Source organism: Clostridioides sp. ES-S-0048-02, assembly GCF_020658495.1.
In the GTDB taxonomy this organism is placed as follows: domain Bacteria; phylum Bacillota; class Clostridia; order Peptostreptococcales; family Peptostreptococcaceae; genus Clostridioides.
The window spans coordinates 57672-288357 of record NZ_JACVWH010000001.1 but is presented as its reverse complement, the minus strand read 5'-3'; the positions used below and the strand labels follow the sequence as shown (position 1 = coordinate 288357).

The 230686-nt window shown below is 28.6% G+C and carries 217 protein-coding genes, 1 tRNA gene, 1 pseudogene, 1 riboswitch and 1 other annotated feature (2 of these 221 only partly in view); of the genes and pseudogenes, 20 read left to right on the top strand and 199 right to left on the bottom strand.

Going from position 1 to position 230686, the window contains the following annotated elements; genetic code table 11:
- The 31 genes from IC173_RS01350 to IC173_RS01200 all read right to left on the bottom strand — a co-directional run.
- Positions 1–617 carry the start of a UvrD-helicase domain-containing protein gene (locus IC173_RS01350; RefSeq protein ID WP_227434241.1) on the bottom strand. It extends 1171 nt beyond the left edge of the window, so 617 of the gene's 1788 nt are visible here — the first part of the coding sequence; the start codon lies at positions 615–617; the stop codon falls past the left edge of the window.
- Positions 618–970: 353 nt separating this feature from the next.
- Positions 971–3304 carry a diguanylate cyclase gene (locus IC173_RS01345; RefSeq protein WP_227855058.1) on the bottom strand — a complete coding sequence of 778 codons (2334 nt, stop codon included), beginning with the start codon at positions 3302–3304 and terminating at the stop codon, positions 971–973.
- A gap of 346 nt (positions 3305–3650) precedes the next feature.
- A complete protein-coding gene (locus IC173_RS01340) occupies positions 3651–4457 on the bottom strand; it encodes a response regulator (RefSeq protein WP_227855057.1) in 807 nt (268 codons plus the stop codon).
- 4 nt (positions 4458–4461) lie between these two features.
- Positions 4462–6255 (bottom strand): histidine kinase, encoded by a 1794-nt coding sequence (locus tag IC173_RS20880; protein WP_227855056.1) that lies wholly within the window; start codon positions 6253–6255, stop codon positions 4462–4464.
- 325 nt (positions 6256–6580) lie between these two features.
- A complete protein-coding gene (gene rny, locus IC173_RS01330) occupies positions 6581–8122 on the bottom strand; it encodes a ribonuclease Y (RefSeq protein ID WP_227434331.1) in 1542 nt (513 codons plus the stop codon).
- 175 nt (positions 8123–8297) lie between these two features.
- The gene (gene recA / locus IC173_RS01325) at positions 8298–9344 is read right to left on the bottom strand and encodes a recombinase RecA (protein WP_227434237.1); all 1047 of its coding nucleotides are present in this window, start codon (positions 9342–9344) and stop codon (positions 8298–8300) included.
- A gap of 285 nt (positions 9345–9629) precedes the next feature.
- A complete protein-coding gene (pgsA, locus tag IC173_RS01320; protein ID WP_227434236.1) occupies positions 9630–10172 on the bottom strand; it encodes a CDP-diacylglycerol--glycerol-3-phosphate 3-phosphatidyltransferase in 543 nt (180 codons plus the stop codon).
- On the bottom strand, positions 10159–11493 hold the full coding sequence (gene rimO / locus IC173_RS01315) for a 30S ribosomal protein S12 methylthiotransferase RimO (protein ID WP_227823664.1): 1335 nt from the start codon (positions 11491–11493) through the stop codon (positions 10159–10161). The genes pgsA and rimO overlap by 14 nt, the downstream gene beginning before the upstream one ends.
- Positions 11487–12545 carry a tRNA 2-selenouridine(34) synthase MnmH gene (gene mnmH, locus IC173_RS01310; RefSeq protein WP_227434234.1) on the bottom strand — a complete coding sequence of 353 codons (1059 nt, stop codon included), beginning with the start codon at positions 12543–12545 and terminating at the stop codon, positions 11487–11489. Before mnmH ends, rimO begins: the two co-directional genes overlap by 7 nt.
- Positions 12546–12547: 2 nt before the next feature.
- Positions 12548–14959: an FtsK/SpoIIIE family DNA translocase gene (locus IC173_RS01305; protein WP_227482253.1), complete on the bottom strand. Its 2412-nt coding sequence runs from the start codon at positions 14957–14959 to the stop codon at positions 12548–12550.
- 122 nt (positions 14960–15081) lie between these two features.
- The gene (locus IC173_RS01300; protein ID WP_227434232.1) at positions 15082–15816 is read right to left on the bottom strand and encodes a ClpP family protease; all 735 of its coding nucleotides are present in this window, start codon (positions 15814–15816) and stop codon (positions 15082–15084) included.
- Between the two features lie 111 nt (positions 15817–15927).
- On the bottom strand, positions 15928–17151 hold the full coding sequence (gene dapG / locus IC173_RS01295) for an aspartate kinase (RefSeq protein WP_227855055.1): 1224 nt from the start codon (positions 17149–17151) through the stop codon (positions 15928–15930).
- Between the two features lie 9 nt (positions 17152–17160).
- The gene (locus IC173_RS01290; RefSeq protein WP_003419503.1) at positions 17161–17406 is read right to left on the bottom strand and encodes a YlmC/YmxH family sporulation protein; all 246 of its coding nucleotides are present in this window, start codon (positions 17404–17406) and stop codon (positions 17161–17163) included.
- A 34-nt stretch (positions 17407–17440) separates the two neighbouring features.
- Positions 17441–18688: a M16 family metallopeptidase gene (locus tag IC173_RS01285; protein WP_227855054.1), complete on the bottom strand. Its 1248-nt coding sequence runs from the start codon at positions 18686–18688 to the stop codon at positions 17441–17443.
- A 156-nt stretch (positions 18689–18844) separates the two neighbouring features.
- Positions 18845–19588, bottom strand: a complete 744-nt coding sequence (locus tag IC173_RS01280) for a polysaccharide deacetylase family protein (RefSeq protein WP_227855053.1) — start codon at positions 19586–19588, stop codon at positions 18845–18847.
- A 384-nt stretch (positions 19589–19972) separates the two neighbouring features.
- The gene (locus tag IC173_RS01275; protein WP_227855052.1) at positions 19973–21373 is read right to left on the bottom strand and encodes an MDR family MFS transporter; all 1401 of its coding nucleotides are present in this window, start codon (positions 21371–21373) and stop codon (positions 19973–19975) included.
- A gap of 47 nt (positions 21374–21420) precedes the next feature.
- Positions 21421–21837 (bottom strand): MarR family transcriptional regulator, encoded by a 417-nt coding sequence (locus tag IC173_RS01270; protein WP_227434330.1) that lies wholly within the window; start codon positions 21835–21837, stop codon positions 21421–21423.
- Positions 21838–21994: 157 nt separating this feature from the next.
- Positions 21995–24106, bottom strand: a complete 2112-nt coding sequence (gene pnp, locus IC173_RS01265; protein WP_227823662.1) for a polyribonucleotide nucleotidyltransferase — start codon at positions 24104–24106, stop codon at positions 21995–21997.
- Between the two features lie 124 nt (positions 24107–24230).
- A complete protein-coding gene (locus tag IC173_RS01260; RefSeq protein ID WP_227855051.1) occupies positions 24231–25076 on the bottom strand; it encodes a DegV family protein in 846 nt (281 codons plus the stop codon).
- Between the two features lie 238 nt (positions 25077–25314).
- The gene (gene rpsO / locus IC173_RS01255) at positions 25315–25572 is read right to left on the bottom strand and encodes a 30S ribosomal protein S15 (protein ID WP_227434225.1); all 258 of its coding nucleotides are present in this window, start codon (positions 25570–25572) and stop codon (positions 25315–25317) included.
- A gap of 103 nt (positions 25573–25675) precedes the next feature.
- Entirely contained in the window at positions 25676–26605 is a 930-nt protein-coding gene (locus tag IC173_RS01250; protein WP_227434224.1) for a bifunctional riboflavin kinase/FAD synthetase, read from the bottom strand.
- A 131-nt stretch (positions 26606–26736) separates the two neighbouring features.
- Positions 26737–27642, bottom strand: a complete 906-nt coding sequence (truB, locus tag IC173_RS01245; RefSeq protein WP_227434223.1) for a tRNA pseudouridine(55) synthase TruB — start codon at positions 27640–27642, stop codon at positions 26737–26739.
- A gap of 12 nt (positions 27643–27654) precedes the next feature.
- On the bottom strand, positions 27655–28626 hold the full coding sequence (locus IC173_RS01240; RefSeq protein WP_227855050.1) for a DHH family phosphoesterase: 972 nt from the start codon (positions 28624–28626) through the stop codon (positions 27655–27657).
- The gene (gene rbfA / locus IC173_RS01235) at positions 28619–28999 is read right to left on the bottom strand and encodes a 30S ribosome-binding factor RbfA (protein WP_227434221.1); all 381 of its coding nucleotides are present in this window, start codon (positions 28997–28999) and stop codon (positions 28619–28621) included. Before rbfA ends, IC173_RS01240 begins: the two co-directional genes overlap by 8 nt.
- Positions 29000–29041: 42 nt before the next feature.
- On the bottom strand, positions 29042–30982 hold the full coding sequence (gene infB / locus IC173_RS01230; RefSeq protein WP_227434220.1) for a translation initiation factor IF-2: 1941 nt from the start codon (positions 30980–30982) through the stop codon (positions 29042–29044).
- A gap of 21 nt (positions 30983–31003) precedes the next feature.
- A complete protein-coding gene (locus IC173_RS01225; RefSeq protein ID WP_227434219.1) occupies positions 31004–31315 on the bottom strand; it encodes a L7Ae/L30e/S12e/Gadd45 family ribosomal protein in 312 nt (103 codons plus the stop codon).
- A complete protein-coding gene (gene rnpM / locus IC173_RS01220; RefSeq protein WP_227434218.1) occupies positions 31305–31586 on the bottom strand; it encodes an RNase P modulator RnpM in 282 nt (93 codons plus the stop codon). The genes IC173_RS01225 and rnpM overlap by 11 nt, the downstream gene beginning before the upstream one ends.
- Before the next feature lie 6 nt (positions 31587–31592).
- Positions 31593–32747, bottom strand: a complete 1155-nt coding sequence (gene nusA / locus IC173_RS01215) for a transcription termination factor NusA (protein WP_227434217.1) — start codon at positions 32745–32747, stop codon at positions 31593–31595.
- A 29-nt stretch (positions 32748–32776) separates the two neighbouring features.
- The gene (gene rimP, locus IC173_RS01210; protein WP_227434216.1) at positions 32777–33238 is read right to left on the bottom strand and encodes a ribosome maturation factor RimP; all 462 of its coding nucleotides are present in this window, start codon (positions 33236–33238) and stop codon (positions 32777–32779) included.
- A 212-nt stretch (positions 33239–33450) separates the two neighbouring features.
- Positions 33451–37749, bottom strand: coding sequence for a PolC-type DNA polymerase III (locus IC173_RS01205; protein ID WP_227834641.1), 4299 nt, complete (start codon positions 37747–37749; stop codon positions 33451–33453).
- 212 nt (positions 37750–37961) lie between these two features.
- Positions 37962–39791, bottom strand: coding sequence for an SH3 domain-containing protein (locus tag IC173_RS01200; RefSeq protein ID WP_227855049.1), 1830 nt, complete (start codon positions 39789–39791; stop codon positions 37962–37964).
- Positions 39792–40105: 314 nt separating this feature from the next.
- Between IC173_RS01200 and IC173_RS01195 the strand changes: the two genes are divergently transcribed.
- Together IC173_RS01195 and IC173_RS01190 are read left to right on the top strand one after the other, a co-directional pair.
- Positions 40106–40843 (top strand): NAD-dependent protein deacylase, encoded by a 738-nt coding sequence (locus IC173_RS01195; RefSeq protein WP_227823660.1) that lies wholly within the window; start codon positions 40106–40108, stop codon positions 40841–40843.
- Positions 40844–40961: 118 nt separating this feature from the next.
- Entirely contained in the window at positions 40962–41282 is a 321-nt protein-coding gene (locus IC173_RS01190) for a MazG-like family protein (RefSeq protein WP_227831212.1), read from the top strand.
- A gap of 212 nt (positions 41283–41494) precedes the next feature.
- On the opposite strand, the gene IC173_RS01185 is transcribed toward IC173_RS01190, so the two are convergent.
- The 8 genes from IC173_RS01185 to IC173_RS01145 all read right to left on the bottom strand — a co-directional run bounded on the left by IC173_RS01185 (position 41495) and on the right by IC173_RS01145 (position 47979).
- On the bottom strand, positions 41495–41644 hold the full coding sequence (locus tag IC173_RS01185; RefSeq protein WP_227434212.1) for a hypothetical protein: 150 nt from the start codon (positions 41642–41644) through the stop codon (positions 41495–41497).
- A 1046-nt stretch (positions 41645–42690) separates the two neighbouring features.
- A complete protein-coding gene (locus tag IC173_RS01175) occupies positions 42691–44142 on the bottom strand; it encodes a leucyl aminopeptidase (protein WP_227434210.1) in 1452 nt (483 codons plus the stop codon).
- A gap of 15 nt (positions 44143–44157) precedes the next feature.
- The gene (locus IC173_RS01170; RefSeq protein ID WP_227434209.1) at positions 44158–44598 is read right to left on the bottom strand and encodes a MarR family winged helix-turn-helix transcriptional regulator; all 441 of its coding nucleotides are present in this window, start codon (positions 44596–44598) and stop codon (positions 44158–44160) included.
- Between the two features lie 260 nt (positions 44599–44858).
- Positions 44859–45287 carry a GerW family sporulation protein gene (ytfJ, locus tag IC173_RS01165; protein WP_227434208.1) on the bottom strand — a complete coding sequence of 143 codons (429 nt, stop codon included), beginning with the start codon at positions 45285–45287 and terminating at the stop codon, positions 44859–44861.
- The gene (locus IC173_RS01160) at positions 45241–45873 is read right to left on the bottom strand and encodes a DUF2953 domain-containing protein (RefSeq protein ID WP_227434207.1); all 633 of its coding nucleotides are present in this window, start codon (positions 45871–45873) and stop codon (positions 45241–45243) included. The genes ytfJ and IC173_RS01160 overlap by 47 nt, the downstream gene beginning before the upstream one ends.
- A 219-nt stretch (positions 45874–46092) precedes the next feature.
- Positions 46093–46632: an SMC-Scp complex subunit ScpB gene (gene scpB, locus IC173_RS01155; protein WP_227434206.1), complete on the bottom strand. Its 540-nt coding sequence runs from the start codon at positions 46630–46632 to the stop codon at positions 46093–46095.
- A 1-nt stretch (position 46633) separates the two neighbouring features.
- On the bottom strand, positions 46634–47353 hold the full coding sequence (locus tag IC173_RS01150; RefSeq protein ID WP_227434205.1) for a segregation and condensation protein A: 720 nt from the start codon (positions 47351–47353) through the stop codon (positions 46634–46636).
- Positions 47354–47382: 29 nt separating this feature from the next.
- Positions 47383–47979, bottom strand: coding sequence for a site-2 protease family protein (locus IC173_RS01145; RefSeq protein WP_227434204.1), 597 nt, complete (start codon positions 47977–47979; stop codon positions 47383–47385).
- A 258-nt stretch (positions 47980–48237) separates the two neighbouring features.
- On the opposite strand from IC173_RS01145, the gene IC173_RS01140 reads away from it, so the two are divergent.
- The 3 genes from IC173_RS01140 (at position 48238) to IC173_RS01130 (ending at position 49860) form a co-directional block, all read left to right on the top strand.
- Positions 48238–48387: a hypothetical protein gene (locus IC173_RS01140; protein WP_227855047.1), complete on the top strand. Its 150-nt coding sequence runs from the start codon at positions 48238–48240 to the stop codon at positions 48385–48387.
- 192 nt (positions 48388–48579) lie between these two features.
- Complete coding sequence (locus tag IC173_RS01135; RefSeq protein WP_227482244.1) at positions 48580–49434, top strand: AraC family ligand binding domain-containing protein; 855 nt, start codon at positions 48580–48582, stop codon at positions 49432–49434.
- 3 nt (positions 49435–49437) lie between these two features.
- A complete protein-coding gene (locus tag IC173_RS01130; RefSeq protein ID WP_227434201.1) occupies positions 49438–49860 on the top strand; it encodes a DUF2000 domain-containing protein in 423 nt (140 codons plus the stop codon).
- A 114-nt stretch (positions 49861–49974) separates the two neighbouring features.
- On the opposite strand, the gene IC173_RS01125 is transcribed toward IC173_RS01130, so the two are convergent.
- From IC173_RS01125 to IC173_RS01115, 3 genes are all read right to left on the bottom strand, one after another.
- Positions 49975–51138: a D-alanyl-D-alanine carboxypeptidase family protein gene (locus IC173_RS01125; protein WP_227855046.1), complete on the bottom strand. Its 1164-nt coding sequence runs from the start codon at positions 51136–51138 to the stop codon at positions 49975–49977.
- Between the two features lie 53 nt (positions 51139–51191).
- On the bottom strand, positions 51192–51392 hold the full coding sequence (locus tag IC173_RS01120; protein WP_227845277.1) for a CD1290 family small acid-soluble spore protein: 201 nt from the start codon (positions 51390–51392) through the stop codon (positions 51192–51194).
- Positions 51393–51593: 201 nt separating this feature from the next.
- Positions 51594–53270, bottom strand: coding sequence for a ribonuclease J (locus IC173_RS01115; protein ID WP_227434198.1), 1677 nt, complete (start codon positions 53268–53270; stop codon positions 51594–51596).
- A 216-nt stretch (positions 53271–53486) separates the two neighbouring features.
- Between IC173_RS01115 and IC173_RS01110 the strand changes: the two genes are divergently transcribed.
- Positions 53487–54224 (top strand): metal-dependent hydrolase, encoded by a 738-nt coding sequence (locus IC173_RS01110; protein ID WP_227855045.1) that lies wholly within the window; start codon positions 53487–53489, stop codon positions 54222–54224.
- Positions 54225–54344: 120 nt separating this feature from the next.
- Here IC173_RS01110 and IC173_RS01105 read toward each other — a convergent pair whose 3' ends face one another.
- The 18 genes from IC173_RS01105 to IC173_RS01020 form a co-directional block, all read right to left on the bottom strand.
- Positions 54345–54803, bottom strand: a complete 459-nt coding sequence (locus tag IC173_RS01105; RefSeq protein ID WP_227434196.1) for a Fur family transcriptional regulator — start codon at positions 54801–54803, stop codon at positions 54345–54347.
- A 275-nt stretch (positions 54804–55078) separates the two neighbouring features.
- On the bottom strand, positions 55079–55366 hold the full coding sequence (locus tag IC173_RS01100) for a DUF1292 domain-containing protein (protein ID WP_009889069.1): 288 nt from the start codon (positions 55364–55366) through the stop codon (positions 55079–55081).
- 77 nt (positions 55367–55443) lie between these two features.
- Entirely contained in the window at positions 55444–55869 is a 426-nt protein-coding gene (ruvX, locus tag IC173_RS01095) for a Holliday junction resolvase RuvX (RefSeq protein ID WP_227434195.1), read from the bottom strand.
- 151 nt (positions 55870–56020) lie between these two features.
- A complete protein-coding gene (locus tag IC173_RS01090; protein WP_227482243.1) occupies positions 56021–58192 on the bottom strand; it encodes a hypothetical protein in 2172 nt (723 codons plus the stop codon).
- A gap of 9 nt (positions 58193–58201) precedes the next feature.
- Positions 58202–58459 carry an IreB family regulatory phosphoprotein gene (locus IC173_RS01085; RefSeq protein WP_003419418.1) on the bottom strand — a complete coding sequence of 86 codons (258 nt, stop codon included), beginning with the start codon at positions 58457–58459 and terminating at the stop codon, positions 58202–58204.
- Between the two features lie 24 nt (positions 58460–58483).
- Positions 58484–61123 (bottom strand): alanine--tRNA ligase, encoded by a 2640-nt coding sequence (gene alaS, locus IC173_RS01080; RefSeq protein ID WP_227855044.1) that lies wholly within the window; start codon positions 61121–61123, stop codon positions 58484–58486.
- A 67-nt stretch (positions 61124–61190) separates the two neighbouring features.
- Positions 61191–61435, bottom strand: a binding site (T-box leader).
- 141 nt (positions 61436–61576) lie between these two features.
- The gene (gene mnmA / locus IC173_RS01075; protein ID WP_227482242.1) at positions 61577–62656 is read right to left on the bottom strand and encodes a tRNA 2-thiouridine(34) synthase MnmA; all 1080 of its coding nucleotides are present in this window, start codon (positions 62654–62656) and stop codon (positions 61577–61579) included.
- 142 nt (positions 62657–62798) lie between these two features.
- On the bottom strand, positions 62799–65642 hold the full coding sequence (locus IC173_RS01070) for a cell wall-binding repeat-containing protein (RefSeq protein ID WP_227855043.1): 2844 nt from the start codon (positions 65640–65642) through the stop codon (positions 62799–62801).
- 326 nt (positions 65643–65968) lie between these two features.
- Positions 65969–66409: a Fe-S cluster assembly scaffold protein NifU gene (gene nifU / locus IC173_RS01065; protein WP_227434190.1), complete on the bottom strand. Its 441-nt coding sequence runs from the start codon at positions 66407–66409 to the stop codon at positions 65969–65971.
- A gap of 55 nt (positions 66410–66464) precedes the next feature.
- Positions 66465–67658 carry a cysteine desulfurase NifS gene (gene nifS / locus IC173_RS01060; protein ID WP_227831218.1) on the bottom strand — a complete coding sequence of 398 codons (1194 nt, stop codon included), beginning with the start codon at positions 67656–67658 and terminating at the stop codon, positions 66465–66467.
- 17 nt (positions 67659–67675) lie between these two features.
- Positions 67676–68125 carry an RrF2 family transcriptional regulator gene (locus IC173_RS01055; protein ID WP_227434188.1) on the bottom strand — a complete coding sequence of 150 codons (450 nt, stop codon included), beginning with the start codon at positions 68123–68125 and terminating at the stop codon, positions 67676–67678.
- Positions 68126–68234: 109 nt separating this feature from the next.
- Positions 68235–69005: a GNAT family N-acetyltransferase gene (locus tag IC173_RS01050; RefSeq protein ID WP_227855042.1), complete on the bottom strand. Its 771-nt coding sequence runs from the start codon at positions 69003–69005 to the stop codon at positions 68235–68237.
- Positions 69006–69035: 30 nt separating this feature from the next.
- Positions 69036–70301 (bottom strand): replication-associated recombination protein A, encoded by a 1266-nt coding sequence (locus tag IC173_RS01045; RefSeq protein WP_227855041.1) that lies wholly within the window; start codon positions 70299–70301, stop codon positions 69036–69038.
- A gap of 114 nt (positions 70302–70415) precedes the next feature.
- Complete coding sequence (gene codY / locus IC173_RS01040) at positions 70416–71201, bottom strand: GTP-sensing pleiotropic transcriptional regulator CodY (RefSeq protein WP_227434185.1); 786 nt, start codon at positions 71199–71201, stop codon at positions 70416–70418.
- 163 nt (positions 71202–71364) lie between these two features.
- Complete coding sequence (topA, locus tag IC173_RS01035; protein WP_227434184.1) at positions 71365–73452, bottom strand: type I DNA topoisomerase; 2088 nt, start codon at positions 73450–73452, stop codon at positions 71365–71367.
- A gap of 32 nt (positions 73453–73484) precedes the next feature.
- Positions 73485–74585: a DNA-processing protein DprA gene (gene dprA / locus IC173_RS01030; RefSeq protein ID WP_227434183.1), complete on the bottom strand. Its 1101-nt coding sequence runs from the start codon at positions 74583–74585 to the stop codon at positions 73485–73487.
- Between the two features lie 18 nt (positions 74586–74603).
- Complete coding sequence (locus tag IC173_RS01025; RefSeq protein WP_227855040.1) at positions 74604–76187, bottom strand: YifB family Mg chelatase-like AAA ATPase; 1584 nt, start codon at positions 76185–76187, stop codon at positions 74604–74606.
- Positions 76188–76217: 30 nt separating this feature from the next.
- A complete protein-coding gene (locus tag IC173_RS01020) occupies positions 76218–76562 on the bottom strand; it encodes a YraN family protein (protein WP_227434181.1) in 345 nt (114 codons plus the stop codon).
- Between the two features lie 184 nt (positions 76563–76746).
- Here IC173_RS01020 and IC173_RS01015 point away from each other — a divergent pair, with 184 nt between their 5' ends.
- The 6 genes from IC173_RS01015 (at position 76747) to IC173_RS00990 (ending at position 82601) form a co-directional block, all read left to right on the top strand.
- A complete protein-coding gene (locus tag IC173_RS01015) occupies positions 76747–77910 on the top strand; it encodes a sensor histidine kinase (protein ID WP_227434180.1) in 1164 nt (387 codons plus the stop codon).
- Positions 77903–78547, top strand: coding sequence for a response regulator transcription factor (locus tag IC173_RS01010; RefSeq protein WP_227434179.1), 645 nt, complete (start codon positions 77903–77905; stop codon positions 78545–78547). Before IC173_RS01015 ends, IC173_RS01010 begins: the two co-directional genes overlap by 8 nt.
- A 187-nt stretch (positions 78548–78734) precedes the next feature.
- On the top strand, positions 78735–79670 hold the full coding sequence (locus IC173_RS01005) for an ABC transporter ATP-binding protein (RefSeq protein WP_227434178.1): 936 nt from the start codon (positions 78735–78737) through the stop codon (positions 79668–79670).
- A gap of 13 nt (positions 79671–79683) precedes the next feature.
- Positions 79684–80781, top strand: coding sequence for an ABC transporter permease (locus IC173_RS01000; RefSeq protein ID WP_227482233.1), 1098 nt, complete (start codon positions 79684–79686; stop codon positions 80779–80781).
- A gap of 2 nt (positions 80782–80783) precedes the next feature.
- Positions 80784–81848 carry an ABC transporter permease gene (locus IC173_RS00995; protein ID WP_227855039.1) on the top strand — a complete coding sequence of 355 codons (1065 nt, stop codon included), beginning with the start codon at positions 80784–80786 and terminating at the stop codon, positions 81846–81848.
- 255 nt (positions 81849–82103) lie between these two features.
- On the top strand, positions 82104–82601 hold the full coding sequence (locus IC173_RS00990) for a CarD family transcriptional regulator (protein WP_227434175.1): 498 nt from the start codon (positions 82104–82106) through the stop codon (positions 82599–82601).
- 183 nt (positions 82602–82784) lie between these two features.
- Here IC173_RS00990 and IC173_RS00985 read toward each other — a convergent pair whose 3' ends face one another.
- From IC173_RS00985 to aroE, 25 genes are all read right to left on the bottom strand, one after another.
- Entirely contained in the window at positions 82785–83033 is a 249-nt protein-coding gene (locus IC173_RS00985) for a hypothetical protein (protein ID WP_227855038.1), read from the bottom strand.
- 65 nt (positions 83034–83098) lie between these two features.
- A complete protein-coding gene (locus IC173_RS00980) occupies positions 83099–84115 on the bottom strand; it encodes an alpha-hydroxy-acid oxidizing protein (protein WP_227855037.1) in 1017 nt (338 codons plus the stop codon).
- A 57-nt stretch (positions 84116–84172) separates the two neighbouring features.
- Entirely contained in the window at positions 84173–84940 is a 768-nt protein-coding gene (locus IC173_RS00975) for a ribonuclease HII (protein WP_227434172.1), read from the bottom strand.
- A 71-nt stretch (positions 84941–85011) separates the two neighbouring features.
- Positions 85012–87204 carry an adenosylcobalamin-dependent ribonucleoside-diphosphate reductase gene (locus tag IC173_RS00970; RefSeq protein ID WP_227855036.1) on the bottom strand — a complete coding sequence of 731 codons (2193 nt, stop codon included), beginning with the start codon at positions 87202–87204 and terminating at the stop codon, positions 85012–85014.
- Positions 87205–87740: 536 nt separating this feature from the next.
- Positions 87741–89036, bottom strand: a complete 1296-nt coding sequence (brnQ, locus tag IC173_RS00965; protein ID WP_227831224.1) for a branched-chain amino acid transport system II carrier protein — start codon at positions 89034–89036, stop codon at positions 87741–87743.
- Positions 89037–90168: 1132 nt separating this feature from the next.
- On the bottom strand, positions 90169–91461 hold the full coding sequence (gene brnQ / locus IC173_RS00960; RefSeq protein ID WP_227831225.1) for a branched-chain amino acid transport system II carrier protein: 1293 nt from the start codon (positions 91459–91461) through the stop codon (positions 90169–90171).
- A 384-nt stretch (positions 91462–91845) separates the two neighbouring features.
- Complete coding sequence (gene ylqF, locus IC173_RS00955; RefSeq protein WP_227831226.1) at positions 91846–92742, bottom strand: ribosome biogenesis GTPase YlqF; 897 nt, start codon at positions 92740–92742, stop codon at positions 91846–91848.
- A gap of 317 nt (positions 92743–93059) precedes the next feature.
- Positions 93060–93410: a 50S ribosomal protein L19 gene (rplS, locus tag IC173_RS00950; protein WP_227434167.1), complete on the bottom strand. Its 351-nt coding sequence runs from the start codon at positions 93408–93410 to the stop codon at positions 93060–93062.
- A 187-nt stretch (positions 93411–93597) separates the two neighbouring features.
- On the bottom strand, positions 93598–94293 hold the full coding sequence (gene trmD, locus IC173_RS00945) for a tRNA (guanosine(37)-N1)-methyltransferase TrmD (RefSeq protein ID WP_227855035.1): 696 nt from the start codon (positions 94291–94293) through the stop codon (positions 93598–93600).
- 8 nt (positions 94294–94301) lie between these two features.
- Entirely contained in the window at positions 94302–94817 is a 516-nt protein-coding gene (gene rimM / locus IC173_RS00940; RefSeq protein ID WP_227482227.1) for a ribosome maturation factor RimM, read from the bottom strand.
- A gap of 110 nt (positions 94818–94927) precedes the next feature.
- The gene (locus IC173_RS00935; RefSeq protein ID WP_227434164.1) at positions 94928–95155 is read right to left on the bottom strand and encodes a KH domain-containing protein; all 228 of its coding nucleotides are present in this window, start codon (positions 95153–95155) and stop codon (positions 94928–94930) included.
- A gap of 64 nt (positions 95156–95219) precedes the next feature.
- Positions 95220–95492: a 30S ribosomal protein S16 gene (gene rpsP / locus IC173_RS00930; protein ID WP_003419338.1), complete on the bottom strand. Its 273-nt coding sequence runs from the start codon at positions 95490–95492 to the stop codon at positions 95220–95222.
- 39 nt (positions 95493–95531) lie between these two features.
- The gene (gene ffh / locus IC173_RS00925; protein ID WP_227434163.1) at positions 95532–96884 is read right to left on the bottom strand and encodes a signal recognition particle protein; all 1353 of its coding nucleotides are present in this window, start codon (positions 96882–96884) and stop codon (positions 95532–95534) included.
- A complete protein-coding gene (gene ylxM / locus IC173_RS00920) occupies positions 96881–97249 on the bottom strand; it encodes a YlxM family DNA-binding protein (protein WP_227482226.1) in 369 nt (122 codons plus the stop codon). The genes ffh and ylxM overlap by 4 nt, the downstream gene beginning before the upstream one ends.
- Positions 97250–97351: 102 nt before the next feature.
- On the bottom strand, positions 97352–98644 hold the full coding sequence (gene ftsY / locus IC173_RS00915; protein WP_227823642.1) for a signal recognition particle-docking protein FtsY: 1293 nt from the start codon (positions 98642–98644) through the stop codon (positions 97352–97354).
- Positions 98645–98670: 26 nt separating this feature from the next.
- On the bottom strand, positions 98671–102225 hold the full coding sequence (gene smc, locus IC173_RS00910) for a chromosome segregation protein SMC (protein ID WP_227855034.1): 3555 nt from the start codon (positions 102223–102225) through the stop codon (positions 98671–98673).
- Positions 102226–102252: 27 nt separating this feature from the next.
- Positions 102253–103323 carry a radical SAM protein gene (locus tag IC173_RS00905; RefSeq protein ID WP_227855033.1) on the bottom strand — a complete coding sequence of 357 codons (1071 nt, stop codon included), beginning with the start codon at positions 103321–103323 and terminating at the stop codon, positions 102253–102255.
- A gap of 53 nt (positions 103324–103376) precedes the next feature.
- Entirely contained in the window at positions 103377–104087 is a 711-nt protein-coding gene (rnc, locus tag IC173_RS00900) for a ribonuclease III (RefSeq protein ID WP_227434158.1), read from the bottom strand.
- 162 nt (positions 104088–104249) lie between these two features.
- Entirely contained in the window at positions 104250–104714 is a 465-nt protein-coding gene (locus IC173_RS00895) for a CD1247 N-terminal domain-containing protein (protein WP_227855032.1), read from the bottom strand.
- A gap of 91 nt (positions 104715–104805) precedes the next feature.
- A complete protein-coding gene (gene efp / locus IC173_RS00890; RefSeq protein WP_227434156.1) occupies positions 104806–105363 on the bottom strand; it encodes an elongation factor P in 558 nt (185 codons plus the stop codon).
- 379 nt (positions 105364–105742) lie between these two features.
- Complete coding sequence (locus IC173_RS00885) at positions 105743–106273, bottom strand: hypothetical protein (RefSeq protein WP_227831228.1); 531 nt, start codon at positions 106271–106273, stop codon at positions 105743–105745.
- Complete coding sequence (locus tag IC173_RS00880; protein ID WP_227434154.1) at positions 106263–106682, bottom strand: hypothetical protein; 420 nt, start codon at positions 106680–106682, stop codon at positions 106263–106265. The genes IC173_RS00885 and IC173_RS00880 overlap by 11 nt, the downstream gene beginning before the upstream one ends.
- 19 nt (positions 106683–106701) lie before the next feature.
- Entirely contained in the window at positions 106702–107394 is a 693-nt protein-coding gene (locus IC173_RS00875; protein WP_227855031.1) for a hypothetical protein, read from the bottom strand.
- Positions 107381–107740, bottom strand: a complete 360-nt coding sequence (locus tag IC173_RS00870; RefSeq protein WP_227823637.1) for a hypothetical protein — start codon at positions 107738–107740, stop codon at positions 107381–107383. Before IC173_RS00870 ends, IC173_RS00875 begins: the two co-directional genes overlap by 14 nt.
- A 57-nt stretch (positions 107741–107797) precedes the next feature.
- Entirely contained in the window at positions 107798–108649 is an 852-nt protein-coding gene (aroE, locus tag IC173_RS00865; RefSeq protein WP_227434151.1) for a shikimate dehydrogenase, read from the bottom strand.
- Between the two features lie 258 nt (positions 108650–108907).
- On the opposite strand from aroE, the gene sigK reads away from it, so the two are divergent.
- Entirely contained in the window at positions 108908–109549 is a 642-nt protein-coding gene (gene sigK / locus IC173_RS00860; protein WP_227434150.1) for an RNA polymerase sporulation sigma factor SigK, read from the top strand.
- Positions 109550–109648: 99 nt separating this feature from the next.
- Here sigK and IC173_RS00855 read toward each other — a convergent pair whose 3' ends face one another.
- From IC173_RS00855 to IC173_RS00775, 17 genes are all read right to left on the bottom strand, one after another.
- Entirely contained in the window at positions 109649–111313 is a 1665-nt protein-coding gene (locus tag IC173_RS00855; RefSeq protein WP_227434149.1) for a peptidoglycan D,D-transpeptidase FtsI family protein, read from the bottom strand.
- 71 nt (positions 111314–111384) lie between these two features.
- A complete protein-coding gene (locus IC173_RS00850) occupies positions 111385–112632 on the bottom strand; it encodes a peptidase U32 family protein (protein ID WP_227855030.1) in 1248 nt (415 codons plus the stop codon).
- Positions 112619–113293, bottom strand: coding sequence for an O-methyltransferase (locus IC173_RS00845; RefSeq protein WP_227434147.1), 675 nt, complete (start codon positions 113291–113293; stop codon positions 112619–112621). Before IC173_RS00845 ends, IC173_RS00850 begins: the two co-directional genes overlap by 14 nt.
- A 171-nt stretch (positions 113294–113464) precedes the next feature.
- On the bottom strand, positions 113465–114544 hold the full coding sequence (mltG, locus tag IC173_RS00840) for an endolytic transglycosylase MltG (protein ID WP_227855029.1): 1080 nt from the start codon (positions 114542–114544) through the stop codon (positions 113465–113467).
- Between the two features lie 226 nt (positions 114545–114770).
- A complete protein-coding gene (locus IC173_RS00835) occupies positions 114771–116096 on the bottom strand; it encodes a pyrimidine-nucleoside phosphorylase (RefSeq protein ID WP_227855028.1) in 1326 nt (441 codons plus the stop codon).
- 170 nt (positions 116097–116266) lie between these two features.
- Positions 116267–117079 (bottom strand): purine-nucleoside phosphorylase, encoded by an 813-nt coding sequence (locus IC173_RS00830; protein WP_227434144.1) that lies wholly within the window; start codon positions 117077–117079, stop codon positions 116267–116269.
- Between the two features lie 68 nt (positions 117080–117147).
- The gene (locus IC173_RS00825) at positions 117148–118320 is read right to left on the bottom strand and encodes a phosphopentomutase (RefSeq protein WP_227855027.1); all 1173 of its coding nucleotides are present in this window, start codon (positions 118318–118320) and stop codon (positions 117148–117150) included.
- A gap of 41 nt (positions 118321–118361) precedes the next feature.
- A complete protein-coding gene (locus IC173_RS00820) occupies positions 118362–119276 on the bottom strand; it encodes a tyrosine-type recombinase/integrase (RefSeq protein ID WP_227831233.1) in 915 nt (304 codons plus the stop codon).
- A gap of 11 nt (positions 119277–119287) precedes the next feature.
- On the bottom strand, positions 119288–119893 hold the full coding sequence (locus IC173_RS00815; protein WP_227434141.1) for a stage II sporulation protein M: 606 nt from the start codon (positions 119891–119893) through the stop codon (positions 119288–119290).
- Between the two features lie 68 nt (positions 119894–119961).
- Positions 119962–120498: an NUDIX hydrolase gene (locus IC173_RS00810; RefSeq protein ID WP_227434140.1), complete on the bottom strand. Its 537-nt coding sequence runs from the start codon at positions 120496–120498 to the stop codon at positions 119962–119964.
- A 1-nt stretch (position 120499) separates the two neighbouring features.
- Positions 120500–121567 (bottom strand): DUF3866 family protein, encoded by a 1068-nt coding sequence (locus IC173_RS00805; RefSeq protein ID WP_227434139.1) that lies wholly within the window; start codon positions 121565–121567, stop codon positions 120500–120502.
- Positions 121568–121571: 4 nt separating this feature from the next.
- A complete protein-coding gene (locus IC173_RS00800) occupies positions 121572–122396 on the bottom strand; it encodes a glycosyl transferase (RefSeq protein ID WP_227434138.1) in 825 nt (274 codons plus the stop codon).
- A 7-nt stretch (positions 122397–122403) separates the two neighbouring features.
- Positions 122404–123096, bottom strand: coding sequence for a glycosyltransferase family 2 protein (locus IC173_RS00795; RefSeq protein ID WP_227855026.1), 693 nt, complete (start codon positions 123094–123096; stop codon positions 122404–122406).
- Between the two features lie 23 nt (positions 123097–123119).
- Entirely contained in the window at positions 123120–123995 is an 876-nt protein-coding gene (locus tag IC173_RS00790; protein WP_227434136.1) for a copper transporter, read from the bottom strand.
- A gap of 17 nt (positions 123996–124012) precedes the next feature.
- Positions 124013–125134, bottom strand: coding sequence for a putative cytokinetic ring protein SteA (gene steA / locus IC173_RS00785; RefSeq protein WP_227434135.1), 1122 nt, complete (start codon positions 125132–125134; stop codon positions 124013–124015).
- A gap of 408 nt (positions 125135–125542) precedes the next feature.
- On the bottom strand, positions 125543–126367 hold the full coding sequence (gene spo0A / locus IC173_RS00780; RefSeq protein WP_003424711.1) for a sporulation transcription factor Spo0A: 825 nt from the start codon (positions 126365–126367) through the stop codon (positions 125543–125545).
- Between the two features lie 141 nt (positions 126368–126508).
- On the bottom strand, positions 126509–127570 hold the full coding sequence (locus IC173_RS00775; RefSeq protein ID WP_227855025.1) for a SpoIVB peptidase S55 domain-containing protein: 1062 nt from the start codon (positions 127568–127570) through the stop codon (positions 126509–126511).
- A 160-nt stretch (positions 127571–127730) separates the two neighbouring features.
- Here IC173_RS00775 and IC173_RS00770 point away from each other — a divergent pair, with 160 nt between their 5' ends.
- Together IC173_RS00770 and IC173_RS00765 are read left to right on the top strand one after the other, a co-directional pair.
- Entirely contained in the window at positions 127731–128171 is a 441-nt protein-coding gene (locus IC173_RS00770; protein ID WP_227434133.1) for a GNAT family N-acetyltransferase, read from the top strand.
- Positions 128172–128231: 60 nt separating this feature from the next.
- Positions 128232–128723 carry a GNAT family N-acetyltransferase gene (locus IC173_RS00765; RefSeq protein ID WP_227855024.1) on the top strand — a complete coding sequence of 164 codons (492 nt, stop codon included), beginning with the start codon at positions 128232–128234 and terminating at the stop codon, positions 128721–128723.
- Between the two features lie 79 nt (positions 128724–128802).
- On the opposite strand, the gene IC173_RS00760 is transcribed toward IC173_RS00765, so the two are convergent.
- From IC173_RS00760 to IC173_RS00580, 37 genes are all read right to left on the bottom strand, one after another.
- The gene (locus tag IC173_RS00760) at positions 128803–129669 is read right to left on the bottom strand and encodes a hypothetical protein (RefSeq protein ID WP_227482206.1); all 867 of its coding nucleotides are present in this window, start codon (positions 129667–129669) and stop codon (positions 128803–128805) included.
- A 214-nt stretch (positions 129670–129883) separates the two neighbouring features.
- Entirely contained in the window at positions 129884–131563 is a 1680-nt protein-coding gene (recN, locus tag IC173_RS00755; RefSeq protein ID WP_227434130.1) for a DNA repair protein RecN, read from the bottom strand.
- Between the two features lie 19 nt (positions 131564–131582).
- The gene (locus IC173_RS00750; protein WP_227434129.1) at positions 131583–132395 is read right to left on the bottom strand and encodes a TlyA family RNA methyltransferase; all 813 of its coding nucleotides are present in this window, start codon (positions 132393–132395) and stop codon (positions 131583–131585) included.
- 119 nt (positions 132396–132514) lie between these two features.
- Positions 132515–134374, bottom strand: a complete 1860-nt coding sequence (dxs, locus tag IC173_RS00745) for a 1-deoxy-D-xylulose-5-phosphate synthase (RefSeq protein ID WP_227855023.1) — start codon at positions 134372–134374, stop codon at positions 132515–132517.
- A 34-nt stretch (positions 134375–134408) separates the two neighbouring features.
- Positions 134409–134846, bottom strand: a complete 438-nt coding sequence (locus tag IC173_RS00740) for a divergent PAP2 family protein (protein ID WP_227434127.1) — start codon at positions 134844–134846, stop codon at positions 134409–134411.
- A gap of 29 nt (positions 134847–134875) precedes the next feature.
- Positions 134876–135763, bottom strand: a complete 888-nt coding sequence (locus IC173_RS00735; protein WP_227434126.1) for a polyprenyl synthetase family protein — start codon at positions 135761–135763, stop codon at positions 134876–134878.
- Positions 135764–135765: 2 nt separating this feature from the next.
- Positions 135766–135981, bottom strand: a complete 216-nt coding sequence (xseB, locus tag IC173_RS00730) for an exodeoxyribonuclease VII small subunit (RefSeq protein ID WP_227434125.1) — start codon at positions 135979–135981, stop codon at positions 135766–135768.
- Between the two features lies 1 nt (position 135982).
- The gene (gene xseA, locus IC173_RS00725; protein ID WP_227855022.1) at positions 135983–137188 is read right to left on the bottom strand and encodes an exodeoxyribonuclease VII large subunit; all 1206 of its coding nucleotides are present in this window, start codon (positions 137186–137188) and stop codon (positions 135983–135985) included.
- Positions 137185–138297: an O-sialoglycoprotein endopeptidase gene (locus IC173_RS00720; RefSeq protein ID WP_227831237.1), complete on the bottom strand. Its 1113-nt coding sequence runs from the start codon at positions 138295–138297 to the stop codon at positions 137185–137187. The genes xseA and IC173_RS00720 overlap by 4 nt, the downstream gene beginning before the upstream one ends.
- On the bottom strand, positions 138281–138787 hold the full coding sequence (nusB, locus tag IC173_RS00715; protein WP_227831238.1) for a transcription antitermination factor NusB: 507 nt from the start codon (positions 138785–138787) through the stop codon (positions 138281–138283). The genes IC173_RS00720 and nusB overlap by 17 nt, the downstream gene beginning before the upstream one ends.
- An 84-nt stretch (positions 138788–138871) precedes the next feature.
- A complete protein-coding gene (locus IC173_RS00710; protein ID WP_227836211.1) occupies positions 138872–139234 on the bottom strand; it encodes an Asp23/Gls24 family envelope stress response protein in 363 nt (120 codons plus the stop codon).
- 109 nt (positions 139235–139343) lie between these two features.
- Positions 139344–140033 (bottom strand): SpoIIIAH-like family protein, encoded by a 690-nt coding sequence (locus tag IC173_RS00705; RefSeq protein ID WP_227434120.1) that lies wholly within the window; start codon positions 140031–140033, stop codon positions 139344–139346.
- Positions 140034–140059: 26 nt separating this feature from the next.
- On the bottom strand, positions 140060–140614 hold the full coding sequence (locus tag IC173_RS00700; protein ID WP_227434119.1) for a stage III sporulation protein AG: 555 nt from the start codon (positions 140612–140614) through the stop codon (positions 140060–140062).
- An 11-nt stretch (positions 140615–140625) separates the two neighbouring features.
- The gene (locus IC173_RS00695; RefSeq protein WP_227434118.1) at positions 140626–141237 is read right to left on the bottom strand and encodes a stage III sporulation protein AF; all 612 of its coding nucleotides are present in this window, start codon (positions 141235–141237) and stop codon (positions 140626–140628) included.
- Between the two features lie 59 nt (positions 141238–141296).
- Positions 141297–142502: a stage III sporulation protein AE gene (gene spoIIIAE / locus IC173_RS00690; protein WP_227434117.1), complete on the bottom strand. Its 1206-nt coding sequence runs from the start codon at positions 142500–142502 to the stop codon at positions 141297–141299.
- 100 nt (positions 142503–142602) lie between these two features.
- On the bottom strand, positions 142603–142980 hold the full coding sequence (spoIIIAD, locus tag IC173_RS00685) for a stage III sporulation protein AD (RefSeq protein ID WP_227434329.1): 378 nt from the start codon (positions 142978–142980) through the stop codon (positions 142603–142605).
- 24 nt (positions 142981–143004) lie between these two features.
- Complete coding sequence (gene spoIIIAC / locus IC173_RS00680) at positions 143005–143202, bottom strand: stage III sporulation protein AC (protein ID WP_009888937.1); 198 nt, start codon at positions 143200–143202, stop codon at positions 143005–143007.
- 16 nt (positions 143203–143218) lie between these two features.
- Positions 143219–143740: a stage III sporulation protein AB gene (locus IC173_RS00675; RefSeq protein WP_227482200.1), complete on the bottom strand. Its 522-nt coding sequence runs from the start codon at positions 143738–143740 to the stop codon at positions 143219–143221.
- Complete coding sequence (gene spoIIIAA, locus IC173_RS00670; RefSeq protein WP_227434115.1) at positions 143730–144698, bottom strand: stage III sporulation protein AA; 969 nt, start codon at positions 144696–144698, stop codon at positions 143730–143732. Before spoIIIAA ends, IC173_RS00675 begins: the two co-directional genes overlap by 11 nt.
- A gap of 199 nt (positions 144699–144897) precedes the next feature.
- Positions 144898–146883 carry a fructose-1,6-bisphosphatase gene (locus IC173_RS00665; protein ID WP_227482198.1) on the bottom strand — a complete coding sequence of 662 codons (1986 nt, stop codon included), beginning with the start codon at positions 146881–146883 and terminating at the stop codon, positions 144898–144900.
- Positions 146884–146972: 89 nt separating this feature from the next.
- Positions 146973–147512: a GNAT family N-acetyltransferase gene (locus tag IC173_RS00660; protein ID WP_227434113.1), complete on the bottom strand. Its 540-nt coding sequence runs from the start codon at positions 147510–147512 to the stop codon at positions 146973–146975.
- A 207-nt stretch (positions 147513–147719) separates the two neighbouring features.
- A complete protein-coding gene (locus IC173_RS00655; protein WP_227855021.1) occupies positions 147720–149033 on the bottom strand; it encodes an APC family permease in 1314 nt (437 codons plus the stop codon).
- A gap of 21 nt (positions 149034–149054) precedes the next feature.
- Positions 149055–149780, bottom strand: a complete 726-nt coding sequence (locus tag IC173_RS00650) for a gamma-glutamyl-gamma-aminobutyrate hydrolase family protein (RefSeq protein WP_227855020.1) — start codon at positions 149778–149780, stop codon at positions 149055–149057.
- Positions 149781–149815: 35 nt separating this feature from the next.
- On the bottom strand, positions 149816–150061 hold the full coding sequence (locus IC173_RS00645; RefSeq protein WP_227434110.1) for a TIGR03905 family TSCPD domain-containing protein: 246 nt from the start codon (positions 150059–150061) through the stop codon (positions 149816–149818).
- A gap of 359 nt (positions 150062–150420) precedes the next feature.
- On the bottom strand, positions 150421–152421 hold the full coding sequence (locus IC173_RS00640) for a sigma 54-interacting transcriptional regulator (protein WP_227855019.1): 2001 nt from the start codon (positions 152419–152421) through the stop codon (positions 150421–150423).
- Between the two features lie 30 nt (positions 152422–152451).
- Positions 152452–154170 carry a diguanylate cyclase gene (locus IC173_RS00635; protein WP_227855018.1) on the bottom strand — a complete coding sequence of 573 codons (1719 nt, stop codon included), beginning with the start codon at positions 154168–154170 and terminating at the stop codon, positions 152452–152454.
- 243 nt (positions 154171–154413) lie between these two features.
- Positions 154414–155652, bottom strand: coding sequence for a beta-ketoacyl-ACP synthase II (fabF, locus tag IC173_RS00630; RefSeq protein WP_227434107.1), 1239 nt, complete (start codon positions 155650–155652; stop codon positions 154414–154416).
- A 28-nt stretch (positions 155653–155680) separates the two neighbouring features.
- Positions 155681–155905 (bottom strand): acyl carrier protein, encoded by a 225-nt coding sequence (acpP, locus tag IC173_RS00625; protein WP_227434106.1) that lies wholly within the window; start codon positions 155903–155905, stop codon positions 155681–155683.
- 76 nt (positions 155906–155981) lie between these two features.
- Entirely contained in the window at positions 155982–156731 is a 750-nt protein-coding gene (fabG, locus tag IC173_RS00620) for a 3-oxoacyl-[acyl-carrier-protein] reductase (protein WP_227434105.1), read from the bottom strand.
- The gene (gene fabD, locus IC173_RS00615; protein ID WP_227836215.1) at positions 156731–157681 is read right to left on the bottom strand and encodes an ACP S-malonyltransferase; all 951 of its coding nucleotides are present in this window, start codon (positions 157679–157681) and stop codon (positions 156731–156733) included. The genes fabG and fabD overlap by 1 nt, the downstream gene beginning before the upstream one ends.
- 15 nt (positions 157682–157696) lie before the next feature.
- Positions 157697–158626 carry an enoyl-[acyl-carrier-protein] reductase FabK gene (gene fabK, locus IC173_RS00610; protein WP_227434103.1) on the bottom strand — a complete coding sequence of 310 codons (930 nt, stop codon included), beginning with the start codon at positions 158624–158626 and terminating at the stop codon, positions 157697–157699.
- Positions 158627–158732: 106 nt separating this feature from the next.
- On the bottom strand, positions 158733–159719 hold the full coding sequence (locus tag IC173_RS00605; RefSeq protein ID WP_227434102.1) for a beta-ketoacyl-ACP synthase III: 987 nt from the start codon (positions 159717–159719) through the stop codon (positions 158733–158735).
- Positions 159720–159744: 25 nt separating this feature from the next.
- The gene (gene plsX, locus IC173_RS00600) at positions 159745–160767 is read right to left on the bottom strand and encodes a phosphate acyltransferase PlsX (protein WP_227855017.1); all 1023 of its coding nucleotides are present in this window, start codon (positions 160765–160767) and stop codon (positions 159745–159747) included.
- A gap of 10 nt (positions 160768–160777) precedes the next feature.
- Complete coding sequence (gene fapR / locus IC173_RS00595; RefSeq protein ID WP_227434100.1) at positions 160778–161335, bottom strand: transcription factor FapR; 558 nt, start codon at positions 161333–161335, stop codon at positions 160778–160780.
- A 201-nt stretch (positions 161336–161536) separates the two neighbouring features.
- Positions 161537–161713 (bottom strand): 50S ribosomal protein L32, encoded by a 177-nt coding sequence (rpmF, locus tag IC173_RS00590; protein ID WP_003419113.1) that lies wholly within the window; start codon positions 161711–161713, stop codon positions 161537–161539.
- Positions 161714–161737: 24 nt separating this feature from the next.
- The gene (locus tag IC173_RS00585) at positions 161738–162262 is read right to left on the bottom strand and encodes a YceD family protein (protein WP_227434099.1); all 525 of its coding nucleotides are present in this window, start codon (positions 162260–162262) and stop codon (positions 161738–161740) included.
- Between the two features lie 92 nt (positions 162263–162354).
- Positions 162355–163551, bottom strand: a complete 1197-nt coding sequence (locus tag IC173_RS00580) for an acetate/propionate family kinase (protein ID WP_227434098.1) — start codon at positions 163549–163551, stop codon at positions 162355–162357.
- A 454-nt stretch (positions 163552–164005) separates the two neighbouring features.
- Here IC173_RS00580 and IC173_RS00575 point away from each other — a divergent pair, with 454 nt between their 5' ends.
- The gene (locus IC173_RS00575) at positions 164006–165286 is read left to right on the top strand and encodes a nucleotidyltransferase (RefSeq protein ID WP_227855016.1); all 1281 of its coding nucleotides are present in this window, start codon (positions 164006–164008) and stop codon (positions 165284–165286) included.
- A gap of 304 nt (positions 165287–165590) precedes the next feature.
- On the opposite strand, the gene IC173_RS00570 is transcribed toward IC173_RS00575, so the two are convergent.
- The 5 genes from IC173_RS00570 to IC173_RS00550 form a co-directional block, all read right to left on the bottom strand.
- A complete protein-coding gene (locus tag IC173_RS00570; RefSeq protein WP_227855015.1) occupies positions 165591–166982 on the bottom strand; it encodes an FAD-binding oxidoreductase in 1392 nt (463 codons plus the stop codon).
- Positions 166983–166992: 10 nt separating this feature from the next.
- On the bottom strand, positions 166993–168213 hold the full coding sequence (locus tag IC173_RS00565; RefSeq protein ID WP_227855014.1) for an FAD-binding protein: 1221 nt from the start codon (positions 168211–168213) through the stop codon (positions 166993–166995).
- Between the two features lie 13 nt (positions 168214–168226).
- Positions 168227–169015, bottom strand: a complete 789-nt coding sequence (locus tag IC173_RS00560) for an electron transfer flavoprotein subunit beta/FixA family protein (protein ID WP_227434094.1) — start codon at positions 169013–169015, stop codon at positions 168227–168229.
- 16 nt (positions 169016–169031) lie between these two features.
- On the bottom strand, positions 169032–170306 hold the full coding sequence (larA, locus tag IC173_RS00555; RefSeq protein ID WP_227855013.1) for a nickel-dependent lactate racemase: 1275 nt from the start codon (positions 170304–170306) through the stop codon (positions 169032–169034).
- 117 nt (positions 170307–170423) lie between these two features.
- Positions 170424–171137 carry a FadR/GntR family transcriptional regulator gene (locus tag IC173_RS00550; RefSeq protein WP_227855012.1) on the bottom strand — a complete coding sequence of 238 codons (714 nt, stop codon included), beginning with the start codon at positions 171135–171137 and terminating at the stop codon, positions 170424–170426.
- A 124-nt stretch (positions 171138–171261) separates the two neighbouring features.
- Here IC173_RS00550 and IC173_RS00545 point away from each other — a divergent pair, with 124 nt between their 5' ends.
- Positions 171262–172521 carry a sporulation integral membrane protein YlbJ gene (locus IC173_RS00545; protein WP_227855011.1) on the top strand — a complete coding sequence of 420 codons (1260 nt, stop codon included), beginning with the start codon at positions 171262–171264 and terminating at the stop codon, positions 172519–172521.
- 268 nt (positions 172522–172789) lie between these two features.
- Positions 172790–173356 (top strand): tyrosine-type recombinase/integrase, encoded by a 567-nt coding sequence (locus IC173_RS00540; protein ID WP_227434090.1) that lies wholly within the window; start codon positions 172790–172792, stop codon positions 173354–173356.
- A 131-nt stretch (positions 173357–173487) separates the two neighbouring features.
- Here IC173_RS00540 and IC173_RS00535 read toward each other — a convergent pair whose 3' ends face one another.
- The 9 genes from IC173_RS00535 to IC173_RS00495 form a co-directional block, all read right to left on the bottom strand.
- Positions 173488–174690, bottom strand: a complete 1203-nt coding sequence (locus IC173_RS00535) for a homoserine dehydrogenase (protein ID WP_227855010.1) — start codon at positions 174688–174690, stop codon at positions 173488–173490.
- A 103-nt stretch (positions 174691–174793) separates the two neighbouring features.
- Positions 174794–174900: riboswitch (SAM riboswitch) on the bottom strand.
- 93 nt (positions 174901–174993) lie between these two features.
- On the bottom strand, positions 174994–175362 hold the full coding sequence (locus tag IC173_RS00530) for a YhbY family RNA-binding protein (protein ID WP_227434088.1): 369 nt from the start codon (positions 175360–175362) through the stop codon (positions 174994–174996).
- Positions 175363–175391: 29 nt separating this feature from the next.
- Positions 175392–176669, bottom strand: coding sequence for a GTPase ObgE (obgE, locus tag IC173_RS00525; protein WP_227434087.1), 1278 nt, complete (start codon positions 176667–176669; stop codon positions 175392–175394).
- Positions 176670–176779: 110 nt separating this feature from the next.
- Complete coding sequence (rpmA, locus tag IC173_RS00520) at positions 176780–177070, bottom strand: 50S ribosomal protein L27 (RefSeq protein ID WP_003419086.1); 291 nt, start codon at positions 177068–177070, stop codon at positions 176780–176782.
- A gap of 13 nt (positions 177071–177083) precedes the next feature.
- Entirely contained in the window at positions 177084–177401 is a 318-nt protein-coding gene (locus tag IC173_RS00515; protein ID WP_227855009.1) for a ribosomal-processing cysteine protease Prp, read from the bottom strand.
- A gap of 14 nt (positions 177402–177415) precedes the next feature.
- Positions 177416–177727 (bottom strand): 50S ribosomal protein L21, encoded by a 312-nt coding sequence (rplU, locus tag IC173_RS00510; protein ID WP_003419082.1) that lies wholly within the window; start codon positions 177725–177727, stop codon positions 177416–177418.
- Positions 177728–177827: 100 nt separating this feature from the next.
- Positions 177828–179249 (bottom strand): Rne/Rng family ribonuclease, encoded by a 1422-nt coding sequence (locus IC173_RS00505; protein ID WP_227482188.1) that lies wholly within the window; start codon positions 179247–179249, stop codon positions 177828–177830.
- A gap of 19 nt (positions 179250–179268) precedes the next feature.
- Positions 179269–179967 carry a TIGR03936 family radical SAM-associated protein gene (locus IC173_RS00500; protein ID WP_227855008.1) on the bottom strand — a complete coding sequence of 233 codons (699 nt, stop codon included), beginning with the start codon at positions 179965–179967 and terminating at the stop codon, positions 179269–179271.
- Between the two features lies 1 nt (position 179968).
- Positions 179969–181813, bottom strand: coding sequence for a TIGR03960 family B12-binding radical SAM protein (locus tag IC173_RS00495; protein ID WP_227482186.1), 1845 nt, complete (start codon positions 181811–181813; stop codon positions 179969–179971).
- A 307-nt stretch (positions 181814–182120) separates the two neighbouring features.
- Between IC173_RS00495 and IC173_RS00490 the strand changes: the two genes are divergently transcribed.
- Complete coding sequence (locus IC173_RS00490) at positions 182121–183314, top strand: FprA family A-type flavoprotein (RefSeq protein WP_227434082.1); 1194 nt, start codon at positions 182121–182123, stop codon at positions 183312–183314.
- Between the two features lie 145 nt (positions 183315–183459).
- On the opposite strand, the gene IC173_RS00485 is transcribed toward IC173_RS00490, so the two are convergent.
- From IC173_RS00485 to polA, 26 genes are all read right to left on the bottom strand, one after another.
- Positions 183460–183873 (bottom strand): methylglyoxal synthase, encoded by a 414-nt coding sequence (locus IC173_RS00485; protein ID WP_227434081.1) that lies wholly within the window; start codon positions 183871–183873, stop codon positions 183460–183462.
- 40 nt (positions 183874–183913) lie between these two features.
- Complete coding sequence (rodA, locus tag IC173_RS00480) at positions 183914–185044, bottom strand: rod shape-determining protein RodA (protein WP_227434080.1); 1131 nt, start codon at positions 185042–185044, stop codon at positions 183914–183916.
- An 84-nt stretch (positions 185045–185128) separates the two neighbouring features.
- The gene (minE, locus tag IC173_RS00475) at positions 185129–185413 is read right to left on the bottom strand and encodes a cell division topological specificity factor MinE (protein WP_054273171.1); all 285 of its coding nucleotides are present in this window, start codon (positions 185411–185413) and stop codon (positions 185129–185131) included.
- Positions 185414–185430: 17 nt separating this feature from the next.
- On the bottom strand, positions 185431–186228 hold the full coding sequence (gene minD, locus IC173_RS00470; protein WP_227434079.1) for a septum site-determining protein MinD: 798 nt from the start codon (positions 186226–186228) through the stop codon (positions 185431–185433).
- A gap of 23 nt (positions 186229–186251) precedes the next feature.
- The gene (minC, locus tag IC173_RS00465; protein WP_227434078.1) at positions 186252–186935 is read right to left on the bottom strand and encodes a septum site-determining protein MinC; all 684 of its coding nucleotides are present in this window, start codon (positions 186933–186935) and stop codon (positions 186252–186254) included.
- 98 nt (positions 186936–187033) lie between these two features.
- A complete protein-coding gene (locus IC173_RS00460) occupies positions 187034–190012 on the bottom strand; it encodes a penicillin-binding transpeptidase domain-containing protein (protein WP_227434077.1) in 2979 nt (992 codons plus the stop codon).
- Between the two features lie 11 nt (positions 190013–190023).
- The gene (gene mreD, locus IC173_RS00455; RefSeq protein WP_227434076.1) at positions 190024–190512 is read right to left on the bottom strand and encodes a rod shape-determining protein MreD; all 489 of its coding nucleotides are present in this window, start codon (positions 190510–190512) and stop codon (positions 190024–190026) included.
- Between the two features lie 15 nt (positions 190513–190527).
- Positions 190528–191421 (bottom strand): rod shape-determining protein MreC, encoded by an 894-nt coding sequence (mreC, locus tag IC173_RS00450; RefSeq protein WP_227434075.1) that lies wholly within the window; start codon positions 191419–191421, stop codon positions 190528–190530.
- Positions 191422–191430: 9 nt separating this feature from the next.
- The gene (locus IC173_RS00445; protein ID WP_269469188.1) at positions 191431–192492 is read right to left on the bottom strand and encodes a rod shape-determining protein; all 1062 of its coding nucleotides are present in this window, start codon (positions 192490–192492) and stop codon (positions 191431–191433) included.
- Between the two features lie 70 nt (positions 192493–192562).
- Positions 192563–193222, bottom strand: coding sequence for a RadC family protein (gene radC / locus IC173_RS00440; RefSeq protein WP_227434327.1), 660 nt, complete (start codon positions 193220–193222; stop codon positions 192563–192565).
- A gap of 44 nt (positions 193223–193266) precedes the next feature.
- Complete coding sequence (locus IC173_RS00435) at positions 193267–193851, bottom strand: Maf family protein (RefSeq protein WP_227434074.1); 585 nt, start codon at positions 193849–193851, stop codon at positions 193267–193269.
- 219 nt (positions 193852–194070) lie between these two features.
- Positions 194071–195042: an RnfABCDGE type electron transport complex subunit B gene (locus IC173_RS00430; protein ID WP_227434326.1), complete on the bottom strand. Its 972-nt coding sequence runs from the start codon at positions 195040–195042 to the stop codon at positions 194071–194073.
- A gap of 15 nt (positions 195043–195057) precedes the next feature.
- On the bottom strand, positions 195058–195633 hold the full coding sequence (rsxA, locus tag IC173_RS00425; RefSeq protein WP_054269663.1) for an electron transport complex subunit RsxA: 576 nt from the start codon (positions 195631–195633) through the stop codon (positions 195058–195060).
- A 14-nt stretch (positions 195634–195647) separates the two neighbouring features.
- A complete protein-coding gene (gene rsxE, locus IC173_RS00420; protein ID WP_227434073.1) occupies positions 195648–196241 on the bottom strand; it encodes an electron transport complex subunit RsxE in 594 nt (197 codons plus the stop codon).
- Positions 196242–196253: 12 nt separating this feature from the next.
- Positions 196254–196823 (bottom strand): RnfABCDGE type electron transport complex subunit G, encoded by a 570-nt coding sequence (locus IC173_RS00415; protein ID WP_227434072.1) that lies wholly within the window; start codon positions 196821–196823, stop codon positions 196254–196256.
- The gene (locus tag IC173_RS00410) at positions 196823–197800 is read right to left on the bottom strand and encodes an RnfABCDGE type electron transport complex subunit D (RefSeq protein ID WP_227434071.1); all 978 of its coding nucleotides are present in this window, start codon (positions 197798–197800) and stop codon (positions 196823–196825) included. Before IC173_RS00410 ends, IC173_RS00415 begins: the two co-directional genes overlap by 1 nt.
- A 22-nt stretch (positions 197801–197822) precedes the next feature.
- Positions 197823–199160, bottom strand: a complete 1338-nt coding sequence (gene rsxC, locus IC173_RS00405) for an electron transport complex subunit RsxC (RefSeq protein WP_227434070.1) — start codon at positions 199158–199160, stop codon at positions 197823–197825.
- 215 nt (positions 199161–199375) lie between these two features.
- A complete protein-coding gene (locus tag IC173_RS00400; protein WP_227434069.1) occupies positions 199376–200320 on the bottom strand; it encodes a hypothetical protein in 945 nt (314 codons plus the stop codon).
- Between the two features lie 109 nt (positions 200321–200429).
- A complete protein-coding gene (locus IC173_RS00395; protein ID WP_227482182.1) occupies positions 200430–201710 on the bottom strand; it encodes a C40 family peptidase in 1281 nt (426 codons plus the stop codon).
- Between the two features lie 131 nt (positions 201711–201841).
- Positions 201842–202213 (bottom strand): VOC family protein, encoded by a 372-nt coding sequence (locus tag IC173_RS00390; RefSeq protein WP_227434067.1) that lies wholly within the window; start codon positions 202211–202213, stop codon positions 201842–201844.
- Between the two features lie 232 nt (positions 202214–202445).
- A complete protein-coding gene (locus IC173_RS00385) occupies positions 202446–203045 on the bottom strand; it encodes a hypothetical protein (protein ID WP_227434066.1) in 600 nt (199 codons plus the stop codon).
- Positions 203046–203245: 200 nt separating this feature from the next.
- The gene (locus tag IC173_RS00380) at positions 203246–203458 is read right to left on the bottom strand and encodes a heavy-metal-associated domain-containing protein (protein WP_227434065.1); all 213 of its coding nucleotides are present in this window, start codon (positions 203456–203458) and stop codon (positions 203246–203248) included.
- A gap of 78 nt (positions 203459–203536) precedes the next feature.
- The gene (locus IC173_RS00375) at positions 203537–205255 is read right to left on the bottom strand and encodes an ABC transporter substrate-binding protein (protein ID WP_227855007.1); all 1719 of its coding nucleotides are present in this window, start codon (positions 205253–205255) and stop codon (positions 203537–203539) included.
- Entirely contained in the window at positions 205255–205809 is a 555-nt protein-coding gene (locus IC173_RS00370; RefSeq protein WP_227434063.1) for a lytic transglycosylase domain-containing protein, read from the bottom strand. Before IC173_RS00370 ends, IC173_RS00375 begins: the two co-directional genes overlap by 1 nt.
- Positions 205802–206404 (bottom strand): dephospho-CoA kinase, encoded by a 603-nt coding sequence (gene coaE, locus IC173_RS00365; protein ID WP_227834670.1) that lies wholly within the window; start codon positions 206402–206404, stop codon positions 205802–205804. The genes IC173_RS00370 and coaE overlap by 8 nt, the downstream gene beginning before the upstream one ends.
- Before the next feature lie 8 nt (positions 206405–206412).
- The gene (gene polA / locus IC173_RS00360; protein ID WP_227482181.1) at positions 206413–209061 is read right to left on the bottom strand and encodes a DNA polymerase I; all 2649 of its coding nucleotides are present in this window, start codon (positions 209059–209061) and stop codon (positions 206413–206415) included.
- 339 nt (positions 209062–209400) lie between these two features.
- On the opposite strand from polA, the gene IC173_RS00355 reads away from it, so the two are divergent.
- Positions 209401–209483 (top strand) — tRNA-Leu (locus tag IC173_RS00355).
- A gap of 200 nt (positions 209484–209683) precedes the next feature.
- Here the strand turns inward: IC173_RS00355 and IC173_RS00350 are convergent.
- From IC173_RS00350 to IC173_RS00255, 20 genes and pseudogenes are all read right to left on the bottom strand, one after another.
- The gene (locus tag IC173_RS00350; protein ID WP_227855006.1) at positions 209684–210127 is read right to left on the bottom strand and encodes a hypothetical protein; all 444 of its coding nucleotides are present in this window, start codon (positions 210125–210127) and stop codon (positions 209684–209686) included.
- 2 nt (positions 210128–210129) lie between these two features.
- A complete protein-coding gene (locus IC173_RS00345) occupies positions 210130–210327 on the bottom strand; it encodes a helix-turn-helix transcriptional regulator (protein WP_227434059.1) in 198 nt (65 codons plus the stop codon).
- Between the two features lie 150 nt (positions 210328–210477).
- A complete protein-coding gene (locus tag IC173_RS00340; RefSeq protein WP_227855005.1) occupies positions 210478–211350 on the bottom strand; it encodes an AraC family transcriptional regulator in 873 nt (290 codons plus the stop codon).
- 340 nt (positions 211351–211690) lie between these two features.
- On the bottom strand, positions 211691–212560 hold the full coding sequence (locus IC173_RS00335; protein WP_227855004.1) for a nitroreductase family protein: 870 nt from the start codon (positions 212558–212560) through the stop codon (positions 211691–211693).
- Between the two features lie 504 nt (positions 212561–213064).
- A complete protein-coding gene (locus IC173_RS00330) occupies positions 213065–213286 on the bottom strand; it encodes a hypothetical protein (RefSeq protein WP_227482178.1) in 222 nt (73 codons plus the stop codon).
- A gap of 505 nt (positions 213287–213791) precedes the next feature.
- On the bottom strand, positions 213792–214772 hold the full coding sequence (locus IC173_RS00325) for an SPASM domain-containing protein (protein WP_227482177.1): 981 nt from the start codon (positions 214770–214772) through the stop codon (positions 213792–213794).
- A gap of 163 nt (positions 214773–214935) precedes the next feature.
- Complete coding sequence (locus IC173_RS00320; protein ID WP_227434054.1) at positions 214936–215808, bottom strand: metallophosphoesterase; 873 nt, start codon at positions 215806–215808, stop codon at positions 214936–214938.
- Positions 215809–215971: 163 nt separating this feature from the next.
- On the bottom strand, positions 215972–216523 hold the full coding sequence (locus IC173_RS00315) for a helix-turn-helix domain-containing protein (protein WP_227434053.1): 552 nt from the start codon (positions 216521–216523) through the stop codon (positions 215972–215974).
- A 20-nt stretch (positions 216524–216543) separates the two neighbouring features.
- Positions 216544–217446, bottom strand: coding sequence for a glycyl-radical enzyme activating protein (locus tag IC173_RS00310; RefSeq protein WP_227434052.1), 903 nt, complete (start codon positions 217444–217446; stop codon positions 216544–216546).
- A gap of 14 nt (positions 217447–217460) precedes the next feature.
- The gene (locus tag IC173_RS00305; RefSeq protein ID WP_227831254.1) at positions 217461–219833 is read right to left on the bottom strand and encodes a formate C-acetyltransferase/glycerol dehydratase family glycyl radical enzyme; all 2373 of its coding nucleotides are present in this window, start codon (positions 219831–219833) and stop codon (positions 217461–217463) included.
- 189 nt (positions 219834–220022) lie between these two features.
- A complete protein-coding gene (locus IC173_RS00300) occupies positions 220023–220706 on the bottom strand; it encodes a hypothetical protein (protein ID WP_227855003.1) in 684 nt (227 codons plus the stop codon).
- 254 nt (positions 220707–220960) lie between these two features.
- Positions 220961–222331 (bottom strand): sensor histidine kinase, encoded by a 1371-nt coding sequence (locus IC173_RS00295; protein ID WP_227855002.1) that lies wholly within the window; start codon positions 222329–222331, stop codon positions 220961–220963.
- 5 nt (positions 222332–222336) lie between these two features.
- Positions 222337–223050: pseudogene (locus IC173_RS00290) on the bottom strand (LytR/AlgR family response regulator transcription factor).
- Between the two features lie 183 nt (positions 223051–223233).
- Positions 223234–223815 (bottom strand): RNA-guided endonuclease InsQ/TnpB family protein, encoded by a 582-nt coding sequence (locus IC173_RS00285; protein ID WP_413927532.1) that lies wholly within the window; start codon positions 223813–223815, stop codon positions 223234–223236.
- A gap of 416 nt (positions 223816–224231) precedes the next feature.
- Positions 224232–224786 carry a DUF2812 domain-containing protein gene (locus IC173_RS00280; protein WP_227823623.1) on the bottom strand — a complete coding sequence of 185 codons (555 nt, stop codon included), beginning with the start codon at positions 224784–224786 and terminating at the stop codon, positions 224232–224234.
- A 101-nt stretch (positions 224787–224887) separates the two neighbouring features.
- Entirely contained in the window at positions 224888–225679 is a 792-nt protein-coding gene (zupT, locus tag IC173_RS00275; RefSeq protein ID WP_413927534.1) for a zinc transporter ZupT, read from the bottom strand.
- A 162-nt stretch (positions 225680–225841) separates the two neighbouring features.
- Complete coding sequence (locus IC173_RS00270; protein WP_227434045.1) at positions 225842–227005, bottom strand: M20 family metallopeptidase; 1164 nt, start codon at positions 227003–227005, stop codon at positions 225842–225844.
- A 63-nt stretch (positions 227006–227068) separates the two neighbouring features.
- Positions 227069–228256, bottom strand: a complete 1188-nt coding sequence (locus IC173_RS00265) for a hypothetical protein (RefSeq protein ID WP_227834681.1) — start codon at positions 228254–228256, stop codon at positions 227069–227071.
- 336 nt (positions 228257–228592) lie between these two features.
- Positions 228593–230293 (bottom strand): ABC transporter ATP-binding protein, encoded by a 1701-nt coding sequence (locus IC173_RS00260; RefSeq protein ID WP_227434043.1) that lies wholly within the window; start codon positions 230291–230293, stop codon positions 228593–228595.
- A gap of 248 nt (positions 230294–230541) precedes the next feature.
- On the bottom strand, positions 230542–230686 hold the 3' portion of the coding sequence (locus IC173_RS00255) for a PTS sugar transporter subunit IIB (RefSeq protein ID WP_227434042.1). The gene runs 131 nt beyond the window's last position; only the last 145 of its 276 coding nucleotides appear in the window; the start codon falls outside the window, past its right edge; its stop codon occupies positions 230542–230544.

The following is a 230686-nucleotide window of genomic DNA, read 5'->3' as shown; positions in this document are numbered from 1 at the left end:
TATTTAATAGAAATAGCATCTTTAATTTGAATTTCTTCCATCATAGTTGCTGTATACTTATAGTCATCATTATAGAAGGAAATTTTTTTAAATTTTTCGTTTAGGTGAAGTGTGTCATTTATTATATAGTATTCTGAACATATATCTAATAAAAATAAATTTAAATTTATTTCATCATTTTTTTCCTTAAGATATTCATCCAGTGAAGCACTAGCCATTATATCTTGAAGCTTATTTTTATCTATTATATTATTATTCACAAATTCTTCAAACTCATAAGCTTCATCTACTTCAACATATGGCATAATGTAAACATAGTTATAGCTTATATTTCTATTCTTTTGTCCCATTTTTAGTTTCAAAAGCTCATATTCCTCATGCATAACTTCAAGTAACTCTTCTTCCAAAATAAAATATATGTCTTCTGTTGTATCCATAAATTTTATAAATAAAATTTTTCCATCTTTTACATACAACAAGTCAGTATTTATTCCTTTAAAAGGAGTAACTTTTGGCACTACTTTAACGTCCTTATTGATATTTTCGTAAAATACTTTCTCGAATTCTTTCAATTTCAGGGCGTCTAACTGAGAGTTTATATTTATGTATTGGCTCACTTATATTACCTCCTTCTGTTATAACTAATTATACCATTTTAAACTATATTTTTATATATACTTTTTATAGGCAAATTTCGTAAACAAATTCAAAATAAGTACAAATAAATACAAAACTATTAAAGAAAAATTGCAATAAGTATAGATATATATAAATATAAAATTCTTTATGATAAGCACTGACAAAATAAACTTCAGAATTATTTTTTTAAATAATAAATAAAATCTACTCTAAAAAGGTAAAATTTCTTTAACTAGTGACTTATATTACTTAATTATATAAAAATTAACGAACAAAAAATTTTAAAACCTGCTAAAAAATAATTCATTCATATTAGCAGGTTTTATTTAAATTATCTTCCTACAAAAACATTAAAGTTTGATATATCTGTGTAAACTGCATAAAAAACAGGGTAACGATTTTGGTATAGTTCATTTACAAACTTACCTTGCATTCTCACAGGGAAATAGTGTCCATCTATATGACGGAAGTTAAAAATCACTTCAAAAGTTTCTCTCTTAGGTATTGCTTTATTCAGTGTATCAAGTACAACCTGTAAATCCTCTGGTAATATAGGTGAAAGTACATCAAAATCTTTGGATGAAACATTTCTAGCTGAATAACCAGTAAACTCAAGCATTTTTTGATTAAAGTAAAGTAGTTTCAAATTTTCCATACAAGCAAATTTTGCAATACCATCAGTAGACATCTCCAACAATAACTTTACATCTCTAGTGTCTATATTAAATTCTATACCATCAATAGAATCATCCCCAAAAATATGGAAAGAATTTTTTCCATGACCCTTTGTATAGTAAAGTGCTTGGTCTGCTTTTTCATAGAGTTCAGAATACTTACAGCCATGCTCAGGATATATTGCCACACCAATGCTACATGAAATAGAAAATTCTTCATGTTCAGCAAAACGTTTCTGGTTAATCTTAGAACAAAAACGCTCTAATTTATCCATAATTACATAATTACTGCTATTGAAATCTTTTATCAACACAACAAATTCATCTCCACCAATACGCCCAACAATATCATCTTCACGAAATTGAGACTTTAATTCTAATGCAAATTCACTTATAATAAAATCTCCAAATGCATGACCATATCTATCATTTACATTTTTGAAATCATCAATATCAAAAATCAGAAAAATATGTTCTGAATTTTGATTTTTATCACTTTTTAAAAATGTACTAATAAAGTCCTCTGTTACTCCCTTATTATAAAGACCAGTAAGAGAATCACGTTGTGAACGCTCAAGAAGCAGCAATTCTCTATTTTTTTCTTCATCTATATTTTCACGATAAGAAATCATGCGAACAGATTCATCTGATGTCCAAAAGAAAATTCTGGCAGTAATCCTCATCCAATGATAATTTTCTTCATCTCTTTTAATTAAAAAGTCATAACTTATGTTATTGATTCCACTATTATAACACTTAAGAACATTTTCAGGTAAAAATGTATCTAAATAACCTTGTGCATACTCTTCTTTAATTTGTCCTTTAGCAATTATATAGAGTGCTTCATCATATGGTGTGCTAAGACTTAAGCCAAACTCTTTAAAATATCGATTTGCATCTTCACAACCAGCTTTGTTATTAGTAACATCAATCTCAAAAATATTTTCATAGAGATCTTCAGTAGATTTACTCAATAACTTTTGATATTCTAATTTCTGAGAAGAGCTGAGATTAATTATTTGTTGCTTGTATTTCTTAAGCACACGTGTAATTGTAAAAAGTACAAACATTATAATTAAAATTATAATTGCAATCCCTTTTAAAAACTGTATTTGAAGTTGTCTACTCATTGCAGTCAAATCATTTTCCAAAACAAGATGCCATTTTAAACTTGGGATATACTGATATACAACATAACTTTTTAATTTTTCTGATGAATTCCAAAAACTATTCTGTTCTTTTTTATTGCTCAAGATTAAATCTTTTGAAGCAGATAAATTACTACTTTCGTCTTCAAACAAATTAACATGTTCATAGCCTGTTTCCTCAGATGATAATTGAACAAATCCTTTATCATCAATTAGACGTGCTACAACATCAAACTTTTCATCATATTCTTTAAGTAACATTTGTAATGAGTCAACTTTTAATCCAACCCCAATAATTCCCATAGTTGATCCATTATCATCTTTTATCTTACAATTTACAAATACAGTAATACTATTATTACTTGCCTCATCATTATCAACATTTAATGAATATTCTTCATCCTGTTTTAAAAAATCATAATACCACTGATTCTCTGAGTTGTCAGCACTAAGTGTCCTATCAAGTCCATTAAAATGATAATAATTATTTGTCTTGGTTGAAACTAAAAAAACAGAATCATAGGAATATTTATTTCTGTATGTATTTAAGTAATCCTGTAATTTATAAACAAAGTTCCTATCATTTATATATTCTTTCTCACTAGTTAAAAAATTTTTTAATAGACTATCATTGGCCATAGTAAGTGATACATTTATAGGTTGTGAAAGAAGTTTATCTATCTGATAATAAATACCTTCAGCAGCCAATGTAGATACGTGTTCAATATCATTTTTAAAAATATTAGTATTAGATTGGTACCCAATCACAGATGTAGCTATAAAACCAATAGTAATAATAACGCAAACAATAACATTTGTATGTAAAAGTGTATTTTTTTTCATCATGTATCCTCTCTTTCATCATCACTTTGGCTCATTGTATTCTCAACTTTTTAGTGCTTACAATATAATTAATTTTAATCAGCAAACTATCTCAAAAACTTAATTTTATTTCAAATATTAAATTTCATAAATCAACATTAATGCATAGATATTACATGTAAAAACATATAAATTGCTCATCTAAATCATTTTTAATAATATAAATCTATTATATAATTTTTATTTATTATTATATATTTTTAATATTCCTATAATATATTAATATAATCGATAATGCACATCCAAAGCACATCAACAAAACAAAAAACTTAAGAACTTCTGCTGTATAAAAACATATTATCTATCTTTAACAATTATAATTAAAAGTTTTTTGATACAGCATACCTGTAGTTAATTCTGCCCAACTGTAATTTGTCATGTATTCTCCAGCATATGTGTTAATTGCCATCATATCCCACCTTAACATATTATAATAATCACAATCAAATTTTGCAATATCTACTGCAAGGCTATTCCATTTTTTAATAACTATATATTCAATTTTTGCATCCTTTATGGTTTTCATCAGATGTGATATAACAGTTTGTGTTTGATTTTGCAAAGAACGATTGTATTCTTTGTCTTCCCAAAGTACTGCTGCAATTTCAGCAATAGTCACACTTGCTCCTTTCCTATCTACTAAATAAGCAAGTAATTCTTTTGATTTTGCTCTAGTAAAAGTTAATGGCTTTTCATCTACAAATACCTCAAAGTTACCAAATGTATGAATAAATATATGGCTCTTATGGTTCAAAACAACAGGAGAACGTAAATTTTCTATTTCTTTCTGAATTCCTTCTATTGTAACAGGCTTTAGAAGATATCCACTGGCATGCATTGAAAATGCATCTAACGCATATTCTGAATAACCTGTTACAAAAATAATATTTATGTTTGGTAAAATTTCTTTTGCTAGACATGCAAACTCTAGTCCATTCATACCGTACATCTCAATGTCAAGAAATGCAATATCTACAAAATTTCTTTTTAAATACTCTAGCGCCAACTTAGGTTCATCAAAAAGAGTAACTTTTTCAATACCAGATATACATGTTAATTTTTCATTCAAATTTTTAAGAGCAATTTGCTCATCATCTACGACAATTATATTCATAATTTTACCCCTTTCTAATAGGAATGATTATTGTTGCTATTGTACCTTTTCCTATACCACTTTCTATATTTAGAATTCCATTACATTGTGTCTCTAATCGTCTTTTTACATTTTGAATACCAACATGGCTTTTTCCATCATTAACTCTTTCAAAGGGTTGGAAACCTACTCCATCATCTTTTATAACAATATAAATGTTATTTTCATCCTTGGATGTTGATACTATAATTGTTCCCCCTTCTTTTTGTTTTGTAACACCATGTCGTATCGCATTTTCAACAATTGGTTGTATAGTGAGAACAGGAATAAAAAAATCAGTAATTGTAAGCTCATAATGTATTTTTATACGCTCTCCAAAGCGTAATAACTCTATGTACAAATAATTTTTTAAATGAGCTAATTCTTTTTCAAATGGAATTAGCTTTTTTTGTGTAAGAGAATCCATATTTCCACGAAGATAAGAAGAAAATTTTTCTACTGCATGAACTGCCATGTTAGAATCATGTTTACACAAATATTGGATAGTGTTAAGTGCATTATATAAAAAATGAGGCTGTATTTGACTAAGCATTATAGAAATACGATTTTCCATCAATTCTCCCTCTAATCTCTGTTGAAACTTTTCCTTTCTTTTGATAGATAGCATCATATGCCCAATCTGTAATACAATAGTGGTTAGAAAACCTATACAAAAAAATGGTAGACTTCTAATGTATATAGTATAATAATTTGCTATTTCTGCAATACCACCTATAGTTGCTGGTAGATAAGCAAACAAAGCAATCTTAGCATCAGATTCTCTGTATATAATAATTTCAATAACCAAGAACCCCATACCAAGTAATACAATTAGAATACAGATGCTATTTTGTAAAATCAGAAACTCATGCAAATCATAAATATGAAGTATTTGGAGAATAATACAAAGTAGTATAATAGTCATAATTAAATACACACATAAATTTATAACGTTCAATCTCCACTCAGTTAAGTAAGTAGACAAATAAAGTATACAAAAAGTTGGAAGTAAAAACTGCGACAGTAATTCCAAAATACTGACAAGAGTTGGAGATTGGATAATAAGAGTAAGTATATTAAAATCTGCTAAACACCAAATTCCTCCAAATATAGCAAAACATGATAACAAAAAAATCTGACGTGTTAGCTCACTTTTCAAAAAAAACAAAATGATACTTGCAATTAGACCAAATAAGCCAAAAGATATTGTTAACATAGTAAATATAAGACCAATCCTGTTTTCGTGGAGTATACTAACAATTAAATCGCCCTTGGAGCCAATCTGCATTTCATCAAAAAAACATACTAATTGTAATGCTCGCCCACTAGGGTACACTCGTTGTATATTTATCTCAACTAAATCGTCAACTGATATTCCATCAGATTTAAAACCTGTCCAAAGATGACCTGTAGACTTTGTTAGTGCATTTTCTCTACCTTCTTGTATGGAAAATACCTCTTTATTAGATACACGAATATCAACTTTTAGATGGCTGATATGTAGCAAAAGTGTCTCTCCAGCTGGAATATTTCTGCTAAAATGTCCACGCAAATAAATAGACTCTTTTCTTATATCATTCAATGAGTCAACATTGATAAACGGCTGAAGATTTTCAGAATTAGATGTTCTAAATTCTCCAATAAATGAAACTGGAATAAGATTGCTTCGAGGATTTGAATGTTTATCTGATTTAAAAGCACAAACAAACAACAGTATTACTGATAAAGTTAGTAATACTGGTAAATAATACATATACCATCTAGATGTTTTATTTTCCACAATAGTTTCCTCCATAAAATATATGTATATCTTTTATATATTTGAATATATAAAAAAATTATATAACCTAAAAATATTTATTTAGATATAATAGATTATTTTATCACTTCATTATATCAAACAAACTTAAATAATTATACAAACAATGTGTATATAAGGATTAATTTTATTAATTCTTTATAATTAATATTTATCAGCCTTATAATTATTTCAAATTATATCATTTTATACCTTGAAAATTAAAAAGCCACAGGATAAATTATTAAATCCTGTGGCAAATCTAAATTTTTAAAAATATTTTTATTATCATTTAGATATTTATATTTTATTTTGCATATTCTATAGCTCTTGTTTCTCTTATTATACTTACTTTTATTTGTCCAGGATATTCAAGTTCATCCTCTATTTTCTTAGTCATATCTCTAGCTAATAAGTGTATTTCTTCATCATTTATAGCTTCTGGTTTTACCATTATTCTAATTTCTCTACCAGCTTGTATAGCAAATGATTTTTCTACACCTTCGTATGAATTAGCTATTTCTTCTAGTTTTTCAAGTCTCTTAATATAAGCTTCTAAAGTCTCTCTTCTAGCACCAGGTCTAGCAGCTGATATTGCATCTGCTGCTGTAACTAATACAGCTTCTACTGTTTGAGGTTCATAATCTCCATGATGTGTACTCATAGCATGTATAACTTCTTTAGATTCCTTATAACGTCTAAGTAAATCCATACCTATTTCAACATGTGTACCTTCCATTTCATGGTCTACAGCCTTACCTATATCATGTAACAAACCAGCTCTCTTAGCTAATCTAATATCTGCACCTATCTCAGCAGCCATTATACCAGCTATATGAGCAACTTCTATAGAATGTTTAAGAACATTTTGTCCATAACTAGTTCTATAATTAAGTCTACCTAATAATCTTATTAATTCTGGATGAATTCCATGTACACTAGTTTCAAATGCAGCTTGTTCACCATATTCTTTTATAATATTGTCAACTTCTTTTCTCGCTTTTTCAACCATTTCTTCAATTCTAGCTGGATGTATTCTTCCATCTGCTATTAACTTCTCTAGAGCAATTCTTGCAATTTCTCTTCTTATTGGATCAAATCCTGATAAAATTACTGCTTCTGGAGTGTCATCTATTATAAGGTCTATCCCTGTTAAAGTTTCTAGAGTCCTTATATTTCTACCTTCTCTACCTATTATTCTACCCTTCATTTCATCATTAGGTAAGCTTACTACTGTAACAGTAGTTTCAGCTACGTGATCTGCTGCACATTTTTGAATTGCATATCCTATAATTTCTCTTGATTTCTTATCAGCTTCTTCTTTAGCTTGACCTTCTATCTCTTTTATCATTATAGACATTTCACGTCTTACATCTCTCTCAGCATTTGTTAAAATAATTTCTTTAGCCTTATCAGATGTAATTCCTGATATGCTTTCTAATTTTTCCAATTGTTGAGTTTTTATTACTTCAACTTCTTCTTCTTTCTTTTCAACTGTCTTTAATTTTTCACTTAAATTTACTTCTTTAGATTCTAAATTTTGTAATTTTCTATCTAAGACTTCTTCTTTTTGTACTACTCTTTTTTCATACTTTTGTACTTCTGTTCTTCTTTCTTTGTTTTCTCTTTCAGCTTCTGTTCTCCATTTATGGATCTCTTCTTTAGCTTCTAATAACTTTTCTTTCTGTACTGTTTCTGAGTCGTGGTGTGCTTTATCTATTATTTCTTTGGCCAAGTTTTCAGCTTGTCCAATTTTTGCTTCAGATATATTTTTTCTAACAAAATATCCAGCTATAATACCAACAGCTGCACCTATTACAATCATTACTACACTATCTATGACATCCACCTCCTTCGTTAATAATCCCAAAATGTCATCACTATGATTAAAAAATATTCCTAATAATTAAAATTAAATTTAGATATTTTATCCTCACTTAATTTTATAATTTTTTCAACATTGTGTCAAGCTAATAGGGAGCGTGGTATGTCCTTATTTAATAGTTATTTTTTTATATTTTCACTTATTTTTCAACAACTTCTTCTGATACCAAAGTACCTGCTTCTTCACTAACCTCATTTAAATTGTAAAATGTTCTAACTTTTTCATCTATTTCATTAGTTAAATCCATATTATCCTCTAGGAATTTTTTTACATTTTCTCTTCCTTGTCCAAGTTTAGTGTCATTGTAACTATACCATGAACCTGATTTTTTAACTATATCTATGTCAGCAGCTATATCTAAAAGATCTCCAATTTTTGATATACCTTCTCCATACATTATATCAAATTCAGATTGTTTAAATGGTGGTGCTACTTTGTTTTTAACAACCTTAACTCTTGTTCTGCTTCCTATAACCTTGTCACCTTGTTTTATTGTGTCTATTTTTCTAACATCCAATCTAACAGATGAATAGAACTTTAATGCACGTCCTCCAGTAGTCGTTTCTGGATTTCCAAACATTATTCCTACTTTCTCTCTTAATTGGTTTATAAATATAGCAACACAATTTGATTTTTTAATAGAACCAGTTAATTTTCTAAGTGCTTGAGACATAAGTCTAGCTTGTAAACCTACATGAGAATCACCCATATCTCCATCTATTTCTGCTTTTGGAACCAATGCTGCAACTGAATCTATTACTATTATATCAATTGCACCACTTCTTATTAATGCCTCTGCTATTTCTAAGGCTTGCTCTCCTGTATCTGGTTGAGATATGATTAGATTATCAACATCCACACCTAATGCTTTTGCATATACTGGGTCAAGCGCATGTTCAGCATCTATAAATGCAGCTATTCCTCCATTTTTTTGAGCTGATGCTACACAACTAAGTGCAACAGTAGTCTTACCAGAAGATTCAGGACCATATATTTCAACTATTCTCCCTCTAGGTAGACCTCCTATACCAATAGCTATATCTAAACCGATTGCTCCTGTTGATATAACATCTATAGACATAGACGTTGCTTCTCCCAATTTCATTACTGAACCTTTACCAAAATCTTTTTCAATTTTACCTAAAGCTTCATTCAACGCTTTTAATTTTTCTTGATCTACACTCATCTCTATACCATCCCTTCATTTATCTACAAACATTTGTTCTCTTGTTATATATTAATTATATAACATAAATCAAACCTAGTCAATTTAAAAACGCTCCTAATGATTATATTTTTATTTGCTACATTTTATTTATAAACCATTATCAATAATTATATACACAAAAGAAAATATTCCTAAAAAAGAAAAGAGGTATACTATTATAGTATACCCTTTTTTACATTTTTAAAATTTTAAGTTGCTATTTTTTATTTATTAATCAATTTATGATTATTAAATGATAATATTCTATTTAGAAGACATGAAAAGTTCTTTATTTTTATATAGGTATTCCCATCCAGAATATAAAGTAAGCAGTGTTGCTATAAGTATAAGAATTCCACCTATATTTAGTATTAATTCATTTTCAAACTGAGCCCCTAACAATAAAATTACTACTGATATCATTTGAGTTATCGTTTTAAGCTTTCCACTGCCACCAGCTGCTATTACTTTTCCATCAGCAGCTGCTATAGCCCTCAATATGCTAACTGTAAGTTCTCTAGCTACTATTATAATTACCATCCAACTACTTACAAGACCATCTTCTATCATACATGTAAGTGCTGAGATTACTAATAACTTATCTGCTAATGGGTCCATAAACTTCCCAAAATCAGTAACTAAGTTATACTTTCTAGCTATCTTTCCATCTAGTGCATCAGTAATTGAAGCTACTATAAAAATAATACAAGCTAATAAAAACTTGTTCGGTACATTAAATAACATTATTAAAACAAATACTGGAATTAAAAATATTCTAAACAAAGTTAATTTGTTAGGCAAGTTCATATACAACATCTCCCATTAAATCGTATTCCATTGCATCATTTATTTGAACACTTACGAATTCTCCTACTTCAAGATTATCTACACTTTTTACATATACTATACTATCAATTTCTTCTGCATCACCCTGTGTTCTTCCTGTATATACATTATTTTCTATTTGCTCTTCTATAAGGACTTCATATGTTTTTCCTATTTTTTTATCATTAAGTTCTTCAGATATTTTTTGTTGAATCATCATTAAAGTATCTCTTCTTTGTATTTTTACTTCTTCATCTATGTGATTTGGTAATTTATCTGCTGGTGTATCTTCTTCTCTTGAATATGCAAATGCACCTAGCCTATCAAATTTAACTTCTTTGACAAAATCTACAAGCTGTTTAAAATCTTCTTCTGTTTCACCAGGAAAACCTACTATTATCGTAGTTCTAAGTATAGCATCTGGTATATTCTTTCTTATAAGTTTAATTTTATTTAATATATCCTCTTTACTAGTTTTTCTATTCATTAACTTTAAAATACTGTTACTTGCATGTTGTATTGGCATATCAAAATAGCTACATATATTATCATGTTCTTTTATAACTTTAATCAGTTCTTCTGTTATCGATTCTGGATATGAGTACATGACTCTTATCCATTTAAACCCATTTATCTTTGCAAGCTCTTCTAAAAGTTCTGGTAATCTTTCTTTACCATATAAATCAAAACCATACTTTGTAGTATCTTGAGCTATAACTACGAGTTCTTTTACTCCAGATTCAGCCAATTTATTCGCTTCTTTAATTATATCTTCAAATTTTCTACTTCTATATTTACCTCTAAGCTTAGGTATTATACAATAAGTACAATTATTGGAACATCCCTCTCCAATTTTTAAGTATGCCATATAGCTAGGTGTAGATAGATATCTTGGTAGGTCCTCATTAAATACAAACTCTATATCATCAAGACTTACAATTTGATGTTTCTCACTCAAATCTTTAAGTATGTCATCTATATTTTGGTAGCTTCCTGTACCAACTATTGCATCTATTTCTGGAATTTCAGTTTTTAATTCCTCAGAGTATCTTTGAGCTAGACATCCTGTTACTATCAATAGCTTTAGATTACCAGTCTGTTTTAATTCTGCAAATTCTATTATCGTATCAATTGATTCCTGCTTAGCTGACTCTATAAACCCACAAGTATTTACTATAATTACATCAGCTTCTTCAAAATCTCCTATTAATTTATAACCCTTTTTATTTAAAATTCCCATCATTATTTCTGCATCCACCAAATTTTTTGAGCATCCTAATGATTCTAATGCTATCTTTAACATTTTTTCTCTCCTTCCAATATGCTCTCATATAAGCCTATAACATCTTCTAGGGCTTTTTGTGTGTCATCAAAATTTACAATTTTATTGTACTTATATTTTTCCACTGAATGCATATAAAGTGGGTCGTAATATTCTATAAGATATTTTTTTACAAGCTCTTCATATTTACCTGATTCTAATAAATCAATATATCCATCTACTTCTTTATGACCCAATCTTTTTCTGAATTTATTTATACACTCTTTTAAAACCAATATATTATCTTCACCTTTACCATAAATATAATCTCTACAAAGCCTATTGACTCTATTATCAATATCACATTCCAGTAGTATATGATACCCATCTCGTATCATTGCATCGAAGATTTCATTAGGAACTATGACACTTCCAACTCGCTTACTTTCACTTTCAACAAATATATAATCCTTCTTTGAGAAAAATATACTTTCAAATAAATTAGTTTCAAAGTTCTTTTGAGATGGTGGCTTCTCATCAAATGTTATAAAACCAAAGGTTGAACCACTATTTTTAGCTATACCTTCTAAATCTAATACATCTATTTCTTTTTTCTTCAATAAATGCAATAAATCAGTCTTTCCTGAACCAGTTAATCCATGCACAGATATAAAGTTCTTTGTATTCATTATATTTCTTAAGTAATCCAATACAAAGTTTCTGTAAGCCTTATATCCACCTTCAAGTTGATAAACATTTACACCTAATGATGACAATACATTTACTATACTTCCACTTCTCATTCCGCCTCTTGCACAATATATGACAATATTATCATAATTTGCTGCAAGCTCTGCTGCCTGTAAATATATATCCTTTAGCTTATATGATACATAATCAAATCCTTTTTGTATTGCTTCATGTTTTCCCTGCATCTTATAAATAGTTCCGACTTCATTATGCTCATTGTTTTTAAAAAGAGGCATATTAAAAGCATTTAATATATGGTCTTCTTCATATTCCCCTTCTGTTCTTACATCTACAAAAACTACTTTTTCTAGCTTAAGTGCTTTTTCTATTTCTATAACTGACAATTCTATTCACCTTCTAAATTCTGCAAATCTTGTTTGCTTATTAGTACCTTTCTCGGTTTGCTTCCCTCGCTAGCTCCAATTATACCTCTTTCTTCCATAGAGTCAATAAGTCTAGCCGCTCTATTAAATCCTATTTTAAATCTTCTTTGCAACATAGAAGCAGATGCTTGACCACTATCTACAACAAATTCTATTGCCTCACTTAAAAATTCATCCTCATCACTAGATTTTGATGTGTTAACTTTAGATATAGTTTCAATTATATCTTCCTCATACTTTATTCCATCCTTAACTTGGTCTTTTACAAAATCAATTACTCTTTCTGACTCACTTTCTGATATAAATGCACCTTGAAGTCTAACTGGTTTTGCCGCTCCAAGTGGGTAAAATAGCATATCACCTTTACCTAAAAGTTTCTCTGCTCCACCCATATCAAGTATTGTTCTTGAATCAGTTTGAGATGACACTGCAAATGCTATTCTAGATGGTATATTAGCTTTTATAACACCCGTTATGACATCAACAGATGGTCTTTGTGTAGCTACAATCAAGTGCATTCCAGCAGCTCTGGCCATCTGAGCTAGTCTACAAATATAATCCTCTACATCATTTGCGCTTGCCATCATTAAATCTGCTAACTCATCTATTATTATTACTATTTTAGGTAATTTTTCCTCTGATTTTTCATTATAACTTGTTACATCTTTTACTTGAGCATCTGCAAATAATTTATATCTTCTATTCATTTCTGTCACTGCCCAGTTTAAAGCATTAGCAGCTTTTTTAGGGTCTGTAACTACAGGTATCAGAAGATGTGGTATTCCATTATAATTTGCAAGTTCAACTACCTTTGGGTCTATTAAAAGTAATTTTACTTCATCAGGGTTTGCCTTATATAATATACTACTTATCAAAGTGTTTACACAGACACTCTTTCCTGAACCTGTAGAACCAGCTATAAGTAAATGTGGCATCTTACCTATATCTCCAATTATAATTTTACCTGCTACATCTTTTCCAAGTCCCATTGCAAGAGGTGAATCAAAATTATTAAACTCTTCACTTTCTAGAACTTCTCTTACTCCAACCATTTGAGCTTCCTCATTTGGAACCTCTATTCCAATTGCACTTTTCCCAGGGATTGGTGCTTCAATTCTTATACTTTTAGCTGCTAAACTCAAAGCTATATCATCAGTTAAGTTTACAATTTTACTTACTTTAACCCCTGGACTTGGTTGTATCTCATATCTTGTTATAGTCGGACCAACTGTAACTTGATTAATCTTTGCTTCCACTCCAAAATCTGAAAGTGTCTTTTCTAAAAGAGAGGCATTTTTTAAAACCTTCTTTTTTCCATTTTCATCAGATTTTTTATTTACTTTATTTAAAAGTTCAACACCAGGTTTTTTATAATTTGAATAGTCTTCATTATTTGACTCTGATACAATGCTTATTGGTTGAGTTTTTTCTACAGCTAAATTAGATTTGCTTATATCAACTTTTTTTTCTGGTTTAGTCTCTACAACTGAATTTTCATTTGTAGCTTTCTGTAACTCTTTTAAAACATCTAGTTCTGGCATACTTTGAGTTCCTTCTAATATTTCTAAATATTCATCTTCTGCCTTGTTAAAACCAACTATTTTAATAGTTTTATCGTCTACACCATCACCATTTTCTTCTTCTAAATATTCATCTTCTTCATCTTCATTGTCACGACCTTTTGACATTAGCCCTTTAAAAAATCCAGGCTTCTTGTTTACAGTAGTATCATCTACTTCATCAGTTATCATATCTATTGCAGATTTTTTCATATTTGAAATTTTATCTTTAAAAGTTAAATTACTGTCTTTTGATGCTTTAGATTTTGACTTTGCATTTGATACCAAGTCTTTTATAGAAATATTAAATATAAACATTATAGAAAGTATAAGAGCAAATATACTTATTAGCCATCCACCTGCTATACCAAATATTTTACTCATATAATACGCAATGGTTGTTGCTATTAAACCACTACCTTGTCCACTTACACCCAATTTCATAACATCATCAAACATATTACCTTTTAGTGGGCTATCTACAGGAAGAGTTCCTGCATTTAACAATCCATAAAATACAAAAATAAATAAAATAATTATGTAGTATAATTTAGTCTTTCTCAGTCTATATATATATTCATTTCCATCAAAAAATCCTAGAAGTCCTGTTATAATTACTATAAATGGTATTGCTATGGAAAGTCCTCCAAATAATCCTTTAAAGAGATTTTGCATTATCACAGGTATCCATCCCATAGAATTAGAATTTAAACTATATAATAAAAATACACCTATAAATATGGTTATCAAATTATGATATTCTGCATTAAAGCTTAAGGTATTTACCTTCTTTTTTTTCTTCTTTTTCGTGGCCATTAATATCACTCCTTATTTTTAGCAAGTTTTACCCCTTCATAGCAAAAAGTGCTAATGCCTTAACACTAACACTCCTACTTTATTACATCATTATATCATAAATTTTATTATTTAAACAAATTTTAATCATTATTTTTTTCTTCCTCTGACTCTTTTATAAGCTCTTTTAATTTTTTAATAGCATCTTTTAATCCACCAACTTCATCTATAAGCCCATAATCTACAGCTTCTTTTCCTATTAGAACACTACCCACATCACTTATAAGCTCATCTTTCTCATGCATAAGTTTATCAAGTATATCTCTTTCGATATTAGATGTTCTTATGATAAATTGAATTATTCTCTCTTGCATCTTTTTAAAATACTCGAAAGTTTCATTTATACCTATTACAAGTCCAGTTGTTCTTACAGGATGTATAATCATTGTTGCAGTTGGAGCTATAAATGAGTAATCACCAGCAGTAGCAAGAGGAACACCTATACTATGACTTCCCCCTAATACAAGAGTAACTACTTTTTTGGATGTACTATTTAAAAGTTCTGCAATAGCTAGACCTGCCTCAATATCTCCTCCAACAGTATTTAAAACAACTAGTACTCCTTTAACATCATTACTTTCTTCAATTGAATAAAGCATTGGAATTATATGTTCATACTTCGTAGCTTTTTTCTGAGGATTTCCTATAAAATGACCTTCAATTTCTCCAATTATAGTTATACATTGGGTATCTTTAGGAGGCTGAGGAGGCATCTCACTAGTGCCAAATTGTTTTATACATTCTCTTTCCTCACAGCTAGAATCTCTTCTACAATTATCTTTATCAAATGTTTCATTATCATCTTTATAATCTTTCATAAAAAAACTCCTATCAAAATATATTTAACTTAGTTTTACCAAATAAATCAAATATATTAAGATATAAGCAAAATTATTAAATTTTGAATAAAAGTAATTGCATTACGATTCTTATTTTACATAAAATTGTTGGTGTATTGCATGTACTGCTGTATGCATATCTTCTTCACTAACTAAACAAGATATAGTCATATTTGAATCTGATGTTTGTAAAAGAGATACTCCTGCTTTTGATAACCCTCTAACTACTTTTGACATGATACCAGACATTTCATCAGCTATTCTTGAACATATCAATGTTACTTTAGCACAATCTCTATTTACTTCATAATCTAATTCAAATTTATCTAGTATTTCTTTTAATTCTTTTATATCAGCATCTTCAATAACAAAGGCTTTTTCTGATATAAAGAAATTTATCATATCTATATTTATAAGTTTCTTTTCTATTTCATTTAATACTTCTGTAAACGCTTCTTCTGCTGATTTAATCTTAACTTGAGCAACACTATCTTTATTTGCAACAGCAACTTTAAGGTCTTTTTCTTGTTCATATTCTATATTTTGTTCTAAATGCTTACATAAAGAACCTATTTTTGTACCTTCAAAAGTTGGATTCATTGTATTTTTTATTGCTAGAGTTATATTTCCACTTTTAGCCAACTGTACTGCTCTTGGATGTATTACCTTAGCTCCTTTATCTGCCATTTGAAATACTTCTTCATAATCTATAAAACTCAATACTTTAGCATTTGGTTCTACTCTAGGGTCTGCAGTCATTATACCATCTACATCAGTGTAAATTTCAACTGTCTCACATTCTAAAGATTTACCAATAGCAACTGCTGATGTATCACTTCCACCTCTTCCAAGAGTCGTTACTTCACCATCATCTGTTACACCTTGAAATCCAGCTATAACAACAACTTTACCATCATCTAATGCTCTTTTTACCTTTTTAGGGTTTATATATTTTATTTTTGCATTAGAATACTCATCACTTGTAATTATACCTGCTTGTTGACCAGTAAAGAAAACAGATTCTATACCTTTTGCATTTAATAAATTAGCAAGAACTGTCCCTGATATTATTTCACCACAAGACATTATTAAATCAAGTTCTCTTTTATTTGGTTCGTCATTTACTGAATTACATAGATTTATAAGTGTATCTGTGGCATATGGAGCGCCCTTTCTACCCATTGCTGAAACTACTAATACTAATTGTAACTCTTCATCATTATCTCTGTATGCTTTTACTATTTTACATACTTCATTCATTTTTTCATATGATTCTACTGATGTCCCACCAAACTTTTGCACTAAAATACTCATTTTTTCCTCCTAAATATATCCCTCATATTCTATAATTATCATATCATTGCCTATTTTTTTTACATTTCTCCATGGAACTTCTAAAAATGACTTATCTTTTCTTCTGGCAAAAAAGCCTTTTTCTTTTGGAATTAAAAGCGCCAATATCCCGCCTGTAGTTTCATCTAGTATAAGGTCACACTCTCCAATAACTCCTAATCTTTCTCCTGTGACTAAGTTAACTATTTCCTTACCTGCTATTTCAGATAAATTCATATTTTATACCTCCAGAGATTTACTTTTTAAGATATTAATCCAAGTGCAGAATATCTTCTACATCTCTTCCCACTATACATGTACCAATATTTTCTATATTGAATACCTTATCAACAACTTTTTTTACTGAATTAATATCAACATTATTTATACATTCAAGTATTTCATCTGTAGTTTTTACTTTTTTACTCAATAACATAGATTTACCAGTAGACATCATTCTACTGCTAGTACTTTCTAAATCCAATATATAATTACCTTTTAGTTGCTCCTTACTTTCAAATATTTCTTTTTCTGTAAGATAATTTTTTCTTATATTTTCAATTTCTTCTTTTATTAAATTATAAACATCTTGTAAATTTTCTGTACTCATACTTGCAAATATACCCAATTCACCACATTTTCTGTATAGTGTTTGTGATGAATATATTGAATATACTAACCCTTTTTCCTCCCTTATCTTCTGAAAAAGTCTTGAGCTTATACTTCCACCAAAAATATTGTTTACCACTGCTATTGAATAAACTTCATCATCATTTTCAAATGGAATACCTTTTAAACACATAGCCAAATTTACCTGTTCAGTATCTTTATTTTTTGATATAAAACAAGGATTAAACGTAGCCTCAGTTACGTCTATATTTAAATTTCTCTTTTTCCAGTTTCCAAATTTAGATTTAAGTTTATCTACCATATCATCAAAGTCAAAGTTTCCAACTATAGAAATGACTGCATTATTTGGAATATAATATTTGTTTAAGTACTCTAACATAGATTCCTTAGTTATATTGTATAGAGAATCTTTTGTCCCAATTATATTCATCCCTAAACCATCATTAGCATATATATTTTCGACTAATAAATCATAAGATAAATCGTCTGGAGAATCTTCATACATCTTAAGTTCCTCCAGTATTATAAGTCTTTCCTTATCTATATCATTTTTATCAAATCTAGAATTTAGTATCATATCACTTAATACATCTATTCCTGTATCTATATGCTCATCTATTAATTTTACATAATAACATGTACATTCTTTACTTGTAAATGCATTGATTTGCCCACCTAAATTGTCAATTGTGCTAGCAATCTCTTTTGAGGTTCTATTTTTGGTTCCTTTAAACATCATATGTTCTATAAAATGAGAAGTTCCACTTACCTCTTCTTCTTCTATTCTAGACCCTGCATTTATCCAAATACCTAATGTTATTGACTTTAGATATGGTATTTCTTCACCAATTATTGTAAGCCCATTTTCCAGTATTTTTGTCTTATACATTACATTCTCCTAAAAATTTATTCTTTATTTTACATTGGATTATTGAAAACACTATGTTCTAATTCTATTTATTTTTATATGTATTACATTATAAGTCAGTCTTTTAATTAATTCAACTACAACTTATACAATCTTAATCAAATTTTTATACTTTGTCTACTTAAATACATCACTAAGTTTACCTGGTTTTAATCCTTTTTCTCTTACAATTGCTATAATATCATCAATACATTTTGTCGTTGCATCAGTTGGATGCATTAAGATTATACTACTATCTTTAATATCTTTTTTCTTCATTCTATCTATAATTATTTCTGGTTGATCTTTATATTTCCAGTCTATAGTATCAGCATCCCATTTAATTGAAGTATATCCTAATTCTTTAGCTGCCTTCACTGTTTCTGCTCCAAAAGAACCTGCTGGAGCTTGAAAAAACTTAGTCTTTTCATTTATAATTTCTTCAATTATCTTTTTAGAGGTTTCTATTTGTTTATAGTTATCTTCATATGATAGTGTTGAATAATCTAAGTGTTTGTATCCATGATTTCCTATTTCATGTCCTTGTTTCTTTATCTTCAATAGTTCATCTTTGTTTTTTTCTGCCCACTTCCCAGTTACATTAAAAGTAATTTTTACATTCTCTTTTTTGAGAGTTTCCAAAATAGATTCTATGTACTCTGTTTCCCATCCAAGGTCTACGTTGCATGTTAATGCAACGTAGCCACTTTTATCTTTTGTGCCTCTCTCATATGGTAAATCTACTCCATTAAATAAGTTGAAAACGGGCTTATTGTTAAACAATTTTAATACCATTACCCCTCCTGACAATCCTAATAATATCACTAAAATTAGTATTATAATTTTTTTGAGCTTACTCTTATTAAGTACCATCATTATCATTAAAACTCCCCCTAATTATGTACAAATTGTTTCTTATTTAATACTATTAAAGGAAAGCTCTATTTATGCACTAAATATAACATAAACCTTTCTCTGTATATCAATAAAAAATTATCTTAAAAATCTCTTAACTAAACCTCTATTATTAAAAAAATTTTAAATTAGCTATTTATTTTTCCTATTATTTTAGAATTTCCTATAGTACTTCCTTCCATTACCTTTAATATAAGAGTACATAATACATTTTATATAAAAAGCCTCTGTTAGCAAAAGTAACATAGGCTTTTAATTTCATATTCAAAAGTTTAATTTCATACTTGAAAATTTATTATAATAACTAGAACATGTTTATGTAATTGTGCTTTTAAAATCTACAAATCAGCTTTAGTTTGTTGATTTCTTTAAACTTTTTCTTTCTATAAAAAAGAAAGCCACTAAAAGCTGAACTACTGCAACAATTGAAATACAAATAAATGCAACATCCATTCCAAATACATTTGCTGTAGCATTTGTCATACCTCGTGATGTTACTGTAGCAGTTGTCATTACTGCAACAAAAACTGCTGAGCCAATAGCACCAGCTATTGTACGCAATGAAGTAAGTAATGCTGTTCCGTGAGCAATATTTTTTTCACCAAGCACACTCATTCCCCAGGTAACAATAGGCATCATAATTAATCCAATAGCTATCAGACGTATAATATAAAAAGCAGAGATATACAATACTGAAGTATCTTCTCCTACAAAAGATACACCAAGACAACTTATTGCCAAGAATATACTTCCACATACAACTAGCTTTCGTATTCCAAACCTATCATAAAATCTACCTGCAAAAGGACTTATAAGTGCCATTACAAGAGAACCTGGCATCATAATGAGACCACACTTAGTTGCTGAAAATCCTCTTATTGTCTGGATATATATTGGAATTAAAGTGGAACCTGCCATCATTACAACATATAAAAGCATACTTATAATTACAGCAAGTCTATAACTTTTATTTTTAAGAATACGAAGTTCTAGAAATGGCTCTTTTGAGTGAATCTGACGTAAAGAAAATACTATAATTGATACTATACCTACAAATAATGGTAAAGCAATATTTATACTAAAAAACTCAGTTGTCCCAATATTCCCAAGCCCAAGTAAAAGACCACTAAATCCTACTGCACATAAAATCATAGAAAACGTATCAAATGATTGTTTTTTTGTCTCTATTACATTTTGTAACACTCTAGATGCTATAATAATATCAATAATACTTATAACTAAAGAAAACCAAAAAATAGCTTGCCAATTAAAAATATCAATGACAATTCCTGCTAGAGTTGGAGCAAATATTGGAGCAGCACCAGCAGCCAAACCATATATACCCATTATAGAACCCATTTGCTCTGCAGGATAAATTGTTAAAATTATTACTTGTGTCATGGATAGCAACACTCCATTCCCCATTGCTTGCAATATACGCCCAAACAAAAGGGGTGTAAATGAAGATGCACTAGCAGAAAGCAACAATCCTACAGCAAAAAGACTCATAGCACTAATGAAAAGTGGTTTTGTTGGAAATCTCCTAATCAAAAATGCAGTGGCAGGAACCATAATTCCCATAGCAAGCGTATATGCACTAGTAAGCCATTGAGCTGTTGTGGCTGATATATTTAAATCCCCCATCATAACTGGCAATGCAGTAGTAAGAGATGTCTGAAGTAATGAGCCAACTATAGAACCAATCAATAGTACAGCAAAAATCATATTTCTAGATTGCTTATTTAAACTCATGTCTTTACCTTCTTTCTGTTTTTATTAGCAACACTTAAGAAATATCTCTATTTTTTATCTTCAAAAAACTTTATAATCTTTTTTTGAATACGTATGTAAGCAATAGCATCTTCTGGACCTAGTGCTTTTAAAAATTCAACTGTATACTCTAAAAATTCTTTTTCATTTATTTTCTGCTGTTGTATTCCCTTAGGCATTAATTGAACTAGTGTCTGTCTACCATTTTGTGGGTCAACACAGCGTTCAATCATTTCCTTTGATTCTAATTGATTAAGAATAGCAGACATTCTAGCAGTACTAACATTCATAGTACTACTTATTTCTTTTGGATTTACTTTTTTATTATTTTTAGATAAATAACCCAATACAAATTTTTCACCACTTTGTATATCTGCAATTTTATCTTTATGCGGTATTTTTACCATCAACGTCTTAACCTTTCCAAGTTCAAGTGCTAATTTCATATAGTCCACATTATCACCTCCTTAATTGCTAATACTATTAGTAATTTACCATATGTTGTAAATAAAATCAATATTAACACGATATTTAATAGTCATTATCATATTAGCAATAAAAAAAAGCAAAACCCTAGGATTTTGCCTTTAATTATTTAATATATTATTTATTTTTATGCTCTGGTTTTGGTAAAAGAACTTTTCTGGATAAGTTAACTCTTCCTTTTTCATCTATTTCTGTAACTTTAACTTCAACTTCATCTCCTATATTTAATACATCTTCAACCTTAGCAACTCTTTCATGAGCTATATGAGATATATGAAGTAATCCTTCTTTTCCTGGAAGTATTTCAATAAATGCTCCAAAATTCATTATTCTACTTACTTTACCTTTATAAGTTTTTCCTACTTCTGGTTCAATAACTATATTATTTATAAGTTCTTGAGCTCTATTAATCATATCAATTTCAATACCTGATATGAATACTTCTCCAGTTTGTTCAATATCTATCTTAACTCCAGTTTCATCTATTATCTTAGTTATTATTTTTCCACCAGGTCCTATTACATCTTTTATTTTGTCAGGATTTATTTGCATTTTAACAATCTTAGGTGCATATGGTGAAAGCTCTGGTTTTGGTTGAGATATAGTTTTTCTCATTTCTCCTAGTATATGGATTCTACCTTCCTTAGCTTGTTTTAAAGCACGTTGTAGAACTTCTTTATCTATACCATCTATTTTTATATCCATTTGTATCGCAGTTATACCATGCTCTGTTCCAGCCACTTTAAAGTCCATGTCTCCTAAGTGGTCTTCCATACCTTGTATATCTGAAAGCACTGCTACTTTACCATCATGCTTTATAAGTCCCATTGCTATACCTGCAACCATGTCTCTTATAGGTACACCTGCATCAAGCAGAGATAATGTTGAGCCACATACACTCGCTTGAGATGTAGAACCATTTGAACTCAATACTTCAGAAACTAATCTAATAGCATAAGGGAAGTCTTCTTGAGATGGTATCACTGGTAGTAAAGCTCTCTCAGCTAAAGCACCATGCCCTATTTCTCTTCTACCTGGACCTCTTGATGGTCTAGCTTCTCCAACACTATATGATGGGAAATTGTAGTGATGCATATATCTCTTGTTTTCTTCTTCATCTAATCCATCTAACTTTTGAACATCTCCTAAAGCACCTAAAGTAGCTACATTAAGTACTTGAGTTTGTCCTCTAGTAAATATAGCTGAACCATGAGCTCTAGGTATCATACCAGTTTCACACCATATAGGTCTGATTTCTTCTAATTTTCTATTATCTGGTCTTACATTTTCATGCACTATAAGTTTTCTTACTTCTTCTTTTATTATATCTTGTAATACTTCCTCTATATCACCAATAAGTTCTTCAAAATTTTCAATAGTTTCTTCAAAATGAGCTAGAGTTTCTTCTTTAACTCTATCCATCTTTTCCATTCTTTCTAGTTTTTCAAAAGTTTGAACTGCGTCCTTCATCTTAGCAGTTGCAAATTCACGAACCAATTGAGTTATTTCTTCTCCTGCATGGTATAATTCAACAACAATTTTTTCTTTTCCAACTTCTGCAACTATACCATCTATAAATTCAACCACTTTTTTTATTTCTTGATGAGCGAATAAAATAGCATCAAGCATTATATCATCTGGAACTTCATCTGCTCCAGCTTCAACCATCATTATTGCTTCTTTTGTACCTGAAACAACTAGATGCATTGAACTTTTCTCTCTTTGCTCTGCATTTGGATTTACAACAAATGCACCATCTACAAGACCAACACATACTGAACCTGTTGGACCATTAAATGGTATATCTGATATAGAAAGTGCTATAGATGAACCTATCATTGCTACTATATCTGGTGTGCAATCTTGATCTACTGATAAAACTGTTGCAACTACCTGAACATCATTTCTAAATCCTTTTGGAAATAATGGTCTTATTGGTCTATCTATCAATCTTGATGTAAGTATCGCTTTTTCTGAAGGCTTACCTTCTCTCTTTAAAAAACCTCCAGGTATTTTACCTACAGAGTATAATTTTTCTTCATAATCTACACTTAAAGGGAAAAAGTCTATTCCGTCTCTAGGCTTAGCTGACTTAGTTGTATTTACCATTACCATACTGTCGCTGTATCTAACTATACAGCTACCGTTAGTCATTTCACAAATTTTTCCTATTTCTACAGAAAGTTCTCTCCCTGCGAAATCCATTTTAAATATTTTATGTTCAAACATTAATGCTTGTCCTCCTCTTATTAAAAACACGTATATCACTCTATTTACTATATTATCAAAAATACTATAAATTAACAATATAAAAATTATCTTTGCCTATATATGCAAGAAGCTTATATTCCTGCTAATTAGAACAACTTATAGCTAATATATCTGGCCCTGTATGAGAGCAAATAGAAACTCCACCTCTAGTAAACAAGACTCTTCTTGCTTTTATTCTTTTATTTACTTCTTCTTTTAATATTTCACAATCATGTAGATTATCTCCACAGCCTATTGTTACTATTTTCCCTTCTAAAGACCCTTCATTCATTTCTAAAATTATATCTACTAGTTTACTTGCTATATTTTTTACTCCTCTGACCTTGTTTACCAACTTAGCTTCCCCATTATCAAAGAAAAATATAGGTTTTATATTCAACATATTTCCTATTAAAGCAGTTGCTACTGGAACCCTTCCACTTTGTTTTAAGAAATCAAGGGTATATGGAGCAAAAAGTAATCTTATACTGCTACGAATGTTTTCTAACTCATTTATTATTTCTTCAAACCCCAAACCTTCTTCAACAAGTTCACAGGCTTTTATAACATATTGCCCACTACCAAGTGATAAGTTTCGAGTATCAAATATATGTATTTTTTCTTTTTCATTCATATCATTCTTAGCTATTACAGCACTTTGAAGAGTTCCTGAGGCATTTGATGCACCTGTTAAACAGATTATATGATATCCCTCTTCTATAAACTTATCAAATACTTCTTTAAACTCCATATATGTAGCTTGTGAAGTCTTAGGTATTTGTTTTATTTCTTTTACTTTCTTGTAAAACTCTTCTTTATCTATATCCACTCCTTCTATGTATTCTCTATCATTAAAAATAACTGTAAGTGGAACTATTTCTATATAATCTTTCTTTGATATTTCATCTGGAATATCGCACAAACTATCACATACTAACTTTATTTTCAAAATAATTTCCTCCTTATTCTAACTAAATATTATAGTATAAAGTTTCTATATTTATCTTGTCTTTCCTTTTTAATTGCTTATGTATTTATATATTACCTTATATTCTTACCCAATATTATTCATTTTATAATTTTTTATAATGTATAAATTACTTTTATTATTAACTATTTTACTCTATAATAAATTAACTATAAAAAAGCAGGTATACACTATACCTGCTTTTTTATAAAGAATGAAATTACTTTCTTAATCCTAATTTAGCTATTAATGCTCTATATCCTTCAAGATCTTTTTCTTTTAAGTAAGCTAATAAGTTTCTTCTTCTACCAACCATTTTTAATAGTCCTCTTCTTGAATGGTGGTCTTTCTTATGAGTTTTTAAATGTCCATTTAGATCATTTATTCTAGCTGTTAATAAAGCTATTTGTACTTCTGGAGAACCAGTATCTCCTTCAACTCTTCCATATTCTTTGATTATTTCTGTTTTGTTTATCATTTAGATTACCTCCGTATTTTTTTAGAAACGCCTATTACTAAGCATTGATTGGAGTATTCAAAAGCTGAGTAATGGTTATTTTCCTTAATCATTTTATCATACATTACCTGTTTTTGCAAACATAGTTTTCATATACATAGTTTATGTCATTAGACAATTGATTTTTTAAGTCATCTATTGAATTAAATTTTCTCTCATCCCTTATTCTTTCCAAAAATTCAACAATTATATTTTCACCATAAATATCTCTGTCAAATTCTAAAATATTTGTTTCAATAGACAAAGATTTTCCATTAACCGTTGGGTTGTAACCTACATTTGTAGCACCAAAATAAACCTCATCTCCAATATGTACAATAGAAGCATAGATACCTCTCTTTGGAATGAGCATATTATTCTTAAGGTCAATATTTGCTGTTGGGAATCCAATAGTTCTTCCAAGGTGTTTAGAATGTATAACACAGCCTTCCAACTTGTAATTACGACCTAAATACTCTTTGACATTAGTCATATCACCTTGGGATACTAAACTTCTAATATAAGTACTACTCACTCTTACATCATTTATTTTGATTGGTTTTATTACTTCCACCTCAAAACCAAATTCATCTTCTAAGCTTTTTAATAGATTGACATTACCTTCCTTCGCTCTGGCAAACGTAAAGTCATGTCCAATTACTATTTTTTTAGCTTTTAATTTTTTTACTAGTATCTCCTCTACAAAATCCTTTGCAGGTATTTTGGTCATATACTCATCAAATGGTATGATTACAACTATATCTATTCCCAATTCTTCCAATAATCTTATTTTGTCCTCATTGCTTATAATATTTTTTGTTGAGTTTGGTCTAAAGTAGTTTACAGGATGATTTGCAAATGTAAATACAATACTCTGTATATTTTCTTTTTTTGCATATTCAACTGCTTTTTTTATAAGAACTTGATGTCCTTTGTGTATGCCATCAAAATTCCCTATGGTAATGACACTTTCTTTTATGTTTGCTATTTCTGCTATAGATTTTATAATCACCATAATAAATTTTCCCCGCTAAAATTATAATTTACTCTTAACTTATTCACAAACTATTATAGCATAAGTAAAAGAGATAGACTATAGAAGTTATTATAGTACTATCTCTTTTGGTGTTTTTTCAAATACATTGATTATACAAACATCTTATCACTTTTAACACTTATTGTATTATTATGTTTTGATAATTTTCCTAATCCTAAGAAGTTATCTTTACTGTATACTCTTACAAATTCATCATCTTTACTGAGATTGTTCTTTAAAAATCTCTTATCATCTATTGAACCACCATTACTATAATATTTTATAGCATTAGGGTTTAATACAATATAATTAAACGAATCCAATACATAATCTATATCATATAAATGTTTATCCAGAGTTTCATTTGCATAAAATAATTCTAATTCTTCCAGCGTTATCGAATTTTCCAAGTTAAATTTGCCAGAAGATGTTCTATTTAAAAACGACATATGTCCTCCACACCCTAGATATTCTCCTATATCATGGCAAATGCTTCTCACATAAGTCCCTTTAGAACATTCAACATAAAACATTACTTTATTACCTTTTATACTAAGGATTTTTATATCTTTTATGTTTATTCTTCTAGTTTTTAAAGTAATCTCAGAGCCTCTACCACTTCTTACTAAATCACACATTCTCTTTCCATTTACTTTTAAAGCTGAGTAAATTGGAGGAAGTTGATCTATTTCACCTTTTTGCGTATCAAAAGCTCTTTCTATATCTTCATTACTTAACTTAAAATCATCAACTTTTTTTATAATTTCACCAGATGAATCATAGGTATCTGTACTTATACCTAAAGTAAGTTCACATATATACGATTTATCTTTGTTTAAAATAAGTTCACATACTTTTGTAGCTTTTCCTATACATATTGGTAAAACACCTGATGCATCTGGGTCAAGAGTACCTGTATGCCCAACTTTTTTCATATTTAAAATCTTTCTTACCCTACTTACAACATCATGAGACGTCATACCTGTAGGCTTCAATATATTTATAATCTTATTCATTTTATTGTCACCTTAAATTGATTTTAACACTGCCTCTAATACCATTTTTTTAGCATTATCAATACTATCTTTGATAGTGCATCCAGCAGCTCTTATGTGACCACCGCCACCAAATACCTTAGCTATTTCACTTACATCAACATAATTTTTTGACCTAAAACTCACTTTAATTTCATCTTGTTTTTTTTCTTTAAATAAAATTCCAACTTCAATATCCTTTATATCTCTAGTATATGTTGTTATACCATCAACATCATTGAAACTCATGTTATTCCTATTCATCATATCCTGAGTTAAAATTATACTAGATACCTTTGAATCAAATATCTCCAAAGATTTCAAAGCTTCACCTAATAATTTGTAATAATCAGAAGAATTACTTTGATATATATTTTGTATTATAGTATTTTTTTCTGCACCCAAAATAAGTAAATCCTTTGCCATTTCAAAACTACTTGCATGCACATTTGAATAGGAAAAATTTCCGGTATCAGTTACAAGACCTGTGTATAAACATGTTGATATGTCTTTATTTATAATCTTAATGTCTTTTATTTCTTGAAATCTAACCAATAAATTATACACTAGTTCACAAGTAGAAGATGCATCAATATCTACATAGTTTAAGTCTCCATATGAATCATTACTCGCATGATGGTCAATACAGATTACTTTTGATGCATTATTTTTGATTTCATCACTTACACATATTCTCATCTTATCTCCACAGTCAAGTGCAATTAGAGAATACTTATTTATATCAAATTCATGAGACTTATAAATTTCTATACCTTCAACTAAAAACTTTAAATTCAATGGAGCTTCATCATCAAGTACATAATATACATTTTTCCCTAAATTTTTTAGTGTATAATACATTGAAAGTGTGGAACCAATATTATCTCCATCTGGACTAATATGAGAGGTAACTATAAAATAGTCACCTTCATATATATAATTTATAATACTATCAATATTATTCATCATAATTTTCATCCTCATTTTTTTGAGTATTTTTTTCATTTACTCTCTTTATAAGGCTATCCATATACATTCCTTTTTCTATTGAATCATCAAGTTTAAATATTATCTCAGGAATATATCTAAGCTTTATATTTTTTCCTACTTCTCTTCTTATATACCCTCCAGCACTCTTAAGTCCTGCTAATGTGGATTCTTCATCTCCACCTAGAATACTTACATATACATAAGCATATCTTAGGTCATTTGTAACTTCTACATCAGTTACACTTACCAAAGATGTTATTCTAGGGTCTTTTACTCCATTTATAAGCATAGTGCTTACTACTTTTCTTATTTCTTCTGCAATTCTTCTTGTTCTATTATATGATGCCATACCATCGACCTTCTTTACTAACTGATTTTCTTTGATACGAATTTATAATTTTCTTTCTACTTCTTTAGTTATATAAGCTTCTACTATGTCGCCTTCTTTTATGTCATTATAATTTACAAAACTCATACCACATTCGTATCCAGAATTAACTTCTTTTACATCATCTTTAAATCTCTTAAGTGCTGCCAGTTCACCTTCATGTATTATTATACTATCTCTAACTAATCTTATTTTACAGTTTCTAAATATTTTACCATTAGTTACATAACATCCAGCTACTGTTCCAATACCAGATATTTTATATATTTCTCTTATTTCAGCTTTTCCTGTTTCTTCATCAACATATTCAGGGTCTAACATACCAGTCATAGCAGCTTGTATATCTTCTATAGCCTTGTATATTATAGTATATGTTCTTATATCAACATTTTCCTTTTCTCCTAGAGATTCTGCACCTGGAACTGGTCTTACATTGAATCCTATTATTATTGCATTAGAGGCTGCTGCAAGTAATATATCTGATTCTGTTACAGCTCCAACACCTCCATGTATTACTTTAACCTGTACTTCTTCATTTGATAATTTTTCTAAAGATTGTTTAACTGCTTGTACTGAACCTTGTACATCTGCTTTTATAACTATGTTAAGGTCTTTTATAGCACCTTCACTCATTTGACTAAATAAAGCATCTAGTGATAATCTTTGAGTTGATTTTAACATCTCATCTCTAAATAATTGTTGTCTTCTTGCTGCTACACTTCTAGCAATTTTATCTGTTGGAACCTCAACAAATTGGTCTCCACCTTGTGGAACTTCTGATAGCCCTAATATTTCCACTGCTGTAGATGGACCTGCTGTTTTTACTCTTTTTCCTTTTGCATTTATCATTGCTCTAACTTTACCACATGCAACACCTGCAACAATTGGATCACCTACTGTTAGAGTACCACCCTGAACAAGTACTGTTGCAACTGGACCTCTTCCCTTATCAAGCTCAGCTTCTATAACAGTTCCTACTGCTCTTTTATTTGGATTGGCTCTTAATTCTTCTATTTCAGCAACCAACAATACCATTTCTAAAAGTGTATCTATTCCTTCTTTTTTCTTAGCTGATACTGGAACTGCTATTACTTCTCCACCCCAGTCTTCAACTAATAATCCCTGGTCTGCTAATTCTTGTTTAACTTTATCTGGGTTTGCACCTGGTTTATCTATTTTATTTATAGCAACTATTAAAGGTACTCCTGCTGCTTTAACATGGTTTATTGCTTCTACTGTTTGAGGCATTATACCATCATCTGCTGCAACAACTAATATTGCTATATCTGTAACTTGTGCTCCTCTTGCTCTCATTGATGTGAAAGCCTCATGCCCTGGTGTATCTAAAAAGACTATTTTTTGTCCATTAATTTTAACTTCTGAAGCACCTATATGCTGAGTTATTCCTCCAGCTTCACCTGAAATTACATCAGTTTTTCTTATTGCATCTAGTAAAGATGTTTTACCATGGTCAACATGTCCCATAACTGTAACAACTGGTGGTCTAGGTTTTAAATCCTCTTCATTATCTTCTTCAATTTCCATTAAAGCTTCTATTTCTAAAGCTTCTGTATCATCACTTTCTGCTACTGTTAATTCAAATCCATAGTCTTTGGCAGCTAAAGCAGCAATCTCAAAATTTATCTCTTGATTTATTGTTGCCATAGTTCCCATTTTCATAAGCTTCATAATTATTTCTGATGGAGATTTATCTAATTTAGTTGCCAATACTTGTACTGTCAACTGTCCATCTATTTCTATAATATTTCCATTTTCTTGAGATGAATCTTCACTTAACACTTCAAGTGCTAATTCTAACGCTTCACCTTCTAATACTGAATCTTTGTCAGTTACATTAATATCTAATTCAGCTAACTTATTTATAAGCTCTTCATTTGATATATTTAATTTTTCTGCTATTTGGTATACTCTTGTTTTTGACACAAGATCACCCCCTATTTTATTTTAAATTTCTATTAGTTCAATTATCTTTTTAGCAAAATTTTCATCTTTTATTCCTACGACTGCTCTTGGAGATTTTCCTATTGCAAATCCTATTTCATCTTTTGTTGAAAAAAATAGATATGGAATATTTCTAAAAGTTGATTTATCTTTAAAAAGTTTTTTTGTGTTATTTGATGCATCTTCTGCAATTAAAATTAATTTTACTTTTCCTTTTTTTAAGTCAAGCAAAGTTGAATCATCACCAGACACTATTTTCCCTGCACGAGTTGCGAGTCCTAAGAACGAGTGTATCTTTTCTTTATTATTTTTCATATTCTTCTAACTCCATAAGTAGATTATCATAGACTTCATCAGGAACATCAATTTTAAAAGCTTTATTTAATGCTTTGCTTTTTATAGCTTTTTTTAGACATTCAGAGCTTTTGCACACATATGCTCCTCTTCCATTAGCTCTTCCTGTTGGGTCTAAAAATATTTTTCCTTCTTTATTTTTAACTATTCTTATAAGCTCTTTTTTAGAGTCTCTATCTTGACACGCTATGCATTTTCTTTGAGGCACTTTTTTTACTTTTTTCAAAGCCATCCCTCCTTACTCTTCTTCTTTGAAATTATCATCTGAGATATCTAACTCATCTTGATTGATAAATTCAGCTTTAATACCCTCATCTTCTATTTCTTTGGAATTTTCAAGATTTATCATTTCTTGTTCTGCTTGAGATTCGCTCTTAATATCTATCTTCCAGTTTGTCAATTTTGCTGCAAGTCTTGCATTTTGGCCTTCTTTACCTATAGCAAGTGATAGCTGATAATCTGGAACAATAACTAAGGCAGATTTTTCATCTTCATTTATATCTACTTTAACAACTTTTGATGGGCTAAGTGCTGCTGATATAAACTCTGCTGGATTTTCACTATATTTTATTATATCTATTTTTTCATCACCAAGTTCATCCACTATATTTTTTACTCTAAGTCCTTTTGGACCTACACAAGCTCCAATTGGGTCTATTTTTTCATCTATAGATCTTACTGCCATTTTAGTTCTTGACCCAGCTTCTCTTGCTACTGATTTTATTTGAACTATACCCTCATATATTTCAGGAACTTCTTCTTCAAATAATCTCTTTACTAGACCTGGATGACTTCTTGATACAACTATTTGAGGTCCTTTGTTAGTCTTTTTAACTTCAAGTATATAGAATTTTATTTTTTGACCTGCTTTATAATTTTCAAATGGGATTTGTTCACTTTGAGTCATTATCCCTTCTATTCTTCCAAGATTTACATAAACAATATTTTTATTTGCTCTAGCAACCTCTCCTGTAACTATTTCATTTTCTTTTTCTATAAATTCATTATACACTATTTCTCTCTCAGCTTCTCTTATTCTTTGAACAACTACTTGTTTTGCTGTCTGAGCTGCAATTCTCCCAAAGTTTTTAGGTGTAACTTCATGCTCTATAATATCACCCAGTTCATAATTAGGGTTTATTTCTCTAGCATCTGCTAACTCTATTTCTAAGAAAGTATCATACAAGTCTGATTCATCGACAACTACTCTTTGAGAAAACACCTTTATATCGCCTTTGTCTCTATCAAACTCAACTCTAACATTTTGTGCTGAACCAAAGTTTTTTTTGTATGCAGTTAAAAGAGCTTGCTCTATAGTATCTATAAGTATTTCTTTATCTATACCTCTATCAACTACTAATTCATTTAGTGCTTCCATAAATTCATGATTCATTTTTTATTTCCTCCCTATTTAATATACCACTAAAACTTTATTGCTAATCTAACAATAGCAACATCTTTTCTATTAAATTCCATTTCCTCACCATTTATAATGATTTTTATATTATTATCTTCTGTTAATCCTACAAGTTCACCTTCAAATTGTTTACATCCATTTAATGGTTTATATAATTTTAAATCTACATCTCTACCTTGGTATCTAGCAAAATCTCTGTCTTTTTTTAGTGCTTTATCAAGCCCTGGAGAAGATACTTCTAAGAAATAATTCTCTTTTATAGGGTCTTTTTCGTCTAATATTGGGCTTAGTTCTCTACTAACTAATTCACATTCGTTTAAAGATATTCCTTCTTCTTTATCTATGTATACTCTTAAGTAGTATTCTCCTGCTTCTTTTACATATTCAACATCAACCATTTCAAATCCATGTTCATCCGTTATTTTAGTTACAATTTCTTCAATTGCTACTTCTAAATCTTTTTTCATTAAATTACCTCCTATTCAATTGTAAATGACTAGTTTAAATTTATTAAATAATTTTTAAATTAAATGTATTTAATAAATTTAAACTAGTTCTTAATAATATATTTAAAATAAAAGAGTGAGAACAGCTGTCTCACTCTTAGTTTCTGCAAAGTATACTATTTTCTATACTATGATATCATAAAATTCTTTTATTTGCAACTTTTTGAACTAACCTAAAACAGTGACAATTGGTTTTCATCACTCATATTTTCAAGTGAGCCATGATTAGTAAGTGTTTCTATTACTGTTTTTGATACTTTTGCTCTCTTTCTTAAATCTTCTTTTGATATAAACTCACCATTTTTTCTTTCATTTTGAATATTTAAAGCTGCATTTCCTCCAAGACCTTGTATTGCTGCCATTGGTGGAAGTAATGTTTTTTCTCCAACAACTATAAAGTCACTTGCATCCGATTTATATATATCAACTGGTAACAGCCTTATCCCCCTTGCATACATTTCAAGTGCAACTTCTAATACGGTCAACATACCTTTTTCCTTTGTAGTTGCATCATTTCCCAATGCTTCAATCTCATTTATTTTTGATTTTATAGTATCTAAACCTTTAACAATTAAATCTGCATCAAAATCTTCCACCTTTGTAGTAAAGTAAGTTGCATAAAAGGCTTCTGGGTAATGTACTTTACAATATGCAATTCTAAATGAGGTCATAACATAAGCAACAGCATGTGCTTTGGGGAACATATATTTAATCTTTTTACACGAACCTATATACCATTCTGGAACATTATTTTTCTTCATTTCTTCAATATGTTCTGGTTTTAAACCTTTCCCTTTTCTTACACTCTCCATTATTGTAAAACTCATCTTAGGAGGTAAGCCTTTAAATATTAAGTAGTTCATTATGTCATCTCGTGTAGATATAACATCTTTTAATCCCACTATATCTTCTCTAACTAAATCTTGTGCGTTATTTACCCAAACATCTGTACCATGAGAAAGACCAGATATACGTACGAGCTCTGCAAACGTAGTAGGTTTTGTATCAAGGAGCATTTGTCGTACAAACTTAGTTCCAAATTCAGGTACAGCAAGACATCCTATAGGACAATTTATCTCTTCTGGTGTAACTCCTAACGCTTCTGTAGATGTAAATAAAGACATAGTCTCTTCATCATCTAGAGGAATTTCAGTTATATTTATTCCAGTAATATCTTCAAGCATTCTTATGATAGTAGGACCGTCGTGTCCAAGTATATCAAGTTTAAGTATCCTACCACTTATTGAATGATAATCAAAGTGAGTAGTTATAACGCCACAAGAAGTATCATTTGCTGGATATTGTATAGGTGTAAAATCATATACATCTTTATAGTCTGGTATAACCATAACTCCACCAGGATGCTGTCCTGAGGTTCTTTTTACGCCAGTACACCCATTTGAAAGTCTAAGTACCTCCGCATTTGGTACACTTATATTATTTTCTTCTACATATTTTCTTGCATATCCAAAAGCTGTTTTTTCTGCTACTGTACCTATAGTTCCTGCTCTATATACATATCCCTCTCCAAATAATTCTTCGGTGTATTTGTGGATTGTTGGCTGATAATTTCCTGAGAAATTTAGGTCTATATCTGGTTCTTTATCTCCTTCAAAACCTAAGAAAACCTCAAACGGAATGTCATGACCATTTTTAGCAAGTTTTCTTCCACATTTTGGACAATCCTTATCTGGCAAGTCAACACCTGACCCCCATTCACCTATTTCATAAAAAAAGGAATATTTACAATCTTCATTTTCACAAATATAGTGAGCTGGTAGAGGATTAACTTCTGTTATATCACTCATAGTAGCTGCAAATGATGAACCAACAGAGCCTCTTGAACCAACCAAATACCCATCTGAAAGAGATTTTGCAACTAGTTTTTGAGCTATAATATACATAACTGCATATCCATTACTTATTATTGAATTTAATTCTCTATCCAATCTTTTTTGAACTATTTCTGGTATTGGCTCTCCATAAATCCGTTTAGCTTTTTCATAGCACATTTCCCTTAATTCTACATCTGAACCTTCTATAATTGGTGGATATGTATCATCTGGTATAGGTTTTATATTTTCAACCATATCAGCAATCAAATTACTATTTTCAACCACAACTTCATATGCTAATTCTTCTCCAAGATAACTAAACTCCTCCAACATTTCATCTGTTGTCCTAAAATGTAAATAAGTCTCTTCTTCATCTACCTTAAATCCTTGAGAATACTTTAGAACTTTTCTTAAAACAGCCTCATGTTTATCTAAAAAATGCACATCTCCAGTAGCTACTGGAATTTTATTAAACCTCTTAGCTGTATCAATTAATTTTCTATTTAATTCTCTCAGCTCTTCTTCATCCTTTACTTCTCCTTTATCAATCATAAACCTATTGTTATCTATAGGCATTACTTCTATATAATCATATAAATCTATTATTTTTTTCATTTCTTCATCAGATACATTTTTCTTTACAGCTTGAAAAACAACCCCTGCTTCACAAGCAGAACCAATTATGAGACCTTCCTTATACTCATTTAAAATACTTCTAAGGATTCTTGGGGCTCTAAAAAAATGATTTACATGTGCATCTGAAATTATTTTATATAAGTTTTTTATACCTATAGAATTTTTTGCTATCAAAGTTATATGATTTGTACTAAGCTTTGTATAATCGATTTTTCCAAGGATATTATTCACATCACTTAAAGTTTTGGCACCTTTTTCTGTAAGCATCTGTAAAAATTTATTAAATATAAGTGCAGTTGCTTCCGCATCATCAACTGCTCTATGGTGGTTTAAAAGAGGTATGCCAAGCTCTTTAGCAACAACATTTAATCTATGTCTTTTTAACTTTGGAAGCATTACTCTGGCTAACATAAGTGTATCTACTTTTTTGTGATTATACATTATCCCCTGTTCTCTACACTTTTGTGATATAAATCCAGTATCAAACTCCGCATTATGTGCAACTAGTACACTATCTCCAACAAACTCCATAAATCTTGGAAGAACTTCTTCAATAGTTGGCTTATCTTTAATCAATTCATTAGTTATTCCTGTTAATTCTTGTATCTTATACGAAATATCTTTTTCAGGATTTATTAATTCACTAAATCTATCTACAATTTTAAAATTTTCTATTTTTACAGCACCAATTTCAGTTATTTTATCATTTGTATTAGAAAATCCAGTAGTCTCTATATCAAATACAACAAACGTCTGAGAAAGTTCTTTATCATTTGCATCTTCTATAATAAGAGAATCATCTTCAACTAAATACCCTTCTACTCCATAAAGTATTTTTATGTTGTTTGCCTTACCAGCATTCATAGCATCTGGGAATCCCTGTACAACACCATGGTCTGTTATAGCAACCGCTGGATGTCCCCATTTTGCTGCACGTTCTACAAGTTTTTTAACAGAACAAATAGCATCCATAGAAGACATCTGAGTATGTGCATGAAGCTCCACCCTTTTTTCTTCTGAAGTATCTTTTCTCTCTGGTCTAGCTTCTTGTCTAATTCCACTAATCATCATACTAATTTCTCTTTGATATGTATCATAAACTATATCACCTTTAAGTTTTAAATAAGCTCCTTTTTTAACATTTTCAAGTACTCCATCTTTATTGGTATCTGTTAAAAATAGCTTACAACTTATTGAACTAGTATAATCTGTAATTGATGCTATCATAAGTATTTTTCCATTTTTAAGTTCTTTAGTCTCAACATCAAATATATCTCCAACAACTGCAACTGTTCCAGAAGAGGCATTTAAACCAGATATATTTTCAATCATAGCATTTGCATTATCTCCATAGACTAAATTTTCGTCAACTTCTGATTTAATAACATAGCCTTCTTCTTCATTTTCTTCACACTTATTAATTTGTCCAATTTCCAATGCTCTAATTTTTTCTTCCATTTCTCTATCATTTATTCTTATAAGTCTTTCTACATTTACCTTTTCATCAACAGCTTTTTCAATAGTTATATCTAAATCCAATCCCAATTCTTCACTAAGAACAGTTTTAAGTACATGAACTACATTTTTTTTTATTAATCTCTCATAAAATATACCCTTTGGGAGTTTTATTTTTAATTCTTCATCTAAACAAAGAAATTCAACTTGCTTATACCATCCTGCAATGGATGGACACAGGTACTTTAATATATACAAGATATTATTCCAATATTTTTTTATAACATCTTTGTTAGATTTTCTTTCAAATCCAGTAAATCTTATTTTCATCTTTATATCTTTAAAATAATCAAGCTTATACATCAATTCTTCTCTAAATTTATCTAAAAGTTCATGTGAAACAATATCTTTAGATGTCAGGTAAAAATAAACAATTTTATTTTCTTTAAAATAAACTACTCTACTTATGTAAACTTCTTTAAGTTGCTTTCCAAGACCGCTGTTATTAATTTCTAATTTATCTAAATATTCCTTAACACTTTCCATTTATATCCTCCTTTCCTAACATTATATATATATTATTACCACTTTTTCTCTATTTCTATCTATTACTCATTTATATTTACTTAGAATTAATATTATAGCATAAAAATTTTGCTAATATTAAGATTTATATCTTGTAAATTATATACAAAAAGACTACAGATAATTTAAACAAAATGAAAAACTACCCATAGTCTATATTTTTTACTTATGTATTACTTATATTGTGGTATCTCAAAGACTAAACTACTTCCACCACTATAAAGGCCAATTAAATTTTCCATAATTCCAGAAATTCCATTAGCCCAATTTACATCAGTTGCATATTGGTGCCATGTATAATCATAATTCCACTTCATCTTGTAAATAGTATTTTGATTGTACTTAGAACTATTTACATAGTTTTGAGATATCCATTTTGCAGAACCATCTATTGTAGCTTCAATACTAGCCCATCCATTAGAATATGCTGCCTCTGCTCCTGAAACATTGGCACTTTTATCTATTGCTCCTATTCCAAAAAAATTATACACTTTAACTGGTTTGCTAAGAGCTTGGCCTTTATAAGAAGTCAATGTCTGACCTTGTGCAAGTGTAGATTTACCATAAGCAGTTTCCCACATAGCATGAGATACTAGATATACTACATCTATATTATACTTCTTAGCAGCGTTTATAAATGCAGCTCCTTGATTCTTAAATACACTAGAAGATAATCCATTAAGGTATGAATTTAAGCTTGACTCTGATATACCACTTCTATAGCTATTAATTTTTAAGAATTGCATCATACCTTTTGTAGTATTTGTAAAGTTTTTAGGATTTAAATAATATTCTATGTCACTTGAACTAGCATTTACAAATGAACTTGTTCTTTGTGCTGAAAATGTACTAAATTCAGGACTTGGGGTACTTTTTCTATTACCTGGAGCTATTACATTCCCTCCTGCTGTTGCTTTCTCAACTTGTTTACTTACATGAGAAGCTAGTGTATAGTTTAAAGATTTGTAATCAATCTTAGCTCCACTTATATTTGCCATACCATTTACTTGTCCTGACGTTGTAGAATCATTATTTCCATTATTATTGGAATTGTTATTTGAGTTATTATTATTTGTATTATCATCTGATGTATCTGTCGAATCAGCTAGATAATTCCCCACAACAAATGCTTCTTTATTGTTAAAATTAATTTTAGCCCATCCACTACTTTCTGACATCACAGTTACTTTGCTTCCCTTATAGACTTTTCCTAATTTACTATATGTAGAGCCTGGACCACTTCTTACATTTAAAGAGGCTGTATTTACAAATTTATTAGTATTTTTTTTATCAGTATCTTGGCTAGAATTATTTGTATCACTCTGACCTGCATCTGATAAATACATACTAGATACATATCCATCTTTTCCATTATACTTTATTTTTGACCATCCATTAGATTCTGATATTACTTCTACCTTACTTCCTTTTTGTAACTTACCTAATACACCATAGCTTGTATTTGGACCACTTCTTACATTTAGTGAAGTTGTATTTACCTGCTTAGTTTTTGATTTATTAGTTGAACTTGATACATCTCCTAGATAAGAACTAGATACATAGCCTAGTCTTCCATCATATTTGATTTTTGACCAGCCATTGCTTTCTGATATTACTTCTACTTTTTGTCCCTTTTTTAATACAGTTATAACTCTATAGCTTGTTCCTGCTCCATTTCTCATATTTAAACTATTTGAGGTAACCTGTTTTTCTTTATTTGTAGATGTTCTTAAAAAGTCACCATTAGATTTTGCTATATATTTTGATGAAGCCCAACCTTCTTGTCCAGATTCAGCTTTTATTTTATACCATCCATTAGAAGAGTCTTTTATTAAAACTTTATCATCTTTTTTAGCAACAAAAGATATACTACTTTCGGCAGTTGGTTCATTTCTTACATTTAAATAATTTATAGTCACTATACCTATTTCTCCATCAGCATGTGCATTTACCATAGTTAATGGCAATACAGCTAATGTTGCTAAAGCTGCTTTTTTCTTCACTTACTTCCCCCGCCCTTCTTTTAACACTAAAACAATTTTAATATAATTATACGACAACTTATGATTTTAGTAAATATTGTCTATTTATATTATGTATACATTTTATTTATACTTTCTTTATTTTCATTTCTGATTTTAATTTATCTATTTATATATTGAAAAATATAAACTCTTCTAGCTCATATAATTTTATTTATGCCCACTCTTTAAATTGATTTGTAAAACATTAAGAAGATACTCAGAATCTAATAAAGTAACATAAACTTTATAATATGTAGTACAATCTATATATAATAATTTTGGAGGTGTAAACTATGGATGCAAATAACCTAAAAGACTTAATATCTAATCATAATAATATAGTATTTTTTGGTGGAGCAGGTGTTTCAACTGAATCTAATATACCAGATTTCAGAAGCTCTACTGGACTTTTTAGTCAAAAACTCAATAAACAATTTACTGCTGAGCAATTAGTTTCACATACTTTTTTTGTTAAATATCCAGAAGAGTTCTTTGAATTCTACAAAGATAAACTGATATATCCTAATGCAAGACCTAATAATGCCCATATAGCTTTGGCAAAGCTAGAAGAAATGGGCAAACTTAAAGCTGTTATAACTCAAAATATTGATGGACTTCATCAAATGGCTGGAAGTAAGAATGTTTTAGAACTTCATGGTTCTGTACATAGAAATTACTGTACTAACTGTGGTAAATTTTTTGATTTAGAAGCTATGCTAAATCTAGGAGGTAATATTCCTCATTGTGATGATTGTGGCTCTATAGTAAAACCTGATGTAGTGCTTTATGAAGAAGCTCTTGATGGTGATGTTATTACTAAGACAATTTCTGCTATAAGTAATGCTGATTTACTGATTATAGGAGGTACATCATTGGCTGTATATCCAGCAGCTAGTTTTATAGATTATTACAAAGGTAAATATATTGCTCTTATTAATAAGGCAAACACAGTTTATGATAAATCTGCATCTCTTGTAATTAATAGACCTATTGGAGAAGTTCTATATGAAGCTGTATTAAGACAAATATAGATTTATTTCAATATTTTTATTATATATATGAGTTTTTATGTTGAATTTAAAGTTTCTTTTTATTATTATTTTTGTTATAGTATTTTAGTATAAATATATAATTTGAAAGGAGCTTTTTATGAAACTAAAAACTATATCTTTACCAGAACTTAATAATTTAGACCCAACACTGGAATCTACATTTATCAAAATGGGTGAAGAGCAAGGCGAACTAGCTGAATGTATAGGCAAATTCAGAAATCTAAGTGGAGAAAATAATGACTTAGATGAAGTTGATATTATAAAGAAAACTGCTAAAGAATTGATGGACGTGGCTCAAACATGTGTAACTATGATGTTTAAACTAGAAGAACAATATGGTATTAATCTTGATGAAATACGCAAAGAACATATAAAAAAACTAGAAAAAAGAGGCTACATAAAAAACCTAGATAAGTAAACATTCTATCTCTAAATATTTATTAAAATAAATTTAAAGTCTGAAATGTTTAATTTCTATGTAAATTTGCTATTAAATGGTATCTCAAAATGATTTTTTAAATTGTAATTGAGATACCATTTTTTATTTTATTTGTATATATTATTTGATATTTTCATAAACAATTAAATTTTATCCAGTATAATGAGTTTTTTGTCAGCAAAATTTTATTTTTAACTTCTATATTGTTCTCTCTTATTTTCATAAATTTTACTATATTCTTCTATCGCTTCATCCCATGCTTCTATATCTGTTATCCCTTTTTCAATTGCTAATAAATGAACTATCTCAGCTAACTTTGATGCTGATTCTATTATTCCCATTTGTTACACCCTCTCTATTGTCAAATACTTACAAAAACTGTTAATTAGTTCTAATATTTGTTATTATTATTCCCAAAAACTTTAATAAATAAAAATATTTTTATTTTTTGACACGATTCTAATATGGCCACTATGACTACGAAATTTAAAAACTTTTATCTCTTTAAATTTTCTATATAAAATCTTAACTTTATTAAATTTTTTATATATTAAATTGACAGAGGATGAATATATTTATAAAGGTACATATTAATTTATTATAGGAGAGAATGCTCTATGTTTAAAATTTTTCTTTTTTCTAGTGAACAGTTTGTAAGTCTTTTTATATTCGGATTATTTCTATATCATTGTCCAAAGCTAACAAAAAATATTTTACCCTATAGTTACACAGTTGAAAAAATACTTTGTACCTTAATGGTAATAGTCGTTGCTTTAGAACAAATTTTAATTATTTCTTCAGGGAATTATAGCACCTTGAATTCCTTACCAATTGGAATTAGCCATATTTGTATCTACATATGTATAGCTATATTAGTTTTTAAACAGTATCATTTTTTTAACATATTTTTTTCTTGGAGTTTAGTTTGTTCTGTTGGAGAACTTATTTTTTCTAAAAACTTAGGATACGAATTTCCTAGCTTCATATATTTTCTATTTATCTTCTCTAAATGTTTGATAATATATGCAAATATTTATATGGTTGATGTAAGAAAATTTAAAGTTAACAGACATTCATTTAGAGATAATTTTGGAATTTGTCTTATTTATTTTTCATTTATATTTTTACTAAATACATTTACTGATTCACAATATTACTATAGCTTTTTAAGTTACAATACAACTACCATTTTCATATTTATTTTTGCTACTAGCATTGTGTACATACTTCCTCTTTTATCCAATATAGATACCTTTATCCTTGAAAAAAAGAAAAAGAGTAAATAATTTGTTTAAATTTATAAATAAAGCCACTTAGATATTTTTTAAGTTTTAAAAATATCCAAGTGGCTTTACACATTAAACTATAGTTTTTGTAATATATAATTTTATACCTCTGCTAAATAATACAATGTCCTAACAGGCTCTCCTGTCGCTCCTTTTGATTTATATCCCTTTGATTTTGATGATGTACTTGTACCTGCTATATCCATATGTATCCATGGAGTACTGCCAACAAATTCTCCAATAAAGGCTCCTGCTGTTATGCATCCAGCATTTTTACCTCCAGTATTTTTAAGGTCTGCTTCTTCTCCCTTTACCATATTTTTAAACTCATCATAAAGAGGCATCTTCCAAACTCTTTCTCCAGATAAAGTAGATGCTTTTTCCAATTCACAATAAAAATCATCATTATTTGTTACTACAGGAGTTGCAACATTACCTAATAATGTTAAAGCTGCACCAGTCAATGTTGCTACATCAACAACTTTTGTTACTTTTTCATTATTAATAATGTAATATATTGCATCGGCTAATGTAAGTCTACCTTCTGCATCTGTATTTAAAACTTCGATAGTTTTTCTTGCCATAGAGTTAATTATATCTCCTGGCTTATATGAACCTCCCGATAAAGCATTTTCACATGCAGCTACTACTGCTATAACATTTTTCTTTAATTTACTCTGAGATATGGCACACATAGCTCCTATTACACTTGCAGCTCCAGCCATGTCTGTTTTCATATCTAGCATAGATGCATTTGATTTTAAAGAATATCCACCAGTATCATAAGTCAATCCTTTGCCCACTAGACCTAGTATATCTGAATTCTCTTCATCTCCAAAATATCTCATTACTATAAATCTTGGTTTATTAACTGAACCTCTTGATACAGCAAAAAAAGCTTCCATACCCAATGCTTTTATTTTTTCTTCTTCATAAATCTCAACATTAAATCCATACTCTGCCCCAAGTCTAACTGCCTCTATTGCCAATGTCTTTGGGTATATTATATTTGATGGTTCGTTAACTAGATTTCTAGCTATTATAGTTGAATTAGATAGTATTCTAGCTTTTTCTATTTGACAATCTGCTTCTTTTTCAGTGAATATAATTATATTCTCTATTTCTCTTTCTTCAAATTCTTTACTTTTTGTCTTATATTTATCAAATTTATAGTTTCCAAGCAATATTCCTTCTGAAAAAGCACCTATCTCTTCTATATCTAAATTAATATTTATTATGTTAATATCATTATTTTTACATACTTTATTTCTCAATATACTTTTTATTTTTTTACATAAATTGCCCCCTATGATTCTAAGTTTTTCCTTATCTAAAGATTCTTTCTTACCAAGACCAACTAGACAAATGTCTATTAGATTTTCATTTTCGAGCAATGTCACAATCTCTATGTTATTTTCTTTAGCACTGAAGTTTTTACTTACAATATTTAATTTATCAAACATTGTAGAAACATTCTCATCTTCAAACACAGTAACTACAGTTATAGCATCATCCAAGCTTTTTAATATTTCTTTAGAACATTTTATCTGCATATCAAATTCTCCTTTTTAAAATAATTGCTCAATTATATTTCTAGAGTCTTCCAAAGAATCAAATAATTTATCTTTGTTTTTTACATCTAAACAGTTCATTTTATCACTTATTATAGATATAAATTTTAATATTTCATCATCTAGTATTTTTTCTCCACTTTCAGTTATTCCATAAAAAGTATTTCGTCTATCTCTACTATCTTCTTCTCTATATACATAGTCTTGCTCAACTAGCTTATTAAGCAATATACACAAACTAGAAGTAGATACATGTAAGTCTCTACTTAAATTTTTAAGTTCCATTTTATTATGCTTTCTTATACTTACTAAAGCAAAAAATTGCCTTTCTGTAAGTACTTTACCTTTTTTATATCTTTCATTATTAATAATCTTTATTAAATTATGAAAGTTATTCATACTTTCCAACAACAAAATAGATAACTCTTTATCACTCATAAAATTCACCTCAAAATTAATAATTGGGACTCCCTCTTATCCCCCCAATATGTTTATATATCTCTAATATAATACTTCTTTTCTTTTTATAATTATACTATAGATAAACTTTATTATCCATTTAAATTGTTTTAAACTAAAATATTATTAGGTATAAAGTAAAAAACATTTAAATTACATTATAAAATAGTGAGACTTATATCAATCTCACTATTTTACTTAAGGATATATTTTATTTTCAAAAGTATTCTAATCTTATACTACATATTATTCTTGTCTGTATTTTTATTATTTTGAGATATATTCTGAATTTTTTCTAATACTCTAGGAGTTATAGACAAGATATTATCTACTAGATTAATATTACTATCTAAACTCATTATTCTAGTTTCTCCACTTTCAACTACTACAAATGCTACTGGTTGTACAGATATAGCTCCTGCACTACCTCCTGCAAAATTTGTATCTGCTTTTTCACTTTTTATTTCAATATTTTTATCTTTCTCATCATATCCTTTTGAATATTCTCCTCCACCTATACCAAATCCAATTGTTACTTTTGATATAGGAACAACTACTGTAGTATCTGTTTTTATAGGGTCTCCTATAATAGTATTTGCATCTATAGAACCTTTAATAGTTTCAAGAGTTGTTTCCATAAGACTTTGTATCGAACCTGTTGCTCTCATTACTATCACCTCCCTTATAATTTCCTTTATTTTTATTCATAACCTTATTAACCATTATTATAAAATGAAATAAATCTTTTATTCTTGACCTTATATGTATCCTTACATTTCCCAAAAAGTAATCTTTTGTAAAATTTGGATTTACATTTAGATATATTTTTTCTGCATCAATTATATTAAATAAATTTCCATATAGAGTATTTATTAATACATACACAGAAGATGTCAAACTTACATTTTTAGTTCCAAAATCAATGTTTGAATAAAATTCATGTATTTTTATCTTTTTTAATAGTCTATAAATACTTAAAAGGTCATCAGCTAATAATATACTAGAGTCTATATTATTCTTCATCCCCTCTTTTTTATCATTATTGTTACTATTTTCAGCTGGATATAGTTGTCTATTTATATTTATTAAATCAAACATGTATTTTATATTAAGTTTTAAGCAAACATCTTTATTGTTTATATCTGCTATTAATAAGATATTTATATGAGACATTAAAAACAATACAATTATACTTATTATAAAAATTATTGCTATTATTAAGTATTTAAAATTAAGTAATTCATTAATCTCCATGTCTATATTATCATCAAAAAATTACTATTTATACTTAATTAACCATATTTATTTTACCAAAAGCACTTTTTTATATTTACACAAAAAAACACAATAACTTAGAGTATTTTAAACCTTCTAAAAAATTTAAAACTATAAACTAAATTACTGTGTTCTCCATATTTTTATTTTAAAATTAACATTTCTATTGTAAAATTAATATTCTCTTTGTATAACATTTTATTCATTTGTTAATGCTTCTTGATAAGTTTCTATAGCAGGCAACTCTTCAAGACTTTCTATATTTAGCAACTTTAAAAATTCATCTGTTGTCTTATAAATTATAGGTTTTCCTATTTTATTAAGTCTACCAGCCTCTCTTATAAGTTGATTTTCAAATAGAGTTTGTAGCACCTTATCACATTTTACTCCCCTTATATCTTCTATCTCTACCTTCGTTATTGGTTGTTTATATGCAATTATAGTAAGAGTCTCTAGTGTAGCTTGACTCAAACTTTTCTTTTTCTTTGGTTCAATAATTTTTTTTATATATTCTGCATAATCTTCATTTGTACACATTTGATATTTGTTTTCCAATTTGATTATTTGAATACCTCTATTTTTTTCTCTATATTCATCAATAAGTAAATTTAACATAATCTCTATCTCTTTTGATGAAAGTTCTTTATTTATTATATAATTTAATTCTTTTATACTTATTGGGTCACCATATGCAAACATAATAGATTCTATAATACACTTTATATCTTCTCTTTTCATTTTAACACTCCGAACTTTTTCTAATTAAAATATCATCAAAAAATATATCTTGTACCACCACTATCTCTTTTTCTTTTATAAGCTCCAATATAGATAAAAAAGTAGCAATTATTTCATCATTTTCATATGATTTTATGATATTTGTAAAAGTAACTTCTATTTTCTCTTTTATGACATTTCTTATATACACTATTTTTTCTTCCACAGATATTATCTTTTTTCTCACTATTTTATCCAATTTTTCATCATTAGTATTTTCAATTTGTGATGTTTTAACCTTAAATATATATGGAAGTATATTTTTTATTGCCTCTATTGATATATCTTCTAAATCTACATTATCATCAATAACTATTTCTTCTTTAGTTCTATAAAATCTTTCATTAATATAAGTTATATTTTCCTTTATATCTTGTGATGCTATTTTAAATTTTCTGTATTCTTCTAATTTCTCCATAAGTTCTATTCTTGGGTCTTCTTCTTCATCCTTTTGTTTGTAAAGTAAGTATTTAGATTTTATCTCTAAAAGCTTAGATGCCATAGTTATAAATTCGCTAGTTATCTCTAAATCCATTTTGTCTAACATTTTTAGATAATTAAGATATTGCTTAGTTATATCTATAATTGATATATCTTTTATATCTATCTTATGTTTAGTTATCAAGTCATACAGCAAATCTAATGGTCCCTCATAAACTTGTAATTGTATATTATACTTCATATTAATCCCTCTTTAAGTTATTTATTTTATTAAACAAATAAATATACTATTCTTAGTAATACTGTATATATTGGTGTTAATATTATTTGATATATCCCTGTAAATAAAGCAATCAACAAAATTATATAACTCATATTTTCAAATTTATATACATATTCATTCCATTTATATGGAACAAGTGTAGATATAACTCCCCATCCATCAAGTGGAGGTATAGGCAGTAAATTAAAAGCTGCAAATCCCATACTATATAAGAATACATATTCAGCTATTGTATTTATCGCATACATGTGCACATATTTATTTATAATGACACAGACTATAGCGGTCAGAACATTACAGAAAACACCTGCAAGTGAAACTATCAAATTGCCTATCTTGTAATTTTTAAAATTATTAGGATTTACTGGGACTGGTTTTGCCCATCCTATTCTAAGAATAAACATAGCCAAAAGACCAATTGGGTCGACATGTCTTACAGGATTTAATGTCATTCTTCCATAAGCCTTAGCTGTATCATCACCTAATAAATGTGCCGAGTATGCATGACCAAACTCATGTATTGATATTGCCATGGCTATACCAACTAAACTTGCTACGATTTCTCCTATATTCATACTTAACATTAATGTACATCTCCTAAATTAAATTTTTAATACTATTATAACAATTAAATAACTTATAATCAAAATTATTTTATATTATAATAATTGTGTATATAAGCATAAAATTAAAATTCATTTTTTACTTTATAACTTTTATTATTATATCATATTAGCTGTAAAAATATAATAATTACACTTATTGGTAGTATAATATTATATTGACATAAACTGACATTGTTGTTATCTTATTGGTGTATTACAAATGAAGGTAACAACAAAATGAATAGTACTGTAGAAAATAATGAACTAAAATTTAGATACACAGTTGAATCAGATACAGACCTTGTATTAAAATTTATAAAAGAGCTTGCTTCTTATGAAAACATGTTAGACGAAGTTGTTGTAACTGAAAAAATACTTAATCATTAACTATTTGTAAAGAAAAAGGCAGAAGTTTTAATTGGTTAGCAAAATAAATTACATATAAATATTATTTAATTTGACAACTAAAAAAATTAAGTTGTCATTTTTTTAGTTGTTCTTAATTTTTAGTCAATATCATACAAGAACTACAAAAAAATATATGTTACACTTTATACATTATGAAAGGAGGTTGTCCAGTTGAAACAAGAAGAACGCACAGTATGTTTTGATAGTGAATTAGAAATTGAAGCATATAGATTCAAAGGTATTATGCAAAATTTTCCAAACCATTTTCATGAACACTATGTGATTGGTTTTATAGAAAAAGGTCAAAGATATTTATCATGCAAAAACAAAAAGTATACCACAAGCACAGGAGATTTATTACTTTTTAATCCTTTTGATAGTCATACTTGTGAACAAATAGATAATGAAGTTCTTGATTATAGATGTATTAATATTAAACCAGAAATAATGCAAAAAGCTATATTAGAAATTACAGGGAAAAATTATTTACCTCAATTCAATCAGCAGGTAATATTTCGTAGTGAATTAGTACCTTTACTACAAGAACTACATCATATAATTATGGAAGAACAATTAGATTTTAAAAAAGAAGAAATATTCTTTTTCCTAATTGAACAAATAATCAATGAATATACAGAGCCAGTTTTACAATCTAACTCAGAAAAAATAAATACAGAAATTCAAATAGTCTGTGATTATTTAGAAAATAATTATGCTGAACGCATAGCACTTGATGAATTAAGTTATCTAGCAAAAATGAATAAGTACTCATTACTTCGTAATTTTACAAAATTAAAAGGTATTACACCCTATAGATACCTTGAAAATATAAGAGTAAATAAAGCTAAGAAACTTTTAGAAAATGGAATAGAACCTATAGATGCTGCTATACAAACAGGCTTTGTGGACCAAAGTCACTTTACAAATTTCTTTAAAAACTTTATTGGTCTTACACCTAAACAATATCAAAATATATTTATAAACAATGATAAAAATAATTTTAAAGAGGATAAAAAGGAGAATTGAAAAATGGAAAATAAAAATGTAAAATGTGTTATGGTAATAGATGAAAATTTACCAATGGGAATTATATCAAATACAGCAGCAGTAATGGGAGTTACACTAGGTAAATATACTCCAGAAATAGTAGGTCCAGATGTAGTTGACAAAACAGGTAATAATCATTTAGGAATTGTTGCTATACCTGTTCCTATCTTAAAAGGAAACAAAGAAATTATAAAGAATTTACGTAAAAAATTATACACTCCTGAATTTGAAGGATTAACTGTTGTAGATTTTTCAGATGTTGCACAAGGTTGTAATATTTATGAGGAATTCACACAAAAAATTGCCACTGTCCAAGAAGATGAACTACAGTATTTTGGTATAGGAATATATGGAAATAAAAAGCAAGTAAATAAACTTACAGGCAGTATGCCTTTACTTAGATAATCATTGTAAGCATCTGCTTATAACAATCTTTAATATATTAAATAAAAATACCCATATAGTACTTCTATACGGGCATTTTTTATGTGAATTATAGCTGTATCTTATCGCAAGTTATTATATCATATTATCAATTATTCTTTGAAGCATTTGTAGGTAACTTGCCTTATTTATATCTTTATTATTTATTAATTCTACTTCACCTATTACTTTTTTATCTTTACATATCTTTATCTTTCCTAAAACAGTACCTTTTTTAATTGGCATTTTAGGATTTTTTACTATTTCTATTTTCTTTTCAAACTTTTTAGAACTTCCTTTTTTAATAAGAGCATTTAAGTCTTCTTTAGCAACTAATTTGACTTTATTTTCATCAGCTTTATCTAATGTAAGTGTAGCGATATTATCTCCCTTACTACACAGCTTAACGCTTTCATAATTTGCAAATCCATAATTTAAAAGACTAGATGCATCATTAAATCTTTCAGGAGAAGTTTCTGCACCCAAAGTCGCCGCAACTAAATGAGTATTACCTCTTTTTGCTGATGCTGATAGACAATATTTAGCTTCTTGAGTAAATCCAGTTTTAACACCAGTAGCTCCTTGATAATGCTTTATAAGCTTATTAGTATTTGTAAGACCTACTGTAACTTGTTTTTTACCTACTACAACCTTATCCATCCATGTAGTTAAGTATTTACTTATCATTTCATGTTTTAATAATTCTCTAGACATTAAAGCTATATCATGAGCAGATGTATAGTGATTTGCTACTGGAAGTCCATTTGTATTTGCAAAATGAGTATCATTCATATTTAGCTCCTTTGCTTTAGAATTCATCCTATCAACAAACCCTTCAACACTTCCAGCCAAGTGTTCAGCCATAGCTACACAGGCATCATTTGCAGAAGCAACAGCTATACCTTTTAATAAAGTATCAACCTTTTGAGTTTCTCCTGGTTCTAAAAATATTTGACTACCACCCATACTAGATGCAGTTTCACTCACTTGTACTTCATCATCAAGTTTAATATCACCTGAATCCAAAGCTTCTACAATAAGTAACATTGTCATTACCTTTGTTACACTGGCAGGAGGAAGCTTCTTATGAGCATCCTTTTCATATAAAATTTGTCCACTACCAACATCCATCAAAATTGCCGATTTTGAAGATATATTTAGTTGGTTGGCATCAGCATTGTCCTTACTATTTGCAAAAGAAAAACTCAAAGGAGTAAATGCAAGTAATATAGCCAAAGCAGTACTAGCTAATTTTTTCATAGATGTCACCTCTTAAAGTTTATTTAAACTTATTTTCTCACAATTAACTTTTTTTATTCTAAATGCCTAGATATACCTTGACCCAAATTTTTTTTCTTTTCAAGCTTTTTAAAATAATCTTCTAAAACACCTTTATTCGATGCATTTTCTATTATTTCAAAGGCATCTTCATAATTCATTCCATATTCTCCTGCTATTTCCATCTTAGTTTGTTTTAAAGCTTTTCTAGCATTTTGTTTTGAAATATTATCCATAAATATCCTCCTATTAATAAAATTTATATATAAGTAGTTTTTACTAATAAAAGATTGTTATAATTGGTATTTTATGTAATATCTGAATTTTTCAATATTAAAAAGACCTCTTGTAATTCTTAAAATGATATCAATTTAATCTTTTGATATCATTTTAAGAATTACAAGAGGTCTACTTTTCAATTTTATAAACTTTATATCCTATACTTCCATTATTATAGGAAGTATCATTGGATTTCGCTTAGTTTTTTGATATAAATACTCTTTTAGGTTTTCTTTAATATTATTCTTTAAATAAGCCCATTCTTTAATATTTTTCTCTTCACACTCGTTTAGAACGTTTTTAATTATATCCTTTGCTCCATCCATTAAATCTTCAGACTCTCTTACATACACAAAGCCTCTAGATATTATATCTGGACCTGCTAAAACTTTGCCTTCATCTTTAGAAATAGTTACTACAACTATCATAAGACCATCTTCTGATAAATGCTTTCTATCTCTTAAGACTATATTACCTACATCTCCTACACCTAATCCATCAACTAGTATATTTCCTGTTTGTATACGATTTGCTACTTTAGCAGAGTTTTTATCTAACTCTAAAACATCTCCTGTTTGCATGACAAAAATATTTTCCTTGTCCATTCCAAGTTGTTCAGCTATTTCAGCATGTCTTTTTAACATTCTATATTCACCATGAGCTGGCATAAAAAACTTTGGTCTAACTAATGCATGTATAAGCTTTAATTCTTCTTGACAGGCATGTCCAGAAACGTGTATATCCGCTATATCACTATATACTACTTCTGCTCCTTTTTCAAATAAGAAGTTTATTACTCTTGATATTAATTTTTCATTTCCTGGTATTGGATGAGCAGATATTATAACTAAATCGCCACTCTTTATTTCTACTTTTTTGTGTTCTGAAAAAGCCATTCTAGCAAGAGCTGACATAGGCTCACCTTGTGAACCAGTCGTTATTATCACTAACTCGCCATCTTCATGCTTGTATATATCATTTAAATCTATTAGCATATCGTCAGAAATATCTAAATATCCTAATTCCTTGGCAACTCCAACTACATTTACCATTGAACGACCTGATATAGCAACCTTCCTATTAAACTTTTCAGCTGTATTTATTATTTGTTGTAATCTGTGTATGTTAGATGCAAACGTAGCAACTATAATTCTTCTACCATTTCCCTTTGCAAATAACTCATCAAGACCTACTCCAACAGTTTTTTCAGACATAGTAAATCCTGGTTTTTCTGCATTAGTACTATCTGCCAACATTAAAAGAACTCCTTTTTTGCTCAACTCACAGATTCTATGCATATCCATAACATCACCATCAATTGGAGTTAAGTCAATCTTAAAGTCTCCTGTATGGTATATTATCCCTTGGTCTGTGTGTACTGCAATAGAGTAAGCATCTGGTATACTATGGTTATTTTTCAAAAACTCTACTTCCATATTATCAAGCTTTATAACTTGTCTTGGAGTTATGACATTTAACTTAACATTATTCATCTTATGTTCTTTCAATTTTACTTGTATAAGACCTATACTAAGTCTCGCTCCATATACAGGAACATTTATCTTTTTTAGTATATATGGAAGAGCTCCTATATGGTCTTCATGTCCATGTGTAATAAATATACCCTTTATTTTATCCCTGTTTTTGACTAAATAAGTTATGTCTGGTATAACTATATCTACTCCTAACATTTCATCTTCTGGAAAACTAAGTCCAGCATCTATAACAATTATTTCATCTTTATACTCAACAACAGTCATATTTTTTCCAACTTCGTTAAGTCCACCTAAAGCCATTACCTTTATCTTGTTGGTGTTCTTTTTGAACAATTGCATCATCTCCTTCTGTCTATTTAATTTTTTAACACGTTCTACAATCTTAAATAATATCAAATCACGCACTCGCTACCAGTTATTCTTATTGTACCATAATTCGTATCATATTTTAAGCTATATTTAAAATACATTTAACGTATTATTTTGACAAACCTATTTTATTTTGATATCCTCTAAATATTATATGATTTAATATCTGATATTTTAGGAGGATTTATGCGTGGTAAAACTCATTGTGCAATAGGAATTTTAACAGCTATCCAGACATCTTTAATTTTTACAATTCCTATATCTCTAGTAGATATTTTAGTTTCAGCTACTTTTGCAGTACTGCCCGATTTGGATAAATCTAATTCTATGGTCTCAAATTTCATTCTAAAAAACAATATATCCAAATACATATATAGAATTTTTATATACGCTATTAATATTATTATTTTCTTTATTTCAATAAATATAAATGATAATTTTTATTTAAGTGCAATAATTACATTTGTTGCAATTATAATTATTGAGGCAAAACTAACCCATACATTTCTGAGAAAAATCTTTCTATCATTAATATTTATACTATTAGCTATATGCTTATACATCGTAGAAGTTGAAATATATTTTATAATTTTTTGTCTAATGTTGTCAATTTTTCCCTGGCTAAAGCACAGAAGCTTTTCTCATAGTATATTTGCAACCATCATAATATATTTTTTACTAAAACAAATAGAATTAATCACTAGTATTAATAATTTATCTTTTTATGGAACACTTGGCTATGCAAGCCATATGTTTTTAGGGGATTTATTTACAAAACAAGGAATACCACTTTTTTATCCACTAAGTGAAAAAAAGATTTCCTTAGGATTTTTAACAGTTGGAGGACTATTTAGTAATTTTATAGAAAAATCATTTATTTTCATACTTATAGGATTAATTATATTTTCAATATTAAAATTATAAAAAGCTTTAAAGCTATTTATATTTATACTATATATTTAAATTTATAATAAAAAATGGAAGAATAGCATAGAATATAAAAGTTCTATACTATTCTTCCATCAACATTAAATTACAGAAGAATTATTCTTCTGAATCACTTATTTTATTGCACTCATCACATAATCCATAAAATTTAACATCATGATCAAGTATTTTAAATTTGTACAATGATTGTATTTCTTTTTCTATATTGTCTAAAAGGTCTTCTTTAGCTTCCATTATCTTTCCACAATTTTTACAAATAAGATGATGATGATTATGACAGTCTTCTTTATGTAGACTAATCTCATATCTTATACACCCATCATCTAAGTTTAGTTTTGATATTAATCCTATTTCGTCTAATAACTGCATTGTTCTGTATACAGTAGCTAGCCCTATTTCAGGACAGTCAACCCTAACTAAATCATAGATTTCTTCACTACTTAAATGTGAATGGTCATGTTGAAGCAATATCTCAACTATTGCTCTTCTTTGTGGCGTAATCTTAAAACCAGTTTCTTTTAACTTGTCTTTTAATAAATCCATTGTGTTTGCCATAACATCACCCTTACTATTTTCAATTGATAATCTTTATTAAATAATATTGTAATTGATAATTCTTTTTTTGTCAAGACATTTGAAAAAATTTAATTTCTTCTCATAATATAAATATATACCCATAAAAGATATATTATTCACCAAAATCTATAAATTTTTTAATAAAAAATAAAAAAACAGATATATACTATAAATACTTTTTACAATTAATAATTCTTAATTAAAGTAAATACAGTAAAATACCTGATTTTTTATATACAAACTTAATTATTTACCTAGTTAAGTCCATTTGATTCATCTTCGTCGTAATTTAAACCTTCTTCTTCCATTATAGCAGTATATACAGCTACAACAGTTTCATACTCTTCATCACTTTCTAAAGGTATTAGTATTTCTCCTTCTTCATCTTCATCAATTCTAAATATTAAAGCTTCTTCAGCCTCTTCATCATCTAAAGGCATTAATATTGCATATTCTTTTCCTTCTGCTTCTAATGTTAATATTATTTCAAATTGGCTTTCTACACCATTTTCATCAATTAAATTTATTATATTTTCTTCCATAATGTCATTCACCTCAAATTTATTTTTATTTTTATTATTTATATTATATATCATAAGTATTCAATTTTATAGTTCTTTTATGAATTTATTTTAAAATCTAAATATCCTTGTAAAATTATTACTGCTGCCAACATATCTATAACCTTTTTTCTTTTTTGTCTACTAACATCCGCTTCTAACAAAGATCTCTCTGCTGCTACTGTAGAAAGTCTCTCATCCCAAAACTCTACATCAATTCCTGTTTCTTCTTTTAATAATTCACAAAACTTAATTACCTTTTCTCCTTGTGGTCCTAAAGTACCATTCATATTTTTTGGTAATCCTGACACAATTTTATTTACTTGTTTTTCTTTTATTATAGCTTTTAATTCTTCAATATCCTTCTTCTTGCCAACTCTTCTTACCGTTTTTATCCCTTGTGCAGTTAATCCCATTAAATCACTTACAGCAACTCCAATAGTTTTATCTCCAACATCAAGACCCATTATTCTTCCATCTAACATATTTTCTCCTTTTATTTACCTTATTTTATAAAACATATACATTTCATTAATTACAAAAATTGCAATATGAATTTTTGATGTAAGCTGTTTGGTTTACATTAATAATCATATTGCAACTTTTTATTCAAAGCATATATACATTAAAAAATTTTTAATTATTTTTTTCAAATATTATCATGTTTATGCTTATTATTATAAGTGGTATAAGTATATATATAGATGCTGTAGATGCAGCAACTATACCAGAGTCATTAACTAAAAGAGTAATTATACAACCAACCATAGATGCAATGAATCCTTTAAACAAAATCGGAAAATTATTCATTATCTTTCTAAAGTGTCTAGATGGTTTAAATATAAGTACTGCAATCACAGCAATTCCCACAAGTAAAATATTTACCCATACACTTGTCTGTGCTAATTGCATATTCATTTGAATTTTTCTTCCAAATGTCTGCAATATCTCTCCTGGTCCATTTAAGAAAATTCTTTGTACAAACATTCCTAAGTGAGATTCACTACCTGAGATTATATCTAGAGCTGCAAATGCACAAACAACAACCACAGCTGAAATAGCTAATAGTGCAACTTTTTTAATGTCTAGTTTAACATCATATATAAGCATTATAAACAACAAATATGCTACACATTCTGATATTGCTCCACCAACATTTGCCCCCATGGAAGGATATGCGCTAGTTATAAGTATTATTAATGAAAATATTACAACAAGTGGCTTAGAAACCTTCTTGTAATGTAATAAAACTGCTAAACCAAATACTGCACTTGCTATGGTTACACCTTCATACTCATTTCCTACACCATAGTATCTGGCACCAATAACAGCATCATAACTCATTATATTATTTTGCATTAAGTATGTTCCAAATACAGAATCTATGACTATTATTAAAATAGTCAGTGTTGCAAAAAATCCCATATGTTTTATATCATTGTCTTTAAATAACTTTCGACCTAATAAGTATAACACTAGTGTAGTTACAAAGATTCCCAAAGATATTGTAATTGGGGTCTTAAAATTCATCAAAGGAGCCAACATAAATGACAGAGGCATTATTATACCCAATTTTATAAACTCCTTAAGTACTTTGAATACACGCTCTTTATGTGGCATGTAATTTCTAAAGAATATTGCAAACATTGCAATCACCCAAGAGGCAGATATTACACCTACAAATCCATTTATGATACTTGACCTTATAGATGATATAGATACTATCTTTTTATAAAGTGATTTTAGGTAACTAGCATTATCTTCTTTGTCAACCAAAGTATAACTTCTACCCACCATTTCATCATTTTTAAGACCAAACTCATTTAATATGTCCACTCCAACATCTAAGTTTGCAACAATACCAGCTTTTCTTGTTGTAGCAGATTCCAATAGACCCTTTCCTTCTCCACTAAATTTTATTATTGGAGAAAGTCTTCTCTTATTTTTATAATCTAAATCACTTGGAAAAGCACTTGATACATAAACAGTATCATTTTCTCCAACCATAGAAAACACTTCTTTAAGGTATTTATCTATATTTTTTACAATATTTTTCTTCATTGCAGCATAAGTATTATCATTTAAATTCAATCTATACATATCTAATCTATATGTATCTCCAAGTTCTACAAATATAGCATCACTATTTTTATAAGACTTTTTAGTTTCATCTAATAACTTATCGTAGTCTGTAACTATTCCAAACGGCATCTTAGAATCTTTTTTGTTAATATCATCAATATTCCCAGAATCAATTCTTCCATATTGATCCATAGCAACTAAACATAAATTTCTATTTTTAACTAATTGGTTATTTTCAATTATATCAGCATTTCCAATTACGGATGTTTTTAGTCCATTTTCTGATAAAGTTTTTCCCAATGAACCTAAGGTTGCTCCATATTCTCCATACTCTAGATTTTCATTTATTGACCTATTAATACTTAAATTATTTATCTCTTTAGCTTTTTGACCTGTTGCAACTTCAAAAGTTTTAGCAGTATCTTGGTCTACTTTTTGAAAATTGATATAGTCTTCAGTAGTTACATCAGCTCTTACTCCTGCACCCATACTAGCATAAGACCTTCTATCATCAGTACCTTGATCCCCTCTTATATTCATAAGAGCTATATGACCTCTCTTTTCTAGCTCACTCTTTAAGATTGGAACCTTCAACATACTTCCAAGATTGGTCCTATTCATATCAATAAATATGACTTTGCCCTTTTCTTCAGCAGAACTGTAGCTAGCAGTTGATACAAAAATCATAATAACTACTGCCAACAATGACATAATCTTTTTTCTCATTTATTTGACCTACTTTCTATTCAGATAGTGCGTGATTACTTCTTCAAGTATCTCATCTCTTTCAAATTTTTTAATTATAGCTCTTGCATTTTTATGACTAGTTATATAACTAGAATCGCCAGAAAGGAGATACCCTATAATTTGATTTATAGGGTTATATCCTTTTTCAACTAGTGCTTTATATACAAAATCTATCGTATCTCCCACACTCATTCTATCTTCTGGTATTCCTTCAAATTTCATAGTGTAGTCTAAATCTTTTTCCAAACTAAAAACCTCCTTAAGTGAATGTTATTTAACTTGTGTCTTAATAACCTCACTTGCATAGCTTAGAGCTTGGTCAACCTTAGATATGTCACTAGCTCCTGCTTGTGCCATATTAGGTCTTCCTCCACCTTTTCCTCCAGCTATTTTTGCAACTTCTCTAACTATATTCCCTGAATGTATTCCTTTATCTAACACATCTTTAGTAGCAGTAACTACAAAGTTAACTTTATCATCTACTACATTTGCCAATACTACTACACCAGAGCCAAGCTTATCTCTTAAATTATCTGCTGTTTCTCTTAGTGTATCCATATCCATACCTTCAAATTTATTAGTTATTAAGTTAACTCCATTTACTTCAAGCTTAGAATCAAAAATAGAATCAGCTGATTGTAAACTCATTTTAGTCTTTATATCATGTAATTCTTTAGATAAATTTTTATTTTCTTCTAATAAAGAACTTATTCTTTGAATTAAATTATCTTCTTTAGATTTTAAATTTACACAAACTTCAGATATAATTCCTTCTTTTTCTTTTAAGTATTCATAAACAGCTTTTCCTGTTATTGCTTCTATTCTTCTTACTCCTGCTGCTACTCCACCTTCAGACAATATTTTAAACATTCCTATCTGAGAAGTATTTGTCAAGTGAGTTCCTCCACAAAGTTCTGTAGAATAATCTCCCATAGAAACTACTCTTACTTCATCACCATATTTTTCACCAAATAGTGCTGTAGCTCCTTTTTCTTTTGCTTCTTTTATATTCATAATATCACATTTTATGTCTAAAGATGATAAAATAACATTATTTACTTTTTCTTCTATAACTTTTAATTCTTCATTTGATATAGCTTCAAAGTGAGTAATATCAAATCTTAATCTATCTGGAGTAACTAAAGAACCAGCTTGATTAACATGCTCTCCTAATACTTCTTTTAGTGCTTTATGAAGTAAATGTGTAGCACTATGGTTTCTTGCAGCAGACATTCTAACATCTCTATCTACTAATGTCTTTACTTTATCTCCATTACTTATTTTTCCTGATTTTATTATACCTATATGTTTTATACTATTATTAGCACCTTTTTTAGTATTTAATACTTCCACTACTAAATTTTCGTTGGTTATTAATCCACAATCACCAACTTGTCCTCCACCTTCAGGATAGAAAGTAGTATTGTCTAGTACTATAGATACTTTATCACCTTCTTTTGCATTTTGAACTAATTCATCCTCTTCAACTATAGCTTCAATAATTCCTTCACCATATAATTCACTATATCCATTAAACATACTATCTATAGTAGACTCTAATTTTGATAGAGGGTCTTCCTTCCAACTTTCTCCATCCATATTTCCTCTAGCATTTCTAGCTCTTTCTTTTTGTTTTTCCATTTCTTCATTGAAAGACTCTTCATCTACAGATAAATGTTCTTCTTCCAAAATTTCTTTAGTTAAGTCTATAGGAAATCCATAAGTATCATACAGTTTAAAGGCTTCTTGACCACTTAAAACAGTTTTTCCTTCATTCTTTAATGCTTCTATATATGAGTTCAATATTTCTGTTCCTTGGTCTATAGTTTCATTGAATTTTTCTTCTTCTATTCCAACAACTTTTTTAATATAACTTTCTTTTTCAACTAAAACTGGATATGCTTTATCATTTACCTTTATGACTTCATCTATCAGTTTTTGTAAGAATAATTCTTTTACACCTAATAGTTTACCATGACGAGCAGCACGTCTAAGAAGTCTTCTAAGAACATAGCCTCTTCCCTCATTTGATGGAAGTACTCCATCACTAACTAAGAATGTCACAGCTCTTATATGGTCAGTTATTATTCTTATTGATATATCATTTTTTGGATTTACTCCATATTTTACTCCTGTTAACTTTTCAACTGCTTCCAATATAGACTTAATAGTATCTACTTCAAAGATAGTGTCCACACCTTGCATGATACATCCCATTCTTTCAAGGCCCATACCTGTATCTATATTTTTACTTTCTAATAAACTGTAGTTTCCTTCTTCATCTCTATCAAACTGAGTAAATACATGGTTCCAAAATTCTAGGTATCTGTCACAGTCACAGCCTGGTTTACAGTCTGGATTATCACACCCATATTCTTCTCCTCTATCAAAATATATTTCTGAACAAGGACCACAAGGACCTGTACCTATCTCCCAGAAGTTATCATCTTTACCAAGTCTAACCATTCTTTCTTCTGGGAAATTCATTTCTTTTGCCCATATATCATAAGAATCGTCATCTTCTTCATATACAGTTACCCATATTTTATCTTCTGGGATACTTAGCCATTCTGTGACAAATTCCCATCCCCATTTAATTGATTCTCTTTTAAAGTAATCTCCAAATGAGAAGTTACCCATCATTTCAAAAAAAGTAGCATGTCTTGCAGTTATACCTACATTTTCTATATCTCCAGTTCTTATACATTTTTGAGATGTACACATTCTTAAACTTGGAGGTACTTCTACACCTGAAAAATAATTTTTTAAAGGTGCCATACCTGAGTTTATAAGCAATAAACTCTTGTCATTGTTTGGTACTAAAGAATAGCTATCTGCTACATAGTGACCTTTTGACTCAAAAAATTCTAAAAACTTACTTCTTATCTCGTTTAGTCCCATCTTTTCCATATTATGTTCCTCCTAATAAATTATATTTTTTCGTTTAAATAAAAAACCTCGTCCCTATAAATAAATTTATAGGGGCGAGGACAATCGCGGTACCACCCTAATTATCATAAAAAATTATGATATCTTCGGAAAACCTTAGCTATAACGTAACTACCGTCAATCTCTACTTAAATCTACCTTGTTAATTCAAGGTACATTGTTCAAAATTGCTACTAAAAGGCTGCTTCAAATATTTTATTCTAAGGGCTTTCAGCATGTTCCCTCTCTCTGTAAGACATCAAATACTTTACTATTCCTTATCACTGTATTTGTTTTTAATTAATATAATAATTATATTACTAAATTTTACAAAATTAATCAATACTATATTTTAATATACAATAAATTTATTTTATAAACTTTGTTTTAGATTTATAGACTATATTACTTATTTTATAAGTTTCTTAGATATTTTTATAAACTTTTCTCTATTATTCCTCCGCCTACTACAATATCTCCATCGTACATTACAACAGATTGACCTTTTGTAATAGCTCTTTGAGCTTCATCAAATACTATTTTAATAGTATTTTCTCCAACATTATAAATAGTAGCTGGTGATGGTTTTGCAGAGTATCTTATTTTTGCTTGAACTCTTAATGGCTCTTCTAGTTTGTCTATTGATATAAAGTTAACATCTTTTGCAATAAGTTCTTTTTTAAATAATTCTTCGTTGTCTCCAAGGACAATAGTATTATTTATTGGATTTATATCTACTACAAACATTGGTTTGCCAAAAGTAATTCCAAGACCTTTTCTTTGTCCTATTGTATAGTATAGTATCCCTTTATGTTTTCCAAGTACATTTCCTTTAGTATCTACAAAAAAACCTTCTTCAATACGCTTTTCAGAATGTTTTTTTACATAATTTGCATAGTCATTATCTTTAACAAAACAAATTTCTTGACTATCAGGTTTATTATGGACTGCCATTCCCATTTCTTTAGCAATTTCTCTTACTCTATCCTTTTCATAATCACCTATTGGTAGTAGTGTATGTTTTAATTGTTCTTGTGTAAGATTATAAAGTGCATAAGTCTGGTCTTTTTTATCTGTAACAGATTTTTTTAATAAATATCTTCCTGTATCTTCATCTTTTTCTATTTTTGCATAGTGACCTGTAGCCACATAATCACATCCTATTTGTCTAGCTCTTTTATAAAAATCGTCAAATTTTATATGTTTATTACAAGCTATACAAGGATTAGGAGTTTTTCCTTCTAAATATTCATCTATAAAATAATCTATTACTTTTTCTTTAAATACTTCTCTAAAATTCAGAACATAAAATGGTATTCCTATTTTATTTGCTACTCTTCTAGCATCTTCAACTGCTGATAAAGAGCAACAACCACCTTCATTTTCAACTTCGTCATCGTCTTGCCATAATTTCATAGTAACACCAATGACGTCGTATCCTTGCTGTTTTAAAAGATATGCAGCTACAGAACTATCTACTCCTCCACTCATACCTATCATTACTTTTTTATTCATAAACAAATTTCACCTCATCTTTTGCATTACTTATTATTATACCATATAGAGCAAGCATTGTATTTATTTAAAATATAGCTTGCTCTATTTTCTAAAAAAAATAATATTATTAGGTAATTTTAAAAGATTTAAGTGTAATTTTTTATTTATTAACTACCACTACTGACGCTGTTGTTTCTGTTATTATATTATTAGAATTACTAACATCAACTAGTTCTATTTTCACCTTATAAGTACCTTCTTTATTTCCAACTAGATAAACTTCTGTTGTTGCACCTTGCAATGGAAAACCTTCCATTGGTCCCCATCCTGTGTTTACTATGTTAAACCAGTTCCCATTGCTATCCTTAGCAATTAGTTGTATTCCACCTAAGTCTGCTGAACCTTCTTCTGGACTTATTTGAACTCTTACATTATTATAATCATTTTTGCCTTTATTTAGTGTAATCTTTACAGGCGTTCTACCATCTACACTTTCAAACTTAGGTATACTGCCATTTTCATCCTCATCTATTTTATTTTCTTCCGTTATATTAGCTATATCATTATTTTCATTTATAGTTATAGAAGCTTTACCCCAAGTAGCAGTTTTTGAATCTTGTGATAATGTACAATCTCCATATCCATTAATAATCACTTTATCTTTATCATAGTTGTCAGTTTTTATTGGAGTATATTCACTTATATTGCAATCACCTGTTAAATCTAGTCTTGCATTAGTTTCATTTACAATTCCATCATCTTTTACATATTCTACATTAACTCCATACCATCCGTTTCCACTTGTTACAAGATTTGAAGCTATTACTGATGAACCATTTACTATTAAACCTGCCCCCTTATTATTATTTAAAGTTACATTGTTTAATTCAACATTTTGTGATAAATAAACATGCATTCCTGATTTGTTTAATTTGTCTGAATCTAAACCTGTTACTTTTAGATTGTTTATTTTCACACCATCTTTTCTGTCTATTGTTACTATATTTTCGTACCCTGGTTTAGTATCAGTAAATTCTACAACTTTTTTCAATTCAGCATTATTAATACCATTTATAACTATTTTTTTATCTATAACAACTGGCTTTTTAACATCTATTTGTCCACTTATTTCCCACACTTGACCATCTTCTTGTAAAGCAAGTGCTTCTTCTAATGTATCAGTATCAGTAATCTTTATTGTCTCCACTTTAGCAGGTTCAGCTACCGTTACTGTAATAGTTGGAAGTGATACTCCTTCTGATAGCTTATATCCACTTGATAGACTTGCACTAAATATATACTTTCCTGCTACTTGGCTAGCATATTCTGGTGTACTTTTCCAAGTTACACCTACTTTTGTATTAGCCACTCCAGACACAGTTGCTGATAACTCTTTTGGTAAGTTTAACTTACTTAATTCTGTTCCATTTTCTACATTTTGTACTTTTATTGAATTATCAAGTGCTGTTATTGATGTTATCAATTTATCTTTTACAGATGAACCACCACTTGAACTTCCTCCACTTGATGAAGAGCCTCCAGATGAACTTCCACCTGGTTTAGTGCCATCTACACTTGGAGTCTGAGAACCTTCTACTTTGTCAGTTATTGTTCCTTCATTTTTTATATTTGTTCCTGTAGCATCATTTTTTATGTTTGTTATTTTTCCGTTGTTTTTAACTACAACATTGCTAGAATTATTTTGTATTTCTACTTTTTCTATTTTTGCTCCACTTTCATTTATTATTGTTCCACCTTTACTATCCTTAACCAAAACTTTATTTATTGTACCTTTATTTACTATATCTGCATTTGGAGCAGTTACTACTATCGTACCTGTATATGTACCATTTAAATTTACAGAAATTGAATTATTAGTACTCAATGATAAATCATTTGACATAGTTCCTGATGGCTTAATATTTATAACATCATTTGCATCAGCTTTATCTAAAGCTATTTTTAACTCTTCTATATTTTTAACTTCATATGTTGTTGTAGATTGTGATTTTTTTATCTCAGAAAAAGCATTCTCATTGCCTGAACCACCAACCTGTGTAACTGTTTTTAAGCTTTTAGTATTTAATACTTTTTCTTGTTCTTTATTTAATTTATTTCCAACTAAAACTACTGGTGTATTATTTTTTGCTGCCAATGAACCTACTGCTAATGAATCTATAAGATCTCCTTGTTTATTCATACCATCTTTTGTTATATATGCATTTTTCAACTCTTTTGAACCATATAATCCACTTATAACAGCCGCATTAGTTTCATTTCTATCTTTTCCTGATAATCTCTTAGGACTAGGTAAAGTGCTTTTTGTAGCTTCTGAAATCGACTGCACTCCTCCTATTACATAAGATGTTTTTATACCTTTATCTTTTATAAATTGATTTGATTGTTTTATTCCATCTTCTGGACTAGAAAGAATTATTGGCATTTTATTTTGAGCAGCCGCAGCTCCTACACTTACTGCGTCAGCAAGACCTTTTTCTCCATTAACTACAACTATCTCTGAAATATTACTACTTGCTTTTCTTACAAGAGACTCATCTAATTTTTTAGCTATTTCTAAAGAAGTTTGATATCTATCATTTCCTGAGATTCTTTCTGTATCAATTTTTAATGATTTTAATTGTGTCTCTACCTCTGAACCTAAAGTTTTTGTCCCGCCTATTAAATATACTTTTTCTGCTTTTAACCTTATTATTTCTGCTTTAGTTCTATCATCTAATTTATTGTTTTGTGTCAAAAGAATTGGTGCATTCTTAGAACCAGCAAAAGGAGTTGCAGTCAATGCGTCTACTATAGTATTATCATTAACTAATATCACATTTTTAGATGTATCCCATCCTTTTTTACTTATTTGTATGGCAGTTTCCCATCTACCTGAACCTTTAAGTGTATCACTGTTTGTTTGAGCATTTGATATGCCTGCTGTTGCACTGCTAATTACTAATGATATAGTAAGTATTGCTGCTATCCTCTTTGGTATTTTCATAACTGTTCCCCCTAATATTGTATTTAGTTGAAATGTGCCTTTTTAAAGAAAATAGCATTTTTAAGTAAAAATTTCTGAAAATATATTTTTATATGAAATCCTTGTAAACGATTGATTTGCTGAGATTTTTTATATTTTTTAATGTTTAAATATTATGGATGTGTATATTTTTTTATTATTTCATTAATTTCCAAAACGGGCTAGAATGGCAGTTTTAACAATAAAAAATAGCCGTTTTCTTTAAAACGGCTATTTTTCATCTTACTATACCATTATACACTTTTTTAAAATGATTTTAAACTTTTTTTGGAAAATTATTCCTTATTTTATTCTTCTTCCTCAATATCATGGTCATGAGCATCATCTATAACATATCCATCTAATTCTGGTATATGGATATTATTCTTTTTAGCATAGTCTATAAGTGCTGCTTTTACAGCTTGTTCTGCTAAAACTGAACAGTGCATTTTTACTGGTGGTAAACCATCCAAAGCTTCAGCAACAGCTTTATTTGTAAGGTCTAATGCATCTTTTATAGTCTTTCCTTTTATCATTTCAGTTGCCATAGAAGAACTTGCTATAGCTGAACCACAGCCAAATGTTTTAAACTTAACATCTTTTATTATGTCTCCTTCTATGTCTAAAAATATCTTCATTATATCTCCACATGTAGGATTTCCAACTTCACCTACACCACTTGCACCTTCAATTTCTCCCATATTTCTTGGGTTCATAAAATGTTCCATAACTTTATCACTATATTGCATTATTTTTTCCTCCTACATTAATTTATGCCTATTTTTTATGTCTTATCTATTTTGTCTATTTTACTAATCCTTGTTTCTTTGCATCATCGTAAAGTGGTGACATACTTCTAAGTCTTTCTATAACTTTTGGTAAATTTTCTAATATATAATCTATATCATCATCCGTTGTAAAATCTCCAACTGTAAGTCTCAATGAACCATGTGCTATTTCATGTGGTAAACCTATTGCAAGTAATACATGTGAAGGGTCTAATGAACCAGAAGTACATGCAGAACCACTTGAACCAGCAATTCCTAACATATCTAATAGTAAAAGTATTCCTTCACCTTCTATAAATTGGAATGCAAAGTTTGCATTTCCTGGTAATCTATTTTCTAAACTACCATTTATTCTTGTATAAGGTATTCTTTCTAAAACACCATCTATTAACTTATTTCTAAGACGAGTTAAAGTCTCAACATGGTTTTGCATATTTGCTTTAGCTAATTCTGCTGCTTTTCCATATCCAACTATTGCAGGTATATTTTCTGTACCTGCTCTTTTGCTTTTTTCTTGTGCTCCACCATGGACAAAGTTATGAAGTCTTACACCTTTTCTTATGTATAAAGCTCCAACACCTTTTGGTCCATATATTTTATGTGAAGACATACTCATTAAATCTATTCCTAATTCTTTAACATCTACTGGAATATTACCTGAAGCTTGTACTGCATCAGTATGGAATAATATACTGTGTTTTTTAGCTATTTCAGATATTTCTTTAATAGGTTGTATAGTTCCTATTTCATTATTTGCAAACATTATACTTATTAGTATAGTAGTATCTTTTATTGAATCTTCTAATTGTTTTAAATCAATTTTTCCTTCGCTATCAACATCTAAATAAGTTATTTCAAATCCATGATGTTTTTCTAAGTATTCACATGTATGAAGTATTGCATGGTGTTCTATTTTTGAAGTTATTATATGATTACCTTTATTTTTATTAGCATAAGCTACACCCTCTAATGTCCAGTTATCACTTTCTGAACCACCTGCTGTAAAATATATTTCACTAGGTTCAGCATTTATAAGGGCTGCTACTTGTTCTCTTGCTTTATCTAAAGCATCTTTTGCTTCTCTTCCGAATGTGTGAAAACTAGATGCATTGCCAAAATAATCTGTTAAGTATGGCATCATTGCATCTAATACTTCTTTTTTAACAGGTGTTGTTGCAGAATAATCCATATACAATCTTCTTTTTTCCATTACATTCATCTCCAAATCTATTTTTTAGTTATATTTGTTATATCATTTTCTAATTTATTTTTGTTATAGTCATTTATCATATCTTTAAGAGTAATTGAATCTATAACATCTTCTATACCCTTTTTCATCTTTTCCCAAACTATTTTTGTTACACACATGTTTGAGTTTTCACAGACATCTTCATCTAGTACACAGTCAGATAATGCAACTGGACCTTCCAATACTACAAGTATATCTCCTACTGTTATGTCTTCAGCATTCTTTGAAAGCAAATATCCTCCTTGAGCACCTCTTACACTTTTTACTAGACCCGATTTTTTTAAAGATGAAAATATTTGTTCTAAGTACTGGTCCGATATTTTTTGCTTTTTAGCAATAAATTTTAATGACACTGGTCCATTATCTTGATTTAGTGCTAATTCAAACATTGCCTTTAGTCCATATCTACCTTTAGTAGACAACTTCATACATTATCACCTCTATATAGAAATCTAATTCATACTGTTTTAGTAGGAATTACTTTCAACATAATTTTATTATACCCTACTAATTTTGTCAAGATTAATTTTAATTTTTTTATTTTGAATAAATCCCCCATTTTCCAATGTTTTCAAATCCTAATTTTTTATATATCTTTCCAGCTTCTTCATTATCATAAAACAAACAAGGCATTTTATTCTCTCTTAAAAGTTCTGAACATAGTTTAATTAAACATTTTGTAGCAAGCCCTCTAGCTCTATATTTAGGATGTGTACCTACTCCAATTATCATTGCATGAGTCCTGTTTTCTGATGTACTCTTTGCCATTGATACTACTTCTTTGTTAATCTCTATACAATATCCTCTACCTGTTCTTAAACCATTTTTTAAACTATCTAAAGTTGTACTGTGGAATTCATCTATCAAATCATAAAGCCTAACTGTTTTCTTTAGATTTCCAAGTCTAATTCTCTTGACCTTTTCATTACAATGATTGTCAACTAAAAATTTTTTAGTTCGAAGCTTACAAAAATCAACTATTTTTAGATTATTAAGTCCTAATCGCTTTGCTAAAGCATCTACAGCACTTATTTTTCCAGAAATTTCTTCGTAATCAGTGTCACAAAGCAATTCATAAAAGCCTTCAACATCATACTCTCCATCTGAATAAAACATCATAAATTCAAAATATTTAAGTAGTACTGCTCTGATTTCACCATTTAAACCTATATCTGCCCATAAATTTAAAAAGTTATTTCCATATCCATATCTTTCAATATCCCCTATTATAAATAAATTGTACTCAGGTTCTTTTTTTAAATATTTCATAACTCTACTATGATAACTTGAGTTAAGCTTTATAATCATAATATCTACCCCCGATACATAAAATTCAACTTAAAAATCGCTATCCAAATATTCTAGATATTTCTTTATATTTTTCTCAGTTTTGTTTTCTTGTGGTATGTAGTAAATACTATCTTTTATGCTATCTGGCAAATACTGTTGTTTTACATAATGATTTTTAAAGTTATGAGGATATTTATATCCACATCCTCTACCTATATCTTTAGAACCAGAATAATGAGCATCTTTTATACTGTTTGGTATGTCTTTAACAAACTCTCTATCTAATTCATCTAATGCTTTCATTATTGCCATACATGCAGAATTAGATTTTGGTGATGTAGCTAAAAGAACAGTAGCTTCTGCTAATGGTATTTTTGCTTCAGGAAATCCAAGCTGCATAGCGGAATCTACACAGGCTTTTACAATAACAACTGCATTTGGATAAGCTAAACCTATATCTTCACTAGCTATTACTAAAAGTCTCCTACAGATACTGATTAAATCTCCACCTTTTATAAGTCTTGCTAAATAGTGTATGGATGCCTGCGGGTCACTTCCCCTTATAGATTTTTGAAATGCACTTAAAATATCATAATGACTATCACCATTTTTATCATAGTTTATAATTTTATTAAATGTAGATTTTTTTACTACATCTGAATCTATATAGATTATGTTATCTTTATTTGGTTTAGTTGAATAAACTACTAATTCTAAAGCATTTAAAGCCCTTCTCATATCTCCATCAGAGATAATAGCTATATCCTCAATAGCATCATTATTACATTCAATATCCATATAACTATCTTCATTTAAAACTTCAATTGCCCTTCTTAAGCCTTTTTCTATATCTAATTTTTCTAAAGGCTTAAATTCAAATATAGTCGCTCTACTTAGAAGAGCTTTATATACATAATGATATGGATTTTCTGTAGTACTAGCAATCAAAGTTATACTACCATTTTCCATAAATTCTAATATCGACTGCTGTTGTTTTTTATTAAAACTTTGTATCTCATCTATATATAGTAAAACCCCATTTATATTACTTATACTTCCAAGTTCTGCTATTACTTTTTTTATATCTTCTAGTGATGAATTAGTGGCATTTATTTTATAAAAATTTTTATTGCTTTTTTCTGCGACAATTTCTGCTACAGTAGTTTTTCCAACACCTGGTGGACCAAAAAATATCATATTTGGCAAAAAATTAGTCTGTAATATCTTAGACAGTATTTTTCCATTACCAATTATATGACTTTGACCTATTACATCATTCATTGTTTTTGGTCTTATTTTATCTGCTAAAGGCATATTCCCACTCCTATTCAAAAAAAATATTTCATGATTATTATCCCAATAATCCGTCTAAAAAAGGTATCTATTTGAAATAGATACCTTTTCTAATCACAATCTATAAAATTTAGATTATTGATTGTTTTTTAATTTTTTTAATTCATCTGTAAGTTTATCATTAAGTATTCTTATATGAGTTCCTTTCATACCTAATGATCTTGATTCTATCACACCTGCACTTTCAAATTTTCTAAGTGCATTTACTATAACTGACCTAGTTATACCAACTCTATCAGCTATTTTACTTGCTACAAGTAAGCCTTCTTTACCGTCTAATTCAGCAAAAATATGTTCAACTGCTTCAAGCTCGGAGTAGGACAGAGTGCCTATTGCCATTTGAACTACAGCTTTTTTTCTCATTTCTTCTTCTAATTCTTCACCTATTGCTCTTAATATCTCAAGACCAACAACAGTTGCACTGTATTCAGCTATCACTAAATCATCATCATTAAATGACATTGAATATCTTGAAAGTACTAATGTTCCAAGTCTTTGTCCACTTCCTAATATTGGTACTACAGTAGTATATTTTTGTAATCTTCCTTGTTCTTCAGGGAAAATCTCTAATATCTTCTCACCATTTAAGTTTTCTAGTGTCTCATCAATTTTTAATAAGTTTTGAGTATATTCTTCTGAGAATTTTTTTTGCTTAGTATATTCGTCTTCTATAACTGAGCTATCTTCAATATCATTTAAATGAAGCCCTAGAACTTTACCTTTTGCACTTACTACATAAACATTAGAATTTAATACATCTCCTAATGCTCCGGCCAGTAAATCAAAAGAGACACTGCTTCCACCACTTGTTTGTAATGTTTTATTTATTTTTCTTGTTTTTTGTAATACTTCACTTGCCATTTAATCATCTCCTCATGAAATTTAGGCCTTTTAATAACCTTTATATTTTCTAATATTATTCTCACTTTTAATGAAAATTTATTTTTATATTAGTTGTTCACACTTGAAAGATTATCATAGTTTGGAACCTTTTTCAAGATAATTATGTGATTTTTTTCAATTTTCACTCTTTTCCGTCATTATGCTCTTTTGACTCTTTGTTACATTCTTTATTGGAGCATACTGTTTTCGTTTCAGATTTAGTCACTTTTTCAACCATATATGAACCACACTTTTCACAAAACTCTCCTGTTGGCTTATTCCAAGCTACAAAGTCACAGTTTGGATAATTAGAACATCCATAAAAAGCTTTCCCTCTTTTGGATTTTCTAAGGATAATTTCTCCTTCTTCACATTTTGGACATTTAACACCAATTTTATTCATAATTGGTCTAGTCGTTTTGCAATCAGGATAGTTTTTACAAGCCATAAACTTTCCAAACCTACCATATTTTATAACCATATTAGAGCCACAGTTTTCACAGATTTCATCAGTTTCTTCATCCATATTTATTTTTTCTATATTCTCAAGTGCTTCTTCAATGGCTTCTTTAAGTGGTGCATATGCTTCAGATACAATTTCTTTCCAATCTGTATTTCCCTCTTCTATGACATCAAGCTTACTTTCCATATCAGCAGTAAAATCTACATCTATAAATTTATGAAAATTATTTTCTAAAATATCAGTAACTATTATTCCAAGTTCTGTTGGACATAGACTTGTGCCTTGCTTTTCAACATATTCTCTATTTAATATAGTAGCTATTGTTGGAGCATACGTACTTGGTCTACCAATTCCCAGTTCTTCCAATGTTTTTACCAAACTGGCTTCTGTATATCTTGCTGGTGGTTGTGTAAAATGTTGGTCTGGCAATATATTTTCTATACTTAATATATCTCCTTTTTCTATACTTGGTAGAATCTTATCTTCTCTTTCTGAAAAATTGTATACCTTAGTATATCCATCAAATTTCATTTTTGAACCAGTGGCTTTAAATACAATATCTCCAGCCTTACATTCTACATTTAGTATATCGAATACTGAATCCTCCATTTGACTTGCTATAAATCTTCTCCAAATTAAATTATACAGCTTATATTGGTCTTTACTCAATGAAGCTTTTATGCTATCAGGAGTTCTATCAACGGAAGTTGGTCTTATTGCCTCATGTGCATCTTGAACCTTTTTAGTGTCTGGTTTTTCTTTTTTTTCTACAGGGTTTTTATAATAATTTTCACCTAAGTCACTTATTATATAATTCTTAGCTTTTTCTTTTGCTTCATCAGATATTCTCTTAGAATCAGTTCTTATATATGATATAAGACCAACAGTGCCTTCACCCTCTATATCTATACCTTCATATAGTTCTTGGGCTATCATCATTGTTTTTTTAGTAGTAAAAAACAACTTATTTGCACCTTCTTGTTGAAGCATACTTGTTGTAAATGGTTTTGGAGCTGATTTACGTCTTGATTTAGATTCTATCTTTTCAACTTTTAAATCCTTTCCTTCCATTTCTTTTAGTATTTCATTAACAGCATCTTCATTTTCTAATTCAATTTTTTCATCGTTCTTGCCATAAAATTTTAAAGTTATATCTTTATCTTTTGCTGTCTTTGCTTCAACATCTATTGTCCAATATTCTTTTGGAATAAACGCTTTTATCTCTTTTTCTCTATCACAAATTAATTTTGTTGTTACTGATTGTACTCTACCTGCACTAAGACCTTTTCTAACCTTTTGCCATAATATAGGGCTTATTTGATATCCTAAAAGTCTATCCAATACTCTTCTAGCTTGTTGTGCATCTACTAAGTTTATATCAATATTTCTAGGATGCTTAATTGCTTTTTTAATTGCATCTTTAGTTATTTCATTAAACTCAATTCTACAATCATCAGATTCATCTAAATTTAGTATATGAGCTAAATGCCATGATATAGCTTCACCTTCTCTATCAGGGTCAGTTGCTAGATACACTTGTTTAGATTTTTTAGCTTCTTTTTTTAATTCCTTTATTACATCGCCTTTTCCTCGTATATTTATATATTGAGGTTCAAAATTGTTTTCTATATCTACACCTAATTTACTTTTAGGTAAATCTCTAACATGACCAACTGATGCTTTTACTGTATAATGACTTTTACCTAAAAATTTTTCTATGGTCTTAGCTTTTGCAGGCGATTCTACGATGACTAATGTTTTGGCCATAAAACCACACACCCCCACTACCTAATCTTAATTTATACATTTAAACTGTACGTTTTATTATTCATCTCTATTACTAACTCATTTAGTACTAATTCATTGATTATTGAATTTACATACTTTATTTCTATACCAGTATAATCACAAATACTATCTATATGCAAGCTTCCTTCTCTTTTTATAGCTTCAATTATTTGCTTAGACTTGGCATTTAAACTTATATTATCATATTTTTGATTTATTTTTTTATTGATAATATTAAATATGTTATACTCATTCAAAATATCATCTATATTTTCAATTAATTTCGCACCTTCTTTTATAATTTTATGACATCCTCTACTCATTTGAGAATTTATATTACCAGGTACTGCAAAAACATTTTTTCCATGTTCAAGAGCAAACTCTACTGTTATTAATGCACCACTTCGTATTGCTGCTTCTACAACCACTACTCCATCACTTAATCCACTAATAATTCTATTTCTATTAGAAAAATGATATGGAGCTACTGTTGAGTTAATATTATACTCTGATAATAATAGTCCCCCATTTTCTAATATTTTATTTGATAAATGTAAATTTTGTTTTGGAAGAGGGTTGTCTACTCCTGAACCAAGAACCGCTATAGTCTTAGATTTTCCATTCATACAACCTATATGTGAATATGCATCTATTCCTATGGCTAATCCACTTACTATATTAACTCCATATTGAGACAATTGACAACTCATTGTTTTTGCACAATTAATTCCATAAGCTGTAGGCTTTCTTGAACCTACTATAGCTATATTAAAATTATTATTAACTAAACTTATGTCACCTTTGTAAAATAATAACTTTGGAGCATTGTATATATTCTTCAAATTTTCAGGATATTCTTCGTCATATTGGCAAATATATTTAATTGTTTTTTTGTAAAGTAGTTCTTTTATATTTTCTAAATAAGCGTGACCTCTATATTTTACTATATTTTTTCTAATATTCAAGCTTATATTTTTTAAATTATATATTTCTTTTTCAGAAAAATCAAATATATCTTCAATATTTACTATATTATTTTCTATTATTTCAATTGTTTTTGTTGTTATTCCACTAATTGATTTTAACCATAAATAGATATCTTTTTTCTCCATAAAATACACCTCAAAAACTTATTTAAAATAGCTATAATAAGCTCTTCTAAATGAAAAAGCTTCTATAATACACTGTGAATTTATCAACTCTATTCCTTCTAAATCAGCTATTGTTCTTGCCATCTTTAAAAGTTTTGTATAACTTCTACTACTTAAATTATATTTATTAAATATTACTTTAGCCATTTTTGAAGCTTCTTTTTCTAATTTACAATATTTTAATAAATTAGAAGCCTTAATTTCACTATTATTTTTTATATTATCTTCTTTAAATCTATTTATTTGTATTTTTCTAGCATTTTCTACTCTCGTCTTTATTTTTTGAGAACTTTCTTCTTGTTTTGATGAATTTAAATCATCATATTTTACAGTATTTACTTCTACAAAAATATCAAACCTATCTAATAATGGTCCTGATATTTTATTTATGTATTTATTAATTTCATTACTCCTACATCTACACTCTGTATTTGACATATAATAACCACATGGACATGGATTCATAGCTGCAATTAGTAATACTCTACAGGGATATTTTGTACTGTACTTTACTCTAGATATATTTACATACCCATCTTCTATAGGTTGTCTCAAAGTCTCAAGTATTTTCCTATCAAATTCAGCGATTTCATCTAAAAACAAAATCCCCCTATGTGCTAGTACTACTTCTCCAGGTCTTGCATCTGTTCCTCCACCAATTAAAGACTGCTTTGTAGTTGTATGATGAGGCGCTCTAAAAGGTCTCTTATCGATTATGCCTTTATTTTCATCTATCATACCCAATACACTATAAACCTTACTTACTTCTATCATCTCTTCTATACTTATATCTGGCAAAATTGTTATTACTCGTTTTGCAATCATTGTTTTACCTGAACCTGGAGGCCCAATCATAAGCATATTATGATTTCCAGCAGCGGCTATCTCTGCGCTTCTCTTTATAAAATAATTTCCTCTAACATCCTTAAAATCTTCATCATGTTTGCTTTCTTTTGTATCATAAAACTCAGGATATTTACAATATGTATAATTCCCATTTGTTTCTATTTCTTCATTTAAAAAAGACATTATTTTTTCTTTATCGACTTTTATTTCTCCATTTAAAAACCCTATACATTCTTTTAAACTTTTAATAGGTATTATATCAATTTCTTCTATAAATAAACTTTCTCTTATATTGTCAACTGGTATAAAAATACGCTTTATATTTTGGGTTTTTGCACCTATAATTATTGGTAATATCCCTCTTACTTTTCTTATTTTTCCATCTAGTGATAATTCTCCTATAAACATACTTTCTCTTATATAATTTTCATCTTTTTCTATTAACCCTCTTAAAAGACCTATACTTATTGATAAATCTAAAAAAGCACCTTCTTTTTTTATATCTGCTGGTGATAAATTTACAACAATTCTTGTATTTGGAAATTTATATCCACTATTTATAATAGCTGATTTAACTCTCTCTCTCGCCTCTTTAATTTCCTTACTTGGAAGACCGACAATATTAAAGCTAGGTATACCATTACTTGTATCCACCTCAACCTTTACTAGAAAACTTTCAATTCCTATTAAATTACTTGAGTTAATAATACTTAACATATAATAATCCTTTCCAAACCTTTATCTTTCTTAAAAAGCATTCATTATGTGATTTACTCTTTTTTCTGATAAATAAACTTCTACAATATCAAATCTTATGGGAATATTATGTAAATTATTTTTTGTGATATAGTATTTAGCAATCTCAACTATCTTTTTTCTCTTCTTGAAATTTACAGATTCACAAGGATAACCATACCTTAAACTAGACCTTGATTTTACTTCTACAAATACAATCTCATCATCTATCCTTACTATTATATCGACCTCTCCAATCTTTAATCTGTAGTTTTTTTCTAATAGTTTTGCGCCTTTTGACAATAAATAATTAATTGCTACTTCTTCTCCAAAATCACCTTTTTCTTTGTTATTCATTTTTTACTCCAATACATTAAATTTTTACTTTTTGATTATGGTCAGTATACGATTTAACTATTCAAATTTTTTAGATTGATTTTATTTCTATTAATATTAATAGATACTTCTATTGACTTTATTCTTTTATGATATTATCCTAGTTTTCATAAGGAAAGTTTATTTTTATGGAGGAGTCCTTTTAATGAATAGAAAAAAATTAGTTACTTTTATACGATATTTGTCCCTATTTATAGTACTTGTAAGTTCTTTAAACACTACTGAAAATATATTGTATCCAGTTATAACCATAATAATATTATTTCTAATTATAATAAATAATCAAGTCAGATTTTTTTCTTTATCAAATAATAGTAGACTTGTACTTATTTCTTATTTTTTAGAATTTGCTTTAATTTTCATATTATATAATTGTACAAAGACTTTTAATTCAGTTTACTTTGTTCCTTTAATTTTGGACATATCATTTTTTATAAATGAAAAATACAAATACATATTATTATTTTTCATTATAGTATCTTCTTTTATTATTAGTTTAGACAAAAACTTGTATCTAGCGTTGGAATCAAGTTCAATATTATTGATTATATCTATACTTTCTATATATATAGAAAGTGAAAATATATCTAAATTATACAATCAAAACCTTTATGATAAACTTAGAATTTCTAAAGATAAATTAAAAAAATCTAATTCTGATTTAGAAATTTATGCAAGTTCTATAGAAGAACTAGCCATTTTAAAAGAGAGAAACCGAATATCTAGAGAAATACATGATAGTGTTGGACATTCTCTTTCTACAACAATAATACAGCTAAGTGCTATAGAAAAGCTCTTAACTGATAAGCCAGAAGTATCTGATTTAGTACATGAACTCAGAGAATTCGTAAATGAAAGTTTTCAAGATGTTAGAAGAGCTATATCTGAGTTAAAACCTATTGAATATGAAAATTATCAAAATTTATTTAAAATTAAAGAACTAATTAAAAGCTTTATTAAGCTTACAAATATTAATGTAAGACTAACTATATCAAAAAACACTTGGAACCTATCTAGAGCTCAGTCTATAGCTTTATATAGACTTATTCAAGAATCGCTTTCCAATGCATCAAGACATGGAAAAGCAAGTAAAATCAAAATTTTTATAACATTTAATCCTTCAAATCTTATAGTTACGATTAGTGATAATGGTATAGGATGTGAAAATATAAAAAAAGGAAATGGAATTAACAGTATTAGCGAAAGAATATATGAACTAAATGGAAAAGTTGAATTTGATAATCACAATGATGGATTTACAATTAGAGCTTCTTTTCCCAAATTTTTAGGGGGTGATTTTTTTGAGTAAAATCAAAGTTCTTATAGTTGATGATGAAAAACTAATTAGGAAAGGTCTTAAGATTATATTGTCATCTTATGATGATTTGGAGATAATTGGAGATGCCTCTAATGGATATGAGGCTTTAGAATTTTGTAAGTCAAATGAGGTAGATGTTGTTCTTATGGATATTAGAATGAATATTTGTGATGGTGTTTTAGGTACAAGACTTATAAAAGAATATGATGAGTCAATAGCACTATTAATTTTAACTACCTTTAATGATGATGAATATATAAAGGATGCAATGAAATTTGGAGCTTCAGGTTACCTTTTAAAAGACAGCTCTGATGAAGTGTTACATGAGGGAATACGCTCTTCATTTTTTGGCAATGTTGTACTTGACAAAAATGTAATTGAAAAAATTATGTCAGTTGAAAAAACTGTCGAACACGAACATATTTCTAATATATATAATTTAACTGAAAAAGAAATATCCATAATTAAGTTAATTGCAGATGGGCTTAGTAATAAAGAAATAAGTCAAGAATTATTTTTATCTGAGGGTACCATAAAAAATAATATAACTAATATTTTAGGTAAATTGGAACTTAGAGATAGGACTCAATTGGCTATATTTGCTTTCAAAAATAAAATTGTAATATAATATGTCAATAAAAAAGCTAAACTATAAACAAAATTTTAAAAAACTTAACTTATAATAAATATAAAACTATAAAGTGACTTAAGTCACTTTTTTTAGTGACTTATAGTAATAGAAATACACCTATTAATTCTTTATTATAATATTATAGATTTTTAAATTACACAAAAATATTTTGGGAGGGATTTTTATGGATATAGTTAAAGTAAATAATATAACAAAAAGATTTAATGATAAGTTAGCACTTGATAACATTAGCTTTTCTGTTAAAGAAGGGGAAATATTTGGACTTATTGGTCCAAATGGTGCTGGTAAATCTACACTTATAAGTATAATTACCAATCTTACTTTACCAAATAGTGGTAATATTCAAATAAATGGTATAGATTTGTCAGCAGATCCTATGAGTGCAAAATCTATAATAGGATTAGTTCCACAGGAATTAGCAATTATGGAAACACTAACTCCTTTTGATAACTTAGAATACTTTGGAGCTTTCTATGGATTGAAGGGCAAGTTACTTCAAGATAGAATCAATGAGGCCTTGGAAGTTACAGGTCTAGCTGAAGTTAAAAAGAAAAAAGTAAAAAAATTATCTGGTGGTATGCAAAGAAGATTAAATATTGGGATAGCACTTTTAAACCACCCTAAAATATTAATATTAGATGAACCAACTGTAGGTGTTGACCCTCAATCAAGAAATCACATTTTTAATTTTATAAAAGATATATCTGAAAAACAAAAAACTACTATTATATATACATCTCATTATATGGAAGAAGTTGAACATCTTTGTTCTAAAATCTTTATTATGGATGAAGGTAAAGAAGTTGCTTTTGGGGATAATAATTATCTAAAATCAATAGTATCTACAAGTACAAAATTAATTATGGAAATAAAAAATATAAATGCTCAACTTATATTTGATTTAAAAAATACTAAAGGAGTTATATCTGTTTTAGAAAATACTTCAGTAATAGCATTAGATGTAGATAAAAACTTTCTGCTAACAGATGCACTTTCTGCTGTTGATAAAAACAATTCAAAGGTAGTACGTATATCTTATGAAGAACCTAGTTTAGAAGATGTATTCTTAAATCTAACAGGTAAAAATTTAAGAGACTAATGGGGGTGATTTTATGAAATTATATATAAGTGTAAAAACTATGTTAAAAGGTCTGAAAAGTTCCTTCATGATTAGTTTGCTATATTTCTTGGCTCTTCCTTTACTTTTAGCTTGGTTCCTTGGAATGGTAACAGGAGATATGTTTCAAAATCCTATAAAAACAGAACCTATATCAATCGTTGTATATGACAAAGATAGTTCCAAGTTATCAAGTAATTTGACAAACTTTTTAAAAGATGATTTATCTTCTGTACTAAAAATAAACAAAGATGATTCTGATGCAGATTTAAAACTTACAATACCTAAGGGATACGAAAACAATATTCTAAATGAAAAATCAAATACTTTAAATATAGAAAAACTTGGAACTAATGATGACTTAGCAATACTACTTCAAAACATATTAGATACTTATCATGAAAAATTATATTTAAATAATTCTCAAAAACTAAGTTCAGAAGATTTTTCTAAGTTGTTTAATAAAAGTTCTATTGCTACTTCTATAATAAAAAGCGATATCGAACAAAACTCATATGAATACTTTGCTTTAGTTTCATTGGGATTCCTTGTAATAATTTTCATAATGAATAATATTTTGTCAAATTATATAAGTGAATCAAAAGGGCTTTCAAAAAGACTTTATTCTATGCCTATAACTAGAGTGCAGTATTTAATTTACGACTTTGTAGGTTTATGGATTTACTCATTTATATTTCTATTATTATATGTTTTATTTTTTAGAATACTAGGAATAACATTTAAAGGTAATCTTGCCATATTGACCTTACTATGTGCTTTATCATCATATTTTATGACTTCGATATCTACTTTTGTAACTAGTTTTTTTAGTAAAAAATATGGTACATTCATAGTTTATATGTTACTTTTCTTACAGACAATTTTTGGAGGTATTTTTAACATGATAAGTGAAACTTTTACTAAGTTTACTAGTTTATCTCCAACTTATTTGATAGGAGCTCTATATAGTGACTATGAAAGCTTCAATACTTTAAGTTCAATAAGTAATTTAATTGTAACATGCTTAGTTGCCTCTACAATATTGATTATATTCTCTATTGTAAAAGAAAAATATAAATGGAGGGAGATTTAATAATGATTAGATTAATTCTTGCAAATATAAAAAGATACATAAAAAATCCTTCTCTTTTAGCTAGTATGGTTATGATTCCTATTATATTAGTTGTTTCTCTTAACCTTTTTTCTAGTAAATCAGACAATCAATCTATGTACTTTTCTCCAGTAGCAGTTGTATCTAACTCTTCAGGAAAATATGAACATAAATTGATAAATAATTCAAAGTTAAAGGAAAACACATTTAGGTTAAATGAAGAAGATAAAGCTATGAACTTACTAAAAAATAATAAAGTTTCTGCAGTATTTGTTTTAGACAAAAATTTTTCAACTGATATAGATAACTTAAAAAGACCTGCTGTTAAATGTTTTAAAACTGAAAATGGTGGTGGTAGTCTTTGGGCAGAATCAGAAATAGAATCTTTTATCAATAATTCTTTAAAATCAAAAATAGATAGAAATCTGGATGAAAAATTAACTAAAACAACTATAGTTGATAGCAAACCTGATAAAAACACAAATTTATTTTTACCAGTTTTCTTAATATGTTATTTTATGTATATTAACGCAGCGCATCTTGCTTCTGACTTATTTTCATTAAAAAAATCAAATGTTTTAAGAAGGCTTATTTCTACAAAACATAAAGATATAAAAATAATTTTTAGCATACTCTTAGGTTTATTTTTTATTCAAGCAATTGTATACACTTTAATACTTGGATGCCTTACATTTGTTGGAGATTTTAAATTAACTCTAAATGTATTAATGATTGTACTAGCAAATAGTTTTGTTTCCACTGGATTTGTATTTTGTATAGCTAGAGTATTCAAAAATGAAAACTCTATAAGCCTTGTAACTACATTTTATTCTTTAATAGGTTTAGCTATATCTATATCTAGTCTGATACCATCAATGAATGAATTATCATTTATGGCTAATCTATCAAAGCTTACACCTTTTTACTGGACTATAAACGCTATTAAAAGCAATGATAGCATTTTAATAAATGTAATCGTTCTAATACTTATTGGAATAGTATTTGTAACAGCTGGAAGTTTTAAATTAAGAGATTTTGCAAAAAACTAATGATTACTAAATATAGTTAGTATATAATTTTATACAATACTAACATAATATTTCAAGATGTTAAATTATTTTATATTATATTTTTATAGTTGGCTTTATAGTTGGTTTTAACCACTTTTGATGCTAAACCTAGTATTATATATTAATATTTTTGACTTGTCAATAGTTTTATGATATAATATCAATTATTAGATAATTAAAGCATTGTACCCAAATTGCAATATCTAAAATTCAGTTTGGAGGTATAACTAACATATGTATAATATCGGTGAAAGTGTGATGTATCCAAAAGAGGGAGCCTGTTATGTAAGTGATATTGTAACCAAGGAAATAAATAAACATATGCAGAAATACTACGAATTAACTGTCATTTTCAATAGTACTCTTAAAATTTCTATTCCTGTTCTGAATGCTGACAAGATTGGTGTCCGTCCAATTATGAACGAAAATGAAATTGATAATTTTATCCAATCTATTAACAAAACAGATGCTATATGGATTTTTGATAGAAAGAAGCGGCTTAAATTATACCATGATAAATTTCATTCAGGAGATATCTTTGAGATTGTAAAATTAATTAAGATGCTTATGATACAAGATTGTTCAAAACAATTATGTAGTACAGATAAGGACTTTTTAAATAAAGCTCAGAGATTTGCTTTGTCGGAATTAGCTGCTGCTCAATGTAAATCCTATACAATCGTATTAGAAGAAATGAAAAAACATATTCTAAATCCGAAAAATAATAATTAAACCAGTCTTTAAGACTGGTTTTATTTTTTAGATTAATCATATTTACTACCATATTTTACTTTAGATTTCATAATCTAGTGTTCCTAATCTAGTGTTTATAAAGCCATCTTAATTAGAATATATTTTATACAACAAAAAACCAAGTGTAAGTCAGTAATATGATTTACACTTGGTCAACAAAATCTAATCTTCCTCAAGTTCCTTTTTTTCTTCCAATAATACATTCAATTCATTTGCTTCTAAAATCTGTGCTTCTGAAATGTCAAGTAACTCTTGTTGCCATTCCACACATTTATCTTTGTAATCAAAAGGTAGCGTTCTGTCAACTATGTACTTATCGATACATTCCTCCGCACTTTTAACTATTTGCTTTCTCTCATCAATAAATTTTTCCAATTCTACTAAGGCTTCTTCATAAGCTTTTTTACTCATATAAATTCCCCCTTTGTATAATTATTCTACATTAAAATGATTTTTCCTCTTTTTTGTATAAAAATTTATTTGTATATAACTTTTCCATCAATATCTTTTATAGTTTGACATCCAGTTAATATCATAGAACCACTTAATTCTGATTGAAGTTTATTTACATAAGTTTCTACACCATCAGTTGCTCCACCAAATGAAGCTGTTACAAAAGGTCTTCCTATTAATACTGCATCTGCCCCTAGACCTATCATTTTTAATACGTCCAACCCTGTTCTAACTCCACCATCTGCAAGTATTGTAACTTTACCTTTAATAGCCTCAGCAATCTTTGGTAAAACTTCACATGCTCCTGGTGTACAGTCAAGTACTCTTCCTCCATGATTTGATACAACAATTGCATCTACACCTGCTTCAACTGCCATTAACGCATCTTCTACAGTCATTATTCCCTTTAATATAAATGGTAATTTAGTAGATTTAACTAATTCTTTTATTTGGTCAACATTTTTAGGAAGTACCGGTTTTCCATGTAGTGATAAAGTTACTAAACCACAAGCATCTATATCAACTCCAACTGCAAATGCTCCAGCTTCTTCAGCCAATCTTATTTTTTTTATAATATTTTCATTGTCCCAAGGTTTAATAAATACAATTCCAGCACCATTATACTTTTTAACTACATCTAAATTTTCCATTAAAAATGCATCTACTGCTGTATCTCCAACCATTGCATAGATACCACTATTAACACATCCTGCAACCACTGGTTCTATGTAATCTCTTTCATTTATTTTTCCACCCATATTTAAAGTAGTTCCTGTTACTGGAGCTGCAAATATAGGAGCACTCATTTTTTTTCCGAACATTTCTATAGATGTATCAGGATTTGAAACATCATGTATTACTCTCATATTTACTTTTACTTTTTCTAAACTCTTGCTATTTTCTATAAAAGAAGAACCACTTCCTTTACCTCCCATACCAGGTACTTCACCTGCACAGACAACTCCATTACAAACTTTACAAACTTTACAACTTCCATTTAAATTTTCTCTAGCATTTTTTAATAGTTCATTATAATCCATATCTAATCCCCCATTAATTATAGTAATTTATATAATATATATTATATCATATTATGTTTATAGTATATTTTTCAAGAAGCTTTTTCTATGTATAGGAGTTATCCCATGTTTTTCAATAGCTTCATAGTGTTCTTTTGTTCCATATCCCTTATGAGATTTAAATCCATATTCTGGATATACTCTATCATATTGATACATTATACTATCTCTAGTAACTTTCGCTAATATACTTGCTGCTGCTATTGATATAGATTTTGAATCTCCCTTTATAATTGGATTTTGAACTATATCAATTCCTGGTATTGTCGCTGCATCAACAAGTAAGTAATCTGGTGTTTGTTTTAAACAATTTATTGCTTTTTTCATTGCCATATACGTGGCATTTAATATGTTAAATTCATCTATTTCTTCGTTATTTACTATCCCTATTCCATAATCTAATGCTTCTTTTTTTATTACTTCAAAAAGCTCATCTCTTTTTGCTTCACTTAGTTTCTTAGAATCATTTACGCCTTCTATTTTTGTATTTTTCTTAAACACTACAACAGAAGCTACAACAGGACCTGCAAGTGGTCCTCTTCCAGCTTCATCAATTCCTCCAATATATAAATATCCTTTACTATATCCTTCATTTTCAAACGTATTTATAGTTTCTAATCTTTCTGCTTCTTTTCTAATATTATCTAGTTTCTTAGCAAGTTTTATAGCCAAACTTTGAACAGATTTTCTTTCGTCCACTCTTAATATTTCTATATATTCCATATACTTTTCAACTTCTAAAGCCTCAATTATTTCTTTAATCTCCCTCACACTCTTGTTCTGCATGCTATCCCCTCATCTTTCACCTGTAAAAATATTCTTCTCTTAAATATATTAAAAACTCACTAACTTAGAATTTAATTGCATCCACTATATCCACATTTTAAACATATACTACATCCACCTGTATGTGCTATTCCTTCACTACCACACTCAGGGCATACAAACTTTTCTTCTTCTTCAAAATTTTTACTTTTTAATTCTTTGGCTTTTTCTTCTTTATTATCTTTTTCTTCTTTATTATTTTTATGAGATTCTTTTTTATTATCTTCTTTTTTGTTATTTTCTTTTTTATTATCTTCTTTTTTTTCATTTATTAAGATTCCACTCCTTTTGCATCCATCTCTAAATATTGTCACTCCCTTAAGACCAGCTTCCCATGCCTTAACATATATGTTGAAAACATCTTCAATTGTAGTTTCAAAAGGTATGTTTATTGTAGATGATATAGAAGCATCAATATACTTTTGCCATACTTTTTGCATATTTATTCTTTCTTCATATCCTATATTCATAGCAGTAACAAAAAAATCTGGTAAACATTCTTCATCTGTAATGCCTTTTTTATCCATATATTCTTTAACTATTGGAGTATATACTTTATAATACACATCTTCATCATGCAAACTTTCAGTTTTTCTTATATATGAAAGATTAAATATAGGTTCTATTCCTCCACTAATACCTATCATTGTAGATATAGAACCTGTAGGAGGTATAGTTAAAAGTTGTGAGTTTCTAAGCCCATACTTTTCAACCATCTCTTTAATATCATCATTTAGGTTTTCTATAAAAAATCTAGATTTAGAAATATTTTCATATTTATACTCACTAAATGTGCCATATTCTTTAGCAATCAAAGCTGATTGTTTTACAGCTTCGTTAAGCATAGTTTTACCAATTAAATCACACAATTCTAAAGATTTATCAGAACCATATCTTATCCCCATCTTTATAAGCATGTCAGCAATACCCATTACACCTAATCCTATTTGTCTATATTTATAGACACTATCCCTTTGTTCTTGTAATGGATGTAAATTTAATCCCTCATCTAATACATCATTTAAAGCTACCACAGCTTCTCTAACACAAGATTTTAACTTATTAATATCAAAGGTAGCATGTTCCCCAAATGGTTGTATTACAAACTCTGATAAGTTTATTGAGCCAAGCAAACAGCTTCCTCCACTTGGAAGTGGCTCTTCTGCACAAGGATTTACACCTGAAAAACAAAAAGACTTATCTTCACTCATAAGGTTATATGTTTTTATTTTGTCCCAAAATAATATTCCTGGTTCTGCATAATCCCAGTTATTTTTAACAAACTTATTAAACAAATCATATGCATTTACTATTTTGACTATTTTTTCTCCAGTAGTTTCAACTTCAAAAGTACAATTATACAGCTTTTTTTCCTTTACAGCTTGCATAAACTCATCTGTTACTCTTACAGAAATATTTGCTTTAGTAACCTTCTCCAAATCAGTTTTTATATCTATAAATTCCTCTATTTCTGGATGATTTACATCCATAGAAATCATAAGAGCTCCTCTTCTACCTCTTTGACCAATCAAACCTGTCGTCATGCTATAAAGTTCCATAAAAGACACTGCTCCAGTTGTATATTTTGCAGCATTATTTACTTTTGCACCTTTGGGTCTTAATTTTGAAATATCAATTCCAACCCCTCCACCATAACTAAAAGTTCTAGCAAGTTTTTTTGCAGTGTCAAAAATATCTTCTATACTGTCTTTTGGTGGCTCTATTACATAACAATTAGAATAAGTTACTTTTTTACCTTCTTTATGTAAACCTCTATTTGCTAAAATTCTACCTGCAAATAAAAATCTCTTTTGTCTTATTAACTTTGAAATTCTTGGACTATTATTTGAAATTCTCTTTATCCATTCATCAAAACTTTCTCCATCGTGTCTATACTTATTTTTCCATATTGATTTTTGTAATTCATCAAACTCCCAAGCCTTATGTCTTATTTCTGAACGTCTTTCTCTATATAATATGTAGTGTTTTGCTATATCTTTTCTATTTGATTCCATAAGTAATACTTCAACTATATCTTGGATTTCTTCTACAGATAAACATTTTTCCATAGAATTATAATCATTAGCAATTTTTCTTGATATATCATATGCTAAATCTCTATCTACTCCACCTTCACTATTTATACTAGCTTTATAGACAGCATCTTCAATCTTACTTTTACTAAAAAGTTCTTTTGTCCCATCTCTTTTTATTATGTACTTCATTTTTAGACCTCCAATAAATTAGTATTACATTAATACACCTATTAGTTGTAATTCTAAACAAACTTTTTTCTATATTTGCATGTTTTCATATTAATTATCTTACACAATATATATTATACTATTTTATATTCAATATAACACGCTTTATAGTTTTCTCAATTAAGTAAATGAATTTTTTATATTCTAAATATCTTCTATTAAAAACTTAAAAATAACATAAAAAAGTATATAAAAGTGTAATTATACTCTTATATACTTTATTTTTTTATAAATTTTATCCTTATTGTTCCATTATTTTCCATTGAAATTATTAATAAATTCTTTATATTTTCCATACAAATATGCTACATCCCATAAATATTATTTGTAAATATATATAACAAAATTCAACCTAACAATAATCTATCTTTAATCTACTTAATTTAATATCCATTTACATATAAATACATATAAAGTTTTACATATCAAAAAGGAATTGCCTCCTAAATGATTTTAATCACTTTAAGGCAATTCCTATATGTATGAATTATTCTTTATTATTGTACAGCTTTACTACTTTGAGATGGAATAAAGTTTCCTATTATCCCTGCTATTACAACTGGAACTACCCAGTTAAATCCTAATGAAGCTAGTGGTAAGCTATTAACTAAAGGTATATTTATACCAAAGCTTGTTGCAACTGTTAATACACTTACTAACAATGCCATATATGCAGCGCATTTAAATACATTATCATTTTTAATTTGATTACTAAATAATGCTAGTATAACTAGAGTTATAGTTGCTGGATATACCATACTTAATATAGGAGAAGAGAATTTTATTATTGTACTTACTCCAAAGTTTGATATGATTGCACTAAATACACAAACTACTATAACTATATGCTCATATTTTAATTTTCCATCTGTAAGTGTTGAGAAATATTGACCTGCTGCTGAAGAAAGACCTATAGCTGTTGTTAAACATGCTAATGTAACTATAATAGCCAATAGAATCTTACCTGTATTTCCAAGTAATGCTGCTGTTATTGAAACTATTAAAGCTGTTTGTTGAACATCTTGTCCATATATCTTAGATACAGTTGCTCCAAGGTAACATAGTCCACCATAAACTAGTGCCATACCTATTACCGCTATAACACCTGCACTTACTGTAGCTTTCATCTTTTCTTTTTCACCTGTATAACCTTTAGCTATTACTGACATGATTATAATTGATGCAAATACACTAGCTGCCAATGCATCCATTGTTTGATATCCTTGAGTTATACCTTCTGCAAATACATTTTGTATTAAAGAAGTATCTCTTATGTCTCCTAGTGGAGATACAATACCTTTAACTATTAATACTGCTAAAGCTATAAGTAAAGCTGGAGTTAAAATTGATCCAACTATATCTACAACTTTTGATGGTCTTATTGTTAAAACCAATACTATAGCAAAGAATACTATAGAGAATATTACTGGGCTTATTCCTGAACCTATTGTAGGTAATATACCCATTTCATAAGTTGTTGCTGCTGTTCTAGGTATTGCCAAAAGTGGCCCTATACAGATTACCATTGCACATCCTAATACAACACTTAATCCTTTACCAGCTCTTGAAAACATTTTTGATGTGTCTCCATTGAACTTAGTTGCTGCTATAACTGCTAATAATGCCAAACCACCATCTGCGAAAAGGAATCCTATGAAAGCTACTAGCCAGCTACCTCCGGATAAAACTCCTAGATATGGAGGGAATATTAAGTTCCCAGCACCAAAAAACATTGCAAATAGTGCAAATCCAATTACAATTACATCTTTAAACTTGATTTGTTTCTCACCCATTTAAAGCACCCCCATTTGAATTTTACTACTTTTTATTACATTTTACCAAAAAATAAGTCCAATCTCTTCTTAAATGAAAACCTTTTGACGAGATTTTATTTAATTATACATTTTTGACTTAAACTTGTCAATTATGTTTCATAATTTATAAAATCTTCGCAATATTTAGTACAACTTTCTTAATTAAATAAAATTAACATGTATACTTTAAACATATATGCTTTTTTTATTTTTATTTAATTTTTCTTGACAAAATTAAAACTTTTAAATCATCTTAATTGTGCTACTTTTTCAATTATTCGCATTATTTACAATTTATATTGCTTTATAGACAATATTAATGTATACATCACTCTCCTTTTTGTTTTATATAATCTTTTAAGTTCAATTTAAATTTTAAATATTTTGTGTTTATTATATAATCTGAAAAAAAAGCAGTCAATATGATTTTTAATTTTTTTAATTTTCAAAATTATGATACTTAAAAAATCGTTTTCCTTTTGTCATAACTTCTATTTACGTTAATTCTTGTAGTATTTTGTATTTATTTTGCTAAATTCACTATTAATTTTACTGAATTCCAATTCTACTCTTATAGACTTTTTACTTACTAGAGTGCTTCCAAAGCATTTTTTCTGAAAATTTTTTATTATGATTTGTTGATTTATTTTTCTTCATAGAAACTATATTGTAAGTTCCAACTTGTTAAAACTTTGCAGTTGCTAGTATTCATCTTAGTTTACTTATTTTTTAGAATTTACTAAATAATCTTAATATAATTCAATTAAAAAACAATTTAGTAATTTACATAAGTTATTTATATGTTCAAATGCCTTAAATTTTATTTTATTATTTTATTATTGTCACAATTTTATTTATATAATATTTTTGTAAAAGTCAACTAATACACATATCTGAACTTCTAATATTCCTTTAAATAGCTTTTATAAATACTCATTATTGTTAAAAAATAAACATTATTTTTTTTTAATACTTTTATCTAATTTTTACTATATTAAATGCAACTAATTAGTATATACTCAAAAATAAAAAGAGTTATCTATATAAATAGTTTCATTTATTATAGATAACTCTTTTATTTTCAGATGCTTATATTTCAATTAAATAAGTTTTAATTTGTACCAAGTGTATTAGATTGACTCTTTGATGGTATAAAATTACCAATTATTCCAGCTATTATAACTGGAACTACCCAGTTAAATCCTAATGAATGAAGGGGTAAAGAATTTACTACTGGAACGCTTACTCCATAACTAGATATAACTGTTAATATACTTACAAGCAATGACATATATACTGCTCCTTTGTATACATTATCATTCTTAATTTTTTCATTAAAGAAAGCCAATATTATTAAAACAATTGATGGTGGATAAACTATACTTAGTATAGGAGATGCTATCTTTATTATAGTTCCAACACCAAAAGATGCTACTACTGCACTAAATACAGATACGGCTAATACTATTTTTTCGTAACTTAACTTACCTTTTGTAAGTCTAGAAAAATATTGCCCTGTTGCAGATGTAAGACCTATAGATGTAGTTAAACATGCTAGAGATACTACTACTGCTAAAATCGCTTTCCCAACATTTCCAAGCAATCCTTGTGTTATATTTACTATTACTTGTGATTGTACTGCATCTGTTCCATACATTGTTGATACAGTTGCACCAAGGAAACATAATCCACCATAAACTAGTGCCAATCCTCCACAAGCAAGAACACCTGCTTTACCAATCATCTTTAACTTTTCACTAATACTAGTATATCCTTTTTCATTTAGAGATACTATCAGTACTGATGCAAGAGCTATTGCTGCAAATGCATCCATTGTCTGGTAACCTTGACCAATACCTTCTGCAAATACATTAGGTATCATAGGTTTATCTATTACCTCTCCAAGAGGAGATATAACACCTTTTATAATTATAAATGCTAAAGCTATTAGAAGAGCTGGAGTTAAAAATTGTCCAACTATATCTACGACCTTAGATGGTCTTATTGTTAATACATATGATATCGCAAAATAAACTATACAGAATAATAACACTGGAATTGAACTTCCAAATAAAGGCATTATACCCATCTCATAAGTTGTTGCGCCTGTTCTTGGTATAGCTAAGAATGGTCCTATACATAAAATATCTACACAACCTATAAGAATTCCCAATTTCATACCACATCTTTTAAACATTTCTACTACGTTTCCATCGAATTTAGCTGTAGCCATTACTGCTAGAAGTGCCAAACCAGCATCGGCAAATGTAAATCCTAAGAAGGCAATTAACCATTCTGGACCTGTAATTATTCCCAAGTATGGCGGAAATATTAAGTTACCTGCTCCAAAGAACATTGCGAATAATGCAAATCCAAATACTATTACATCTTTGGTCTTACCCATTATAAAATCCCCCTTTTTAACCTTATTAAATTAACAAAATTTCTCAATTGTTCACGTTTGCATAAATAAATTAACTAAAACAATAAGAATCTATTATTAAATTAATAAAATTAAATAAATTTTTAATATATTGTATTTATTTGTGCTTATTATATATTATATGAAACAAGCACGTCAATATGCCAAAATTGCAAATTATCATACTGATTTTAATTTTCAAAAAATTAGGTATATTTGTCTTAAATTAATATTTTTGAAAGTTTTATAATCTAATTTATACTTTCATGTGACAATTTTTGTCTATATTTCAGAAAAGAAAAAAAACCTTTTAAAAAAAGGTTTTTTTTTACTTATAATATTAATTTTTTAACCCAGCTTTAAAATCTATCTTTTAACACTCTCTGGTACTTCTAGTGTTATATTGCCTATCTTTCCATCTCTAAACTCATTTAAGACAGTTACAGCTATGCGTGTATAATCAAGTTCTTTCCCACCTGTTATGAATCCTCTTTTATGACCAATCATATACATTGTTTCAATTGGAGTTTCTCCTAAAGAATCTAATTTATATCTAGCTTTCAACTTTTCTGGCTCTATTATCATAAGTTTTTCTATAAGTCTTAAAGCTAAGGTCTCAACGTCTAAAATTTCATCTTTTATAGCTCTACTAAATGCTAAGTTTAAAGCAACTTCTTGGTCTTCAAACTTTGGCCAAAGTATTCCAGGTGTATCTAAAAGTTCAAGATTTCCCTTTAATCTAACCCATTGCTTACCTTTAGTTACTCCTGGTTTATCTCCTGTTTGAGTGCTTTTTCTACCCGTTAATTTGTTTATAAGAGATGATTTTCCTACATTTGGTACACCAACTATCATTATTCTTATAGCTCTTTCTTTTCTTCCTTTATCTTTTAAAGAACTCATTTTTTCTCTAGTTACATTCTTACATTCTTCTACTATCTTATTTACACCTACACCTTTTAATGTATCTACTGGTATAGCTTTTATGTTATTCTTTTTGTAGTACTCAATCCATTGATTTAACTTATCTCTATCTGCCATATCACTTTTATTTAATACAACTACCCTAGGCTTATCTCCTACAAGCATATCTATATCTGGATTTTTGCTACTAAATGGTATTCTAGCATCTAAAAGTTCAACCACTACATCAATTAGTTTTAAGTTATTTTTCACTAATTCTTTGGTTTTCTTCATATGACCTGGATACCAGTTTATATGTAGATTATTATCCATAAGATACTCTTCATATTCATTTGACATGTATATCACTCCTTTAAAATAGTATGTTATTATTACCTAATTTTACTTAAAAATATATCTACTTAAAACCTTACATTGTCACCCTTTTAACATCATACTTTACATAATATTATCTTCTTATTTTTAGTATTATTTCAAAATATAATCCAATATTTATTGATTTTATTTTCAATTTTAAAATTCCTAAATCTATCAATAAATAGTATATTTTCAACAAATAATCATATCTGCTTACAATTTAATTATTTGCTATGATTTCAGTTAAAATAGAAAGAGGACTGATAAATCAGCCCCCCATTTATAAGTAAAGTTTTTAATTATCTATTTCTAGCTTCTTTTATCTTAGCAGCTTTACCTACTCTACCTCTTAAGTAGTTTAGTTTAGCTCTTCTTACTTTACCTTTTCTAGTTACTTCTATTTTTTCTATTTTTGGAGAGTGAACTGGGAAAGTTCTTTCTACACCAACATTGAAAGACATTTTTCTAACTGTAAAAGTCTCTCTTGCTCCTCCACCTTGTCTCTTTAATACTACACCTTCGAATATTTGTATTCTTTCTCTTTTACCTTCTATAATTCTAACATGTACTTTAACTGTGTCCCCAGGTCCAAAATTAGGAACTTCATTTTTTAATTGTTCTTGCTCAATTGCTCTTAGCATTTCATTCATCTTTCTTCCTCCTAAATATCATAGACGTTCTTAACTACCCGACCAGTGTAAACAGAGGAACGCCCGTATTTTCAACATTTTATATTATACTATACTTCTATAGTTATTACAAGCATTTTTATATTTTTAATTCCATTTATACCCACCTTATTGTATACATGTATATTAAATTTTATTGTATATGTTTTTATTTTTCTTGAGATTTTTTATATAAGTCTAATCGTCTTTCCTTAGTTATTCTTATAGATTTTTCTCGTCTCCACTCATCTATCTTTTTATGATTTCCTGATAAAAGCACTTCTGGTACTTTTAACTCTTCAAACTCTCTAGGTCTTGTGTAATGAGGATACTCCAATAGATTATCTTTAAATGACTCCTCTTCAAATGACTCGTCCTGATTTAATACTCCTGGAATTAACCTTGATATAGAATCTATCATTATAAGTGCAGGCAGTTCTCCTCCAGTTAGTACATAATCTCCAATTGAAATTTCATCAGTTACTATTAAATCAATAATTCTCTCATCTATTCCTTCATAGTGACCACATAAAAGTATTATATCCTCTTGGATAGACATCTCTTTGACTATAGATTGATTGTATACTTTACCTTTGGGAGTTAAATAAATTACTCTTGGATTGTTTATATTATGAGTTTTTATTATATGCTTATATGTGTCATATATAGGTTGAGGAGTCATCACCATACCAGCTCCTCCTCCAAATGGATAATCATCTACTTTTTTATGTTTATTATTAGAAAAATCTCTTATATTATATATATGCACATCAATTATGCCTTTTTCAACTGCTCTTTTCATTATACTTTCATTCATGTATGAATTAAATATTTCTGGAAAAAGCGTCATTATGTGAAATCTCATATTACCACCTAATCTATCATACCCTTAATAGGGTCTATAATCATTTTTCTTTCATCCATATCTATAGTAGGTACAAATTTTTTTATAGCTGGTATCATAAATTCTTTATCTTCTTCACCTTTTATTACATAGACATCATTTGCAGAATATTGAAGTACATCCTCCAAGACTCCTACATACTTTCCTTCTATAGTTAAAACTTCCAAACCAATCATGTCTGCTATAAAAAACTCGCCTTCTTCAAGGTCTCTACTCTCTTCTCTAGACACATACATAAATTTATTTTTTAGCTTTTCTGCTTTTTCTATAGTGTCTATATCTTTTATCTTCATTATAACCATAGAACCTTTATATCTTACATTTTCTACAGTCCACTTGTTGTTTAAATCTTTTCCTAAATAAAAATCTTTCAATTCATCAAATCTATCTATATCATCAGTAAGTGGATAAACTCTTACCTCACCTTTTAGACCTTGTGTGTTTACTATTTGCCCTACCTTAAAATGAGTTAATTTTTCTTTCATATTATCACCTTCTCAAAAAAATTTAATCTTATGTTACCATATCATCATAAATTCTCAAAACTGTACACAGTTATACAAAAAGGACTAGGCACTATACCTAATCCTCCTCTTTACACTATCTCAAGAGAAACTTTTATGTTTTCTCTATTTGCAACAGATCTTACGACAGTTCTTATAGCTTTAGCTATTCTTCCCTGCTTCCCAATAACCTTACCCATGTCATCTTGAGCAACTGTAAGCTTTAAGACGATACCGTCATTGTCTTTAAATTCCTCAACAACAACTGAGTCAGGATTATCAACTAGAGCCTTAGCTATATCTACAACTAGCTCTTTCATATATTTCATCTCCTAAAGTAACCTCAACAATAAGTATTTACTTATACTAATTGCTAAGAGAAAATTATTTTGCTTGTTTAGAAGCTTCGAATTTTTCTATTACTCCATTTTTTACAAGTAATTTTTTAACTACTTCTGTTGGTTGAGCACCAGTAGCTAACCATTTTATAGCTTTTTCATCATTTATTCTTACTTGTTTAGGTTCAGAAATTGGATTATAGTATCCTATTTCTTCTATGAATTTTCCATCTCTTGGAGCTCTTGAATCAGCTACTACTATTCTGTAGAAAGGTTTTTTATTAGCTCCCATTCTTTTTAATCTTATTTTAACTGCCATTACAGTCACCTCCGAATAATTTTTACTATTTTTTATATTTTATTTAAAAAAAGGTAAACCGCCTAAGCCGCCCCTTTTCTTCATACTTTTTTGTGAACCAGCAAACATCTTCATCATTTTTTTCATTTCATTAAGTTGTTTTATAAGTCTATTTACATCTTGAACAGTAGTTCCACTACCTCTAGCTATTCTTTTTTTCCTAGAAGCATTTAATATTCCTGGGTTACGTCTCTCATATGTAGTCATTGACTGAATTATGGCTTTAGTTCTATTCATTTCTTTACCATTCAAGTCTACATCTCCAAGTTGGTCTTTTATATTTCCCATACCAGGCATCATACCAAGTATCTTGTCTAGAGGTCCCATATTTTGTATTTGTTCCATTTGTTGTAAAAAATCTTCAAAATCTAGTTCTTGTTTTTTGATTTTTTGTTCTAATTCCTTAGCTTTTTCTAAGTCCATACTTTCTTGTGCTTTTTCTATTAGGCTTAATACATCTCCCATACCTAATATCCTTGATGCCATTCTGTCTGGGTGGAAAGGTTCTATATCATCTAGTTTCTCTCCCATACCCATAAACTTTATAGGTTTTTGTGTTACTGCTCTTATTGAAAGTGCAGCTCCACCTCTAGTGTCTCCATCTAATTTAGTTAATACTACTCCATCAACACCAAGTGCTTCATTGAAGCTTTCTGCAACATTTACTGCATCTTGCCCTGTCATAGAGTCTACAACTAAAAGTATTTCATGTGGCTTAACTTCTGACTTAATTGACTTTAACTCATCCATAAGCACTTCATCTATATGAAGTCTACCAGCAGTATCTATAATAACCAAATCGTTAGCATTTTTAATTGCATGACTTAAACCTGCCTTGGCAATATTTACTGGACTTTCTTTATCTCCCATATTGAATACAGGTATATCCAATTTTTCACCAACAACTTGAAGTTGCTTTATAGCTGCTGGTCTATAAATATCACAAGCCACCAATAGAGGCTTCTTGCCTTGCTTTTTAAAATATCCTCCAAGTTTTCCTGCTGTCGTAGTTTTACCTGCACCTTGCAATCCAACCATCATTAAGATTGTAGGAGGTTTTGAGGAAATCATTACTTTACTTTGTACATCCCCCATTAAACTTGTAAGTTCTTCATTTACAATTTTTATTACATGTTGAGCTGGTGTCAAACTTTGCATAACCTCTTGTCCAACACATCTCTCTTGAACTTTTTTTATAAAATCTTTAACTACTTTAAAGTTAACATCTGCTTCAAGAAGAGCAAGTTTAACTTCTCTCATAGCATTTTTTACATCTGCTTCTGTAAGTTTTCCTTTTGACTTTAACTTACTGAATGCCCCTTGTAGTTTATCCGACAATCCTTCAAATATCATTTTATCATCTCCCTACATACATCTTCTATATTTTCTAGCTTAGGGATTAAATTAGCACAATCTCTATTGTGCAATAAATCTTCTTTAATGTCAATAATTTTATTTCTTATAAATTTAATATTTTTTTCCTGTTCTTGAAGCTTAGATACTAAATGTAGCTTTTCTTCATAATCTCTTAGTATCTTTTCTGAACGTTTCAATGTATCATATACACCTTGTCTTGATACACTTAAATTCTCACTGATTTCACCTAAAGAGTAATCCTCTTCATAGTATAGAGCTACTATCTCTTTTTGCTTATCAGTTAGTAATTCTTTATACTGTTCAAATAACAATCCAATTTCGACCATTTTTTCTATATTCATATCTTACACTTCCTAGCAGTATACTGTAAAGGTTATTTACTTTACACTATTGTATTTTATATCATATAAACACTCTTGTCAACCATTATTTTTAAAAGAATACTAGTTACCAAATAATGCATCTGAAAATGATTTTGCATCAAAATCCTGTAAGTCTTCTACTCTTTCTCCAACTCCAATAAGTTTTACAGGTACATCTACTTCTGACTTTACTGCAAGCACTACTCCACCTTTTGCTGTTCCATCAAGTTTTGTAAGTACTATACCTGTTATATCTGCAACTTCTTTAAATGTTTTAGCTTGAACAACTGCATTTTGACCTGTTGTGGCATCTACTACAAGAAGTACCTCACGCTTTGCTTCTGGAAATTCTCTATCTACTATTTTAAATACTTTTCCAAGTTCATTCATAAGATTAGCTTTGTTGTGTAATCTTCCAGCTGTATCACATATTAATAAATCTGTCTTTCTAGCTTTTGCTGCCTTTATGGCATCAAACACTACTGCTCCTGGATCTGCTCCTTCTTGATGCTTTATTATGTCTACATTAGTTCTATTTGCCCAGATTTCTAATTGCTCTGTTGCTGCTGCTCTAAATGTATCTGCTGCTGCTAATAAAACTTTTTTCCCATCTTTTTTATATCTATTTGCCAATTTTCCTATCGTAGTAGTTTTACCCACTCCATTTACACCCACCATTAAAATTATACATGGAGCTGGTTCTATGTCTAATGTAGAGTTTTCATTTGTAAGGATATCTTCAACTATAGATTTAAGTTCTTCTCTTACCTTTATTGGTTCAGTAATTCCCTTTTGCTTTATCTTATCTCTTAGTTTCTCAATTATGTCCATAGTTGTATTTACACCAACATCTGCTGTTATTAAAATTTCCTCTAAATCCTCAAGCAATTCTTCATCTATTTTTGTATATGATTTTAAAACCTCATCTATTCTATCAGTTATTCCTTGTTTTGCCTTTGTTAATCCTTGTTTTAATCTTTCAAACAAATTAACTTTCTTTTCTTCATATTTCTCTTCTTTATTTTCATAATCTTCATGTTCAGTTTCTTCATCATTATTATCATTGTTTAATGCTTCTATTTCACTATCTAGAGAATCATTATTTATTATCTCTTCTACATCTTGTTCATTAGTATCTATCTTATCTTCTATCTCTCTATCTTCTTCAGCACTTTCATCAACAACTTCTTCTTCAGTTTTTTCTGGAATATCTTCTACTTTATCTACAACTTCCTCCTCAAACCCTGAAAAAATTGTTTCTTCTACATTTTCTAAGTTGTCAGCACCAGTTTCTATTTCTTCTTCTGAGCCAACATCTTTTTTTTCTAATTCCTTATCCTTGTCTTTGCCAAAACCAAATAATTTTTTTAACACTATTCTTCCTCCTATGTCAATCTAAGTTATATAATATCAGTTATCTCTTGAGCTTCTTTTAGTTTTAAACTAATAACTTTTGAAATAGCTTTTTCTTGCATTGTAACCCCATATATATAATCAGCAGCTTCCATAGTTCCTCTCCTATGAGTTACTGATATAAATTGTGTCTCTTTAGATAAATCTTTTAAAAATTCTCCAAATCTGAATATATTTGCATCATCAAGTGGAGCCTCAATTTCATCTAATATGCAAAATGGTGTTGGTTTTGTAATTAATATTGCAAATAATATGCTTATTGCAGTTAGAGCTTTTTCTCCACCAGACAGTAGATTTAAATTTTTCATTTTTTTACCAGGTGGTTGAGCTGTTATTAGTATATCACTTTCTAATAAATTTTCTTTATCTAAAATAGTTAATTCTCCACATCCACCACCAAATAGTCTTTTGTACACATACTTAAAGTTTTTACTTATTTCTTCAAATTTAACCTCAAATTCAGATTTCATATTTTCTTCTAATGTATGTATAAGTTTTTCTATTTCCTCCATAGATTCTTCTAAATCTTGTTTTTGTTCACTATAAAAATCATATCTTTCTTTTATTTCTTCATATTCTTTGATAGAATCTATATTTATATTCCCAAGACTTCTTATTTCTCTCTTTAAATTTTCTAAGAATTTTCTATCTATCTCTAGATTTTCATCTTTGATTTCCAATGCTTGTACTAAAGTCATTTCATATTGTTCAAATAACTTATTTATATATGTGTCTTGACTAGTTTTTAATCTTTCTAATCTTCCACCAACCTTAAATAAACTTTCTTTAAGTTCTATATGTTGTCTATCTATAATTTTTAACTCTTTACCAATTTCATCAAAGTTATTTTTCAAGTCATCTTTAGCTATTTTTCTAGTTTCAAGATTTCTATTGCTGTCCCCTAATTGCTTAATTAAGTTTTCTTTTTCTTTTTCTTCAATAGATATAGAGTCTTGTAACTTAACTATTTCTTGTTCTTCATAATTTAATGATTCATCTAATTGTTTGGTTTTTTCTTCTAACTCACAATTTTCACCAGATATTCTTTTTATATCTCTAATTATACTATTATAAGCTTCTGTTTTCTTTACTAAAGTTAGGTTTAATTCATCAAATTCAGATTTTTCTTTATCATACAAATCATTATATTTTTTTATTTCATCACTTAATATATCAATTTTTTCTTTATTTTGATTGTATGTATTTTCTAATTCTTCCATCTCTTTTTTAACAATATCACTTTTTTCGAGAGTATAATTCAAGTTAGAACCCAAATCACTTTTCTCATTATCTAATCTAGTAATACTAGATTTTAAAGATTCAATCTCAGATTCGATATTTTCTATACTTGTACTCTTTATTATAATGCTTTTTTCTAAATCTTTTACTTCATTTTCAACTAAGTCAATTTCACTTTTTATATTTTTTATATTTTTATTTAGAGATTCTTTTGTAATTTCTAGACCTGAAATCTCAACCTTAACATCATTTATTTTTTCTGTATATTCGTTAATAAATCTTTTTCTTGATAATATATTTCCGTTAGTTTTTAAACTACCTCCTGTTAAAGAACCTCCTGGATTTAAGATTTCACCATCTAAAGTTACTATTTTAAATCTATGACCAGTTTCTTTTGCAAATTTTATCCCTTCATCTATATTATTTATAAATATCGTTCTTCCAAGTATATTTTCAATTATATTTCTATATTTTTCATCAAACGTAATTAAATCACTTGCTATTCCTATAAATTTAGTATTTGCTTTTAAATTTCCCAAACTTATTTTATTTGATTTAATTATATTTAATGGCAGAAATGTTACTCTTCCTAAATTATTCTTCTTTAAATAGTTTATTGCAGATTTAGCACTAAACTCATCATCAGTTATTATATTTTGCATATAAGCACCAAGTGCTGCTTCTACAGATTTCTCATATTTTTCAGGAACATTTATAATCTGTCCTAGCGCTCCATGAATACCTCTTAAATCCTTATTTTTTAATACTTCTTTTACACCTCTATTAAATCCCTCATAATGGTTTTCCATATCTATATAAACATTTAACTTTGAGTTATATCCATTTAGATTGTATTTACTTTTCTGTATTTCATCTTCTATCTTATTGAGTTCATTAATAGAATATTGTAAATCAGCAGTTAATTTTTTATTTCTGTTATTCACATTGTTTAAAGTTTCTTTTTTCATATTAAAGTCTTTATTTATACTATCTAATTCAGAAGATTTTGTTTGGACATTTTGGTTTAACTCTGCTATTTCTGAGTTTATGTTTTCATCTCTGATATTCATATTTTCTTTATTTGCATTTAAAGCAGATAACTTATTACTAAATTCTTGCTTCTTATTTAATATATCTATTATATTTTCTTTAAATAATTCTATATCATTATTTAAAGATTCCAACTTCATCCTTTGATTTTCTTTACTAGATTCTAACTTTTTTATATTCTCTTGTAATATCGATAACTCTTCGCTATTTGAAGACTTATTACTTTCTAATTCTTTTATGTATACCTTATTTTCATTTAGCTTTTCTTTTATATTGTTTATTTCAGAATTTTTTCTATGAATTTCATTTGTAAAGTTTTTTATTCTTTCTTTAATTAAATTTATCTGTGACTCTTTTTTTGATATAACACCTTTAATTGAATTTATATAATCTACAGATTTTTCAATTACATCTTGTAGTACCTCTATCTCCTTATCAACATCTTCTTGTTTTTTCTCTACAACATTTTTTTGTTCTTCTTTTTCTTTAAGTTCTTTTTCAAGAACTTTACTATGCTCATCAACTTCACTCAGTTCTTTTTCTATTCCTTCAATTTCTCTTATAAAATTATTGACTTCTAATATTTTTAATTTTTCACTTATTTCTAAATACTTTTTTGCTTTTGTTTGTTGATTAAAAAGAGGTTTTAATTGATTTTCAATTTCTATATATATATCATCTATTCTTTCTAAATTTTCTTTTGTATTACTTAAATTTCTTTCTGCTTCCTGTTTTTTATATCTATATTTTGATATACCACAAGCTTCATCAAAAACTTTTCTTCTACTTAAAGGATTATTACTCAATATTTCATCTACTTTTCCTTGCTCTATGATTGAATAACCATCTTTTCCAATACCAGTATCTAAAAAGACTTCTTTTATATCCTTTAATCTGCAACTCTTATTATTTAGAAAAAATTCACTTTCTCCATTTCTATAGGCTCTTCTTCTTATAGTCACTTCTGTAAAGTCTAATTCTAATTGATTCTCAGAATTGTCAATAGTAAGAGCTACTTCACAGTAATTCATGGGTTTTTTTGTATCTGTACCTGCAAATATTACATCTTCAAGTTTGTCTCCTCTAAGACTTTTGATACTTTGTTCTCCTAATACCCATCTTACGGCATCAGATATGTTACTTTTTCCACTTCCATTTGGTCCTACTATCGCTGTTATTCCTTCTTTAAAAATAATATCTGTCTTTACTGGAAAGGATTTAAATCCCTTTAACTCTAGTCTCTTTAAATACAAATCGTTTCTCTCCCTTCATTGTTAAAACTAAAGGTTATAAATGTCATACAATTTTCTATGGATGTCTCTCATATTAGCAATAATTAAACTTTTCCCATCTAACACAATTTCTAATTGATTTATATCTAAATCTGATTCTTGTGTTTTTAAAATCACACCAAAATTTTCTTTCATATATTTAATATTTGTTTTTTTATTTCCTATTATTTTAGAAATATTCTTTTTATTAGACTTCACCAACACGTTATTTATATTTTTATTTTGTAAAATAAGAAATTCTAAATAATCTTTTATCATCTCAGCTTCTACTAATTCTCTAAAAGCAGGGTGATATGGACCCGCTAAGACAGCTTTTCCCATTTGTATATCATCAGTAGCTTGAAGCCCGACTCTTATTACATTTATATCATTAACATAAAACAATACAAGTACTTTTTTTACTATTCTTATACTCTCGTCAAGTGTAAATGGCTTATATTCGTTTTGCTCCATCAATTTTTCCAGACCAGTCTCTTTTACCACTAAAGTTGGATAAATTCTTACACAATCTGGTCTAAGCTCTACAAATTTTTTGGCTGTAAATATGCATTTTTCTTCTGTATCAGCTGGAAGCCCAACCATCATTTGTAAACCAAGTTTAATTCCACTATTTTTTATCAACTTTGAACTCTTATATACAATTTCTGACTGATGACCTCTAATACTATTTAACAATACTTTTTCATCTAAGGATTGTACTCCAAGCTCTATTATACTTGTCTTATATTCTTTTAACATTTCCAATATTTCTTCACTAATACAATCTGGCCTTGTGGACATTCTAATATCTTTTATAAAACCTTTTTCTACATATTCTTTGGCAACAGCTAATAAACTTTTTTGTATATCTACATCTATAGCAGTAAAACTTCCACCAAAAAATGCTATTTCTACATCAGCATCCTTATCTATAGTCTTTAGACATTCTTCAATTATATTTCTTGCATCTTCACTAGTAACATCAGTACTCACACCTGTTATTTTTTTTTGATTACAAAATATACAATCATGAGGACAACCTTTGTGAGGAACAAATATAGGTATAATTCTCTTTTTCATCTACAACATCCTTCTAATCTAAATATTTCTTTTTATATTTTTACATATTATATTTATTTTTCCCATAATTTTTTCTTTAAAGCTACTTTAGCAGCCAATTGTTCTGCTTCTTTTTTACTTTTACCTTCTCCTATCCCCAAAACACCTTCATTAATTCCCACTTCCATAACAAACCTTTTATTATGGTCTGGTCCTTTTTCTTCTATAAGCCTATACCAAATATTATTTTCTCCATTTCCTTGTAATACTTCTTGAAGATGTGTTTTATAGTCTCTAAATATATTTCCCTTTCTTGAATCGTAAATTATATTTTCCATATGGTGTAATATAAATTGTCTTGCACTTTCAAATCCTCCATCAAGATATATTGCTGCTATTACAGCCTCAAATGCATCTGCTAATATTGAAGTTCTATGTCTACCTCCAGTAGCTTCTTCACCTCTACCCAGTAACATATGAACCCCTAAATTTATATCATTTGCAACTTCACTTAATGAATCCTCACAAACTATATTTGCTCTAAGCTTAGTCAATTCCCCTTCGGGCAGATTAGATTCTTCATTAAATAAATAATCACTTATCACTATGCCTAAAACTGAATCTCCTAAAAATTCTAATCTTTCATTAAAATTATATCTCTTATTTTCATTAGAATATGAACTATGTGTAAGAGCTTCTAGTATATATTCTTTATTTTTAAATTTATAATTTATAACATCTTCAAATCTTTGTATATTATCTAGTAATTTTTTACTTATCTTCATTATTACATCCCTCCAAAATCCTATTCTATAAATTCTAGTGTACTATTTTTGTGCAACTATTGCAAAACCAAAATCTAAAATACTTGTCCTCATAAAAATAAAACTACCTATGAAACAAAATATCTCATAGGCATCATAGGCAGTTTTATTTCTTATGAATTTTTATTCTCTATCATCACAATTCGAACAACCACCACATGTACAATCATCATCATCATCATAATCATCTTCTGATGATAATATTACAGCCTTACAATCAGGACAAACAACATCTACGTCATCATCATATAATAAATCTTCGTCTATTTCTACTAATTCTCCACAATTTGGGCATTCCATTTCTATATAGCTGAAGTCCTCATCGTCATCATTTTCTTCATCTTCTTCGTAAAGGTCATCTTCCATGTCAGCAATATCTTCTTCTAAATCTGCTAAATCTTCGTCTATAGATTCAACAAAATCTTGAAGTTCTTCCTGTTCTTCATCCAATGTTACAATAGCTTCTGCAAATACTTCTAATGCATCAACTATTTTATGTATCATTTTCCCTTCTTTACTTTCAGTGCTTATTTCTAAACCTTCTGCTAAACCTTTTAAGTATGCAACTTCTTCATATAAATGTTTCATGTAACACCCCTCGCTTTCTTTTTAATATATAAACTAAAAGCTCATATATCTTATATTATTAAGACATATAAGCTTTTATATACATAAATTTTTATACTCTTGATAAATATTCACCTGTTCTAGTATCTATCTTTACTTTATCTCCAGTATTTATAAATAATGGAACTTGAACAACTGCACCAGTTTCAACTGTAGCTGCTTTAGTTACATTACTTGCTGTATCACCCTTTATTCCTGGCTCTGTATCTACAACTTCTAGCTCTGCAAAGTTCGGAGCTTCCACTTGGAATGGTTGTCCTTGATAAAATCTTATTGTAGCAACTTCATTTTCTTTTAAGAATTTAATTGCATCTTCAACTTGATCATAGTTTAATGGTATTTGTTCAAAATTTTCTTGGTCCATAAAATAATATAACTCACCATCATTGTATAGATATTGCATTTGTCTTGTATCTATTACAGCTTTAGGGAATTTTTCACTTGGATTAAAACTTTCTTCTCTTATAGCTCCTGTTTTTAAATTTCTGTATTTAGTTCTAACGAAAGCAGCTCCTTTACCTGGCTTAACGTGTTGAAAATCAACTACTAAACATGGTTGTCCATCTTTTTCAAATGTAACACCTTTTCTAAAATCACCTGCTGATACCATTTTTTGTTCCTCCATATTAAAATAAATTTCTTATTTTTTAGTAAATTTTACATTACTATGCCTTTAAAATTATATCTCTTACTTGAATTCTGTCAAGTCAGGATTACAAATTTTTACTAATATCATAATATCATAAGTTATACAATATAAACAAGTATTTGGCAGATTACTTATCCTATATTTTTATTATTTACATCTATAATCACACTTTATACATTTTATATATTGATATTATTTATCTCTACAGCTATACTTTCCACTATTACTCATTACTTTTTATTTAAAAACAATGGATAAACATAATTTTTTAGATTTTTACAGAATAACTTTTATGAAAATTTAAAACATTTTTCTTCATTAATAATACTGTTACTTAAAATTACACATTTTTAATAAAATTCCATACTTTTACTTTAAACTCAGTTTCATATCTTTGATTACGTTTTGATAATTTCAATATTATATTAATATATTCTCCATTATTAGACATTGAGACATACATTTCATCTACATAATCACCAATTTCATATCCACCAGCTTGACTACTTTCACCATTTAAAGAATTTACAAACAACTTATTTCGTCTCTCATTTAATATAATTTCTTTGTTGCTTGTATATTCTTCATTATAAGTTGTATTTTCATCTATATATCTACATTTTATGGATGTCATTTTTTTTAAACCTTCATCATTAGAAGATAAATTTATTATCCCCTTAGAATTACTAATGATTCCTTCTATAGATTTTGTAATTTCAATACTTTGTTGTTGTAACTCCATTTTATCTTCTATTTTAACTTTTAAATTCATTGTAAGTGTAAATATAGAATATAAAGTTATCACCAGTACTACAATTACAGTTAAAGATACTGCACTTTCTAAAAGTAAATATCCACATTTACGTTTCATATTTTCCCTCTTTCAAAAGTACTCTTCCACTTACAGGTGTTATTGTTATAGTTTTATTTAATCTACCATTATATATCTCTATTGTAGTTGCTCTTTGAGGTGAGCCATCAGATTTAAATTTTATAGTTTCAATACTTCTTGCGATTCTTACATTTCTAGGCAGTACTATGGATTTAACATCTTTGCCATCTTTTCTCAATACATATCCTTCTTGTTCCTTTTGCTTTATATAGTATATATATGTATTGTAGTTGCTAAACATATTAATTCGTCTAACATACCTTATATCTGAACAAAGTTGACGTGCAAATAAATTTATTTTATGATTTTCAAGATTATCTTTTGGAAAACATATTGTAGTTATCAATAGTATTATACTTATGGATACTACTAATTCTATTACAGTCACATTCCTTCTTTTTTCAAAGTTATACACCCCTATACTTATATATATATACTAAGTTTTTTTCATCAAAGTTCTTTTTTATATTTTCTATTATCTCTTGGTCGATTTCTTCTTCTCCATTAGTGTTTTGATTATCAAAATCTTTACTGTCAGTCTCAAATATAGTTGAAAGTTCTATTTGGTCAAACGATTTAGACTCATCAGATGTTTCAATAAAATCTTTATCACTATAATCAGCCTCTGTATAATCTTTAATATCAACTCCTACCCATGGATTTTTAATTTCCACGCTCACTTTTATTACTTTTAAAAAGTCTTTCTCTCTAGCTGTACTTGTTATGTCAAATTCAAAAAAATCTCCTTTGTCATATATAGTATTGTTTTCTATTTTTAAATGAACTTCTTCTAAATTACTATAAGATATATCTTTTATTTTTTTTATACAATCAATCATATTATTTCCTAAGAAATAGTCTCTAAATTCTTCTTCATTATTAGATATATTAATAGCTTCTTCCACACAGCAAAGAACATTACTTATTGATATTTCTATACCACTTAAAGAAACTTCCCTTAGCTTAGCATCTTTATATTCTAATTCAAATAAGTTATCATTACTATAAATTAAACCTATACACATAATACATACAGTGCTTATAATAGAAAATATTATCAATGTTATTATTAATATAGAACCTTTATTATTTCGTAACATAACTCTTAAATCTTAATTGTTTTAAATCACTCTTAATTTCCATATTTATCTCATAACATTGATAATAGTTTAAAATTTGTTTCACTGTGCTATTTATCTCATAACCTTTTATGTAGTTTTTATTTATTTCATCCTCAGTCAATTGATATTCATTATTTTTTATTTTATATTTCTCATCTTCCAAGTATTTCTTTGCAATATTTAACATTTCTCTATTGGATACATTTTTACTAATAAAACTATAGCAGTTATATAAAGATGTAGATACCAAATACACAGCTACATATAATATGGCGATACTCATTATACATTCAATTGATATAAAACCACTCTTTTTCGTTTTCAATAATAAAAAACCTCTCATTAATATTTTTATTCTATAGATTAAATCTTAAGGATTTAGTTATAAATTCTTTTCATAAAGCTCTTTTATACAACTATTTTCATTACTATCTAACTTTATTCCAGTCCATATACAAAATGCACTTAGACCTTGATTTATTAACATATCAATTCCAAATATAACATCTAAATTGTATTTTCTCGCCCATTTTATAAGGCTTGTTTCATGAGGCTTGTATACTATATCACATACTAGTATTTTTTTGCTTGGAATCAATGATTCATCTATTGGACATAAGTTATTCCCCATACCTATTGGTGTAGTATTTATAAGTATATCAATTTTGCTTAAATCATTTTTATCAACTTCTTTAGTGCTATAGACTACATCTAATTTAAAACTGGATTTTATTATATTTGATATTTCCCTTGCTTTATCTATACTTCTATTTCTTATTTCTATAGATTTTACATTGTTAAATGCAAGTTCAATAGCAATACTTCTACACGAACCTCCACAACCTAATATCATGACCTTTTTGTCTTTTAGGTCAAACCCATTTTCAATTACAGCTTTTACAAATCCAACTCCATCAGTATTATATCCTTTTAATCTACCTCCTTCATTCTTAATCGTATTAACTGCTCCAACTAATTTTGCTTTGTAATCAATATAATCCAAGTATTTAATTATATTTACCTTATGAGGTATTGTCACATTACAACCCTCTACACCCATACTTTTTATGGACTCTACTGTTTTCCATAAGTCTTTTGACTCTACATCAAAGCATACATAAACATTATTTTGTTTGTATTTTTCAAATAAGTAATTATGCATGATTGGTGAAAAACTTTGTTTCACTGGATGTCCTAAAAGACATATAAGCTTTGTTTCGCTATTTATAATCATATCTTTCTCCCTTTTATTTATTGACATCTAAAATTCAATTTATACCAAATAAACTAATAATTTATCCGTCTTATTTTTTATATATTCAACAAAAAATTAAACTTAAATTCTTCTTTTTAATGTTATATTACAGCCAAAAGTTTGTAAATATATGTTTTAAATTCTAACAGTATACATATTATTTTATTGAATAACAGTCAACTTGGATAAGTCTCCTTCATATAATTTAAAGTGACCGTTAAAAAGGGGGGTGACTTATTGGCAGCGCTTAAATCTTTTGAAAAACCCTTAACCCCTGAAGAAGAGATTGAGTATTTAACTAAATTTAAAATAGAAAATGATAAAAGTGCAAAAGATATATTGATTGAAAGAAACATGAGATTAGTAGCTTATATCGCAAAAAAATATAACAATTCGACAGAAGATCAAGATGATTTAATATCTATAGGTACAATAGGATTAATAAAAGCTATAGAAACTTATAATATAGATAAAGGAACTCGATTGGCAACATACGCTTCTAGATGTATTGAAAATGAAATTTTAATGAATATCAGATCTAACAAAAAAAACAAATCACAAGTATCTCTACAAGACCCTATCGGAACAGATAAAGAAGGTAATGAAATAAGTCTTTTGGATATACTTGGTACAGATGTCAACTATGTTCTTGACGAAGTTGAGTTAAAAGTTCAAGTTGGAAAACTATATGAACAACTTAACAAAATACTTACTCCTAGAGAAAGAGAAATTGTCCAGTTAAGATACGGGTTAACTCCTTATGGGTATAAAACTCAAAGAGAAATAGCACAAAGACTTGATATCTCTAGATCATATGTGTCCAGAATCGAAAAAAAAGCTCTTAAAAAACTAGAAAAAGAGCTTGTTCAAGAAAATTAATATTATATTTTTAGAAGGATATATCGTATAACATTAGACAAAACAACTTGCCTAAAAATTAAAATTACGATATATCCTTAAATTTTATAATACATGACTTTATTTTATACTTTCACATATTTCTTTAAATATAGGTATTGCTGATTTACTTTCCTTTTGAGTTCCTTCTACTAGCACAGTTATTACATACTTAGGTCTTTTCTCTGGATAAAATCCAGTTATCCAACCATGATCTATTGGCTTTTTATTCAGACTACTTTGAGCTGTACCAGTTTTTACCCCACATCCTCCTTCTAAATCCTTTAGGACTTTAGCTGTTCCAACTTTAGAAACAGATTTCATAATTTCTTTTACTTGTGTGCATACATAAGGAGAAATAATTTCTTCTTTTTTTGAAGACTTATAGGTTTTTACTGTCTCCATATCATTATTTACAAGACTTTTATATAAATATAATGGTTCAAATGTTCCATTATTAGCTATTATCTGGGTCATTTGATTTATTTGGAGTGGTGTAAATTCTATATTTTCTTGACCTATAGCTAAATTACGTATTGATATATTTTTTGGAGCTTCTCTAATTCGTTCTTCATCAAGACCAATATCAACCTTTTCAAATAAATGTAATTTTTCAGCAGATTTTAATATCTTCTCTTTACCAACTTTCATTGCTATATCTAAAAATGCTGGATTACATGAATTAGAAAAAGTTTGCTGTAAGGATTGAAGACCATGTCCATCTAGTTTATTGCATCGCAATATTTCATTACTATTTCCAACTTTAGTTTTACCTTTGCAATTGTAGGTATAATTCTCATCTACAACTCCATTTTCAAGCGCAGAAAATAGTACTACCATCTTAAACACAGAACCTGGCGGATATGTCGATTTTATGACTCTATTCTCAAATTCTCCATTTTTACTCTTTAAACTCTTTGCTATGTTATTTTGGTCAAAATTAGGTCTAGAACACATAGCAAGAATTTCACCTGTAGATACGTCTGAAATCACTGCTGCTGTTGGATTTTCTTCTTTATTTAGTATTTGCTCTAAATTTTTTTGAATATCATAATCAATAGTAGTTTTTAAATGTTTATCTTTATCTTTTTCATCAATTGTTTTTACACTTCCCTTTAAAATATTTAGAGATTTTTCGTTTCCCGCATCTCCTGCTTTAAAGGCACTTATATATTTTTCATTTGAGTTTCTAAGCACACTATCCATACTTTTTTCTATCCCCAGTTGACCTGATTTATCATCATCTTTTATATAACCTATTGTATGTGATAATAAACCATCCTGTGAATATCGCATAGTCTTTTCTTCTAACATTATACCATTCTTCTCAAGTTGTTTTTTCATGCTCTTATCAATATTTTCGGTCTGAATTTGTATTATAGGATGTGCCAATTGTTCTTGTATAATTTTATATATTTCCAAATCATCCATCTTCGTAGCCTTCTTAACAAGTTCCAGTATTTTATAGTTGTTATTTAATTTTTCTTTCTCAACAACTAAAATCTGAACTTTACTTGTATCTGTAAGTTTCTTATTATTTCTATCATAAATTATGCCTCGTCCACTATTTAACTCTACTTTCTCAACACTCTGCGATTCAACATTTTTTTTGTACTTATCACCTTTTAATACCTGTATATCAACTAGCCTATATATTAAACCACTATAAATTATTAAAATTATAGTAAATATATACCAGCTTCTCTTTCCCACTTTTTTAAAAAATGGAGTCTTTTTTTTTGACATGAAATCACCCCTTAGATAATTTCATTATTGACAATTTCTAAGGGGCTAATACTATTTTTATTAAATTTTTATTACTCTTCAACTTTTTCTTCTATAACTTTTCTAAGCATATAATCTTTCTCAACTTTTACAGATAGTTTTAACTTAACTATCTGTCTAGGGTGAGGAGCTGATTCTATAGGCTCTCCTTCTTCGTTGTACATTTTTTCTATTTTAGTAAACATAGTTTCTTTATAAGGTCCCATAACTTCTATTTCATCACCAACACACATTTTATTTCTCTGTTCAACTACAATAAGCCCATTTTCATCCTCTGCCTCTCTAACTATACCTATAAAATCATAGTTTCTAACATATGATGCTGATTGATAATTTTGGTCTTCTGTTGTTGGCTTATTCAAGTAAAAACCTGATGTGAAATGTCTATGGCTCCCTTTCTTCAACTCTTCCATCCACATAGGATTAAATTTCCAGTTTTCAGGGTCCTTATAAAATTCATCTATTGCCCTTCTATATGCTCTTACAACTGTTGCTACGTAATACGATGTCTTCATTCTTCCTTCTATTTTTAAGCTTGTTATACCAGATTTAATTAATTCTGGTATGTATTCTATCATACACAAATCTTTTGAGTTAAAAAAGAATGTACCTCTTTCATCCTCATATATAGGGAAATATTCACCAGGTCTTTTTTCTTCAACTAAATGATATTGCCATCTGCAAGATTGAGCACAAGAACCTTTGTTTGCATCTCTTCCAGTCATATAATTACTTATCAAACATCTTCCTGAGTAAGAGATACACATAGCTCCATGCATAAAAGCTTCTATATCCATATCTAAAGGTGTTTTAGCTCTTATTTCAGATATTTCATCAAATGATAATTCTCTTGCCACTACAACTCTTTTTATTCCATGTTCATACCAAAAATTGGCACTAAGATAATTAGTTGTATTTGCTTGTGTACTTAAATGTATTTCCATATTTGGAATTACTTTTTTAATTACACTAAGAACACCTGGGTCAGCTATTATAACTGCATCTATTCCTATCTCTTCTAACTCCAATAAATAAGCTTCTAATTGTAGGAAATCTTCATTGTGAGGTATTATATTTACTGTTACAAAGACTTTCTTCCCTCTCTCATGTGCAAAAGCTACACCTTCTGCCATATCTTCTTTACTAAAGTTTTTTGCAGCAGACCTCATTCCAAAGATTTCTCCACCTATATAGACAGCGTCTGCTCCATATGTTATAGCTATTTTTAATCTCTCCAAATCACCTGCTGGAGCTAAAAGTTCAACTTTATTTAATTCCATCTACGTCACCTCTTTTACTTTCTTTATAACTTAATGCCACACCATCTCCGATTGGTATCAATGATGTACTCAAATAATCACAATTACATATATAATCTAAATAATTTCTCATTCTTTTTACTATGGTTTTCTTTCTTCTTACAACAAAATCATCATGTGCAACCATTCCTTTATATAAAATATTATCAGAAACTAATAGTCCACCATCTTTTAGCTTATCTATAACTAAATCAAAAAATAGCTTGTATTGACCTTTTGCTGCATCTATAAATATAAGGTCAAATTCACCTTGGATTTGACTCAATTTTTCTTCTGCATCTCCTTCTAGTATAGTTATGTTATTTTCAAATCCAGCTAATTTTATATTTTCTTTTGCTTTTTCTATCATTTTTTCGCTTCTTTCAACAGTTATTATATCTGCACCTTTTCCTATGATTGTTGCAAAGAAAATAGAAGAATAACCAATTGCACATCCTACTTCTAAAACTCTTTTCGGCTTTTGAATCTTTAATAAAACTTTTAACAAGTCTGAAACTTCTTTGTGTATTATAGGAACACTATTTTCTTCAGCATAAATTTCCAAATCTTTTAAAAGTCCTTCTTTTTCTTTTAATGTTACTCTTATATAATCTTCAACCAAGTCATTAACTATATTACTCATAAAAACACTCCCTAAAATAATAAACATCAAAATTTTGTCTTAATTTATTATTTTTTAAATTCATATTGCTCTGTATATTTACACTTTCTTTATTATAAATCTAAGAATAACAATTTTCAATAAAAAAGCCCAACATTATTCTTACCCTGTTAGACTTTTTATAATCATTGTTTATTTTGTGGTATTTTCATTATTTGTTGTTTTTGTATCTTTACCTTGTTTATCTCTCGCTTCCTTGTACTCTTTAACATATTTTAAATGGTCTTGATAGTTTGTACTATAGTTATTTCCTCCATCAATCTTTGCTACAAAATACAAGTAATCTGTTTTATCTGGATAAAGTGCTGCCTCAATAGATTTTATACCAGGATTTGATATTGGTGTAGGAGGTAATCCTTTATTTTTGTAACTATTATATGGTGAATCAATTTTTAAATCATTATAAGTTACAATTTTCTTTCTTTCTTCAAATATATATTGTATTGTTGCATCTGATTGAAGAGGCATACCTACTTTAAGTCTATTGTAAAATACACTTGCAATTATTGGTCTATCTTTATCAAGTACAGCTTCTTTTTCAATTATTGAAGCCATCTCCATTACTTCTTGAAGAGTCATCTTTGATTCTTTTTGTTTCTTTTTAAATTTGTCTGTATATTTACTATCAAATACGTTTAACATTTCATTTAAAATATCTTCCTCTGATTGTTTCTTTGAATTAAAATAATATGTTTCTGGATACAAAAATCCCTCTAAAGAAGTTATTCCATCTTCTTTTAAGAATGTAAACTTGTCATAAAACTCTTGAGGTTTTTTTATTAGATTTTCAAAGGTAGTTTTATCTCCTAAGTTTTTATTTACTAATATTGATATAATTTCTTTAGATGTAGACCCTTCTGGAATAGTTACTTTTACACCATCATGATATATTTTTCCTGAAGCTAAAAGGCTTATTATATCATTATTTGAATACGATTGATTAAGTAAATATGTTCCTGATTTTATAGATGGTGCCTTATTACTTATTTTTACTATCAATTTAAACAATAATTCATTTTTTATTAATTTATTTTCATATAGTATGTCAGATATTTTTCCAACTGATGCTCCACTTGGAATGTCAATAATTACATCTTCTTTGTTATTTTTGTCATAAGGACCTATTTGCATAGACACAAATATACCTACCACAACAATTAAAATAACAACTATTAATGCTACTATTTTCAATCTATTTTTTTTAAAATTCATAATATAATCTACTCCTTATGTATATTTGTCCATTTTCTATTATAAAACTAAGCACTGTAATTTTCAATCATCTTGTCGAATAAACTTATTTATATTATAAAAAAATACTTTAAAATATATTTTTATTATTATATATTTAATACTTCTCAAACTTTTCAAAAAAATAAAAAACCTAACACTATTTTTAACATGTTAGGCTTTTTATAATCACTTTTTCTAAAATTTTCTAAAATTTTTTAATTTCATCTTTAGTTACAATACCATATACTAATTTATTTTTTTCTATTTCTTCATCTACAATAGAATATGAATTGACGAATCTATCCTTTGCTAATGTAAGTTTTTTCTCATCATCATAGTGCATATATGCTAAAACTTCACCCTTTTTTACATAATCTCCAACTTTTTTTTCTAAAATTATTCCTGCTGATAAATCTAAAATATCATCTTTAGTTTCTCTACCAGCTCCAAGAATCATAGCTGATATGCCTATATCTTCTGCCTTAATCTTACTTATATACCCAGATTTATCTGATTTGATTGGATACTTATACTTTGATTCTTTAAATAGAGAATAATCATCAACTATATCTTTATTTCCACCTTGATTTTCTATGAACTCTTTAAGTTTATCTATAGCTCTACCAGATTTTATTGATTCTTGTATCTTTTCAATACCATCATCAAAGTTACATGCAACTTTTGCTAAAACCAGCATATATGCTCCTAAAACTTCACATAATTCAACAAGGTCTTTTGGTCCATTTCCTTTTAAGGTTTCAATTGCTTCTATAACCTCTAAAGAATTCCCAACAGCAAAGCCTAGAGGTTCATCCATATCTGTCACAATTCCTATGGTATCTTTATTCATACCAACACCTATATCAACCATAGCTTTTGCCAATTCAAAAGACTCCTCTAAAGTCTTCATAAATGCCCCATTTCCAGTTTTCACATCTAATACGATTGCATCAGCTCCGGAAGCTAGCTTTTTAGACATTACACTAGATGCTATCAATGATATATTGTCTACAGTTGCTGTAACATCCCTAAGAGCATAGATTTTTTTATCTGCAATTGCTACCTTTGCACTTTGACCACAAACTGCTATTTTATGCTTGTTTACAGAATCAATAAATTTATTTATATCCATTTCTGTAGAAAAACCTGGTATAGCTTCCAATTTATCAATAGTTCCTCCAGTATGTCCAAGACCTCTTCCAGACATTTTTGCAACTGGTGCTCCACATGAAGCAACTAAAGGAATAAGAGCTATTGTAGTCTTATCTCCGACACCACCTGTACTGTGTTTATCTACTTTTATACCCTCGATATCTGAAAGCTCTATCATATCACCAGAGTGCATCATTGCCTCTGTAAGATATACAGTCTCTTGTCTATTCATCTTATTTAAATAAATAGACATTAATAGTGCAGAAGCTTGATAGTCAGGTATATCTCCTTTAGAATAGTTTTCTATAAAGTAATTTATCTCTTCTTTGCTAAGTTCTAAATTATCTCTCTTTTTTTTTATAATATCATACATTCTCATACTTGAAATCTCCATTCTAACCTGTAATAATGTAAATAAATTTATAAACATATTTATATATTATAAAAAACTGTCTCTTATTAGAAATACTTTTCTATATCAAGACAGCTCCTTATTAATTATTTTCAAATTGTACATTATCTATTTTATAATAAATTTACTTAAATCCTCTATAAATTCTTAACTGTACTCTTAACTAAGTTCAAAAACTCTGATTTGACTTTTTGAGTAGTTTGTATAACTTCTTCATGACTTAATGGTTGATTTAAGATACCAGCAGCCATATTAGTTATACAAGATATACCAATAACATCAATATTAGAATGTGCTGCTACTATAACTTCTGGAACTGTTGACATTCCAACTGCATCAGCCCCCAATATTTGAGCCATTCTTACTTCTGCTGGTGTTTCATAATTGGGTCCACTAAAGAACATATATACACCTTCTTTTACATCTATATTGTATTCTTTAGCACACTCTTTAACTATATCTATATATTTACATGAATATGCATCTGACATATCTGGAAATCTATCTCCAAGTCTATCATCATTTTTTCCTACTAATGGATTACTACCACTAAAATTTATATGGTCTCTTATAATCATCAAATCCCCTGGTTTAAATTGCTTATTTACGCCACCAGCAGCATTAGTTACTACAATAATTTCGACTCCAAGAGCTTTCATAACTCTAACTGGAAAAGTGGCTTCTTTTTGAGAATAACCTTCATAGTAATGAAATCTTCCTTGCATAGCAATTACTTCTTTTCCTGCAAGCTTTCCAATAACAAGTTGCCCAGCATGTCCTTCTACTGTTGAAACAGGGAAATTTGGAATTTCGCTATATTTAATTATGACAGAATCTTCTATATCATTTGCTAAATCACCAAGCCCAGAACCTAATATTAAACCAACTTTAGGCTTTATATTAATTTTAGAATTTATAAATTTACTACTTTGTTCTATCTTTTCAAACATTCCAATCCCTCCATTCATTCTATTAAGATAATTTTTATTAGCTTATATATTTATCTTCTATTTAATATTTAAAATAAATCTTTTTTAAAACTCGTTCCATATTTAGGCAGTTTTACATCCAATATATCTGCAACAGTTGCTCCAATATCAGCAAAAGTATCTTTTATTCCTAAATTAAATCCTTTTTTAATCTTACTACCATAAATCATTACTGGAATATATTCTCTTGTATGGTCTGTACCTTTATATGTTGGGTCATTTCCATGGTCTGCATTAATTATAAGAATATCATCTTCCCTCATATTGCTCATTATCTCAGGAAGTCTATTATCAAACTCTTCAAGTGCTTTCTTATATCCTTCTGGGTCTCTTCTATGACCATATTTTGAATCAAAATCAACAAGGTTTGAATATATCAAGCCTTTATTATCTTGTTTCATATATTTTAAAGTTTCATCTACTCCATCCATATTACTTTTAGTATGAATAGCTTCTGTAATTCCTTTACCATTAAAAATATCTTCTATTTTTCCAACAGCTAATACTTCAAGACCTGATTCTTTTATATTATCAAGTACAGTTGGTTCAAATGGGTCCAGTGAATAATCTCTTCTATTTGAAGTTCTAACAAATTCACCTGTTTTTTTACCTATAAATGGTCTGGCAATTACTCTAGCCACTGCATTATCACCCATCATTATTTCTCTAGCTATTTTACACATACTATACAACTCTTCTAGTGGAATCACATCTTCATTAGCTGCTATTTGAAATACACTATCAGCTGAAGTATATATTATTACATCTCCAGTTTTTATTTGATGTTCTCCATATTCATCAATTATCACAGTCCCTGAAGCTGGCTTATTTCCTACTACTTTTCTTCCAGTTTTTTTCTCAAACTCTTCTATAATTTCTTTTGAAAATCCATGTTCAAATGTTTTAAAAGGTTTATCAACTATTATCCCAGTCATTTCCCAGTGACCAGTAGTAGTATCTTTTCCTTGAGACATTTCCTTACATTTTCCAAAGCATCCTATTGGCTCTTTTTCATCTTCAAAAAAATCTACACCATCTATATTTCCTATACCTAATTTTCTCATATTAGGAATTTGTATTTCTGGATATTCTTTAAATATATTTCCAAGAGTACTTACATCCTTACTGTCTCCAAAATTTTCAGCATCAGGTAATGCTCCTATTCCAACACTATCAATTACAATCCAAATTACTCTGCTCATATAAATATGCTCCTTTTAAATTATAAAATTTGCTATAGAGTCTATTTAGCTTCTACTTTTTGTAACTCTATATCAATATCATTTCTAGGATGTTTTTCTTTTATTTCTCTTCTCACGTTTTTATCTATGTGGTTTAAATATACTTGTAAACTAGACAAATTAACATTTCCTAAGATTTTACTTACAACAGCAATGTTAGCACCTTCATTCAAAAGATGAATAGCAAATGAATGTCTAAGCATTGTAGGATTTATGTTTTTATCTATATTAGCTAAATTAGAATATTTTTTTATAACTTTCCAAAGACCTTGTCGTGTGAATCTTTGTCCTAATGAACTTACAAATAATGACTTTTCACCTTCTACAGCTATTTTAGGTCTTGCTTCTTTTAAATATTTATCTAAATAAAGTTTTGTAATATCACAAAGAGGTATCACTCTTTGGCTTTTACAGCATGAACTACAATATATATAGTCAATATCCAAGTCAACATCGTCTACATTCATATCTACTAGCTCTGATACTTTTATACCTGTACCATATAATACTTCAAAAATAGCCTTGTCCCTAATTAATTTAGGTGTTGTTAACTTAGGAAAATTTAATAATCTTTCAATTTCTTCTTCTGTAAGTATATTTATATTTTCTTTTTTTACCTTAGGTTTTTTTATATCCTTTGCAGGATTATTTGTACATACATGATTTAAAAATAAATAATCATGAAAAGATTTTATAGATGATATCATCCTTGCTATTGTAGCTATTGATACATTATCTTTTTCCAACTTTATTAAATAACTTATAATATCATTTTCTACTATATCTACTAGTTTAATGCTTTTTTGATTTATATATTCCATATATTTTTTTATATCCATAAAGTATGATGCCACTGTGTTCTCTGATAATTTTTTTTTATCTTTTATGTAATCTATATATCCCTCTATAATATCCATTATAAACTCCTTTATTTAACTAGGAACTTAATAATACCAATACTTACAGTATTTAATATTAATTGCAACCCCAATGATAGTGCTATTATAATTATAATATTTAGTATGTACCTCTTAATTAAAAACTGCATATTTCTTCTATTTTTCTTTTTAAATTCATAAACCATCTCTTTAAAATAGCTTAAACTAATTAATGTTAATATGATTGCACATGGAATAATAATCAAATTTTTAAATAATATTATCAAAATCATTTTTGCACTCTTAAATTTTAATGCCAATATAAAACTATTTATTGTATATCCAATTGACATTCCCTTTAATACAAAAATTACTAATACTGCTGGAATTGTTACTACAAATAGACTTAATAGAGCTATCGAGCCCATAAAGATTGTATCTGACTTTAAATTTTGTAGAACGGTATCTTTTACATTTATATTCAGATTATAATACTCTACAGCAGGATTTATATTGTTTAATATATTATCATTAGAACCTGGTAATATTTTATTTATATAGGACCCAATAACAATAGACATCATAAACAACAATCCTATAATAATTATTTGTCTATTTAATTCTCTAAAATCATTTTTTCTATATGTTTTTCTCAATTTTATTCCCCCTTGTCCTTTATAAAATAATATGCTGTAGGACAAGGGGTTATTCATTTTTATAAATATTAATTTTTAAACATATCTTTTACTAATAATAATCCAATAGAAGTTTTTGCATCTTCAACATCATTTTTTAATACCATATTATAGGCTTCTTCAAGTTCAACTTCGTAAACATCTAAAAATTCATCTGCATCTAGATTATTTTCTCCTGGAGTAAGACCTGTTGCCAAATATACAAACATTATCTCATTAGAAAAACCTGCTGAAGTGAAAAATTTATGTATTAGCTTAATATTTTTTGCACTATAACCAGTTTCTTCTTTTAGCTCCCTCTCAGCACATTCTTTAGGACTTTCATTTTTTTCTAGCTTACCAGCTGGAATTTCAAAAATTGGTTTTTCTATAGGTTTTCTAAATTGCTTCACTAATACAACTTTATTATCATCTGTAATTGCAACTATTCCTACTGCACCACCAACTTCTACTAATTCCCTCTTTTGATATCCTTGTCCTGGAATTTCAACAGTATCGACCTTTAAAGTAATTACCTTACCTGTATAAACTCTATCACTACTAATAGTTTTTTCTTCTAATACCATCTTAAACCTCCATTAAGTAATATGCTGCTGTACTTGCAGCTTTGAAAAATGCCTCATCTTGCTCATAATTTCTTCCCATACTTTTTACTTTTAGATTAAAATAGTCTAAATCCTCTTTCGTTTTATTATTATCTATATAAATTATATTATGCTTTTTATCTAAACCACTAGTTTTAACTTGTTCTTTTATAAATTTTAATTTTTCATCATCATATATAGTTATTGGTATATCTATATTTACATTTACAATTTCTTCAAATACAGTCATACTGTGATGTGAAATACCTTGATGCCTTTCTCGTTTGTCAGCAAAACTAATTCTTGGAATTGCTATTGCTTGTCCTCCAAGCTTTATTACAGCATCAAGAATTGGACCTTGTTCAATTCCTGTAAATCCATATTTAGTACCTGTACCAGCAATTCCTGGTCCCATACTTACAAATACTACATCTGCTTTTAATATTTCTTTTGCTGTAATCAATGCAGTGTATATATTTATACACTCATAGTCTCCCCCAAATGCATTTCCTATAGTTATTGTACTATCTATTAATTTTTTTTCTTTTAAAGTATCTACATTTTTACTTAAATAAATTGGAAGAGATGCTCCATCAGTCATTATATATACTAGTTTCTTATTAGGGTTATTTCTTTTAAATGAAGCTACAAATGGAGTTAACATACTATGAAGAGTTCCTACTACAACAGGAAGGCCTTCTAACTCTGTAAAATCATCAAATTTATCATGATAAATGCTTTCTTGTTCCTCAACAGCGTCTACCTTTATTTGAAGTGGTGTATATCTAAGTTTCATTATATGACCACCTTCAATTAAACTAGATTCCAAATTGTTTAAATTAGTTATTACAAAATGGTATCCACCAGTTCCTAGACTTAGTTCTACTGCTGTTGTATTTAAAACTACTTCATCCCCTATATCTACTACTCCAGACAGTTTTGGATAATTGTATGCTCTTTGTATTTCTCCATTTATATTTACTCTTATATCATCCAACGTTTCAGTTTGACTTACAATTGACTCAACAATCCCCACTCTTTTGCTTATCATAATGCTACCTTCCCAACTTATCTATAAAATTTAATAATTTATTTTTTTCTATTATTTTAGTCAATGAGTATTTTTCGGTAAATATATGCATAATAACTACAAATATTAACCATCCCAGTCTGATATTAAATGGATATCCAAAAGAAATTAGAATTCCAATAGACATTCCAAGAACATTTGAACCAGTATCTCCCATCATTGCTCTTGCCTTTAAATCATAATTAAAGTATGCAAGTACATTTGGAACTATAAGCAGTGGAAGAACTTGAACAAATCCTGTCAATGTTAAAAATACAATCACCATTATAAATAAATATGCTTTTATTGCTCTTCCTGGTCTTAAATCTAAAAGATTCATTAAATTGGTTGATAGAGCTATTATTAATGTATTTACTATTATATCTATTATGTCTTTTGATATAGACACAGAAACTATAAGTCCTACAAATCCACCAAACAACGCCTTAAAGCCTCCAGTTGTAAGACTTCCTTTAAATAAACTTTTAAAGTGACCTTTTAGACCACTTACATTTCTATTTCCAATAATATCGTCTAGTATTCCTGCAAAAAACATGGATATCATACCAAACATAAACATAAATATATATGCTAAATCTCTATATTCTGTAGTAAAAAATGCAAGTATTATTCCATTAATCACAAGCATAGGTAAAAATACAATTCCCATACTTACTGGTATCATATCTTTTTTGTAGTTTGGTCTAAGTATATTTCCATTTATCAATAAATTTTTAAATAGTGGTATTGCAGCATAGGTTCCAAATAATCCTGTTAATAATAAAATGGTATAAAGTATATAATCTTTCACTAAGATACTACCTCCATTCTTTCTTTTTTTGTCGTAAAACCTTTTTTATATGATAATACTGCTTGCCTCTATGAATAAATCCTTTTAAATTTCTGCCAGTTTCATTATGAGTCATGTTTACTAATACTTCTTTAATTTTAAAACCATACTTTAGTATATCAATCGTCATTCCAACTTCAACACCATATCCAAAAGGTATTTCATCAAATTTTTCTAAAACTTCTCTTTTAAATATTCTTTGACCTGACAGAGTTGCATCTAGTTCAACTCCTGTCATCTCAAAAACAGAATTTTTAGCTAAACCTTTTACAAATCCCAGACCTCCTTTTTTCTTTGCAGGAGGAAACTTTGCTATAGTAACATCAGCTTCACCATTTAATATTGGTACAATTAATTTTTCAATTTCTTTAGCCGAACTACCTAGATCTCCATCCAAAAATCCTATAATATTTGCGCTTTTCATTGATACTTTAAGCCCATAGTTTAAAGCATATCCTTTACCTCTGTTTTTATCTAACTTAAAAAATTTAATTTTTTCATTCTTTAATTCAGATACAACCTTAGCAGTATTATCTGTTGAACCATCATCTACAACTACTATTTCATTTATTTCTTTAATTCCAACTATACTTTCTAATGTATAGTTTATTCTACTTTCTTCATTATAAGCTGGTATTATTATACTTATATAAGAATCCATTTTTTCTCTCCTTAAAATTATTTCTATTTTATAGATGGCAACAATGAAGTTGCAGTATCTAATCTACCAAAATTACCAACTATATTACCTTGTTGTAAAAGCATAGCTAGAGATACACTTCCTACACCTTCATCAATATTATCTATAGTTGCAACTTTATTTTTAGAATATAATTCTACATAAGAAGTTTTAACTCCTGTATTTTGAACTTCTACTAAATATTTATTTTCTGATTTTATTTTTGAAACTACAAATTTTTCTATTTTGTCAAATTGTTTTGTATTATCTTTTGCATCATTTCCACCAGCTATTACAACAGATTCATATTTTAGATATGTGTCACCAATAGAGTTAAATTTTATTACATCTAGTTCTTGAAGATATGTCAAAATGTCACTTGCATCTTCCTTTTTCAAGGTATCAATTATATAATTAACTGCATCATTTGTATTTTTAATTTCTGTACCTAATTTACTTGAGATTTCTTTTAATTTTTCTGGATTTGTTATATTTTCTTTTAACACTATGTTAAATGCAACACTACCATTAGATTTGTTTATTATATCTTCTATATTTTTTGTATAATCATCATTTTCATTAGCTGATATTATTCCTATACTTTTTCCACTTAATGAACCAATTAAAACCTTGTCCACATTTTTATTTATAAAATTAATTGCTTCTTCATAATCTTTATTTACCTTTGCTAAATCTACATCAAGTTTATCATTTTTTTCTTTTAAAATATTAAATTTATCATCCAAGTCATTTATTATATTTGCTTGCTGCTCGCTTAATTGTTGATTATTATTTAAATTAAATCCTACTAACATGCCTATACCCAAAGCTATAAATATAGCCCCAATAGTGACTATATAATATTTCATATTAATATGCATATTTATCCTCCTAAAATTTACATCTGTAATAATACCTTAAATTTCAATTGCATTAACTGTATAAATTGTTGAACTCCTGGTGACAATGATGCAACTACCAACACAGGAAATAATGCTGTTGCTATTAACGCCCATATGTACTTTATCTTTAGCTTACTTCTATATAACAAGTTAACTCCTTTAGCATCTATAAGCTTAGAACCTATCTTTAGTCTAACTAAAAAAGTACTTGCCATTCCCTTTCTTCCTTTTTCAAGGAAATCAATCATATTTGAATGTGTACCCACTGCTACTATTAACTCTGCTTTATACTCATACGCAATAAGCATAGCTATATCTTCACTAGTTCCTGGTGCAGGAAATACAACTGCATCCAAACCTAGTTCTTGAACTCTCTTAAGACCTGGTGCTCTACCATCTGTATAAGCATGTACTACTATTTCACTAGCTTTTTTTAAAGCTTCATCGCTTACACTATCCATATCTCCCACAATTACATCTGGAGTATATCCAAACTCAATTAAAGCATCTGCGCCTCCATCAACACCAACTAGAACAGGTTTTACCTCTTCTATGTATGAAAGCATTGTACTTAAATCCTCTTTATAGTCCTGACCTCTTACAACTATTAATACATGCTTATTTGCATAATTAGTTTGTACTTTTGGAATTTCTACTTCACCAAGTATAAATCCTTTTTCTTTTTTAGCATAATCTATAGTATTGTCTATAAATCTATCTAATTCTACGGCTAAGTTTTCATAAGCAGCCTTTATTTGATACGAAACTTCATACTTATCTAAAACTTCACCTGCACCTAAAAATTCTCCTTCTCTATATATCTTTCCATCTATAACTTCTATAGTCTGTCCTTCTTTTAATTCTTCAAATAATTCTTCTCCAATATTATCAATTATTAAGATATTATTCTCAGTCAATATTCCTGGACCTTTATTAGGATATCTACCACTTATAGAAGGAGCCGCATTTATGACAAGTTTTATTTTGGCTTCTACCAAAGAGTTTGCAGCAACTTCATCTATGTCTATATGATTTATAACTGCTATTTCCCCACTTTCAACTCTTTTAGCAAGCTTTTTAGTTTTTCGATCTACTTTTATAGGGGCCTCGACTCTCATTTTTAAACCTCCACTATCATTATTAAAATCACATTATATTATAGCATTACTTAAGAATAAAATAAATGTTTTAAGTTGGTCTTACATCTTTAATCATTATAACACTATATTTTATGATTTTTTTATTTAATACTTTTTGTAATATACTTTAAAAATTAATGTTTCGACTTGTTAAAGTATATTTTTATATTAAAAAACAAATCAACATTAATCTACAACTGACAAAGGTACATAATATGGCCATATTATAATAAAATTATATTAAATAAATAATAAAGAAAAAATAAAGCTTTTATTATATATTAAAACAGCAAAACGGTATAACCCTATTGGTTATACCGTTTTGCTGTTTGTAATGCATATTTATTGCCAATACCTTCATTAAAAGGTCTTACTTTTTCTGTCTATTTATTTAACCATACTATGTTCTAATCTTAATTTATCAGCAATCATTGCTATAAATTCTGAATTAGTTGGTTTTCCTTTAGTATTGTGTACCGTATATCCAAATAATTGATTTATTGTGTCAACTTTGCCTCTACTCCATGCAACTTCTATGGCATGTCTTATTGCTCTCTCAACTCTACTTGGTGTTGTATTGAATTTTTTAGCTATACTTGGATATAACTCTTTTGTTACTGCACCTAAAAGTTCAACATTATCAATGACCATTTTTATAGCTTCTCTTAGATATAAATACCCTTTTATATGAGCTGGTACTCCTATTTCGTGTATTATATTTGTGATTTCTGTTTCTATATTACCTACATTTTTAACGAAATCACTTCTTGTCATTTGAGTTTCTTGAACTGGTCTAGGCTTTGGCTCTACTTGAGTAACTCTATTAGAAACTAGTTCTCTAATTCTGTTTATAAACACAACAAAATCAAACGGCTTTACTATGTAGTAATCTGCTCCTAGATTTATTGCGCTTTGAGTTATCTTATCTTGACCTACTGCTGATAGTACTATTATTTTTGGCATTTTAGGTATATCCATAGTATTTAATTTTTCAATTACACCTAATCCATCCAGATGTGGCATTATTACGTCTAATATTAATAAATCTGGTTGTGTCTTTTTTACTAAATCTAATGCTTCAATCCCATCTTTAGCTATGCCTAATATATCGATATCATCCTCATTAGACAAATACTCTTTTAATACCTGACAAAAATCCTTATTGTCGTCTGCTAAAACTATTTTGATTTTTTCCACTAAAAATCCCCCCATTAAAAAACATCTTCTTATTACAGAAAACTAAACTTTTTACACAAATTGTTCCTAATTATCTACTCTAAAGCATATTCGACACTTCAAAATTATATTCCTCCTAGATAAGTGATAAAATAATAAATTTTTTTAATGCCTCACCTACAATTTTATCATTTCATCTATAAAAATACCATATCCTTTTTTCGGATTATCTCTAAAAACATGAGTTATTGCACCAATAATTTTATTATTTTGTATTATTGGAGCCCCACTCATCCCTTGTACAATCCCCCCTGTGTATTCCAATAACTTATCATCTACAACTTTTATTACCATATCTCTATAATTTCCTTTATCATATACTATACTTTCTATTTTTATATCATAGCTTGTTATATTTTTGTTTTTGTCTTCAAAAAGAATTATTGCATCCCCTATTTTTACATCTTGAGGTCTTCCAACTTCGATTAATTGTAATTCTTTATTTGCTAAATTAAATTCTTTATTTTGTTTTTCTGTAATATTACCACTTATACCTAATTTTGAGTTATTCGAAAAATTTCCCATCAGATTACTATCATTAAAATCACCTTTTATTCTGCCTACTTTTTCATTACTAGCTTTTAATATTTTTAGTTTTTCTGGTTTATATATATACCCTTGCTTAATCTTTAATAGTTCATTAGTGTCCGAATCTTTTATAGCATGACCAATTGCTTTAAATTTTTCCATATTAGGGTCATAAAAAGTCATAGTTCCAATTCCAGATATCTTATCTCTCACCCATAATCCAAGTTTATAATTACCATTTTCTTTTTTAGTTTCTATTGTCTCTGTTTTATATTTATTTTTTCTTTCAAAAGTCACTTCTACTTTACTTTTTTTAGCTTCATTTAAAATCTTTGATACATCCTGACTATCTTTTATTTTTTTATTATCTATTTTTACTATATTGTCGCCAACCTGTATGCCTCCAATATAATCTACATCCTCTTCCTCATATCCTAAAACCAATACACCATCTGTATTTGCTTTCACTCCAATTATATTTCCAAGTGGATATACATATTTTTTATCATGATTCTTAATTGTAAAAGTTTCTATTGGGGTCTCCTTATTCGTATTACAATTTTTATTTTGAAAAATTATAACCATCATAAAAATCGATACAGCTCCTAATATTATCCAAATATTTTTGAAATTCTTATTTATTTTGTTCATATATTCATCTACTCCTATGCTGTATTATTATGTATTTATAATTCCTTTTTCGTAAAAATTTATTCATTTAAAAACCTCGTTGTATATCTTACTAAGTGCTTTTTATCCTATAATATGGTAGTATTATATTGTGGTAAAAAGTTTGAAGGGCGGTAATATTTTGAAATTAAATGTAAGAATTGCAGATATAAATAATTGGCATGATTTAGTTAATTTGTCTGTAGATAAGAATCAATTAGATTATATAGAAAGCAATGCACTTTCTATTGCTGAGTCTAAGTTTATAACAGCTTGGATACCTGTTGGAATATATGATGACAATATACTGATAGGATTTGCTATGTACGGTCGCCTAGAAGATGACAGAGTTTGGCTTGATAGATTCATGATTGACTCAAAGTATCAAGGTAAAGGATATGGAAAAGCATCCTTAGATTTCCTTATAAATCATCTTAAAAATGAATATAATTGCAATGAGTTATACCTTAGTATATTCGATAACAACAAAATGGCTATTGGACTTTACAAAAGCTTTGGATTTGAGTTTAATGGAGAACTTGACTATGGTGGAGAAAAAGTCATGGTATTAAAATCTAATTGATATTAATAAAAATATATATCTATCAAGGAGGTGAAATCATTATATAAATATATTTATATAATGATAAATAAAATGACTCAAAATGTAATTTTAAAATTTGTTGAAGAAAATGATTTAGAAAATCTTGAAAATGTAAAGATTTTATTCACTGAATACTCAAATTCATTGAATATAGATTTGTGTTTCCAGGACTTTAATAATGAATTAAAAACACTTCCAGGAAAGTATAAAAAACCTTCAGGCTCATTAATACTAGCATTTGTTGATGAAAATTTAGCAGGTTGTGTTGCATTAAAAAAACTTGAAGATGATGTATGTGAATTAAAAAGGTTATATGTAAGAGATAAATTTAGAGGACTTAAAATAGGAAAAATATTATTAGAAGAAATCGTAAAAGAAGCCAAAAAGATTGGATATACATATATGAGACTAGACACTCTTCCAAGCATGAAAAGCGCTCAAGGTTTATACGAAAAAATTGGTTTTTATGATATAAATCCTTATACTTATAATCCAATTGAAGGGGCTAGATATATGGAGCTAAAATTATAAATAAAAAAATAGAGTATAAATAAAATTATAGATGTTTTATTTATACTCTATTTTATTGATTAAATTATTTTAAATATATTTATTTCTCTAAATCTTCCAAACCAACACTTATATCTTCAGTTATATCTTTTATATATTCTATTCCATTATTGTATGTAAGCTTTGCTTTGATATAAATTATATCATTAATATCCTTTTTAGGAAAATTAGCCTCATAATTTACTTGCTCTCTATCTATATTATCATCTTTACTACCATTTGATAATTTAGCAGACTTAGCTTTATATACAGTATCACCTTTACCTTCATTTACAATAATATCTACATTTTCTAACTTTATATCATCATAAACTTTATTTTTTGATTTTTCACTTTCATGATTAAATAAATTGCTGTTTTCCAATATTTCAATAAAGTATTCCTTATTGTCCCTTATTCCATAATTAAATACAGGTGGTTCAGGCATATAATCAGACTTAGTCAATTTTTGAACATCTGAACTTTCAGATATTGTACCACTTGTAACTACTTTATAATCATATTCACTACCTGTAGTTATTTTTATTTCACAAGTATATGATAATTCCCCATGCTTTGTCATCTCAATCTCATTCCATTTATCACTATCTGCTTTATACATAAAGATTACTTTTCCATCCTTGCCAAGTTTGCTCAATTGTGTATCTACATCAATTACACATTCGTCTTTTTCTAATTTTTTAACTTTTAAATCAATACTTTTTGTTATATAACTTTTTGACATTTCTTCATTAATTATATTGCTAATATCTGACTTAGTATTCATAATTTCTTGTGATAAATAATCTAATTTATCATTAGAAGTGTCAAGATTATTCTTGATACTATTAATAGTTAATAAAATATACCCTAATACTATAATAACTATGATTATAAAAATTAAGTACATAGTATTTTTTTTATTCATTTAATACCCCCCCACTACTACTTTAATACATAATATTATACTCAAAAACTTAAAATTTTTACAGTTACAAGTCTATACAAGATTTATTTAAATTATAATTTTTATTTATTTTTGATATCCAGATAAAATATTTTAAAATATTTTCATCATAAAAAATAGATGTAAAGTATCTAGATTAAATATTCTCTACATCTATTTAAAATAAGCTCTTTCACTAACACTTTTTAGCCATTTCAATAATTTCGCTTGCATGTTCTATAGTTTTTTCTGTTATATTATTACCTGCTATAAGTCTTGCAATTTCATTTTTTCTTTGAGATTGATTTAATTTCTTAACATTTGTAAATGTTCTATTATTTGAAGTATCTTTTTCTATACAATAATGGGTATCTGCATTTGCAGCAATTTGAGGTAAATGAGTTATACATATTATTTGTTTTTTCTTTGCTATATCACTCAATTTCTCACCAACAATTTGTGCAGCTATGCCACTTATCCCTGTATCTATTTCATCAAATACTAAAGTATCTATATCATCTATATCAGCTAATATAGTCTTAAATGCCAACATAAATCTAGACATTTCACCACCTGATGCAACTTTATATATAGGTTTGATATCTTCTCCTAAATTAAAAGATATCATAAATTCAATATCATCTATTCCATTTAAAGTAAATGAACTTTCTTCAAAATTGACTTTGAACATTACATTTTTCATATTTAGACTCTTTAATTCATCAAGAAGTACTTCCTCTAATTGAATTGCCACTTTATTTCTTGCTTTAGTCAGTTTGCTAGCTTTTACTTTTAGCTCTTCTTCTATTTTTATTAATTGATTTTTTAATTGTTCAACTCTTTCATCTCTATTTAATATCTCATCTAGTCTATCTTTTGTCTTTTCATAATATTCAAATATAGCTTCTATACTATCTCCATATTTTCTTCTTAAGTTATTAATCTCATCAATTCTAAGTTCAATCTGTTCTAATTCATAAGGTTCAAAATCTATATTATCTTTGTAATTTCTTATATCACTAGATATATCTTGTAGTTCATACATTATTCTTTCTATAGTTTCACTATATTCACTTAAAACACTGTCATATTTAGATATATCATTAAGCTCTTTAGATGCAATACCTATCAAGTCAATAACATTATATTCACCATTATGTAATTTACTGTAACTTAAGTTTAAATTATTATATATCTTTTCACTATTTCTATAGACATCTCTTTGTTTTAATAAATCTTCATATTCATTTTTATTTAAATTTGCAGCCTCAATTTCATTTATTTGAAACCTTAATAAATCTATTTCTCGTTGAATCTGCATATCATCTTTATTTTCTGTTAAAGAGTTCAAAGCTCTCTTTACTTCGCTGTATTTGTAATAAATTTTTCTATAATCATCTTTAAACTTATCTAGTTCATTTTCTCCAAATAAGTCTAAAAATTTTAAGTGTGTATCCTTATTGAATAAAGCTTGATTTTGATGTTGACCATGTATATCTATAAGTGTAGATGCAATTTCCTTTAGAAAAGATACTTTAACAGTCCTTCCATTTACTCTAGCAGTACTTTTCCCATCTGAATATATCAATCTAGTTATAACCAATAAATTGTCATCTTCTATACTTATATCATTTTCATCTAATATCTTTTTTAGATACACGTTATCTGAGAAAAATATAGCTTCAACAAGTCCCTTATCTGTACCTTTTCTTAGAAAAGACCTGTCATATTTCTCACCTAGACAAAGTCCAAGCGCATCTATTATTATAGATTTTCCTGAACCAGTTTCTCCCGTAAGTATATTTAAGTTTTTATCAATACCCAGCCTTAGTTCTTCAACTAAGGCACAATTTTTCATATATAATTCGAGGATCAAGTCTAAGCCCCCTTTTATTCTATTTATCTAAATTATGAGAAGCCTCAACGACTTCCACTATTTTTTTGTCATACATATCACTATCAAATTCATATCCTTCATTTCCATTCTTTAAATGAATTAGATATTCTATATTTCCTTCTGGACCCTTAATTGGAGAAAAATCTAATCCTAAAATTTCAAATCCATTTTGTACTGAAAAATCAGAAATCATTTTTATAACTTCTATATGTGTAGATTTTTCTCTAACTACACCTTTTTTACCTACCTTTTCTCTTCCTGCTTCAAATTGAGGTTTTATCAAGGCTACAATTTCTCCATTATTAATAACTAATTCTTTTGCTTTTGGAAGTACTAGTTTCAATGATATAAAAGATACATCAATTGATGCAAAATCTGCAAATTGCTTTGTATCTTCTATTGTTACATTCCTTATGTTTGTTCTTTCCATACACACAACTCTATCATCTTGTCTCAATTTCCACGCAAGCTGACCATAACCAACATCTATGGAAAATACTTTTATAGCTCCATTTTTTAGCATACAGTCTGTAAAACCACCCGTAGATGCTCCTATATCCATACATACTTTCCCATCAATAGTTAAGTCGAAGTTCTTCATTGCTTTTTCAAGCTTTAACCCACCCCTACTAACATATGGTATTGGGTTTCCTTTTACTTCTATAGCACAATCCTCTTTTACTTCTGTACCTGCCTTATCACATCTTTGATTATCAACAAAAACTAATCCAGCCATTATTGCTTTTTTAGCTCTTTCTCTACTTTCAAAATGCCCTTGCTCTACTAACAATAAATCTATTCTTTTCTTCATAAAATTACCTTTCTGTTAAAAGCTACTTTAATATTGACTAAAGTAGCTTGAAGTAACACACTTGATATTTATTCTAAGTGACAAATTTTAAATTTTATATTAAATTTAATCCATATTATTTATATTAACTCTCTTATTTTATCAGCAATGCACTTTGGCGATAATCCTACAAAATTATATAGTTCATCTGCATTGCCATGTTTTATAAACTCTTCTGGTATTGCTATATTAAGTATATTTACTTTATATCCATTATCTATAATAAATTTACTTATTCTACTTCCAAATCCGCCAGTAATAACATTATCTTCTACTGTAATTACATTTTTATGATTCTTAAATAAAGTATGCAACATATCTTCATCCATAGGCTTTAAAAATCTAGCATTAACTATTGTTGGATTTATACCTTCTTCTAACAATATTTCTTTAGCTTCTAGAGCATGTTTCACCATATTCCCAATAGAAAGTATGACTGTATCTTGTCCATCATCTAATATCTCATATTTTCCTAACTTAATTTCTTTGTATTCTCCTTTATTTAGGTAATAACTATTTCCTCTTGGATATCTAATTGCCAATGGAGAATCCAATTTTAATGATAAATCCATCATAAGTTCCATTTCTCTTGTATCTTTTGGAGCCATCACTACAATATTTGGAATAGAATTTAAGTAACTTAAATCAAACATACCATGATGAGTTTCACCATCATTTCCAACTAGACCAGCTCTATCTATAAGAAAAGTAACTGGTTTTTTTGTTATACATACATCATGAATAACTTGGTCATATGCTCTTTGTAAAAATGATGAATATACAGCAAAATAAGGCTTCATACCATTTTTTGCAAGACCTGCCGCAAACCCTGTTGCATGTTGTTCAGCTATACCAACATCATAATATCTTTTTGGGTAAGCACTTTCAAATAAGTTTAATCCTGTTCCAGATGGCATTGCAGCTGTTATAGCTACTATTTCTTCGTTTTTGCTAGCCATCTCAACCAATTTTTCACCAACACTAACCGACATAGACTTAACTTTAGAAGATGTTACACCTGTCTTTATATCAAACTTTGATACTCCATGATATTTATCAGGTTGTTCCTCTGCAAATTTATATCCTTTTCCTTTTTTTGTAATAACATGTAAAAGCACAGGTCCTTTTTTATGTTTAGCTTTTCTAAGTGTTTCTATTAATTCTTTAGTATTATGACCATCTATAGGACCATAATATTTTATACCTAATGAATCAAAAAATGAACAATCTTGAGGAGAAAAACTATATATTAATTTGTCCTTAAATCTATGTGCAGTCTTAGATAAAATTTCACCTGTTGATGTAACATTTAAAATCTTATCAACTTCATCTGTCATTTTAACAACTGTTGAATTTCTTATAATACTTGATAGATATTTAGACATTCCGCCAACATTTTTATCTATAGACATCTCATTATCATTAAGAATTACTATCATATTAGTATTTATATATCCCAATTGATTTAAAGCTTCAAGTGCCATACCTCCAGTTATAGAACCATCTCCAATTACAGATATAACACTATAGCTTTCTTTTTTTATATCTCTAGCACAGGCAATACCTGTTGCCACAGAAATAGATGTACTGCTATGTCCTGTGTCGAAAATATCATGAGGACTTTCACTCTCCTTTGGAAAACCACTTAGTCCGTTGAATTGTCTTAAAGATACAAAACAATCTTTTCTTCCAGTAACCATTTTGTGAACATAAGACTGATGTCCTACATCCCATACAAATTTATCTTTAGGGCTGTCAAACACTTTATGAAGTGCTAATGTTAACTCAACTACACCTAAGTTAGAAGCTAAGTGTCCTCCTGTCTTGGAAACAGATTTTACTAAAAACTTTCTTATATCCTTTGCAAGTAAATCCATTTCTTCTATGCTCATATTTTTTATATCTTTTGGAGAATTTACTTTATCTAAATATTTATACATATTATCCTCACCTTTTATTTTGTAAATTTTAAATTTACATCAATATTAAAGCTGTTACTATACCAAGTAAAGCTCCAAACCAAACCTCTAGTGGTGTGTGACCTATTAATTCTTTTAATTTCTTCTGCTCTATATGCTTTCCATGTTGAAGGTCTGCTACCATCTGATTCAATATAGTAGCTTGTTTCCCAACAGCACGTCTAACACCTGCTGCATCATACATTATAATCAGTGCAAGCACAGTAATTATAGCAAAATCAGTAGAATTAAACCCTTTTTCAATGCCTACCACTGTAGCTAAACTTGTAACAAAAGAACTATGAGAACTAGGCATACCTCCTGAAATGAGTATTCTTGAAAACTCAATTCTCTTTCCCTTCCCAGTAAATATCTTTATAAATTGTGCTAAGAAACAAGCAATAAGACTTATTCCCAAAGCCCCATTGTTAAAAATCTCCGAAAAAAAGTTCATTTTTCCCTCCTCGATTTTAGCTGTATATTTTAATATTCTCTATCTATTATATATTCAGCCAATCCCTTTAAAAAATCTACATTGTCAGATAATTTTTCTATACTCTTCTTTGCCTCATCTATTAAATTATGTGCAATTTCTTTAGATTTATCTAATCCTAAAAGAGATGGATATGTTGATTTATGATTCTCTATATCACTGCCAACTTTTTTCCCTAATTTTATTTCATCTCCCACTATATCTAGTATATCATCTACTATCTGGAATGATAATCCGATATTTTTTGCATATTTAGTTATTTCTTCCATTTGTTCTGAGTTTGCTCCACCTATAGTTGCTCCTGCTCTCATACATCCAACCATCATTGCAGCAGTTTTATTCATATGTATATAATCTAATTTTTCTTTTTCAATTTGTTTATTTTCACTTTCTACATCTACCACTTGCCCACCTATCATTCCATATATTCCAGCACCTTTAGCAATTTCATTTATAGCTTTTAGATATTTTTCTGGATTTTCTTTATTTATTGAACCTGCAAGCATAACTTCAAAAGCATAGTTCAGTAAAGCATCTCCTGCTAAAATTCCCATTGCTTCTCCATATACCTTATGGTTTGTTGGTCTTCCTCTTCTTAAATCATCATTGTCAAGAGCTGGTAAGTCATCATGTATAAGTGAGTATGTATGTATCATTTCAATTGCAATAGCAAAAGGTATAGCTTCTTCTTCATTTCCTCCAACTACCTTACAGGCTTCTAATGTAAGTATTGGTCTTAATCTCTTACCTCCAGCGCTCAAGCTGTAGTTCATAGCCTCAATAACAGTTTTTTGATAACCTTCTTCTTTTGGCATATATTCTTTAAGTATATCTTCTATAAAACTTGCTTTTTCTTTTAAGTGTTGTTTAAATTCCACTTTTATTCCTCCTCTATTCTAAAATCCTCTTCTATTCCTAATTGATTAAATTTACTTATTTTTAATTTTGCATCATCCAAAAGCTTATTACAATGTTTATAAAGACTAATTCCTTCTTCATATAAGCTTAAAGATTCATCTAAGCTAGCATTTTTAGATTCTAACTCATTTAAAATGCTCTCCAATCTTTTGTAAGCTTCTTCATAGGTTAAGTTCATATTATACCTCTTTATTTTCAATTTTATCTATTATACATTCTAAATTTCCATCTTTTAATACTATATCTATGTTATCTTCAGTTTTCAATCTTTTTATACTATTTATTACTTTTCCGTTTTTTTGAACTATACTATAACCTCTGTCCATAGTGGCTAATGGACTTAGGTTATGAAGTAATGCTCCAACCTTTATTAATTTTTCATCTTCTAATTTTAAATTATTTTCTATTCCAAAAATTATTTTATCATATATTTTATCCAATTGTATAACTTTATCTTTTATTGTGTAAGAATCTAAATAGTTATTTATTTTATTAAACACTGATTCTAACTTGTATTGGTCTAATTCAACTTGGTTTATAAGAGACTTGTTAAGTCTGCTTTTTATATTCCCAAGTTTATATTTTATGTCATCTAATGATGGAGTTGCAATCTCAGCTGCTGCTGATGGTGTTGGTGCTCTCATATCAGACACAAAATCACAAATAGTAAAATCAGTTTCATGACCAACTGCTGATATTATTGGAATTTGAGAGTTAAAAACTTCTCTTGCTACCATTTCATCATTAAAAGACCAAAGTTCTTCTATTGAACCCCCACCTCTACCAACTATAATTGTATCCACATTCTTCATATGATTAAAAAATCTAATTGCTTCACATATTTCTTCTGCTGACCTATCTCCTTGAACAGTTACTGGATAAAGCTTTATATTGACCTTTGGATATCTTCTTTTTATTACATTTATTATATCTCTTATAACAGCTCCTGTTGGAGATGTTATAACTCCAATTGAATTTGGCATTCTAGGGATAGATATTTTGTATTTGGAATCAAACAAACCTTCTTTATTAAGTTTTTCTTTTAATTTGTTAAATTCTATGTGTAAATTCCCAATTCCCTCTATTTCAATTTCATTAATATATAATTGATATGCACCATCTCTTTCATAAACTGATATATATCCACTAGCTACAACCTTTACTCCATTGTCTAATTTTAGATTACGATTAAAATTACTTTTAAAAATTACACAGTTTAGCTTTGAAGTTTCATCCTTTAACGATAAATAAACATTTCCACTGCTATGTATTTTAAAATTAGAAATTTCTCCCTTAACTTTAAGATTAGAAAGTATTGGGTCATTTATTAAAATTCTTTTAATATATGAATTTGCTTCACTTATATCTAAAGCTCTTAGTTTCATATTTTTTCTCCTAAAAAGTTATTCAATCCTATTATAGCACACCCAACAGCATTATCAGTTGAATATTGTGGCTCTGTAAAATGAGCTTTTATACAATTTTTACTTAGTTTTAAACTTAATTCTTTGAGGATATACTTACTTGCAGAAACTCCACCTGCAAAAACTACTTCTTCTACATTGTAAGCTTCACATAAATATATTAAAGATTTAAACATGTTTCTAACTACTGAATCCAGTACTAATTTAGATATATATTCTTTTTTATTTTTACTAATATTATCTCTATTGTCATCTATAATTTTATTCACCTGATTTTCTAATCCAGATAAATTCATATATCCCTCTCTTACAGAAGTTTTTAGACCACTTTCTATTTTAAGATTACAATTTAAAGCATTTTCATCTAGATATTTTCCTGAAGGAAATTTATATCCTAGCTTGACACCTATTCTATCTATAAGTTGCCCAAAGCTAATATCTTTACTTCCTCCAATTATATCTATATTATATCCAAAATTATTGTATAACTTACTTTTATCATCTTTTTTAGTATTTATTTTAGCTATTGCATCTAAGTTTTTTTTATTGCTTATTTTAGTTATTACATCTAAATCTTTGTTATTTGCATCATAATTATTATCATGCTTAGTTATTAAAAGTATCTCTGTAGTGCCACCTGACATATGAACAGAAATAAATTTGTTATTATTTTTTAATTTACTATTTAATAAACTAGCCTCAATATGATTTTCCTGATGAGTCGTTTCATAAAATTTACATCCATGTATACTTGATAATAACTTTCCAAAATTGTACCCAACATTAAATACAGGCATGTATGAATTTTCAACTGGTCTAGGCTTAATAGATGAACAAACTCCCTCTATGACAAATTTGTCCCCAAATGATTTTATCCTATCACTAAGTAATCCTAAATTATTTATGTGTTGAAACACAGCTTCACTTTGTCTCAATCCTTTTGAATTTTCCTTTACTTCTAACATTATTTTTTCATTAAAAATAACTTTTTTATCTAAAGAGATAGCTGCTATAGAAGTAGTATAGCAGCTAGTATCAATTCCAATTATTATATTATTGTCCAATTTCATCAACAACACTTCCTAATATTCCATTTATAAATTTAGGAGATTTATCATCACAATATATCTTTGCAAGTTCCACAGCTTCATTTATTGATACTTTATTAGGAGTGTCTAAATAAACTATTTCACACACGGATAATCTAAGTATAGACACATCTACCTTTGGCATTCTATCTACTGTCCAATTTTTAGCATGCTTATTTATTAATTCATCTATCTCATCATGATTCTCTCTTAGTGCTTTACATACTGTATTTATATATTCTCTATCTACTATATCTTCAAGTTTAGTATCTTCTAATTTTAATTTTGCATTATTTGAGTACTTAAGTGTAAGTTCTTCATATCTATTTATAATATGTTCTGAATTATCTTTTAAGAAAGAATCCACTTTATCGTCTAAACCTTCAAACTCCTCTTTATTAATATTTATTTGGTATATAAGTTTCATTATATATTCCCTTGTTGTACTTTTTTGTGCCCTATCTTTTTTCATCAATTAAAATTCTCCTTTAAGTTTAATTATCTATATAAAATCAAATGCCAACAAAAAACCCTCTGACTTTTCAGAGGGCTAATATTAATTTTTCTTAGTTGCTTTTACTTCTTCTTTATCAGCTTTATCTTTCTTAAAGCTGATTCCTTGAATGTGTATATTTACTTGAGAAACCTTCAGTCCTGTCATTGTCTCAACAGTATTTTTTACATTTTCTTGAACTTTAAAAGCTGTATCTGGTATTGACATGCCATATTTTATCATAACCATTACGTCTAAATTAACATCCTCTTCTTCTATTTGTATCTTTACTCCATTATTTTTTAACAACTTATCTGTTAATGTTGCTGTAGTTTCTATGCCCTCAACTTCTAATGCTGCTAAACCAGCTATTGTAGCTATTACATCATTAGATATTTTTACTTGTCCAAATTTATTATCTTCCATATTAAAACTTACCTCCTGATTTTAAGGAACTATTTTTATAAGTATAATAATACCAAATACAACTCTACTTTGCAAGAAAATAACCTCAGTTAATTCTGAGGTTTATATTTTACTTAGTATTATTATTTGTAAGTTTAATATTTTCATACTTTACATTAGCCTGTTCTGCAACCAAATCAAATATTTTTGCTGCATCTTTTTTATCTAATTTAGCTTCATTTACAACAACATTGACTTTGCTATCACTTATATAAACTAATGCTTCTTCATATCCCTTTGTACTCAAAAGATTTTCTATTTGAAGCTCTTTTTCTTGAGTTTTAACTATATTTAATTTCATATTAGAAGCTTCTTTTCTAGATTCCTCTGTTGTAGATGGATTATTTATCATTTCATTTAAATCCTGAACTAATTCATTTCTTTGTTTTTCTCTATTCATTTTCATATCTAAAATATAAGATGCTTTTTTCATATTCTTTTCAGATGATAATTGAGCTTTTATTTCTTTACTTGTTTCAGTTACTTTTTCCTTAACCTTACTAGCCTTACTATCAACTATATCAATGTCAGCACTCTCTTTGCTATTTTGTTTATCTGTAGCATCTGAGTCTTCTTTATTGCTACTATCACTATCATCAGTAGTATTCTTCTGTAATTGAGCTTCTTCATATGCTTTAAATTCTTTTGATGTTTCTAGTAAAGATTTCTTACTAAGTTGATAATTTACTGTTCCTACTATTACTAACATTGCAGTTAAAGTTATTATTACAAATCCTCTTCCCTTATAATTAAACTTCATTCATTTATCCCCCCGGTTATATGTATTTATTTAGAATATATTTCTACTTGATGACCTGCTACTTGTAATGATGTTTGAACTGCACTATAAAGTGTTTCTTTGACATTTGGATTACTAGCTCCACTTGCTACTACTATCACTCCTTTTATCTTTGGCTCTGTAGTTTTTATAACTACAGGGTCACTTGAATTTGAAGTTATCATTGTTTTATTTTCACTTGAAGTTGTAACTGTTCTTTCTCCACCTTGTGCATCTTTCTCCTCTGTTGTTTCTGTTGTTTGGTTTGAGTTAAAAGCAGGTTGTATTTCTTCACTTGACTCAAATGTAATCATTACATCAACATCTCCTGCTCCATCAATTTTAGATAGTATTGTTGTTAATTTTGATTCTAAATCGTCTTTTTCATGTTCCTTAGCAACTTGTTTTTCAGTCTTTTTGTCAGCATCTGTTTTTCCAACTTTTTCATCAGTTTTGCTACTTGGAAAACAAGATAATAGTACTAATGATACCACACATATTCCAGCTATAGTTATTAGTGAATATACCTTTCTCTTATCTTTGTCGTTTAAGTTTTTAAACATTCTTCCAACTCCTATTTATCAATTTGTATAGTTTCTATAGAAACATCAAGCACTTTTATTAGGTCATTTTTTAGTTTGTCTTCATTTAGATTCAGTCCATACTCTGTACCTTTTTTAAAAACTTGTTTAGAATTTTCTTTGTCATTAGAGTTTATGCTATCTTCATCTCCTTTAGTACTATTATTTTCATTTTCTTCATCACTATTGCTCTTTGACATATTATTTTTTTCTTTTATTTTTATATTATTTATATTTGCACCATTAAGCTCTATATCTTCTAAATCATAACCATATTCATCAAGCTTTAGCTTAAGCACTTCTTTCAAACCATCTTCATATCCCTTAGATAAGCTAGTATTTCCAGTCTCTTCTGCTAAAGCATTTGTACTATCTACATATTCCTTATTGTAATTTCCCATAGATTTTAAAATTCTATCTTCTAAGCTCATGTCTTTTGAAAAAAATCCTACCACTGGAGTTATTACAATAAATACGAATATAAAATTTAACACCAAGTTCACATACGGCTTTATCTTGGAACTAGGTAAAATCATATCAACTATATTTACTATAAATGCTCCTATTAAAATACTAACTATCCATGCCTTTATGCCCTCTAACATAGCATCCTCCTCTCTAAAATATTTAGATTAAAAGTAATTACTCTTTATTAATCTATACATTATCCTTGACTTACAACACTTATCGAGGTCAAAATAGCTACAGTCACAAAGAACATTATTGTTATAGCAATTACTGATGCTAACATTATTATCATTAGATTTGCAACTTCATTTAAAAAATTTGATATTCCATCTTCTCCAACAGGCTCTACAATTATTGCTGCCAATTTATATACCACTATGACGGATAAAATTTTTATCACTGGAAGCAAACAAATCCCAATGAGTAAGATAAGCCCTATTCCGCCAAATATATTTTTTATAAGTTGAGATGAAGATAGTAAAATATCCACAGAATCTGATACAAATCCACCAACAACTGGTATAAAGTTACCTATAGCAAACTTCGCAGTTTTTACACTGAATTTATCAAAACTAGTTACATATAAGCCTTGTATAGATACAAGTCCTAAATATACGGTAAACATAGCCCCGATAGAAACATAATTTATTTGTTTGACAAAAGAAAAAAATCTTTTTAGCCTTATGTTTTTTGATAAATTGTTTATTATTAGAATTCCAAATGCAACAGTTACTGATACAAATAAAAATTTCTTGAAAAATACATTTATAAATGTCACTCCTCCTATAAAAATAGGATTCAAAGTAGTAGATGTTATTGGAAATCCAATTAAAAGTAAAAATGTTATTAGTATTGGCATTATAACTTGCATAAGACCTACAGTATGGTCTATTGCATCATAACAAATTTGTAGTACATCTTTAAATCCAATTAAAGTGAGCGATACCATTGTAATAAATATTATATACGTTGCTATTTGACTAACTGCACCTGATGAAAAAGAATTCTCTAAACTTTTTAAAATAGATGACAATAAAGCTAATACTAAAATTACTGCTACTACCTTTAAACTTGCTTTAAACTCATCAAACATCAATATCTTCAGTCCATCTTTATTAAATAAATCTAAAATATTTTTTTCTCCACTAATTAGGTCTTTTACAAACGATTTTAAATTAACATCATTAATAACTATTTCTTTATTTATATAATCTTGAATTTCATTTATATCTAACTTGTCTAACTGACCATCAATATATTTATCTATGCTACTCTTAGCTTCACCATATTCTTTATCTTCGCTACTTGGAACCTCATTAGCAAATATTATAATGGCAAAGATATTTACAAAAAAGAAAGTCAATACAAATCCCATAATCATTGGTAAAAATCTTTTTTTCATAAGCAACCATGCCTCTCTTCACTCTATAAACCTCAATACAACAAAATATCCTTTAAATAACAACTAATATATCTATAGCTATCTACCTTAATATAAATAACTATGGAATTATATTCACCACCATTTCTACAATGGATAAAAGTATAGGGAAAGACATTGACATAACTATTATTTTTCCTCCAAACTCTAGTTTTGAAGCAATGTTTCCTTCCCCACAATCTTTACAAAGTTGTATTGCAAATTCCATTAAATATGCTATTCCTATTAATTTTATTATTAAAGATATATACATAGTTGGAATATTAGCTTTATTAGCTAAATCTTGTATACTATCTATTATAAAATTTAGCTTAAACATAACTGATAATAATATTGTTACTCCAGTTATTATTGCTATGAAATTTGCTATTTCTGGTCTATCTTTTTTTATTACTAAACAGAGTGTAGTTGAAATGATTGCAATTCCTATTAATTGCATTATTTCCAAATTACTCCCTCCTCTTTAGTAAAGTTGAAACATTGTTCTTACAGTATTGAATAAATCACTTATTTCTGTTATTACCATCCCCAACACGATTATTACACCTGCCAAAGTAGTAAGCCCTGCCCAATCTTTTCTGTCTGTTTTTTCCAATATCATATTTAATACTGATATTAGAATACCTACACCTGCAACCTTTAATATCAATGATATCTCCATAATAAACCTCCCCATATTAAATCAATATAATACATATACCTATGCCTATAAAGGTTACTAATTTTTTATATAGCAACCCTTTTTTACTTATGTCTTCTTTTGTTTCATAGGTTTGTTTTTTCAGATTTTCTATAGATAAATCTATCATTCTTTGTTGGGACTCTATATCACTTTTTCCCAATGTAAGAATTAGATTTTTTAATTCCTCAATTTCTTTACTTCCAAGATAAGTTTCTTTAACTAAAATTTCAGTATTCTCTGATATTATTTTTTCTAAAGTTTTGCTTTGTTCATTGTGAAGTTCTTCTGAAATTTGATAGAAAAAACTCCAAAAACAAAAGTCTTTATTGCATCCTATCCTTCTAAAAATTTCTTCTAATGTATAAAGCCCAAAAGATAAATCCATCCTTAATATTTCTAAAACTCTTATTAAATCATTTAGTTGTTTGTGTCTTCGTGTATAGGTTTTGTATATATGTTCACCTATCAAATAACTACTTCCTATTAGGAGTGCTATAATAATTATCTTAATTTGCAAAGTACCATCTCTTTTCTTCTAAATCATAAATTTTTTCAATTGTCCCTGCACCTTTCTTAGCAGAAAGAATTATAACTTTTTTAAACAATTCTTTGTCTAAGAGTCTGTTTAACTCTTTTCTATTTTGTATATCTTCCATTGAATCTCCATGTACAGTAGTTATTAATCCAATACCTCCATTTAATGCTGTATATAATGCCTTTATTTCTTTCTCACTTCCAATTTCATCTGTCACAATAACATTTGGCGACATTGACCTTAAAAGCATCGTAATACCCAACTCTTTTGGGCAAGTTTCTATTATATCAGTCCTTATTCCAACATCCATCTGTGGAGCACCTAAGTAAGCTCCTGCTATCTCATTACGTTCATCTACTAGTGCTACCTTCAATCCTTTAAATCCATATTCTTCATTACCATTACTTAAATTTCTTACTATATCTCTAATTAAAGTTGTCTTTCCACATTGAGGTGGCGATATTATCAAAGTATTATTAATTTGATTTTTACCTTTTATGATATGACTTAAAATCTTATTTGAACATCCTATGACTTCTCTTGATACTCTTATATTTAAAGATGATATGTGTTTTATATTTTTGACTTGTCCATCTTCTACTATTACTTTTCCAACTAACCCTACTCTATGGCCTCCTCTCAAAGTTATAAACCCTTTTTTTATATCATCCATAAATGAATGTATTGAGTATTTACATATTATTTGAAAAGTTTGCTCTATATCTTCCCTTGTCACTATATATGAATTGTGCTGATTTAAATCAAGTTCCATAGTTTTTTGATTATAAAAATAATCTTTAGAGTTTGCATTTAGTATCAATGGTTTTTGTGAACGTAATCTAATTTCTTCTATGTTTAGATTATTGTCTGAGATTTTTTCTACCTTCTCTCTTATGTTTGTAGAAAGAGAGTTTATTATTTCATCTGAAAGTTTATTCATTTCTTGTCCTCCTCCTTTGTTTATATAATTCTATTTATAAAGGACAAGGAATATTACCAAAACCTATATAATTTTTTTAATAATATTTATCTATAAAAAAATGAACCCTATTGTTTAGGATTCACTTAATAAGTAAATTATTATAAAAATAAAAACTAAGACCACTCTCAAGCATAGAGTTATCTTAGTTTTTTATTATCTACATTTCTTTTATTAGCCCTTTTTTATAGGCCATTAAAAGCAATTTTAAGTCTTCTATTTCTTCTTGTATTTTTACACCCTCATCAGTATCTCTCACCATTTTTCTCTTTGCCTTATGCTCTACTACAACAGTTGTCGATAAGATATCGCTTTCATTTGCAATAGCCTCTTCAGCAGAATTAAATGGTTCATGTGATACTAGTTGTAAAGTTCTAGAATTATATATCAAAGTGTATCCAGCTATACCAGTAGTTTTTTGATAGGCTCTAGAAAAACCACCATCTATAACAAGAATTTTTCCATTGGCTTTTATTGGGCTCTCTCCATTTTTACTTTCTACAGGAACATGCCCATTTATTATATGTGATTCATCAAGTTCTAAATCAAATTCTTCAAATATTCTTTCACAAGCAACATCACTTTCTCTAAGCTTAAAATATGGATTCTTATTTTCTTTATGAGTCTCTTTTTCTGCTATAAAATATCTTTCAAATGTAGTCATATCGTCTTTTCCAAATAATGATGAACATTTTCCAGTCCACAAATACCACATAATATCCATACCATATAATTTTTCTTCTGCTTTATCTTTAAAGAAAAAACCTTCTCTTGCTAGAGATTCCATCTTATCCATAAGGATTTTACCTTTATACTCTTTTCCCATTATATTCATAGACATAAAGCTTCCATCTTCATTTAATGGGACACATCCATGAATTAATAAATTTGAGTTTGCCTTTAAATATATACTTCCTTTAGAAAATAAAAATGAAACATGCTTTTGTAATTTTTCGCTACCTCTAAATGAAGACACTAATTTTTCAATAACATTTTTTTCTTCAATACTCAATTTATATGGGTCTTTTTTGTCTATTGTAGGCAAATAAGTATCTTTTAGTTTATATGTTTTTCCTTTTAAAGTAATAGTTCCCTCTTCATAATTTATCATGTTAAGCAAAAGCCTATGCTCCATTTCAAACTCAGGTCTTCTCTTTATCACTTCACCTTCAAGTTTAAATTGAATTATACTTATTGCCTTATGCATTTTTGCCATTAAAGACTTTTCTGTTGTTGTCACACTTTGGTCATTAATCTTAGGAATAAATTCTTTACATGGGTCATCTTTATACATTTCTATTGCAAAAGTAGCTAAAGGTAATAGATTTATCCCATATATATCTTCTACGATATCTAGGTTTGCATATCTAGCCGAAATTCTAAGTGCATTTGCTATACAAGTTTTTTCACCTGATGCTGCACCCATCCATAGTATGTCATGATTTCCCCATTGAATATCTACACAATGATGTTCAATAAGCTTATCTACAATTATATCTGGTCTTGGACCTCTATCATAAATATCACCTATTACATGTAGTCTGTCAACAACTAACTTTTGTATAACCGTGGAAATTGCAATTATAAACTCTTTAGCTATACCTATATCAACTATTGTCTCAACTATACTTTTATAGTATTCTTCTTTATGTTCACTTTTAATATGCTCATGTAAAAGTTCTTCTATTATGTATTTAAAATTTTCTGGTAAAAGTTTTCTAACTTTTGACCTAGTGTATTTGCTGGAAGCATACTTACAAAGTTCTATAAGCCTATAGATATTTATTCTATAAAAATCATCTATATTTTCCTCTTGTTTAATTATTAAGTCTAGTTTTTGTTCAGGATAGTATACAAGAGTTGCTAGCATCTTTTTTTCACTATCTCTTATTGTATTTGAAAATAATTCTTCTATTTTTCTCTTTATTACACCAGAACCATTTTTTAAAACATGTACAAATGGCTCATATTCGCCATGTACATCTGTTATAAAATGTTCAGTTCCCTTTGGAAGATTTAATATAGCCTCTAAATTTATTATTTCTGTACTTGCTTTCGATATGCTTGGATATTGTTTTGATAATAACTTTAAATATTTAAGTTTACTATTTAAATATTCATCTGATATTTTACACAGATTTTTCATAATTCGTCCTCCAAAATTATATTAAGGTATATTCTTTTTTTAATTATACCATACTTAATATGATTTTTTCGAGATAAAATGTACACTAATTATATTCCTAATAAAAGTGACATCCCTATCAAATCAGTATAAACACCATTGTAATAACATTCTTTCTTTAATATACTTTCTACTTCAAATCCGACTCTTTTGTATAATTCTATAGCATTATGATTTTCTTCATTAGTAACAAGAGTTATTTTCTTAGTTATTCCATTTGATTTACACCATTCTATAAGGTCTAACATAAGTCTTTTACCTAATCCAGCTCCCCAGTATTTTTCTTTAACAACAATTCCTAAAACTCCAACATGCTTTCCTTTTGCTTTTTGATTGGAATCAATTGTAGCAATACCAGCTATCTCTCTATCTATAAATGCAATTAATTTTATTGAGTTATCAGATGCTTTTGCTGACTCTATAGAATTTTCTTGGTCTTCTAAAGATATTTTATATTCATCTTTCCCAAATGAAAGAAAATGAGTTTCCCCACCTACTTCATTATAAAAATCTATAATAGCTTGGGCATCTTCTTTTACGCCTTCTCTAATAGATACTTCTATACCATTCTTTAAAGTTATTTCTGACATAAATTTACCTCCTAACAAGTTTTTTATCTAATAAACATAATACTATTATTTTACATCTATTACAATATTTTTCATGTATTAATAACAATATAAGGTTATACTAAAATAAAAATTTAATAATATTTTAATATAACCTTATATATATTTATTTATATTCAATTTTTTGATAATATTCCTCTGCTAGTTAAATAGTATTTACAATATAATTTAAATAACTTTCTTTAAATCTTCTCCATAAACTTTTCTGTTATAAGACTTCATTATAAAGTATAGTGGTACTCCAACTGCTAATGCTCCTAATCCCATAACTAATTGGTGCATAGACGCCTGGAATAATAACCATGTACCAACACACACTGCAATTAAAGGAATTACTGCTCCAAATGGAGTTCTAAAAGTCCCTACTAATTCTGGTCTTTTCTTTCTAAATACTAACACTGATAGAGAAGTAGGTATATATTGTATAAATCTAGCAACTGCACTTATTGCTGCTAATTCAGCAAAACTTCCAGACAAAGCTATTGGTATAGTAATTATCATAGTTGCTATTATCGCTACATATGGTGTACCATTTTTATCTTTCCTTGCAAACATTCTTGGTAACATTTTGTCATCAGCTAAAGCTACACAGCTTCTTGGATTTACAAAAGCACCACACATACAAATTCCACCAACAGAAACTAATGTCCCAAAAGTAACTAATCCTGCACCCATATTTCCAAAACATATTCTCGCCGCATCTGCAACAGGAGTAGCTGTACTGGATAATTTATCTCCTAAAATACCAACACACACAACTTGATTTAATATATATATTATTGATGCAATTACTATTACACTTATAATTGCTATAGGTATATTTTTTTGAGGATTCTCCATATCTTCTGCTGCTACTGCTATAGATTCAAACCCTGTAAATGAATAAAACATTAAAAGTGCTGCTGCTCCAAATTCTGTAACTCCTGCTCCTGGTGGTACCATTGTTGAATTAGTAAAATTAGCTCCTTTTATAAAAAATACACCTATTACTATAAATAATACTAATGGAATTAGCTTACCTACTGTTATAACATTTTGTACAATTTTTGATAAAGATACTCCTAATAAATTTATAATTGTAAGTCCAACTATCATAGCTACTATTATAATTTTTTGTATATGTGGGTCACCTGCAGGAGCCCATACTGCTGATAAAGATGTAGGAAAACCTACTATTAACGCTCCCCAAGAAATACATCCTATTACCCATTTCATAAGACCTACTTCAAATCCAAAAAAATCTCCAAATGCTTCTTTGGTGTACACATATGCAGCACCATTTTTATTAAATTTACCTGCCACTTCAGCAAAACAAAACGCCATAGATAAAACTAATAGCATATCAAACATATATACAAATATACTCGCAACACCAAATGCCTTCATTGCGTTTCCTGGTAATAGGAAAACTCCTGCTCCTACAACCGCATTAATACCTAAAAGTATAATACTTATTAATCCCATTTTATTTTTTTCGTTCATGTTTAATCCCCCCAAGGTATATTATAAAGTTGAACAAATATTTACGAAATATTTAAATAACTTTTCCATTTTATCACAATAATCTACCATCATTTCTGGATGCCACTGTATTCCTACTACAAAATTTTCATCCTCTTTTTCAATAGCTTCTATTATACCATCTTTTGAGTATGCTATGGCTTTTAATCCTTCACCAAGTTGTTTAATACTTTGATGATGATAACTATTTGTAAGTAATTGTTTTCCTAAAATACCTTCTAAAATACTCCCGTCTTGAACATCTACCTTATGAGTAGCTACATGTCTTTTAGAAGATTGTGTATGTTTTATGTAACTTCCTTTAACAAGACTATTATCTTGATATAAAGTTCCACCTAGGCTTACATTTAATATTTGTAGCCCTCTGCATATACCTAGTATTGGCTTTTTAAGTTCTAAAGCTATACTTATAGCAATTAAATCAAATTCATCTACTTCGGGATATATAAACGTTGTTTCTTCTCTTGTTTCTTCACCATATAATTGAGGATTAACATCCCATCCTCCAGATATTAAAACTCCATCAACCATCTCAATCTGTCTCTTTATAACTTCTCTATCTGTATTTACTGGAATAATAACTGGGCTACCTCCTCCCTTTAATACTGCGTTTATATAGTCATTATTTACATAGGATCTTTCAAGCCCAGGAAACATTCCATTTTCCATTATTATCAGATTTCCTAAAATACCTATTATTGGTTTCATAATTAAACTCCTAACTAGTTGATTGTTTTATGTACTTATTTTTTATTTATATAATTCTCTAATGCTAGAGAAAGTTGGTCTGGACAAGATGTTGGTTTTGTTTTACACTCTATTCCTTTTAGTTTTTGAATTACATTTTCTATATTCATACCTTCAACCAATACTTTTAATCCTTTTAAATTTCCATCACATCCACCAACAAAATTTACATTTGTAACTTTGTCATCTTTTACCTCAAATTCAATTTCTGTAGCACAAGTCCCTGTTGTTTTGTATTTCATAATTAAACCTCCCAATTATTTTGTTGTCTTATCTATATAGTTAGCAATATATATGCCAAAATTTATACTTTACGTTTATTTATTATTTATCAAGTATTCACAATGCTTCCATCAAATATTTTTTTATTTTTAGATATAAATACAAATTTTTTTGCAAATAAAAATAGGTAATGGGTTATTTACTTATAACCTATTACCTATCTAAACCTATTGTCTAAACCTATTTATATTTAATTTATTTTTATATGCTTTTAATATATAGTATTAAATGTTAATTTGAGCATAAGATGGTTTAACTTTTATATATATCTTTCCAAGTTCTAAGATATTTCTATTTAGAATCTTTTACTTTAATATACCTAATTCATATTATTGTAAAACTTTATACCTTCTTGTGTTATTTGACTTCCACATCTTCCAGATTTAGATGATATGTATCCACACTCACTCAAATAAGACAATACTTTTCTTACTTTACTTTCAGATATTTCAATACCCTCCTCTGTAAGTTTTTCTATTATAAAACCTCTTCCAACTCCAGAAGTTAAATCTTTTCTTTCATATAGTATTCTAAGTATATACTCAAATTCTTTTTTGGTATAACTAACCCCATCATCAAAGCTACTAATATATTCTGTCTTTATATAAGGTGGAAGGTCATCTTTAAAAACCATACTTTCACACATTAAACTTACATAAGAAGCAACATTTTGCAACTCTCTTATATTTCCTGGCCAATTGTATTTTTCTAAAATAACCTCAACTTCAGGAGAAATTTTTATATCCTTTTCCAAAAAGAAATTCATGAGAGTTATTATATCTTCTTTTCTCTCCCTCAATGATGGTATGTCTATTGGTAGTACATTCAATCTATAATACAAATCTTCTCTAAATTTACCTTCTCTAATCATTTTAGGTAAATTTTTATTTGTCGCAGCTATAATTCTAACATCTATATTTATAACATTGTGGGAACCTATAGGCATAACTTGTTTTTCTTGAAGTACTCTAAGTAATTTTGTCTGTAATAATGGAGGCATATCTCCAATCTCATCTAAAAATATAGTTCCATTGTTTGCAAGTTCAAATAGACCTTTTTTCCCTTCTCTTAATGCTCCTGTAAAAGAGCCTTTTTCATAGCCAAATAACTGACTTTCTAATAAGCTATCTGGAACTGCAGCGCAATTAACTGCTATAAAAGGCTGATTACTTCTATTAGAGTTATTGTGAATTGATTGGGATAATAATTCTTTACCAGTTCCACTCTCTCCTATTATTAAAACAGAAAGGTCTGATTTAGATATTTTTTTAGCTAACTCTATACACTTTGTCATCCTCTTATTCTTAGTTTTTATATCTTTGAATGTGTACTTTGCTATTTGACCTTGCTCTCTTAATTTATTGGTAAGATTTTGTTCTAATTTTTTTATATAGGTTATTTCTTGTAAATTGTAGTATATACCAGCTTTATTACCCATAGAAAATATATTTTTTTTATTTACATTTATATATTTCTTATTTGTAAATACAACTTCATCAGCAATTTCTTTGTCTTCAAGTAAAATATCCAAATCTTTAGAGATAATATCTTTTATGTTTTTTCCTCGTATATTTCTGTCTATTCCTAAAATTTTTAATACTTCTTTATTAAATGTATTTACAACACCATCTATTGAAGTAAATATTATTCCATCCTTTGACAAATTTAATATAACATCTTGTTCTTCTATTTTTAGAAATAATTGTCTATAATTGTCTTTGACACCATTATCTAAGCTTATTAGACGTTCAGAATATACCATCAGATTTTTTCTTATTTCCTTCACATCAATTTTAAGCCCATTTATTATCTCTATAAAAGTAGATATATCAATGTATCTATTTCCTAAATCAATTACCTTATTTATATAATTTGGTACTTTTTGGGTTACTCCAGGTGTTATGGCTATATCTATATTTTCATAGGTTCGTCCTTCAATATATGGAGTAAGCTTTAAATTTTTTACTCCTATCTTATAAAACAGACTTATTGTTTCTAATGTAGTTTCTTTTGTGTCATTCACAACTAATACTTCTGTTCCATATGGTATTGAAAACAATCCATATATTTCTTTTTCTTTAAGAGTTCTTCTCACAACTATAATTTTACTATCTTGTACTAAATGCTTTCTCATGCTATTTAATCTGTCATCATTCATTACTAAAACAAAATCACCTTGTATTTTATCATCATCTTTTAAATTTTCTAAATAATAATGATTTATATCAAGATAATTTTCTAAAACTAATCGTATATTTTCTTCCAAGAAAGATGATAGTTTAGTTATCTTATCTGTTACTATAGCTATTGACTGCTTCATATTTATACCTCATATCTATATAATATACAATTATTTGTACACTACTTTATTTCTTCCAAGCTGTTTTGCTTTATATAGATTTTTATCAGCTTCTTCTAATATGTTTTTGCTATCAGAGACATGGGCTATACCTGCACTTATAGTTACATTCACATCTTCACCCCATTTTTTATTTTCAATTGCATTTCTTATATTGTCAATTATATCAAACACTTCTTCACCAGATTTATCTCTTATCAATACAGAAAACTCTTCTCCACCATATCTAAATACTTTATCTTCTTGCTCAAGCATAACACAAATAGTATTTACTATGCCCTTTATGACAACGTCTCCAAATTTATGTCCATAATTATCATTTATAAGTTTAAAATTATCTATATCTATCATTACAAGTGCAAAGTTATCATCTTTTTCTCTGTACTTATTATACATAATATCAAAACTTTTCCTATTATAAACATTTGTAAGTCCATCATGTAAATTTTGTGCTTTAAAGTACTTCAATCTATTATATAAAAAAGTAGAACCTAATGTAATAATTAAAATTACACTAAATAATATTTTATAAGACTTAATTTCTTTTTTACTTTTTTCAAAAAACTCACTTTCACGTGATACCTTATCAATTATATAAAAACTAATTTCCGAATCTCTTATACTTTTGCTCTCTTTATATTCATTTATTAATATCTTCTGGTACTTATTTACAGAGTTTACATTCCCTTGTTTCTCATATATATTCAATATTTCATTTAAGGTTTTTATTTTCTCTTGAGTTAACTTTCTTTTAGTAGATATCTCTAGGCTTTTTTTATAGTTATCTATTGCAGAATCATAGTTTTTACTTTTATATTCCAAATTTCCCATTGCCATATAGTAATACATACCTTTATCTAATATATGAATTGATTTATCATATTTTATAAGATAATCAGCTCTTTCTAAAAGAGTCTTTGCCTTTGATATCTCATTTTTTCCTACATGTGCATTTGCCTGCATTATAGAAGCCATTATTTCAAAATCATTGTAATCATCTATGTTTACAAACTTTTTATAGTCTTTTACATTGCTACATGTTTCAATGGCTTTATCATATTCTCCCAACTCTACATATATTTCTGCTAAATTTATAAGAGCATATAATCTAACCATTCCATTTTTTTCATCTTCATCAACATCTATCTTAAAAGAATCCTTTATTAATTTTTCTCCTGTTTCATATCCACCTACCTTTAAAAGTATGCTCGCCAAATCAACATCTAGTCTTGCTTTTTCATAATTATCCCCTAATTTCTCAGCTAATTTTATAGACTTTACAGTTAAATCTACTGCGCTAGAATAATTATTATCCATTATGTACACTGATGCTAGTCTTTTCTCTATACCAAATCTACATTCATCAGATAATTTTACATCTGATGTTCTCATCTTTTCTAACGAATCAATAATTATCTTCGTTCCATCTGGGACATATGAAATAGTCTTTAACATATCCCAAACTTCATTATATACTTTATTGTATTTTTTTTCTGGGATAGATTCAAAAGAAGTTTTAACCATTTTTTTTGCTTCATCATACTTCTTATCCGACACAAGACTTTCAGACATATATTTTCCCTTATTTATAATTTCTCTTTCTTTAAGTCCATTTTGATCATACCCTATAAACAAAATAATACTAATAAGTATTATAGCTATAAAAATTATCTTTTTGGGTAAACTTTTCTTTGGTAGTCTAAAATTCAAAATTTTAGCCCTCCTTCTGTATATTGTAGAATGAAAAATTGCATATATATAACCTCTCAATAATTTATGATACAATATATCAAAATGATTTACAACATGTGCTAGAATTAAAATTTAATAAAAAAGTCCCCTAAATTAGACATTTATTCTAATTTAGGGGACTTTTAATTTAGTTAATATAAATTTATAAGGTCAAAAACAAGTGCTTGTTTTTTAATGTTATTTTTAATATTTGTCATTTATTTATACATATTTTTTTAGTACAATTGTAGCATTATGCCCACCAAAACCTAAAGAATTTGATAGTGCATATCTAATATCTTTTTCTTTACCTTTATTTGGAACATAATCTAAATCTAAATCTTCGCCAACTTCTTGTATATTTATAGTTGGAGGTACAAAATTATCTTCTATACTCATTGCACAAACAACTGCTTCTATTGCGCCTGATGCTCCTAATAAATGACCAGTCATAGATTTTGTCGATGATACACATAAATTATATGCATTTTCTCCAAATACAGTTTTTATAGCCATAGTTTCATATAGGTCATTATAATAAGTTGAAGTTCCATGAGCATTTATATAATCTACTTCTTCTAGTGGAACATTTCCATCTTTTAAAGCCATATTCATAGACCTAGCTGCTCCTTCTCCATTTTCAGCTGGAGTTGTCATATGATATGCATCAGCAGTTAAACCATATCCTACTACTTCTGCATATATTTTTGCACCCCTTGCTAAAGCATGTTCTAAGTCTTCTAATATAACAATACCTGCTCCTTCTCCCATTACAAATCCATCTCTGTCCTTGTCAAATGGGCGTGATGCAGTTTTAGGGTCATCATTTCTAGTTGACATAGCCTTCATATTACAGAATCCAGCAAATGCAAGTCCTGTTACAGCAGCTTCAGAGCCTCCTGCTACCATAATATCTGCATCTCCTCTTTGTATAACCTTAAAGGCATCACCTATTGAATGAGTTCCTGATGCACAAGCTGTACATACATTAGTATTAGGTCCTTTTGCTCCTAAAAATATTGAAACTTGACCTGCTGCCATGTTTCCTATCATCATAGGTACAAATAGTGAACTTACTCTTTTGTTTCCTTTTTCTAAAAGAATTTTATGTTGAGTTTCTATTGCTTCAACCCCACCTATACCAGAGCCTATTATAACTCCAACACGTTCTCTATCAACTTTATCTAAATCAAGATTTGCATCTTCAACTGCTAATTTTGCAGAAACTATTGCAAATTGAGCAAATTTATCTAATCTCTTTAATTCTTTTTTGCTTATATATTCCTCTGGATGAAAATTCTTAACTTCTCCTGCTATTTGAGTTTGATATGTGCTAGCATCAAAATTAGTTATTTTATCTATACCAGATACTCCAGATTTTATATTGTTCCAGAACTCTTCTTTTCCTGTTCCCAATGGTGTAACACATCCAAGTCCCGTTATTACTACTCTTTTATTCATCTGATACCTCCACTTTTTTAAAGCTCGACTATTTGTTAGCTTCTATATAGTTAACTATGTCCCCTATAGATTTGAAGTTTTCTGCTTCTGTATCTGGTATTTCTATACCAAATTCATCTTCAAGTGCCATTATTATTTCTACTGCATCTAATGAATCTGCTTCTAAATCTTTCATTAATGATGTTTCCATAGTTATTTCTTTATCTTCTACTCCTAATTGTTCTATTATTATTTCTACAACTTTATTAAACATTGTGTTCCTCCTAAGATTTTTTATTTTAATTTTTATTTTAAATAGATTTCTCTACTTTTTAAAGTATTATTTTTTATTATTGCATTACCATTCCACCATCTACATTTAACACTTGTCCTGTTATATAACTTGACATATCACTAACTAAAAATGCTACAGCATTGGCTACATCTTCTGGTTTACCATAAGATTTTTTTGGTATATTTGATAGTGTTGATTCTTTTACCTCATCACTTAGTACTTTAGTCATATCTGTTTCTATAAATCCTGGTGCCACTGCATTTATATTTATATTTCTTGATGCTAATTCTCTTGCAGAAGATTTTGTAAATCCAATCACGCCAGCTTTTGATGCACAGTAATTAGTTTGACCTGCATTTCCCATGATTCCAACTACTGAAGTCATATTTATTATTCTACCATATTTCTTTTTCATCATAGGTTTAATAACTGCTTTTGTACAATTAAATACACCTTTTAAATTTATATCTATAACTCTATCAAAATCTTCTTCTTTCATTCTCATAAGTAATGCATCTTTAGTTATACCTGCATTATTAACTAATATATCAATTTTTCCAAACTCTTTTATAATAGAGTCCATCATTTGATTTACTTCATCAGATTTAGATACATCACATTTTATAGAAGTACATTTTACACCCATACCTTCTATTTCACTTTTAGTTTTTAGGGCTTCATCCTCTTTAGAAGTATAATTGATTACTATATCAGCTCCAAGAGATGCTAGTTTCTTTGCTATTTCTCTCCCTATACCTCTAGAGCCACCAGTAACAATTGCTACTTGTCCTGTAAGATTTATCATTATATCTCTCCATTTCCATAATCTTGTACAAATTCATTTAAAGAATCTATACCATCTATATTGTAAATATTCACACTTGCTTTTTTATTAGAGGCTATCTTCTTAATAAATGCTTTTAAAGTTTTTCCTGGTCCCATTTCTATAAAAGTATCATACCCATCATTTAATAATCTTTCTATAGAATCTTCCCAAAGTACAGAAGAACTTACTTGTTTTATAAGCAAGTCTTTACCTTCATTTTCATAGTAATCTGCATTTACATTTGCTACTACATCAACTTTAGGCTTAGTCATATTAACTTTGTCTAATTCACTAGCTAGTTTTACTCCAGCTTCTCTTAACATTGATGAGTGGAAAGGCCCACTTACATTTAATTTAACAGCTCTTTTTGCTCCTGCCTCTTTACATTTTACCATTGCTTCTTCTATCTTTTCATTTTCACCAGATATAACTATCTGACCAGGAGAATTGTAATTTGCTACTTCTACAATCCCTCCTTGTATGTCTTTTACAACACTTCTTAATATTTCTCTATCTAAACCTAAAATCGCTGCCATAGCTCCAACCCCTGTTGGGACTGTTTCCTGCATAAATTTACCTCTTTTTTTAACTAGGCATACAGCATCTTTAAAATCAATTGCATCTGCTGCAACTAATGCACTATATTCTCCTAAAGATAAACCTAAACATGCATCATATTTTAAATCTATTTTTGATTGTATCGCTTTTAGTACAGCTACACTATGTGTAACCATAGCTGGTTGAGTATTTTCAGTTTTAGAAAGTTCTTCTTCACCACCCTCAAACATAAGCTTTTTTAAATCTATATTTAAGGCACTACAAGCCTCGTCTATCACATTTTTGGCAACCTCGTTATTTTCATATAAATCCTTAGCCATCCCTACATACTGGGCTCCTTGACCAGGAAATACTAGTGCAACTTTTCCCATCATGCTCCTCCTGATTTACAGTTCTATGCCTGGCATAATCTCTTTTGCTTGATTTACCATAGTTTCTATAATTTCTTTACAAGGTGTTATTTTTTTTACCATAGCAGCACTTTGACCTGCCATAAATGAACCTTTTTCTATATCTCCATCTACTGTTGCAAATCTTAAAGCACCTGTACCTTTTTGGTCTAATTCTTCAGGAGTAGCTCCATTTTGTTCCATCTTTAAGAATTCTTTTGATAATTTATTTTTTAATGTTCTTACTGGATGACCTGTGCTTCTTCCTGTAACAATTGCATCTCTATCTTTTGCTTTTAACACTAATTCTTTGTAGTTTAAATGTACAGAACACTCTTCACTACAAATAAATCTAGTTCCTACTTGAACTGCATTCGCACCCAGTGCAAATGAAGCAACAATACCTCTACCATCTACAATACCTCCTGCTGCTATTACAGGTATATTAACAGCATCAGCAACTTGTGGAACTAAAACCATAGTAGTAAGTTCTCCTATGTGTCCTCCACCTTCTGTCCCTTCAGCTATTACTGCTGTAGCTCCTAACTTTTCCATTCTTTGCGCTAAAGCTATTGTTGGTACTACAGGTATAACTTTTGTTCCAGCTTCTTTTAATCTGTCCATATACTTTGCAGGATTTCCAGCACCAGTAGTAATAACTTGAACCTTCTCTTCTATAATTAAATCTATTATATCATCTACAAATGGTGACATAAGCATTACATTTACACCAAAAGGTTTATCTGTTAATTCTTTACATTTAACAATTTCTTCCTTTATAGCTTCTTTTGGTGCATTTCCTGCTGCTATTATTCCAAGTCCACCTGCATTAGATACAGCACTTGCTAATGATGCAGTAGCTACCCATGCCATTCCCCCTTGGATAACTGGGTATTTTATATTTAACAGTTTGCAAATTTTATTCATATCATTCTCCTTCACTTAAAATCAAAAGTAAACTTTTTATTGTAAATTAACTTTAATTTTTAGATAAAGCTAATTTTGTTAATTAAAGAATTTTAGATGTTTTGTACTATAAAGTCCACTTAACAACTGAAGCTCCCCAAGTTAAACCTCCACCAAAGCCAACTAAAACTACATTATCACCTTTTTTGATTTTTCCTTCTTTATATGCTTCATCTAGCGCAACAGGTATAGATGCAGCAGACATATTTCCATACTTATTTATATTTACATAAACCTTATTCATATCAAGCCCTAATCTCTTAGAAGAAGCTTGTATTATTCTTATATTAGCTTGATGTGGTATTAGATAGTCTATATCAGTTGTATTTAAATTTGCTTTTTCAAGAGCTGTTAAAGATGTTTCTGCCATCTTTCTAACTGCAAACTTAAATACATCGCTACCTGCCATCTCTATTGTATGTAGATTAGCTTCTACAGTATCTTTACTTGCTCTAAGTCTTGAACCTCCAGCAGGTATCTTTAAACAATCTTTTCCCCTACCATCAGAACCCATATGTGTAGATAGGATTCCGCCTTCACTTACAGGTCCAATAACAGCTGCTCCAGCACCATCTCCAAATAATACTGCTGTTGACCTATCATTGTAGTTTAGAAACTTTGAGCAAGTTTCTGCTCCTATTACAAGTACATTTTTATAACAACCAGTTTCCACAAATTGCTTTGCAATAGTTACTCCATATACAAATCCAGAACAAGCTGCTGATATATCAAATGCAGTAGCATTCACTGCTCCTATTGCTTCTTGTACTATACATGCAGTTGAAGGCAAAGACATATCAGGAGTAATTGTTGCCAAAATAATCAACTCTATGTCCTCTACATTTAACTTTGCACACTCTATAGCTTTTAAAGCAGCCTTAGATGCTAGGTCAGAAGTTGCTTCATTATCTTCTACAAATCTTCTTTCCTTAATACCAGTTCTAGTGCTTATCCACTCATCTGATGTATCCATTATTTTTTCGAAGTGAAAATTATCATATGATTTCTCAGGTAGATAACTTCCCACACCTAATATTCCAGCCTTTGTATTCATTATATATTAAACCTCCAAAACGAGTTTATTCATCTTCGTTATTTTTATTTTCTTCATTATATTTACTTATAAATTGATTGATATCCTCAACAACTTTTCCTTTTGTAAATTTTATACCTTGATTTATAGCATTTTTTATAGCTTTAGCATCAGAGCTACCATGAGCCTTTATAACTCCTCCATTTAATCCTAGAAGTGGAGCTCCACCATACTCAGAATAATCTATAAAACTCTTTAATTTTTTTAAATCATCTTTTATAAGTAATGCTCCTATTTTGCTTTTTGTACTAGCCATAAAAGTTTCCTTTATAAGACTCATAACTGAAAGGGCTACCCCTTCAGCAGATTTAAGTAATATATTACCTGTAAATCCATCACAAATAATTATATCTGTATATGCATTTATAACCTCTCTAGCTTCTACATTCCCTATAAAATTTAAATCTAATTTTTTAATTTCCTCATATGATTTTTTAACTAAATCATTGCCTTTACCTTCTTCTAGTCCAACATTTGCTAGTGCCACTTTAGGATTTTCAAGTCCCAACACTTTTCTTGAGTAAATATTACTCATAGCTGCAAATTCAACTAGATTCTTAGATTTACAATCTGCATTCGCACCACAGTCTGCTATAAGTGTCATTCCTCGCTTTACATTTGGTATTGCTGAGCATAAGCAAGGTCTATCAATTCCTTTTATTCTACCGACTACAAATAATCCACCAGCAAGTAAAGCTCCTGTGTTTCCAGCTGATATTATAGAATCTGCCTTACCTTCTTTTACGAGGTTTAATGCTACTACCATAGATGAATCTTTTTTGCTTCTTATAGCCTTAACTGGTTTATCTTCATTTTCTATAATCTCAGTAGTATGAACTATTTCTAGTTTATTTTTATCAAATTCATAATTTGAAAATTCCTTTTCTAATAAATCTTTATCTCCTGTGATTATTAAATCTACTTGATATTCTTTTATAGCATTTACTGCGCCTTCTACATTAGATTTTGGTGCATTATCTCCACCCATTCCATCTATTACTATTTTCATGATTTTCCTCCTAATCTAACTCTTCAAAGATAAACTTCCCTCTAAATATTTGCTCTTGGGCTTTATTGTTGATAACAACTTTTACATAATGCTTTTTGTCTATATTTCTATACACTTCTGCTTTTGCTATAAGTCTGTCTTGTTGTTCTATCAACTTAAAACATTTTACATTTGCAACTCTCATAATAACTTTAGGTGCATCTATTATAGCCATTGCTAATGAATCTGCTAGAGAAAATATATACGTATCTTTCAAAGTATTAGTTTTAGAGTAAATCATGTCCTCTGTAACTTCTAACATAGATATACCTAATTGCCCTACAGATAAATCAATGATTTCGCCTGTAATTTCCTTTACTCCTAAAGTCTTTACTTTTGAACTCTGAGTTTCTGCTATTGATTTGACTCTTTCTCTTAGCTCTGGTATGTTTAGACTCATTCTATCTAATCTTATTGTCTGTATACTAACATTAAACAAACTTGATAATTCTTCATCAGTATAAAAAGGATCAGTCTTTAGCATATCTATAAGCTCTTGTTGTCTTTGGGCTTTACTCTTCTTTTTCATGTTCCCTCCAAATTTTATAGCTGTAATTAGTACCAGCTACTAATAGTAGTATATAGTAACACACAAAAATTTTCAATACTTATATTATTATTTTTCTAATTTTTAATATGCATAAAATCCATTTATTTCTCTAGTAAATCATCTTTTTTATATGTACAAAAAAAACATGTAGAGTACACTCTACATGTTTTTTAGAAGCTATTACTTAGATACAACTTCTTTACCTTTATAATATCCACAGTCTGGACACACTCTATGTGGTAATTTTGGCTCATGACATTGTGGGCAACTTACAAATCCTGTTGCTTCCATCTTTGAGTTAGCTGCTCTTCTCATTTTTGTGTTTGATTTAGACGTTTTACGCTTTGGTACTGCCATTTACGCCACCTCCTTAGTCAAAATTTAATTAAATAAATCTTTTAATTTAGCAAAACGAGGATCTATGTATTCCTCATCGTTTGTAATTTCACTGCAAGAACATTCTTCTTTATTTAAGTTTGCTCCGCATCCTTGACAAAGACCTTTACAGTTTTCACTACAAAGAACTTTATGAGGCACATTAAAATCTAATGTCTGTTCTATTATATCAATAAGGTCGATTTCTTCACCATCGAATATAAAAGGATCAAACTCCTCAAATTCATCTTCATCATAATCTTCTTCTTTTACTAAAAAACCTTGTATAGAATACTCTAATGGTATTTCTACTTCTTTAAGACATCTTGAACAATTGTCAACAATTGTAAAATTAACATCTATATCTAGATACAAACCTTTATTAGTCTTTGATACTTTACCTTTTAAATTTACAGGTGATACTAATTTGTAAATCTCATCACAATAACTAATAGTATCAATTTTTTCACAAAAATTCAAGTCTATTTTGTCAGTTTCTTTTCTATTTATTTTTTCTATGCTAACTTTCATTAAGTTCACCTCAACATATCACCAAATTTATTATACAAATCTAGCATTTGTTTGTCAAGTATTTTTACTTGATAGGCATAAGTTTAATTAAATTATTTTACTAATCTTAATGTATCTCTAGCTATCATTAATTCTTCGTTAGTTGGTATTAAAAGCATTTTTACTTTAGAGTCATCAGTAGATATTACTGTTTCTTTTCCTCTAACATCATTAGCTTCCTTATCTAGTTTCATTCCTAAGAACTCCATATTAGAAGCTATGTCTGCTCTTATAGCCTTTCCATTTTCACCTACACCAGCAGTAAATACTACAACATCTAATCCATTCATTTCAGCAGCATAAGCACCTATATACTTTTGTACTTTTTTAACATAAGCTTCTAATGTTGCTTGAGCTCTTTCATCTCCATTTTTAGCTGCATCTTCTATATCTCTGAAATCACTAGAAATTCCAGTCATTCCATATACTCCAGATTCCTTGTTCATTAATTTATCTAATCCATCAGCATCTAAACCTTCTTTTCTCATTAAGAAAGGTAGTATAGCAGGGTCTATATCTCCACATCTAGTTCCCATTATTAATCCTTCTAATGGAGTGAATCCCATAGATGTATCTATACATCTTCCACCATCAACAGCAGCTATAGAAGCACCATTTCCTAAGTGACAAGTTACTATTTTTAAGTCTTTTATATCTTTTCCTAACATCTCTGCTGCTTTTTGAGATACATAGTTATGAGAAGTTCCATGGAACCCATATCTTCTTACTCCATATTTAGTATATAATTCATGAGGTAAACCATATAAGTATGAAGATTTAGGCATTGTTTGATGGAAAGCAGTATCAAATACTCCTACCATTGGTACACCTGGAAGTATAGCTTTACAAGCATCAATTCCCATTATGTTTGCTGGATTATGAAGTGGAGCTAAATCTATACATTCTTTTAAAGCTTCTTCTACTTCTGGAGTTATTACTACTGAAGTTGCAAATTTTTCTCCAGCATGAACAACTCTATGCCCTACTGCATCTATTTCTTTCATTTCTTTAACTGCACCAAATTCTGGATGAGCAACAGCTTCTAATACTAATGCTATTGCATCTTTATGGTCTTTCATTGGTTGTTCAACAATGTATTTATCATCTCTTCCTGCTTTTTCATGTTTAAGTATAGAACCTTCGATTCCTATTCTTTCAACTAATCCTATACATAAAACTTCTTCATTACTCATATCTATTAATTGATATTTTAATGAAGAACTCCCACAGTTTAATACTAATATTTTCATTATTATTTCCTCCTTAGATTTTTATAAATGATATGTAATCAATTTTGATTCATAATAAATGTCTAAAAACTTATATTTTATTATTTTGTCATAGATATATTATTGTATACATTAAACGATTTTCATAAATAATATATCACCTTTTAATATAAAAGTATATACTTTTTTTTATATTATATCATATTTCTACTACAGCAAATTGTGTGTTTTAATAACAATTTATTAACAAATTAACTTAATGTAGATTATTCTTTCCCATTTGCTATAATAATATAATATAAAGGCTTAATAAAGTTATTTTAATAACACTTAACTGATTTCTTGTTATGTAGTATTTCTACATTTTAACAAATTTTTTTATGTTTTTTAGCTAGGTAATTAAAAATTTAAATTTTATACATATTATAATAAATTACAATATAGATAAAATAAACAAAGGAAAAAGGAGCATTTTATGAATATACTTGGATTAATAGTTGAATATAACCCATTTCATAATGGACATATCTATCATTTATCTAAATCTATAGAAAAAACAAATGCAACACATACAGTGGCAATCATGAGTGGAAACTTTCTTCAAAGAGGTGAGCCCGCTTTATTTGATAAATATACTAGAGCAAAAATTGCTGTCGAAAATGGTGTAGACTTAGTTATAGAATTACCAACTATGTTTGCTTGCCAAAGTGCCGAAATTTTTTCTCATGGTGCCATAACAATTTTAAATTCTCTAAACTGCATAAGTTCTGTATGTTTTGGTAGTGAAGAGGGAAACACAGATATTCTTTATAGTATTGCAGAGATTTTAGCAAATGAGCCAAACGAATTTAAATTACTTTTAAAAAAATATTTAGATGATGGTATGTTATTTCCAGTGGCTAGAGCTAATTCACTTTTTGATTATATACACCAATATGAAAACAGCGACTTATCTCAAAAAACTACAAAAGAACAATTATTAAAAATATTAAATTCATCAAATAATATACTTGGTATAGAATATATAAAAAATCTTATCAATTTAAACAGCAATATAAAGCCATTTACTATTTCCAGAGTTCAGTCAGAGTACAACTCTAAAGAAATTGATAATAGTATTTGCTCTGCTACTGCTATAAGAACTTCACTTAAGGAAAATTGTAATATCTCTCAGTTAAAAAAAGTTATTCCAGAAAAAACTTATAGTATATTAAACGAAAAAATAGATAATAAATTTTTTCCTATGTTTGATGAATTATTTTTTGATACTTTAAAGACAATCATACTTAGGGACATATCCAATTTAAAGGATTATTTTGAAGTAAATGAAGGTATAGAAAATAAAATTTACAAAGATATTTTTACATCTAATTCTTTATACGAATTACAATTATCAATTAAATCTAAGAGATATACTTTAACTAAAATCAAGAGAACTTTAAATAATATATTGTTAGGCATAAAAAAAAGCGATATTCACCTTGTAAAAGATATAGATATTGTTCCTTATATAAGAATACTTGCTTTTAATGACAAAGGTAGAGAAGTTCTAAAAGAGATAAAAAATAAATCTAACATAGACATAATAAATAAATTTTCAAATATATCATTTTCATTAGATGATGCTATTTTTAAAACACTTATAAGTTATGATATAAAATCTACAAATATATACAACTCAGTATATTATAGAAATAATCAAGGTTTAGTAAAAGGTCCTATGGACTTTTACACTCGTCCAATATATGTAAAATAAGTTTTTTAAATAACCTTATCAATTTTAAATAACCTCATTAAATTAATAAGATGTATTTATAATTACAAATATTTTTTATAGATAAAATACGCTTCACATGTGTATTCATATTTTTAGGATGGTAACACCAACTTAACTTAAATAATATTTCATATTTCTAAAGTTAAATAAACATTGCCATCCTAAAATCTTTATAAATAATATTAATATTTACAAATACTATTAACATTAAAAAGTAAATTTAAGTTATTAAATTTAAACCTGTTTTTTATAACTTTTATGTTTAAAAATAACATTTATATATTTAATATATTTTTCCTGGATTTAAAATATTTTTAGGGTCAAAAGCTATTTTTATATTTTTAATTAACATCATATAGGCATCTGATTTTGATTCATGTAAATACTCTTTTTTTGCATATCCTATACCATGTTCACCTGAGACTTGACCATTAAGTTCTCTAGATTTTTTATACATACAGTCAAAAGCTTCTTTTAATCTTACTTTCCAGGTATGTTCATCCATACTATCTTTTAATATATATATGTGTAGATTTCCATCACCTGCATGACCAAAACTTTTTATTCTTATTTTTAACTCATCTTGAAGCTCATGAGTATATCTTATAAACTCTGCTACCTTGTCTCTTGGTACAACGACATCACATTCATCCATTTCTGTTGTAGATGCCTTTATAGCTTCTAAGAAAGCGCCTCTGGCTGACCATATAGAATCATTTCTTTCTTGCGTATCTGATATAAATACATCTAATGCTCCATTTTCTAAACACAGATTAGCAACTTTTTCATATTCTTTTTCAATTTCTTCAATACTATTTCCATCAAACGTAAGTAGAAGATAAGCATCTGATGTATTATCTGGAAACTTTTTACCTAAAAATTCTTCCGCAGCCAATATTACATCTCTCTCCATAAATTCTATGGCTGTTGGTATTGATTTCGATTTTATTATTTTAGGAACAGTCTCTATTGCCATTGATAAATTAGGAAAAGGTATAAGTAAACTTACACTTTTCTTTGGTAAAGGAAGCAATTTTAATATCGCTTTTGTAACTATTCCTAAAGTTCCTTCTGAACCTATTAATAAATCTTTTATACTATATCCAGAACTATTTTTAACTACTTTTCCCCCTATATTTATAACTTCTCCATTTGGTAATACTACTTCAAGACCTCTAACATAATCTCTTGTAACACCATATTTTACTGCTCTCATTCCACCTGCATTAGTATTTATATTACCTGCTATTGTAGCACTCTTCTCACCTGGGTCAGGTGGATAAAATAAGTCTCTCTCTTGAACATATTGACCTATTGTCATAAGCAAAACTCCTGGTTCTACTGTCAATGTTAGATTTTCATAATCAACCTCAAGTATTTTATTCATTTTACATAGATTAATCATTATTCCACCATTTATGGCAACAGCAGCTCCTACAAGACCAGTTCCTTGTCCTCTTGGCGTAACTGGTATATTGTTTTCATATGCATATTTCATTATTTTAGATACTAGCTTGGTTTCAATCACATTTACTAAAACCTCAGGATATTTTTCTATTCCTCCAAGTTCATCATGTGAAAAATCTTCATTTATATCACTTCCAACTACTACATTTTCATCTCCACAAATATCTATTAAAAAATCTATATCTTTTTTATCAATTAATTTATACATCTCTATCCCCCTATTCAGCTGCTGATGCCACATATATTTGCTTATCATTTTTTTTATTTTCTATTTTTTTTATCAATTTAGGAATAATATCATAAATATCTCCTATTAAAGCTAAGTGTGCTACATCAAGTATAGGTGCCTTATCATCTTTATTTATAGCTACTATATAATCAGCTCCTTGCATTCCTGCAACAAATTGAACAGCTCCAGATACACCACAAGTTATTATTAATTTAGGCTTTACAGTTCTACCACTAAGACCTATTTGTTTTTTAGCATCTATCCAACCCGCTTCTATAATTGGTCTTGTTCCTGCTACTTGAGCATTTAACTTGTCAGCTAATTTATATATCATATCCATATCTTCCTGTTTCTTTATTGCTCTACTTGCAACTACTATTACTTCTGCTTCTTCAAGACCAACTTCTTTATTTTTTTCTTTTACACTTAGTACTTTAATCTTAGATTTTAATTCTTTTTTTTCTATTTCACATAAAGTTATTTTTCCTGTAGCATTTTCTACCTTTTCTGGAGCTGAAAATATTTTATATCTTACAGTGGCAAATTGAGGTCTATTATTGGTTGTATTTATGTGAGCCATTATATTTCCACCAAATGCTGGTCTTATCTGGTCTAAATCAGTGTTTGATTGCACATCAAGTATTGTACAATCTGCTGTAAGCCCTGTTTTAAATCTAGCAGCAAGCCTTGGAGCTAATGACCTACCTAATGTAGTTCCACCAACCAACATTATTGTTGGTTTTATTTTATTTATAAAGTTTTCTATTGCCTTTGCATATGGTTCTATCCTAAATTCTTTAAATTCATCTTCATCGTATACAAATACTTCATCAATACCATAGGAGATAAGATTCTTACATTTATCTTTTATATCTTTTCCTACAAATACACAATATACAGGTTGCTTTATTTTTGATGCCATTTTGCGAGCTTTTCCTATAAGTTCATATGTTACAGGATGTATATTTCCATTATGATGTTCTACATATACTGCCACTCCCTTCCATTCATCCTTATTTATTTTTGCTTTATTACTTTCTATAAATTCAAATGCACCTTTGGGTCCACTTTTGACACACAATTTGCACATCTTACAGCCAGCACTTATTTCTACCTTACCTGATTTTTCTTCTATAGCACCAAAAGGGCAAATTTCTAGTACTCTTTTTAAATCAGTTATTTTATCTTGATTTACAACTATTTTTGACATTTCTTCTTCCCCCTTAGACTAATTTTAATTCCTCTAATTTATTTATAAGCACAGAACTTAACTCTTCTGGATTTCCTCTCATAATATTTTTATCTGTATTTGGCTTAGGAGGAAATATTCTTACAACTTGAGTAGGGGAACCATTTAATCCATAATTATCTTCGTCCTTATCTTCAAAATCATCTAAACTGTACACAGGTATTTTTCTTTCTTTAGTTTCTAACTTTAACTTAAATGAAGGCAATCTTGGTTGAAAAATATCTTTTTCTACTGTTATCAAACAAGGATACTCAATTTCACATACTTGTAAATCATTTGGCATATCTATTTCAACAACTATGCTTTTCTCTTTGATTTCAATTAATTTTGTAACATTAGTTACATGAGGTATATCTAAAAACTCGGCTACTTCAGGTCCAACCTGCGCTGTATCACCATCAGTAGTTTGTTTTCCACAAATTATTAAGTCTACTCTACCCATTTTTTTAATACCTTGCGATATAGTGTAAGAAGTTGCCAAGACATCTGCTCCTCCAAATCTTCTATCGCTTATTAAAGCTCCTTCATCTGCCCCCATCATAAAACTCTCTTCTATTACCTTCTTTGCTTGCGGAGGACCCATAGTAAGTACTTTTAAATTAGCTTTTATGTCGTTTTTTATTCTAAGTGCTGTTTCTAAAGCATATAAATCATAAGGATTCATTTTTGAATCTACTCCATCTCTTTTCAATACACCTGTGGATTCATCAACCTCTACTGTGGTTGTTCCAGGTACTTGTTTAATACATGTCAAAATTTCCATAAACTACACCCCTTTTTTATTTAACTATCACTGATACTCCATCAGGTATAACTGTAACTTTACTATCTTCACCGACTATATTAGTAGCCATCTCTAAAGCATCCTTAAAATTAAATGCATGTTTCATATGCATTTTATTTATCATTTCAGGACTACACTTATCTGTTACCATTATTACAGTATACTTAGATAGTATTCTTGCTAATATTTGAAATTCCCATTGGTCTGGAATTGTATCACATCTGTCAACACTTCTAATTTTTTCTAAAAGTTGTTTTGGAGAATCTGCATTTGCTACATTTTCATAAAAGGATTGACCTCCATGACCATCATTACATGCTGCAATCATTATTATTACTCCACCTTCTTTACAGGTAGCCTCTGCTGCTGTCATCCCCTTAACTGCTTGATAAATATTTTGGTCTAATGGGTATCCACCATTTGTACTCACTACAATATCTGACTTTATGGAATTTACTTTTGAGAGTTCTGTTACAAATTCACAACCTCGGGTATGTGCTTTTTCGACATCACCAGCAAATGATGCTATTACTTTTTTCTCTTTATCTATTACAACATTCAATATAAATGCTAGTTTGGCAACCTTAGCTGCATATACCATATCTTCATGAATAGGATTATTTTTTAATTTTCCAGTTCTCGAATTGTCACTATCTATAAAATCACTACAATGGTTATACATTATAGTCTTTGCAGAGGCTATTCCTGGAAGTACACTTTTTCTTCCTCCTGAGAAACCTGCAAAAAAGTGTGGTTCTATAAAACCTTCTGCGATTAAAAGTTCTGCATCATATGCAAGTTTATTTATATATAAATCCCCACCTGAAGGTAATACACCCACCTTGCACATAGCTTCATCATCAGTAGATATATGCATGATTATTTCTTCATTATCTACAATTTCTTCTCCCATCTTATAAACTAATTCTTCTCTTGTACTTGGCCTATGAAAACCAGTTGCTACTATAATCTTCACATCAATTTTAGGATTAGCTTTCCTAATTCTTCTTAAAAGAATTGGCATAGTTACTTTACTTGGAACAGGTCTTGTATGGTCACTTGTAATTATGACTACATTCTTTTTTCCTTTAACTAACTCTTCCAATGATAAAGAGCCTATTGGATTATTCATAGATTCTTCAACTATTTCTTCTTGTGTCTTATGTTCTACATAATTATCCGATTTTGATTCCAAGACACCAAGAAAACGTTTGTTAGGTATTTCTAAAATCATTCCTTGCTTTGAATAAGGTACTTTTAACTTTACCATCTTTAATCTCCCATTATAATAAACTATAAAATTGGTATGTGGTCATACCAGTTTTACATTTATATAATAGTACCATTATCTTCTATTTGCAAGAATAATTTATTTTATAACAAACTTTTAATTTTCATTTTTTCTGTAGTTTTTACTTATAAATCTCATATGCTCTTTCGCTTTTTCATGTGCAAGTTCAGTATTGTTTTCTATAACTGCCTTATATATAGCTTCATGTTGCTTAAGCAAGATAGTTTCATTTAAAGGTTCTGCAATTATCTTCTCTCTTGCATCCTCTATAAATCCATCAAACAATTTTGAGGCTGTTACAAAAAGACTTTGAATTAAATAATTTTTACTTATTGTAGCCAATTTGCTGTGAAATTTTTGATCTAATAAAACCAAAATTTGATTATTATCTTTTTTATTGGTTTCTATTCTCATTTCATCTATTATACTTTTTAATTCTATAGATTCAGAAGAAGTTATTCTGTTTGAAGCAAGTTTTGCAATCTCAATTTCTAAAATTATTCTAAGCTCTAGTATGTCTTCAAGTGTACCATTATTCAGTTTAAAAATCATAGATAAAGGTTCTATTAAAGTTTTTTCTATATTTGTGCATATAAAATTACCCTCACCTTGTCTACTTTCTATCACACCCATAGTTTCTAAAACCCTGATAGCTTCTCTAATAGAGGTTCTACTTACATTCATTTGTTCAGATAATTCTCTTTCAGATAGTAGTTTATCACCCTTTTTTAACTCTCCATTTAATATTTTATATTGAATTTGCTCAATTACTTGTTCATAAACTTTTTTACTAGCTATACTATTAAACATTTTTTCCTCCCATGTAGTAGTCGTTGTTATAATATATATCTATTATATATCTTAAGCCATTACATTCATATATTTTTGTTACTTTTAATATAATATCTTATAACTCAAATTTACAGGTGATATTATGAAAAAAAATAAAATTATTGGTTTTTTCGCTCCAGCTATCATAGTTGGGGTTCTAGTTTTAGGCATTATCTTATACCCAAATGAAGCTATAAAATCTGCAAGAGAGGGTTTTTCCATATGGTCTAATGTTCTAGTCCCATCGCTACTCCCTTTTATAATTGGTGCAAACCTAATTGTCGATTTAAAAATAGTAGATATTATAGGGTTTATTATTAATCCCATAACTAGACTTGTGTTTAATGTATCAGGAAAAAGTGCTTTAGCTTTTGCAATATCAGCAGTATCTGGTTATCCAGTGGGAGCAAGTCTAGCTTCTGAATTTAGAAGCAATAAACAGATTTCTAAGCATGAAGCCCAAAGACTGGTATCTTTTTGTTCTACATCAGGACCTTTATTTATAATAGGCTCAGTTGGTACAGGTATGTTTCAAAATTCAAATTTAGGTTACTTGATGATTTTATGCCATTACTTGGGAACTATATTGGTTGGTCTTTTTTTCAGAAATTATGGAAATGAAAATCTTCCAAAGACAAAATTAGATTTAAAAACAAACATAAAAAACATAATTAATATTAGAAGTTCTAGTGGTAATGGTTTTTTTGTTCTATTTGGAAATGCTGTCTTTAATGGAGTAAATACATTACTTACAGTTGGTGGATTTGTAATTGTTTTTTCGGTAGTATTTAAAATACTATCACTATTTAATGTAATTTCTTTAATAGCATCAGTTATATATTTACCACTTTCACTTTTAGGTGTCAATAAAGAACTCTGTCAAGCATTTGTAAGCGGTCTATTTGAAATCACAATTGGTTGTAATAAGGTATCTAGTATAACAAGTGCCCCAGAAATCCTAAAAGCATCTTTGGCTAGTTTTCTGATAGGATTTAGCGGATTGTCCATACTAGCTCAATGTTGTACATTTTTATCAAAAACAGATATAGACTTAAAATTATACATATTAAGTAAGTTTGCACATGGACTTTTAGCAGGTTTATTTATTTTTATACTTTATCCTATTGCAAACTCTACTGTATTAGTTTCTAGCTTTGCTGATACATATAATGTTATATATAATAACTTAATTTGGTTCTATTATCTTAGCTATTATGACACTATTCTTCAAATTGTAATAATAATCTACTTAATTTCAGCTTTATTTGTTGCTAAAAAACACATGAGAAATTTATCTACAAGTGGAAAATTAATTAGATATAAAAATACTTTTTTTATAAAAAACTTATTTCGAAAAAAATAAAATGTATAAAAATTAACTAAATGCTTCCATTTTCTAATTATATTTGTCATAATCTTAATAACCTTTTTAATTACTTTATCAGCATAGTTATTTCATCACAATTTTGATAAATTTTTATAACAATATTTTTCAAAAATTCTCCTTAATCACATATAGCACACTTATATAAAGTAATTGGTATATTTTTCCAATATATAATATTTCATTTATATTATATAATAAATACCGACCTAAACTTATCAAATCAAACTAAGAGGAGTGGTTGAAAATGGCAACAAGACCTATAGAAATAGACGAATATAAAAAGATAATGGAACTACTACATACGGGCTTTATTTATAGTGAAAATGGCGTTGAAAAAAGATTTAGAAAGAATCCTAAGGTTGCATTAGCACTAATGTTAGAAGCTAATTTAGGTCTAAGAATATCAGATATTTTAAGATTAAAAATAGGTAATTTTAAAGGTAATATGTTGGAAATAAATGAAAAAAAGACAGGTAAACTACAGTATAGACCTGTTAACAAAAATATAATTGAATCTATAAATGAACATGCAAGAAAGTATAATCTTAAATCAGATGACTACTTAGTAAATATAAAGACAAAAGCTATCCAGAAACAATTGAGAATAATTTGTAAATACTTAAATTTGTATAACATAAGCACACATAGCTTTAGAAAGCTCTATGCTACTACTCAATTTGAAAAGAGTAACAATAACTTAGAATTAGTTAAGGAACTCTTAAACCATAGCTCTGTAGCCACTACACAGCGATATATAAGGGTAACTCAGCAAGCTATTAACGAGGCGAGTGAAAATTTTTTTATTGAATAAGTAAAATGTTATAATCTATCTATTTTTCTATTATCTTATTAAGTCACCAGCTGTTAAAAAGGTGAAGAAAAACAAAATAAACTTTTTGTTTTTCTTCACCTTTAAATTTTTACAGTCATTACATAGATATTTTAATCTACTTTTAATAGTTTTTTAACTGACTTACTATATTCATTTCTCTTTACATCTTCTAAGAACCTATCAATTTCATGTTCTGATTTTGCATTTATAAAAATAGCAAATTCTTCTTCATCTATAATATTATAGCTATCTACATATTTATCTAAACATTTTAAAATTCCATCTTTATTATATTCACTAAATCTAACTACTGCACTACATTCATCTTCTATAAGCCCACTCAAATCCAATTTACCTTTTGAAAAAGACTTTATATTTGAACTTCTATTATCTATTATATCTATGATATCAGCATAAACAGCACTTCCTGTTGCACCTCTTCCAGCACCCTTACCTACAAAAGAAAGTTCTCCTACAGAATCTCCCACTATAATTACTACATTAAACTCATTATCTATTTTAGACAGCATATTATCATTATCCACCAATGCAGGTCTAACAAATCCACTTACTTCTCCCAATTCATATTTACTTCTAGCAACTAATTTTATCTTACAATTTAATTTCTTAGCATATTCTATATCCTTTTCATCTATTGAAGTTATTCCTTCTAATAACAAATCTTTCCAATACACTATTTTCCCATAAGATAAAGTAGATAATATAGATAGTTTTCTAGCACTATCATATCCTAATACATCTGCATCTGGATTAACTTCTGCAAATCCTAGCTCTTGTGCTTGTTTTAAAGCCACATCATATGGTAAATTTTCATCATACATCTTTGATAATATAAAGTTGCATGTTCCATTTAAAATAGCATTTATACTTTTTATACTATTACCTTCTAATGATTCTATTAATGGCTTTAAAACTGGAATACCACCTGCTACTGATGCTTCAAATTTAATGCTAACATCATTTAAGTTAGCCAGTTCTATAAGGTCACTACCTCTTTCAGCTAATAAATCTTTATTTGCTGTTACTACATGTATTTTTTTATTTAGAGCTCTTGTTACATAATCAAGAGCTGGATTTAGACCTCCAATTACTTCAACTAATATATCAACATCTTTGTTAAATATATCTTCTATATCTGTTGTTACCTTATCAAAATATCTCTTTGATTTATGCTTCTCTTTATTTTTAACTAAAATTCCAGCTATTTCTATTTCTCTTTTTAAAGTATTATTCTCTATTAAATCTATTAATCCACTTCCTACTGTTCCATACCCTAATATTCCTATCTTCACTGTTACATACCCCCATCACTTTTGATTGTATTAATTTATTTATATATATAAATATACCAATTAAAAAAGCTTGAGTATAAACTCAAGCCATATGACGGGTTTATACTCATCTTTCAGCGTAATTGCTGCAGGATTTAGCACCAATGTATATTAAAATATACTGGTTGCCGGGCTTCATAGGGCCAGTCCCTCTGCCTCTCTTGATAAGATTGCTAATTTAAATTTATTGTTAATAGTATAATACAATTTTTCCCAATTGTCACTATATTTTTTAACTTATTTCTTCTAAAATAATCTAATTAATTATCTAACTGCTCTTTTAGTTGGTTTACCTTTTTTTGTAACATTGTTATTTTTGACCTTAGCTTTTGCCTGTTCATGACCTGGAAAAAGTATCTTAGGCTCATCAATATTTCTCTTGTAAATAGTAAACTTAAAACCAATAGCTTGAACAAACTCTGCTCTTAAAGCTTCACATACTGCATTAGCAGTTTCTTTAGCATCAAGACCTGCATTTTCTAGTATAGTAACCTTTACTAGTTCTCTAACTCTTAGCATATCCTCTAATTGCTCTAAAAAGCTTTCTGTAACGCCTTCCTTACCAATTTGTGTAGTAGGCTTTAAAGTATTTGCTAAAGATCTTAAATATGCTCTTTGCTTTCCTTTTAACATATTATCACCTCTATAATTCTATATCAAAATTAATTGTAAAATTCAAATTCCAATTCGTAAATTCTAACTACATCCCCATCTTCAATTCCCATCTCTCTAAGCCTATCAAATACACCTTGACTTTCCATAGCTTTTTGGAAATATTGAAGTGATTCCATATCATCAAAATTTACAGAATACATTATTCTTCTAAGTGCCTTACCTGTAACTACATATACACCATCTTCAACATCTATGTTCAATCCTTCTTCTGTTCCAATATCAAGTTCTGGTCTATACATTTCTTCTTCTGAAACTAATTCCACATCTTCTACTTCTTTTAACATTTTAGAAACGTAGGCAATTACATCATCTATTCCTTGACGAGTTGCTGCAGACATCTTAAATACTGTATATCCTCTACCTTCTAATTCATCCTTAAATTTTTCAAATTGGCTTTCATCTTCCAATATATCAAATTTATTTGCAACTACAACCTGAGGTCTTGTTGAAAGCTTCTCATTATATAATTTAAGTTCATCATTTATTTTGTCAAAATCCTCAATTGGGTCTCTACCTTCCAGTCCAGATATATCTACAATATGTATCAATACCTTAGTTCTCTCAACATGTCTTAAGAATTCATGACCTAATCCTATACCTTCAGAAGCACCCTCTATAATTCCAGGTATATCAGCAAGTACAAAACTATCTCCAAACTTAGTTTGAACAACACCTAAATTTGGTGTCAATGTTGTAAAATGATAGTTTGCAATTTTGGGCTTAGCTTTGGTTACAACTGATAAAAATGTTGACTTACCTACATTTGGAAATCCTAAAAGACCTACATCTGCTATCATTTTAAGTTCAAGAGTTATCCATCTTTCTTCTCCATCTGTACCAGACTTTGCAAAAGCTGGAGCTTGTCTTACTGCATTTGCAAAGTGTTGATTACCTTTACCACCTATACCACCTTTTGCAACTACTGCTGTATCTCCTTCTTTCTTTAAATCTGCTAGTACAAGACCTGTAGCTTCATCTCTTATTACTGTACCTGCTGGTACTTTTAATATTAAGCTTTCTCCATTTTTACCAGCCCTTTTACCTTTGCTACCGTCGCCACCGTGTTGAGCTTGATATTTTTTCTGGTATTTAAAGTCCATTAATGTTCTAAGACCTAAATCAACTTCAAATATGATGCTCGCTCCACGACCACCATCTCCACCATCTGGCCCACCAGCTGGAACATATTTTTCTTTTCTAAATGCTACCGAACCATTTCCACCATTTCCAGCTTTTACAAATATTCTCGCTTTATCTATAAACAAATTCTTCACCTACTTAATTAAAAACTTTTAATTAGCTTTACCAAAAATACTATTATAAATTCATCAGTATTATAAGAAAAAGGAGTGCATCAACACTCCTTTTATGTATATTACTCAGCTATTGCTACTGGATATATACTAACTTTTTTTCTCTTCTTGTCTTTTCTTTCGAATTTAACAGTACCATCAACTAATGCAAATAAAGTATCATCGCTACCTTTTCCAACATTAGTTCCTGGATGTATTTTAGTTCCTCTTTGTCTAACTATTATACTTCCAGCAGTTACTAATTGCCCATCGAATCTCTTAACACCTAATCTTTTAGATATAGAATCTCTACCATTTTTAGAAGAACCTACCCCTTTTTTAGATGCTAATAATTGTAAATTCATGTTTAACATATGGAGTCACCCCCTACTTTTTTAAATTTTTTATATTTTTTGGGTATTCCCGTTTAATTTCTTCAACCGCTAATTGAAAGTGATTTAGTAATAACTGTGCATCTTTTAGATATGCATCTTTAACTATACATTCTATATGCCCTTCTTCTCCTACTACCTTTTCAAATTCAATCTTTTGTAACTTGTCTAAAGAGTTTATAACTGCAATAGCATTAGACGTAACTGCAGAACAGACTATATCATAGCCTATTTCAGCAAAATCAGCATGTCCCTTTAAACAAAAACCTTGCAACAAGAAATCATCATTATAATAATATTTAACCTTTATCATAACTAGTCCAATAACTAAGCGTTGATTTTCTCTACAACTATCTTAGTATATGATTGACGATGTCCTTGTTTTCTTCTGTAATCTTTTTTTGCTTTATACTTGAAAACTATAACTTTCTTAGCTTTACCTTGTTCAACAACTTTTGCTTGAACAGATGCTCCTTCTACTACTGGAGAACCTAATTTTAATTCTCCATCTTTAGAGCAAGCTAATACTTCGTTTAAAGTAACAACATCACCTGCGTTAGCTTCTAACTTTTCAACGAATAATACATCACCTTCAGAAACTTTATATTGCTTTCCACCAGTCTTTACTATAGCGTACATTAAATACACCTCCTCGGTCTCAAACTCGCCAGTACAAGGTACTTCATTAGAAGATTTAGACCTTTACTGTGCGGCATTACAATTATTAATTATAAAATATTTACATTTTATTGTCAACTATTTTATCAAAAATAACATTTGTTTTGTTGTGTTTTAATGCGCAGTTTGCGTTTAAAGAAATTTTCATATTATATTTTTCACCAATTTTATCAATTATATCCATATAATCTTCTTTTATTTGTTTAAAAACAAAATCATTGAATTCTATTATTACGTTTTTATAAACTGTATGCTCACTTATTCTCATAATTTCTTTTTCGACACTATCCACTATATGATGTATAGATTTTATAGTTTTCGTTCCATCACAGCATGGGCAAGCCATTAAATAATACTTATCAATAGACTCTTTTTCTCTTCGTCTTGCAACTTCTACTAAGCCAAGTTTTGTCATTCCTAACACTTCAGCTTTTCTCTTATCTTTACTAAACTCTTCCTCTAGTATGTGTAATACCTCATTTTGATATTTCTTTTTATACATATCAATAAAATCAATTATTATTATTCCAGCTATATCTCTAATTCTAAGCTGTCTCACAATTTCCTTTGCAGCTTCAATATTTGTTTTATAAACAGTCTCATCAAGTTTACCAGTTCCAACAAACTTACCTGTATTTACATCTATAACGGTAAGAGCTTCTGTTTTTTCTATTATTAAATAACCACCACTCTTTAACCATACTTTTTCATTTAATAATTTTTCTATTTGAGATTCTATTCTATATAAATCAAATACATCTTTATTTTCTTCAAGGTATAATTTATCAATATAATCATTATTTATAAGCTTCAAAATAGGTTTTAATTCATGATATTTATCATAATTATTGATAATTATAGACTCAATCTCATCATTTACATTATCTTTTACATATTTAGTTGCAAAATCTAAGGACTTATATAATAGCTTTGGTCCCATACCAAGTTTATATTCTTTTAAAATATTATCATACTTTAATTTTAACTCTTCTATATCTTTTTTTATTTCATCATGAGTACAGCCTTGAGCTTCAGTTCTTATTATTAATCCCAAGTTTTCTTTATTCACTGCTTTTGTGATTTTTTTTAATCTAAATCTTTCTCTTTCATCAGTAATCTTATTTGATATAGTAGTTCTGTCGTTGGAAGGTATATAGACAATATACCTTCCAGATATACTAATTTCAGTATTTAATTTTGCACCCTTAGTACCAATTTCTTCTTTATTTACTTGAACCAAAATCTCTTGACCAGATTTTATGGTACTTTCTTTTTTTAACTGTAAATAAGCAAGTTTCTTAAATCCAATATCTACAAAACATGCTTCTATTCCTGGTATAACTTTTTTTACAATTCCACGATATATATTGGATACAGTTTTTTTATTTAAGTTATCTTCAACAAAAAGTTCTACTAACTTTCCATCTTCAAGCACTGCTGTTTTCTGAGACCCTATTAAGGACTCAATAACTATCTTCTTCACAACTTCACCTCTCACGAACTTACATAGGAGTCACTAATTCCCCATCTTCTAATACATATAAATCTCTTCTCAATATATCAACTTCTAATGGGTCAATATCCAGTTCAAACATCTCTAACATTTTAGGAATAAGTATATTAGTATTTAAATTAGTTTTTGAACCTGTAGTTATAGTAGCAGTAAGAGTAATATGCTCATCTTCTAAATTTAAAACATCAAAAGTTCTTATCATGGGCCTTATATCAACTTCAACCAATTTTCCTTTTTTATTCTTTTTTGTTATGATTATCTCTTTATTATTCATAAAGTCAATTACTTTTCTTTTTACAAACTCTTTAGTCAAAGGCCTTTTTAAATCTATATTAAACAGATACTCTCCATAATCTATTACGGAAGAAAGAGAAGGTGTCTGTCTATCAATTTCCTTTGCTTTAATAAATTCTATCCCCTCTGGAAGCTGAACTGACACTTTATCTAAAAACTCATCTACCAATAAATCATCTTCTATCTCAATATCCACATACTCGCCTTGGCTTTCTGTCCCTAATGCTAAAGCATTACCATAACTCATCTTAGGATGAGGGTTAAATCCTTGAGAATGTGATAAATTTATTTCAGCTCTCCTAAATGCTCTTTGTAATAATCTTTGAAGGTCAAGATGTGATATATATATCATATCACCTTCTTTTTTAAATTTGACTCTAATTATTTTACTCATATTAACAAAGCCCCCTTCCTATATCATGTATATTTATTCCACAACCATTACAATTATGTCTGCAATCAGAAGTGATTTTTTCTTTTTTAGCATTTTCATCTTCTCTAATCAAGAATTTTTTACTTACACCTACATCTATATGGTCCCAAGGGAATACCTCTTCATATCCTCTATTTCTATGTGCATAGAAGTCTATAGAAAGATTGTTTTTTTCCATAGCTTCCTTCCATATATCTAAACTGAAGTGTTCTGCCCAGCCATCAAATTTTGCACCTAATTTAAATGCATCATATATAACTTTTCCTATCTTTCTATCTCCTCTAGCTACTACAGCTTCCATCAAGCTAGTCTTTGAATCATGATAGTTATATTTTATATTGTTATTTCTCAATTTATTGACTAAATGTCTTTGCTTATCAACTACTTCCTCTGTTGTATCTTGACCATGCCATTGGAACGGTGTAAATGGTTTTGGTACAAATGTAGATGTACTTACTGTAACACTAAAACTTCTTTTTAGCTTACCTCCATTTACTTTTCTGTAAATATCAATAACTTTATAAGCTAATTTGGCTATTCCATCCAAATCATCATAAGTTTCAGTTGGCAAACCAATCATAAAGTATAGTTTAACACTATTCCATCCCATTTCGAAAGCTCTTTCTGTTGCATTTTCTAAGTCTTCTTCTGTAACACCTTTATTTATAACGTCTCTAAGTCTCTGAGTTCCTGCCTCTGGGGCAAAAGTAAGTCCAGATTTTCTTACTTGTTGTATTTTATCAGCAATCTCCATTGAGAAATTGTCTAGTCTAAGCGATGGAAGTGAAATTCCTATATTATTAGATGCATATTCATCTACTAAATAATCAGTAAGCTCAGACAACTTACTATAGTCACTTGTACTAAGTGATGATAATGATATTTCATCATATCCAGTATTCTTAACTAATTTGTCAAGTATCTCTTTAAGTCTTTCAACACTCTTTTCTCTTATTGGTCTGTATATCATACCAGCTTGACAAAATCTGCATCCTCTTGTACAGCCTCTAAACAATTCTAACACTATTCTATCATGAACAGTATCTATATAAGGTACTATTAATTTTTCTGGATAATCTACAGTTTCAACATTTTTTATTATCCTCTTAGTAGGACTCTTAGTAACCCCTTCTCTATTAGGAGTTACACTTTGAACTGTACCATCTTCATTGTATTTAACATCATAAAAACTTGGTATGTATACTCCTTCTATACTTGATATTCTGTATAAAAAATCACCTCTAGTTGTTTTATTTTTCTTCCACTCTTTATACTCATTTACTACTTCTAAGTTAACTTCTTCACCTTCACCTAATATTACTATATCTACAAAATCTGCTAAAGGTTCCGAATTATAAGCACAAGGACCTCCAACCATTATAAATGGGTCTTCCAATTTTCTTTCTTCTTTTAATATTGGTATATTGGCTAAATCTAATATATTTAAGATATTAGTGTATGAAAGTTCATATTGAAGTGTAAAAGTAACAAAATCAAAGTTTGTTATAGGCTCTCTTGACTCTAATGCAAATAATGGTATATTTTTTTCTCTCATTATATTTTCCATGTCAACAGCAGGAGAATATACTCTCTCACAAAATACATCTTCATCTTTGTTTATTACATCGTATAATATATGACTTCCTAAGTGACTCATCCCAACTTCATACAGGTCTGGAAAACAATGTGCATATCTTATCAATTCACTATTGCTAGTATCTTTATGAATTGAATTTATTTCATTCCCAAGATATCTAGCAGGCTTTTCTACTTTTTTTAAGATTTTTTTCAAGTCTACTTTATTCATTTATTAAAATTCCTCCAAACAAGTTCTTTATTTTTATTCTTATTTATAAGTAATATTATACACGATAAAATATTTTCTATCAAAAATATAACTAAAATATTGAATTTAAAATCTATATTATTCACAAAATAGTATATCTAAAAATATTTTCTATTAAATTTTTATTAAAATACAGATTTTTTACCAAATATGATATATTATAAACATAAAACTATGTTTTTGATGACTTATAATGACATCTTTTGTTTCACTGACCTCAAAATGGGGTATGTTATTTATATAATGATAATTTTTAGGAGGGTTAAAAATGAGTAAAGTTTTCGAAGTAAAAAAAGATATCTACTTTACTGGCGTAGTAGATGAAGGTTTAAAAGTATTCGACATAATAATGGAAACAGAGTTTGGGACAACTTATAATTCTTACTTAATAAAGGACGAAAAAACGGTTTTATTTGATACAGTAAAAGCAAATTTTAAGGATGAATTTTTAAGTAATTTATCAGAAGTTACTGATATAGCTAAAATTGACTATGTTGTAGTCCATCACACAGAGCCAGACCATGCTGGTAGTTTAAAATACTTATTAGATTTAAATCCTAATATAGAAGTTTATTGTACTAAAGCTGCTAAATTATACTTAGATGGTCAAATAAATAGACCTTTTAATTGTCATGTAATAAAAGATGGTGAAGTTTTAAATATCGGTAAGAGAAATCTTAAATTTATAACTGCTCCATTCTTACATTGGGTTGATACAATGTTTACTTACATTGAAGAGGACAAGACTCTTTTAACTTGTGACGCATTTGGTTGTCATTTTGCAAGTGTTGATTCAGAAGTAGTAAACAGTGAAGATTATCTAAAATCAGCTAAACATTACTATGATTGCATAGTTAAGCCATTTGCTAAGCACGTGTTGAGTGCTGTAGACAAGGTTGTAGGGCTAAACTTAGAATTTGATACTATATTAACTTCTCATGGTCCAATGCTTACTAAAGACCCAATGGCTGCTGTAAAGAGATATGTTGAGTGGTCTACAGAAGCTATTAATACAACTAATCAAAATCAAGTTTCTATATTCTACTTATCAGCTTATAGCAATACTTTAGAAATGGCTAAAAAGATAAAAGAGGGACTTGATAAAGAAGGTGCAAAAGCTGAATTATATGATTTAGAAAATATGACATTAACAGAAATGCATGATACATTAGTAGTATCAAAAGTAATACTATTAGGTTCTCCAACTATAAATAAAACAATGGTTAAACCTATGTGGGATTTATTCTCTGTTATAGACCCAATGGCTAACCAAGGTAAGATAGCAGGAGTATTTGGTTCATTTGGTTGGAGTGGTGAAGGTATAACTATGGCTGAAACTTTACTTAAAGCTATGACATTCAAAATGCCTGTAGAATCTCTTAAGAAAAAATTCTTCCCTAGTGAGGAAACATTAAAAGAATGTATGGAGTTTGGTGCAGAATTTGCAAAATTAGTTAAATAGTTATTTTTATTTAAATGACATATATCTATATTCCATCATTTAAATTATATAAAAAAACTCACATTAGAGTTTTTATCTTATAGAACAAATTAAAATGAGGTAGCTATTTTAGCTACCTCTTAATTTTATATATTATTTACTTTTATTAAACACGTTGACTTTTGCTCTTCCTAACTTCTCTCCATGATAGTTCTCCCCTATCAAGAGCTTTTATAAATATTTCTGCAGAAGCTAGATTTGTAGCTATTGGAACATGGTACACATCACAAAGTCTTATCAAAGCTTGTATATCTGTCTCATGAGGTTGAGATGTAAGTGGGTCTCTTAAAAAGATAACTAAATCTATTTCTTGTGTTACGATTAAAGAACCTATTTGCTGGTCTCCACCTAAAGGTCCAGATGCCAATCTAGTAATCTTTAATTCAGTTTCATCCATTATTCTTTTTCCTGTAGTTCCAGTTGCATATAGTCCATATTTTTTTAAAATTGATTCATAACCTATACAAAATCCTACTATGGTATTTTTCATTTGGTCATGTGCTACTAATGCTATATTCATTATACTCAATCTCCTCAATTTATGTTTAGAACTCTTACACTTAGAAATTTATTTTCTTTCTTCTCATACACACATTTAGTACTAATCCTAGATTGGCTAAAGATGTTAATAGTGAACTTCCTCCATAACTTACAAAAGGTAATGTTACTCCTGTTACTGGAATTAACGCAACAGTCATAGCAATATTTTGAATTATCTGGTAAGCAAACATACCCATAACACCAACTACAATGAGGGTCCCATAAAAATCCTTAGCATCTCTTGCAATTGCTAAAATCCGTAATAAAAATATTGCAAATAAGATTATAAGCACTGTCATTCCTATTACACCAAGTTCTTCACCCACAACAGCAAATATAAAGTCACTATCTTGTACTGGTAAGAAATCTTCTTGGTTTTGACTTCCATTATACAGACCTTTTCCAGTCATACCACCAGAGCCTATTGCTATCAAAGATTGCATAACCTGATAGTTTCCTTTTAAGGTTACATCTTCTGGATTTAGGAAGGCTTCTATTCTTACTTTTTGATGGTCTGCCATCATTAAATACATCAATGGCATTGATACCAAGAGTATTATTATTCCTCTTTTTATTAGCTTAGAACTAAGACCTGCTGTAAACAGCATTGCAAATACCATACAACAAAATACAATTCCTGTTCCTAAGTCTGGTTGAGCAAGTAGTAATCCAATGAATGGGAGAGAATAAACTACAACAGGTATAACCTCTTTTAATGTATTTAATTTATCCTTCTTTGTCTCAAGTATCTTTGCATAACTAAGTATAAATGTTAATTTTACTATTTCAGAAGTCTGCAAATCAAGTGGACCTAAGTTAATCCAAGACCTCGCACCGCCTTTTTCAGTACCAATTCCAGGTAATAAAACTACAGCTAATAAAACAAGGCTTATTATATAAAGAGCCTTATAGTACCTTCCTAGAAGATTATAATCAAAAAATAGTATTACTATAATCATTCCTATTCCAAGCACAAAAGCTAGTCCTTGCTTAACTAATTGATTATATGAACCTGTAGAATTAGCATGTGTTGCACTACTAAGTATAACAAGCCCAAAAATAAAGATAGCTAATACTGTAACTATAAGTTTCCAGTCTAACTGTTTTATCAACTTAATTGTCGACTTATAATTAATATTGATTTTTTTCAAAGAATCACCGTCTTTCTATCTTTAAACATATAATTAAATAAAAGGGGCATATACCAATAAGGATATCCCCCTTTTAAGCACTAATTACATACATCTATCTTTAATATTCTTTAATGGTATATTAGCAACTAATGCAGATACAGGTTTGTCATCATGTTCACCTCTGCATTTAGACATTTTGATTTCAAGGCCATCTTCTTCTATTTCTGCATAGTTGGCTATTACTTTTAAAATATCTGTTTTTATCATCTCTAAAAGTTGTGGTGAACAATCTACTCTATCATGAACTAAAACTAGTTTTAACCTCTCTTTAGCAACAGATTTACTAGTTTTAGCTTCGTTAGAAAAAACTCTAAATAAATCTAACACAGATGTATCCTCCTTTGCTACTTAGCCATGCTAAACATTTTTTTTAGTCTACCAAAGAATCCATCTTCAACTTCAAGTTCAAGTAGAGGAACTTCTTCATTTAGTATCCTTTTTGCGATATTTTTGTATGCTTGACCAGCAAGAGATTTTGAATCAAGTATTGCTGGTTCACCTTTATTTGTTGATATAATTATACTTTCATCATCAGGAACAAGACCTAATAAATCTATTGCTAGTATCTCTATTATATCTTGTTTGTCCATCATGTCTCCACGCTTAACCATATCATTTCTAATTCTATTTATAACTAATCTTATTTCTTTTATTTCATTTGCTTCTAATAGACCTATTATTCTATCTGCATCTCTTACTGCTGATATCTCTGGATTTGTAACCACAATAGCTCTATCTGCACCTGCTATTGCATTTTTAAATCCTTGTTCAATACCTGCTGGGCAGTCTATTATTACATACTCGAAAGATTCTTTCAATTTTTCACATAGGTCAACCATTTGCTCAACTGATACAGCGTTTTTATCCCTAGTTTGTGCTGCTGGTAATAAATATAGATTATCAAATCTTTTGTCTTTTATTAGAGCTTGCTTAAGCCTACAAGTTCCTTCAACAACGTCTACTATGTCATAAACTATTCGATTTTCAAGACCCATTACTACATCTAAATTTCTAAGTCCAATATCTGCATCTACAACTACAGTTTTTTTATTTTCTAGGCTTAGCGCAGTTCCTAAGTTTGCTGCGGTAGTAGTTTTTCCAACTCCACCTTTACCGGATGTTATAACTATAACTTCGCTCATAATACTACCCCCTATTTTTCTTTCTATTTGTCCAACTTTGACAAATAGCTTTCGATTACAATTCTTCCATTACTCACAAAGGCTATTTCTGGGCTAATTTCTGATTCAATTTCATAATTTTCTTCATCATCTGGAGCTTCTGCAATATTATCTGCTATTTGCAATATTTTTGGATTAAGATTTCCAGCAACAACATAGGCAAACTCATTGCCCTCTGAACCTGCATGCACAAAACCTTCTATTTTCCCCATTACAAAAACATTTCCTCCTGCTACAACCTTAGCGCCAGCATTTATATCTCCCATAACAACTGTATTTGATTTTGAAATGACCTTTGAACCAGGTCTCATATCATTTAATATGACTACATCACCTTCAAATTCAATATTTTCGCCAGATCTTAGGGTATTGACATATTTTGTTTGAAAATTATTATTTTCTTCAATTTTTTGATCTTCAACAAATTCCACATCAAATCTAGAAGTAATTCCTTCTTTTAATTCTAGAATCTCCATGTCAGTTAAATAATCACTGTTAATTTTACTAATTTTAGCACCATTAAAAAAACCAACATACGCTTCCAATTTGTTTATTATATTTTCTTGTATTTCTTCAAATGGAGCTTCTCTTTTTATATTTACTATTATCCCTCTTTTATTACCCTTGAACTCTACTAGTTCTTGACTACAAATTTCTCTTAAAGACATAACAACCTCCAGAGTGATATATCATTTATATTCTTCAAATGCGCTTTAAACCCTTTTATTTTTTCTACATAAAGCTAAAGTTTATAAATGGATTTAACTTATCTATTGATTTGTGACTCGAAATTTATATTTTCGTCAGAAGAATTATTAACATCATCCGTCTTGTTGTCTTTTTTGCCATTAGTTGGCTCTAATCCCATATATGTTCCAATAACTTCTCTAGTTGGTAAAAGTGAGAATACACTTGAATCACCTTGAGGAATTACACATACAACAGCTATTTCTGGGTCATCTGCTGGTGCAAATGCAACAGTCCATGTAAAAGAACCATAATCTGCTTTAAACTTATCTATTTGGTCATCTGTTATTTTTGGATTTAATTCTTTTATAGCTTTTCTTAAATATGAAGAATTCACTTTATCAGTATCCTCTAATTTAACTTTTACTCCATCTTCTAATTCTTCTTCTAATTTCTTTCTTTCTTCGTCTTTTAAATCTTTATTTTCTAGTTTTTTCTTTATTTCTTTTTCTTTAGCTAATGAAAGTTCTTTTTCTTTTTCTGCCTTCATCTTATCAGCCATTTTAATTGCATCATTTAGATTAACATTATAAGATGACATATGACTCTTTAAATATTCATATTCATTATCTGTAGGTATTTTACCACTTTTCTCAGCTGTACCAGTCTTTGCTGCTACATCTATTGGGAAATCAGCAAAAGCACTTTTTGCTGTACCTTGTCTAGCAACCAATTTCATACCTTTTGTTAGTTCCTTTAGATTGTCTGGATTTTTGAAAGGTATTTTTTCCACTTTCTTTTGGTCATTAATTTTTACTGATGAATAATCACTTGAAACAGCTCTATCAACTACAGATAATTCTACTAAATTACCTCCATTTGCTATAGCAGCTACGTATCTTGATATTTGAGCTGGTGTATAGGCATTTTCACCTTGCCCTATAGCTAAGTTGAATGTATCAGCAGTACTCCATTTTGCAAAGTTAAAGTAACTAAATACCGCCATATCCGCTACATCTTCCACTCTATTTTCTTTAACATCCAATTTTTTCAATCTATTCATCGTTTCTACTCTACCAGGAGTTTTCTTTTCAGCTGCCCAACTTACAATTTCATCGATTCTTTTTTCGTATTCTTTAGGATTTTTATCTCTAGTTATATCAACAAAGTCATTGGCCATCTCTCTATCTAAAGCTGATTTTAACAATGCTTGTGTTGATTTTAATTTATCCTCTGTGCTAGGCACCTTACCTGCTCTTTCTTCTACTTCGTCTTCAAGCCCAGTATTTTCATCTAATCCAAATAGTTTTGCATACTCAAGTATCTTATTTGCATTCATATCTATACCAATACTTTTTCCATCTGGCCATGTCTTACCTGTACCAATAGTTGCCATATATATGTTACAAGACTCTTGTATAGCTTTATATAAATTTGTCATACCATGATTTCCTCTACCATGGTTCCACACATAGTCCCCAAATGATTTTTTCCCTAGCATAATAACTCCAGGGTCATTTATAGTGAAATTTGGATTTAGACCATTTTCTAAAGCTGCCATTGAGGTTACCATCTTAAATGAAGAACCTGGCTGGAATTCCCCTTGTGTAACTAAGTTTAATAGTGGACTTCCTGCTAGTAAGTCATTTGGATTCTTTGGTTGTAGTGCTTTATAGTCTTCTGTGGAAATACCCTTTGCAAATTTATTTGGGTCATAGTCAGGATAACTTGATGAAGCTAAAACCTCTCCATTTTTAACATCAATAGCTATAAGAGCTGCTGATTGTGCCTTTCCTGCATATGCACTAATTGGCTTATCCCCAAACTTACTTTTAAAAGTACCTCCTTTTGAAGCAACTTCTATTATCTGTTTTAATGCATTATCTGAAACTTCTTGTAAATCTTTATCTAATGTAAGGTATACAGTATCTCCTGATTTAGGTTTTTTTGATTCAATTTCTTTACTGATTCTACCCAATGCATCAACTTTAACCATTTTATAACCATCAGTTCCTCTTAGCTTGCTTTCATTACTTTTTTCTACTCCTGCAAGACCTACCATATCTCCTGTTTTATATCCTTTTTGTAGATATGATTCTATCTGAGTTGATGGCATTTTTCCTACATATCCTAACATATGTGAAGCTAAAGTTCCATTAGGATAATATCTCACTGGTTCAACTGCTACTGAAACACCAACAAGGTCCATAGCACTTTCCTCAATCTGTGCAATGGTAGTTTCTCCTACATCTTTTGCAATTGTTACTGGATTATATTGAGAATATCCTTTTGATTTTATTAAATCTCTTACAACCATTATTTTTCTTGCATCTTCATTACTTAAACTTTTATCAATCTTAAATGCATCGCTATTTCTTACTTTTTCAAACGCTTTTTCAGCACTTAAATTAGTCTCTTTTATTTTATAACTGGCCAACCAATCTCTCTTATCTCTCTCTGCTGTAAACATCCATTTACTAACTAAAATAGGAGGATAGTATCCATTTTCATTTAGTTTTGCTTGTAATTTTGTTGCATCTAACCTTTTATCTTCTTGAGACAAGATTCCTGCTGATATAAGTTTATCTACCAAGTAATAAAAACTCTCTTTAGCATTATAATCACTTGGTATTCCATTTTCTGATTTATATTCTCTAATCTCTCTGTCATATGTATAATAGTACTTTCCATTTTCTACATATATAGGAAATTCATCTACATATTCTTCACCATTTTTCTCAAGTAAATTTATAAGCTTCAATGATATTTCATTTGCTCTTGAACGCTTATTAGCATCTTTTTTATTAATATCGTTACCTGAAACTTGAACAGTAAATAAATTTTTATTTCCTGCTAGCAATCTTCCATATCTATCTTTTATTTCTCCCCTTGGAGCCTCTATTGCCAATTTTTTATATGTTTTATTTTCAGCTAACTCATTGTAGTATTCATATTTAAATGTAGTCATGTAGACTATTTTTACTAAAATAGCTAAAAATATCACGCTTATGACTATTTTCATTATTTTAAATCTATCAACTTGTTTATTTTCTTCCATGAAATCACCAACTAATCTTCTTTAAGTTTTAAAACTGCTCTTTTAGACAAGCGATATATTATTAAACCAATTAAACTATTCACTATTGGTGCTACTAGTAGACCCTTTACTAAAAGTGTTGATATGCTATAGCTTTGATAGATTATACTAGATGTACCTATATTGACAATTGAATCAATTAAACTTCCTATTAAAACCAAAACGAAAGTAATAATATAGCTACCTTTATATAGTTGATCCCTCATGTGTCCAATCGCATATGCAATAACAAACAAAACTAATGCATTTACACCAAGAATTCCACCAATGGTTATGTCCTTAATAAGCCCTATTATAGCTGCTATAATCCCACCTTCTAATTCATCCAAATAAAGAGAAATTATAGTTACATATATAAGAACTAAGTTAAAGCTTATTCCAAAAATATTTATATAATTTGTTATACTATTTTCTATAGTCATAACCACAATACCCAATAGACAAAGTAAAACTTTTTTCATTGTTTTTTATCCCCTTTATCCTATATTTCTTGGTTCTATGACTACAACGTCATCTATATTCTTAAAATCAACATAAGGTTTTACAACTACATATTTTAGTGATTTATCTTTATCATCAATTACCTTTTCAACCTCACCAATTGGTATGCCTTCTGGGAAAAATCCAAGACCAGATGTTGTTATTATATCTCCTTGAATTACATTATATGATGAGTCAAACATATAACCTTGTAAATAACCTTTACTATTATAACTATCCTTATTGTCTAAAGTAGTATTTTGAGTAATTGCTCCTTTAGCACTAGCATTTTTTGCTAATTTAAAACTTACAGATGATTTAGAATCTAATAGTGAAATTGCCTTACTATAATCGTTGGAAACTTCATAAACTATACCAACTAGACCACTGCCATTCATAACTATACTTTCTTTTTTTACACCTGAATTTTTTCCCGCACCTATTATAAAACTCTCATACCAGTTTCCATCATTTTTACCTACAACACTTGTAGAAATACTTGTTGCTTTATATTTTTCTTCTACAAAGCTAAGTGTCTTCTTTAATTCTTCTAATGATTCTGTCTTGTCTAATTTGGTATTTAAAGCTATAACATCTTTTTTAAGCTTTTCATTTTCTGATTCTAATTTTTTTACCTTTTCAGAGTTATCTCTATAATTTAAGATATCTTTAAAACCATTTTTTATAAATGAAAATCCATCATTTATTCCTTTTCCTACACTTGTAATAGCATCTGATGCTACACCTAAGTTTACTGGGCTTCCACTTGAAAACTTACCAATTGATATACCCACAATTCCAATTAAAGTGATAGCAACTACGCCCGTTGCTATCACTTTAACATTAATCCTTTTTTTCTCATTTTTATTCTTGTCAAATCTCAAGGCCATCACCAACTTCTAATTTTTAGCATTCATCATTAATACTTTTTCAAAAATTTCTTGGTCTTCAACAGATTTTCCTGTTCCAAGTGCAACACAATCAAGAGGAGCTTCTGCTATTTGAACAGACATTCCTGTTTCTTGTGTAATAAGTTTATCAAGACCTCTAAGTAAAGCTCCTCCTCCTGTTAGCATTATTCCGTTTTCCATTATGTCTGATGCTAATTCTGGTGGAGTCTTTTCTAATGTAGATTTTATAGCATCTACTATTGAACTCACAGGCTCTTTTAATGCTTCTCTAACTTCTGTAGAACATATTTCTATTGTTTTAGGTAACCCTGATATTAAATCTCTACCTCTTATTTGCATATTTATTTCTTCATCATCTTTAAATGTAGAACCTATGCTAATTTTAACATTTTCAGCAGTTCTTTCACCTATCATAAGATTATATTCTTTTTTTACATAGGCAACTATAGACTCGTCAAATTCGTCTCCACCAATTCTTATAGATTTAGCAGTAACAATTCCTCCTAGAGATATTACAGCTATTTCTGAAGTACCTCCACCGATATCAACTACCATATTACCTTCTGGCTCTTCAACCTTTAATCCAGCTCCTATAGCCGCTGCCATTGGTTCCTCTATAAGAAATGCATCTTTAGCACCAGCTTGTCTTGCAGCCTCTTCTATAGCTCTCTTTTCAACTTCTGTAACTCCAAAAGGAACACATATAGCTATTCTTGGACTTACAACACCTTTTTTATCAGCTGCTTTTTGTATAAAGTAACTAATCATTGATTGAGTTATATCAAAGTCAGCTATTACTCCATCTTTCATTGGTCTTATAGCTACTATATTTCCTGGTGTTCTACCTATCATTTTTTTAGCTTCTTCACCTACTGCTAAAACTTCTTTACTGTCATCTCTTATTGCAACAACTGAGGGTTCTCTAACAACAATACCTTGTCCTTTTATGTAAACTAATGTATTTGCAGTCCCTAAATCTATTCCCATATCCTTTGTCATCTTGTTAAAACTAAAAAAACCTCTTTTTTCTTTCTTTTTTTCCTTAGCCATGATTTTACTCCTTCCTACTAATTAAGAATCATGTTTAAAACATTCTCCTACTATTTTATCACATATAAAGTCAAATTATCATATTTTCTTTAAAGCTAAAGTATAATCCATCTCCAATTATTATATGGTCAATTATTTCAATCCCAATTATTTCTCCGCATTTAATAAGTCTTGATGTAATATTTTTATCTTCCTTTGATGGTTCTACACTTCCTGAGGGGTGATTATGCATCACTATTATTTTACTTGCACTTCTCTTTATAGCTTCTTTAAAAACTTCTCTAGGATGGACTAATGATGAGTTTAAAGTCCCTACAGATATATCTACATCAGATATTATCTCATTTTTTGTATTTAAAAGAACTGCCTTAAAAACCTCTTTTTTCAAATACCTCAGACTATTCATATAATATTTATGTATATCCCAAGGATTTTTTATTTTATACTTCATAGGTTTAAAACTAGCTACTCTAAAGCCTAGTTCTAAAGCTGCTTTAATTTGGGCTGATTTTGACAATCCAATTCCATCTATATTACACAGCTCCTCTATTGTCATTTCCTCTAAATGTCTAATACCCTGAATATCTTTATTTATTATATAGTTGGCTAACTCGATTGCATTTTTATGTTTGTTACCAGTTCTTAAAAGTATAGCCAACAATTCAGCATTTGATAAGCTTTCTACTCCTTCAGCAAGCATCTTTTCTCTGGGTCTTTCCTCTAGTGCCATTTCTTTTACCTTAATGGTTGAATTAAATGACTTTTTCAGATAAATCACACTCCATAAAAAAGATTTATATTAAAATGTTCCTTTAACAAGTCACCTAACTTTGAAATTGGAAGTCCAACTATATTAAAATAATCGCCTCTAATCTCTTCAACTAGCAAAGCTCCATATCCTTGTATTCCATAAGCTCCTGCTTTGTCAAATGACTCTTTAGTTTTCAGATAATCCTCAATATCTTTTTCTGATAACGTTTTAAATTTTACATTGCTGATTACATAGTCAATTATTTTTTTATCTTTGCACAAGTTTATTAAGCTAATACCTGTTATGACTTGATGCTCTCTTCCAGATAGTCTACTTAGCATGTCTCTTGCACAAGACTCATCTTTAGGCTTTCCTAAAATAGCATTATCTAAAACAACAACAGTATCAGCTCCAATAACAACATCTTTCTTATGTTTAGATGCTACAAACATACTTTTTTCAAAAGCTAATCTCATAACTAAATGTTTTGGTGCTTCACCTTCCAATATAATCTCATCAATTTCACTTTTAATTATATCAAATCTTACATTTGTATTCTCTAGAATTTCTTTCCTTCTTGGAGAGGCTGATGCCAAGATTATATTCATTTATTCACCTCATTTGTACGTAATTTGTACCTATTTAGTCTATCACTATATTGTAAAAAATTCAACAGAAATGTCGAACCTTTTTTGTTACACTATTGTTATATTTATTACCAATAAAATAAATATACATAAAATAGAGGTATGGAAATTATTCCATACCTCTGTTTTATGTACTCATTAGAGATATGGAAATTATTCCATATCTTTATTTTGTCCATATTACAAAATTTTAATAGCTTTCTTTGGACATTTTTCCATACATAAATGGCATCCTACACACTTGTCTGCATCTACCTTATGTTTTTCTTTTAATTCACCTTCTATTGCATCAAACTTACATTGTTTTTTGCACACTGTACATCCCACACAAAGTTCTTGGTCAATAGTAACTTTCTTTCTTTTAGCTATATCACCTGATATTACTTTTGTAGGGCATTTTTCTACACATTGCATACAACCTACACACTTACTAGGGTCTATTTTAGCTATTTTGTTTTCAAATATTATTGCATCAAATTTACAAGCTTTTACACACATTCCACAACCAATACATCCAGCAGTACATTTTTCTTTAACAGCTTTACCAAATTCTTTGCTATTACATTCTACAACTATTGATTGGCTTTCTGGTTTTGTAATTATTATACCCTTAGGGCATGCTTCTTTACATTTTCCACAGTTAACACATTTTTCTTCATCTATTACTGCTACTCCATCAACTATAGAAATAGCATCAAATTTACAAACAGTCTTACATGTTCCAAGACCTAAACATCCAAACTTACACATTTTAGCTCCTGAATTTAAAACATTTGCTGCTCTACAATCAGATATTCCTTCATACTCATATTTATCTTTTGCACTTGAGCAAGTTCCTTTGCAAATAACTTTTGCTACTTGTTTTTCACCTGCTTCAGCACTTACGCCCATTATTTCTCCAACTTTTGCACCAACATCTGCTCCACCTACAGGGCAACCATTAACTGGTGCTTTTCCTTCAACTATCGCACTTGCAAGACCTCCACATCCTGGGAATCCACAACCACCACAGTTAGCACCTGGAAGTACTCCTAGTATAGCTTCCACTCTTTCGTCTACTTCTACAGCAAACTTTTTAGATGCAAAATCTAATACTATCCCGAAGATTAAGCCCATAACTCCTAAAACTAATACAGCTGTAAGTATCACTATTTTCACCCCTCTTTTTTATAGCTTTATAAGTCCTGTAAATCCTAAGAAAGCTATTGACATTAAACTTGCTGATATAAGTGTTATAGGGAAACCTTTAAACGCTTCTGGTATATCAGCTAATTCTAGTCTTTCTCTTATACCTGCGAATATTACTATTGCTAAAGTAAATCCAGCTCCTGCTCCAAATCCGTTTATTATTGTTTCTACTAAATTATAACTTTTTTGAACATTAACTAGAGCTATACCAAGAACTGCACAGTTTGTAGTTATAAGAGGTAGATAAACTCCTAATGCTTGATATAAAGATGGACTCATCTTTTGAATTACCATTTCAACGAACTGAACTATAGAAGCTATAACCAATATAAAAGCTATTGTTTGTAAAAATTCAGTTCCAGTCTTTACTAATAAAATTTGTATAAAATAAGTTATAATTGAAGCTAGAGTTAGAACGAATGTAACTGCAACTCCCATCCCTACTGCTGTATCAACTTTCTTAGAAACTCCTAAGAAAGGACATATACCCAAGAACTGAGATGTTATAACGTTATTAACAAGAACGATACTTAAAAATAAAAGTATTAAATTCATTTATTACACCTCCACTACGCTTTTTTACTTCTTAATTTATTAAATCCTGCAAATAAGAATCCTAATGTTAAGAATGCACCTGGTGGTAATATAAATATTAATACTGGTTGGAAAGATGCTCCAAATAGTGTCATTCCAAATAAACTACCATTTCCAAGTAATTCTCTTACTGCACCTATTACTGTAAGAGCAACAGTAAATCCAAGACCTTGACCTACACCATCAACAATTGAAGCTAGTGGACCAGTTTTAAAAGCAAAACTTTCTGCACGAGCTAGTATTAAACAGTTAACAACTATTAATGGTATATATATACCAAGAGCCTTATCAAGAGCAGGAACATATGCTTTTAAAACCATTCCTACTATTGTAACAAATGTAGCTATAATGACTACAAATATAGGTATTCTTATCTTATCTGGTGTGATTTTTCTTAGTAATGATATAACTAAATTTGCACATATTAAAACTGCTGCTGTTGAAAGACCCATACCGATTCCATTTATTGCTGAAGTTGTAACGGCTAGTGTTGGACACATACCTATAACTTGCACAAATGTTGGGTTCTCATCTATTAGCCCATTTTTAAATACTTTAGCTAAATTCATAATTAACCCTCCTTATTTATTAAGAGCACTATTGAAGACATCTATTGCAGCATTTACTCCTGTAGTAACTGCTGTAGATGTAATAGTTGCACCTGATATTGCTAATATTTGATTTTCTGCTGTTGTGCTTCCTTTTGCTACTTCAAGAGGTTCAGCAGTTTTTCCTTTGTATTGACCTTTAAATGCATCATCTTTAGCTTTTGCTCCAAGTCCTGCTGTCTCTGACATATTACCAATATCAACACCTGTAACTTGGCCATCAGCTGATATACCTACCATAACTTCAATTTCTCCACCATAGCCACTTGGTTTAGCTTTTAAAGTATATCCTACTACCTCAGAACCATCTAGCCCTTCATATACTTCAGCTATAAGACCATCTCCAAGGTCTTTATAAGTACTTTCCTTCATTTCTTTAAATTCTTTTGCTTCTGGAAGTACTGCTTTTCTAAGTTCATTGTTTGCTTGTATATTTCTTTGTTCTATTACTGGAGCTGTAACTTGATTTGTAGCTCCAAGTGCTAATGAGGCTATTGCACTTATAGCAAGTAAAGTTCCACCTAGTCTTACCATACTATTCATTATTTAGCCACCTCCCCAAACACTCTGTTTCTAACAAACTTATCTATAAGTGGTGCAAGACAGTTTACTAGTAGTATTGAGTAAGATACACCTTCTGGATATCCACCATACATTCTTATAACAGTTGTTATAAGACCAGCTAATACAGCGTATATTATTTGACCTTTCTTAGTCATAGGCGAAGTTGTATAATCCGTAAGCATGAAGAATCCACCTAACATAAGTCCTCCAGCAAACAGTTGATATATTGCAAAATTTATATTAAATCCACCTAAAAGGAATGTTAATATAAATACAGTTGCTATGTAAAATACTGGGATAACATAATTTATTATGCCTTTATACATTAGGTATACTCCACCTAATAATAATAATATTGCTGATGTCTCACCTATACATCCACCAATATTACCAATCATCATATCAGCGAGACTAATTCCATTGCTAGAAAGGTCTGCTAATCCTGCTGCTCCATTTTTCAAAAAGCTTAATGGTGTTGCAGTAGTAACTGCATCTAAATTTTTACCTATCCAGTTAACACCTGGTTGAGTCCAAGCAGTCATTGCTACTGGAAATGATGCTAATAAAAATGCTCTTGCAGCAAGTGCTGGATTGACAAAGTTACATCCAATTCCACCAAATACCATTTTAACTACTAATATTGCAAATATTCCTCCTACTAGACACATCCACCAAGGAAGTGATGCTGGTACGTTAAATGCTAATAATAATCCTGTTACAACAGCTGAAAAATCTCCTATAGTACTTTTATGCTTCATAAGTTTTTGATATAAAAATTCAGTACCTACTGTACCAAGTATACAAAAAAACATAGCACTCAATGCATTAAGTCTAAAGAAGTATACTCCTGCTACTGCTGCTGGAAGGAGTGCTATAATAACTTGTTTCATTATATATGAAGTATCTTCATTACTTCTCACATGAGGAGAAGATGATACTATCAACTTATTTTCCATCGTTTTTCCCCCTTAACTTTCTTTATTTCTGAGCAGCTTGCTTTCTTCTCTTTGCTCCTATTTCTCTTTTTGCTGATCTTATAGATTGAAGTAATGGTCTTCTTGCTGGACAAATAAATGAACAAGACCCACATTCTATACAATCCATAGCTCTATGATATTCAGCTGTGTCATAATCTTCCTTCAAAGAATATGCACTTATGAAAAGTGGTTGTAAGAATGATGGACATACATCTGTACATCTTCCACATCTTAAACAATTTTGAACATCTGGTGTACGTGATTCTTCTTCATCTAAACATAAAATCCCTGAAGAACCTTTATTAGTTGCTATTTCAGTAGTATATTGAGCTATCCCCATCATAGGTCCACCCATTATCACTTTACCAACTTTTTTATCTTCTTTAAAACCACCACATTGGTCTATTATTTCTGAGACTAATGTCCCAACTTTTGTTATTAGGTTTTTAGGTTCTTTGATACAGCTACCTGTTATTGTAGTAATTCTTTCTACCAAAGGCATACCTGTTTTAATAGATTTAGCTATTTGAGCTGCTGTGGCAACGTTGTCAACAACTGCACCTGCTGCTATTGGCAATCCGCCTGATGGAACTTCCTTACCTGTACACGCATAAATAAGTTGTTTTTCTGCTCCTTGTGGATATTTCACTTGAAGGCCAACAACTTCGATTTCACTATAATCTTTAGCTACATTTTGAATGGCTTCTATAGCATCTGGTTTATTTGTTTCAATTCCTATAAATCCTTTTTTAACATCTAATACTTTCATTAATGCTCTTAAACCAAATACAACATCTTCTGGATTTTCCACCATTAATCTGTGGTCTGCAGTTAAATATGGTTCACATTCTGCCCCATTTAATATAACTACTTCTGCTTTACTGTCTGGTGGAGGAGATACTTTTACATGGTTAGGGAATGTAGCTCCACCCATACCTACTATTCCTGCCTCTTTTATGATACCTACTATATCTTCTTTGCTCAAATCCTCTAACTGACCTTTTGGTTGAACACTTTCATGTAATTCTTCCTTAAAGTCATTTTCGATAACTACACATTGAGCTGAACCACCTGGTACTTCATGTTGTTCAATAGCAATAACTTTACCTGATACTGAAGAATGAACGTTACATGAAACGAAACCTTGCTGTTCACCTATTTTTTGCCCAAACTTTACTTCATCACCAACTTCAACAATAGGTTTAGCTGGTGCCCCTATATGTTGTTGAAGAGGAATGTAAACTATCTTTGGAGCTTGAGCTTTTTCAAGTGCCTTTGTGTTAGAGTACTCTTTTCTATATGGAGGATGTATCCCTCCCTTAAAAGTTAAGAGTTTCATTGTTTTACCCCCTTATCTATAAAAAAACATTTTTTCTGCCTTCTATAAGTATACTATATATATTAAAAAATCTTAACAATTGTTAAAAAAATATCCCTATTTTTATAATTTATTTTATAAATCAACGCCTCTTTATTAAGTTAAAACGAGGAAAAGGATTGTCTTATTAAACAATCCTTTTCCTATAGCTTTCTAAAGTCTAAATTTTCTGTATTTTATTTTATGGAATTTATGAACAAAGAATACTCTTGCATAGATGATAAAAGTAGACTTTTACTTACACTATATTTTTCTTCATTTGCTGCTTTTGAGGCAGTATCAATTTTTTCGTTTATGTTCTTTACATAGTCAATCAAATTATCTTTAAATAAACTCATTTCAGAATAATCAATTTTTTCAGCTTCTTTTGATATATTTTGTGATATTGCCTTTCTATTTGTCAAAATAGTATTATATTTTTCCATATCCACATTATTTTCATCATTCGACCAAAAACTTGATTCTTCTTTAAAGTTTGTTATTAATTTATTTAATTCTTTGGATATACTATCTATATAAGCATAATTACTTGTATATTCTAAAGATAGCATAGGTGCATCTAAATGAGATAAAAACGCATCTGGAAATACTTTTCTTATAGAACTCATATGTTTTCTAACTTCATTTTCATCAAAAGAAGAGTATGTTTGTATTTTTTTTACTCCATCCTTCTCCATAACTGAAAAAGGTATATCACTACTAACTAATGATGTTTGTATTTTTTTCAAATCGTCATCATTATCTATTGCAGCAACTTGGATAGTATATATATCCCATCCTTCAATAGTAGCTAATTTTACTTCTTCTGGTTCCTTGGTATTATTTACTGCTTTTTCTGAATTATTATTTTGATTATTATTTGAATTGGTTTGTGATTTAGATTTTTTTCCATTTTTTATGGCATTTAGTTCATCAGATATATCTTTATAAGTTATATCTGATGAACTATTTAGAAATGGTATTTTAGCTGATATATACTCTAACATCTTGCTATCTTTTATTTTTGTATAAGAATAATAGCCAATCAAACATAAACAAGCAATAGTTATTATATACTTACGCACATCTATCTTATGTCTATTATTATTAAATCCTCTGTATATCGTCTTTCTTCTATTCATTAGTTTGTCCCCTCCCAAAATTATATTATTAATAAAGTATATTTTTAAGAGTCTCAATTTATGAATAGAAAACTTATTTATTTTAATTTTTTAATAAAAATTATATCTACTAAGCAAATCGTCTTGCTCCAAGCAATGCTTTAGACCAATATGAAGTAGTCAAATTGTCTACTTTAACCTTATTAGGATTAGTTTGAGTTCCACTACAATGTATAAACTTACTATTGCCTACATATATACCTACATGGTTCGTTGCTCCATCTCCGTCAGTATCAAAGTAAACTAAATCTCCTGGTGCATAGTTACCCATAGAAACTGCACTTCCAAATTGAGCTTGCTCTCTAGAAACTCTTGGTATAGAAAGTCCAACTGAGTGTTTAAAAACATACTGTGTAAATCCAGAACAATCAAACTTATCTGGACCAGATGCTCCCCATTGATATGGTATTCCAATAAGTGTATATGCAAAATCTACTACTTTTGAACCATTTACAGTCGATTTATCTGAATTTCCAATAGATGAAGAATTTGAATTACTATTAGATTGGGAATTATTATTAGATGATGAATTAGAGTTTTCTTTTAATCCTTCAGTAGTCTCAGAAATATAACTAGAACTTACCCATCCAGTTGTCCCATTTGATAATTTTACTTTATACCATCCATTACTTTTAGCTTTTAACTCAACAACATCTCCACCATTTAATTTTCCGATTACAGAATAGCTTGTCCCAGGACCACTTCTTACATTTAAACTTACAGTAGATGTTACTTTTCCCTTCTTGCCTTCAAGTGATACTTCACTAGATTGATTTTTATCAGTGTTGTTATTATTAGTAGTATTACTTGAATTAGAATCATTTGTTCCAACATCTTCTGATGTTTTTGAGATATACTGACTACTAGCCCATCCAGTAACTCCATTTGATAGCTTTATTTTATACCATCCATTACTTTGTTCTAATAACTTTACTACATCTCCATTATTTGCTTTACCAACTAATGAGTAGTTTGTACCTGCACCACTTCTTATATTTAATCTAGAACTGACATTTACTTTTCCATTCCCACTAATAGATGTTCCACTTGATGTTGAATTATTTTGATTCGAAGTACTTCCAGATGAACCACTCGTTGATATGTATTTTGAACTTCCCCAGCCAACAACAGAACTTGACACTCTTACTTTATACCAACCATTAGATTTTTCTAAAATTTCTACAGTTTTTCCCTTATATAACTTTGCTACTTTGTCACAATCAGCACTTGGCCCGCTTCTTATATTTAAAGCACTAGCTGTCACAACTCCCTTTTCAAGAGCACTTGCATGTATGGAACTAACAGATACTGCTACTGCTCCAATCCCTAAAGCCGTTATAGCTTTCTTCACTACTATCACTCCCCCCAACATATTTTTATAATCATAAATTTGTACCACTATTATCCATTTTTAACAACTATATTTTAATGATAACTTATTCTATTATTAATTGTAAAGAAATTATAATTATATTATTAAAATTAATGATTCTTAGGAAGTATTTCAATCCAATAATTATCTGGGTCCGCTATAAAATAAATTCCCATACTTTCATTTTCAAAACATATACAATCTAAGTCTTTATGAAGTTTTTTTGCCTCATCAAACTCTTCAACTTCTAAAGCCAAATGGAACTCATTATCCCCTAAATTATATGGTCTATCCCAATCTCTAAGCCAAGTTAACTCTAATGTATGGCTAGTAATCCCATCTCCTAAATAAACTAGTATAAAACTTCCATCTTCTGCTTCTTTACGCTTTACTTCTTTTAGACCTAAAGCTTTATCATAAAAATTCAAACTTTTTTCTAAGTTAGTAACATTAAAATTGTTATGGCAAAAACTAAACTTCATTTTGAAATCACTCTCCAATTTTTACTTTTTTTATATTATATCATTATTATAACTTTATTTAAATCAAATTAAGTTAAAAATTTGAATAATACTACGTAATACTTAAGTAGCATTAAATTATTTAAAAGAATATGTCAAAAAAAGAATAAGTTCTATTAAACACAAGAAAAAATTGTACTCAAGTTATCTTGATTGTGTAAAATAATAGAACTTATTTTTTTAATTTTTATATTTAATTTTTAATTTTTTCTTTTATAATATAGTTTATTACTTTTTTTCTAATATCTTCAGCACTATAATCATCCTCTATTTCTATATCTAAAAGTTTTGCTATTGATTTCATATCTTCCCTAGTTTTTGACCTATAGCTTGATATCAGTTCATCTTTTATTTTCTCAGGTTCTAAAAGATATTCTTCATCTCCTCTTTTGAAAGTAACATATTTTTGAGCATATGAATTTCTATTATAGTATATATACCTTGATATTTTTCTTAAAATCTGATTATATGAAAGTCGCTTATTAACATTAAGCTTTAAGTACTCTGAAAAAGCAAATAGCTCTTTTTTTGATTTAAATAATGTTTCTTTTTTGATAGTTCTTGATATCGAAGTTACACTTTCTTGATATGCACACTTTTTTAACATTTTTAAATATACTCTATTAAGACCAATACTTTGATTGAATTTTTTTATATTATTATTAATAACTTTATCCAAATTACCTTCAAAGTATTTTTTTGCTCCTTTTTGTGATACATAACTCTCAAGTTCTTTGTGGGCCATATCAAGTATCATTTTTTTTAAATCTTCTTTATATCCTCTAGACTCCATGATACTCCCTCCCTTAGCTATTTATAGTATATTCAAAAAGTTTACGAAATGTGAATCTTTCTCGAAATTTTTTACTTTTTATGTATATATTAATTTAAAAGGGGAGATAATAGTAATGTAAAATCAAACATACTCAATCTCCCCCATTTTTAGACCTCTATTACTCCCCCAATAGAGGTCTTTTTTTATTTTATTATTTTTTATTCAATTCCTTTTAATTCAAACCCTAACTCTGCTATTACTTCTTTTAACTTATCAACTGATACATCATCTTTCATATCTACAGATGCACATTTATTTTCCAAATCTACATCTAAAACTTCAACACCATCTATATCTTCTGTTAATGCAGTTTTAAGGTGATTTACACAGTGTCCACAACTCATACCTTCTACTAATAGTTTCTTTTTCATATCAATTACCTCCTTATACCCTATAAGGGTATTTTATCACACAGTTTAAATTTTTTAAATATAAATTAGTCATTTAATTTATTTCGATTCATTTGAGCTTATATCTAAGTTAGAGATTCCCTCATATACATCAAATTCATTTGGAGTAATCTTTCCTTTTAGTCTACTATTGCTTACAATATAGTTGTTTCTAATAGCTAAACTTATAAATGTTGCATTATCCTTAACATATTTTTGTACATCTTTATAAGCTTTCTTTGTTTCAATTTCAGATGCAGAACTTGTCAGTGCAGACATGTATCCATTTAACTTATCATCAGTATATCCGCTGCTTGCTATTATACTACTTACATCTGGTACAATAGATAATTTCCATCCTACCAATGCCAAATCGTAATTTTTAGAATTAAGGGCACTTTCCATTTCTTTGTCGGATAACTGATTTATCGTATTGTTTATTCCTATAGCTTTTAGGTTTTCACTTATTATATGTGATGTTTTTAACCTCTCACTATTATCTTTATTTACTATTATTTTTAAATTCATTTCAGAAAGTCTTTTCTTTACTTCCTCTTTTTCTTTATTTTTTTTATCTTCAGCTTCTTTTTTTACTCTCTCAGCTTCTTCTTGTTCAGCCTTTTTTTGTTCTTCTGCAGTAAGTTTCTTTGTATTTTTTTTAGTTGATTTTTTTTGTTTTTTATCTACCTTATCATTTTTTGGATTCACTGCATTTATATTTGCATATTCTACTTTATTAAGATACTCAATCGCTTTATCTTTATTGTACTCTAAATCTTTCACATCACTGCTATAATATTTTGATTTTGAGTTAAGTGGAAAATTAACAGGAGTTGCATCATCCATATAACCTTCACTAATAATTCTACTTTTATTTATAGAATGTGCAATTGCTTTTCTAAAATTGACATCCTTAAAAAAAGAATTATTGTAATTAAATAATACACATTCATAATCTCTACCTTGATATTTTGTTATATTAAACTCTTTTTCTTGAAATTTGCTCAAATCATTCAGCGTAACATTTGTTATATCACTATCAAGAGCCATAACCATAGATGTTCTAGCACCTTCGTTAGGAACCATTCCTACTTTTACATTTTTCATAGCTTTAGGAACTTCTTCATAGTAATCCTTATTCACAGATAAAATCATTCCTTCTCTTTCTGTATATGATTCTATTTTATATTTCCCATTTCCTATCATATTATTATTTTTGTCATTTACATCTTTTGAATCTAAATGATTTTGAGATACTATTGGAAATATTAAACTATCAATAGAAAAAGCATACTTAGCTTTAAATTTTATTGTAAAATCTTTATCTGATTTAATATTTACAGAAGCTATATTTTTTGTAAATTCATTATATGGACTTTCTGCACTTTTTTGAATTAAACCAATTGTATAATTTACATCATTTGAAGTAACTTCTTTTCCATCATGCCATTTTGCATCGTTTAATTTTATATCTATACTCATTCCATCTTGAGCTATATTGTACTCCTTCACTAATTGAGGAGTTACATTATAGTTTTCATCTATTGTAAACAAGCCATCATAGATTAAGTTCATTATGTAGCCAACAGACTTATCAGTATTTGTTATAGGGTTTATAGTCTTAGGAGTCACCATCGTTAAGTTTATATACTTGGCATCTATAGAGCTCTGACTTTTAATACCTGATTCACTGCTACTTTCTTTTGTTTTAGTATTACTACAACCAACTATCATAAGAGTTATAGCTAAAATTACTGTTAAGACTTTTATTTTCTTCATTAGTTTTTCCCCTTCTCGCCATATATCTTATTATAATTTTTATAATTATTTTTTACTTTTTCTACATACTTTGAAGTTTGTTCAAAGGGTATATCATGTAGATTCTTTCCATCTTTACTATATTCATTATTTTCTAACCATTTCTTTACATTACCTGAGCCACCATTATATGCAGCTATTACTAAATCCAATGAACCAAATTCTTTATATAATTTATTTAAATACCAACAACCAATTCTTATGTTGGTTTCTGGGTCAAAAATATCAATATTTTCTAGATTCAGTTCTTCCGCTCCCCAATCTCTAGTTATGTCTAATATTTGCATTAACCCTTTGGCCTCTTTTTTTGAAACAGCAGAGCTATTAAACTTACTTTCTGCTTTTATGACACTGTAAACTATATTTTCATCTAAATTAAATTCTTTAGAATATTTTTCTACATACTCTGAGTATTTTTTAGGATACAAAAACTTATGTATTATTTTGCTTTCCATTAATAGTGCCCCAAATAAGATTATAAAAATAGATAGAACCAATACTTTCTTATTATTCACGCCAATTCTCCTTCATGTATTCAATAAATTTGTATACTTTATTCTCTAATTCAGTTATTGTTCCCGAATTATCTATTATATAATCACCATATTTGGATTTTTCTTCCTGACTCATTTGTGAATTTATTCTGCTAAGTGCTTCTTGTTTACTACAATTATCTCTCTTTTGTATTCGGCTAATTTGTACTTCTTGTTTACAAGTAACCACTAATAGCTTATCTACTATTTCCAAAAATCCACTTTCTACTAATATTGCTGCATCTAATATTACTATCTTTTCGTCTTTTTTTCTAGCTTCTTCTATATCACTTATTATTTTTTCTCTTATTATTGGATGTGTCAGATTATTTAACTCATTAAGTTTTTCTTCATCATTAAAAACTATTTTCCCAAGAGTTTTTCTATCTAAAGTTCCATCATCCTTTTTTATATTTCGACCAAAATGTTTAAATACTTTTTCTAATAACAACTCATCCTCAAAGATTTGTCTAGATATAATATCTGCATCCACTATAGTAATGTTAAATTTTCTAAATATATTCGATAGGCTGCTTTTTCCACAGCCTATCCCTCCTGTAAGTCCTAATATCAACATAAAATCACCTACTTTGTCTCATACCAAGAACTACCAACATTTAAATCTACATCTAAGTGAACATCCATATTTACAGCATTTTCCATTTCATCTTTTACAATCTTTTTAACTATATCTATTTCATCGTCAATTGCTTCAACTATCAATTCATCATGAACTTGTAGTATAAGCTTTGATTTCAAATCATTTTCTTCTAACTTTTTGTGAACATTTATCATAGCAATCTTTATTATATCTGCTGCACTTCCTTGTATTGGTGCATTCATTGCAAATCTCTTTCCTCTATTTCTCTCCATAAAATTGCTAGATTTTATTTCTGGTATATATCTTCTTCTGTTTAAGATAGTCACAGCATAACCATCTTCACTGGCCTTTTCTACTGTAGTGTCCATAAACTCTTTTATCTTATGATACTTAGCAAAATAACTTTCTATATACTCTTTTGCTTTTGGCACAGGTATATTTAAATCATCAGCCAATCCAAAATCACTTTTACCATATATAATACCAAAGTTTACTGCCTTAGCCGCACCTCTTAATTCACTAGTTACATCTTCCATAGAAACATTAAAAACTTGTGAAGCTGTTTTAGTATGAATATCTTCATTATGTTTAAATGCTTCTATCATATTTTCATCTTGACTCATATGTGCAAGAACTCTAAGTTCTACTTGTGAGTAATCGGCATCAACTAGCTTACAATTTTCATCTGCAATAAACACCTTTCTTATTTTTCTACCCATTTCCATTTTTATAGGTATATTTTGAAGATTTGGTTCTGTAGATGAAATCCTTCCAGTAGTTGTTATAGTTTGATTAAATGATGAATGAATTCTATTACTTTCTGGATTTATTATGTTTAGAAGACCTTCAACATAAGTAGAATTCAGCTTTACTATTTGTCTATACTCAGTTATTTTGTCTATTATTGGATGTTTATCCCTTAATTTTTCTAAGACATCTGCATTAGTTGAGTATCCAGTCTTGGTTTTTTTGATTATTGGAAGTTCTAATTTTTCAAACAATATAACACCTAATTGTTTTGGTGAATTTATATTAAATGGCTCTCCTGATAATTCATAAATTTCCTTTTCTAGTGTAGAAATTATTTCTTTAAACTCAATACTTAGGTCATCTAGTATACTTTTATCTACTTTTATACCTTCATACTCCATATGTCCTAAAACTTCCACCAAGGGCATCTCTACATGGTAAAAAAGACCATCCATACTCATATCGATTAAACTTCTTTCCATCATAGGAATTGTTTCTTTAACTGTGCAGATTATTTGCCCCATATACTCTGCCAAATCTTCAAATTCTAAATCTTCGTAGTTCTTAGATTTAACACCTTTACCTAGTAATTCTTCTTTTGATTTAACTTTTTTTGATAAGTATTTCATAGCTATAGCACTACAGTCATATGATGTAGATGAGGTAGAATCTATTAAATACTCCGCTATTGTTATATCAAAATTTATATTTTCCAAGTTTATATTATATGGCTTTAAAGATATATAATCATCCTTTAAATTATATCCAAACTTCTTGATTTCTTTATTTGAAAGTATACCATCTAATTTTGTTACTTCATCTGAATCTATATAATATATTTTTTCTCCATCTACACTTATAAAGATATATATTATATTTTTTTCAAGTATATTACCTTGTCCTCTAACAGTTTTTAAAATAACTTGTCCTTTTTTATTTACTTCATCTATAAATTTATCTATATCTTTTAATTTTAATATTTCTATTTTTTCTTCTACTTGTTCAGTATCATCTGAGTCAACCAAGTCAACTAATCTTGATAAAAGGCTTGTAAATCCAAAATATCTAAACTTATCTAAAAGTTCATCTTTATCATAATCGCCAAAAATCATACTATCCAAATTTACTTCAATTGGTACATCCCTTATAATTGTTGCAAGTCTTTTGCTTTGAATAGCTATTTCTTTATTTTCTTCTATCTTCTTTTTTACGCTTCCTTTAAGTTTATCTGTATTTTCTATTAAATTCTCTATACTAGAAAACTCTTTTATAAGTTTTATTCCTGTTTTTTCCCCTATTCCAGGTACTCCTGGTATGTTGTCTGATTTATCTCCCATAAGTCCTTTTAAGTCAATAAACTGAGTTGGAGTCATTTCATATTTTTCAATTACAGAGTTAAAGTCATATTCTTCAACTTCTCCTACACCTTTTTTTGTTATAAGAGTAGTCGTCTTATCTGAAGCAAGTTGAATGGCATCTTTGTCTCCAGTTACTATGTATACTTTATATCCATTATCCTCTGCTTTTTTAGAAACAGTTCCTATAATATCATCTGCTTCATAACCATCTATTTCTAATCTATTTATTTTAAATTTATCTAAAAGGTCTTTTAGTGGCTGTAATTGCTCTGCTAATTCATCTGGCATTCCCTTTCTTCCTGCTTTATAATCTTTATACTCTAAGTGTCTAAATGTAGGTGCTTTTCTATCAAAAGCTACACTTATATGTGTTGGTTTATATATATCTATTATTTTAAACAACATTGTCGTAAAGCCATATATAGCATTAGTTTTTAAGCCTTCTTTATTATTCATTTCTGGCAAAGCGTAAAATGCTCTATTTATTATTGAATTTCCATCTATTATAATTAATTTTTTTTCCAAATTATATCACTCCTAAAGATTCTCTATTTTTGTAACATATATATTATATACCAATATGCTATTATTTAATATTCCCATAATAATAATAGTATATTAAAATTAAATATGTTGCAAACAATATATTTTTTTGCTATAATAATAAACATGACATGACCGAGTGGTGGAATTGGTAGATGCAATTAACTCAAAATCAACTGTGTTGATTCATAAGTTTTCATGAGGAAAAGCTAGTATTTATGATATTTTGACAGTTTGATGAGTGCTTTATATTCAATATTCCTCTTGCATATTCTTGGAAAATCTGGTAGGATATACAAGTAGTTCGGATTTAAAATATAAGCCGCTGTGGCGGAACTGGCAGACGCATACGACTCAAAATCGTACGGGAAACCATATGGGTTCGAGTCCCATCAGCGGCACCAATAAATTAAAACTCTTTAGTTTAAACTAAAGAGTTTTTTATTGTCACATTCCCTAAATATTCACTAACACTTTTTCTTTTACTTTCAACTGTGGCTTTTTATAAATTTATATAATTGTATATTAAAGATAACATCTAAAATTCTCTTAAGAATATAAAACTTAAAACCTTAATATTTTTATTGTGATTTTAATTTTTTCACTACAACTTTTTATCCAACTTATTATATACAACTACCATACAAATAAATTGAAATAAAAGAAGTAATCCAAGCCCAATTAAAACCCATTTACTTATTACCATTATTGAAAATACACTCAATGCAGATACAATAAATATAATAATCACTAAAACATAAGACATAATTTGGTTAGTAATACGTCCAGATTTATCGCGTAACATAATTCTTCTCTCATCATTCATCTCTATTTTTTGATTTTCTAGCTTTTTTTCATACTCTTTAGCCTTTTCAGGCTTACTCCAATATATATATTGACATATCATACATATTCCAGGTCCTAAAGATGCTCCAGCAAGCCCCCATATAAAAGCTTCAAATGAAAATTCTGTTAATGTAGCCAATAAAATAAATAAAACTCCAAAAACAAGATAAACAATACCCATATATAATCTATTCTTTTTCATTTTTACTCCTCCTCATAAATAAATATTTCTTCAATACTCATATCAAAATATCTTGCTATTTTAAATGCTAAAATAATTGATGGATTATATCTGCCATTTTCTAATGAACCAATCGTTTGTCTTGAGACTTGTAAGGCAATGGCAAGCTCTTCCTGCTTTATCCCTTTCTTTTTTCTTATTTCTTCTAATCTATTTTTCACATTTTTCTCCTTAAATCATTTCATTTTATGTAAAGCTTGCTTTCCATAATTATACACCCAGATATGTTTTATGTAAAGCTTACTTTCCATATTTCACAAAAAATAACAGACTATTTTTAGTCTGCTATTTCAAAATTTCATCTTATTTCTCTAGTTTTGAATTTGTTTCTTAATTGGAATCCAAACTTCTACTGTATAATCAGGAGCATTAATATCACCTTTAGGATAAAGTTCCATATCTGGTAAACTAGCATACTCATACCCAGAACTTGGTAACCATTCAGTAATAATTCTTTTTTGCAATTCCTGTATAGCAATAGCATTTGGCATTGGGGAAATACATTCAAATACTGCCCATGTACCTGATGGTATAAAGTATTCATAAGTATTTTCTACTATAGGATTATCCGTTGAGACAGCAATGTAATAATCTAAGCCTTTATTATCTGTACATACACTAACTCCAAGCAACCCATGAGGTTCGTTATTTATTAACTCTGAAATCTTATCAATTGTTCCATTTTTTATGGATTTATCCCACAATTTAGGAACTTTATCAAAACACTCTTCTACAATCATATTCATACTTTCTTTTATACCAACAATACGAAATCCCTTTTTTTCCACAATACGATATTGCATTTCTACATTTCCCTTTACATAAATAGTTAAGGTTATCCTAGGATATGCTTTTAAAACAACACCTTTTGCTCTAGCAGCAGACGGAGAAATACTATGTATGTTTTGAAAAGCCCTATTAAAAGATGTGGGTGAATCATAACCATATTTCTCAGACAGCTCTAAAATTTTAATATTACTATTTTGTAGTTCAAATGCTGCCTTAGTCATACGTCTACGTCTAATATATTCAGACAAAGGTACTTCTGCAATATATGAGAACATTCTTTGAAAATGGAAGGTTGAACAACATGCAATTTTTGCTGCTTCTGCATAATCCACTCCACTTTCAAGATTGTCTTCAATATAAGTAATAGCTTGATTTAATTTATTTATCCATTCCATTTAACATTCCCTCCAAGCAAATTATACAGTTTAATAAAATAATATACCTCTCAATCTATGCACAAAATTGTAAGATTTAAAATACTATTTCAACAATAGATACAGATTCAGTTTAAAGTATAACATTTACTCATTTAGCTATCAATTTTATATTGGCTTTATATCAAGTCCAATAATTTACATTAATAATCCTCTTTTACATAAAATTTATCAACTAATAATGCTGAAATTAGATTATACAACTATACAACAAAAGAGTTCAATGACATTATTCCATATAATGTATTGAACTCTTTATAGAAATTAATTTAAGTAAAACTAAATTAAATATTAAACTGTTTTATATATTACAATATCCAACTATTTTATAGTCTTCTGGTATTTTATAATCTTTGTCTGGAGTACCTAAATTCCATTTTAACTCAAACATAGTTGCACTTATTATTGTTGCAAAATAAAGCATAACTATACCAACATCTATTTTTTCTTCATACAAATTAGTATGACCATCTTTTCTAACTGCTAAAACTACAACTCCTCCATCAACTATAAATCTCCATGGTTGTCTATTTAATGTAGATGGAGCTAATCTTGCATAATGGAATGCATCAAGAAGCGCTCTCTCTTCTAATATATTTGTATTTGCATTATTTCCCCACTCATCCATATAAACTACTTCTTCTACACCTAAACGAGAAGAACTATTGTCTGAAACAACTTGCATATCAGATTTTGAATAATTATCACCAGTCTTTGTAGCATTTAGTACTTTAGTATTGCTTGCATTTTCTCCATATCCAATGGCAATAATTCCTGTTACCTCTTTGTCTGAGTCAATTCCAAGTTTATCTAATACCTTTTTACTATCCTCAAAAGTAACCCAACAAGAACCTATTCCAAGGTCTGTTACCTTAAAAATTATATTTTCTCCTATGTATCCTGAATTTTCGATGTAATTATCTTTTACTTCAGATAATATTATAATATAACTTGGAGCATCTATCATGTTTCCTTTATATCCTGCTATTTTATCTAAATTGTCAAAAACTTCACTTCTATTCATTACTCTTATATCAACGTCTATCTCTGGAACTAGTTTCTTACAAGATTCTGAGTATTTCTTAATATCACTAAGATACTCTTTTTTAATATCTGTCTTTTTATATTCTCTAACAGACTTTCTATTTAATATGATTGTTTTATAATTCATAATTTTATCCTCCCCAAACTAGTATATTATTAATTATATACCCATTAATGTGATATTTTACGCATTTGCTTAATAAATAATAATTACAATTTTGTAATTATTATTTATTAATAATATTCCACTTTTACATTCATAATGACCAGTTGTGCAAAATCCATTGCCAACCTTCAAATAAAAACATATTATAAAGATAATATAAAATAAACAAACAAATCTTAACAAAAAATTAAACTTTTTTTACACGAAAGAAGGCTTCCCGTTGCCTTCTTTATTTTTTATAAAAAAATAGACTGCTTCTAAAATGATTTTACATTTTTGAAACAGCCAAAGTATTTTATAATGACAACTATATTTGAGGATGTGAGGGAGAGTTGCCATTATAAATTTAGGGTAATTATATTATGTTTTAAGCTAGTTCTTTCTATATTTCTATAATACATTACATATATGAATTTTATATGATATTTGTATAAACAACATATAAAATTATATATTTTAATTATATTAAATCTTATTATTACATCTACTGCAACAATACTCATAGGTCTCTACATTATTTGGAATATTTACAAATACAAATTCTTTACAGTTGTCGCAATACTTTAATATAGATATAGTTCCACAAGTGTAACATTCAAATGTCACACACTCCTCACACTCTTCTATTACTTCAAATTTTTTACTATGTTCACCACACTCTGGGCACTTGCGATTATTTACATTCATAAATACTCCTCCTTATTAGTATAGTTAAAAACATGTCAAAAACTTAATCAAATGTATTTTATATTACTTATTATATATTCTATAATAAATCATATTCCTAGATAATAAAACAAATTAAATAAAAAAAAACCATAAATTTTAAATTTATGGATTAATTCTTGTAATGATAACTCTATTTGAGGATGTGAGGGAGGGTTATCATTACAATAGGGTATTATATTATGGTTTTTAAGCTAGTCTTTCTATACTCTATATAATACATCTGTTATATGAATTTTATATGATTTTTACATAAATATTTTATGAAGTTTAAATTTTTTGACTAATTTTGTATCTGTAAAAAGTTCTCTAAAAATCCATAACATCATAAAAATCCAACATTTAAGTAAAACATTATAAAAAAATTTGTTCAATAATCTTAACAAGTTACATCACCTCATTAACGATTATTAACACAAAACTAAACAATCAATCATAAATTATTCCTAAAACTTAATTTTGATAATTATTGATATACAATCTCTTGATTATCAATCTTATTTTGCATTTCTAATAAAATTTCTTCAACTGAATTGTCAAATATATTGCCTAAATAGACTCTTTTTTCTTTTTGAATGGAATAAGATTTTACACTGCCATCAGAAGAAATATATACATGGCTCCATTCTGCACCATATTTTGAAAATCTTTCTCTTATATCTTTAAACCTCATATCTTCTATTTTTATTGCTCTTCCTCTAGCTCCCCTTACTACTGTATGCCCTCTTTTTATCAAACTAGTTATTTTTATATCTTCTTTTAATTTAACATGTATGTTATCATTCTCTGAATATACATTCCATATTACTTTATGACGATAATCATCTAATTCTCTTATCAAACTTCTTTCAATAGTAAAACTATCTTTAGTTACTATAATTAAATCAAAATGGTCTAACATATATTGAAATACTTCTTTCATATCTTTGTTTTTTAGAATACCTTCACCAATAACTTCTATAAACCTACACCCTTTTTCATACATACACTTTAATAAACTTATAACTTCAGAAAAATATTGAACCCTATTGTCATTACCATCTATCTCTATTGTAAAGTATAAAGGTGTAAGATATACTTTATTTCCTGTTATCTCAAAAACACTTGATAATGTTTGTTCCTCATCTTCAAAGGTTAAATATTCATTATCATAAAACATAAAAAATTCCATAACCTTATCTCTCATGTCAGGGATATTTCTATATCTGTTGGATAATATATCTAATATATCTTTAGTAGTATTTTTCCCATCACATTCTGCTAGTACAACAACTTGCTTCCAACTTAAACTATCCACACTTCCTATACTTTTTTCATATCCATTTGCCTCATCATAAATAGGTCCAATTATGATATTTTCTTTTGGCCACATATGAACTCTAGTTCCATCTTTTAATTTCGGATATTTGTTTTTTACAGATTCATAAAATCTAATTATATCACCCATGATTTTTAACTACCCCCTATATTTTAAATATTACATGCTAAAAATAACAATTTATTTACATTAATTAAATAATTATTAAAAATTAATAATTGTATCTATTTAATAGGGTTTTACACCAATTTTATATATATGTCATTGATGTTTATATACACAAAAAACCTTATTAATTAGACTTTAATGTAATTCTTACTACTTCTGGTTTACAATTAAGTCTAATGAGAACTTTTGAACCTCCTAAGCCTTTATTTAAAACCATAGTGCTACTACCTTTTTCATATTTTCCCCAATCATACTTAGGAAAAAACTCTCTATTTGGAGATAGTACACCTCCAATAAAAGGTATTCTTATTATACCACCATGAACATGACCAGCCAGAACTAAATCAGCTCCCCATTTTACATATTTTTCAAAGAAAAATGGTGTATGAGCTAAAAGTATATTATACTCATTTTCGTTTATTTTACCTAACTTATCTTGTACAAAACTGTCACGCAATTCTAACTTTTTATTATTAGCAAAAAAATATGGATAGCATTCCAATGGTATGATTAAACCATATAGATTAATATAACTATCTCCTTTATATATTCTTACAGATTCATTTTCCATATTTATTATTTTTTTTGAATACAATTCCTTAAAATAATCCCTATATAGATGTTTGTATTTTTTTATTAAAGATTTTTGTTCATGATTTCCAATTATATGGTACACTTCATATTTTTTTACTAAATTATCAATTAAATCTAATGCAATTTGAAAATTTTTATTTTCTCCATCAACTAAGTCTCCTGTTATAAATATAACATCTGGATTTAAGGATTCAATTTTATCTATCAATGTTTTATTATTGTTTTTATCAAATACCTTATTATGTAAATCACTTACTTGAACTATTTTAAAATCATTAAATTCTTTTGGAATTTTTTCATTAAATATGGTATATTCTGTTGTTTCTATATGTTGAGTCTCATACTTATACAGAATATATAAGATTGCTAATACTAATACTGTCAATATAACTTTCATAATCATATATTCTTCCTTTTTATTATATTTTATTAATATTATTATAATGCTTTTATGTTTATTTTAAAACAATAATGTTAGTACATGCATACAAATCTTTTCGACATTATAAAAATAAGTTATCCATTTTGGTAATAAATATTTATTCCCAAAATAGATAACTATAAAATTATCTATAAACTTCTATATTATGAAATACAGTTCTTCCGTTATTTAAATTTTTATATAAATGTTCTAGTGTTCCATCAAATCTAATTGAATGTCCAGACTCTAAAATATAAGTTTTTCCATCTACATTAAGTTCAAGTTTACCTTCTATTACAAGTACATACTCTTCCAGAACATGACTATGTGTAGATGAAACATGAGTACAATTTGCTTCAAGCTCAATTATAAAAAGTTCAAACCTCCTTTGAGGGCTAAAAGGATATATAGGATACAACTTCATATTGCCTTGTTGTTCAATAATAGGTTCTACATCCTCTTTTTTTATAACCTCATAAGTGTTTGTATTTTCATTTAATAGTGTCGTAAAGTTTATTTTGAATCCAGATGAAATTTTCCATAAGGTAGATACAGTGGGGCTAGATTCACCTCTTTCAATCTGCCCCAGCATTGCTTTACTAACTCCTGTCATCTTTGAAGCTTTATCTAAACTTATACCCATATCTTGTCTTAATAACCTTAAGTTTTCTCCTACATTAGGAAATTTATTATCCATGTTAAAATCCTCCTGATAGCCTATTTGTATTCTATGATTTTTACTCCTGTAAGCTCTACTATCTCTTTTAATTTTAACATATGGCTATTGCAAATTTCATCAAATTCATACATATAATCTTCAAGCCCTAATGCTTTATATTTATCAAGTCCAAATTTATGATATGGAAGTAATTCCATCTTTCCACCTAAAACATTTTGCTTTACAAATAATGCAGTGTTTCTTATATTTTCTTCACTATCATTCACTCCAGAAATAATTGGTACTCTTATAACCATAGATTTGTTTAATTTTGAAAGTCTACATATATTTTCTAATATTATCTCGTTACTTACTCCTGTATATGCTCTGTGAACATTATCATCCATAGATTTTATATCTACAAATATATGGTCTATTTTTTCAAAGACATCCTTCACTTTATCCCACTCAAAATATCCACAAGTCTCAATTGCTATGTTTATACCTTTATTATAAAAAGCATCAACTAATTCTCTTAAAAATTCAATTTGAAGTGTGGGTTCTCCTCCAGAAAAAGTTACTCCTCCGTTAGACTCAAAGAAAAATATAAAATCTTTTTCAACTTCCTTTACAATCTCTTCAACAGTCATTTCTTCAGTCATTATACAGATAGCATCATTAAGACATGTTTTAACACATTTTCCACACAAATCACACTTATCATTTATTTGACTTCTGTCAAATAATGAACTTATATTTTGAGGACAAACATCTGTACACCTATTACAAGATATACACTTATCCTTCATGACTCCTAGCTTTACTATATTGCTCCATGAATCTGGATTAGAACACCACTTACATTTTAATTTGCATCCTTCTAAAAATATAGTAGTCCTTATTCCATCACCATCATTTACTGAAAAATGTTGTACCTTTACAACTTTACCTTTTTTACTCATAATCTACCTCATAATTAAAATTTACTGTGTGAGTTTCTGGCTATTATAGCATCTTGCATCTCTCTTGATAAATTAACAAATTGAGTACTATATCCAGCAACTCTAACTAATAAATCTTTATATTCTTCTGGATTTTCTTGAGCTTTTAATAAGACATCATTTGATATTGTATTAAATTGTACGTGGAATCCACCTAGTGCAAAATATGATTTTACCATAGAAGTTAGATTTCTAAGCCCTCTTTCTGTTTCAACCAAATCTTGATTAAATCTCAAATTTAGAAGTGTTCCTCCAGTGTGAACATCATGATTTATTTTTGATGCAGATTTCATAGCTGCCAATGGACTTGTTGTATCAGTTCCAACAAATGGAGAAACTCCTTCTGTCAAAGGTTTTGTAGCTTTTCTTCCACATGGAGTTGCACCTACTATTTTTCCAGTTGGAACATAGTTTGATATACCCATAAATGCACTATTAAATTTAGAACCAAAAATATCCTTATATTTTCTAGTTTCACTGTAATAAAAATCAGAAACTTCAATAGCCAATGAATCTACATAATCATTGTCATTTCCATATTTAGGAACATCTAAGGCAAGTTTTCTTAATTCTTCATAGCCTTCCCAGTCATTATTTAATGCTTTTGTTAACTCTTCTAATGTAGTCACCTTATCTTCAAATACTAATTTTTTTATAGCTGCCAATGAGTTTGAAACTACACCTAGACCTATGCCTGTTAAAACAGGTCCTATATTGTATTTTGCCCCACCTTTACTTAAATCAATACCTTTATCCAAACAACCATCTACACAGGTAGATAAAAATGGTCTTGGTACTATTTCTTTATGAATTTGTTGAGCAACAGTAGTTCCTATAACAGAATTCTTGATAAGATATGCTAGTTGCTTTAAAAACTCTTCTTTAACTTCTTCAAAAGATGCAAATTCATTGATATTTTTTACATCTAACCCCATTTTTTCTCCAGTTAATCTACTCTTCCCTTCATTCATAGCATATTCTAGTGCTGCTGCAAAATTAATATTTACTGCTGAAGTCCATTGACCTGTCTTTCTAAAGTGAGGAACTACACAACCACAATTGCTCCAATCTCTTGCATCTTCTGCATCATATCCATCTTGAAGTAACATTTGTGCCCCTGCACTATCACTGTGTATAGCAGGAAAACCAGTACCTTGTTTTACTAATTTCGCAACTGCCATAACAAAATCATCTGGTGCTCCCTGACTTATTCTAACACTTAAACCTGGTTGATGAGTTTTTACACTTTCTGTTGCCTTTAAACACATATATGAAATATCATTCGTTCCATCAGTTCCATTTCTCTTTTTGCCACCAACAGTAAGGTTTTGAAATTGGTTGTATCCTGCAAAATAATTTGCTGTATTTGCTGATATTGTCCATACCCACTCTGATAGCTTAATCCATAGAGCCTCTATCAACTCTTGAGCCTCTGATTTAGTTATATTTCCTTTTTTAGTATCTTTTTCATAATATGGATACATATATTGGTCAAATCTACCTAAGTTCAATGCTAATGGATTTTCAGATAAAACACCACCTAATTGCACAAACCATACAAATTGTATCGCTTCATAAAAACTAGTTGGAGGATTTGCTGGTACATTCTCACATACTTCTGATATTTTTATAAGTTCTAACTTTCTTTTTGAATCTTTCTCTGATTCACTCATTTCTTTTGCAAGTTTTGAATATCTATTTGCCAATGTCATGATACCATCTGCAACAATAGAAACAGACTTATAGAAATCTATTTTTTCAATATTTTCTGAAATTGATATATCTAATTCTTTTATCTTCTTATCTGCTTCTTTCTTTATCCCCTTATATCCTTTTACAAATAGTATATCTTGATAATCTGGAGTTACTTCCCCTACTGCCTGTCTCCACTTAGAATCATTATCTATTATTCCTGTATCTACCAATATCTTAGCTGTATCTTCTGGAATTCTTGCTAAAAAAACTTCTTCCAAAGATTTACCCTTCCAATATGGAAATATCTCTTTTCTTATAAATTCTATTTGCTCTTTTGATATGACATATGGGTCTTGAGTTCTTTCATCAAAAGTATCCATTTCCTTATCTACCCATTGCCAAGAAAATTCTGGTGTTAATATACCTGTTCTTCTAAATTTACCAGCTGTACCTACAATTAATTCATTCTCAAATATTTTTATAGGAAGTTCTTTGCATGCATCTAAAAAGGCTTTCGCTCTTCTTATACATATGGCTTCTCCCTCAGTCTTTTTATGTGATTCTGTAAAAATTCTAGCCCTTTCACAACATATCATAGGTTTAGAATTAACGTATTCTTGTCTAAATGCTTCTATTCTATCAGTTTGACTCATTTAAAATCCCCCTTTGGATAATATATATTAACTTTTGTATGTTATAACATACTTTAATTATATTATACTGTCCTTTAACATAAAATGGCAACCACAAATAATATATTTTTGAATAAAAAACATTACTAAAGATAAATATGAATTTTATTTTATAATTTATTTCTAACCTGTCATAATTTATTTATTACATCAATGACTTGAAATATCAAATTCATATTCTAAACTCAATTTTAGTACTTTAGTAGATTTTTTAACTTTGTTAACTTCAACATGTATATCATTCATATAGGGAAGTTCTACAGAGCCTACACCTTCATTAAATATTTTTATAACTTTATTTGAAAAATCTTTCTCAGTTAAATCAGTATTAGTTAATGACTTAAATATGTTGTACATAAATTTAATATATTTATCACTTTCAGCTAACTTTTTATTCTCAGGATATTCTTTAGCACAGAGAATATCTACTACTGATTTTCCTTTTTTGTTATCTTCAGACATAGAGTAAAATAAACTTCTAATATCTTTTTCAGGTGGCTTTTCAAATCCATTTATAGAAACTACAAAACTTCCATCTGAATTTGAATTAACTACCTTATAACCACTATCCGTTATAGCCTTTGAAAATTTTTGAGATAAATCTTTTTTAACTTCTTCCAATCCTTCTACAGTCCCAGCTTTTTTTGAGTAATCCTCAAACAGTTTAATAGAGTCATTTTTTTTAGCTTCAATTGAGTTGTTTGATGAATTTTCACTAGCTTGCTCTGAGTTATTTAAATCTTCATTGGATACAGTTGTTGTGCATCCTACCATTAAGCTTGAACTTATACTTAAAATTACTATCATAGCTAAAATATATTTTTTCGCCTTCATATATATTTTCCTCCATTGTATTTCTACTTTTCAAGTTTTTATTAATTACATCCTGTATTACAATATCTTGTATTTTTATTATTTTTATGGTTAGTTTTTCAATATATATCACCTTTCTTTGTAACTAATTCTTATAATTAAGATTAGTAAAATTATAAATTTCTTTATGCTTAAAAATAAGGATGTTATCTTTTATTATTAAAAAGATAACATCCTTATTTTTAAGTATCAATATAGATGCCCCAACTAGTAACTTAATCGACCCAACTGTCAGCATCTTGATTCAATGGTATGCATATATTTAGTATAAATTTGTCTTTCTGATTTTCTAATAATAATTCTCCATTATACTCTTGTAAAGACGATTTAATACTTTGAATTCCTATTCCATGTACAAATTTATCCATCTTATCTGTTAACAGTATATTTTTATTAGAAATAACATTATTTGCTTTACTATTCTCACATTTAAGTACAAAAAATGATTTTGTTATAGTTCCTTTAATTCTAATATATCTATCAATATTTTCATCTGATATTTTCTCACATGCTTCTATTGCATTATCTAAAATATTGGCAAATATGCTTGACACATCTATGGGTTTTATAAAATCAACTTTTGAAAAGTTTATGTCACAAATAAATTTAATTCCCTTTTTGACAGATATTTCACTCTTCTCATTGATTATAATGTCTAATATCATGTTTCCTGTATTATAAATAGATTTGAACTCTCTAATTTCATCTTTTAAATTATTTATATATTCATTAATTTCTTTGCCATCATTTTTAAGATTATCTATACAGCAAATATGATTGTTTATGTCATGATAAAGCTTCTTAACCCTCATATGAGATTCTTGAATACTTAAATAATGAGCATATTGCATATCTAACTTATTTTTTATTAATTCATTCTGAGATTTTAATTTATTATCTTTTATTATTTGCCTAAACAATAATATAAGAACAATGGTGCTAGCTCCTATTATCTTTGGATTTACAAAATTCTCAAAATAATATGGTTCTGAATGTAACCATCTAAACCGTTCTAATATTCTTGATATATAGACTCCAATTATATTCATGGTGTTAGCCATTAGAGCAAATAACAAATATACATAATTCCTTTTATCTTGGCTAAGCAATTTAAATCGATTATACAGAAAACTAAGTATCATATATACAAATATAATAAGTAGATTACTGTATATGTAAACCTTTATATTATCAGAATCAGATGCCAAAAGCCACTCTTTAGATGAAACAAAATTACCTGTAACTACAAAAAATAAAATTCTATCTACAACATCTTTAAAACAATCATAATAAATATTAAATAGGAAAAAGAAAATTATAAATTTAATATATCCTATGTTGTAAAAATAATTATAATATATCGCCCATACAATAAATACTACAACATCAATCAAATAGTACATATTATTAATATAATTTTCTTCTATATTAAATAATCTAGTTATTTTAACTATAATATAAATTAATCCCAATAAAGTATAAAATACTATTTGTTTGTCTTTTTTATTATCTTCTTTATAAATTAATATCCTTTTCAGAATAATAAATCGTACACATATAGATACAATTAATAATAAATCAGACATAAAATTTAACATATTGTATCACCAAGAAATTTCAAAAATTTTTCCTTAACCTCTTTATATCTATATCTACTAATAGGTACTTCTTCTCCACTTTCTAAAATAGCAATATTGGGCTTTATATTTTCTACATAACTTAGATTAACTATAAAGCTTTTATGACATCTTACAAATTTATCTAGTTTTAAATCTTTTTCTATTTTTCCTAGACTATACTTTACTCCAAAACCCTTATTTATTGTGTGTATTAACATATCTTTTTTTTGAATTTCTATATATTTTATTTCATTTAAATAAATCTTGTATATATTAGACTTGTTCTTTATTACAATGTAATTACTTTTATTTGTTTCAATATCTTTAATACAAGTTAATATATGTTTTTTTAATTCTTCTAATTCTATGGGTTTTAACAAATATCTATAAGCTCTTACTTCATATCCTTCTTGCACATAATCTATTAAGGAGGTTATAAATATTATCTCCATTTTATTATCTACTTCTCTAATCTTTCTTGCAGTATCCATTCCATTCATTTGCTCCATGAGTATATCAAGAAGCAGTATATCTATATCTTTTAAACTTACTTTGAGTAAATCTTCTCCAGAACTATATTTTTATATTTCATACTCTACATTAATAATTTTTAATATATTATAAAGATATTCTTCTATTAAACATTGTGTTTCTTTTTCATCTTCACAAATTGCTATCCTAATCATAAGTTCCTGCTACTCAAAATATGGTCAAATATATCCATATAGAGATTTTTCCTTCTTCACTGAACCTCGCCTTACCTAAGCGACTACGATTTTGTATAGTTCTCCAAAGGCTTAAATTCCGAAGTTAGCTCTCCGTACATATATAAGCACTCTTGAACCACGTGTGTGCGAATCAATTTGATTTTAAGCTAGCTTATATTTTTTAGTATTTTTAAGATTAATACTTGCATTTAAATCCCTATCTATAGATAATCCACATTCACATTTGTAAACTCTATCTTTGAGTTTTAAGTTTCTTTTAATCTCTCCACACTTACTACAAGTCTTTGATGATGGATAAAATCTATCTGCAACTCTAAGTTCTATGCAATTATCCTTACATTTAGATGTTAGTTTGGTTCTAAATCCATAGAGTTTTTGACTCATAATAGCTTTTGATAAATGCTTATTTTTCATCAAGTTAGAAACAGCTAAATCTTCAATTACTATATAAGATGGCTTGTTTTTCGCTATCTCGCTTATAGTTTTATTTATATAATCAGTTCTTATATTAGCTAATCTTTGATGAAGTTTTTGTACTTTGACTACTTGTTTTTGAATATTTTGACTAGTAGCTCTCCCTTCTTCTATTTTATTTCTTATTTTTAAACTTTCATATTTCCTTGAAAGTTTTATCAGTTCTCTTTTTAACTTCTTTTCAACTTCCTCATTATCTCTAATCTTTTTCTTGTATTTTCTTAATCCATATATGCGACAACTAATCATCTATTATCATTCCTTTAGCACTAGCATTATTGTCTGAGAAATTCAACCTGATTTTTAAATCATCTTTTTAATTAGAAGTTGAAACCCTTGTATAAATGTTTATAGTGTTTACTCATACAATCACACTTTTCTGTGATTGTATTATACTATATTTGATTATATTTAAATATATTTTTATTTTCTAATTACAACGCCTTATACACTTTCTTATTACACACTATTGAATTTTTTTAATTGATATATTTAAATGTGATTTTAAATATCCGATACCTTAGAATAACATTTTTAAATTATTCTTATCAATACTCAAGATTTAAATAAAATCTAAAAGGTTATAACTGATACGAATATATATAAAGAATAACATTTATTGATAAAAAAAGTGTCTCAAAGTCATTTTGAGACACTCTCCATCTTTATTTAGTTAATTTTTTAATCCTTAAGTAATACATTATTCTTCTATATAATTGTACCAAATACAAAATTAATAACATAATTTGCAATGCGATAGTACAAATATCTACTCCATAACCATTAAATAAATTTCTTATTTCAGTGAACAATAAATATATAAAAATAACTACTAAAATAGTAAATAAAAATACATTCATGAATAAAATTGATTTTACTTTATCTTTTTTATCCAAATCACTATACAATTTAGGAGGTACATCTTCATATGTTTTACTCCATACATACCATGAAGATGTACCTATAAAACTACCAATGCTTCTAAATATAAGATTCCACCCTCTATACTTATGTTTATTAAAATAATCTTCCTCAGCATCATAATAATAATCAATGGCATATTTTATTTTTCTTGGAGTTCCTTTATAAAAATAAAATATTCCTCCAAATTTACTTATCTTATATAAGTTATATCCTTGTTCTTCCATATCTTCTAACCATTCTTCTATCCTATCAGGTGAACTATACCAATCAAATTTAAACTTCATTTTCTTTTCCATAAAATTCACCTCCAAAATGATATTTTTGACATATGATAATCTGTCTTAATAATTATATCATTTTGATATTAATTTTAGGTTACAATTGGATATCTAAAAATCTATTTAAATAGCAATAAACTAATAGCCATAACAACCATTCCTGCAATTAATCCGTAAATTGATAGATGATGCTCACCATATTCTCTAGCTGATGGTAATAGTTCATCAAGTGATATAAATACCATAATACCTCCCACAAGAGCAAACACAATTCCAAGTGTAGTGTCATTTAGAAAATTTCTAAGAAGTACATACCCAATAATAGCCCCTAAAGGTTCTGACATTCCAGATAAAAAAGAATAATAGAAAGCTTTCTTTTTATCTCCTGTAGCGTAATACACTGGTACAGATACAGATATTCCTTCTGGTATATTGTGTATAGCTATTGCTATAGCTATTGGTATTGCTATTGTAGCATCATCAAGCGCCGATATAAATGTAGCTAACCCTTCTGGAAAATTATGAATTGCTATAGCCATTGCTGTAAATATCCCAGTTCTTAAGAGAGATTTATTTTTTTGTATATTTTTTTCATCCAAATTTTCCATTTTCTTTATCTCATGAGGATTTTCTTCTTGAGGAATTAACTTATCAATAATTGCAATGATAGCCATTCCTGCAAAAAAAGCTATTACAGTTGACCAGCTTCCTAATTTTTCTCCCATAGACTTTGTTAGAGCTTCTTGTGCCTTAGGAAATATTTCTACCATAGATACATAAATCATAACACCAGCAGAAAATCCTAAACTTACAGAAAGAAATTTAGTATTAGTCTTTTTAGCAAAAAACGCTATACAACTTCCTATTCCAGTAGACAAACCTGCAAACAAAGTTATTAAAAACGCAAACATTATATTACTCAATTAAATCACCTTCTTATTAATTGATATTGATTATCATTTTCTTTTATAATATCATATCTTTTTTTTATAGTCAATATTTATAGTAATTATAGACAATAAAAAAGCAGAGTATAAACTTAATCTCTGCTTTTTCTTTATAGTATATTAAATTTATTTATTTAAAAAGTCTACTGCATATTGAACATATAAGGCAGTTCCAATCTCTAAAGCATCCTCATCTATATTAAAACACCCATGATGATGAGGATAACAAGCTCCTTTAGCTTCATTTCTAGCCCCTACAAATGCCAATGCACCAGGTGCAATATTCATAAACTCAGCAAAATCCTCTGCTCCTGTTACTTTTTCAAATAGTGCTATACTTTCTTTTCCAAATAGCTTAATTACTGCTTCTGTAGCTATTTTTGAACATTCCCTGTCATTTATAACAGCTGGTGTTAAATATCCATACTCTAACTCAGCCTCTGCTCTATATGCTTCTGCTGTAGATTTTGCTATACGTTCTAAAATCGTAGGAATTTGTTTTCTAAGTTCTGGATTAAATAATCTTATTGTACCTTCTAGAACAGCTTCACTTGCTATTACATTAAATCTTGTTCCAGAATTTAAAATTCCAACACTTACAACTAGCGGCTCTAAAGGACTGACTTCTCTACTAACCATGGATTGTAAGTTCATAACTAATGCAGAACTTGCAAGTACCGCATCAACACCTTGATGAGGAAGTGAACCATGACCACCCTTACCTTTTACAGTAATTTTGAAGAAATCAGCAGAAGCCATTCTTGGACCTTCTTCAACTGACACAGTCCCACACTCTACATCACTCCAAAGATGAATTCCAAATACACCATCTACACCTTCCATAGCACCATCTTTAATCATAGCTCTTGCACCTTTACCTACTTCTTCTCCTGGTTGAAAAAATAATTTCACAGTTCCATTAATATCATCTTTAATATCATTCAAAACCTTAGCTGCTCCTAAAAGCATTGATGTGTGACCATCATGTGCACAAGCATGCATAAGCCCCTCATTTTTTGATTTGTATTCTACTTCTGTACACTCAACAACTTGAAGTGCATCCATATCTCCTCTAAGTGCTACAGTTTTTCCTGGATTATTTCCTTTTATAGTTGCGACTACACCTGTCCCTCCAGATGATACATATGGTACTCCTATTTTATCAAGCTCTTCTTTAATTCTCTTTGATGTTCTAAATTCTTCCATACTTTTTTCAGGATTTTCATGAAATTCCCTTCTAAGTTTGATTACATAATCTTTATATCCATTTGTTATTTCTTTAATATTCATTCCAGACCTCCAAGTGTAACATATTCTTCTTATTTTTTAAATGCCTTATTTATTAATTAAAGTTTATATAAGATTTACAAAAATACCTGCTATTACTACAGAAGCTATTGTTACTGTAGTAAATCCACCAACAAGCATCTTTGGAAGCATTTTATCCATCAGAAATTCTTTTTCTTCTGGAGTTTCAGCTAGAGCCTTTACTGCTTCTTCAGTTAATATATAATTTGGTGGGAAACCATAAAGTGCTGTAAGTGAAACTGAAAACGCCATTTCCTTACTTTCACCCAAAAATTTACCTACTATAATAGAGAATATTCCCATACCTATTACACCAAATATTATAATTCCTACAAGAGGAACAGCCATTTCAGCAAGCATTGCTGGTGTAGCTTTTGCTAATCCTGCAAATATAAAAGCCATCAATGATGTCATTAACCATCCAAATGAACCAGATTTATTAAGTGGCTTTCTGTCAACTATTCCAAGTTCTGATGCTATTACACCAAATATTAAACAGATAACATATCTTGATACAACTTCATTTGTAAGATTTGTAAATTGTACTGCTAACCATGCTACAAGTCCTAATCTAAGTATTATCATATATGTTGTGTCGTACTTTTCAGGTAAATCTGGAATTATCTTAAACTTACTCTTTTGTTCAGGTACTTTTTCAGTTTCTTCTTCAACTTTAGTTACAGTTACTTTTCCACTTCTAAAATCTGATAAAAGTCTTTTTCCTTCTTTTTTAAGCATCAATGCTGTGATAGGATAACCTGCAAATCCTTGTGCCACATACATTAAAATCGCTAAAACTGCCAAACTCGCAAGACCTTTTGCTGTAGCCGCATCTGCCATCATTATAGATGCAACTAATCCTCCTGTAAGAGGAGGTGTAGCGATTACAGCTGTATCCCATCCAAACACTAGAGTTCCTAATGCCAAAGCTCCTACACATATTCCTACTATTCCTGCTAACGCTATTACAATTGTTTTCCATTGACCTGCTAGCTCTTTAATACTCATCATAGTTCCCATATGAGTTATTAATAAAAGCATGCCTAATTGTGCTAATGGTGTCCCCAAAGCTGCTAAATCCACGATATTTTCTGGGAAAAAAGTCCAAAATCCTACTATAAATATAATTGCTGATACAAAAACTGATGGAACAAAAGCTTTAGTTTTTGCTGAAACTACATCTCCTATCGTCAGTGATACTAAAACTAGACAAAAAGCTGTTATTGCCTCCATACAAAATCCCCCCTCATAAATAAATATATTTGTATACAATGTATGTATAGTTATCCATTATTTTACTACTTTTGAAAAACATTTCAAGTCAAAATTCGATTTTTTTCATAAAATTCTATAAATTCTATAAATTAAAGTTAGTTTTCTAAATTATTCTTTTTGTAAAAACGTTATCCTGTAAATTGGCTATTTAACACTACTTTTATAAATAGAATTAAATATAATTTGCAAAAAATAAAACATAGAATACATTTTTCATAAAACATCTCATTAATATAAAATGAATTTGCTTTATGAATCTTAATATATTCTATGTTTATAAATTTAATGTATATGTTAGTTATTGTGTAATCTACTATATACTCCATTTTTATTTACTAACTCTTCATGAGTACCTCTTTCTTCAATTCCTTTATCTGTCAGTACTATGATTTCATCAGCATTTTTTATAGTAGTCAACCTATGTGCAACAACTAAATTTGTTCTATCTTTACTTAACTCTTCTAAGGACTCTTGAATTTCTCTTTCTGTTACATTATCTAAAGCGGAAGTAGCTTCATCCAATATTATTATTGGAGGATTCTTTAAAAAGATTCTTGAGATTGAAATTCTTTGTTTTTGTCCCCCAGATAATTTTACTCCTCTTTCTCCTATATAAGTATCATATCCATCTGGCAAAGTTTCTACGAAATCGTGTATTCTAGCTTTTTTTGCAGCCTCAATCATCTCTTCATCTGTAGCACTAGGATTTCCACAAAGAATATTATCTCTTATAGTTCCTGTAAATAAAAATACATCTTGTTGAACTATACCTATATTTTTTCGCAAAGATTTTAAACTTACATCCCTGATACTTTTTCCATCAATTTTTATATCACCTTTATCAAACTCATAAAATCTTGGCAATAAATTACACAATGTAGTCTTTCCTCCACCAGAAGGACCTACTAAAGCTATAGTTTTACCAGCTTCTATAGATAAACTTAGATTATCTAATACTTGGGTATCATCTTCATATGTAAAAGATATATTTTCTATCTCGATGTTACCTTTTACATGTTCAAGTTCAACAGGGTTTTTAGCTTCTTTTTGATGGTCCTGTTCCATTATCTCTATGAATCTTTTAAAACCTGTCATACCATTTTGATATTGTTCTGTAAAGTTTATCAATTTCTTCATAGGTTGTATAAACATCTTTACATATAATATATATGCAGCAAAATCACCTAAAGTAATTTTCCCAAGATAAGTAAAGTATCCACCAGCTATAACAACTACCCATTCCAAAATATCCATATATAAATTCATACCAGAATAATATTCTGCCATTACTTTATAAGAATCTTGTCGTGCTCTCCTAAATAATTTATTACTTCTTACAAACTTATTTAATTCTTCTTTTTCAGTACAAAAAGACTTAGTTACTTTCATTCCAGCTATGCTATTTTCTAAAGTTGCATTTACATCACCTATAGTAACTCTACTTTTCATAAAGGCTATATTCATCTTATCTTTTTTTGTTATAGCAAACCAAATTATAAATGGCAATATAGCAAAAATTATAAGAGTAAGAGGAATATTTATATCTATAAGTATAAAGAATGAACCAACTAACATTACTATAGAAATGAATAAATCTTCAGGACCATGATGTGCAAGTTCTGTTATATCCATTAAATCATTTACTATTCTAGACATAGTTACACCAGATTTATTATTATCAAAATAAGTATTTGGAAGCCTCTGTAAGTGTGTAAATACCTCATTTCTCATATCAGCTTGCATATCTACACCAATGACATGTCCCCAATATTGCATAAAATAATTAAGCCCTGCTTTTGCTATAAATATAAGTATAAGTACAACTGCAAAAACTACTAGCATTCTTAAATTTTTATTTGGAACAATGTCATCCATTATATTTCTAGTTATCATAGGATAAACTAAATCGCATAAAGAAAATAAGAACGCAGCTATAAGGTCTAATGTAAAGATTTTCTTATATGGTTTATAATATTTGACAAATTGTTTTATCATAAGTTTTAAATCCTCCTTTACCAATACGTCTAAAAAATACCCTTAAATTAGTATAACATAACACTAATTTTAAATCTTTTATAAAATTGCAATTCAAAAGAATATGTTTCATAAAATTGAATACTTATTTTATATAATCATATATTTAAAATACACCTAAAAAGAGCCATATCTATGTAAATAAAATTTTACAAGATACAACTCTATATTTAGTACTAAATATTTTTTATAACTGTAAACTCAAAAACTTATTTTAAAGCATCCAATATTTTCTTATCTAATGCAGCAGTATTTATACCTGTTATGTATGCTGTTGCTTTTATTGCAGGTATATCATAAGTTGTTGGTAATATAGTAGTAGATACTATCAAATCAGCACCTTCTTGTTTTGTT

Bases quoted from the DNA above. Each gene is read 5' to 3' on its own strand.
- IC173_RS01345 (WP_227855058.1), bottom strand. From the start codon at position 3,304: ATGAAAAAAAATACACTTTTACATACAAATGTTATTGTTTGCGTTATT.
- IC173_RS01340 (WP_227855057.1), bottom strand. From the start codon at position 4,457: ATGAATATAATTGTCGTAGATGATGAGCAAATTGCTCTTAAAAATTTG.
- recA (WP_227434237.1), bottom strand. From the start codon at position 9,344: ATGAGTGTAGATCAAGAAAAATTAAAAGCGTTGAATGAAGCTTTAGGT.
- pgsA (WP_227434236.1), bottom strand. From the start codon at position 10,172: ATGAACTTGCCTAACAAATTAACTTTGTTTAGAATATTTTTAATTCCA.
- rimO (WP_227823664.1), bottom strand. From the start codon at position 11,493: ATGTTAAAGATAGCATTAGAATCATTAGGATGCTCAAAAAATTTGGTG.
- IC173_RS01305 (WP_227482253.1), bottom strand. From the start codon at position 14,959: ATGGCCACGAAAAAGAAGAAAAAAAAGAAGGTAAATACCTTAAGCTTT.
- IC173_RS01300 (WP_227434232.1), bottom strand. From the start codon at position 15,816: ATGAAAGATTATAAAGATGATAATGAAACATTTGATAAAGATAATTGT.
- dapG (WP_227855055.1), bottom strand. From the start codon at position 17,151: ATGAGTATTTTAGTGCAAAAGTTTGGTGGGACATCAGTAGAATCATAT.
- IC173_RS01290 (WP_003419503.1), bottom strand. From the start codon at position 17,406: ATGAATTTATCTGAAATAGCAGGTAAGGAAATAGTTAACTTAGTCACA.
- IC173_RS01285 (WP_227855054.1), bottom strand. From the start codon at position 18,688: ATGTATAAGACAAAAATACTGGAAAATGGGCTTACAATAATTGGTGAA.
- IC173_RS01280 (WP_227855053.1), bottom strand. From the start codon at position 19,588: ATGATAATGATGGTACTTAATAAGAGTAAGCTCAAAAAAATTATAATA.
- IC173_RS01275 (WP_227855052.1), bottom strand. From the start codon at position 21,373: ATGAGTTTAAATAAGCAATCTAGAAATATGATTTTTGCTGTACTATTG.
- IC173_RS01270 (WP_227434330.1), bottom strand. From the start codon at position 21,837: ATGAAATTAGCACTTGAACTTGGAAAGGTTAAGACGTTGATGGTAAAA.
- pnp (WP_227823662.1), bottom strand. From the start codon at position 24,106: ATGTTTGAACATAAAATATTTAAAATGGATTTCGCAGGGAGAGAACTT.
- rpsO (WP_227434225.1), bottom strand. From the start codon at position 25,572: ATGATAAACAAAACAGAAATAATCAAAGAATATGGAAGAGTTGAAGGA.
- IC173_RS01250 (WP_227434224.1), bottom strand. From the start codon at position 26,605: ATGGTGATTATAAAATCTATAGCAGAAATAGCAAACATAAAAGAAAGT.
- truB (WP_227434223.1), bottom strand. From the start codon at position 27,642: ATGAATAAGATTATAAATATATTGAAGCCTACAGGTATGACGTCTCAT.
- IC173_RS01240 (WP_227855050.1), bottom strand. From the start codon at position 28,626: ATGAATAATATTGATAGTATTATAAATTATATATATGAAGGTGACTAT.
- rbfA (WP_227434221.1), bottom strand. From the start codon at position 28,999: ATGGCATCATATAATAGAACAAGAAGAATTGCAGAAGAAATAAGAAAA.
- IC173_RS01225 (WP_227434219.1), bottom strand. From the start codon at position 31,315: ATGAAAAATAATAAAGAAAAGATACACTCGTTCTTAGGACTCGCAACT.
- rnpM (WP_227434218.1), bottom strand. From the start codon at position 31,586: ATGGCTTTGAAAAAAGTAAAAAAAGTGCCTCAAAGAAAATGCATAGCG.
- nusA (WP_227434217.1), bottom strand. From the start codon at position 32,747: ATGAATCATGAATTTATGGAAGCACTAAATGAATTAGTAGTTGATAGA.
- rimP (WP_227434216.1), bottom strand. From the start codon at position 33,238: ATGAAAAAAGATTTAGAAGTAGCAATTGAAGAAATTGTAACTAAAATA.
- IC173_RS01205 (WP_227834641.1), bottom strand. From the start codon at position 37,749: ATGGAAAGTGTTAAGGAATATTTAGATAAATTAGAAATTAATAACAGC.
- IC173_RS01195 (WP_227823660.1), top strand. From the start codon at position 40,106: ATGGATGCAAATAACCTAAAAGACTTAATATCTAATCATAATAATATA.
- IC173_RS01190 (WP_227831212.1), top strand. From the start codon at position 40,962: ATGAAACTAAAAACTATATCTTTACCAGAACTTAATAATTTAGACCCA.
- IC173_RS01185 (WP_227434212.1), bottom strand. From the start codon at position 41,644: ATGGGAATAATAGAATCAGCATCAAAGTTAGCTGAGATAGTTCATTTA.
- IC173_RS01175 (WP_227434210.1), bottom strand. From the start codon at position 44,142: ATGCAGATAAAATGTTCTAAAGAAATATTAAAAAGCTTGGATGATGCT.
- IC173_RS01170 (WP_227434209.1), bottom strand. From the start codon at position 44,598: ATGAGTGATAAAGAGTTATCTATTTTGTTGTTGGAAAGTATGAATAAC.
- ytfJ (WP_227434208.1), bottom strand. From the start codon at position 45,287: ATGAGAGCAACAGGTTCGATACAAAGTCTTATGGAAACAACTCTTGAA.
- IC173_RS01160 (WP_227434207.1), bottom strand. From the start codon at position 45,873: ATGGAGATTAATGAATTACTTAATTTTAAATACTTAATAATAGCAATA.
- scpB (WP_227434206.1), bottom strand. From the start codon at position 46,632: ATGAAAAGAGAAGATATAAAGTGTATTATAGAATCTATTATGTTTGCA.
- IC173_RS01150 (WP_227434205.1), bottom strand. From the start codon at position 47,353: ATGAAGTATAATATACAATTACAAGTTTATGAGGGACCATTAGATTTG.
- IC173_RS01145 (WP_227434204.1), bottom strand. From the start codon at position 47,979: ATGTTAAGTATGAATATAGGAGAAATCGTAGCAAGTTTAGTTGGTATA.
- IC173_RS01140 (WP_227855047.1), top strand. From the start codon at position 48,238: ATGAATAGTACTGTAGAAAATAATGAACTAAAATTTAGATACACAGTT.
- IC173_RS01130 (WP_227434201.1), top strand. From the start codon at position 49,438: ATGGAAAATAAAAATGTAAAATGTGTTATGGTAATAGATGAAAATTTA.
- IC173_RS01125 (WP_227855046.1), bottom strand. From the start codon at position 51,138: ATGAAAAAATTAGCTAGTACTGCTTTGGCTATATTACTTGCATTTACT.
- IC173_RS01120 (WP_227845277.1), bottom strand. From the start codon at position 51,392: ATGGATAATATTTCAAAACAAAATGCTAGAAAAGCTTTAAAACAAACT.
- IC173_RS01115 (WP_227434198.1), bottom strand. From the start codon at position 53,270: ATGCAATTGTTCAAAAAGAACACCAACAAGATAAAGGTAATGGCTTTA.
- IC173_RS01110 (WP_227855045.1), top strand. From the start codon at position 53,487: ATGCGTGGTAAAACTCATTGTGCAATAGGAATTTTAACAGCTATCCAG.
- IC173_RS01105 (WP_227434196.1), bottom strand. From the start codon at position 54,803: ATGGCAAACACAATGGATTTATTAAAAGACAAGTTAAAAGAAACTGGT.
- IC173_RS01100 (WP_009889069.1), bottom strand. From the start codon at position 55,366: ATGGAAGAAAATATAATAAATTTAATTGATGAAAATGGTGTAGAAAGC.
- ruvX (WP_227434195.1), bottom strand. From the start codon at position 55,869: ATGTTAGATGGAAGAATAATGGGTCTTGATGTTGGAGATAAAACTATT.
- IC173_RS01090 (WP_227482243.1), bottom strand. From the start codon at position 58,192: ATGAGAAAAAAGATTATGTCATTGTTGGCAGTAGTTATTATGATTTTT.
- alaS (WP_227855044.1), bottom strand. From the start codon at position 61,123: ATGGAAAAGATGGGACTAAACGAGATAAGAAGTAAGTTTTTAGAATTT.
- mnmA (WP_227482242.1), bottom strand. From the start codon at position 62,656: ATGAATAAAAAAGTAATGATAGGTATGAGTGGAGGAGTAGATAGTTCT.
- IC173_RS01070 (WP_227855043.1), bottom strand. From the start codon at position 65,642: ATGAAAATACCAAAGAGGATAGCAGCAATACTTACTATATCATTAGTA.
- nifU (WP_227434190.1), bottom strand. From the start codon at position 66,409: ATGCAATATAGTGATAAAGTTATGGAACATTTTATGAACCCAAGAAAT.
- nifS (WP_227831218.1), bottom strand. From the start codon at position 67,658: ATGGAAAAAAGAAGATTGTATATGGATTATTCTGCAACAACACCTGTT.
- IC173_RS01055 (WP_227434188.1), bottom strand. From the start codon at position 68,125: ATGAAGTTGTCTACTAAAGGTAGATATGGACTAAAGGCAATGTTTGAA.
- IC173_RS01050 (WP_227855042.1), bottom strand. From the start codon at position 69,005: ATGATTATAAAGCTTAACTCAAGTTATCATAGTAGAGTTATGAAATAT.
- IC173_RS01045 (WP_227855041.1), bottom strand. From the start codon at position 70,301: ATGCCTTTAGCAGATAAAATAAGACCAAAAACAATGAATGATGTAATA.
- codY (WP_227434185.1), bottom strand. From the start codon at position 71,201: ATGGCAAGTGAAGTATTACAAAAAACAAGAAAAATAAATAAAACATTA.
- topA (WP_227434184.1), bottom strand. From the start codon at position 73,452: ATGGCCAAAACATTAGTCATCGTAGAATCGCCTGCAAAAGCTAAGACC.
- dprA (WP_227434183.1), bottom strand. From the start codon at position 74,585: ATGGAGAAAAAAGATATCTATTTATGGTTAAAATCAATTAGTGGAATA.
- IC173_RS01025 (WP_227855040.1), bottom strand. From the start codon at position 76,187: ATGTTAAGTATTATTAACTCAAGTAATTTAATAGGAATTGAAAGTTTT.
- IC173_RS01020 (WP_227434181.1), bottom strand. From the start codon at position 76,562: ATGAATAACAAAGAAAAAGGTGATTTTGGAGAAGAAGTAGCAATTAAT.
- IC173_RS01015 (WP_227434180.1), top strand. From the start codon at position 76,747: ATGAATAGAAAAAAATTAGTTACTTTTATACGATATTTGTCCCTATTT.
- IC173_RS01005 (WP_227434178.1), top strand. From the start codon at position 78,735: ATGGATATAGTTAAAGTAAATAATATAACAAAAAGATTTAATGATAAG.
- IC173_RS01000 (WP_227482233.1), top strand. From the start codon at position 79,684: ATGAAATTATATATAAGTGTAAAAACTATGTTAAAAGGTCTGAAAAGT.
- IC173_RS00995 (WP_227855039.1), top strand. From the start codon at position 80,784: ATGATTAGATTAATTCTTGCAAATATAAAAAGATACATAAAAAATCCT.
- IC173_RS00990 (WP_227434175.1), top strand. From the start codon at position 82,104: ATGTATAATATCGGTGAAAGTGTGATGTATCCAAAAGAGGGAGCCTGT.
- IC173_RS00985 (WP_227855038.1), bottom strand. From the start codon at position 83,033: ATGAGTAAAAAAGCTTATGAAGAAGCCTTAGTAGAATTGGAAAAATTT.
- IC173_RS00980 (WP_227855037.1), bottom strand. From the start codon at position 84,115: ATGGATTATAATGAACTATTAAAAAATGCTAGAGAAAATTTAAATGGA.
- IC173_RS00975 (WP_227434172.1), bottom strand. From the start codon at position 84,940: ATGCAGAACAAGAGTGTGAGGGAGATTAAAGAAATAATTGAGGCTTTA.
- IC173_RS00970 (WP_227855036.1), bottom strand. From the start codon at position 87,204: ATGAAGTACATAATAAAAAGAGATGGGACAAAAGAACTTTTTAGTAAA.
- brnQ (WP_227831224.1), bottom strand. From the start codon at position 89,036: ATGGGTGAGAAACAAATCAAGTTTAAAGATGTAATTGTAATTGGATTT.
- brnQ (WP_227831225.1), bottom strand. From the start codon at position 91,461: ATGGGTAAGACCAAAGATGTAATAGTATTTGGATTTGCATTATTCGCA.
- ylqF (WP_227831226.1), bottom strand. From the start codon at position 92,742: ATGTCAAATGAATATGAAGAGTATCTTATGGATAATAATCTACATATA.
- rplS (WP_227434167.1), bottom strand. From the start codon at position 93,410: ATGAATGAAATGCTAAGAGCAATTGAGCAAGAACAATTAAAAAATGAA.
- trmD (WP_227855035.1), bottom strand. From the start codon at position 94,293: ATGAGATTTCACATAATGACGCTTTTTCCAGAAATATTTAATTCATAC.
- rimM (WP_227482227.1), bottom strand. From the start codon at position 94,817: ATGAAAGAAAAATTAACTCATTTTAAGGTAGGGCAAATAGTAAACACA.
- IC173_RS00935 (WP_227434164.1), bottom strand. From the start codon at position 95,155: ATGAAAGAGCTAGTTGTAGATATAGCTAAGGCTCTAGTTGATAATCCT.
- rpsP (WP_003419338.1), bottom strand. From the start codon at position 95,492: ATGGCAGTTAAAATAAGATTAAAAAGAATGGGAGCTAATAAAAAACCT.
- ffh (WP_227434163.1), bottom strand. From the start codon at position 96,884: ATGATATTTGAAGGATTGTCGGATAAACTACAAGGGGCATTCAGTAAG.
- ylxM (WP_227482226.1), bottom strand. From the start codon at position 97,249: ATGAATATAGAAAAAATGGTCGAAATTGGATTGTTATTTGAACAGTAT.
- IC173_RS00905 (WP_227855033.1), bottom strand. From the start codon at position 103,323: ATGAAAAAGAGAATTATACCTATATTTGTTCCTCACAAAGGTTGTCCT.
- rnc (WP_227434158.1), bottom strand. From the start codon at position 104,087: ATGAAGATAAGTAAAAAATTACTAGATAATATACAAAGATTTGAAGAT.
- IC173_RS00895 (WP_227855032.1), bottom strand. From the start codon at position 104,714: ATGAAACATTTATATGAAGAAGTTGCATACTTAAAAGGTTTAGCAGAA.
- efp (WP_227434156.1), bottom strand. From the start codon at position 105,363: ATGGTATCAGCAGGTGATTTTAGAAAAGGTGTTACATTTGAAAAAGAT.
- IC173_RS00885 (WP_227831228.1), bottom strand. From the start codon at position 106,273: ATGAAACGTAAATGTGGATATTTACTTTTAGAAAGTGCAGTATCTTTA.
- IC173_RS00875 (WP_227855031.1), bottom strand. From the start codon at position 107,394: ATGTTACGAAATAATAAAGGTTCTATATTAATAATAACATTGATAATA.
- aroE (WP_227434151.1), bottom strand. From the start codon at position 108,649: ATGATTATAAATAGCGAAACAAAGCTTATATGTCTTTTAGGACATCCA.
- IC173_RS00855 (WP_227434149.1), bottom strand. From the start codon at position 111,313: ATGTCAAAAAAAAAGACTCCATTTTTTAAAAAAGTGGGAAAGAGAAGC.
- IC173_RS00850 (WP_227855030.1), bottom strand. From the start codon at position 112,632: ATGGAATTAAATAAAGTTGAACTTTTAGCTCCAGCAGGTGATTTGGAG.
- IC173_RS00845 (WP_227434147.1), bottom strand. From the start codon at position 113,293: ATGAGTAATATAGTTAATGACTTGGTTGAAGATTATATAAGAGTAACA.
- mltG (WP_227855029.1), bottom strand. From the start codon at position 114,544: ATGAATTTTAAAAAAAATAGATTGAAAATAGTAGCATTAATAGTTGTT.
- IC173_RS00835 (WP_227855028.1), bottom strand. From the start codon at position 116,096: ATGAGAATGTATGATATTATAAAAAAAAAGAGAGATAATTTAGAACTT.
- IC173_RS00830 (WP_227434144.1), bottom strand. From the start codon at position 117,079: ATGTTTGAAAAGATAGAACAAAGTAGTAAATTTATAAATTCTAAAATT.
- IC173_RS00825 (WP_227855027.1), bottom strand. From the start codon at position 118,320: ATGAGCAGAGTAATTTGGATTGTAATTGATAGTGTTGGAATAGGAGCA.
- IC173_RS00820 (WP_227831233.1), bottom strand. From the start codon at position 119,276: ATGGATATTATAGAGGGATATATAGATTACATAAAAGATAAAAAAAAA.
- IC173_RS00810 (WP_227434140.1), bottom strand. From the start codon at position 120,498: ATGGTATTAGAAGAAAAAACTATTAGTAGTGATAGAGTTTATACAGGT.
- IC173_RS00805 (WP_227434139.1), bottom strand. From the start codon at position 121,567: ATGATAAGCAAAAGAGTGGGGATTGTTGAGTCAATTGTAAGTCAAACT.
- IC173_RS00795 (WP_227855026.1), bottom strand. From the start codon at position 123,096: ATGGATTCTTATATAAGTATAATAATACCAGCTTATAATGAAGAAAGT.
- IC173_RS00790 (WP_227434136.1), bottom strand. From the start codon at position 123,995: ATGCATATTAATATGAAATATTATATAGTCACTATTGGGGCTATATTT.
- steA (WP_227434135.1), bottom strand. From the start codon at position 125,134: ATGAGAGTCGAGGCCCCTATAAAAGTAGATCGAAAAACTAAAAAGCTT.
- spo0A (WP_003424711.1), bottom strand. From the start codon at position 126,367: ATGGGGGGATTTTTAGTGGAAAAAATCAAAATAGTTTTAGCAGACGAC.
- IC173_RS00775 (WP_227855025.1), bottom strand. From the start codon at position 127,570: ATGAACAAAATAAATAAGAATTTCAAAAATATTTGGATAATATTAGGA.
- IC173_RS00765 (WP_227855024.1), top strand. From the start codon at position 128,232: ATGATAAATAAAATGACTCAAAATGTAATTTTAAAATTTGTTGAAGAA.
- IC173_RS00760 (WP_227482206.1), bottom strand. From the start codon at position 129,669: ATGAATAAAAAAAATACTATGTACTTAATTTTTATAATCATAGTTATT.
- IC173_RS00750 (WP_227434129.1), bottom strand. From the start codon at position 132,395: ATGAAGAAAAGAATAGATTTATTGTTAGTAGAGCAAGGGCATTTTGAA.
- dxs (WP_227855023.1), bottom strand. From the start codon at position 134,374: ATGTATAAATATTTAGATAAAGTAAATTCTCCAAAAGATATAAAAAAT.
- IC173_RS00740 (WP_227434127.1), bottom strand. From the start codon at position 134,846: ATGAACTTTTTTTCGGAGATTTTTAACAATGGGGCTTTGGGAATAAGT.
- xseB (WP_227434125.1), bottom strand. From the start codon at position 135,981: ATGAACTTAACCTATGAAGAAGCTTACAAAAGATTGGAGAGCATTTTA.
- xseA (WP_227855022.1), bottom strand. From the start codon at position 137,188: ATGAAACTAAGAGCTTTAGATATAAGTGAAGCAAATTCATATATTAAA.
- IC173_RS00720 (WP_227831237.1), bottom strand. From the start codon at position 138,297: ATGAAATTGGACAATAATATAATAATTGGAATTGATACTAGCTGCTAT.
- nusB (WP_227831238.1), bottom strand. From the start codon at position 138,787: ATGAAAAAAGATAGGGCACAAAAAAGTACAACAAGGGAATATATAATG.
- IC173_RS00710 (WP_227836211.1), bottom strand. From the start codon at position 139,234: ATGGAAGATAATAAATTTGGACAAGTAAAAATATCTAATGATGTAATA.
- IC173_RS00705 (WP_227434120.1), bottom strand. From the start codon at position 140,033: ATGAAGTTTAATTATAAGGGAAGAGGATTTGTAATAATAACTTTAACT.
- IC173_RS00700 (WP_227434119.1), bottom strand. From the start codon at position 140,614: ATGTTTAAAAACTTAAACGACAAAGATAAGAGAAAGGTATATTCACTA.
- IC173_RS00695 (WP_227434118.1), bottom strand. From the start codon at position 141,237: ATGTTAGAGGGCATAAAGGCATGGATAGTTAGTATTTTAATAGGAGCA.
- spoIIIAE (WP_227434117.1), bottom strand. From the start codon at position 142,502: ATGAAAAAAAGATTTTTACCAATGATTATGGGATTTGTATTGACTTTC.
- spoIIIAD (WP_227434329.1), bottom strand. From the start codon at position 142,980: ATGCAATTAATAGGAATTGCAATCATTTCAACTACACTCTGTTTAGTA.
- spoIIIAC (WP_009888937.1), bottom strand. From the start codon at position 143,202: ATGGAGATATCATTGATATTAAAGGTTGCAGGTGTAGGTATTCTAATA.
- spoIIIAA (WP_227434115.1), bottom strand. From the start codon at position 144,698: ATGAATAAACTTTCAGATGAAATAATAAACTCTCTTTCTACAAACATA.
- IC173_RS00665 (WP_227482198.1), bottom strand. From the start codon at position 146,883: ATGAAAAATCTGTGTAAAATATCAGATGAATATTTAAATAGTAAACTT.
- IC173_RS00660 (WP_227434113.1), bottom strand. From the start codon at position 147,512: ATGTCAGAAATAACTTTAAAGAATGGTATAGAAGTATCTATTAGAGAA.
- IC173_RS00655 (WP_227855021.1), bottom strand. From the start codon at position 149,033: ATGAACGAAAAAAATAAAATGGGATTAATAAGTATTATACTTTTAGGT.
- IC173_RS00650 (WP_227855020.1), bottom strand. From the start codon at position 149,780: ATGAAACCAATAATAGGTATTTTAGGAAATCTGATAATAATGGAAAAT.
- IC173_RS00645 (WP_227434110.1), bottom strand. From the start codon at position 150,061: ATGAAATACAAAACAACAGGGACTTGTGCTACAGAAATTGAATTTGAG.
- IC173_RS00640 (WP_227855019.1), bottom strand. From the start codon at position 152,421: ATGAAGCAGTCAATAGCTATAGTAACAGATAAGATAACTAAACTATCA.
- fabF (WP_227434107.1), bottom strand. From the start codon at position 155,652: ATGAATAAAAGAGTAGTAATAACGGGACTTGGATGTGTTACACCATTG.
- acpP (WP_227434106.1), bottom strand. From the start codon at position 155,905: ATGTTTAATAAAGTTGTAGAAATAATAATAGAACAATTAGGAGTAGAA.
- fabG (WP_227434105.1), bottom strand. From the start codon at position 156,731: ATGATAAATCTTACAGGACAAGTAGCAATTGTTACTGGTGGCTCTAGA.
- fabD (WP_227836215.1), bottom strand. From the start codon at position 157,681: ATGGGAAAAGTTGCACTAGTATTTCCTGGTCAAGGAGCCCAGTATGTA.
- fabK (WP_227434103.1), bottom strand. From the start codon at position 158,626: ATGAATAAAATTTGCAAACTGTTAAATATAAAATACCCAGTTATCCAA.
- IC173_RS00605 (WP_227434102.1), bottom strand. From the start codon at position 159,719: ATGAATACAAAGGCTGGAATATTAGGTGTGGGAAGTTATCTACCTGAG.
- plsX (WP_227855017.1), bottom strand. From the start codon at position 160,767: ATGAAAATAGTAATAGATGGAATGGGTGGAGATAATGCACCAAAATCT.
- fapR (WP_227434100.1), bottom strand. From the start codon at position 161,335: ATGAAAAAGAAGAGTAAAGCCCAAAGACAACAAGAGCTTATAGATATG.
- rpmF (WP_003419113.1), bottom strand. From the start codon at position 161,713: ATGGCAGTACCAAAGCGTAAAACGTCTAAATCAAACACAAAAATGAGA.
- IC173_RS00585 (WP_227434099.1), bottom strand. From the start codon at position 162,262: ATGAAAGTTAGCATAGAAAAAATAAATAGAAAAGAAACTGACAAAATA.
- IC173_RS00580 (WP_227434098.1), bottom strand. From the start codon at position 163,551: ATGAAAATATTAGTATTAAACTGTGGGAGTTCTTCATTAAAATATCAA.
- IC173_RS00575 (WP_227855016.1), top strand. From the start codon at position 164,006: ATGAATATACTTGGATTAATAGTTGAATATAACCCATTTCATAATGGA.
- IC173_RS00570 (WP_227855015.1), bottom strand. From the start codon at position 166,982: ATGTATAAATTAATTGATAAAAAAGATATAGATTTTTTAATAGATATT.
- IC173_RS00565 (WP_227855014.1), bottom strand. From the start codon at position 168,213: ATGTCAAAAATAGTTGTAAATCAAGATAAAATAACTGATTTAAAAAGA.
- IC173_RS00560 (WP_227434094.1), bottom strand. From the start codon at position 169,015: ATGGAAATTTTGACATGTATTAAACAAGTACCTGGAACAACCACAGTA.
- larA (WP_227855013.1), bottom strand. From the start codon at position 170,306: ATGGTAAAGTTAAAAGTACCTTATTCAAAGCAAGGAATGATTTTAGAA.
- IC173_RS00550 (WP_227855012.1), bottom strand. From the start codon at position 171,137: ATGTTTAATAGTATAGCTAGTAAAAAAGTTTATGAACAAGTAATTGAG.
- IC173_RS00545 (WP_227855011.1), top strand. From the start codon at position 171,262: ATGAAAAAAAATAAAATTATTGGTTTTTTCGCTCCAGCTATCATAGTT.
- IC173_RS00540 (WP_227434090.1), top strand. From the start codon at position 172,790: ATGGCAACAAGACCTATAGAAATAGACGAATATAAAAAGATAATGGAA.
- IC173_RS00530 (WP_227434088.1), bottom strand. From the start codon at position 175,362: ATGTTAAAAGGAAAGCAAAGAGCATATTTAAGATCTTTAGCAAATACT.
- rpmA (WP_003419086.1), bottom strand. From the start codon at position 177,070: ATGTTAAACATGAATTTACAATTATTAGCATCTAAAAAAGGGGTAGGT.
- IC173_RS00515 (WP_227855009.1), bottom strand. From the start codon at position 177,401: ATGATAAAGGTTAAATATTATTATAATGATGATTTCTTGTTGCAAGGT.
- rplU (WP_003419082.1), bottom strand. From the start codon at position 177,727: ATGTACGCTATAGTAAAGACTGGTGGAAAGCAATATAAAGTTTCTGAA.
- IC173_RS00500 (WP_227855008.1), bottom strand. From the start codon at position 179,967: ATGAGTAAAATAATTAGAGTCAAATTTAAAAAAGAAGGTGATATGATA.
- IC173_RS00495 (WP_227482186.1), bottom strand. From the start codon at position 181,813: ATGAATAAAGTAGACTTGAAAAAAATCTTAAAAAAAGTAGAAAAGCCT.
- IC173_RS00490 (WP_227434082.1), top strand. From the start codon at position 182,121: ATGAGTAAAGTTTTCGAAGTAAAAAAAGATATCTACTTTACTGGCGTA.
- IC173_RS00485 (WP_227434081.1), bottom strand. From the start codon at position 183,873: ATGAATATAGCATTAGTAGCACATGACCAAATGAAAAATACCATAGTA.
- minD (WP_227434079.1), bottom strand. From the start codon at position 186,228: ATGAGCGAAGTTATAGTTATAACATCCGGTAAAGGTGGAGTTGGAAAA.
- minC (WP_227434078.1), bottom strand. From the start codon at position 186,935: ATGTCTTTAAGAGAAATTTGTAGTCAAGAACTAGTAGAGTTCAAGGGT.
- IC173_RS00460 (WP_227434077.1), bottom strand. From the start codon at position 190,012: ATGGAAGAAAATAAACAAGTTGATAGATTTAAAATAATGAAAATAGTC.
- mreD (WP_227434076.1), bottom strand. From the start codon at position 190,512: ATGAAAAAAGTTTTACTTTGTCTATTGGGTATTGTGGTTATGACTATA.
- mreC (WP_227434075.1), bottom strand. From the start codon at position 191,421: ATGGCCTTGAGATTTGACAAGAATAAAAATGAGAAAAAAAGGATTAAT.
- IC173_RS00445 (WP_269469188.1), bottom strand. From the start codon at position 192,492: ATGGCTAAGGAAAAAAAGAAAGAAAAAAGAGGTTTTTTTAGTTTTAAC.
- radC (WP_227434327.1), bottom strand. From the start codon at position 193,222: ATGGCACTAGAGGAAAGACCCAGAGAAAAGATGCTTGCTGAAGGAGTA.
- IC173_RS00435 (WP_227434074.1), bottom strand. From the start codon at position 193,851: ATGAATATAATCTTGGCATCAGCCTCTCCAAGAAGGAAAGAAATTCTA.
- rsxA (WP_054269663.1), bottom strand. From the start codon at position 195,633: ATGAATTTAATACTTTTATTTTTAAGTATCGTTCTTGTTAATAACGTT.
- rsxE (WP_227434073.1), bottom strand. From the start codon at position 196,241: ATGAATTTAGCTAAAGTATTTAAAAATGGGCTAATAGATGAGAACCCA.
- IC173_RS00415 (WP_227434072.1), bottom strand. From the start codon at position 196,823: ATGAATAGTATGGTAAGACTAGGTGGAACTTTACTTGCTATAAGTGCA.
- IC173_RS00410 (WP_227434071.1), bottom strand. From the start codon at position 197,800: ATGGAAAATAAGTTGATAGTATCATCTTCTCCTCATGTGAGAAGTAAT.
- rsxC (WP_227434070.1), bottom strand. From the start codon at position 199,160: ATGAAACTCTTAACTTTTAAGGGAGGGATACATCCTCCATATAGAAAA.
- IC173_RS00400 (WP_227434069.1), bottom strand. From the start codon at position 200,320: ATGAATAGAAGAAAGACGATATACAGAGGATTTAATAATAATAGACAT.
- IC173_RS00390 (WP_227434067.1), bottom strand. From the start codon at position 202,213: ATGAAGTTTAGTTTTTGCCATAACAATTTTAATGTTACTAACTTAGAA.
- IC173_RS00385 (WP_227434066.1), bottom strand. From the start codon at position 203,045: ATGGAGTCTAGAGGATATAAAGAAGATTTAAAAAAAATGATACTTGAT.
- IC173_RS00380 (WP_227434065.1), bottom strand. From the start codon at position 203,458: ATGAAAAAGAAACTATTAGTAGAAGGTATGAGTTGTGGACACTGTGTA.
- IC173_RS00375 (WP_227855007.1), bottom strand. From the start codon at position 205,255: ATGAAGAAAATAAAAGTCTTAACAGTAATTTTAGCTATAACTCTTATG.
- coaE (WP_227834670.1), bottom strand. From the start codon at position 206,404: ATGTTGATATTAGGACTTACAGGAGGGATAGGCTGTGGAAAAAGCAGC.
- IC173_RS00350 (WP_227855006.1), bottom strand. From the start codon at position 210,127: ATGAAAAAGAATAGATTATATATGGGTATTGTTTATCTTGTTTTTGGA.
- IC173_RS00340 (WP_227855005.1), bottom strand. From the start codon at position 211,350: ATGGAATGGATAAATAAATTAAATCAAGCTATTACTTATATTGAAGAC.
- IC173_RS00335 (WP_227855004.1), bottom strand. From the start codon at position 212,560: ATGAATTATAAAACAATCATATTAAATAGAAAGTCTGTTAGAGAATAT.
- IC173_RS00330 (WP_227482178.1), bottom strand. From the start codon at position 213,286: ATGAATGTAAATAATCGCAAGTGCCCAGAGTGTGGTGAACATAGTAAA.
- IC173_RS00325 (WP_227482177.1), bottom strand. From the start codon at position 214,772: ATGGGTGATATAATTAGATTTTATGAATCTGTAAAAAACAAATATCCG.
- IC173_RS00320 (WP_227434054.1), bottom strand. From the start codon at position 215,808: ATGATTATGAAAGTTATATTGACAGTATTAGTATTAGCAATCTTATAT.
- IC173_RS00315 (WP_227434053.1), bottom strand. From the start codon at position 216,523: ATGGATAATAAATTTCCTAATGTAGGAGAAAACTTAAGGTTATTAAGA.
- IC173_RS00310 (WP_227434052.1), bottom strand. From the start codon at position 217,446: ATGAGTAAAAAAGGTAAAGTTGTAAAGGTACAACATTTTTCAGTAAAT.
- IC173_RS00305 (WP_227831254.1), bottom strand. From the start codon at position 219,833: ATGAGTCAAACTGATAGAATAGAAGCATTTAGACAAGAATACGTTAAT.
- IC173_RS00300 (WP_227855003.1), bottom strand. From the start codon at position 220,706: ATGAAGGCGAAAAAATATATTTTAGCTATGATAGTAATTTTAAGTATA.
- IC173_RS00295 (WP_227855002.1), bottom strand. From the start codon at position 222,331: ATGTCTGATTTATTATTAATTGTATCTATATGTGTACGATTTATTATT.
- IC173_RS00285 (WP_413927532.1), bottom strand. From the start codon at position 223,815: ATGATTAGTTGTCGCATATATGGATTAAGAAAATACAAGAAAAAGATT.
- IC173_RS00280 (WP_227823623.1), bottom strand. From the start codon at position 224,786: ATGGAAAAGAAAATGAAGTTTAAATTTGATTGGTATAGTTCACCTGAT.
- zupT (WP_413927534.1), bottom strand. From the start codon at position 225,679: ATGTTTGCGTTTTTAATAACTTTGTTTGCAGGTTTGTCTACTGGAATA.
- IC173_RS00270 (WP_227434045.1), bottom strand. From the start codon at position 227,005: ATGAATATTAAAGAAATAACAAATGGATATAAAGATTATGTAATCAAA.
- IC173_RS00265 (WP_227834681.1), bottom strand. From the start codon at position 228,256: ATGGAGGCAATAACAGCTTTTTGTCTAGTTTTAGTATCACTGACGATA.
- IC173_RS00260 (WP_227434043.1), bottom strand. From the start codon at position 230,293: ATGATAAAACAATTTGTCAAATATTATAAACCATATAAGAAAATCTTT.